Source organism: Cellulosimicrobium sp. 72-3, from assembly GCF_013127315.1.
In the GTDB taxonomy this organism is placed as follows: Bacteria; Actinomycetota; Actinomycetes; order Actinomycetales; family Cellulomonadaceae; genus Cellulosimicrobium; species Cellulosimicrobium funkei.
This window is the reverse complement of the sequence record NZ_CP053419.1, coordinates 2,350,291-2,580,482: the sequence shown is the minus strand read 5'-3', so window position 1 is coordinate 2,580,482 and position 230,192 is coordinate 2,350,291. Positions and strand designations below refer to the sequence as shown.

Below are 230,192 nucleotides of genomic sequence, written 5' to 3'. Positions count from 1 at the left end.
GCAGTCCTGGTCTCCCGGCTCACCCGGGCGGACGCCCGTCCCCTCCGAGGCATCACACCCGACCTCATCGCCGGACGCATGCCCGCTGCACGTGGTCCGTCGCCTGAAGACGCCGCCGTCGCGCTCGCAGAGCGTCGTGCCCTCATCGAGGCGCATAGATCAGTGGCGCGCCGCGAGAACAGCAGAATGCGCCGGGCGGCCCACCGACCTGACCTGATTCCCGGTCGTGCCGTCGGAACTGGAGGAGGGGTGACGCTCAAATGAGGGATCTTCAGGGCCGCGCCCTGTCTCCAGCGCGGCTCAGCCAGCGATCGCTACACCCTCACCTGAATTGAGCCGTTGTCGGCGGGTCGTGGCAGACTTCCCCGCAGGTCACGGACACCAGAGGAAAGTGAAGGTGGCATGAGTATCAGTACGGCAGTCCTGGCAAGTTCCCGGGCTTCAACTCCGCTGGCAACGCTCGTCAACTCTGGCTGCAAGGCCGTTGGCGGAGTCTTCCGGCTGGACTACTCCCGGGCCGTGGTTCTCACCGACGACTGGCGCAAGTCGCAGGCTGGCGGCGTGCCGCACGGCGCCTTCCTGCTCGCGGCAGCGGGTACGCAGACCAGCGAAGGGTTCGTCCTCGACGATGAGGAACTGATCCTCCTCCGTGTGAGTGGGACCGCTCCGCTCCCCAACGAGCTTGATCTCGTGCAGACCCGGCTCGCGGTCGTTCGTGACGCCGGCGACTCGGGAAAGGGGTTCGACGATGTCACGGACGAGCTCACGCGTAACGAGCTCCAGCAGTCTGCCTTCGACTGCGAGGTCATTGGGACGTTCTACCTGGACTCCGACTCGAGGCAGATGCAGTTTGGCTCCGACATCGACAACGTCGTCTCGTCGGCGCGCTATCAGGTGTTCCTGCCCTCGCAGAGCGTCCTTTCCTGGATCGCGTCGTACCCGGAGCCCTCGGTTGACGACGTCCTCACAATCGGCGTCGTCAGGTTCGCATCGACCCGGCGTCGCGCGCGTGAGTCCGGCACCGACAAGGCTGCGGTCCACGTTCACATCGGGGACTTCGTTTCCCGCAAGACTGCAGTCTTTGGTATGACCCGTACTGGCAAGTCCAACACCATCAAGACACTGGTGACCGCCATTGCGACCCAGGCTGCCCGTTCGGGGACTTCCGTCGGGCAGTTGATCTTCGATCCGCAGGGCGAGTATGCGAACGTCAACGAGCAGGACCAGACCGGGCTACGCCTGCTCGGCGATGAGAACCGGGTTCGCATCTATCGTCTCGGAACTGACGATTCGGACCCGCAGGTTCTTCCGCTCGCTATGAACTTCTTCGACCCGGCCAACTTCGACGCCGTCGTTGACTTCGTGAACTCAGTCGTGAGCGATCAGTTCGGCACGTATGCCTACGTCAAGTCGTTCACCGCGATCAATTGGACTGAGCCGGACAAGAACACGGATCGCGGCGACTGGATCACGTGGTCCAGGGCCGTCGTCGGCTTCTACGGACTCCTTGTCGAATGCGGCATCGCCGGCGCGCCCTTCCCCAACGGTGGCGTGGAATTCGGGTGGACGGACGCGCTCTTCCAGACATTCGACCAGGCAAACTCCGGACTGGTCGTGAAGTCGGGTTCGACCTACCGGGTACGCACTCCAGAGGCCGCCCGACGGGTCATGCTCCACATGGCGAACGATGGTGCGTGGAACCAGCGCTCTGCCAATAGCGGTGGTGGCGACACGGCGTTCAAGTTCATCGCCGACTTCAACAACCGTGCGAGCGGCAAGGCCGCCATCCGGCAGTTGCGGGAGTTCCACTCTGTGTCCTCTACCCACAGGGTGGAGGACCGGGTCTGGGAGGACATGCAGGCCGGCCGTCTTTCGATCGTCGACCTCGCGCACGGAACTGGCGAGGTTTCGAAGACCATCTCAGAAAGCGTCGTGAACTACCTGCTATCGCGGGCCAACGAGCGTTTCCGGTCGGGTCAGGAGGCCGTGCCCTTCCAGATCGTCGTTGAGGAGGCGCACAACCTGTTTGAACGTGGCGCCAAGGATGTCGCTGGCAATCCTTGGGTTCGCCTGTCGAAGGAGGCGGCGAAGTACCAGATCGGGCTCGTCTACGCCACGCAGGAGGTGTCGAGTGTCGACGAGCGGATCCTGTCGAACACGTCGAACTGGCTCGTCGCACACCTGAACTCCGACAACGAGACTCGCGAGCTCTCGCACTACTACGACTTCAAGACCTGGGCCGAGAGCCTCCGGCGCGTCGAGGATCAGGGCTTCGTGCGGATGAAGACCTACTCCGGAAAGTTCATCGTCCCGGTGCAGGTGGCGAAGTTTGACCACGCAATGATCAACCAGGCACGTGAGGCCGCTGGCCTGAACCCCGTGGAAGCGAAGTAGCATGCCGTACCCGTCTGAGCGTGCTTCCCGGCTAGGCCACGTCCCCGTCGTCAACAGCGAAGCTGTACGTGATGCGTTCTGTCGGTGGGGGGTCGCGCAAGCAACGCCGGATGACGAGAACCGAGTGAAATCGTTGTGCCGGCCTGTCGATGAGCTTGAACATGCTGGGGTTGCGGACGCCGTCCGGTTCGCGATCACCGTCGACGGCTCCGACGCCGAGGTCGAAGCAACGCGGGAGCACCCGACGATCAAGGTGGGGTACGTCCGTGTCGCGGCGTCATTTATCGATTTCGAGAAACTGCACAGGGCGGGGGCCGGCGAGTTTGTGAACCCGCACCTCCTACGCGAGGCGCATCAGCATGCTGCGTTCGACCGGGCGCTGCCTGGATCGGGGCTCGTGATCCCCGGTGAGACAGGCGTTGACACGTGGCGGAGTGAGCTCGATCGGTTCCTCTGCGAGACCAAGTTCGACCAGGCTTCGGACCAGACTCTTGCGGACATGCTTCTTGCGCTCCATGGAACACCGGGCGATCCTGCGTCTGTGGTTCCATTGCGCCGCTGCCCATCGTGCGGGGCAAAGAGTGAGAGGCTTCCTGGGGGGCGGATCTACGTTCCCAAGGAAGGGACGGCGTGCCCAGTGTGTGCGCGGAAGATCTACCTGGGCGATGTTCTCCGGACGGAAGAGGAGTACATGCCGGAGGGCTCGAATCGGAGTTCACTTACGCGCATGATGCTCGTGGCGGAGCGTCTCACGACCCTCGGATACATGCAGTTGCTCTTCGAGGACGAGCACAACTTCGAAGTTCTCGCTCGGACTATCTTCATCACCGATGGTCCGCTTGCCTTGCACGGCACGGTCGCGCCGCTCAAGAGGCGTTTCCAGAACTATATTGCTGAGTTCGGCAGGCAATGCGCGTCCAGTGGTGCCCCCGCCGCGCCGCTCGTCGTCGGGGTCGAGAAGACCGGCGCGTTTGTTGAGCATGCACACCTTATCTCTCATTTGATCGCACCGGGCCAGGTCATGTTCCTGACCACGGAGTACATTAACCGGATTACCGGGCGGCCGGCGAATAATCCGTACGGCTCGGATGAGTTCTATGGTCGACGCTTCGTCTACCGCACAAAGAGTGGCAGTATTGTCGTCTTCTCAATCCCGCCAAAGCCGGGTGTCGAGAGTCCGTACGGGATTCCGGAAGGTGAGGCCTGGTCGAGTTACCCGACCCTTCGGCCGGTGTGCGAGGTGCTCGACCATGTGCAGACCCGTCTTTACGAGAACGCGGTCATCCCAGTAGCGCTCGCCCACTCGGCGGCGTCTCTGCCCCTCGGCGTTGGACAGTCCGTCCTTCGCGCACTGGTGCAGCAGTCGTTGGGACTGCCCAGCCGCAGCCAGATTCGCCAGGCCGGGCCCTTCCCGGGCGCACACTAGCGCGGGGCGCGTGAGGCGCGAGGACCGATGTTCTATGGCTCGTGGTGAGGTAACAGCGCAGGTCGAACGGTCGCATCCGCCAGGCTCCGGTATGGTTGCCACCGTGGCTGTCGACGTGCGTGAACAGGAGAAAGCGGACGTCGTCGCTCCCGTTCCCGCAGCTGCTCCGCGGCCCATCTGGCAGGCTCTGGGAGCGATCGAGCACCCGTTGGCATTGGGTCGCTACCAGAGTCCGCTGCGCTATCCAGGGGCCAAGAGCGGCTTGGCCCGGGTGATCGGAGATCTGCTCAAGTCAGCACAGGCTTCGTCGGCCATGGATCGGATCGACCTCCTTGTCGAACCGTTTGCTGGCGGCGCCTCGACGTCATTGCGCCTCCTTGGTGAGGGAACCGTGGAGAGGGCCGTACTCGCGGACGCCGACCCACTGGTTGCGAGCCTGTGGAAGGTGGCGGCCGCGCGGACGTCCGAGCTTGTCGAGCGCATCAGCTCCGAGCACGAGGAGTTTGTCAATGGCGGGGGCGACCGCGCCCTTGCGCGGTGGGACTACTGGCGCGCCTGGGCACCAGCCGCTGGAATGAGCCAAGCTACAGAGGAACTCGAGCTCGCAACCAAGTGCCTGTTCCTGAATCGCACCACGTTCTCCGGGATCCTCCACGGCCGCGCCGGTCCGATTGGGGGCCGGAAGCAGGTGTCGAAGTACACGATCGGTTGTCGCTTCAACGTGGCCGCGTTGACTGAGCGGCTGGAGTACGTCGGCCACCTGTACGAGATCGGCCGGATCGCTGACGTGTGGTGCGCCGATTGGAAGGAAACGCTCAACCGCGTCGTCACCTACTACAAGAAGCTCGTCCCGAACCGGGTTGTCGCCTACCTCGACCCGCCCTACATCTCCAAGTCGTGGAAGCTCTACCGGCAGTCATTCGACGTCGAGGCGTCCCGGCTAGGCGTCGAGGCCGAGTGGACGGCTGGCCTTCAGCACCACCGTCTCGCTCAGTACTTGCGCACGGAGGCTCGTTTCCGCTGGATCCTGTCGTACGACTACGACGATGTCCTCCTCGACGACCCTGCGCTGTACGCGGCAAAGGCGATGCATCCGTCGGACAACGTGCGCGCCAACGACGGCGTGAAGACATGGCGAATCTCGAAGCGCGTCGTCGGACTGAACTACTCAGCTTCGTCCCGAACCGGTCGTGGAGCGGCGAAAGAACTCCTGCTCACGACCCTCCCTTCGTCCGCAGTGCCAGATGACGACAGGCTGCGCGCCATTGCAGAACCGAGGTCATGACGCCGGAGGAGCTTCGACCGGGACTCGTGCGAGTGCGATGTGCGTGAAGCCGAGTCGATTGAGATCGCGAACTGTCTGCATTAGTGTGAGTCGGCTGAAGAACGGCAACCACTCGACCCCGGACGCTCGGGAATTTGCGATCACCACATAGGTGATCATCACCTTTTCCCGCGCTGGTTCTGTGCCGTTCGGGGGAACGAACTCGAGCCACGCAGACGGATTTGTGCTCCCAGCCGCCTGCTTGATCGCCGCGCGGACCTGGTCACGCAGCGGTCCGTCGACGAGCGACTCCGCGGAGACATGTCCCTGGGCGAAGAGGTGGCTTAGTGTCGATGAACGGGACTTGCGCTTGACGTGAATGAGTGAGCCGTCTTTGCTCAGTAGGTCGCAGAACTCGATCTTGGATGTCGCCCCGTCCGGCGCGACGAGCTTCTTATCGAGCAGCGTGAGGTCGGGAGAAGCCGCGGCGGCCCTGGCGTTGTAGTCCCCTTCGGACTCGCCGGGGTGTCCTGGTGGGAGCTCTACCGTGGCCGATGGCAGCGCAGCCACGGCAGCGTCCACCTGGTTGACCAGCGAGTCGGCAACTTCGAACCACCGCCCCTCGACGAGCGCGTACAACTTCCCCTCCACCCTCTGCTCAGTGACGAGACATTGGTAGACGCTCCACTTGGTGACGGGCTCGTCACCACGGATGAACTTGACGGAGACCTTCCGGTTCTTGAGCAAGTCAATCGTGAGCCCGCTTGCCTTCGTCGCGGGCTCGGCAAGGTAGGCGTCGAGGTCGAGTTCGTCGAACTGTGTCTGGCGCTTTGTGGGCGCAATGACGAAGTGCTCGATGTCCTCCCACTCGAGGTTCTCGGGCATCGCCATGTGCGTCGAGGAGGTTTCGCCAACCCGGAGTTGGTCGACCATTAGCTCGTCGAGTGAATCAATGAGTGCCGGATTCTTCACCTCTGCAAGTTGATCGACCCAGCCGAAGGAATCCTGGTACTTGGTTGCGGTGTAGTGCTTATACAGGTCACGAAGTAGCGCGGGTAGATCGGTGACTTTCGTGCCAACTCCGAGCACAAGCGCGTCCGCACCGCTGACGGACTTGTACTGGCTGCCGCTAGGGGCGATCCCGGTGACCGCTCGAAGGATGTCCCGCAGGACATCAACTCCGAACGTCGGGAGTTCCGTAGTTCGACTCGTCTGCGTGTTAGTCGACACGACCATCTCGTCGAATTTCTTTGTATCCAGGCTGCGAATCTGACGCTCGTCGATCAGGTTGAGTGCAACCTTCAGTCCGAACCGTCGCTCGATCTTCGCCTGGTTCAGGAAGCTCCGGCCGTAGCCGAACGTCAGAGCGAACATATGGTCATCAACCCTTAGGACGAGTAGGCCCGACGCGGAGGCTGACTGGACGCCCTGGAGCCCTCCCTCGACAACCGGCTCGACGTACGTCGCCCACGTCGGTGTGGTCGGGAGGTTCTTTTTCCCGTAGAACCGGCCGGCGAGCCCCGAATCCGCCGTTAGCTCGCTGCGAACGAGACTAGTTGCGCCATCCTCGGCGAGGGCATCATCGGGCTCGGTGACCTCGTGGAGGAGGAAGATCGTGAGACGCTGCGTAGGCATGTATGGCTCCGGGAGAATGTGTTTCGACGGTACTGCATCTGGGTGCCTCGGGACCCGATCACGGTCAAACGTGCCTTACGGGGCGGATTTTGCGGACAGCTCGTGAGTCGGCGCCCGAGCCGAAGATCGATACTGCGCCAGGATGGCGCCAAGTGGCCTACTCGGCCACCCGCGGACTGCCAGTGGCATCCTGGACGTCATGACCGACGACCGCGCAGCTCAGCCCCGCCAGAGGCCCGCGGTCCACGCTCCGATCGCAAACATGCAGGTCATACGCACTTTCCGTGTCTCCACCGTGGATGTCGGGGGTTCGAGTCCCTCCGGGCCCACCCACCCCTCCCTCCCCGCCGGTCACGGTCGTGCCGTGCTGCGACGTGGTACCCGTCGCCCGTGCGAGCGCAGCGCGCCGTGTCGGCGGCCGCCCCTAGCATCGGGCCCACCAGCAGCGACGACGTGACGGTGAGGTAGAGGGTGCTCGAGAAGGTCAAGGGTCTGTTCCGGCGTGACGAGGGGCAGACGGGAGGCGACCGCCCGAGCGCTCGGCTCGTCGACGCCCTGAAGGTGCTCGCGGTCGCGTCGCCGGAGCTCGCGGACCGTGCGGTCGCGTACGTGCACCGGGGCGAGGGACCGGAGGTGCTGCTCGAGCTGGAGGCGCTGCGGGGTGGCGACGTCGAGGCGCTCCTCGGCCGTCCCGGTCAGTCCGGGGTGTACTCGTGGACGACCCCTGCCCAGGACGACCGGCTGAAGGCCGCCGTGCCGGGGTGGACGTCGGCGAAGGCGGTCACCGCGCGCTCCAACCTCTACACGCTCTCGGACTCCGTCACCGTCCCGGAGCTCGTGCGCCTCGGCCGCGTCCTCAGCGCGGTCTCGTCCGAGGTGGACCGCGAGCGGGCGTCGGACCCGCGCTGGCTCACCACGCTCGTCAACGACATGTCGCGGCGCGCGAACGAACGCCGGCACGGCCAGAAGGGCAAGGGCGCGCCCGACCGCTGGACGCCGGACCTGCTCGTGGCCCTCGCGGTCGAGGGCGGCGTGCCGGAGGCGGACGCGCCGGCGGTGGTGCTGCGCGAGCTGTTCGAGCGGCCGGCGTCGGCAGGCTGGGCGTCGCGGCACCTGGGCCCGGCGCTGCTGGGCGACCCGGCGCGGGAGTTCGTCGTCGCGCACCTGGACGTCGCGACGCGGGTGCTGCCGGGGGTGAGCGCCGCGGGGCGTGGTGAGCTCGTGGCGCTCGTCGCGGCGGACCCGGCGGCGACCGAGACGCTCGCCCCGCTGCTCGCCGTGCTCGCCGCGGACACGAGCAAGGCGGTGCGCGAGGCGGCGGTCGCCGCGCTCGTCCCGCTCCCCGCGGCGCGGCAGCGCGAGCTCCTCGCCCCTCTGCTCACGTCGCTCCCGGCCTCGCGCGTCGGCGCCGTGGTGACGCGGCTCGCCCAGGTCGACGGCGGTCTGGCCGCCCTGGAGGAGGCGGCCGAGCGGTCGACGGGCGCCCGGGCGACGCTGCTGCGCGACACCGTCGAGCGAGCGCGTGTGCTCGACGCCGCGCAGGAGGACGAGCCCGAGATCGACGTGCCGCCCTTCGCGCCGCTGCCGGAGACGGTGCTCGGCGACGAGTTCGTGCGCGCCGCGCGGGCCGCGATCGACACCGCCCTCGAGCGCGCCCGCGCCGACCAGGCGGCGCACGCAGGGAAGAAGGACGACGACGGGTGGCCGCGGTGGCGCCGTCTGACCGTCGAGCAGGACCTCAAGGAGCTGCCCGGCATCACCGACGAGGACCTCCGGGTCTTCGCGGCGTTCCTGTCCGGGACGAGCACCCGGCGCCCCGGCGGCGTCGTCATGCGCCGGCTGTCCGCGCCGGGCGTCTTCTCGCGCCTCCCCGGCATCACGCTCCTGCACCGGCTGCGGCTGCAGGGGAACGAGGGACGCGGGCGCAGCGAGCGGTTCGGCTGGTACCGGCTCCACGAGGGCGACCTGCTCGACGTCGACCTGCGCGTCCTCGACGAGGCGCTGCGGCGCATCGGACGCGACGACGCCGGGGCGCTGGTCGACGAGCTGTACTTCTCGACCTGGTGGGCGACCGACACGGTGACGCCCGAGCACGCGTGGCCCTACTACGCGGGGCACCTCGACCGGCTCGCCGCCGCGCTCGACGACCGTGAGCGCACGTACGGCAGCGCCAAGCCGGCCCGGGCGCTCGCGGTGCTCGCACAGCTGCCGCAGGTCCCGCGCCGGTTCCTGCCGCGCCTCACCGAGCTCGCGCTGGGCGAGGGCCGCACCTATCGCGCGACGGCGCAGGCGGCCCTGAGCACGCACCCCGGGGTCCGCGGGCTGGCCGAGCAGGGCCTGGGCAACGGCCGGTCCGAGGTGCGCCGCAGCGCGGCGGAGTGGCTCGCCCGGCTCGGCGACGTCGAGGCGGTGCCGGCGCTGCGCGCCGCGCTGGGCAAGGAGCGCAGCGAGGTCGTGCGCGCCGCGCTCCTCACGGCGCTCGAGGCGCTGGGCGAGGACATCTCGGCCGACCTCGCGCCCGAGGCGCTGCTCGCGGAGGCGACCAAGGGCCTGCGCGTGAAGAAGCCGGTCAGCATGGCGTGGTTCGACCTCGACGCGCTGCCCGCGGCCCGCTGGGCGGCGGACGGCTCGCCGGTGGACCCGACGGTCCTGCGCTGGTGGGTCGTGCTCGCGGTCAAGCTCAAGGACCCGAGCGGTGCCGGGCTGCTGGAGCGGTACCTGTCGCTGCTCCAGGAGGAGGACCGCGCACGGCTCGGCAGCCACGTGCTCGCGGCCTGGGTCGCGCAGGACACGCGCAACCCCTCGCCGCAGGAGAGCGACGCGTACGCGACGGCCGGTGCCCAGCTGCGGTACGACCAGTACCAGGCATGGGCCAAGCGTTCGCCCGAGCACTACTCGGTCGAGGCGACCAAGACGCTCGAGGACCACCACCGCGACCTGTACCGCGAGCACCAGGCCACGTACGTCGGCTCGGCGGTCAAGGACAAGGGTCTGCTCGCGCTGACCGTCGCGATGCCGGGCGCGGAGCTCGCCGCGACGTTCCAGCGCTACGCGAAGGCGCACGTCGGGCGCCGCGCGCAGACCGAGGCGCTCGTGCACGCGCTCGCGGCGAACGGGCAGCCGGCCGCGATCCAGGAGCTCCTCGCCGTCTCGCGGCGGTTCCGTCAGGCCACGGTCCAGGAGACCGCGCAGCGCCTGGCGGCCGAGCTCGCGGAACGGCGCGGCTGGACGGCGGACCAGCTCGCCGACCGCACCGTCCAGACCGCGGGCTTCGAGGACGACGGCCTGCTCCACCTCGACCTCGGTTCCCGGGAGTACGTCGGGCGCATCACCCCCGCCTTCACGCTCGAGCTCACGAGCGACGCCGGGAAGGTGGTCAAGGCGCTCCCGGCGCCCCGGGCGCAGGACGACCCCGAGCTCGTCGCGGCCGCCAAGAAGCAGCTCACCGCGAGCCGCAAGGAGCTCAAGGCCGTGGTCGCCCTGCAGACCCAGCGGCTCTACGAGGCGATGTGCGTGGGCCGCACGTGGACGGCGTCGGAGTGGCAGGAGTACCTCCTCGGTCACCCCGTGATGTCGCGCCTCGTCGAGCGGCTCGTCTGGGTCGAGAACCCCGGGACGGAGGGTGCCCGCCCGTTCCGGCCCGACGGCGGCGCGCTCGTCGACGTCGACGACGAGGACGTGGAGCTCGGGGCGGAGTCCACGGTCGGGCTCGCGCACGCCGTCCTGCTCGGCCCGGAGGCGACGGCGGCCTGGACGGCGCACCTGGCGGACTACGAGGTCACCCCGCTCTTCGCGCAGCTCGACGTCGCGACGCCCGACGTCCCCGCGGGCGCGACCGCGATCGACGACCACAAGGGCTGGTTCTCCGACAGCTTCTCGATCCGCGGGCGCGCCACGAAGCGGGGCTACTCCCGCTCGCAGGCCGAGGACGCCGGGTGGTTCAGTGCGTACACCAAGGCGTTCACGAGCGCGGGGATCGTCGTGCAGATCGAGTTCACGGGGTCGTTCGTCCCGGAGGAGAACATCCCGGCCGCGGTGACGGCGCTGACGTTCGAGCGGACGGGCCGCGGCTCCGGACGGGGGACCGCGCGGATCGCGGACCTGCCGCCCGTCCTCGTCGCGGAGGCCTACCGGGACTATGTGGCGGTGGCCGAGGCGGGGTCGTTCGACCCCGACTGGGAGCGGAAGAGCCAGTGGTGACCCGCCGGACGCTCCCGTGAGCGGCGGCGCCGCCCCGTGATCGTCGTCGCGACGCTCGCCTGGCTGCTCGTCGCCGTGCTCGCGCGCCGGTCGACGGCAGTCCGGTCCGCCGTGAGCACGGCGACGTCGACGCTGCTCGCCCTCGCGGGCGTCGGGGCGGTCGTCGTCGTGGTGGCCGTCGCCGCGGACGACGGCGGGACCCGGGCGCTCGGCGCCCTCGCGAGCGTGCCCGCCGCGGCCGGCGCGGTCGCCGCCGGGACGTGGTGCGCGCGAGCGGTGGTCCGCCCGTGGACGGCGCGGCGGCGCGAGCGCGCGGCGGGCCGGGTCGCGTGGCAGGACCGCGTGCTCGCCGCCGCGGCGCGCACCGGGCCGCGGGTGCGAGGCGTGCGCGTCGCCGACGTCGCCGCCCGTTCGGCGTTCCGCGTCGCCGGTGTCCGCGTCACAGGCCTCGCCGCCGAGATGTCGTACTACGGCCTCATCTCGCTCATCCCGCTGACGACCGCGATCGGGTCGAGCCTCGGCTTCCTGCGCCCGCTCCTCGGCGACGACACCGTCGACTCGATCCGTTCGTCGATCGTCGGCGGGCTCACCACGGTGTTCGCCGAGCACGTGTCGACCTCCGTCGTCGCGCCGCTCGTCGACAGCCTGCTCGACGAGCAGCGCACCGGGTTCGCCGTCGGGTCGTTCCTCGTCGCGCTCTGGCTCGCGAGCCGCGTCTTCCGCGCCGCGGTCCGCGCCCTGGACGACGCGTACGGCGTCGAGCGACGCCGCGGGGTCGTGGCGCAGTACGTCCTGGGGGTCGCGCTCGCCCTCGGCGCGATCGTCACGGCGGTGTCCGTCGTCGCGCTCGTCGTCGTCGGCCCGCTCCTGGGCGACGGCGCCGACCTGGCCGAGCGGCTCGGTCTCGACGCGGCCTTCCGGCAGACGTGGGACGTGCTGCGCTGGCCGACCGTCGTGCTCGTCTGCGGCGCGTACCTCACGCTGCTCTACCGCTACGCACCGAACGTCGACACGACGTGGCGGCGGTGCCTGCCGGGCGCGGCCGTCGGGACCGGCGGCGTCCTCCTCGTGTCCTGGGGGTTCGGGCTCTACGTCCGGCTCGCGGGACCGGCGGCGCCGGGCTCCGAGGCGGGGACGACGGCGGTCGTCCAGGCGGCCGGGCAGATGCTCGGCCTCGTCCTCGCCGGGGTCCTCTGGGGCTGGCTCACGAGCATCGTCGTGCTCGTGGGCGGCGTCGTGAACGCGGAGGCCGACCCGCACCGCGTGGTCCCGGCGGGACGCGCCACGGGCGCAGCCTGGACCGGTGGGGAGAGCGCCCCGTGACGCGCACGGCCGCCGAACCCGTCGACGACCGCTCCCGCGGCACCGGCGCCGGCCGTGTGGGACGCGGCTCCTACGCTGACCCGCAGGACCACGGGCACGGTGCCCGCGACCGGACCAAGGAGGAGCCCGGGTGACGAGCACGACGACCGGTGACGAGCAGGCGCCCCCGGCGCTCGCCGAGCTGCGACCGCCGGCGGAGGTCCGGTACGCCGACGAGCTCGCGGTGCTCGCCGAGACCGACGCCCGACGCGGGGCCGACGTCCCGCCGGGCTGGCGCCTGAGCCCGCGCGCCGTGCGGGCGTTCGTCGTGGGCGACCGGGAGCTGGGCGTGAGCCGCAAGTTCTTCGGTGACGACCCGCTCGTCGACCGCGCGGTCGTGTCGCTGCTCGGCAGGCAGGGCCTCATGCTCGTCGGTGAGCCCGGCACGGCCAAGTCCCTGCTGTCCGAGCTGCTCGCCGCGGCCGCGAGCGGCACGTCGACCCTCACGGTGCAGGGCACCGCGGGCACGAGCGAGGACCACGTGCGGTACTCGTGGAACTACGCGCTCCTCATCGCGGAGGGGCCGAGCGAGCGCTCGCTCGTCCCGTCGCCCGTCTACCGCGCGATGGAGAGCGGGCGCGTCGCGCGGTTCGAGGAGATCACGCGCTGCGCCCCGGAGATCCAGGACACGCTCGTCTCCGTGCTGTCCGAGAAGCAGCTCATGGTCCCCGAGCTCGGCGCCGACGCCCGTGTCGCGGCGCGGCCCGGATTCAACGTGCTCGCCACGGCGAACCTGCGCGACCGCGGGGTCCACGAGATGTCGGCCGCGCTCAAGCGGCGCTTCAACTTCGAGACGGTCGCGCCGATCCGCGACCGCGCGTTCGAGATCGAGCTCGTCGAGACGCGCCTCACGGCGGAACTGGGGCCGGCCGCGGACCGTCCCGTGCTCGACCGTGACGTGCTCGAGGTGCTCGTCACCGTGTTCCAGGACCTGCGCACCGGCACGACGGCGAGCGGCGCACCGGTCAAGCGCCCCGAGACCGTGATGTCGACGGCGGAGGCGGTGAACGTCGCGATCGCGGCGTCGCTCGAGGCGCGCTACCTCGGCGACGGCACGGTCACGGCCGGGCAGGTCGCGCGCCAGGTGGGCGGCGTCGCGCTCAAGGGCGACGAGGAGGACGCGCGGCGGCTGCGGCACTACGTGGACAACGTCGTGCGGGAGCGCGCGCGGTCGGACGCACGCTGGAAGGACTTCCTCACGGCGGCGGGCGACCTGTGGCAGTAGCCCTGCGCGCCGCGTGGGGCGCCGCGCCGCCGCGGCTGCGCCAGGCGGCCCACGACTTCGCGCTGCTGCGCGAGCGGGACGGCGTGCACCTCGTCGGGGTGCGCCACCACAGTCCCGCCTGCGCGGTCGCGGTGGCCGCGCTGGTCGCCGAGGTCCGGCCGTCCGTCGTGCTCGTCGAGGGGCCCGAGGAGTACACGCGCCTCCTGCCCGCGCTGCTCGACGAGCGGACGGTCCCGCCCGTCGCGGTCCTCAGCCTCGCCGGCGACCTCGCGGACGCCGCGGGAGGCGGCGTGCGCGCCGCGGGCTTCTACCCGCTCGCGCGGTACTCGCCCGAGTGGGTCGCCCTGCGCGCGGGGCACGCGGCGGGCGCGGAGCTCGCGTTCGTCGACTCCCCGTGGGGGGAACGGACGGCCGAGGAGGACGACGAGCGGGGAGCGGCCGCGCGGACCGTCCTCGCGGAGCGCCACCTCGCGCACTCGCGCACGGTCGCCCGGCTCGCGGAGCGGCTCGGGTGCCGCGACCACGACGAGCTGTGGGACCACCTCTTCGAGGCGCGCGAGACGGCGCGCCTGCACGACTGGCGCGAGCTCGTCGACGACGTGTTCGCGTGGGCCGCGCTCGCGCGGCTCGACTACGAGGACGAGGCGCTCGCCGCCGACGGCTCGCTCGACCGCGAGGCGCGCATGTCCGCGCGCGTCGCGGAGCACGCCGCGCGTGCGGACGGGCCGGTCGTCGTCGTCACGGGCGCGTTCCACACGCTCGCCCTCGTCGAGGCGCTCGAAGGGAGCGAGCACGGCGCGGCGGTCGTGGCGCGGCGCCCCGCGGACGGGTACGGCGACCTCGCCGACGCCCCCGCGTGGCTCGTCCGCTACGACGACGAGCGGCTCGACGCCCTGCGGGGGTACGGCGCGGGCATGCCCGCGCCGGGCTACTACGACCGGGTCTGGGCCGCGCACCACGACCCGGCCGGGCCCGCTGCCGCCGCGGCCGGGGTGCTGGTCGACGTCGGGCGCGGGGCGTCGGAGCGCGGGGCCCTCGTGAGCGTGGCCCAGTCCCAGGCCGCCGTCGAGCACGCGCACCGGCTCGCGGCCCTGCGGGAACGGCCCTGGCCGTGCCGCACCGACCTGCTCGACGCGATCACCTCGTGCTACGTGAAGGACCGGGACGACCTGGACGCCGCGGGAGACCGCCCGCTCGGTCTCGCGGTCGCCGAGGTCTTCGCCGGGCGCGCGCTCGGCGACGTCGCCCCAGGCGGTGCGGCCCCGCCGCTCGTCGAGGAGGCGCGGGCCCGCGCCCGAGCGCTGCGCCTCGACGTGTCCGACGCCGTGCCGCGCACCGTGCGGCTCGACGCCCGCCGTCGTGCCGCGCACCGCGACCGGCGCCGGTTCCTCGCGCTGTGCGCGTTCCTCGAGCTGGGCTTCGCCCGCCGGGTCTCCGGCCCCGACCACGTCGCGGGCCGCGGGCTGGGCCTCGTGCTGGAGGAGTGGACGTACGCGTGGACGCCGCTCGTCGAGGCGCGCCTCGTCGAGCTCTCCCACCGCGGGGCGACGCTCGAGGCGGTCGCGGTCGCGCTGCTCGACGACGCCCGCGAGCGGGCGCGCGAGGAGCGCTCGAGCGACGCCGTCGCGCGCCTCGTCGCGCAGTGCGTCGTCGTCGGGCTCCCGGAGCGGCTGCCCCCGCTCGTCGCGCTCGTGCGCTCCACGCTCGACGTGGACCCGTCGCTCGCGTCCGTCGTCGCGGGCATGCGACGGCTCGTCGCGCTGTGGCGGGCGCGCGTCGAGCTGGAGCTGGGCGACCACGCGCAGGCCCTGCTCGACCTCGCGGAGCAGGGGCTGGCCACGGCCGCGTACCTGGTCCCGGACCTCGCGGCGGCCGACGCGACGACGCAGGACGACGCCCTGGCGAGCCTCGTCGCGCTGCGGTCCCTCGTGCGTGACGTGCGCGGCGCGGGCCGGGACGGACCGGGCTCGGCGGCCGCGACGGTGGGGCAGGCGCTCGCGCTCGTGCGCGAGGACGCCGACGCGTCCCCGGCGGTGCGCGGCGCGCTCACCGCGTTCGCCGCCGTCGACGACGAGCTCGACGACGAGCTCGACGACGAGCTCGGCGGCGAGCCCGGCGACCGCGGGCTCGTCGAGCGGGTGCGGGCCCAGCTCGCACCCGGCGCGGACCCCGTGGCGGCGACGGCGTTCCTCGGCGGGGTCCTGCGCGCGGCCCCGGACCTCCTGCTCCACACGCCGGAGATGTTTGACGCCGTCGACGAGGGCCTGCGTGGTCTCGACGAGGACGCGTTCCGCGCGGTCCTGCCGGACCTGCGGCGCGCGTTCACGTGGTTGCGGCCGACCGAGACGCACCGGCTCGCCGAGCGCGTCGCCGCCCGCACCGGGACGCGCGCGGACGCGCTGGACCGGCGCGTGCACGTCTCGGAGGACGACCTGCGGGCCGCGCTGGTGGTGGAGCGCGAGCTCGTCGCCGTCCTCGAGCGGGACGGGCTGGGCGCGTGGGCTCGCGGGAGCGCCTCGTGACGGCGGGCGGCGGTCTGGGCGTGGTCGGGCGGGCGGACGACCAGGAGGCCGCGCGGCGCTGGCGGCTCGTGCTGGGCCGGTACGCGGGCGACGCGTTGCCCGTGGCGCCGCCGGACCAGGCGCTGGACCGCACGCTCGGGCACCTCTACGACCGCGAGTACACCGCGCGCGGCCACCGGCACGGCACCGGGGGAGACCCCGACGGCGACGGGGGCAGGGGCCGCGGAGGCGGCCGCGGCGGGTCGGTCGTCGAGGGGCTCGACTGGCTGGGGTCGGCGCGCGAGCTGTTCCCGCGCGAGACGTTCGAGCGCATGCAGGTCGAGGCGGTCGGCCGGTACGGCATGACGGAGCTGCTCGCGGACCCGCAGGCGGTCGAGGCCGTCGAGCCGAGCACGGAGCTGGCGTCGGCGCTCCTGCGCGTGCGGGGCAGGCTCGGGCCGCAGGTGCAGGACGGGCTGCGACGGATCGTCGCGCGCGTCGTCGAGGACGTGGTGCGCCGCCTGCGCCCCCGCTTCGTGACGGCCGTCGACGGGCGCCGGGACCGGACCCGTCGCTCGTTCGTGCGGTCGAGCCGCACGTTCGACGCCGCCGCGACGGTCCGCGCGAACCTCGGCCGCTGGGACCCGGAGCGCGGGCGCCTGCTCGTCACGGACCTGCGCTTCTCGGCGCGGCGGCGCAGGGCGCTGTCGTACGACGTCGTGCTGCTCGTCGACCAGTCGGGGTCCATGGCGGCCTCGGTGCTCTACAGCGCGGTGAGCGCGGGCATCCTCGCGGGGCTGCCGGGGATCACGGTCCGCCTCGTCCTGTTCGACACGGCGGTCGTCGACATGTCGCACCTCGCGCACGACCCGGTGACGGTGCTGCTCACCGCGCAGCTCGGCGGCGGGACCGACATCGCGCGCGCCGTGCGGTACGCGGAGCAGCACGTGCGCGACCCGCGGCGCACGGTCGTCGCGCTCGTCAGCGACTTCGAGGAGGGCGGCTCGGTGTCGCAGCTGGTGTCCGCGGTGGGGCGCCTGCACGCGTCGGGCGTCCGGCTGCTCGGGCTCGCGGCCCTCGACGGGCAGGCGAACCCCGCGTACGACCGCGGCGTCGCGCGCCGGCTCGCGGAGCAGGGCATGGAGATCGCGGCGCTCACGCCGGAGCGGTTCGCCGAGTGGCTGGGCGAGGTGCTCCCGTGAACGGGGTCGGCGCCGGGCCCGGTGCGTGGGCTGCGGTGTACGCGGGGTACGACGACGACGCCCTCGCCACGCTCGCGAGCCCGGGCCTCGTGCGGCGCGCCCGCAAGGACGTCGCCGCCGGGCGGGTCGAGCCGGTCGAGGCGCGCCCCGACGGCGTCGTCGTGTCCGTGGCCGGGGTGCGGGTCGAGCTCGACGCGCGCGGTCCCGCGGGGGCGCGGTGCGCGTGCCCGACGCCGGGCACGTGCCAGCACGTCGTGGCCGCGAGCCTGTGGGCGCGGGGGACGGGTGCCGCACCCGCGCCGCCTCCCGCCGTGGCAGGTGACGGCGCGACGCCGTCCCCTCCCGCCCCGGACCCGGTGGCGGAGATCCTCGCGCTCGACCCGCGCGTCGTGCACCGTGCCGCGGGCGCCGCCGTCGTGCGGGCGGTCGCCGAGACGGTGCCCGCTCGTCCCGCGCAGGCGTCGGCCGACGGTCTCCCCGTGGAGGGGGCGGTCGGGGGGCCGCCCGTGGAGGTGGCGGTCGACGGCCCGCGCGCGGAGGTCTCGTGGCCCGGCGCGCCGCGCGTCACGTACGTCGCGGGGGCGGGGTTCCCGGGGATGCTCGTGGCCCGCGAGGGGGCGACGTGGAGCGACGCCGACGAGCGCCGGTGGCGGCTGGAGGCGCTCGTGCAGGTGTGGCGTGCGCACGGTCGTCCGTGGCCCTGGCCCGAGCGGGCCGCCGCGACGCCGCGTGCCACGGGCGTCCCCGACGCCCGGGCGGTGGCCGACGAGGTCGTGCGCGCGGTCGAGCGGCTGCTCGACGTCGGGCTCGCGCACGTCGGCCGCGACGACCTGGAGGAGTTGCGCGGTGCGGGTGTGGTGGCGCGGCTCGGCCGGCGGCCCGCGGTCCAGCGCCTCGTGACGTCCGCGGTCGGGCGGCTCGAGGCGCTCGCGGACCGCCGCGACGCGGTCGACGAGACGGACTGCCTCCTGGCCCTGGCCGAGCTGTGGGCGTACGTGCAGGCGGAGCCGCCGCCCGACGCCGGCACGCCCGACGAGCGCCCGACCGACCTGGCGCGGGTCGTGCCGCTCGGTGCGCGGTGGTGGGTCGCGGCGTCGGGCGCGCGCGGGGTGACCGTGCACCTGTGGGACGCGGACGCCGGGCGCGTGCGGTCGGTCACCACCGGCCGCCCGCCGGGCGCCGACCCGACCTTCCGGCGCTCGTGGGACCTCCCGCTCGTCTGGGGCCGCTCGGTCGAGGCGCTGTGCCGCGGCCCGTTCGCGCTCCGCGGCGCGACCGAGCGGGCGGACACGGGGCTGCGCGCGGGCGAGGGGCCCGACGTCGGGCCGCTCGGGGCGCTCGACGCCGACGAGCTCCGCGACGTCGCGGCCCGCACCGCGACGACCCCGCCGCGGGCCGAGGCCGGGTTCGGCCGGACACCCGCCGCCGTGCGGGTCGTCATGGTGCGCGAGGCAGGGGCGATCGGCCTCGACGAGGTCGCCCAGGAGCTCACGTGGACGCTGGTCGCGGCGGACGGCGCGGAGACGGTCGTGCGCGTCGACGCTGCGGACGAGGCCGCGTGCGACACCCTGCTCGGGGTCGCGGCGGGGAACCGGCGCGTGGTCGCCGTCACCGTCGAGCGCGACCTCGCGTCGCGGCGCGACGAGGCCGTCGGGCTGTTCGTCGACCGCCCGGGCGAGGGCCTCGACGTCGTCGTCCCGACGCTGACGCCGGCGTACGACCACCGGGCGTGGTCGACCCCGTGGACCCGGCTCCGCGCCCGGGTGCGGTCGCTGCGCGGGCGTGCCGGCACGCACGCGCGGGAGGTGGTCGTGCCCACGCCCGTCGAGGAGGTGTGCGACACGCTGCTCGACACGGTCGTGGCGCTCGCCGCCACGGGGCGCCGGCACCTCACGCCCCACCAGGCGAGCGCGCTCGCGCGCGCCGCGCGCACCGCCGACGACCTCGGGGCGACGACGCTCGCCGCCGCGGTCGGCCTCGTCGCGCACGAGCCCGACGCGGCCCGGCTCCTGCGGGCCGGCTTTGTCGCGTCCCGGGGCCGGGCGCTCGCGCGCGCCGTGGCCGCCGCGCCCGACCCTGGGCCCCGAGCACGGGAGGGGAGCGCGTGAGCACCTACGCCGTCCACGTCGGCTCGCCCGGACGGGCCCGGGTCGAGCACGTCGCGGACGGTCCGCCGGACCCGGTCCGCGAGACCTGGGACGACACGAACCGGTGGTACCCGCCCCTGCTCGCGGCCGGGCGGCGCGTGGAGCGGTCGCACGACCTGCGCCTGTCCCACGTGCTGCTACGACGCTCGCGGCTCGTCGCGGGTACGCCGTTCGCGCGGCGCGACCCCGGGCCGTGGGACGCGCTCGCCGCGGTGCCGGCCGGGCGCGACCCGTCCGCGCCGCGGCAGCCCGTCGGGCTCTTCGAGCTCGGTGCGCAGGACGGCCCGAGCGTGCGGCTGGACCCCGTCGCCGAGCTTCGCGACCAGCTCGCGACCGCCGCCGCCGCGGACGGGCCGGACGCCGCGGGGCGGCTGCGGCTCCTGCTGGCCGCCGAGTCCGCGGGCGCACTCGTCGCCGCCGAGATGCACCACGCGGGCGTGCCGTGGCGCGCCGACGTGCACGACGCGATCCTCAGCGGCGAGCTCGGACCACGGCCCCGGCCGGGCGAGCGGCCCGCGCGCATGGAGGAGCTCGTCGCACGCATCCGCGCCGCGCTCGACGCGCCGCCCACGCTCAACCCCGACTCCCACCCCGACCTGCTCAAGGCGCTGCAGTACGCGGGCGTCGGCGTGCGGTCCCTGCGCAAGGGAGAGCTCGAGCGCACGGACCACCCCGTCGTCGAGCCGCTGCTGGAGTACAAGAAGCTCGCACGGCTCCTCACGGCGAACGGCTGGGCGTGGCTCGACACCTGGGTGCACGACGGCCGGTTCCGTACCGAGTACGTCGTGGGCGGGGTCGTCACCGGCCGGTGGGCGTCGAGCGGCGGGGGAGCGCTGCAGCTCCCGAAGCAGGTGCGGCGCGCCGTCGTCGCGGACCCGGGCTGGCGGCTCGTCGTGGCCGACGCCGCGCAGCTCGAGCCCCGCGTGCTCGCCGGGCTCGCGCACGACGAGCGCATGGCCGCCGCGGGCCGTGGGGGCGACATGTACGCGGGGATCGTCGCGTCGGGCGCCGTCGCGACCCGCGACCACGCGAAGGTAGGGATGCTCGGCGCGATGTACGGCGGCACGACGGGCGACAGCGCGCTCGTGCTCCCGCGGCTCGCGAAGGCGTTCCCCGACGCCATCGGCCTCGTGGAGCGCGCCGCCCAGGCCGGCGAGCGCGGGGAGGTCGTCTCGACGCTCCTCGGCCGCAGCTCCCCGCGGCCCGGCGAGTCGTGGCACGCCGCGCAGGACGGGGCGTACGCGGTCGAGGACGCCGGTGCCACGGAGGACGCCGCGTCCGGGGCCGACGCGCAGGCGCGGGCCCGGTCGTACACGCGGGCCTGGGGCCGGTTCACGCGCAACTTCGTCGTGCAGGGCACCGCCGCCGAGTGGGCGCTGTGCTGGCTCGCGTCGATCCGGCGGCGGCTGTGGGACCTGCCCCTCGCCGCGACCCCCGGGGCGGCGCCCGCCCCGTTCGCCGACCGAGCGCACCTCGTCTTCTTCCTGCACGACGAGGTCGTCGTGCACGCGCCGGCCGAGCTCGCCGAGACGGTCGCGCACGAGGTCCGCGCCGCGGCGGCCGAGGCCGGACGCCTGCTGTTCGGCGACTTCCCGGTCGACTTCCCGCTCACCGTCTCGGTCGTCGACCACTACGCCGAGGCGAAGTGAGGCGCGGCGGGCAGGACGCCCGGCGCCGTCACCGCCGCGGCTCCCCGCGGTACGTGCCGAAGGACCAGAGGTTCCCCTCGGGGTCCTGGAGCACGAGCTCGCGGCTCCCGTAGTCCGTGTCCCGCAGCGGCACGACGACGCGACCGCCGGTACCCGGCACGCGCTCGCGCAGCCGGGCGTCGAGCGCCTCGATCGCGGCGTCGTCGGGCACGACGGCGTACGCGCCGCACGTCCCCGGCTCGCGCGACCACTCGCGCTCGGGGGAGTGGCTGCCGAGCATGATCCCGCCGCCGTGCGGCCAGTCGAGCTGGGCGTGCGCGACGTCGCGGTCGTGGCCCGCCATGACGGCCGTCGCGACGAACCCGACGACGTCGGTGAGGAACGCGACGAGCGCGCGGGCGTCGCGCGCCTGGAGGGTGGGCCAGACCTGGGGGCTCGGTGCCCCGGTCGGAGTCCCGGCCGCGTCGGCAGCGGGGGTGTGGTCAGCGGTGTCCCGGGTGCTCTCGTGGATGCTCATGGTCCCAGGCTGGGCCGTCGGTGTGGCCCCCGGCTTGGATGTTCCCGACCTCCTCCTGGACCCACCCGGTGGGCGTCGTGCCGGCGAACCGCCGGAACTCGCGCACGAGGTGGGAGTGGTCGGCGTACCCGGCGCTCGCGGCGACGTCCGCGAGCGTGCGGGGCCCGCGGCCGAGGGCGAGGCGCTGCACCGCACGACGGGCGGCGTCGAACCGCGCGAGCCCGCGCGCCGCGCGCGGCGAGACCCCGAGCTCCGCCCGGAACAGCGTCTCCAGGCGGCGTTCGCCCAGCGCTACGTGGCGGGCCGCGTCCCGGACCCGGGCGCGCCCGTGCGTGCGCACCAGCACCCGCCACGCCTCCGCGACGTCGGGCCGCACGCCGTCGCGCCGGGCGACGGAGCCACCCGGCGCGACGGCCCCGGGCTGCGTGAGCGCCGCCCGCACGACGTCGAACGCCGCGGGCCACGAGCCCGCCTCGGCCACCTGCTCGCGCAACCGCTCGGCGACGGGCCCGAGCACCGCGTCCGCGTCCTCGACGAGCCCGAGGTCGCCGGCCCGGACACCGAGCAGCTCGCGGCACGCGAGGGGGTCGAGGGCGAGCTGCACGCCCGCCTGCTCGGGCGGCTGGTGGATGTAGGCGGGCCGCGTGTGCAGACCGCCGACGAGCGAGGCGTAGCCCACCGGGGCGTCGTCCGGCCCGACCGCCGTCGGCACGGCGCCCGCCGTGCTCACGACGAGCGTGAGCCACGGCGACGGCAGGCCGCGGTGGACGGACGGTGTCCCGTCCGTCGTCGCGGTCCGCAGGCGGTAGCCGACCATCGACACGACGCCGGGCGGCAGCGCCGGCGGCAGGGCTCGCACGTACTCGTGCACGCCTCCAGGCTAGGCACTCACGTCGCGGGTCGCAGACCGCGCACCTGCGGGACGTCGGTGCCGCTCGCCGCGCGGCGCACGTGGGAGCGCGCGTGCTCGACGGCGTCGTCGAGCGTGTCGAACAGATGGTTCTCGTGCCGGAGCTCGGCGAGCGCGCCGACGTTCGTGAGCAGCGCGCGGTGCCGGTCCTGGACGCCCTTGACGAGGACGGTGACGCCGCGCGCCTCGAGACCCTCGATGAGCCCGCCGAGCGCCTTCGCCCCGGTCGCGTCGACCATGCGGAGCTGGGAGAGCCGCAGGACGACCACGGCGACGTCCTCGTGCGCCGAGGCGTCGGTCACCTCGGCGAGCACGCGGTCGGCGGCACCGAAGAACATGGACCCCTCGAGCCGGAAGAGCGCGACGTGCTCGTCGCCCGGCTCGGCGGGGCCGGGCAGCGGCTCGCGGTGGACCCCGGAGGCGCGGGCGACGGTCCGCAGCGCGAAGAACGCGGCGACGAGGATGCCGATCTCGACGGCCTGCACGAGGTCGAACGCGACGGTGACGACGGCAGTCACGGCGAAGGTCGCCGCGCTGGAGCGCCCGGCCCCGACGACGGAGCGGATCGTGCGCCCGCCGATCATCCGGAAGCTCGTCACCATGAGGACGCCGGCGAGCGCGGCGAGCGGGATCCGCGAGACCGGGCCGGTGGCGAGGTACATGACCGCGAGGATCACGACCGCGTGCACGACGGCGGAGAGCCGCGTCCGGGCGCCGGAGCGCACGTTGACCGCGGTGCGGGCGATGGCCCCCGTGGCGGGCATGCCGCCGAAGAGGCCGCTGGCGACGGAGGCGGCGCCCTGGCCGACGAGCTCCCGGTCGGGCTGGTAGACGGAACCGCCGCCCGGCCCGGACTGGACCATGGTCGCTGCGACGCGCGCGGACAGCAGGGACTCGATCGCGGCGAGCGCGGCGATGGCGAGCGCGGCGCCGCCGAGGTCGCGCAGCGCGCCGGGCGTGACCGACGGCAGGACGGGCGCGGGCAGCGACGACGGCAGCGCACCGATGCGCGGGACGGGCGCGCCGAGCACCTCGACGAGGACGGTGGCGAGCACGACCGCGACGAGCGACGCGGGGATCCCCGCGTGGAGCCGGGGGAGCAGCACCATGGTCGCGGCGACGAGCGCGACGCAGCCGAGCGTCCACAGCACCGGGGCGGCGGGGACGTCGGTGACGGCGGCGCGCACGGCCTCCACGGCGGACACGAGGGTGTTGTGGCCGGGCGCGACCTCGACGCCGACCGCGGCCGGGACCTGCTGGAGGAAGATGATGCACGCGATCCCGAGCGTGAACCCCTCGACGACCGGCCACGGGATGTACGTGACGACCCGGCCGAGCCGGGCGAGCCCGGCGACGAGGACCACGAGCCCGGCGAGGACGGTGACGAGCGCCACGGAGCCTGGGCCGTGCGTGACGACGACCGGCGCGAGCACGACCGCCATCGCCCCGGTCGGTCCGGACACCTGGTGGTTCGACCCGCCGAGGACCGCCGCGACGACGCCGGCGACGACGGCGGTGACGAGCCCGGCGGCGGCCCCGACGCCGGAGCTGACGCCGAACGCGAGCGCGAGCGGGAGCGCGACGACGCCCACGGTGACGCCGGCGAGGAGGTCGGCGCGCAGGGTCCGGGGGCGCAGGTCGTAGTCGGAGCGGCGGGGCAGCAGGTCGCGGACGGCGGCGAGGCGGTTCATGCCGAGGGGGACGACGCCGTGGTCGCGTCGAGCACCGCGCGCGCGGTCGCGCCGGGCAGGGCCGGGAGCCGCCGCGCGGCCTCGAGCTGGTCGGACGCGCCGGCGAGGTTCGACAGGAGGAACGCCCGCGCGACGACGAGCAGCTCGGCGACGAGCGGCTCGGCGAGGCGGTACTCGACGGCGTTCCCGCTGCGCGTCGAGGTGACGACGCCTGCCCGGCGCAGCACCGCGAGGTGCTGGGAGAGCTGGGACGCCTCGCACCCGGTGACGTCGAGCAGCACGGAGACGGGCGCGGTGTGGGCGGCGTCGGCGGCGAGGACCTCGAGCACCTGGATCCGCGTGGGGTGCGCGAGGCACCGGAAGAGCTCGGCCTTGATGCGGTAGAGGGGAGCGGTCTCGTCGGTGCCGGGGGCGCCGTCGTCGGTGCGGGGTGGGCGGGGCACGGGTCCTCCGGGCAATGGGATGATGGCTTGCGCAATCCATCAAACCATGGCGAGCGGCGTCCGGCGGCCCGCCCGGGATAGCCTGCCGCCATGACCGCCGCGCCCGACCCGAGCACCGACACGCCTCCTGCGGACCCGGCGGCCGAGGGCGCGGGGCACCCGACGCTCGGCCGCGTCGTGCGGACGCTGGACGAGCTGTACCCGCCGTCGACGGCGGAGGACTGGGACGCCGTCGGCCTGGTCGCCGGGGACCCGGACGCGCCCGTGCGCAAGGTGCTGCTCGCCGTCGACCCCGTCGAGGAGGTCGCGGACGAGGCGCTGGCCTGGGGTGCCGACGTCCTCGTGACGCACCACCCCCTGTTCCTGCGGCCCGTGCACTCCGTCGCCGCGACGACCTTCAAGGGCTCGCTCGTGCACCGCCTCATCCGGGGCGGCTGCGCGCTGTACGTCGCGCACACCAACGCCGACGCCGCGCAGCGCGGGGTCGCGGACGCCCTCGCCGACGCGCTCGACCTCCTGCACCGCGTCCCCCTCGTGCCGCACCCCGCGCCGTCGCCGCACGAGGCGGCGCGCACCGGCACCGGCCGCGTGGGCCGGCTCGCGGAGCCGACGACGTTGCGCGCCTTCGCGGAGCGCGTCGCGCAGGTGCTGCCCCCGACGGTGCAGGGCGTGCGCGTGGCGGGCGACCTCGACGCGCGCGTCGAGTCGGTGGCGGTCGTGGGCGGGTCCGGCGACTCGCTGTTCGACGCCGTGCGCGCGAGCGGGGCCGACGTCTACCTCACCTCCGACCTGCGCCACCACCCCGTGTCCGAGCTGCGCGAGCGCGCGCGGCTCGACGGCGGCGAGGCGGGGACGCCGTTCCTCGTCGACGTGCCGCACTACGCCTCGGAGTGGCCGTGGCTCCGCTACGCTGCCGAGGACCTCGTGCGCGTCCTCGCGCGCTCCGGCGCGGCCGTGGAGACGCGGGTCAGCACGCTCGTCACCGACCCGTGGACGGCGCGGTTCCCGTCCGCACCCGCCGACCCCGCAGCCGACGCCGGACCGCCCCGCGACACCGCGCAGGCCTGACGCCCGCCGCGCGTCGACCCGCACCCGTCCCCACCGACCCGCACGCCGGCCCCGTCCGGGGCCCACGAAAGGAACCACCCGTGGCCACTGCACCGCCCGCCGACCAGCTCCGCCTGCTCGACGTCCAGGAGCTCGACACGCGTGCCCAGCAGCTCGCGCACCAGCGCAAGAACCTGCCGGAGCACGCGCGCATCGCCGAGCTCGACGCCCAGCTCGAGGACCTGCGCGGCAAGCTCGTGGAGTCGCGGACCGCGGTGAGCGACCTCCGGCGCGAGCTGACCAAGGCCGAGGGCGACGTCGAGCAGGTGCGCACGCGCGCCGCCCGCGACCAGTCGCGCCTGGACTCCGGGCAGGTCGGGGCGAAGGACGCGCAGGCGCTCGTCGCGGAGCTCGAGTCGCTCGCCCGCCGGCAGGGCGTCCTCGAGGAGGTCGAGCTCGACGTCATGGAGCGGCTCGAGGCGCACGAGGAGGCCCTCGCGAAGCTCGAGTCGGCGCACGCCGAGCTCGAGTCCGCCAAGGCCGAGGTCGTGGCCGCGCGCGACGCCCGGTACGCCGAGCTCGACGCGGAGGCCGCGCAGGTCGCGGGGCGGCGCACGGACGCCGTCGCCGGTCTCGACGCGGGCCTGCTCGCGCTCTACGAGCGCGTCCGCGACCAGAACGGCGGCCGCGGCGTCGTCGCGCTGCGCGGCCAGCACGTCGACGGGCTCAACGTCTCGCTGAGCCCGGCCGAGCTCGCGGCGATCACGTCGGCCGCGCCCGACCAGGTGGTGCGGCTCGAGGACTACGGCCACATCGTGGTGCGGCCGGAGGGCGCCGGCGCGTGAGCGGCACCAGCGGTCGGCAGCTCGTCGTCGAGGCCGACGGCGGCTCGCGCGGCAACCCGGGGCCCGCGGGCTTCGGGGCGCTCGTGCGCGACGCCGAGACCGGCCAGGTGCTCGCCGAGCGGGCCGCGTACCTCGGCACGACGACGAACAACGTCGCCGAGTACTCGGGTCTCGTCGCCGGGCTGCGCGCCGCCGCGGAGATCGACCCGGACGCGCGCGTGACCGTCCGGATGGACTCGCGGCTCGTCGTCGAGCAGATGTCGGGGCGGTGGCAGATCAAGCACGACGACATGCGCCGCCTGGCGGCCGAGGCCGCGGCGGTGCTCCCCGCCGCGCAGGTCACCTACGAGTGGGTGCCGCGCGCGCAGAACGCGGCAGCCGACGCCCTGGCCAACGAGGCGATGGACACCCGCGGGACCGCCGTGCGCGACCACGAGCCCGCGGACACGTCGGAGGTGCCGTCCGACGCCGCGGCCGACCCCGCGACCGAGACCGCACCCGTCCCCGTGGACGGGACGACCCTCCCCGCCGTCCCCGAGGGCGCGGCGGTCGACACGCCCGCCCGGCCGTCGGGCGCCACCGTCCGGTTCGACGACGCGCCCGCGCTCACGGTCGTCCTCGTGCGTCACGGGCAGACGCCGCTCACCGTCGCGGGCGCGTTCAGCGGCTCGTCGGTGCCGGGACCGTCGCTCACCGCGCGCGGCCGAACCCAGGCCGCGCAGGCCGCGGACCTGGTGTTCCGGATCGGTCGTCAGGCGTGGCCCGACCTGCCGCGCCCGTCGGCCGTCGTCGCCTCGCCCATGGTCCGGGCCCAGGAGACCGCGCGCGCCGTCGGCCGCCGCCTCGGGGTGCCCGTGACGACGGACGACCGGTTCGCTGAGGTCGACTTCGGCGCGTGGGAGGGGCTCACGGCCGCGGAGGTGGACGCCGGGTGGCCCGGCCTCCTGCCCGCCTGGTACACGACCGGGACGACGCGGGCCCCCGGGGGCGAGTCCGCCGCCGACGTCGGCGTGCGCGTCCGGCAGGGGCTGCGCGACCTCGTCGACACCGTGCTGCCGGGTGCCGGGCCCGCGGGCCGCACCGTCGTCGTCGTGGGCCACGCCGTCCAGGTGCGGGCCGCGATCGGGACGGCCGTGGACGCGCCGCCCGAGCAGTGGTCGCGCATCCGCGTCCCTCCGGCGTCGGTGAGCATCCTGCGGCTGTGGGCCGACGGCACGAGCGAGCTCACGGCCCAGGGCGTCCCGAGCGACCTCTGACCCGGCCGAGGTAGAGGCCTGGTAGCGCGAGGTAGAGGCATGGTCGTGACCACGGCTCTACCTCGGCGGCCTCGGACGCGCGGTGCGGGCGACCTGGAGACCGGTCTCCACCCAGGCGTCGAGCTCGCGCGTGTCCGCCAGGCGTGGACCGTCGACGACGACCCACCCCGCCATCGTGCGGGTGCCCATCGTCATCGGCCGGGCGCCGCGCTCCAGGGCGGCGGTGCGTCCGCCCGTGCCGACCCGCACCATGAGGGCGTCCCCGGAGATCGCGACCGCCATGCGCCCGTCGACGAGGAACGCGAGGCCGCCGAACATCGTCCGCTCCTCGAACGGGGCGCGGGGCGCCAGCACCGCGCGGACGCGGTCGGCGAGGTCCTGGCTGACGGCCATGGGTCCACTGTGGACCCCTGCCCGTCCCGGCGCAGTGGCACGCGGCGCCGGCCCGGGCCGACCACCGCGCCGGATCGCTCGCCCGGACCGCTCGGCCGGACCGCTCAGGAGATGACGAGCTCGAGCGTCCGCGGGCCGCTGCGCGTCGTGGCGTCGTGCAGGGTCGCCTCGATCAGCCGGTAGGTGAGGCCCGAGCCGACCTCGGTCCCGATCACCGTGCCGACGAGCTCGCGCGCGGCGTCCAGCAGCCCGGCCGCGGACGACGGCGACGCCGCCTCCCGGCGCACGAGGTGCCCGGCGAGCACGCCGCGCGTGTGCTTGGCGTTGTGCGAGACGACGGTCCGCTTCCCGGCGTGCTCGCGCACGACCCGCACCGCGACCCACTCGGCCGCCCGCGGGCCCGATGTCCGCGGCTTCCACGCGCCCACGTACGTCGCGGACCGGCAGTCCACGACGACGTCGCCCGCGGCCCGCTCGTCGAGCACGGGGGCGAGGTGGGGCCGCCACGCCGTGGCGAGCTTCCCGACGCCCGGCAGGTCCACCGCCATGGAGAGCCGGTACGCCGGGACCCGGTCGGCGGGGGAGAGCGCGCCCCACAACCCCGACACGACGCGCACGTCCTCGCGGGCCCGACGCGCGGGCTCCCCGCCCGCGGCGAGCACCCCCGCGAGGTCCGCGGCGCCGTACAGCACGCCCGTGTACACGTCGGCTGCCGGACCGGCCGGGGCCGAGCGCAGCACGGTGTTGCGTCGCACCTCCTCGGCGAGCCCCGGCGTCGTGCCCAGGACCTCGTGGGCGTCCGGCCGGGCGCTCGCGGCGGCGAGCGCGTCGAGGACCGTCACGCGGTGCGCGGTGAGCGCGGGGGAGGTCAGGGTGTCGAGGTCGACGGGCGGGGCGCCGTCGGGCGCGGGGGTCTTGCCCTCGGACGGGGGGAGCAGCACGAGCACCGGGTCACTCTACGAGCGCGCGCGACGTCGCCGCCGCGGGTGACCGGGGCCGACGGCGTGGGGTGCGTCACGGCTACGCTCGCCCGATGGCCCAGGTGAAGATCTACGGACGGCGCAGCGTGTGGGGCGCGCGGCGGACGGAGGTGTCCGACGCGCTGCACGACGCGCTCGTGCGCGCGTGGCAGCTCCCGCCGGACAAGCGGTTCCACCGCTTCCTGCTCCTGGACGACGACGACCTGGTCGCCCCGCGCTCGGACGCGTACCTGGTCGTCGAGGTCGTCTGCTTCACGGGCCGCACGCGCGAGGCCAAGCGCGCGCTGGTCGCGGCGCTGTACGACGACGTCGTGCCAGCCCTCGGCCTGACGGTGGACGACGTGGAGCTCGTGATCCTCGAGAGCCCGCGCGAGAACTGGGGCATCCGCGGGGTCAGCGGCGACGAGCTCGCGCTGTCGTACCGCGTCGACGTCTGACTCGCGCGTCCCCTGCCTCGGGCGGCGGGGGGCGGTCCGAGCCCCGTGCGGGGCCGCTCAGCCTGCCTCGGCGACGACGGCCAGCACCGCGTCGCCGTACCGGGCGAGCTTGTTCTCGCCGACGCCGCTCACCAGCGCGAGCCGCTCGAGCGAGCCGGGCCGGGCGGTCGCGATCCCGCGGAGCGTCGCATCCCCGAACACGATGTACGCGGGCACGCCCTGGGTCTTCGCCTCGCCCGCCCGCCAGGCGCGCAGCGCCTCGAAGAGCGGGACGTCGGCCTCGGCCAGCTCGGCGGCGGCCGACGCCTTCCGTCCCTTCGCCGCGCGCACCGGACGCGCCGGCTCGTGCCGCATCCGGACCTCGCGGCGCCGGGCCAGGACCTCCCCGCTCGCCGCGGTGAGCACGAGCGTCCCGTGCGCGCCCTCGACGGTGAGCAGTCCCTGGGCGAGGAGCTGGCGCACCACGGCCCGCCACTCGTTCTCGGACAGGTCGTCCCCGACCCCGAACACCGACAGCTCCTGGTGCCGGAACCGCCGGACCTTCTCCGTGTCCCGGCCGAGGAGGATGTCGACGACCTGCCCGACGCCGAAGCGCTGCCCGCGCTCGCGGTCCAGGCGGAACACCGTCGAGAGCACCTTCTGCGCGGCGACCGTCCCGTCCCAGGCCTCGGGCGGGGCGAGGCACGTGTCGCACGACCCGCAGGCCCCCGGGTGCTCCTGGCCGAAGTAGGCGAGGAGCTGGGCGCGGCGGCACTCCACGGTCTCGCAGAGGGCGAGCATCGCGTCCAGGTGCCGGCCCAGGTTGCGCCGGTGCGCGGCGTCGCCGTCGGACGTCTCGATGAGCTTGCGCTGCTGCACGACGTCGGCGAGGCCGTAGGCCAGCCAGGCGGTGGACGGCAGCCCGTCGCGCCCCGCGCGTCCCGTCTCCTGGTAGTACCCCTCGACGGACTTGGGCAGGTCGAGGTGGGCGACGAACCGGACGTCGGGCTTGTCGATGCCCATGCCGAAGGCGATCGTCGCGACCATGACCACGCCGTCCTCGCGCAGGAACCGGGACTGGTTCGCGGCGCGCACCGACGCGGGGAGCCCCGCGTGGTAGGGCAGCGCCTGGATCCCGTTCTCGACGAGCGTCGCGGCGGTCCTCTCGACCGACGCGCGCGAGAGGCAGTAGACGATCCCGGCCTCCCCGGCGTGCTCGGTGCGCAGCAGGTCGAGCAGCTGCTTCTCGGGCCGGTCCTTGGGCACGATCCGGTAGGTGATGTTGGGGCGGTCGAAGCTGGAGACGAAGTGCCGCGCGCCCTCCAGGTCGAGGCGCAGGGCGATCTCGGCGCGCGTCGCGGCCGTCGCCGTCGCGGTCAGCGCGATGCGCGGGACGGACGGCCAGCGCTGGTGCAGCACCGACAGCTCGAGGTAGTCCGGCCGGAAGTCGTGGCCCCACTGGGAGACGCAGTGCGCCTCGTCGATCGCGAACAGCGCGATCGGCGTCCTGTCGAGCAGGTCGAGGGTGGCGCGGCTGCGGAGCCCCTCCGGCGCCACGTAGAGCAGGTCGAGCTCACCCGCCACGAGCGCGCGCTCCACGGCGCGGCGGTCCTCCGAGGACAGCGTGGAGTTGAGGAACGCGGCGCGGACGCCGAGCGCCGCGAGGGCGTCCACCTGGTCCTGCATGAGGGCGATGAGCGGGGAGACCACGACGCCGGTCCCTGGACGGACCAGGGCGGGGATCTGGTAGCACAGCGACTTGCCCCCGCCGGTCGGCATGAGCACCAGGGCGTCGCCGCCGTTGACGACGGTGTCGATGACGGCCGCCTGCTCACCCCGGAACGCGTCGTACCCGAAGACTCGCCGGAGCACGTCGAGCGCGGGGTCGGTCGCAGTCGCTGTGGCCACCCGGGCACCCTACCGAGGAGTTCCGACACGACGGTCCCGGCGCGTCCGCCCCACCGCCGGGGCGCCCGTCACGGGCGGCGGAGCTCCGCGGGCAGGTCGTCCCGGTGGCGGACGGCGAGCGACGTCACCGCGCGGGTCAGGCAGACGTACAGCCGTCGCAGCCCCGTGACCCGGTCGGGCTCGCCCCGGACGACGCCCTCCGGGTCGTCCAGCACGACGTGGTCGAACTCCAGCCCCTTCGCGAGCGACGCGGGCACGAGGTCGAGGCGCGCGTCGAACTCGACCGCGCCGTCGTCGTCCGACGCCTCGCCGACGACCGCGAAGGCGAGGCCCGCCGCGGCGAGCGCCGCGCGCGCGGCGTCCGTGCCGGCGTCGGGCACGATCAGCCCGACCGACCCCTCTCGGGCGAGCGCCGTGCGGACCAGGTCCACGAGCGGCCCGGTGGTGAGGACGAGCTCGCCCCGCGCCCGGCGGACGGCGACCGGCGGGTCGAGGTCCGGCGCGATCGAGGGGAGCAGGCGGGCCGCGTACTCGATGACGTCGCCGGGGACGCGGAAGCCGGCGGTGAGCTGCTCCACGTGGCCGTCGGGCTTGCCGAGGTGCGTCAGCGCGTCGGTCCACGAGGAGACCCCCCACGGCGTCGTCGCCTGGGCCAGGTCGCCCAGCACCGTCAGCGAGCCGGTACGCGCCCGGCGCCCGAGAGCGCGCAGCATCATCGGCGACAGGTCCTGCGCCTCGTCCACCACGACGTGCGCGACCGACGCGCCGCGGGCCAGCAGGTCCGCGACCTCGTCGAGCAGGACGAGGTCGGCCAGCGTCCAGCGGGCCGTGCCCGGTGTCCGGGACGGTCGGGCCGGGCGCAGCAGCTCCTGCTCGGCCGGGGTGAGGACGCCGTCGGCGCTCGCGGCGAGGAACGCGGGGTCGACGAGGAGCCGGTGCAGCAGCGCCGTCGGCGTGACCTTCGGCCACACCGCGGCGGTGTAGTCCCGGACCGGGCGGGTGCGCGCGAGCGCGTCCCACGCCCGCTCGTCGAGCGCCTCGCCCGACTCCTCGATCTGCACGAGGATCCGGTGTGCGAGCGCGTGCCGCAGGTGGTCGCGACCGGCGTCGAAGCGCGGCTCCCGGCCGACCACCTGCGCCACGCACTCGCGGGCCTCGTGCGCGGCGACGCGCCAGCGGCGCGCACCGCGGGGCAGCACGAGCGCCTCGGACGGCTCGACGAGGTGCGACCACACCGCGCGGCGGAGGACCTCGACCATGCGCACGTCGCCCTTGAGCCGCGCGACGTCCGCGGGCTCCGTGCCGCGCAGGCGGCCGTGCGCCGTGACGATCTGCTCGACGGTGGTCTGGGTCGCGTCGACCTCGCCGAGGGCGGGCAGCACGTCGCGGATGTACCGCAGGAAGCTCGCGTTGGGCCCGACGACGGTCATCCCGGCGCGGCTCACCCGCTCCCGGTGGGAGTACAGCAGGTACGCGGCGCGGTGCAGCCCGACGGCGGTCTTGCCGGTGCCGGGCGCACCCTGCACGACGACGGTCCGGTCGATCCCGCTGCGCACGATGACGTCCTGCTCGGGCTGGATGGTGGCCACGATGTCGCGCATCGGCCCGGTACGGGGTCGCTCGATCTCGGCCTCGAGGATCGCCGAGGACTCCGCACCAGGACCCGGGGCGTTGAGCGTCTCGTCCTCGAAGCCCGTGAGGGCGCCGCGCTGGAAGCCGTAGCGGCGGCGGACGGCGACCCCCATCGGCTCGGTGCGCGTGGCGCGGTAGAAGGGCGTGCTCACCGGGGCGCGCCAGTCGACGACGAGCGGGTCGCCCTCGGGGTCGGAGACGTGACGGCGCCCGATGTGGAAGACCTCGGCGGGCTCGTGGCCGGTGCCGTCGAGGTCGATGCGCCCGAAGAAGAGCGGGACCTCGGGGTCGTCGGCGAGCTGGGCGAGCCTGCGGGCGAGCGCCGCCTCGAGGTACTCGGCGCTGACCCGGTCTCCCGCGAGCGCGTCGAGCGACCCGGCCCGCTCGCGCATGCGGGCGAGCTGCCTGCGGGCGTCGGCGAGGAACTCCTGCTCCCGGGCGAGCTCGGCCGACGTGTCGGTGGCGGGTGCCGCGCTCGGGGCGTCGGGGGCGGACGGTTCGGCGGTGGCGGGCACGACAGACCTCCGGGAGCGGGCTTCGAGGGGGCGGGCCATCCTACGGGGCACGACCCGCCGCCGGGACCGGTCGCTGGTCCGCCGAGCCGCCCGGGAGCGGTAGCCTTGCTGGCGCGGACGAGTCGGTCGGACGGTCGCGTCGGGAGGCCTCGTGCCTCCCGCCGAGGAACGTCCGGGCTCCGAAGGGCAAGGTGGTGGGTAACGCCCACCCGGGGTGACCCGCGGGACAGTGCCACAGAGAACAGACCGCCGCGTCGGGAAGGGCTCCGGCCCCGACCGGTGCGGTAAGGGTGAAACGGTGGTGTAAGAGACCACCAGCGGACCGGGTGACCGGTCCGGCTCGGTAAACCCCACCTGGAGCAAGGTCAGACAGACTGTGTCTGAGGGCTGCCCGCCCGATTCTCCACGGAGAAGCACAGTCGGGTAGACCGCTCGAGCCCTGCGGCGACGCAGGGCCTAGATGGATGACCGTCGCCCGCGCGAGGGCGACCTCGCGCGGGAACAGAACCCGGCGTACAGACCGGCTCGTCCGCATCGCACCGCCCGACCTGAGACAGCGGCGCCTCCTCTGGTGCCGTGACGATCGACGCTGACATCGACGACGGCGATGACGACTTCAATGGCGTCGGGTTGTGCCCTGCCCCCCTGGCGCTGACCGTCCCCGGACTGGGGTGAGCCCAGCGCGGACGCCTCCACTCCGTCCACGCCGGGCTCTGCGACAGAGTTACGGCCGCCTCGCATCAGAGACGGCGCGAGCCGGGCACCTACACGCGTCCCCGACCGCGTCGTGTCGAGGGTCGTCAGCCGCCTCTGGACGGCTAGTGCGCTCTGAGCTGCCCTGCTTCGTCGAACCCCAGCCGGGCGGGTGGTGTCTCGCGCATGCGGAGCAGTTCGTCGATGTGAGTCATCAGGAGAGCGAAGCCCGCCCAACGAGGCTCTCGTCCGGGCCAGAGCACCTCGACGTCGTCGGCGACCGCGTCGAGGAAGCGGTTCAGGTCCTCGTCGTCGACGTCCAGGACGATCGGCGGGGCGTACTGCCTGTCGTCCCAGCGGTGGATCTGCGCTCCGTCGGTGGTGACGCGCACGTCGTTGCCGTCGGAGGCCGACTGGAGGGCGAACTGCTCGACGGTTCGGGTGGTCATGAAAACGCAGGGTAGATGGTGCCCTGGTTGCCGGTCGCGGACGACAACGACGACCGGGCGTGCGGGACCGCGACCGCGCCGCCGTCGACGGACGTGTCCGTGATGCTCTCCCCGCCGTCGGGCCAGGCGAGACCGGGCGAGCGCGTGCAGCTCGACGCCGTCGTGCGCAACGGCGGCCCGGCGGGCACGACCGCCGAGGTGCGCTGCACGCCGGCGGCCACCGCCGCGCTCGCCGTCGTGGCGGCGACGGTCCTCACGTGCGTCGTCGGCGACCTGCCGCCCGGCGCCGCGGTGACGTACCGCCTCACGGGCACCGCCACCGGGGCGCCGGGCACGGACCTCGTCGTCACGGCGCGGGTCGCGCACGACGCCCCGGACACCGTCCCGGAGAACGACGTCGCGGCCGCGACGGTCCGTCTGCTGCTCGGAGCGACGCCTCCTCCCGGCCCCGGCCCCGGCCCCGGTCCCGGCCTCCCGCCGTCGGGCCCGGGGGAGGCGCCCGCCGGTGCGGTGCCGGGCTCGCACCCGGCCGCCCCGGGGCCGTCCGCGGGGCCCTCGTACGCCCTCGCCACGACCGCCGGCCTGGCTGCGCTCGCCGCCCTCCTGCTCGGCCTCGGGACGCTGCTCGTGCGCGGGCACGGGAGGGCCGCGCGCGGCCCGGGCGGGCTCGGGCCGCGGCGGCCGCGAGGCGGCGGGACGGCGTGAGCGCCGCGGTACGGCGTTAGGCTGTCGTGCCGCACCCGCCGCGGAGACGCCGGTCCGCCGGCGCGTCCGCCCGCCTCTCCCGGCACCACCGGGAGGACGGGCCCCGTCCTACTCGTGCCGAGGAGCACCATGTCGCACCACGACTCGCACACGCCTCCGCTCGCCTACGTCATCGCCGGTTCCGAGGCCACCGGCGGCGCCGGCATCCAGGCCGACCTGAAGACGTTCCAGGAGCTCGGCGCCTACGGCGTCGGCACGCTCACGTGCATCGTCTCGTTCGACCCGAAGAACGACTGGGGCCACCGCTTCGTCCCCGTGGACCCGCAGGTGATCGCCGACCAGTTCGAGGCGGCGACGGTCACGCACGAGCCCTCGGTCGTGAAGATCGGCATGCTCGGCACGCCCGCGACGATCGACGTCGTCGCCGAGTCGCTGCGCTCGCGCACGTGGGAGCACGTCGTGCTCGACCCGGTCCTCATCTGCAAGGGCCAGGAGCCCGGTGCCGCCCTCGACACCGACACGGCGCTGCGCGCGCAGGTCCTCCCGCTCGCGACCGTCGTCACGCCCAACCTCTTCGAGACGCGCACGCTCGCGGGCGTCGAGTCGATCGAGACCGTCGAGGAGCTCGTCGAGGCGGCGCGCAAGGTCCAGGCGCTCGGCCCGCGCGCCGTCGTCGCGAAGGGGGGCGTCGAGCTGCCCGGCCCCGACGCGGTCGACGTCCTGGTCGACGGCGACGAGGTGCACGTGCTGCGCACCCCGAAGATCGGCGAGGAGCGCGTGAGCGGGGCCGGCTGCACGTTCGCCGCCGCGATCACCGCGGAGCTTGCGAAGGGCGCCTCGGTGCTCGACGCCGCGCGCGTCGCCAAGGACGTCGTCACCGCCTCCATCGAGGACCGCGTGGCGTCGAACGCGCCGTTCGACGCGGTACGGGTCGGCGCGCGCCGCTGACCTCCTGCGGCGTGCCCGGGCCGCGGCCTCACGACCCCGGGCCGACCCGTGCTCGACCAGCGATCACCCCTCGGACGTCTCGACGTCCCCTGACGGTCAAGGAATACTCTCGTCACCGTGAACGACCTCTCCCCTTCGGAACTGTCCCCGTCCCCGGGTGCTGCCGACGGCCCCGACCGGGTCTCCGCCGACGTCTCCGACCTCCCCGACGACACCGGGCACGCCGGGCGCGGCCTCGCGCGCCACGACGTCCCGGGCCCGCTGCGCGACGACGTCCGCCTCCTCGGCGGCCTGCTGGGCACCGTGCTGCGCGAGACGGGCGGCCAGGACCTGCTCGACGACGTCGAGCGGCTCCGCGAGCTCTCGATCCGCGCGTACGACGACCGGTCGGGCGCGGTGCTCGCCGAGGCCGAGGCGCTCGTCGAGGGCCTGTCCATGGCGCGCGCCGAGCAGGTCGCCCGGGCCTTCACGTGCTACTTCCACCTCGCGAACCTCGCGGAGGAGTACCACCGCGTGCGCGTCCTGCGCGAGCGCGAGGCGGAGTTCGCGACCCGCGCCACGACGCCCGACGACTCGCTGCCCGAGGCGTTCGAGCAGCTCGTCGGCGAGGTCGGGCGCGAGGAGGCGCTGCGCCGGCTGCGTCGCCTCGAGTTCCGCCCCGTGCTCACCGCGCACCCCACGGAGGCGCGCCGTCGTGCGGTCTCCGGCGCGGTGCGGCGCATCGCGACGCTCCTCGACGAGCGGGACGCGCAGCGCCTCGGCGGCACGTCGCTCGCGGAGAACGAGCGTCGTCTCCTCGCCGAGATCGACACGATGTGGCGCACCGCCCCCATCCGCGAGCACAAGCCGTCGGTCCTCGACGAGGTGAAGACGGCGCTCGGCGTGTTCGACGCGACGATGTTCGACACGTTCCCCACCGTCTACCGCCGCCTGGACGACTGGCTGCTGGGCGACGAGGCGGGGCGCGAGGAGCCGCTCGTGCGGCCGTTCGTCAGCCTGGGTACGTGGATCGGCGGCGACCGCGACGGCAACCCGAACGTCACGGCCGACGTCACGCGCCAGGCCGCTGCGATCGCCGCCGACCACGCGCTCGCGGCGCTCGAGCAGCAGGCGCGCGCCGTCGGGCGCAAGCTCACGCTCGACCAGGACGGCACGCCGCCGTCGGACGGCCTGCGCGCCCTGTGGGAGCGTCAGCGCCGGCTCTCGGAGGCGGTCACCGTCGCCGCGTCGGAGGCGTCGCCGCGCGAGCCGCACCGTGCGGTCCTGCTCGTCGTCGCGGACCGCATCGCCGCGACGCGGGCCCGCAACGCCGACCTCGCCTACCCGAACGCCGAGCAGCTCGAGTCCGACCTGCGCGTCGTCCAGGAGTCGCTCGTGGCGGCGGGCGCGCCCCGTGCGGCGTACGGGGACCTGCAGCAGCTCGTGTGGCAGGTCGAGACGTTCGGGTTCCACCTCGCGGAGCTCGAGGTGCGTCAGCACTCCCAGGTCCACGAGGGGGCGCTCGCCGAGATCGCGGAGAAGGGCCTGCACGGCGACCTCTCCGACCGCACGCGCGAGGTGCTCGACACGTTCCGCGCGCTCGGCGCGGTCCAGCAGCGCTACGGGATCCGTGCCGCACGCCGCTACATCGTGTCGTTCACGCAGAAGCCGGAGCACCTGGCCGCGGTGTACGAGCTCGCGGAGCTCGCGTTCGAGGGCTCCGACGAGGCGCCCGTGGTCGACGCGATCCCGCTGTTCGAGACCTTCGCCGACCTCCGGGCGAGCGTCGACATCCTCGAGTCCATGCTCACGCTGCCGCAGGTGCAGCGCCGCCTCGCCGAGAACGGGCGCCGCGTCGAGGTCATGCTCGGCTACTCGGACTCGTCGAAGGACGTCGGCCCGGTGTCCGCGACCCTCGCCCTGCACGACGCGCAGAGCCGCATCGCGCAGTGGGCCGAGCGCCACGACATCACGCTCACGCTGTTCCACGGCCGCGGCGGAGCCCTCGGCCGCGGCGGCGGCCCGGCGAACCGTGCCGTGCTCGCCCAGCCCCCGGGCTCGGTCGACGGCCGCTTCAAGCTCACCGAGCAGGGCGAGGTCATCCTCGCGCGCTACGGCGACCCGACGATCGCGTCGCGCCACATCGAGCAGGTCGCCGCGGCGACGCTGCTCGCGTCGGCGCCGTCGACGGAGAAGCGCAACGCCGAGGCGACCGAGCGCTACCGCGACCTCGCGGCCGCGCTCGACGAGTCGTCGCGCCGCCGGTTCCACGAGCTGGTGCGCGCGGACGGGTTCCCGCAGTGGTTCTCGCAGGTGACCCCGCTCGAGGAGGTCGGCCTCCTGCCGATCGGCTCCCGCCCGGCACGTCGCGGCCTGTCGGTCTCGTCGCTCGACGACCTGCGCGCGATCCCGTGGGTGTTCTCCTGGTCGCAGGCGCGCATCAACCTCGCGGGCTGGTACGGGCTCGGCACGGCGCTGCGCGAGTTCGGCGACCTCGAGCTGCTGCGCGAGGCGCACCGCGAGTGGCCGCTCTTCGCGACGCTGCTGGACAATGTCGAGATGTCGCTCGCCAAGACGGACGAGCGCATCGCCGAGCGGTACCTCGCGCTCGGGGACCGCGACGACCTCGCGCAAGCGATCCTCGACGAGCTGCGCCTCACGCGCGAGCAGGTCCTCGCGGTGACGGAGAACGCGTGGCCGCTCGCGGGCCGGCGCGTGCTGGGCCGCGCGGTCCAGCTCCGCAGCCCGTACGTCGACGCGCTCTCGCTGCTCCAGGTCCGCGCGCTGCGCGGCCTGCGCTCCGGCGCGGAGGGCCCCGTGAAGGACGAGCTCCAGCACCTGCTGCTGCTCACCGTCAACGGGGTCGCGGCCGGCCTGCAGAACACCGGCTGAGGTCCGGCGCCCGCCACGACGGCCGTCACGTCGACCCGAGACCGGGTCCGTGGCGGCCGTCGTCGTCTGGACAGCCGTCCAGTTGTTGAATGAATCCTCAACCATCGCCCCGGTGAACGGCCGTCCACGGGGGCCTGGGTAAAGTCTTCGCCAGAGGCCTACCAGCCGACGCTATCCGTGGGGTACTCTGGCGACGACCGACCACGCCGGAGTCCTGCTGTCGCCCGACGACGTACGAGAGCAGGGGGCCGACAGGTCGGGGCGTCGGGCAGGAGGCGCGGCACTCGTCGGGGTGGGCGAGGCAAGGCGGGACGAAGGGCGGGGCAGTGTTGGTACAGGAGCTCGAACGCAGCGACACCGGGGCAGGGACGGGCGGCATCCGGCTGCTCGAGGAACGCGACGCGAGCGTCGTGGACATGTGGGGCGAGATCGACGTCGCCCTGCGCAGCGAGGCGAGCGCCGCGCTCGCCAACGCTCTCGAACGCGACGTACCCGTGGTCATCGACACGTCCAAGGTGACGTTCATGGACTCGACGGGCATCGCTTTCCTCGTGCAGTTCTACACGATCGGCTCCGAGGAGGGGCTGTCCGTGACGCTGCGCAACCCGCCGACGGTCGTCACGGACGTCCTCGAGATGCTCGGCGTCATCGAGATCTTCGGCACCGAGCACCACGAGGTCAGCCCGGCCTGACGGCACCGGCGAGCCCGGCCCCTCCGGACCGGGCTCGCGCCGTGGGCACGATCGTCAGACGGCGTCGGCCGCGAGCGACGCGGCACCCACGATCCCGGCCGCGTTGCGCAGCTGGGCGGGCACGATCGGCGCCCGCAGGTGCAGCAGCGGCAGGAAGTGCTCGTGCTTCTTGCTCACGCCGCCGCCCACGACGATGAGGTCGGGCGAGAACAGGTCCTCGACGACCCCGAAGTAGCGCTGCAGCCGCTCGGCCCACTGGGCCCAGTCGAGGTCCTCGCGGTCACGCGCGGCGTCGGAGGCCCGGGTCTCGGCGTCGTACCCGTCGATCTCCAGGTGGCCGAGCTCCGTGTTGGGGAGCAGGTGGCCCTCGACGAGGATCGCGCTGCCGATGCCGGTGCCGAGCGTCGCGACGAGCACGACGCCGTCCGCGTCGCGCGCGGCGCCGTAGCGCACCTCGCCCACGCCCGCGGCGTCGGCGTCGTTGACGGCGACGACGTGCCGTCCCGTCTCGCGCGCGACGAGCGCCGGGAGGTCGACGCCCGTCCACGACTTGTCGAGGTTCGCGATGAACCGCACGACGCCGTGCTGGAGCGGGGCGGGGAACGCGACGCCGATCGGCACGTCCTGCGGGAGGTCGTAGGCGCCCACGAGCTCGGCGATCACCTCCGCGACGGCCTGCGGCGTCGACGGCTGGGGGGTGGGGATGCGGTGCCGCTCCTGCGCGAACTCGCCCGTGGCGAGGTCGACCGGGGCGCCCTTGATGCCGCTGCCGCCGACGTCGATGCCGAAGGCGGTGCGGGGGCGCGGGCGGTCCGTGGGGGGTGCGGCGTGCGAGTCCTGGTGGGCGTTCATGGCAGTGTGAGGATCTCCGCTCCGTCGTCGGTCACCAGCAGCGTGTGCTCGAACTGCGCGGTCCGCGAGGCGTCCGCGGTGACTACCGTCCACCCGTCGTCCCACATCCGCCACTCGGACGTGCCGAGGGTGAGCATGGGCTCGATGGTGAAGACCATCCCGGGCTCGATCACGGTCGTGTGGTCGGGCGCCGCGTCGTAGTGCGGCACGACGAGCCCCGAGTGGAACGCGCGCCCCACGCCGTGGCCCGTGTACTCGCGCACGACCCCGTACCCGAAGCGGGCGGCGTAGCGCTCGATGACGCGTCCGACGACGTTGATCTGGCGGCCCGGCGCGACGGCCTTGATGCCGCGCGCGAGCGCCTCGCGCGTGCGCTCGACGAGCAGCGTCGACTCCGGGTCCACCTCGCCGACCGTGAAGGTGGCGTTCGTGTCGCCGTGCACGCCGCCCACGTAGGCGGTGATGTCGACGTTGACGATGTCGCCCTCGACGAGCTCGGTGGAGTCCGGGATGCCGTGGCACACGACCTCGTTGAGGGAGGTGCACAGCGACTTGGGGAACCCGCGGTAGCCGAGCGTCGACGGGTAGGCGCCGTGGTCGAGGAGGAACTCGTGGCCCACGCGGTCGAGCTCGTCCGTCGTGACGCCGGGGGCGACGTGGCGCCCGACCTCGACGAGCGCCTGCGCCGCGACGCGCGAGGCCACCCGGATGCGCTCGACGGTCGCGGGGTCGTTGACCTCACTGCCCTGGAAGGGCCGCGGTCCCGGCCGGCCCACGTACTCGGGGCGCTCGATCGTCGTCGGGACCTGCCGCTGCGGCCCCACGACGCCCGGCGTCAGGGGGCCACGGCGCCCGGGGCGTGGGGGAGCGGCGGCGTCGGGCGGGACGGGGGCGGTGCTCATGGTCGCCAGTCTACGAACGCGCGGGCGACGTGGGCGGCCGGCCGGGCCGGGATGGGGGAGGATCGAGGCATGAGCACCGGATCACGCTTCAGCGACGACGGCGAGCCTGCGGCCACGGACGGGTACTACTACGACACGCGCACCGGCGAGGTGCACCGCGGCCCGAGCGCGTCGTGGTCGCACCGCATGGGGCCGTACCCGACGCGCGAGGCCGCTGAGAAGGCCCTGGAGACGGCGCGCGAGCGGACGGACGCCTGGGACGAGGAAGACCGCCGCGAGCGCGAGGAGTGACCCACGCCCCGCCGCCCGGCCCGCGCCGGGTGTGGTCGGGCCGTCTCGGCCTGCTCCTCGCCGGGCTGGCGGTGGGCGCGCTGACGTTCCTCGTCGCGCTGCAGGTCCGCGCCGTGTCGGGGGCCGGCCCGACGACGGTCACCCCCTCGGGCGGTGCCGTGCCGGCCGCGCCCGAGCCCGCGCCGTCGACGGCGTCGCCCGACCCGACCGCCACGGAGACCGGGCCGGCGCCCCCGCTCGCGGGCGTGACGGTCGCCGTCGACCCGGGGCACAACGGCGGTAACGGGGCGAACCCGCTCGTCGTGAACGCGCCCGTCCCCGACGGCCGGGGCGACACGAAGGCCTGCAACACGGTGGGGACGTCCACGGACTCCGGCTACCAGGAGCACGCGTTCACGTGGGACGTGGCGGGACGGCTCGCGGCACGCCTGACCGAGCTGGGCGCAGTCGTCGTGCTCACGCGCCCGGACGACGCGGGCGTGGGCCCGTGCGTCGACGCGCGCGGCCGGTTCCCGCAGGAGAACGACGCGGACGTGCTCGTCTCGCTCCACGCCAACGGCACGGAGGACCGCCGCGCGCACGGGTTCTTCGCGATCGTGTCCGACCCGCCCGTGGACGAGGCCCAGGGGGAGCCGAGCGTCGCGCTCGCGCACGAGCTCGTGGCCGCGCTGACGGCGGCCGGGTTCGCGCCGTCGTCGTCGGTCGCGGCCGACGACGGCCCCGTCCAGCGGCGCGCCGACCTGGCGACGCTCAACCACGCCGAGCGGCCGGCCGTGATGCTCGAGCTGGGGGAGATGCGCAACCCCGACGAGGCCGCGGTCATGGAGTCGGAGGAGGGGCGCCAGCGCTACGCGGACGCCCTCGAGTTAGGGATCATTGCATGGGCCAAGTCGCAGTGACACCCCTCTGAGCGACTCGGGAGATCGTACGACGGGTGTGAACAAGTTCGAGCATCGAACTGTTGGGGGATGGGTTCAGCACGACACTCGGATGGGCGTCGTGTTCTCGCTCGAACATGTGTGTCCACATGGGACGCATATAGGATCGAGCGCATGGCCGAGAAGGTGAGTCGCGCGTCAGCTGAGGAGCGAGTGTCAGAAGCAAAGGCTCGAGTCGATAAACTCAGGGAATTGCTAGAGCGGGAGAATCTAGGTTTCGAATACCGACGAAATGGATTCGCGCTCGCGGTCGAGATGCGAAACGGCAGAAACTCTCGGTCCGTCGTGGTAGACGAGTCATGCTTGGAATCTGTTTCGGAAATACCGCTGGGCAGCATCGTTTTCCTTGGCGACTACGACGCCGTACTCGACACAGAGTCGGGAACGATCGAGGCCGCCCTCCGGTCGGCATCTAGAGGCGTCGCGAGCGCGATCTACTTGCACAGACGACTTGCGCGAACGTCGTCGGTAGCTCCGGTATCGGCCGACGTTGGTGTTGATGTGGACAACGTCAAGACCTGGCAGATCCTTTTGAAGCACCCGAGGCACCCTGTTCGCATTTCGCAGATTTCCGAACAGTTGGCAACTCTATTGAATCCCGCGCGGCCGTTCAAAGACCGGCTCTCCATGAAAATCCCCGTTGATGGGTCGGCGACCCACGATTCCAGTCTTATGCTTCTTGAGTCTCTTGGGCACGCCATCCTATTCGACGTCGATCTTCTGCATGGAATAGCTATCGATTTTTCCAGTCGCAGCCGCCCTCTCGTCGCCAAGCGCAATGAACGCAGCGAAGTTGTGCTGAGTTACCCTAGGCACCAGTATCTTCGGGAGCCGCTCGAGCTGTACCGTTACGGGCAGTCGGCGGATGGCCTTCCTCTCCTGCAGTTCCTTGCTTTCTACCAATCAGTGGAGTACTTTTTCCCTGTCTATGCAGATGGTGCTGCCTTGCGGACTGTGAGAAACGAAGTCGCCGACCCAAGATTCAATCCTCGCGACGACGAGCAGATTGCGAGACTTCTCAGGATCGCTAAATCGGCTTCCGGATTCGCGAGCGAAAAAGAGCAGATGAAGTCAGCCGTCAAAACGGCAACCTCTGTGCCACGATTGAGGGATTTCCTTCGTAGGCATCCAGAACTCGATTACTTCACACAGCGAAAGCAGAAGATTCGCGGGGCTTCGCCATTAAAGATTGACGAGTCGCTGACCGAAGGGGTGGCTGAAAGGCTCTATGCAATTCGTTGTCGCATTGTTCACACAAAACAGAGCGGTGGCGACTCGGGAATTGAACTCCTGCTTCCGTCGAGCGGCGAAGCCGCGGCATTGGGGCCCGATGTTGACTTGATGAGGTTCATTGCGCAATCGGTGTTGTTGGACCAGGCGATTCCCTTAGAAGTTCCCAGTTAGAGGTCATGCTGTGAACATCGCTCGCGTGCCAGTGCTACTTGGGATGACTGTGGGATAGAAGAACGGGGGGTAGTTGGCGAGAGAGCCGCTGCTTCGCTATCGGGCGAAGCTGTGCGCGTCGTCGGGGAAGGTCCCGCCGCGCACGTCGGCGGCGTAGTCGGCCGCCGCCTGGCCGAGCGCGGCGCCGATCTCGGCGTAGCGCTTGGCGAACCGGGGCGACCAGTCCGTCATCCCGGCCATGTCGGTCCAGACGAGCACCTGGCCGTCGCACGCGGCGCCCGCGCCGATGCCGATGGTGGGGATGCGCAGGATCTCGGTGACGCGCGCGGCCACCTCGACCGGCACCATCTCGAGCACGACCGCGACGGCGCCCGCCTCGGCCACGGCGAGCGCGTCCTCGCTGAGGCGCTCCGCGGCGTCGTCGCCCCGTCCCTGGACGCGCGGGCCGCCGAGCAGGTTCTCGGACTGCGGCGTGAAGCCGAGGTGCCCGACGACGGGGATGCCCGCGTCCGTGAGCGCCTGGATCTGCGCCGCGACGCGGCGGCCGCCCTCGAGCTTGACCGCGCTCACGCCCGTCTCCTTGAGGAACCGGACGCCGGTGGCGAGCGCCTGCTCCGGGCCCGCCTCGTACGAGCCGAACGGCAGGTCCACGACGGTGAACGCGCGGCGCGCGGCGCGCGCGACGGCGCGGGCCGGGGGGATGAGGTCGTCGACCGTGACGGGCAGGGTCGACGCGTGCCCGTGCATCGTGTTGCCGATCGAGTCGCCGACGAGCAGCATGTCGATCCCCGCGTCGTCGAAGATGCGAGCGGTCACCGCGTCGTAGGCGGTGAGCATGGTGATCTTCTCGCCGCGCGTCTTGGCCTCGGCGAGGTGGTGCACGCGGACGCGGCGCGGTCCCGTGCCGCCGGTCGCGGCGGGCTCGGGGGCGGTGTGAGCAGACATGACGGCCTTTCCTGGGTGCGGGAGGGGGCGGACGGCGCGCGGGGTGCCGGCGTCGTCAGGCGAGCGGCTCGCGCCAGCGGTTCGTGATCGGCAGACGGCGGTCGCGGCCGAACGCGAGCGCCGTGACCTTCGGTCCCGGCGGGTACTGGCGGCGCTTCCACTCGGCGCGGTCGACGAGCGTGACGACCTTGTCGACGACCTCGGGGTCGAACCCGCGGGCGAGGAGCTCGGCGCGTCCCTCGGCGTGCTCGATGTAGGCGTCGAGGACCTCGTCGAGCAGGTCGTAGGGCGGCAGCGAGTCCTGGTCGGTCTGGCCGGGGCGCAGCTCCGCCGACGGCGGCTTGGTGATCGACGACTCCGGGATGGGCGGGATCTCGCCGCGGTCGAGCGCGGCGTTGTTGCGCCAGCGCGCGAGCTGCCACACGCGCGACTTGTCGACGTCCTTGAGCGGGGCGAACCCGCCGATGCTGCCCGCGTCGTAGATCGTGGCGTACCCGGTCGCGAGCTCGGACTTGTTGCCCGGCGCGATGACGAGGTGGCCCTCGCGGTTGGAGATCGCCATGAGGATCACGCCGCGCACGCGCGCCTGGAGGTTCTCCTCCGCGACGCCCTCGAGCTCGAGCTCGCCCTGGAACGCCTCGACCATGGGCGCGATGGGCTGGACGCGGTAGTCCGCGCCGAGCCGCTTCGCGAGGTCGGCCGCGTCGTCCTTGCTGTGGTCCGACGAGTACCGCGACGGCATCGAGACGCCGACGACGTTCTCGCCCCCGATCGCGTCCGCGGCGACGGCGGCGGTGAGCGCCGAGTCGATGCCGCCCGAGACGCCGAGGACGACCGAGCGGAAGCCGTTCTTGCGCACGTAGCCCGCGAGGCCCGTCACGCACGCCCGGTACACCTCCTCGTCCGGGTGCAGCTCGGGGGCGCGCGGCCCGCGCGGGACGCCGTCGGCGGGGAGCTCCCAGACGAGCAGGTCCTCCACGAACTGCGGCGACGAGGCGACCACCGTGCCCGCGGCGTCGGTGACGAACGAGCCGCCGTCGAACACGAGGTCGTCCTGGCCGCCCACGAGGTTCACGTACGCGACCGGGGCGCTCACCTCGCGCGCGCGGCGCGCGGCGAGGTCCGTGCGGACGTGCCCCTTGCCCACCTCGTACGGCGAGCCGTTGAGCACGAGCAGCAGGTCGAGCCCGTTCCCCGCCTCGTCGAGCGTCGCCATCTCCGCGACGGGGCCGCCATCCTGCCAGATGTCCTCGCAGATCGCGATGCCGACGCGGCGCCCCTCGACCTCGACGACCGTCGTCGTCTCGCCGGGCGCGAAGATGCGGAACTCGTCGAACACGCCGTAGTTGGGCAGGTGGTGCTTGTCGTACGCGGCCTGCACGGCGCCGTCGCGCAGCACGACGGCGCGGTTGGTCGGAAGGTCGGCGGGGGAGCCCGAGGCCTCGCGCTCCGCGGCGCCCGCACCGCGGGGTGCGCCCGAGGTGCCCACGGTGCCGAGCACGACGGTGACCGCGCCCAGCCCCTCGGCGTCGAGGCGCGCCGCGATGTCCGCGGCGGCGTCCCACGCCGCGCGCCGGAACGACGCCCGCAGCGCGAGGTCCTCGATCGGGTAGCCGGTGAGGGTCATCTCCGGGAAGGCGACGAGCTGCGCGCCCGCGGCCGCGGCCTCCCGGGTGCGCTCGAGGACCAGGGCGGCGTTGCCGTCGAGGTCCCCCACGCACGTGTCGACCTGTGCCAGCGCGACGCGCAGATCAGCCATGCGTCCACCCTAGACGAGCAGGGCGGACGGCTCGTCCGGGGGGCCGCCGCGCGGCACGACGTCCAGGACACGACCGTGTCACCCGTTCGTCACACGGATCAGGCAGGATGTACCGCATGGACAGGCAGCAGGAGTTCGTGCTCCGCACGGTCGAGGAGCGCGACATCCGCTTCATCCGGCTCTGGTTCACCGACGTGCTCGGCATGCTCAAGTCGGTGGCGATCGCGCCGGCGGAGCTCGAGTCGGCGTTCGCCGAGGGGATCGGGTTCGACGGCAGCTCGATCGAGGGCCTCACGCGCGTGTACGAGGCCGACATGATCGCCAAGCCGGACCCGACCACGTTCCAGGTGCTGCCGTGGCGCGGCGAGCGGCACGGTACCGCCCGCATGTTCTGCGACATCCTCACGCCAGACGGCGAGCCGTCCCTCGCGGACAGCCGCAACGTCCTCAAGCGTGCGCTCGCCCGGGCGAGCGACAAGGGGTTCACGTTCTACACGCACCCCGAGGTCGAGTTCTACCTATTCAACCAGCCGGCCGACGCCGGGTCGCCGCTCGTCCCCGTCGACCAGGGCGGGTACTTCGACCACCTCGCGCGCGGGAGCACGCACGACTTCCGGCGCGCCGCGATCACGATGCTCGAGTCCATGGGCATCTCGGTCGAGTTCTCCCACCACGAGGCGGGGCCGGGGCAGAACGAGATCGACCTGCGCTACGCCGACGCGCTGACGACGGCCGACAACCTCATGACGTTCCGCACGGTCGTCAAGGAGGTCGCGCTCGAGCAGGGCGTGTTCGCGTCGTTCATGCCCAAGCCGATGGCCGACCACCCCGGCTCGGGGATGCACACGCACCTGTCGCTCTTCGAGGGCGACCGCAACGCGTTCCACGAGCCCGGCGCCCAGTTCGAGCTGTCCAAGACGGCGCGCCAGTTCATCGCGGGCCTGCTCGTCCACGCGGCGGAGATCACCGCGATCACGAACCAGTACGTGAACTCGTACAAGCGCCTGTGGGGCGGGGCCGAGGCCCCCAGCTACGTGTGCTGGGGCCACAACAACCGCTCCGCGCTCGTGCGCGTCCCCATGTACAAGCCGGGCAAGGGCAACTCGAGCCGCGTGGAGTACCGCGCGCTGGACTCGGCCACCAACCCGTACCTGGCGTTCGCCGTCATGCTGGCCGCAGGGCTCAAGGGCATCGAGGAGGGCTACGAGCTCCCCGAGGAGACCGAGGACGACGTCTGGGAGCTCACCGACGCGGAGCGTCGTGCGCTCGGCATCAAGCCGCTCCCGCAGTCGCTCGACGAGGCGATCCGCATCATGGAGGGCTCCGAGCTCGTCGCCGAGACCCTGGGCGAGCACGTGTTCGACTTCGTGCTGCGCAACAAGCGCCAGGAGTGGGACGCGTACCGCGCGCAGGTCACGCCGTTCGAGCTGAAGCGGTTCCTCCAGGTCCTGTGAGCGGGTCCACGACGACGTCCGGTCGGTCCGGCGGGTCCCGCCGGCCCACGCTCACGGGTCGGCTCGCGCGGTTCGGCTTCGCCGACATCACGCGTTCGGCCGGCCTGCTCGCGGACCCGGACCTGGCGCTGCTGCTCGACCCGGGTGCTCGGTCCGTCGACGGTCCCGAGGCCGGCGCCGCCGACCCGGCGGGCGTCGTCGACGACGAGCTGCTCGCCGCGTTCGGCCAGGCCGCCGACCCGGACCTCGCGCTCCTGCAGGTCGTGCGGCTCGCGGGCGCGCTGCGCCCCGACGTCGAGGCGCGCGGTGCGCTCGCGGACCTCGCGCGCGGCACCCTGCGGCCCGGCCCGGCGCGCGACAGGCTCCTCGCGGTGCTCGGGGCGTCGGTCGCGCTCGGCGACGACGTCGTGCGGCGCCCCGCGCTGCTCGAGGTCGTCGCGGACCCGGCGCCGGGCACCGGGGTGGCCGCGGGCGACGTGCGGGCCGAGCTGCTGCGCGCCGTGGGCGCCGACCCGGACGCCGCCGTCCCGGTCGCGGCCGAGCCGGGGCCCGAGCGGGTCGACGCGCTGCGCCGCGCCTACCGCGAGCGGATCCTGCGCATCGCGGCGACCGACCTCACCGTCACCGACCCCCTGACGCGCATGCCCGCGGTCGGTGCGGCCCTGGCCGACCTCGCCGCCGCCGCGCTCGAGGGCGCGCTCGCCGTCGCGCGCGCGGAGCTCGACGACCACGGTGCGGGGGTGCGACTCGCGGTCATCGGCATGGGCAAGTGCGGGGCGCACGAGCTCAACTACGTCTCCGACGTCGACGTGATCTACGTCGTCGAGCCCGCCGACGGCTTCGACGAGGAGCACGCCACGACGGTGGGCGCGCGCCTCGCGACGAGCCTCGCGCGCGTGTGCTCCGGCACGTCCGGCGAGCCCGCCCTGTGGCAGGTCGACGCCGCGCTGCGCCCCGAGGGCAAGCAGGGCCCGCTCGTGCGCACGCTCGCGAGCCACGTCGCGTACTACGAGCGCTGGGCCAAGACGTGGGAGTTCCAGGCGCTGCTCAAGGCGCGCACCGTCGCGGGCGACCGCGAGCTCGGGCGCGCGTACGAGGAGGCGATCGCCCCGTTCGTGTGGTCGGCCGCGGGGCGCGAGAACTTCGTCGAGGACTCGCAGGCGATGCGCCGCCGCGTCGAGGCGCACGTGCCCGCGGCGGAGGCCGACCGCCAGCTCAAGCTCGGCAAGGGCGGCCTGCGCGACGTCGAGTTCACCGTGCAGCTGCTCCAGCTCGTGCACGGGCGGTCCGACGACTCGATCCGCAGCCGCAGCACCCTCACCGCGCTCGCCGAGCTGGCTGCCGCCGGGTACGTGGGGCGCGAGCACGCGGCGCGGCTCGGCGTCTGCTACCGGTTCCTGCGCTCGCTCGAGCACCGCATCCAGCTCTTCCGGCTCCGGCGCACGCACCTGCTCCCGACGGCCGACGACGAGCTGCGTCGTCTCGCCCGGTCGCTCGGCATGCGGACCGAGGGCGCGGCGGGCCTCACCGAGCGGTGGCGCGCGACGCGGCGCGAGGTGCGCGGCCTGCACGAGGAGATCTTCTACCGGCCGCTCCTGCCGGTCGTCGCGCAGCTCTCGCCGGACGAGGTGAGCCTGGCGCCGGAGGCCGCGAAGGCCCGCTTCGCCGCCATCGGCTACCGCGACCCAGCGGGCGCCATGCGGCACGTCACCGCGCTCATCGAGGGCGTGAGCCGTCGCGCCGCCATCCAGCGCCAGCTCCTGCCCGTGATGCTCGGCTGGTTCGCCGAGGGCGCGGACCCGGACGCCGGGCTGCTCGCGTTCCGCACGCTCTCCGAGACGCTCGGCACGACGCACTGGTACCTCCAGCTCCTGCGCGACTCCGGGTCCGCGGCCCAGCGGCTCGCGCACCTCCTGGCGAACTCGCGCTACATGGCCGACGCGCTCGGCCGGTCGCCCGAGTCCGTGCGCTGGCTCGCGGGCGACGCGGACCTCGTCCCGCGCGGCATCGAGCGCCTCGCGGCGGAGACCGACGCGATCCTCACGCGCGCCGACGAGGTGGAGCCGGCCACGGTGAGCCTGCGCGCCGTGCGGCGGCGCGAGCTGGCCCGCACGGGCGCCGCCGAGCTGCTCGGGGTCGTCGACCCGGTCGACGCCGCGCGCAGCATCTCCGACGCGGCGGACGTCGTGCTCGCGGGCGCGCTCCGGGTCGCGGAGTTCGTGGCGCGCGACGAGCTCGGGTACGACGCGCCGGACCCGTCGTCCGCGCCGGCGCGCCTGCTCGTCGTCGCGATGGGGCGCCTGGGCGGCCGGGAGATGGGCTACGGCTCGGACGCCGACGTCATGTTCGTGCACGACCCGGCGCCCGGTGCGGCCGGCGACGCCGCCCAGGCGTACGCGCTCGCCGCGGCGACGCGGCTGCGGCAGCTGCTGTCCGCCGTCGGGCCGGAGCCCGCGCTGCCCGTGGACGCCGACCTGCGGCCCGAGGGGCGCAACGGCCCGCTCGTGCGCTCGCTCGCGTCGTACGCCGAGTACTACGAGCGCTGGTCGAGCGTGTGGGAGGCGCAGGCGCTCCTGCGCGCGCGGCCCGTCGCGGGCGACGTCGCCGGGCTCGGCGAGGCGTTCATGCGGGTCGTCGACGCGCGGCGCTACCCGGCCGGGGGCCTCGACCTCGCCCACGTGCGCGAGGTGCGGCGCATCAAGGCCCGGGTCGAGGCGGAACGGCTCCCGCGCGGGGTCGAGGCGTCGCGGCACCTCAAGCTCGGGCGCGGGGGAGTGTCCGACGTCGAGTGGACCGTCCAGCTCCTCCAGCTCCAGCACGCCCACGAGGTCCCCGCGCTGCGGACCACGTCCACGGTGGACGCGCTCGACGCCGCGGTCGACGTCGGGCTCGTCGACCCCGACGACGCCGCGACCCTCGGCGAGGCGTGGCACCTCGCGTCGCGGCTGCGCAGCGCGCTCGTGCTGTGGTCCGGGCGCACGACCGGCACGACGGTGGACGTGCTGCCGCACGACCGCTTCGCGCTCAACGGCCTCGCGCGCGTGCTCGACCTGCCGGGCGTGGACACGGGCGCCGAGCTGGAGGAGCACTACCTCCGCACGGCCCGCCGGGCCCGCACCGTCATGGAGCGCGTCTTCTACGGCGAGGACTGACCGCGGGCCGCGCGGGGCGGTCAGATCGTGCGCGGGGCGCGCGCGAGGTTGGCCCGCAGCTCGTCGGCGTCCTGCCGCGCCACGTACGCCGGGCGGTCGCGCTCGACGCGCCACGACTCCGCGAGCGGGCTCGTGTCGACGGTGTCGAAGCCGAGCTCGTCGTAGAACCGCTCGACCCACGCGGCGGCCTCGGGGAAGTCGCTCGACGTCGCCAGCGCGCGGCGCCCCGGCGTCCCGGCGGGCGTGCCGTCGGTCGTGATGTGCGCCGACTGGACGTGGTTGAACGCCTTCGCGACCTTGGACGACGGCAGGTGCTCCTGGAGCAGGCCCGACGACGTCGCCTCGCCGCGGTCGAGCGCGTCGACGTGGCCGTCGCGCTCCCAGTAGTAGTTGTTCGTGTCGAGCACGATCTTCCCCGCGAGCGGCTCGACCGGGACGTCGCGGTACGCGTGGAACGGCACCGCCACGACGGCCACGTCGGCGGCCCGCGCCGCCTCCTCCGCGGTCGCCGCGCGCGCCCGCGGACCGAGCTCGGCGACGAGGTCGTCGAGCGTGCGGGGGTCGCGCGAGTTCGCGATGACCACGTCGTACCCCTGCCCGACGGCGGCCCGCGCCACCTGGGAACCGATGTTGCCTGCGCCGATGATCCCGAGAGTCGTCATGGTCATCGACAACGCGTCCGCGGCGTCACTATTCCGCACGGCTCGCCGTCCGGACCGTGTGGCATCCTGACGTCCGAGAGGGGGGCCCATGATCGACCCGCTGGTCGCCACGTTAGCGATCCTGGCCCTCGCCGTCGTGGGCTTCATGACGAACCGCCTGCCGCTCGTCGTCGTCGCGCTCTTCGTGCCCGTCGCGCTGTGGGCGACGGGGGTGCTCCCGCTCGACGAGGCGCTGGGCGGCTTCAGCGACCCGATCGTGCTCTTCATCGCGTCGCTCTTCGTGCTCAGCGACGCGCTGGACTCCACCGGCGTCACGGCGTGGATCGGGCAGTGGCTCGAGCGGCGCGCGTCGCTCGGGCGCGCGGGCCTGCTCACGCTCATGGTGGGCGTCGCCGCGCTGCTCGCCGCGGTCATCAGCATCAACGGCGCCGTCGCGGCGCTGCTCCCCGTCGCGGTGGTCGCGGCGGCGCGCGCCGGGATCGTGCCGTCGCGCATGCTCGTCCCGCTCGCGTTCGCCGCCGGCGCGGGGTCGCTGCTCACCCTCACGGGCACGCCCGTGAACATCATCGTCTCCGAGGCGGCGGCCGAGGCCGGCGGCCGCGAGTTCGGCTACTTCGAGTTCGCGCTCGTCGGCGTCCCGCTCGTCCTCGCCACCGCGGTGCTCGTCGTGACCCTCGGTGACCGGCTGCTGCCCGAGCGCGTCCCCGAGCACCTCGCCGACACCGCGACCGACCCGCGCGAGCGCGTGCGCTCGTGGCGCGAGAGCTACACGCCCGACCTCGACACGGGCCGCCTGTTCACCGGCGGCACCGGGGTCGTGGAGGTGGTCATCGCACCCCGATCGACCCTCGTCGGGCGCACCGTCAGCCCGGGCATGACGACGCGCGACGAAGGGCTCGTCGTGGTCGCCCTCCGGCGGGGCGAGGCGCACGCGTCGGCGTCCGACGCCGAGCGGGCCTCCGGGACGCTGACCCTCCAGCCGGGCGACGCCGTGCTCGTGCGCGGCCCGTGGGACGCGCTCCACCGGTACACGCAGTCGCCCGACGTGCTCGCGGTCGACTCGGCGCGCAGCCTGCAGCGCGGCGTCCCGCTGAGCCGCGGCTGGCGCCGCTGCCTCGCCGTGCTCGTCGTGACCATCGTGCTGCTCGCGACCGGCGTCGTGCCGCCCGTCATCGCCGGTCTGCTCGCCGCGGGTGCCCTGGTGGTCGGCGGGGTGGTCACCGTGCCGCAGGCGTTCCGTGCGATCTCGTGGGACACCGTCGTGCTCATCGCGGCGCTCATCCCGCTGTCCGCGGCGTTCGTCTCGTCCGGGGCGGCGGAGGCGATCGCCGGGCTCGTGCTCCGGCTCACGGGCGACGGGTCGCCGCGCCTCGCGCTGCTCGTGGTGTGCGTGCTCACGCTCGTGCTCGGGCAGTTCATCTCGAACGTCGCGACGGTGCTCGTCATGGCTCCCGTCGCGGTGTCGTTCGCGCAGACGCTCGACGTGAGCGTGCTGCCGTTCATGATGGCGCTCACGGTCGTGGGCGCGGCCGCGTTCCTCACCCCGATCGCCACCCCCGTCAACCTCATGGTCCTGCAGCCCGGCGGGTACCGGTTCGGCGACTACTGGCGCCTCGGCCTGCCGCTCGCCCTCGTCTTCCTCGCGGCAGCGGTCCTCTACGTGCCGCTCGTCTGGCCGTTCTGAGCCGCGAGCCCGTGACCGTCCTGCGGTCACCGTGGCACGACGTCGCAGGTCGTGGCACGGTATACCGCGTCGCGCGGGCACCGGGCCCGTGCCGACGTACCTGACACGGGGGAGTCGTCCATGGCGGAGACCACGAACGGCACGTCCTACGACGCGGTCGTCATCGGGGCGGGCTACTCGGGCCTGGCGATGCTGCACCATCTACGCGAGATCGGTCTGTCCGTGCTCGTCGTCGACGCCGCCGACGGGATCGGCGGCACCTGGTGGGCCAACCGCTACCCGGGCGTGCGCACCGACTCCGAGTACCTCGCGTACGCGTACTCGTTCTCGCGCGAGGTGCGCGACGAGTGGGACTGGTCCGAGCGCTACCCGCGCGGCGAGGAGATCCGCGCCTACCTCGAGTTCGTCGCCGACCGGCTCGACCTGCGCCGGGACATCCGGCTCGGCGTCGCCGTCGAGCGGGCCGAGCACTCCGACGCGACGAACCTCTGGACCCTCACCCTCGCGGACGGCTCCCGGCTGCGTGCGACGTACGTCGTCTCCGCGACCGGCCTGCTCTCCCGACCCCTGTACCCGGACCTCCCCGGGCTCGACACGTTCGCGGGGCCGGTCCACCACTCGGCCCGCTGGCCGCACGACGGCGTCGACCCGGCGGGCAAGCGCGTGGGCCTGCTCGGGGTCGGTGCCTCGGGGATCCAGATGCTGCCCGAGCTCGCGGCCGTGGCGGAGCACGTCACCGTCTTCCAGCGCACCCCCAACTACGTGCTGGAGACGACGAGCCCCGCCGTGACGGCCGACGAGCTCGCCGCCCTTCGCGCCCGCTACGACGAGGTCTTCGAGCGCGCCGCGCGCCACCCCTTCGGTGTCCCCATGGAGATCCCCACGCGGTCCGCGCTCGAGGTCGACGCCGAGGAGCGCCGCCGGGTGTTCGAGTCCCGCTGGGAGGCGGGCGGGTTCCGGTTCGCCAACGAGTGCTTCACGGACCTCGTGTCCAGCCCCGCGGCGAGCGAGCTCGCGTCCGAGTTCCTGCGCGGCAAGATCCGCGAGGTCGTCGAGGACCCGCGAACGGCCCGTCTGCTCACCCCGACGACGTACCGCTTCATGGGCAAGCGGCCCCCGACGGGCCACGGCTACTACGCGGCGTACAACCGCGAGAACGTCGAGCTCGTCGACGTGCTGAGCACGCCGATCACGCGCGTGACGCCGCGCGGGGTCGTCGTGGGGGAGGTCGAGCACGCGCTCGACGTGCTCGTGCTCGCCACCGGCTTCGACGCCATGACCGGGGCGCTCACGGCGTTCGACGTCGTCGGGCGGGACGGTGTCACCCTGCGCGAGCGCTGGGAGCGCGACGGTCTGCGCACCTACCTCGGCATCTCCGTCCACGGCTTCCCGAACTTCTTCATGTCGCTCGGGCCGCAGACGCCGCTGTCCAACCTCACGGTGCCCGTCCAGCGCGGCGCGCAGTGGCTCCAGCGCGCGCTCGCGTACGCGCGCGAGCACGGCGTCGACCAGCTCGAGGCCACGCCCGAGGCGGAGGAGTGGTGGCGCGCCGAGACGGACCGCGCGGCCCGCGCGACCGTCATGTACGAGGAGGGCAGGAAGGCGGGCGCCTGGTTCGTCGGCGGCAACGTGCCGGGCAAGCGCGAGGAGATCGCGGTGTACCTCGGTGGCGGGCACGTCTACCAGGACGAGTGCGCCCGCGCCGCGGCCGAGCACTACGCCGGGTTCCGCCCCGGCACGGGGCTGCCGTCCTCCCACGTCGTGCGGCCTGAGGATGACCCGGAGACTGCGCCCGACGCCGGCTCGGCATCCGGGACCGAGGAGGCGCCGGTGGCCGCCGGGGTCGGCGGCTGACCGGCGGGCTCGGCGGCTGACCGGCGGGTGCGGTGCGCCCCCTGCGTGCACCGCACCCGCCGCTCACGCCGCCGGACGTGCTGCGGCCGACCGGCCGCCCACGCCGCGGTCCGGACCGCTCAGCAGGTCAGTCCCGAGCCCGGGGCGACGCCCAGCACCTCGGTGATCCGCACGTAGCGGTCCACGCGGGACTGCACCGACGCCGGGTTGCCACCGCCGCACTCGAGCGCCCCGTTGAGCGAGTTGATCGTCTGGCCGAAGCCCGCGCCGGACACCATCGCCTGGTGCGACGTCATCACGCCGGGTCCGTTCTGGGTGTTCCAGTACCAGAGCGCGGTCTGCCACGCGACGGACGGGTCCTCCTCGACGAGCCACGGGTCGTTGAGCAGGTCGAGGCCCAGGGCGTCGCCGGCAGCCTTGTAGTTGAAGTTCCAGCTGAACATGATCGGCCCGCGCCCGTAGTAGGCCGTCTGGCCCGCCGGGCAGCCGAACGGCTGCTCGTCGTCGCACTTGATCCAGTAGTTCGCCTCGTTGATCTCCTTCACGTACCGGAGCCCGACCGACTCGAAGTCCGCGTGCGTGAGGAACGCCGCGGCCTCGCGCGTCCGGGTCTCCGGCGTCCCCGTGCTGGCGAACGCCGGGTACGCACCGAGCGCGTCGACGAACCCGTCGTACGTGTAGAACGGGTGCCGCTTCGGGAAGATCGCGTCGAACTCCGCGCGGCTCACCACGAAGTCGTCCCCGCCGCCCGTGCACCGGCCCGCGTCCACCCAGACGCTCGTCGACCCCGGCGTCTCGCGCTGGGTCCACCACCGCGCCGTCCAGTTCCGCCCGTGGTGCGACGCCGTCTTCCCGCCCGAGTACGAGGTCGTCGGCGACCACGTCGCGGCGCACGCGGCGGCGCTCGCGGGCTGGTCGGCGCTCGCGGGGGAGAGGCCCGTTCCCGCGCCCGCCGGGGCCGTGACGGACACGGCGAGGACCGCCGAGGTGAGGACGGAGACGACGGTGGTGAGGGCGCGCCGGAAGCGAGTGCTCATGAATCCCCCTGCTGTTGCGGGCGGCATCGTTACCGCCGCTCGCAAACCTAGCGCGAGGGGTGCTCCGGCGACAAGGGCATGCTCGTCGCACCACGCGGAACGGCGCCCGGCCTGCACCGGAGAGGTGCAGGACGGACGCCGTTCGCTGTCATCCTGGGCAGGGCCGTGAGGCCCTCCGATCAGATGTCGTAGTAGAGCTCGAACTCGTGCGGGTGCGGGCGCAGGCGGATCGGGTCGATCTCGTGGGTGCGCTTGTAGTCGATCCACGTCTGGATGAGGTCCGGCGTGAACACGTCGCCCTGCGTGAGGAACTCGTGGTCGGCCTCGAGGTTGTCCAGCGCCTCGGCGAGCGAGCCGGGGACCTGCTGGATCTGCGCGTGCTCCTCGGGCGGCAGCTCGTACAGGTCCTTGTCGATCGGCTCCGGCGGCTCGATGCGGTTCTTGATGCCGTCGATGCCGGCGAGGAGCTGCGCGGCGAACGCGAGGTACGGGTTGGCCGACGGGTCCGGCACGCGGAACTCGACGCGCTTCGCGGCGGCGGACGAGCCGGTCACCGGGATGCGGATGCACGCGGAGCGGTTGCGGGCCGAGTAGACCAGGTTGACCGGGGCCTCGTAGCCCGGGACCAGGCGGTGGTAGGAGTTCACCGACGGGTTGGTGAACGCGAGCAGCGACGGCGCGTGCTTGAGCAGGCCGCCGATGTACCAGCGCGCGAGGTCGGAGAGACCGCCGTAGCCCTTCTCGTCGAAGAACAGCGGCTTGCCGTCCTTCCACAGGGACTGGTGGGAGTGCATGCCCGAGCCGTTGTCGCCGAAGATCGGCTTCGGCATGAACGTGACCGACTTGCCGGCCTCGAACGCCTCGTTGCGGATGACGTACTTGAACTTCATCAGGTCGTCGGCCGCGTGCAGCAGCGTGTTGAAGCGGTAGTTGATCTCCTGCTGGCCGGCGGTGCCCACCTCGTGGTGCGCGCGCTCGACCTCGAGGCCGACCTTCTCCAGCGTCGCGCACATCTCGTCGCGCAGGTCCGCGAAGCGGTCGGACGGGGAGACGGGGAAGTAGCCGCCCTTGTAGCGCGTCTTGTACGCGAGGTTGCCGCCCTCCTCCTCGCGGCCCGTGTTCCACGCGGCCTCGACGGAGTCGAGGTAGTAGAAGCTCGAGTGCTGGTTCGTCGCGAAGCGCGCCTCGTCGAAGAGGTAGAACTCGGCCTCGGGCGCGAAGAACGCCGTGTCGGCGATGCCGGTGGAGCGCAGGTACGCCTCGGCCTTGGCCGCGATGTTGCGGGGGTCGCGCGAGTACGGCTCGCCCGTGAACGGGTCGACGATGGAGAAGTTCACGACGAGCGTCTTGCGCTTGCGGTACGGGTCCACGAACGCGGTCTTGACGTCCGGCACGAGCTTCATGTCCGACTCGTGGATCGCCTGGAAGCCGCGGATCGACGACCCGTCGAACATCAGGCCGTCCTCGAACGCCGACTCGTCGAACTGCGAGACGGGGATGTTGAAGTGCTGCATGATGCCGGGCAGGTCGCAGAACCGGACGTCGACGAACTCGACGCCTTCGTTCCGCGTGAAGGCGATTGCCTCCTCCGCGTTGTTGAACATCCGTTGCTCCTTGATCGGGTGGTGCCGTCGGGCTGCGCGGCGGACGAGCCGCTGACGTGGCGCCCACGAACCTAGGCCGGGGCGGTTTCCCTGCGGTGTACCCCTTGTTTCGGTCGTGTTACGTCCCGCGTCCCCGTGTGACGATCGTGCGACACGAGGGCGCGCGGCAGCCGACGTGGGGTCGGTGTGCCGTTCGGCACGATACCGCCGTCCGGCCGCCGGCGGGCGGTCCCGTCCACCGCGTGGCACGTACGCTGGTCCCGTGGTTTCACGCGAGGACATGGGTTCGTGGCTCGAGGGCGCCCCGGGCGGCCAGAACAGCGGTCGCGGTGCGCGGCTCGGACTCCCGCCGGACGGCCCCGGCTCCCTCGCGACGCTCGGTCGGCGCGTCGTCGCGCTGGTCATCGACTGGGTCCTCGCGACCCTGGTCGCGTTCCTCTTCTTCCGGCCCGCCGCGCCGGGGTTCTTCGAGGGCATCTCGGCGCTGCCCGTCTGGTCGCAGCCGCTGGTCTTCGCGATCGAGAACGTGCTGCTCGTGAGCACGCTCGGGTTCACCGTCGGTCACCGCGTCATGGGGATCCGGGTCCGGCGACTCGCCGAGCCGGCCCGCATGGTGGGTCTCGGTCGCGGCGTGCTGCGCACGGTCCTGCTGTGCCTCGTCATCCCGGCGGTCGTGTGGGACGCCGACGGTCGCGGCCTGCACGACCGCGCCGCGGGCACCGTGCTCGTCCGCTCCTGACCCCGGCGGCCGGGGCGGCCGGATCCCCACCCCTTCGCACGACGACGCCCGGCCGGCAGAGGGAAGATCCTCGCCGACCGGGCGTCGGTCGTGGTGCAGGGTGTGTCAGCGCCCCTTGAGGCCCTTGCGGTCGGGGCGGGCCCGGGTCGGGTCGATCCCCTTCGGGATCGGCAGGCGAGAGACGCCGAGCGCGCGCAGGCGCTTGGAGACCTCCGCCGTCTCGGGCTTCGTGAGGGTCGGCTTGAGCTTCTGGACCGCGCGGGGGAGCTTGGGCAGCGCCACCTGGTCCTCGCCGTCACCGACCTGGATCGTGGTGACCGGCACGTTCGGCAGCACGCGCGCGACGCGCTTGCGCTCGGCGTCGAGCAGCCGCTTGGCGCGGTGGGGCGGGCCCTCGCTCACGAGCACGACGCCCGCGCGCCCGACGCCGCGGAACACGAGGTCCTGCGTGCGGGGGTCGATCGCGACGGGCTCCTCGTCGAACGTCCACCCGCGGCGGATCGTGCCGAGCGCGGCGCGCGCGGCGCCGGGCTGACCCTCGATCTGCTGGTAGGCGGCGCGCTCGGCGCGGCGCGTGAGGACGAACATCGCGCCCAGCGCCGCGAACGGGATGCCGACGATGAGCGTGTAGACCCACTGGCCCCACCACAGGCCGATGCCCAGCGCGACGGCGAGGATGCCGACGAACACGCCGAGCATGACCCACGTGACCGCCGGGTCCTGCTTGCGGGTCATCTGGTAGGCGGCCCACACCTGGTGGTACCAGCGCTGCTTCTTGGGCTTCTTCTGCTTCGCGACCTGCTCGCCGGCGGCGGGCGCGCCGGTGCTGTCCGAGTTCTTGCGGGCCATGCCGGTCAGTCTAGTGGGGCGAGCGGGCCAGCAGGCTCGCGGCCTCCTGGCGGGACGTCGTCGGCTCGGCGAGGTGCGCGAGCGCGGCGGGGATCTCCATGCCGCGGCGCGTCATAGCCTGGCCCCAGAGCCGCCCGGCGCGGTACGACGACCGCACGAGCGGGCCGGACATGACGCCGAGGAAGCCGATCTCCTCCGCGGCGTCCGACAGCTCGACGAACTCCTCGGGCTTGACCCAGCGGTCCACCGGGTGGTGCCGCAGCGACGGGCGCAGGTACTGCGTGATCGTCACGAGGTCGCAGCCGGCGTCGTGCAGGTCCTGCAGCGCCTCCTTCGCCTCGTCGATCGTCTCGCCCATGCCGAGGATGATGTTCGACTTGGTGACGAGCCCCGCCTCGCGCGCGCGCGTGAGCACGGACAGCGAGCGCTCGTACCGGAAGCCGGGACGGATCTGCTTGAAGATGCGCGGGACCGTCTCGAGGTTGTGCGCGAGCACCTCCGGCCGCGAGTCGTTCACCTCGTCGAGCAGCTCGGGGATCGCGTTGAAGTCCGGGATGAGCAGCTCGACGCCGGTGCCGGGGTTGAGCGCGTGGATCTGGCGGACGGTCTCCGCGTAGAGCCAGGCACCGCCGTCGGGCAGGTCGTCGCGCGCGACGCCCGTGATGGTCGAGTAGCGCAGGCCCATCGCCTGGACGGACTCCGCGACGCGGCGCGGCTCGTCCGCGTCGAAGTCGGCCGGCTTGCCCGTGTCGATCTGGCAGAAGTCGCACCGGCGCGTGCACTGGTCACCGCCGATGAGGAAGGTCGCCTCGCGGTCCTCCCAGCACTCGAAGATGTTGGGACAGCCCGCCTCCTCGCAGACCGTGTGCAGACCCTCGCGCTTCACGAGCCCCTTGAGCTCGGAGTACTCCGGGCCCATGGTCGCGCGGGTCTTGATCCACTCGGGCTTCTTCTCGATCGGCGTCGCGGCGTTGCGGGCCTCGACCCGCAGCATGCGCCGTCCTTCAGGTGCGATCGTCACGGGTGTCTCCCGGTCGTCGTGGCGAGTGAGCGCCGACGTCGCGCCGAGCAAACGGGCGGGCGGCGCACCGTTCGGGTGCGCGCCCTGGTACGACGCCGGACTCCGGTCAGACTACGCGCTCGCGCTCGTCGTCTCCCGCGCGTCGCTCACCCTGTGGACGTGACATCAACGACACCCCGGTCACGACGAGCAGGACCGCCGCGACGACCGGCAGCGCGAACGCGCTCGTCGTCGAGACGGTGTCGGCGAGCGCGCCGCCCCCGGACGCACCGATCGCGACGCCGACGACGTTCGCGCTGGCCACGAGCGTCATGGCCGACGCCGTCCGCCCGGCCGGCGCGCGCTCGCCCGCGACGGTGAACACGGTGACCATGACGGGCCCGACGAACAGGCCGGTCGCTGCGACGGCGACGACGACGGCGGTCAGCGAGCCGCCCGCGGCCGCGAGCACGAGACCGGCCGTGCCGACCAGGAGCCCGGCCGCGAACGTGATCCAGCGGCTGCGCAGCCCCCAGCGGCGGGGGAGGGCGACCACGGAGAGCGCGGTGATCGCGGAGCCGACGCCCATGACGGCGTACACGAGCCCCGCGCTGCCGGGCACGCCCGCGTCGCGCGTGAGGGCGGTGAGCGCGGCCTGGGTCCCGCCGAACAGCAGCCCCATGGCGAGCATCCCGACGAGGACGACCGCCTCGCGACGCACGAGCGCGGCCGTCCCGCCGTCCGCCGCACCGGCCGTCGCGGCGTGCGGGCCGTGGCCGTGCGGCGTGGTCGCGCGCGCCGTGGGGTGGAGCGCGAACGCGGCGCCGAACACGGCGATGCCACCGGCCGCGGCGAGCACCGCGACCTGGGGCGAGCCCGCCGACGCGAGGACGCCCACGAGGGCGGGCCCCAGGACGAAGCTCACCTCGTCGGCCGTGCTCTCGTAGCTCATCGCGGCCTCGACGGTGCGCGGCTCGTCGGCCGCGAGACGCAGCCAGCGCACGCGGGCCAGCGGACCGACCTGGGGAGCGCTCGCGCCGGTCGCCGCCGCGGCGAGCAGCACCGCGGCCGTGGCGCCGGGCGCGGACGCCGAGAGGACGAGCGCCAGCACGGCGACCGTCGCGACCGGCACGCACACGAGCAGGACCCGGCGCTGGCCGACGCGGTCGGCGAGCGCGCCCTGGGTCGGGCCGCCGAGCGCCGTCCCGAGCGCCGTCGCCGCGGAGGCGAGGCCGCCGAGCGCGACCGACGACGTCGTCGACGACACGAGCAGGAGCGTCCCGATCGTCAGCATGGAGAACGGCAGGCGCGCGAGGAACGCGACGGGGAGGAACGCGCGGCCCGCGAGCTGGGGGAGCCGGGCGTAGCCCGTGCGGACGGGAGCGCCGCCGGGCGGGGGAGGTGCGGGGGTGCGGGGGCGCGACGTCGCGCGCGCGGGGGTGGTGGTCATGCGGTCCAGGTCCTCGGGGTCGTCCAGCCGCGCGCCGACCCACCCGTACTCCGGCGCGCGAGGATTCCCTGGAGCCTCCAGCCTATCCCGCGAGCGCGGCCGGCGGGGCGTCCGGAGCGTCGGCCGCGAGCAGCGGGCCGAGCGCCGTCCCGAGCGCGTCGACGAGGAGCGGCGAGACCTCGGCGAGCGTGACCTCGCGGCCGAGCTCGGCCGTGAGCGACGTCACGTCGGCGTCCTCGATGCCGCACGGGACGATCCGCTCGAACCTCGACAGGTCGGGCACGCAGTTCAGCGCGAGGCCGTGCATCGTCACGCCGCGCGCGACCCGCACTCCGATCGCGCAGACCTTGCGCTCGCGGCGCGTCTCGTCGGCCGCGACCCAGACCCCGCTGCGGCCCTCGACGCGCATCGTCGCGAGCCCGAGGCGGCTGCAGACCGCCATGACGGCCTCCTCGAGCGCCCGGACGTACGCGACGACGTCCACCGGCTCGGCGAGCCGGACGATCGGGTAGACGACCTGCTGGCCGGGGCCGTGCCAGGTGATCTTCCCGCCGCGGTCGACGTCCACGACGGGGGTGCCGTCGTCGGGCCGGTCGGAGCGGTTCGTGCGCCGCCCGGCCGTGTAGACGTCGGGGTGCTCGACGAGGATGAGGGTGTCCGGCCGGGTGCCCGCGACGACGTCGTCGTGCACCGCGCGCTGGAGGTCCCAGGCCTCGTGGTAGTCCGTGATCCCCGGCAGCGCGAGCAGGTCCATCGGGTCAGGCTAACGCTCGTCGCCCGGTGTGCGGGGGAGGGTCTCGAGGAGGGTGAGGAGCGCCGCGCGCATGGCGGCGATCTGCTCGTCGTCGAGGCCGCGGGTCGCGAGGTCCTCCGCGGGGCGGCGGCGCGCCGCCGCGAGCCCGGCCGCGCGCCCGGCGTCGGTGATGGCCACGGCCCGACGGCGGCGGTCGGCCGGGTCGTCGGTGCGGGTCACGTAACCGGCCCGTTCCAGCCGCGCGACGATCCGGCTCATCGTCTGCTCGGTGACGCCCGACTCGTCCGCGAGGACGCGCTGGGACCGCGGTCCGGACAGCAGGTGCATGAGCACGGGGAAGCCGGCGTGGTTGAGGTCCCACTGCCCGAGGTGGGCGTTCCACTCCCGCTCGATCCGGCGCGCGACGGCGAAGAGCAGCCGGCCGGTGGCCCACTCCTGGGGGTCGCTGGGGGCGGGGTCGCCGACGTCCGGGTCGACGTGCGGCCCGGTGCGGTCCCTCGGTGCAAGCTCCAACGTGCTTTCCTCCCTCCACCATGGCACCATTACTCAGCATGCTGAGCAATCGGACGGGCGGGTTCCTCCGCGGACTGGTCATTGTCGCAGTCATCGGTCTCTGGATGGCCATCGGCGCACTGGGCGGTCAGGCGCAGGGTCGCCTGAGCAGCGTGCAGACCAACGACGCCGCGGCGTTCCTGCCGGCGAGCGCGGAGTCGACGCGCGCCGCCGAGGTCGCGCAGGAGTTCACCGACTCCGAGACGCTGCCCGCCCTCGTCGTCGCGACGACCGGTGAGGGGAGCGCGCTCACTCCCGACGACCTCGCGGCGCTCGACGCCTACGCGCAGGCCGTCCCCGCCGCGCCGCTCGAGGGGACCTCGGGCGACGAGCCCGCGACCGTGGGCGACGTCTCGATCGCCGACCCGGTCCTCGTGCCGTCCGAGGACGGGGAGGCCGCGCTCGTCGTCGTCTCGCTCGACGCGTCCGTCGCGTCGGACCGCGTCGGGGCGGACGAGAGCAGCGTGAGCGAGCTCGCCGTCGGCGCGCTGCGCGACCTCGCCGCCGCGGACGCGGCCGACGGCGGCCTCGCCGGCACGTCGCTCGACGTGTGGGTCACCGGCCCCGCCGGGTTCGTCGCCGACCTCGTCACGGCCTTCGGCGGGATCGACACCGTGCTGCTGCTCGTCGCGCTCGGTGCGGTGCTCGTCATCCTCGCGGTCGTCTACCGCTCGCCGATCCTGCCGTTCATCGTCATCCTCACGGCCGTGCTCGCCCTGACGCTCGCAGGTCTCGTCGTCTACGAGCTCGCGGCGGCGGACGTCCTGACGCTCAACGGGCAGTCCCAGGGCATCCTCTCGATCCTCGTCGTCGGGGCCGCGGTCGACTACTCGTTGCTCGTGGTGGCCCGCTACCGCGAGGAGCTGCGCCTCGTCCGGTCGACGGCGACGGCGCTGCGCCGTGCCGTGCGGGCCTCGGTCGAGCCGATCGCGGCGAGCGCCGGCACCGTCATCGCGGGTCTGCTCTGCCTGCTCCTGTCCGACCTGTCGTCCAACCGCAGCCTCGGCCCCGTCGCGGCGATCGGCATCGCCGCGGCGTTCGTCGCCGCGCTCACGCTCCTGCCGGCGCTCCTGCTCGTCGCGGGGCAGCGGTCCCGCGCGCTGTTCTGGCCGCGCATGCCGCGGTACGACGCCGACCACGCGGCCCACGAGGCCGCCGTCGCCCAGGCGTCGCCCGAGAACGAGAACAGCGTGAGCATCGAGGGGCACGGCGTGTGGTCGCGCGTCGCGAGCTTCGTCGGCCGCCACGACCGGCGCGTGTGGATCGTCACGGCGCTCGTCCTGGCCGCGTGCGCCGCGTTCGTGCCGACGCTCGACGCCGAGGGGACCGGCGACTCGGAGGTGTTCCTGGCGGACGTCGACTCCGTCGCGGGCGAGGAGGCGCTCACCGCGCACTTCGAGGGCGTGTCCGCGCAGCCGGCGACCGTCATCGCCCCCGAGGCGGACCTCGACGCCGTCGTCACGGCGGCCGAGAGCACGGACGGCGTCGCCGCGGCGACGCCCGTCACCGACCAGCCCGCCGTCGCCCCCGGGGCCCCCGCGCAGGGCGACCCGCTCGTCGTCGACGGGCAGGTGCGCGTCGACGTCACGACCGAGGCGCCGTCCGACAGCCAGGAGGCCGTGGAGACGGTCTCGGCGCTGCGCGACGCTGTGCACGAGGTCTCGCCCGAGGCCGTCGTCGGCGGTGCCGCGGCCGAGCGCCTGGACACCCAGCTCGCGGGGCAGCGCGACCTGCGGGTCATCGTGCCCGTCGTGCTGGTCGTGATCCTGCTGATCCTCATCCTGCTGCTGCGGTCCGTGCTCGCGCCCGTGCTGCTCATGCTCGCGAACGTGCTGTCGTTCGGGGCCGCGCTCGGCGTCGCCGCGATCGTCTTCAACCACGTGCTCGACTTCCCCGGCGCGGACCCGGCCGTCCCGCTCTACGCGTTCTGCTTCCTCGTCGCGCTGGGCGTGGACTACTCGATCTTCCTCATGACGCGGGTGCGCGAGGAGAGCCTGCGCGTCGGGACGCGGCGCGGCGTGCTGCGCGGGCTCGCGGTCACGGGGTCGGTCATCACGTCCGCGGGCGTGGTGCTCGCGGCCACGTTCGCCGCGCTCGGGATCATCCCGCTGCTCTTCCTCGCCCAGCTCGCGTTCATCGTCGCGTTCGGCGTCCTCGTCGACACCCTCGTGGTGCGGTCGCTCCTCGTGCCCGCCCTCGTGCACGACGTCGGGCGTCGCGCCTGGTGGCCGAGCGCCCTCGGGCGTCTGGACCGCGGTCCGGGGGAGCCTGCTCAGCCCGCCGGGAGCGGCTCGGCGGGGCAGTCCGACAGCACGCGCGCCATCGCCTCCGACTCCGACGGCGTGACCGAGAGCTCGTAGGCCGCCTTCACGGCGATCTGCCGGGCGACGTACGGGCACCGGAACGCGTGGTTCGGGGGCAGCCACGCCGACGCGTCGCGCGCGCCCTTCGACTGGTTCGCCGGGCCGTCGGACGCGAGCAGGTTGAGGGGGTCGTTCGCGAACTGCCGACGCGTCTCGTCGTCCCAGGCGCGAGCGCCCTTGCGCCACGCGTCGAGCAGCGGCACGACGTGGTCGATCTGGACCGCCGCGCTCGTCGCGTTGCCGCGGCGGAAGTCGATCGTCTCGCCCGTGTACGGGTCGTCGAAGGTCCCGGTGCGGACCTCGCAGACGTCGCCGCGCGTCGAGAAGGTCAGGTCCGTGAGGTCGCGCGCGAGGATGTCGTTGCGGGTGTCGCACCCGTTGCCGTCGACGTCGGCCCACGCCGCGCCGAACAGCGCGCGCTCGTAGCCGGTGTCCGGACCGGGGCCCTTGACCTCGAGGCCGGCGAGGGCCTCGAGCGCGCTCCCGGCGACCGGCTCCGGGTCGGTGTCCGCCGCGACGGACCGCTGGTTGATGACGTTCGCGACGACGATCGCGATCGCCAGGGCGATGAGGACGTAGCGCAGGACGCTCCGACGAGGGACCTGGCGGCTCGTGGTGCTCAAGGGTCGACCTTCCCGAAACCGAATCTCGGCCCGACCCCCGCGAGACGGTACGCAGCGCTCCATATCGGACCAACGCGCACATTCTGCCAGGTCGCCCGGAGTGCTCCGGCCCGCGCCGACGTGCCCCGTGCACCCCCGGGCGTCCGGCCACGACGCCGCTAGATTGGTCGGCATGGACACCGCCGCACGCACGCTCAGGGTCGGGATCGTCGGGTACGGAGGGGCCGGCCGCGGCATCCACGCACGTCTCGTGCGCGAGGCCGGGCACACCGTCGCGGCCGTCGTCGTGCGCTCGCCGGTGCGACGCGCCGCCGCCACTGAGGACTGGCCCGGCGTGCACCTGCACGACGACGTCGAGGCCCTCCTCGCCGACCGCGCGGCCTACGACGTCGTCGTCGTGGCCAGCCCGTCCGCGCTCCACGCGGACCACGCGACGGCGCTCGTGCGCGCGGGCGTCCCCGTCGTGGTGGACAAGCCGCTCGCCCTGGGCGCCACGGCGTCGCGCGCCGTCGTCGACGCCGCGGAGGAGGCGGGGACCCCGCTCACCGTCTTCCAGAACCGCCGGTGGGACCCGGAGCAGCTGACGCTGCGGTCCGTGCTCGGCCGCGGCGACCTCGGCCGGGTCCACACGTTCGAGCGCCGCTGGGAGCGCTGGCGTCCCGTGCCGCAGCAGCGCTGGAAGGAGAACGACCTCGTCGGAGGCGGCCTGCTCCTCGACCTCGGCCCGCACCTCGTCGACTCCGCCACCCAGCTCTTCGGCCCCGTCACCGGGGTGTGGGCCGAGCTCCGCTCGCACACGACCCCCACCGAGGACGACGTGTTCCTCGTGCTCCACCACGCCCCGGACGCCGACGGGAACGCCGTCGTGAGCCGCCTGTGGGCGGGGTCCGTCGTCGGTGCGCCCGGCCCGCGCACGCGCGTGCTCGGCACGGGCGGGGCGTACGTCGTCACGACGTTCGAGAACGACGCGTCGCCCTTCGAGGTGTTCGACGACGCCGCGCCCGCGGGCACCCTCGGCTGGGTCACGCGCGGTCGCGAGCGCGAGCCCGTGCCGCAGGCCCCCGGCGGGCACGCGGACTTCTACCGCGCGGTCGCCGCATGGCTGCTCGACGACGGCCCCGTGCCGGTCGACCCGTGCGACGCCGTCCGCACGGCCGAGGTGCTCGACGCCGCGCGCCGCAGCGCGCGGGAGGGTCGCCTGCTCGACGTGTGACGGCGCGCGTCCCCGGAACTGGCCCGGGGCAGACTCGTCCTGTGGACGACGGCTCGCGCGGGCGTGTCGTGCGGTGGGATGGGGGCATGCCGTCGTCGTCCCGCCGCCCGCGCCCGCCCGGGCCGTCCGTCGCCGACCTCGGGCCGGCGCTCGCCGCGGCGGGGTGGTCGCTGCGGCGGGAGCCGGGCGCGGTCGGCGGGGTGGTCGCCCGCGACGCCGCCGGGACGGTGTGCGAGGTCGCGCTGCTCGCGGCGCCCGCGGACCCGGGGGCGCGGGCCGCGCTCGTCGAGCACCTGCGCGGGCTCGGCGGGGAGCACGAGCACCTCGCGGCGGTGCGCGGCGTCGTGGCGGCGGACGGTTCGTCGCTCGCCGTCCTCGTCGACCACGTCGGCGGGCTGCGCCTCGACGAGCTCGCCGCCGCGCGCGAGCCGCTCCGCGCGGGGGAGGCGGTGACGGTCCTCGTCCCGGTCGCCCAGGCGCTGACGGCGCTCCACCGCGAGGGTCGCAGCCACGGCGTCCTGGACGCCGCGTCGGTCGTCGTCGCCCCGGACGGCCGGACGGTGCTGCGCCCGCCGCTGGCGCCCACGACGGCGTCGAGCGCCGACGACGTCCGCGACCTCGCCCGCACGGTCCTCGGTCTCGTCCCTCCGCCCGCGTCGAGCCACCCCGCGCACGCGGCGCCGCCCGACCCCGACGAGGCGCGGGCCCTCGCCGCGCTGCACGCGGAGCTCGCCGTCGCGCTCCGCGACGACCCGGCCGCCCGTCCCGCCGTCGGGACGTTCGCCGCGCGCTGCTACGACGCGGTCGAGCCGCAGCCGATCGTCATGCCGGACCCCGCGCGGCTCGTCGCCGGCGCCCTGGCGGGTCGGCGAGCTCCCCGCCCGGCGGTGCCGGGGCGGCGAGCGGCCCGCGACGACGTGGCCGCGGCGCCCGGCCGTCGTGGGGTGCGCGCGATCCCGGAGCGCCCGCGGCGCGGGGCGCCGCTGTCCGGCCTCGGGCGCGGGGCGAGGGCCGGTGCGCACGCCCGCCGGCCGGACCGGCGGCGACTCCCGTGGTCCGGCCGCACGACGACGGCCCTCCTCGGCGGCGCGGTGCTCGTCGTGGCGGTGGTCGTCGCGCTCGCGGTCGGCACGCCGTGGTCCTCGCCCGTGCGCGACGACGGTCCCGCGACCACCCGCACGGCGTCGGCCGCGGATCCGGCGACCGACCCCACGCTCGACCGGGCCGACCCGCTCGGTGCGGCGCGCACCCTCACGGCGCGGCGGCTGGAGCTGCTCGCGGACGGTGCGGGGGAGCTGTCCGCGGTGGTGGTCGCCGATTCGGCCGCGGAGGCCCGCGACGCCGAGCTGCTCGCCGCGCTCGACGGCGTCGACGTGGTCGGGGCACGGGCCGAGGTCTTCGACGCCCGGCACGTCGAGCCCCGGCGGCCGGATGCCGACGAGGGGCACGGGGACGAGGTCGCGACGGTGGCCGTGGACTACACGGTGTCGGCCCACCACCAGCGCACGGCCGCGGGCGAGGTGGCGGTGCCCGCCACGCCGCGGACCACGGCCGTCCTGGTGCTGCGGTGGACCGACGCGGGGTGGCGCGTCGCCGAGGCGCGATGACCTCGCCCGTGCCGCAGGGCGAGCCGTCGTCAAGCGCGCCGGGTGCCGTCCGCGGGGAGGCCCGGCTGTGAGGACCGCCGGTCAGCGGCTCTCGACGACCTCGCGCGCGGCGTCCTCCAGGACGGGGTCGGACCACGTGAACCCGCTCGCCTCGAGCACGGTGGGCAGGGCGCGCTGGGAGCCGAGGATGTCGGACGCGAGCTCGCCGAGCGCGACGTGCAGGGCGAACGACGGCACCGCGAGCACGGCAGGACGGTGCAGCGCCCGCGCGAGCGCCCGGGTGATCTCGGCGTTGGTCGCCGGGTGCGGGGCGGACAGGTTGACGGGGCCGTGCACGGGCGCGGTGAGGAGGTGCTGCAGCGCGGCGACCTCGTCGCGCAGCGTGATCCAGCTCCAGTACTGCGTCCCGGGGCCGAGGCGCCCGCCCACGCCGAGCCGCAGGAGGGGCAGCAGCCGGCCGAGCGCGCCGCCGTCGGGGGAGAGGACGATGCCGGTGCGGGCGTGCACGACGCGGACCCCTGCCTGCTCGGCGGGAGCGGTCGCGGCCTCCCACTCGCGGACCAGCCGCGCGAGGAAGCCGTCTCCCGACGCGGACGTCTCCGTGAGCACCTGGGAGCCCCGGTCGCCGTAGTACCCGATGGCGGAGCCCTGGAGCCAGACCGGCGGCGGCGAGTCGAGGCCGGCGATCGTCCGGGCGAGCAACCCGGTGGTACGCGTGCGGGACGTGACGAGCGTCCGCTTGTACGCCGTCGTCCAACGGTGGTCGCCGATGCCCGCTCCGGCGAGGTTGACGACGGCGTCCGCCCCCGCGAGCACGCCCGGGTCCAGCCGGCCGGAGTCAGGGTCCCACTCGTGCTCGTCCGAGGTCTGCGGTGCGCGGCGCACGAGGCGGCGCACGTGATGACCGTCCGCGCGGAGACGTTCGAGCAGCTCGGTGCCGATGAGCCCGTGCGAGCCCGCCACGACGATGTCCATGGGGACACGCTACGGGTCTGCGGCGGACTCGGCACGGTCCGCGGGACGGATCCGCGGCCGGGACGGAGGGACGAGCGAGGGCCCCGACCGGCGTGCGGTCGGGGCCCTCGTCAGCGTCGCGCCGGAGCAGGCCGGCGCGGTCCGCGGCGGGTGCCGCGGAGCGGGTCCGTCAGAGGCCGACCTCGGCCTCGAACGCGCCCTCCTCGATGCGGTTCTTGATGGTGGTGAGGAAGCGCGCGGCGTCCGCACCGTCGACCAGGCGGTGGTCGTAGGACAGGAAGATGAAGCACGTCGAGCGGATGCCGATCGTGTCGTTCCCGTCCACGTCCGTCACGACGACGGGGCGCTTCGTGATCGTGCCCGTGCCGAGGATCGCGACCTGACCGACCGGGACGATCGGCGTGTCGAAGACGGCGCCGCCCGAGCCGGTGTTCGTGATCGTGAACGTCGCGCCCGCGAGCTCGTCCGGACCGACCTTGTTGGCACGCGTGCGCGCGCCGAGGTCGGCGATCTTGCGCGCGATGCCGGCGAGGTTGAGGTCGCCCGCGTCCTTGATGACGGGGACCACGAGGCCGCGCTCGGTGTCGACCGCGATGCCCACGTTCTCCTGGCCGTGGTAGGTGATCTCGTCCTCGGCGAAGGTCGCGTTGATCTTCGGGTAGGCCTTGAGCGCCTCGACCGCGGCGAGCGTGAAGAACGGCAGGAACGTGAGGTTCGCGCCCTCGCGTGCCTTGAAGTCCGCCTTGGCGCGGTTGCGCAGAGCAGCGACGCGCGTGACGTCGACCTCGACCGCCGTCGTGAGCTGGGCCTGCGTGCTCAGCGCCTCGACCATGCGGCTCGCGACGAGCTTGCGCAGGCGGCTCGTCTTCTCGGTCGTGCCGCGCAGCGGGGAGACCGCCGGGACCGACGCCTTCTTCGGGGCGCCACCGGCCGCGGGAGCCGCCGGTGCGGCAGCGGTGGGCGCCGCCTTGGCCTCCTCGGCCTTGCGGGCTGCCTCGAGCACGTCCTCCTTGCGGATGCGGCCGCCGACGCCCGTGCCCGTGAGGGACGAGAGGTCGACGCCCTTGTCCGCGGCGAGCTTGCGCACGAGCGGCGTGAGGTACGTGCCGCCGGCCTTGGCGGCCGGGGCCGGGGTCGCGCCAGGAGCCGACGGCGCGGCCGGCTTCTCCGCGGCGGGAGCGGGGGCGCTCGTCGCGGGGGCGGGCGTCTCCTCCTGCGCGGCCTGCGCGGGGACGTCCGCCTCGCTCGCCGGGGTGCGCGCCTCGGTCGGCGCCTCCTCCTGCTTCGGCGCCTCCTGCTTCGGCGCCTCCTGCGCGGGCTGCTCGGCCGGAGCGGCGGGGGCCGCGGCCGGGGCGGCACCGGAGCCGACGATCGCGAGCACGGCGCCGACCTCGACCGTCTCGTCCTCCTGGACGAGGATCTGCTGGACGGTGCCTGCGACGGGCGACGGGACCTCGGTGTCGACCTTGTCGGTCGAGACCTCGAGCAGCGGCTCGTCGACCTCGACGGTGTCGCCGACCGACTTGAGCCACCGCGTGACGGTGCCCTCGGTGACGGACTCGCCGAGCGCCGGGAGCTTGATCTCCTCGCCGCCACCGGCGGAGTCGCCGGACGGCGCGGGCTGCTCGGCGGGCGCGGGGGCGGCGGGCGCCTCCTGGGCGGACGGCTGCTCCGGCTCCGGCGCGGCCTGCGGGGCCGGAGCCTCGGTCTCGGCCTCGGCGGGGGCCGGCGCGGAGCCGCCACCGCCCGAGCCGTCGCCGATCACGGCGAGGTTCGCGCCGACCTCGACGGTCTCGTCCTCCTGGACGAGGATCTGCTCGAGCGTGCCCGCGACGGGCGACGGGATCTCGGTGTCGACCTTGTCGGTCGAGACCTCGAGCAGCGGCTCGTCGACGGCGACGGTGTCGCCGACCGACTTGAGCCAACGGGTGACGGTGCCTTCGGTGACGGACTCGCCGAGGGCCGGCATCTGCACGTTCTCAGACATGACCTGCCTGGTCTCCTTCGATCGTTGGGGTCAGTTGTGGGCGTGCAGAGGCTTGCCGGCCAGGGCCAGGTGCGCCTCTCCGAGTGCCTCGTTCTGGGTGGGGTGGGCATGGACCAGGGCGGCGACGTCCTCGGGGTACGCCTCCCAGCCCACGATCAGCTGGCCCTCGCCGACGAGCTCGCCGACGCGGGCGCCGATCATGTGCACGCCGACGACGGGACCGTCCTTGCGGCGCACGAGCTTGACGAAGCCGCTCGTCCCGAGGATCTTGCTCTTGCCGTTGCCGGCGAGGTTGTACTCGAGGGACTCGACCTGGTCGGCCCCCCACGTCTCGGCGGCGTCGGCCTCGGTGACGCCGACGGACGCGACCTCGGGCTCGCAGTACGTGACCCGGGGGATGGACGACTCGACGATCGGCGTCGGGTCGAGGCCCGCGATCTGCTCCGCGAGGAAGATGCCCTGCGCGAAGCCGCGGTGGGCGAGCTGGAGGCCGGGGACGATGTCGCCCGCGGCCCAGATGTTGCCGACGCCCGTGTGCAGGCGCTCGTCGACGATCACGAAGCCGCGGTCGAGCGTGAGGCCCTGCTCCTCGAACCCGAGGTCCGCGGTGCGCGGGCCGCGCCCGACGGCGACGAGCAGCAGCTCGGCCTCGAACGTCTTGCCGGACTCGAGGGTCACGGTGACCCCGGAGTCGGTCTCCTTGACGCCGGCGAACCGGTCGCCGAGCGAGAACGCGATGCCCCGCTTGCGGAACGCGCGCTCGAGCGCCTTCGACAGGGCCACGTCCTCGTTCGGCACGAGGTGGGGCAGCGCCTCGACGATCTGGACGTCGGCGCCGAACGACTTCCACACGCTCGCGAACTCGACGCCGATGACGCCGCCGCCGAGCACGACGACCGACTTCGGCACGCGGTCGAGCCGCAGCGCCTGGTCGGACGTGACGACCCGGCCCCCGATCTCGAGACCGGGCAGCGACCGGGCGTACGAGCCGGTGGCGAGCACGACGTGGCGGCCGGTGTAGCGGGTGCCGTCGACCTCGACCGTGTCCTGCGACACGAGGCGACCGTGGCCCTCGACGTACGTGATGCCGCGCGAGGAGACGAGTCCCTGGAGACCCTTGTACAGACCGGCGACGACGCCGTCCTTGTACGCGTTGACCCCCGCCATGTCGATGCCCTCGAGCGTGCTGCGCACGCCGAACTTCGCGCCCTCGCGGGCGCCGTCGGCGAGCTCGGCCGCGTGGAGCAGCGCCTTGGTGGGGATGCACCCGTTGTGCAGGCAGGTGCCGCCGAGCCGGCCCGACTCGACGAGCGCGACGTCGAGACCGAGCTGGGCGGCACGCAGCGCGGTGGCGTAGCCGGCGCTGCCTCCGCCCAGGACGACGACGTCGAATGGTGTGCCGGGTTCGGCCACGTGCGACTCCTTCAGCGAGGGGAGAGCGAGAGCGGGCGTCCACGGCACGACGGCGGGCCGGACGGGAACCGCTGACCCACGGTGCGTGAACGTTCTCCGGGAGCCATCTTGGCACCTCGGGGACGGGCTCCCCAATCGAAACCTGGGCCGTACGGCTGTGACGATGGAGACAGCGTGCCCACCGTATGACCAGGGTCACGCTGTACCCTGCCGCTGTGCCCCGGCTGCCCAAGCTGTCCAGCCTGTTCTCCCGCCGTCCCGCGACGACCTCGTCGCCGGGCGGCGCCGCGGCCGCGCCGTCGGACGCCCGCCGCGCGACGCTCGCACACCTGCAGGAGTTCGTGCGTACGCGCGTCGGCGTCGAGGCGTACGTCGAGCCGCCCACGCCGGACACGGGCGCGACGCTCCTGCTCATCGCGACGACGGGGGAGTGGACACGGCGCCGCGTGCCTGACGAGAAGACGGCGTTCGACGTCGCCGGCTCGCTGGGCGTGCCCGTCTACAACGTCCGCTTCACCGGCTACCCGCAGCGCATGCGGGACTGGAACTCGCGCCAGCGCAAGAGCTCCTGACCGGGCCGCCCGCCGGGCGAGCAGGCGGTCCTGGTCCGTCGGGGCGACCGGACGGACCAGGACCACCTGCTCGGCGGGGTCGGGTCAGCGGCGGGCGCGGCCTTCGACCAGGCCCAGCAGGGTGCGGACGGCGACGCCCGTGCCGCCGACCGGCGTGTACCCGTGCGCGGAGCCCTCGTTGAACGCGGGGCCGGCGATGTCGAGGTGGGCCCACGGCGTCTCGCCGACGAACTCCTGGAGGAACAGCCCGGCGACGAGCATCCCGCCGAACCGGTCGCCGATGTTGGCGAGGTCCGCGACCTTCGACTTCAGCGACGCGCCCAGCTCCTCGGGCAGCGGCATCGGCCAGAACTGCTCGCCCGCGGCGTCGGCCGCCGCGACGACCTCCGCGCGTACGTCGTCGGCGCCCATGACCGCCGAGACGCGGTTGCCGAGCGCGACCATCTGGGCGCCGGTGAGCGTCGCGACGTCGAGCACGACGTCGGGCTTCTCCTCGACCGCGGCGACGAGGCCGTCGGCCATGACGAGGCGGCCCTCGGCGTCGGTGTTGAGCACCTCGACCGTCTTGCCGCCCCGGATCGTGATGACGTCGGACGGGCGCTGCGCGGTGCCGGACGGCATGTTCTCCGCCAGGCACAGCCAGCCCGTGACCGCCACGGGCAGGCCCAGGCGCGCGGCGGCGACGACGGTCTGGAGCACCGCGGCGGCGCCGGCCATGTCGGACTTCATCGCCTCCATGCCCTTCGCGGGCTTGATGGAGATGCCGCCCGAGTCGAACGTGATGCCCTTGCCGACGAGCGCGACCTTCGCCGCAGGGCGCGACGGCGTGTAGGCGACCTTGACCAGGCGCGGCCCGCGCGCCGAGCCCTGGCCCACGCCGACCAGGCCGCCGTACCCGCCCGCGGCGAGCGCCTTGTCGTCGAGCACGGTGACCTTGAGGCCCTTGGCACCGGACTCCTTGACGGCCTGCTTCGCGACGTCGGCGAACGCGGCCGGGTACAGGTCGTTCGGCGCCGCGTTCACGAGGTCGCGCGTCGCGTTGACCGCGGCGGCGACGACCGTCGCGCGCTCGACGGCGGCCTTCGCGGCGGCGCTGCGCGCGTTCGCCGCGAGGATCTCGACGGTCGCGGGCGGACGGCTCCCGGCCGACGTCGCGGCCTCGCCCGTGCGGTAGCGCGCGAACGTGTAGGTGCCCAGGAGCGCGCCCTCGGCGACGGCGGCGAGCTGCGCGTCGTCCTCGACGGGCAGCGCGACGGCGACCGACGCGGTGCCGGCGAGCGCGCGCAGCGCGGCCCCCGCCGCACGGCGCAGCGCCTCGGCGCCGAACGTGCCGTCGGCCCGGCGGGCGCCGAGGCCCACGAGCACGAGCACGCCCGCCTTGAGGTCGGGACCGGCGGGGACCTTGCGGACCTCGTCGGCGGCGCCCGTGATGCCGAGCGCGGGTGCGAGGTCCTCGAGGGCGGCGACCACCTGACGGGGCAGGTCGCCCCCGACGATCGCGACGCCGTCGGACGTCGTGTGGGTGCCGACGACGAGCGCGTCGACCTTGGCACCGGCGGGATTCTTGCTGGAGACGGTCAGTTCAGCCACCCCGCGATGCTATCCCCGGCCGCCCGCGGGGTCCGCCGGGCCTGTGGACGATTCCCGCGGCGCCCACCGCCCCCGGTACGCTCGGCGGCGTGGTCCTCCCCCTCCTGCTCCTCGTGGTCGCGGCGTGCGTCGCGCTCGCCGCCTGGGCGGTCGTGTTCGTCGCACGCGACCGCGCGGTGATCCTGCGCCAGCTGTGGGGCGCCGCGGTGATCGAGGGGCTGATCCTCGTGCAGGCGGTCGTGCTCGGCGTGCTCGGCGCGACCGGGACGGCGCCCACCGACCCGGTCCTGCTGTGGGGCTACCTCGTGACCGCACTCGTCATCCTGCCCGTCGCCGCGCTGTGGGCGTTCGCTGAGCGCTCGCGCTGGAGCTCCGTCGTGCTCGCGGTCGCCGCGCTCACGGTCGCTTTCCTCGAGTGGCGGCTGTGGCAGATCTGGAACGCCTGACCTGGAGGCCCTCGCCATGAGCGCACCTGCCGCCCCCGACGGGGCGGACCCGGCGGCGACGCCCGCAGCGGGCGGTCGCCCGGACCCGCGGTCGGGGCAGCCCCGCACCAACGGCGGCTTCGGCCGGGTGCTCGTCGCCGTCTACGGGATCTTCGCGCTCGCCGCGACGGCCCGCGCCGGGGTGCAGCTCCTGCGCGACTGGCACGAGGCGCCGCTCGCCTACGCGCTGTCGGCGCTCGCGGCGGCGGTCTACGTCGTCGCGACGATCGCCCTCGCGCGGGGCGGCCGCGTCGCGCGCCGCGTCGCGTGGCTCGCCGTGGGCGTCGAGCTCGTCGGCGTCCTGACCGTCGGCGCGTTCTCGCTCGCCGACCCCGAGGCCTTCCCGCGCGCGACCGTCTGGTCGGGCTTCGGCCAGGGCTACGGCTACGTCCCGCTCGTGCTGCCGTTCGTCGGGCTCTGGTGGCTCTGGCGCACCCGGCCCGCCGCGCCCGGCGCGACCACCCCGCCCCCCACCACCCCCGCCACCGACGCCCCGGAGGACGCCGCATGACCCGCCGCCGACCGCTCCTCTACGGCCTCCTCTTCGACACCGTGTTCCGCCGGATGGACCCCGAGCGGGCGCACCACGTGGCGTTCGACCTCATCGGGTTCGCCGGGCGCGTGCCCGTGCTGCGCGACGTCGTCCAGGGGGCGCTCGCGCCCTACCTGGGCCGCGCGGCGGGGGGCCGGGGGAGCGTCGAGGTGCTCGGCAAGGTCTTCCCGGCGCCGTTCGGGCTCGCGGGCGGCTTCGACAAGGACGCCCGGGCGGTGCGCGGGCTGACGATGCTCGGCTTCGCGTTCGTCGAGATCGGCACCGTGACGGCGCACGCCCAGCCCGGCAACGAGCGGCCGCGCCTGTGGCGCGAGCTCGACGTCCAGGGCGTGCGCAACCGCATGGGGTTCAACAACGAGGGCGCCGCGGCGGCCGCGCGCCGGCTCGCGGCCCTGCGCTCGACGCGGGGCGGGCGTGCCGTGCTCGTCGGGGCGAACATCGGCAAGACGAAGGTCACGCCCGCCGAGGAGGCGGCCGCGGACTACGCGACGAGCGCGGGCCTGCTCGCGCCGTACGCGGACTACCTCGTGGTGAACGTGTCGTCCCCGAACACCCCGGGCCTGCGCGACCTCCAGGAGGTCGAGTCGCTGCGGCCGATCCTCGTGGCCGTGCGCGAGGCGGCCGACGCGGCCACGGCGGACGCGGGCGTCGGCCGGGTGCCGCTGCTCGTCAAGATCGCCCCGGACCTCGCGGACGAGGACGTCGACGCCGTCGCCGACCTCGTGGACGAGCTCGACCTCGACGGCGTCGTCGCCGTGAACACGACGATCGGGCACGACCGCGGGCCAGGCGGCCTCTCGGGCCCGCCCGTCCGCGCGCGGGGCCTGGCCGTCGTCGCGCGCCTGCGCGAGCGGATCGGGCCGCAGCGCGCGATCATCGGCGTCGGGGGGATCACCACCGCGCACGACGCGCGCGACTACCTGCACGCGGGCGCGGACCTCGTGCAGGGGTACACCGGGTTCCTCTACCAGGGACCGCTGTGGGCGGCGCGGATCAACCGCTCGCTCGCGCGGCACCCCGAGCCCGGCGCGCACGTGCGGGGCGCCGACGCGAAGGAGGCACGATGATCCGGCCGCAGTGGGTCTGGGAGCTCGACGACGCCGAGGGGCGCGCGCTCGCCTCGCCGGTGAGCCCCGTCTTCACGACGCAGTACGACGCCGAGCAGTGGCTCGGCGAGACCTGGCGGAGCCTCGCCGCGGAGGGCGCTGCCGCCGCCCGGCTCCTGCACGACGGCAGCCAGGCGACGGCGACGGTGGAGCTGCGCGTCCCCTGACCGGGTCGCCCGCCTCCTGACCCGGACGCACGGCCGGCGGGTCCGCCCCTGGCGACGCGGGCGACGCGGGCGCGCGAGCCTGTCGCGCGCCGTCGTCCCGGGGGGACCGTCAGCCCGCGACCCGGGCCCACGCGGCGGCGAGCCGTGCCACGGCGTGCTCGAGCTGCTCGGGCGGTCGGGAGAACGTCAGGCGTAGCCGGTCGGCCGCGCTGCCGTCGGGCGTGAAGGTCGGGCCGGCGTTGACGAGCACGCCCTCGGCCGCCGCGGCGGCGGCGAGGGCCTGCGCGACCGGGGCGCCCAGGTCGACCCACAGCGAGAGACCGCCCTCGGGCACGTCCACGCGCCACTGCGGCAGCGCCCGGGCGAGCAGCCCGCACAGGAGGTCGCGCTGCGCGCGGAGCGTCCGACGGCGCTCGGCGAGCACCGCGGGGGCGTCGTCGAGCAGCTCGACGACGGTGAGCTGCTCCAGCACCGCGGTGGCGATGTCCGCCGACTGGCGCGTGCGCGCGAGACGCGCGACGAGGTCCGGGTGGGCGCGGACCCAGCCGACCCGCAGCCCGCCCCAGAACGACTTGGACGCCGAGCCGACCGTGACGACGTACGGCGAGGTGCCGTCGCCCGCGAGCGGCTCCACGACCGGACCGGTGGCGTCCGGGTCGCCGTCGAGGTCGAGGTCGGTGAGCGTCTCGTCGCCGACCACGGTCACGCGGTGGCGCGCCGCGGCGTCGCGCACGCCCGCCCGCTCCTCGGGCGTGAGGGTGTAGGCGGTCGGGTTGTGAAAGTCGGGCACGAGGTAGACGAGGCGCGGCGCGACCTGGCGCAGCGTCGAGTCGAACAGGTCGACGTCGAACCCCGGCGCGTCGTGGTCGTGGCCGCCCCGCGCCCCGCTGTCGCCCCGGCCCACGGGGACGGGCACCAGCCGCGCGCCCGCCCGTCGCAGCGACTCCATCGCGTGGTAGTACGTGGGCGACTGCACGACGGCGCGGTCACCCGCCCCGAGGAGGGTGTCGGCGAGCGTGGTGATGGCGTGCTGGGCACCCGTGGTGACGAGCACCTCGTCGGGCGTGGTGGGCGTGCCGCGGCGCGTGTGGTGGTCGGCGAGGGCCTCGCGGAGCACGCCGAGGCCGTACGGCTCGTAGCCGCCGCCGGACAGGTACTCGGGCAGCCGCTCCAGCGCGCGCGAGTAGGCGGCGTGCAGGCCGCTCGGGGCGGCGGAGGTCGCCTGCGACAGGTCGGCGAGGTCGATCGGCGCGGTGCGCGGCGCGGGCCCGGGCGGGGCGTCGCCGCCGGCCGCGCGGTCCGCGGGCCGGCGCGCGCTCGGGCGGGGAAGCACGACGACGGTCCCCGAGCCGGTGCGCGAGCGTGCGAACCCGAGCTCGCGCAGCCGCCCGTACGCGGCGGCGGTCGTGGTGCGCGAGACGCCGAGCGCGACGGCGAGGTCGCGCTCGGACGGCAGGCGCGTGTGGGGCGCGAGGGTTCCCGCGAGGACGGCGGCCCGCAGCGCGTCGGCGAGGGCGGTGTACGCGGGGCCGCCCGCGTGCCACCGGCCGAGCAGCCGGGCGGCGGCAGCGGGGGGCAGGTGGCGGTGGACGTCGACCGTCCCGGCCGGGGCGAGGCTCATGGGGCCACTCTCTCGCGATTGGCTATGGATGTCGATGCCACTCGGCGGTCAGGATGACACCCATGAGTCCCACCCGTCGCACCGCCCAGCTCCTCCTCGGCCTGCTCGGCTACGCGCTGTCCATGGCGATGCTGATCCACGCGGGCCAGGGCGGGATGCCGTGGGACGTGCTGCACCAGGGCGTCGTCCGCCGCACGGGGCTGCCGTTCGGCGTCGTCGTCGGGTCGCTCAGCGTGCTGGCCCTGCTCGCCTGGATCCCGCTCCGGCAGCGGCCCGGGATCGGCACGGTCGCGAACGTCGTCGTCATCACGCTGACGATCGACCCGGTCATCGCTCTCGTCACGCGCCTCGTCCCCGACCCGGGCGTCGCCGCGAGCGTGGCCCTGGCCGTCGGGGGCATCGTGCTCAACGGCCTCGCGACGGCGGCCTACCTGGGCGTGCGGCTCGGCCCGGGACCGCGCGACGGGCTCATGACCGGCCTGGTGGCGCGCACGGGCTGGTCGGTGCGGCTCGTGCGGACCCTCCTCGAGGTCGTCGTCGTGACGCTGGGCTGGGCGCTCGGCGGCACGCTCGGCTGGGCGACGGTCGCCTACGCGCTCGCCGTCGGGCCGATCGTCCAGCTCACGGCGCGGTGGTTCGCGCCGCGCGGGCTCGTCGCCGCCGCGGCCTCCGAGGCGGCGGCGGACGTCGAGGGGGCGTCGGACGGCGAGCCCGCGTCGGACATCGAGACCGCGTCACGGGAGCCCGTCCCCGCGACCGCAGGCCCCCGGCCGGACGAGGGAGGCATGCCCGCGTCCGGCCGGTGAGGAGACGACGACGGCCCCGGCGTGCTGCCGGGGCCGTCGTCGCGTGCGGTGGCGTCCGTCAGGCGACGCGGCCCTGCGGGGCGTTCTCCGCCGTCTTGCCCGGGTCGCGCTCGACGGCGCCCCCGAGGATCTCGTCGATCCGGGCCATGAGCTCGGCCGGGATCGTCACGCCTGACGCCTTGACGTTCTCCGCGACCTGCTCGGGGCGCGACGCCCCGACGAGCGCCGCGGCGACGTTGTCGTTCTGCAGCACCCACGCGATCGCGAGCTGCGCCATGCTCAGGCCCAGCTCGTCCGCGACGGGCCGGAGGTTCTGCACGCGCGTGAGCACGTCGTCGGTGAGGAAGCGCTGGATCATGCGCGCGCCGCCCTTGTCGTCGGTCGCACGCGACCCCGCCGGCAGCGGCTGCCCGGGGAGGTACTTGCCGGACAGCACGCCCTGCGCCATGGGCGACCAGACGATCTGCGAGAGCCCGAGCTCGCGCGACGTCGGCACGACCTCGTCCTCGATGACGCGCCACAGCATCGAGTACTGCGGCTGGGAGGAGATGAGCTGGAACCCGAGGTCCTGCGCGAGCGCGTGGCCCGCGCGGATCTGGTCCGCCGTCCACTCGGAGACGCCGATGTACAGGGCCTTGCCCTGGCGCACGATGTCGGCGAACGCCTGCATCGTCTCCTCGAGCGGCGTCTCGGTGTCGTACCGGTGCGCCTGGTAGAGGTCGACGTAGTCGGTGCCGAGCCGCTTCAGGGAGCCGTTGATCGACTCCATGACGTGCTTGCGCGACAGGCCGGTGTCGTTGGGGCCGCCGGGGCCGGTCGGCCAGTAGACCTTCGTGAAGATCTCGAGCGACTCGCGCCGCTGGCCCTTGAGGGCGTCGCCGAGCACCTGCTCGGCCTTCGTGTTGGCGTAGACGTCCGCGGTGTCGAACGTCGAGATGCCGGCGTCGAGGGCAGCGTGCACGCACGCCGTCGCGACGTCGTTCTCGACCTGGGAGCCGTGGGTGAGCCAGTTGCCGTAGGTGATCTCGGAGATCTTGAGACCAGAGTTGCCGAGGTAGCGGTAGGTGGGCATGGACCCAACCTAGCCGCGGGCCCGGCCGCTCGCGGGGCCGGGCGCCGTCGTCACTCGGGGTAGACGCCGTGCTTCTTGTGCGTCGGCTTGGGCAGCCGCGCGCGGCGGAGCTGGAACGCCCGCATGACCGCGTACATGACCGTGCCCTTGGGGATGTCGCCGAACTTCGCGAGGAGGCGCTTGCGCAGGCGCCGCCACATGATGAAGCCGTCGACGACGGTGAGCAGGACGATGACGTACAGCGTCATGACCGTGAGGAACGCGAGCTCCTGGTTCCGCGCCGTGAGGAACGAGAACACGATGAAGACGAGGGCGACGGGCAGGAAGAACTCACCGAGGTTCCAACGGGCGTCGACGTACTCGCGCACGTAGCGCTTGACCGGGCCCTTGTCGCGCGGCGGCAGGTAGCGCTCGTCGCCGGTCTGCATGGCCTGGTACTGGCGGTCGCGCATCTCGCGCTGCTTCTCCCGTGCGGACTTCGCGGCGGCGCGGCGGTCGTTCGGCACGAGGGGACGCTTGTTCGCGGCCTCGGAGACCTTGCGCTTGGGGGTCGGGCGGCCCTTGCCGGCGCGCTCGATCTCGGCCGCCTCCTCGACGGGGTCGGGGGCGGCGGGGGTCGCGGCGGCCTTGTTGCGGGAGAACACCCCTCCAGGGTAGTCGAGCCGACGGGGTGCCCGGACGCGGGTCCGGGGCCGCACGGTGTCGTACCGTGCTGGTCGTGACGAACTCACCCGAACCCACCGCCCCCGCGCCCGGCACCGCCCTCGCGACCACGCTCCGCGAGACCGTCGCCCGGCTCTTCCCGGCGCTGCGCGCCGACCTGGAGTCGCTCGTGCGCGTGCCGAGCGTCTCGAACGCCGCGTTCGACCAGGCGCACGTCGCCGCCAGCGCCGACGCCGTGGCCGCGCTCCTGCGCGACGCCGGCCTGCCCGAGGTCCAGGTGCTGCGCGCCCGGGCCGAGGACGGCACCGAGGGCGCGCCCGCCGTCGTCGCGCGCCGCCCGGCGCCCGACGGCGCCCCGACCGTGCTGCTCTACGCGCACCACGACGTCCAGCCCCCGGGCGACGCCGGCACGTGGGAGACCGACCCGTTCGAGCCGACCGAGCGCGACGGCCGTCTCTACGGCCGCGGCGCGGCCGACGACAAGGCGGGCGTCGTGGCCCACCTCGGCGCGCTGCGCGCCCTCCTGGAGATCGGCGACCTCCCCGTCGGGGTGACGGTGTTCGTCGAGGGCGAGGAGGAGATCGGCTCGCCGACGTTCCTGCCGTTCCTCACGCAGCACCGCGACCTGCTCGCGGCCGACGTCATCGTCGTCGCCGACTCCTCGAACTGGAAGATCGGCGTGCCTGCGCTCACGACGTCGCTGCGCGGGCTCGTGGACTGCGAGGTCGAGGTCGCGGTGCTCGACCACGCGGTGCACTCGGGCATGTTCGGCGGCCCCGTGCTCGACGCCGTGACGCTGCTCGCGCGGCTGATCACGACGCTGCACGACGACGCGGGCAACGTCGCCGTGCCCGGGCTCGCCACCGCGGACGAGCCGACCGTGGACTACGCCGAGGCCGACTTCCGCGCCGACTCCTCGCTCCTCGACGGCACGGTCCTCGCGGGCGAGGGCAGCATCGCCGGGCGGCTGTGGACCAAGCCGGCGATCGCCGTGATCGGGCTCGACGCGCCGAGCGTCGCGCACGCGTCGAACACCCTCACGCCCCGCGCGACCGCGAAGCTCTCGGTGCGGCTCGCGCCCGGCCAGGACCCGGCGGCCGCGATGGCGGCGCTGCGCACGCACCTCGAGTCGCACGCGCCGTTCGGCGCGCGCGTGACCGTGCGCGACGGCGAGCAGGGCAAGCCGTTCCTCGCCCCCGGCGACTCCGACGCGATGCGGGCCGCACGGTGGGCGTTTGCGACGTCGTGGGGCACGGACCCCGTCGACATCGGCATCGGCGGGTCGATCCCGTTCATCGCCGACCTGCTCGAGGTCTTCCCGGACGCGGCGATCCTCGTCACGGGCGTCGAGGACCCGGACTCGCGCGCGCACGGCGCGAACGAGTCGGTCCACCTCGGCGAGCTGGAGAAGGTCGTGCTCGCCGAGGCGCTCCTGCTCGCCCGGCTCGGCGGCGCGGTCGCCTGACCCGCGCCCGCCGGACCGCACGCGGCGGCGCTCCCCGGTCGGCCGGGGAGCGCCGCCGTGCGGCGTCAGGCGTCAGGCACGGTGCGCGACGTCGACCGCCCGGGCCCACCGCGCGACGTCGTCCGGGAGCTCGGGGGAGGTGACGTCGCCGCCCAGGAGCCCGACGACGTCGGGCGCGGCGATCCGGTCGCCGGACCCGCGCGCGAGGAAGCGCCCGGCGACGAGCCCGCGCGCGCAGAGGTCACCGCGGCGCGTGAACACCTGCTCGAGGTACACGACGCGCTCGTCCCACCCGAGCACGCGCGTCGTGATCTCGAAGCGGTCCCCGAGCTGCAGGGAGCGGCGGTACTTCATGGTCGACGCCGCGACGACGGGGTACCAGCCCTTGTCCTTGAGCAGGGGGAACCCGCCGAGGTCGGCGATGAAGTTGCTGCGCGCGACGTCCATCATCTGCAGGTACACGCCGTTGTTCACGTGCAGGTAGAAGTCGAGGTCGCCCGGGCGCACGCGCATGCGGGTGACGGACGGCTCGAGGACGCCGCGGCCCGGCACGGCCTTGCGCGGCATCGTGCTGGCGACGAGGAGCTGGATCTGGCGGGTCACCGGGGCAGGCTACTACCCCGCACCAGCGGTATCGGGTATCCGGCACCGACGGCGGGGGACGCCCCTCCAGGTCGGTGTGCGAGGATGCGCGCCGTGACGACGACGAGCCCCGCCCCTCGCCCCACCGCCACCGCCGACACCGGGTCGCCCGCCCCGCACCCGTGGCAGGTCCGCGCGTTCCGCGCGGTCGCGATCGCCGAGGCGTTCTCCTGGGCCGGCCTGCTCGTCGGCATGTACCTCAAGTGGGTCGCGGGGACGACCGAGCGCGGCGTGGAGATCTTCGGGCCCGTCCACGGGGCGCTCGTGCTCGCGTACGTCGCGCTCGCCGTGCTCGTCGCCGTGCGCGTCCGCTGGTCGCTCTGGACGACCTTCCTCGCGCTCGCCGCGACCGTCCCGCCGTTCTGCACCGTCCTCTTCGACATCCGGGCGCACCGCACCGGCCGCTACGCGCGCCGCTGACCGCTCGGGTCGGCTGACCCCAGACCGGCTGACCGCTCAAACCGGCGGGTCGGGGTCGTACTGGATCCCGCGCCGCACGGCGCGTGCGACGTCGGCGCTCTCCAGGCGCGCGACGAGGTGCAGCGCCATGTCGATCCCCGCGGACACGCCGGCGGACGTGACGACGTCGCCGTCGTCGACGTAGCGCGCCTCCGTGTCGACCACGACGCTCGGGTCGATCCGCGCGAGCTCGTCGTAGTGCGCCCAGTGCGTCGTCGCGGGCCGGCCCGCGAGGAGCCCCGCCGCAGCGAGGACGAGCGAACCCGTGCAGACGCTCGCGATCACCGGGGTGCGCGACCGCATCGCGCGCAGCCACTCGAGGTGCACGCGGTCGGCGAGCAGCGGGCGCGTCCCGCGACCGCCCGGGTACACGAGCAGGTGGAGGGGGCCGACGTCGTCCGCCGAGCGGTCGGGGAGCAGCCGGAGGCCCTTCGCCAGCCGCACGCCGCCGCCGTCCCACGAGAACGTCGACACCTGGGGCTTGAGCGCGGAGTGCTCGGCCCATGCCGACAGCACCTCGAACGGCCCGGCGACGTCGAGCTCCTCGGCCTCGTCGAAGACGAAGATCCCGACGTTCGTCCCGTTACCCGTTCCCATGGCCACCTCCGCGCGCCCCCGCGTCCCGAGGGCCTCGACCGCTCCTGCCCGCGCGCCTAGAGGCCGGGCAGGGCGAGCATCTGGTCGAGCGCGACGCGCGCCCAGTGCGCGTCGTCGGCGTCCACGACGATCCGGTTCACCACGCGACCGGCGACGAGCGACTCCATCGCCCACACGAGGTGCGGCAGGTCGATCCGGTTCATCGTCGAGCAGAAGCACACCGTCGAGTCGAGGTAGTGCACCTGCTTGTCCGGGTGCGCCCGCGCGACGCGGCGCACGAGGTTGAGCTCGGTCCCGATCGCCCATGCCGAGCCCGGCTCGGCGGCGTCGAGCATCTTGATGATGTACTCCGTCGACCCGACGAAGTCCGCCGCCGTGACGACCTCGTGCTTGCACTCGGGGTGCACGAGCACGTTGACGTCCGGGACGGCCGCGCGGACGTCGTCGACGTTCTTCGCCGAGAACCGCCCGTGGACCGAGCAGTGCCCGCGCCACAGGATCATGCGCGCGTCGCGCAGCTCGGCGTCGGTGAGGCCGCCGTTCGGCTTGCGCGGGTCGAACACGACGCAGTCGTCGAGCGACATCGCCAGCTTCAGCACCGCGGTGTTGCGCCCCAGGTGCTGGTCGGGGAGGAACAGGACCTTGCCCGTGCCGTCCACGCCGCCCACCTGGTCGAACGCCCAGCGCAGCGCGACCTCCGCGTTCGACGACGTGCACACCGTGCCGCCGTGGCGCCCCGTGAAGGCCTTGATCGCGGCTGAGGAGTTCATGTAGGTCACGGGGATCGTCGAGTCGGCGATGCCGACCTCCTGCAGCACGTCCCACGCGTCCTCGACCTGGTCGATGGCGGCCATGTCCGCCATCGAGCAGCCCGCCGCGAGGTCCGGCAGCACGACCTGCTGCGCGTCGGAGGTGAGGATGTCCGCGCTCTCGGCCATGAAGTGCACGCCGCAGAACAGGATGAACTCCGCCTCGGGGCGGGCGGCCGCCTCGCGCGCGAGCTTGAAGGAGTCGCCCGTGACGTCGGCGAAGTCGATGACCTCGTCGCGCTGGTAGTGGTGGCCCAGGACGAACGCCCGCTCGCCCAGCGCGGCGCGCGCCGCGCGGGCGCGCTCGACCAGGTCGGGGTCGCTCGGCGCGGGCAGGTCGCCCACGCACTCGACGCCCCGCTCGGACGCGAGGTCGCGGCCCTGCCCCAGCAGGAGCAGGGCGGACGGGCTGGGCTCGACGAAACCGCCCGGGCGTGCGGTGCTCGGACCGCCCACGGACGACAACAAGGTGCTCCCGGTGCTCACGGGACCATCGTCGCACAGCGACGCGGAGACGGAGAGGGTCCTCCCACCGCGGATCGGCGCGCCGAGCGCGACCCGCCGGACCGCGCCCGGGCTGGCACAATCCGGGCATGCGCGTGCTGCTCACCGGGTCCGCCGTCCCGCCCCCGCCCGACGGCGCGTGGCCGGGCCGCGACGTCGTGCCGACTGCCGCCGGACCGAGCCTCGCCGACGTCGCCTCGTGGTGGTCCGCGCACGGCGCCGTGGACACCGTGCCCCTCGCCGCGTCGGGGCCCGCGCTCCTCGACGCCCTCGCTCCCGTCGCGCCCGAGGTCCTCGCGGGCGTCGTGCCGGGCCCGGGCGGCGCGGAGGTCCCGGTCGCCGTCCGACGGCGCGCGTCCTCCTCGCGCGAGGGCGCGCAGGCCCGGACCGTCGTCGTCGACGTGTCCCAGGTCCCGGCCACCGGGGAGGCCGTCGTCGTCGATGCCGACGGGACGCCGACGACGGTGCCCGCCCGCTCGTCGACCGCCGTCGGGCACCTGCTCGCGCTCGCGGTCGACGCCGCTCGGGCGGGGACGGATCCCGGCCGGGTCGTGCTCGCGACCGGGGGCAGCACGAGCCACGACGGGGGCCTCGGGGCGCTCCTCGCGCTCGCGGGCGAGCCGCCGGCGTCCGGGGGCGCGCCGGACGTCACGCCCGCCGGGCTGGTCGACGTCGTGCGCGCCGCGCGCGCCGCGCTGGGCGGCTCGCACCTCGTGGCGGCCGTCGCGTCCGACGTCCCGCTCCTCGGTCTGCACGGCGCGAGCGCGACCCTCGACGCGCGCGGTGTCGACCCGCTGGTGGCCCAGCACCTCGAGCGCGCGCTCGGCGCGGTCGCGCACGACGTCGCCGCCGCCGTCGACCGCGCGGACGCGGCCGGGCCGGGGGAGCACGGGATCGTCGGGCGCGACCTGCTCGCGGGCGCGACGGCGGGCCGCCGCCTCGCCGGGCTGCCAGGAGCGGGCAGCGGGGGAGGGCTGGGTTTCGCCGTCGCGGCGCTGGGCGGCAGGCTCGTGCCCGCGCTGCGGGTCGTGGCGGACGACGTCGGGCTCGACGCGCGGCTCGCGGCCGCGGACGTCGTCGTCGTGCTCGCGGACGAGCTCGGCGCGCACGAGCTCGGCGAGGGGACCGTCCGCGAGGTGTCCGGCCGGGCGGCGCGGCACGCGCTCCCGGTGGTGGTCGTCGCGCGCGCGGTCGTCGCGGGCCGCCGCGAGCAGGCGGCCGCAGGGCTCAGCGGCGCGTACGCGTGGGGTGACGGCGACCCGCGCGACCTCGTGGAGCGCGTCGCGCGCACGTGGTCGCGCGGCTGAGTCAGCCGAGCTCCACGTCGCCGTCCGCGCGCACGGACCACGCGGGGTTGTGCGCGATCTCCCACACGAGGTCGTTCGGGTCGGCGACGTGGGCGTGGAAGACGCCCCCGAACTCACCCTCCTGCGGCTCCTTGCGGACGGTCCCGCCCGCGGCGACCATCGCGTCCACCAGCTCGACGACGGCGTCGCGCGACCCGACGTTGTGCGACAGGGTCACACCCGTGGTCGCGGCCGGCGCCCCGACCGAACCGGCGTCGCGCGCGAAGCTCGCCGCGTCGAAGAAGCCGAGGAGCTGGCCGGCCGCGGACCGGTAGAACACGATCTCGCCCGGCACGTCGAGCCGAGGCTCCCAGCCGAGCGCGCCGTAGAAGCGTCGGGCCGCGCCGAGGTCTCGCGTCGCGACCGTCACGAAGTGCACCGCCTGGTCCATGGGTCCTCCGTCGTCACCCTCGCGCCCCGTGCGGCGAGGCCCGTTCGACCCTAGTCCCGCGCGGGGTCGTAGACTCGGGAACACCACCGGCACGTGTGGTGTTGAGGACCTGACGGGATCTCTCTCGAGAGATCCGAGAAGCCGGCCACCACCGGGGCAGCACTGCCCCCGACAGCGCGGAGACGAGATGAGCGAGACCACCGACATTGCCACGCACGGCGTCAACCTGACCGACGAGGCCGCGGACAAGGTCCGCACGCTCCTCGAGCAGGAGGGTCGCGACGACCTGCGCCTGCGGGTCGCGGTGCAGCCCGGCGGCTGCTCCGGCCTGATCTACCAGCTCTACTTCGACGAGCGCGTGCTCGACGGCGACGCGCTGCGCGACTACGACGGCGTCGAGGTCGTGGTCGACAAGATGAGCGTCCCGTACCTCGAGGGTGCGACGATCGACTTCGCCGACACGATCGAGAAGCAGGGCTTCACGATCGACAACCCCAACGCGGGCAGCGCCTGCGCCTGCGGCGGCTCCTTCAGCTGAGCCGTCCGGCGTGCCGCGCGCACGCCACCGGACCGCACGAGCCCGGTCACCCGTCCGCGGGTGGCCGGGCTCGCGTCGTCCGCGGGTCGGGCCGCCCAGCTCGGGCGGGGTCAGCCGCCGATCTCGACGGTGATCGCCCAGGCCTCCGCGTCCTCCTGCCCGCTGAGCTGCTCCTCGCCCACGACCGTGTGCCCGCGCATCCGCGCCCACGCGGGGACGTCGAGGCGGGCGGCCGGGTCGGTCGACCACACGGTGAGCCGAGCGCCCGGTGCGAGGTCGCGCGCCGCCGCGGCGAGCCGGATCACGGGGAGCGGGCAGCGCAGCCCGCGCGCGTCGACCGCGTCGCCGGACGTGCCTGACGACGCCCCGGGCGGGGGAGCGCCGGTCACAGGCCCTGCACCCCCAGCGCCGCGCGCACGCGGGCGACGGCGTCCGGCAGGGCGGCGAGCAGCCGCTCGACGTCGTCCTCCGTCGTCGAGCGGTCCAGGGCGACGCGCACGTTGCCGTGCGTGAGCACGCCCATCGCCGCGAGGACGTGCGAGGGCTCGAGCGAGCTCGACGTGCACGCCGACCCGGACCCGACGGCGACGCCCTCGCGGTCCAGGTCCGTGAGCAGCGCCTCGCCGTCCACGTAGAGGAACGAGAAGGTCGCGACGTGGGGGAGCCGGTCGACCGGGTCGCCGACCACCTCGACGTCGGGGATCTGCGCGACCCGTGCCCGCACGCGGTGGACGAGCGCCCGACGCCGCGCGTCCTCCGCGTCCCGGTCGGCCAGCACCGCCTGCAGCGACACGGCCGCGGCGAACGCCGCCGGGACGGACACCCCGCCGGGTGCCCACGGGTCCGCGTCCTCGGGGAACGGGCTGCGCCGTCGGACGCGGGAACGCACCGCGAGGACACCGATGCCCGGACCGCCGCCCCAGTCCGCCGGGTCGGCGGCGAGCGCGTCCCAGGTCTCGGGGACGACGTCGTGCCCGAGCGCGGCCCCCGCGTCCACGAGCAGCGGGACCCCCGCCCGCCGCGCCGCCTCGTGCACGGCTGCGACCGGCTGACGCGTCCCCACCTCGCCGTTGGCGGCCTGGAGCGCGGCGAGCGCCACGCCCGGGCGACCGACGGCGTCGGTCATCTCCGCGGCGTCGACGCGGCCGGACCCGTCCACCCCGACGACTTCCCGCTCCAGGCCACCGTGCTCGGCGGCGTGCAGGACGGCGGCACGCTCGACGGCGCCGACGACGACCCGTCGCCCCGCGCGGTGACGCGCGCCGGCGAGCGCGGCGACGGCCGTGTGGAGGGACGCGGTGTGGTTGGCGGTGAAGACGACCTCCTCCGTGCGCGCGCCGAGCGCGGCGGCGACGGCCTCGCGGGCGCCGTCGAGCAGGGCCGCGGCACGCCTGCCCTCCGCGTGCAGACGTCGGGGGTCGGCCCAGCCGTCGTCGAGCGCGCGGTCGAAGGCCTCGCGCGCGAGCGGGTGCCAGGGGGCGTGCCCCCCGTTGTCGAGCAGGACCCGGCGATCGGGGGTGGTGTGTGTCACATGGCCTCCAGGGCGCGGGCGGGGCCGTCGTGGAGCGAAGGACGGCCGGGCTGAGACGGCCCGAGCGGGCGCGGGGCGCCGGTCGGGGTCCGGCGCACGGCGTCGGATCGTTGCGCTCGCGCGCCCCGCGACGAGGTGCCTCCGGGAGTCCGAAGGTCTTACCGGCACGCTACCGTGCTACTCGGTGGGCCGACGGTGTGGCAAGGATCTGACAGACTCGGGACGGGTGTGGCGAACCCACCCCTGACCGGCCACGACGTGTGCCGCATCTCGCCCGTCCGCAGCGCGTTCCGGGCCACGAAGGGCGGAATCCCGCGCTAGGCTTCGTGTGTCGAGGACGAAGGTCCTGTGCTGGGCTCGTAAAGACGGGCACGGGCAGGACGTGACGTGAAAGGCCCCCCTTGCACTCGCAACCCCCTAGCCGCACACGGCGCACCATCCTGCGGGCGACGGCCCTCGCCGTCGCCGTCGCCGCGGTGGCGTCCGGCTGCGCCACCGACACCGTCCAGCGCGGGTTCCTGCCCGGTTACGAGGACGGGGAGGTGACCAACCAGACCGCCCGGATCACGTCGCTGTGGACCGGCTCCTGGATCGCGGCCCTCATCGTCGGCGTGATCACGTGGGGCCTGATGCTGTGGTGCGTCGCCGCGTACCGCAAGCGCAAGGACGACCACCAGCTCCCCGTGCAGACGCGCTACCACCTGCCGCTCGAGATCATGTACACGGCCGTGCCGATCCTCATGGTCCTCGTCCTCTTCTTCTACACGGACCGCGACATGAGCGCGATCGTGGACAAGGACGTCGAGTCCGACCTCACGGTCCAGGTCATCGGCAAGCAGTGGAGCTGGGACTTCAACTACGTGGACGACGACGTCTACGAGACGGGCCAGCACCTGGCGGACGTCGGCGACACCATGACCGACGACGCGACGATCGACGGAGCCCCGGGCACGGCGGCGGCGCTGCCGACGCTCTACCTGCCCGTCGGTGAGTCGGTGCGGTTCGAGCTGCAGTCGCGCGACGTCATCCACTCCTTCTGGATCCCCGCGTTCCTCTACAAGCTCGACATGATCCCGCACCGGACGAACGAGTTCGTGGTCACCCCGGAGCGCGAGGGCGTCTACGCCGGCAAGTGCGCCGAGCTCTGCGGCGAGCACCACTCCGGCATGCTGTTCAACGTCGAGGTCGTCGACCGCGCGGAGTACGACGCGCAGATGGAGGCGCTCCGCGAGAAGGGCCAGGAGGGTCAGATCCCGGTGGAGGGCTTCAGCCGTCTCCAGGACCCGAACCCTGTCACCGCTACCACGGAGGGTGAGAACTGATGGTCGCGCAGGCCGAAGTCATCCCCGGTCTCGCGCCGCGGCGTCAGACCCTCGGGCGGACCGTGATCAAGTGGGTCACGTCCACCGACCACAAGACGATCGGGTACATGTACCTGATCACGTCGTTCATCTTCTTCTGCATCGGCGGCCTCATGGCCCTCGTGATCCGTGCGGAGCTCTTCGAGCCCGGCATCCAGATCGTGCAGAGCAAGGAGCAGTACAACCAGCTCTTCACGATGCACGGCACGATCATGCTGCTGCTGTTCGCGACCCCGCTCTTCGCCGGGTTCGCGAACGTGATCATGCCGCTGCAGATCGGTGCGCCGGACGTCGCGTTCCCGCGACTGAACATGTTCGCGTACTGGCTCTACCTCTTCGGCGGTCTCATCGCCTCGGCCGGCTTCTTCACGCCGCAGGGCGCCGCCTCGTTCGGTTGGTTCGCGTACGCGCCGTTGTCGAACACGACGTTCAGTCCAGGGCTCGGGGGAGACCTCTGGGTGTTCGGGCTCGCGCTCGCCGGCTTCGGCACGATCCTCGGTGCGGTCAACTTCATCACGACGATCATCACGATGCGCGCGCCCGGCATGACGATGTTCCGCATGCCGATCTTCACGTGGAACACGCTCATCACGAGCCTCCTCGTGCTCATGGCGTTCCCGCCCCTGGCCGCCGCGCTCTTCGCACTCGGTGCCGACCGGCGCCTCGGCGCCCAGATCTTCAACCCCGAGAACGGGGGCGCCATCCTGTGGCAGCACCTGTTCTGGTTCTTCGGGCACCCGGAGGTCTACATCATCGCGCTGCCGTTCTTCGGCATCGTGTCCGAGATCTTCCCGGTCTTCGCCCGCAAGCCGATCTTCGGCTACAAGGGCCTCGTCTACGCGACGATCGCGATCGCGGCGCTGTCCGTCACCGTGTGGGCCCACCACATGTACGTGACCGGCGCGGTCCTCCTGCCGTTCTTCGCCTTCATGACGATGCTCATCGCCGTGCCGACCGGCGTGAAGTTCTTCAACTGGATCGGGACCCTCTGGCGAGGGAAGCTGACGTTCGAGACACCGATGCTGTGGTCGATCGGGTTCCTCGTGACCTTCCTCTTCGGCGGTCTCACGGGCGTCATCCTGTCCAGCCCGGCGCTCGACTTCCACCTGTCCGACTCGTACTTCGTGGTGGCGCACTTCCACTACGTCGTGTTCGGCACCGTGGTGTTCGCGATGTTCGCCGGCTTCTACTTCTGGTGGCCCAAGTTCACCGGGCGCATGCTCAACGAGCGCCTCGGCAAGGTCCACTTCTGGCTGCTCTTCATCGGCTTCCACATGACGTTCCTCATCCAGCACTGGCTGGGCGTCGAAGGCATGCCGCGCCGCTACGCGGACTACGCGCCGTCCGACGGCTTCACGTGGGAGAACCAGGTCTCGACGGTCGGGGCGTTCATCCTCGCCGCGTCGACGCTGCCGTTCCTCTGGAACGTCTACACGACCTGGCGCAACGCGCCCAAGGTCCAGGTCGACGACCCGTGGGGCTACGGCCGCTCGCTCGAGTGGGCCACGTCCTGCCCGCCGCCGCGGCACAACTTCACGTCGCTGCCGCGCATCCGCTCCGAGTCGCCCGCGTTCGACCTGCACCACCCCGAGGTCGCGGCGATGGACCACGCGGAGCCGAACCCCAACGTCCTGGAGAAGGTCTACGGGGAGGCCGACCGCCGCGGTGAGAAGAGCGTCGCGCTCGACCGCCTCGGCGACAAGCAGGCAGGCAGCGACTCGACGTCGACGATCATCATCGACGAGCCGCGCACGGGTGACACGGACGAGGAGGCCGGCAAGTGAAGGTCGAGTACAAGCTGTTCATCTTCCTGACCCCCTTCTTCGCGCTCATCGGCGTGGTGTACGGGCTCTGGAGCGGCTGGGAGCCCGTCGGCAGCGCCGCGCTCCTCCTGACCGCAGGTCTGTCGGGCATGATCGGCGCCTACCTGGCGCTCACCGCCAAGCGGATCGACGCGCGGCCCGAGGACGACCCGGACGGCCTCATCGAGCAGGGTGCCGGCGACCAGGGCGTGTACGCCCCGTGGAGCTGGTGGCCGCTCGCGATCGCGGCGTCGGCTGCGATCGTCTTCCTGGGCCTCGCGGTCGGCTGGTGGCTGGTCTACGTGGGGATCGCGATGAGCGCGGTCGCCCTCGTCGGCTGGGTCTTCGAGTTCTCCCGCGGCCAGCACGCGCACTGACGCACCTCTTCCGGACGGCCCGATCCCCTCGCGGGGGTCGGGCCGTCCTGCTGTCTGCGGAGGGTCGTGGGGCGCGCCCATGGGGTCGAAGGCACGTGTGTGTGAGTGCCGGAGCCGTTCCTTGTGGCGCGCTCCGGCAGCGTGGTGGCGTTCTACGCCGGGCTGGTGCCCACGCCGGGGCTGGAGCGGCGCAGGGCGGCGCAGGAGCACCCACGCCTGGGCTGGAGCCGCGCAGGGCGGCGCAGAAGCACCCAAGTCAGGCTGGCAGCGTGCACGTCGGGGCGGGAGCGTCCACGCCGGGGCGGGAGCGTCCACGCCGGGGCGGGAGCGCCCACGCAGGGCGGGAGCGACTACGCCGGTGCGGGAGCGCCCGTGCCGGGGTGGCCTCGCGCCAGGGTGGCCTCCCGCCGGGCGCAGGTGGGAAGCCGTCACGACGGCGCTCCGGGCACGGACCGGGTCGCTCTCCGCGTGGCTGGGGCATGTTCGTCCAGACATTCAGCGCGGGACGGTGCGTGGTGCGTGGTGCGTGGTGGGCGGGGTCGGGCAGCCGCTGGAGCGCGCCGGAGCATCGTGACGGCCTGGGACGGCGTCGGTGACGCTCTGCGCCCAGCGACATGACGCGCCACCTGTCGGCGACCGCGGACTGACCGGGTCGTGGCCCTGGGCGGCCGCCGAGAACGAGGTTGGTCCCGCTATCCGGTGGATAGCGGGACCAACCTCGTTGTGGTGGGGGAGCAGGGTCGTGCTCGCCGACCGGGTGTCGTGCGGCGGGGTCGTCAGGGGACGATGAGCCCGGCGGTCTGGGTCTTGGCGCGCTGGAGGCGGGCCTCGGCGTCGGACCAGTTGACGAGGTTCCACCAGGCGGTGACGTAGTCGGCGCGCACGTTCTGGTAGTCGAGGTAGTAGGCGTGCTCCCAGACGTCGAGCAGGACGATGGGGGTCAGGCCGAGGGTGAGGTTGCCCTGCTGGTCGTAGAGCTGGACGGTGATGAGCTTCTGGCCGATGGAGTCCCAGGCGAGGATGGCCCAGCCGGAGCCCTGGACGCCGGCAGCGACGGCGGCGAACTGCTTCTTGAAGGCGTCGAAGGAGCCGAAGTGCTCGTCGATCGCGGCGCCGATCTCGCCGGTGGGCTCGCCGCCGCCCTCGGGGGAGAGGTTGGTCCAGAAGGCGGAGTGGTTGACGTGGCCGCCGAGGTTGAACGCGAGGTTCTTCTCGTGGAGGTTGATCGCGGCGAAGTCGCCGGACTCGCGGGCCTCGGCGAGCTTCTCCAGGGCGGTGTTCGCGCCGGTGACGTAGGCCTGGTGGTGCTTGGAGTGGTGCAGCTCCATGATCCGCCCGGAGATGTGCGGCTCGAGCGCACCGTAGTCGTAGGACAGCTCGGGCAGGGTGTAAGCGGGCATCCGGATGTACCTCCTGGTACGGACCGCCGGAGGTCGTCCGACGGTCCCTGGGCAGTGAACTGACGGTGTCCCTGCCGCCTCACGCGGGCGCTGTCGCGCCCCCGGGGCAGAGACGACGATGACCCGCGACCTGCCCACCTGGAAGAGGGGGCTGGTCGCGGGTCATCGTCCTACTGTGCAGGAACCCGGAGGTCAGCGCTCGTCGGCGCCCTTCTCCGGCTCCACGAGGTCCCGACCGCCGCCGACGGGGGCGGTCCCGGCCTCGATCTGCTCGTGGCTCGTGCTCTCGAGGGCGTCGTGCTCACCGTGCGAGTGCGCGGCGGCGAGCTCGGCCGGCGTCACGGGCTCGATGCGGTCCTCGTAGAAGAAACGCGACAGGCGCTGGAGACGCTTGTCCTTCTTGTAGCCCTTGCGACGCACGCCGCGGGAGTCCGTCGCCGGCTCGATCTCGAGCGGGGCGTGGGCGGAGTAGTTGACCCGCAGCCAGCGCTCCTGCTCGTCGAGCGGGCGGTGGACCTCGATGTACTCGCCGTGCGCGAACCGGACGATCCGCCCGGTCTCGTGGCCGTGCAGCACGAGCTCGCGGTCCTTGCGCTGCAGCCCGAGGCAGATGCGCTTGGTCACCCAGAACGCGAACCAGGGGCCCACGAAGATCAGGATCCGGAAGGCCCAGGTGATCGTGTTGATCGACATGTGGAAGTGCGTCGCGATGAGGTCGTTCGACCCGGCGAGCGCCAGGATGATGAACGCCGTGAGGAACGCGACGCCCAGGCCGGTACGAACCGGCACGTTGCGCGGGCGGTCGAGGACGTGGTGCTCGCGCTTGTCCTTCGTCACCGCGGACTCGAGGAACGGGTAGACGAAGAGGAACGTGAACAGCAGGCCCGGCACGACGACCGCGGGGATGAGGACGTTCAGCGACAGCGTGTACCCGCCGATCACGAACTCCGTCTGCCCCGGCATGAGTCGCAAGGACCCCTCGAGGAACAGCATGTACCAGTCTGGTTGTGCTCCCGCGGAGACCGGTGACGGGTCGTAGGGGCCGTAGTTCCAGACGTTGTTGATCGCCATCGTGCCGCCCATGAGGGCGAGGATGCCGAACACGACGAAGAAGAAGCCACCGGCCTTCGCGACGTACACGGGGAACAGCGGGAAGCCGACCACGTTGGTGTCCGTGCGGCCGCCACCCGGGTACTGCGTGTGCTTGTGGAGCACGACGAAGAACAGGTGGAGCGCGACCAGCGCGAGGATCAGACCCGGCACCAGGAGGATGTGGACCGTGAAGAGTCTCGGGATGATGTGCTCGCCCGGGAACTCGCCGCCGAAGATGAAGTACGACATGTACGAGCCGATGAGCGGGATCGCCTTGACGACACCATCGGTGATGCGCAGGCCGTTGCCGGACAGGACGTCGTCGGGCAGCGAGTAGCCGGAGAAGCCGGCGGCGAGGCCCATGATCATGAGCAGCATGCCGACGAGCCAGTTGACCTCGCGGGGCTTGCGGAACGCGCCCGTGAAGAACACGCGCATCATGTGCGTGACGATCGACGCCATGAAGATCAGCGCGGCCCAGTGGTGGATCTGCCGCATGAGCAGACCGCCGCGGACCTCGAACGACATGTGCAGCGTCGACGCGAACGCGTCGGACATGAGCACGCCGTCCATGGAGGCGGGCTCGCCGTGGTACGTCACCAGGGACATGCTCGGGACGAAGAACATCGTCAGGAAGATGCCGGTGAGGATCAGGACGACGAACGAGTAGAGCGCGATCTCGCCCAGGAGGAACGACCAGTGGTCGGGGAAGACCTTGCGCGCGAACTCCTTGACGGCGACACCGATGCCGGTGCGCTGGTCGAGGTAGTCCGCGGCCTTCCCGGCAGGGGTCGTCGGCGCGGCTGACTTCGGTGCGGCCGCCCGAGGTGCGGCGGTTCCGGTGCTGGTGGTCACTTCAGACGCTCCCAGAAGCTCGGGCCGATGGGCTCGTGGAAGTCGCTCTGCGCAACCAGGTAGCCCTCGTCATCAACGGTGATCGGCAGCTGCGGCAGGGGCCGCTTCGCGGGGCCGAAGACCACCTTGGCGCTGTCGGCCACGTCGAACGTCGACTGGTGGCACGGGCACAGCAGGTGGTGCGTCTGCTGCTCGTAGAGAGCGACGGGGCAGCCGACGTGCGTGCAGATCTTGGAGAACGCGACGATGCCGTCGTACGACCAGCTCTCCCCGGCGGGGGATTGCTCGGACACGATGTCGCGCGGGTCGAGACGGACCAGGAGGACGACGGCCTTGGCCTTCTCCGTGATCCACTCGTGGGACTGCATCTCCTCCTGCGAGGCCTCGGGGATGACGTGGACCACCGAGCCGATGGTGACGTCGGCGGCCTTGATGGGCCGGCCCGAGGGGTCGATCGCGAGGCGCGTGCCCCGCTGCCAGAGGGTGTGCTTGAACTTGGAGACGTTCCAGTCGCCACCGACGCTCCCGACGAGCGGGACCGCGATGGTGAGCGGGAAGAGCGCGAGGGCGGAGATGACCGCGCCCTTGAGGACGCCGCGGCGGGCGATGCCCGAGTCCTTGACGCCCGCGTCGAGCTCGGCGAGCGCGGCGGTGCGCGTCTCGGGGTCGCTCGCGATGGGGTGGCGCTCGTCCACCTTCTCGTGGTCGGACATGAGGACCTTGGCCCAGTGCACCGCGCCGAAGCCGATGCCGAGCAGGGCGAACGCGATGGCGACGCCGAGCGTCACCGTCGAGAGGCGGACGCCCGCGGTGGTCCCGTCCGGCGGGATCACGAAGTAGACGACGAGGGCCGCGATGGTGCCGATGACCGAGATCCCGAAGAGGGCGGCGACCTGACGCTCGCCGCGCTTCGACGCCTTCGGGTCGCGGTCGGCCATGCGGCTCTTGTGCTCCGGCAGACCGGGGTCCGGGAACGTGTCGAGGGTGCCGTGCTCCTCGCGGTGCCCGACCTCGCGATGCGAGGACTCGGACGAGCGGGGGCTCTGGTAGTCGCTCACGAGGACTTCGCTCCGATCCACACTGCGGCCCCGATGAGGAGGCCCATTCCGACGATCCAGGCCCACAGGCCCTCGCTGACCGGACCGAGCGACCCGAGCGACAGGCCGCCGGCGGAACCGTCGCGCTGCTCGGCGAGGAACGCGATGACGTCCCGCTTCTCCTCGGGCGTCACGGTGGCGTCGTTGAAGACCGGCATCGACTGCGGGCCGGTGAGCATCGCCTGGTAGATGTTGCGCTCCGAGGTGTCCCACAGCGGGGGAGCGAACTTGCCCTCGGAGAGGGCACCGCCCGCACCGATCGCGTTGTGGCACATCGCGCAGTTGGTGCGGAAGACCGCGGCACCGTTGGCCGGGTCGCCCAGCGCTGCGTCGACCTGCTCGTCCGTGGGGATCGCGGGGCCGGCGCCGAGCGACGCGACGTAGGCGGCGAGCTGCGCCGTCTGCTCCTCGTCGAACTGGCGCGGCTTCTGGATGGCCTGCGGACCGTCCATCTGCATGGGCATGCGGCCGGTGGACACCTGGAAGTCGACCGACGCGGCGCCGACACCGACGAGCGAGGGCGCGGTGGCCGTGCCCTCGGCGTTCGGCCCGTGGCACGTGGCGCAGTTGGCCTGGAACAGCTTCTGGCCGGTCTCGATGTCCTCGGTGCTGGCGGTCTCGGCGTTGGCCGAAGTCGGGGCAAAGGCGGCGTAGACGCCACCGGTGACCAGCAGCGCCAGCAGCAGCAGCACGACCGGCGCGAAGCGGTGGTGTCTGCGGGCGGCGAGTGCCTTCACGAAATGATCCTCGTCTCGCAGGTGGGGGAGCAGGGGGCGGGTGGGCGGTCCGGGGCGGACCCCGGGCGCGACGTCAGCGCAAGATGTAGATCACGAAGAAGAGCGCGATCCACACGACGTCGACGAAGTGCCAGTAGTAGGACGTCACGATGGCCGTCGTGGCCTCGTGGTGCCCGAAGTTCTTGGCCGAGAACGAGCGGCCGAGAAGGAACAGGAAGGCGATCAGGCCGCCGACGACGTGGAGGCCGTGGAACCCGGTCGTGATGTAGAAGACGGAGCCGTAGGGCGTGGAGGAGATCGACACGCCGTGCTCGACGAGCTCGGCGTACTCGAAGATCTGACCACCGATGAAGAACGCGCCCATGAGGAACGTCAGCGTCATCCACTCGTTCATCCCCCAGCGGTTCACCTGGAGGATCGAGCCGGTGCGGACGGGCTGGAAGCGCTCGGCGGCCCACACGCCCATCTGGCACGTCACCGACGACAGCACCAGGACGGTCGTGTTGATCGCCGCGAAGGTCAGGTTGAGCTTGTCCGCCTCGAGGGCCCACTCGTCGGCGGGCATCACGGCGCGGACCGTGAAGTACATGGCGAAGAGGCCGGCGAAGAACATGAGCTCGCTGGCCAGCCACACGATCGTCCCGACCGAGACGGGGTTCGGTCGGTTGACGCTCACGTGCTGATGGGCGTGGGGGGCAGCCGTTGCGGTCGACACAGGAGCCATTATGGCCGACGAACCTCAGCTTCGCGGCACGCAGACGGCAGCCCGGAGGCGGTGAATCTCACAATGTCTCCAGAACTTCCCACGGAGACCTGCACTTGGTGACGGAAACCGTCCGAGTGCCATGAAACCCGGGCGTCCGGGGCGCGGGCCAGGGCCCTTGGTCCCCGGTCCGCCGCCGGTCGGCGCGCGACCCGCCGCAGGGGTGCTGCGGAGCGCTCCGACGTGCCAAGATGCCAGTCGGGACGTGCGTCCGCCACCCGCGGCGCCGCGCGCTCCCGGGCCCACCCGAGGGAACGACGAAGGCGACGGTGACGACGATGACGACGACCGTGACGACGACGCACGGGGACACGGACGTGACCCCGCGCGCGCCGCGCATCCTGCTCTACAGCGACGACGTGACCGTGCGCGAGCAGGTGCTGCTCGCCGTCGGGCGACGGCTGGGTGCGGGGCAGCCGGAGATCGAGTGGCACGAGGTGGCCACCCCGGCGGCGGTCGTGGCGTCGGCGGACGCCGGCGGGTGGGACCTGCTGGTCCTGGACGGCGAGGCGGACAAGGCCGGGGGCATGGGTCTGTGCCGCCAGCTCAAGAACGAGATCTACGCCTGCCCGCCGGTCCTGGTCCTCACCGGCAGGCCGCAGGACGGTTGGCTAGCATCGTGGTCGCTCGCCGACGACGCGGTGCCCCGGCCGTTCGACGCGGTCGCCCTCCAGCGCGCCGTCGCCGACCTGCTGCGCGCCTCCGGCACGCGGTAGCCGACCAGGAGACCGACCAGCCGAAGGGCCACCCGTGACCGCCACCCCGCACCCTGCCGCCTCGACCACGAGCGACTCGACGGGTGCGGGGCTCACCTGGCCCGGTCTGCTCACCGAGCTCGTCGTGGGGAACGACCTCGACGCCGAGCGCACCGCGTGGGCCATGGACCAGGTCATGTCGGGCGAGGTCTCGCCCGTGAGGCTCGCGAGCTTCCTCGTCGCGCTGCGCGCGAAGGGCGAGACGGTCGCCGAGCTCACCGGTCTCGCCGACGCGATGCTCGCGCACGCGAGCCGCTTCTCCGTGGACGGGCCCGCCGTGGACATCGTCGGCACGGGCGGCGACCGCGCCCACACCGTGAACATCTCGACGATGGCGTCGCTCGTCATCGCGGGCGCGGGCGTGCGCGTCGTCAAGCACGGCAACCGCGCCGCGACGTCGTCGTCGGGGGCCGCGGACGTGCTCGAGGAGCTCGGGATCCGGCTCGACCACGGTCCCGACCGCGTGGCGCGCATCGTGCAGGAGGCGGGGATCACCTTCTGCTTCGCCATGGTGTTCCACCCGTCGATGCGGCACGCGGGCGTCGCGCGCAAGGAGCTCGGCATCCCGACGGCGTTCAACGTGCTCGGCCCCCTGACGAACCCCGCGCAGCCGCGCGCGGCCGCGATCGGCGTGGCCGACGCCCGGATGGCGCCGCTCATCGCCGGCGTGCTCGCCGGGCGCGGCACGTCGGCGCTCGTGTTCCGCGGCGACGACGGCCTCGACGAGCTGGCGGCGACCGGCGGCGCCACGGTGTGGGAGGTGCGCGACGGCGCCGTGACGGAGCACCGCCTCGACCCCGTCGCCGACCTCGCGCTGACGCCCGTCACCGTCGAGGACCTGCGGGGCGGGAACGCGGCGCACAACGCCGACGTCGCGCGCCGGTTCCTCGCGGGCGAGCCGGGCGCGGTGCGCGAGACCGTGCTGCTCAACGCGGCCGCGGGCCTCGTCGCCGACGGCACGCTGCCCGGTACCGCGGAGGGTTCGCTCGTCGAGCGGCTGCGCGCGGCCTACGACGTCGCGGCCCGCAGCGTCGACTCCGGCGCCGCGCGCGCGGCGCTCGCCCGCTGGGCGGAGGCCGCGGCGCGCGACTGACCGCCGGTCAGTCGTCGAGGCCGAGGGCGAACGCCTGCTCGAGGTCGACGTTCGAGTAGGCGCGGAACGCGATGAACGTCTCGGTGCGCACGACGCCCTGGACCTTGCTGATGCGGTCCGCGATGACGTCGGCGAGCTGGTCGTGCTCCTGGACCCGCACCATCGCGACGAGGTCCGCCTTGCCCGTCACCGAGTAGACCTCGCTGACGCCGCGCAGGTCCGCGACCTCCGACGCCACCTCGGGGATGCGTGCGGGGTCGGTGTCGATCAGGACGATGGCGGTGAGCATGGTTCCTCCGGGGACGGGTCGTCGTCAGGCGACCACTCTACGGTCGGCCCGGCCGACGCGTGGGCCAGGTCGGCGCCGTCGGCGTCCGCGTGGCGCGCGACGTGGCGGGCCGTGGCCGCGAGGTCCACGTGCGACCCGGCCGAGCGGACCGGGCACGCCCAGGGGCCCGTGACGTCGACGATCCGCACGCCTGGTTCCTGGAGCCACGACAGCAGGATCTCGGCCTCGTGCGGATGGCTCGCGGGGGCCGGCGGCACGGGTGGTGCCACCGTTTCGCCCGTCGCGACGAGCGCGTGCACGAGCGGCCACGGGTCGGTGCCCGGGGCGCTGACGCCGGTCGCGGCGAGCCGCGCGTGCCGCACGACGACGACCTCCCACCCGCCGGCGTCCGTCGGGCGCGCGGCGACGAGCTCGGCGCACGCGGCGAGCGGGGCGAGCCGCTGCGCACGCGCCGCACCCGTGAGGAAGGCGCGCAGGCGCTGGGTGAGCTCGCCGGCCTGCTCGAAGCGCTCGTCGCGCGAGAGCGCCACGATGCGGCGCCCGAGCTCGGCGACCACGCGCGACGGGTCGCCCTCGAAGGCCTCGCGCGCGCCCGCCGCGACGTCGCCGTAGCCCGCGTCGCGCTCGGTCGCCGTGCACGGGGCGGAGCAGCGGCCCATCTCGGCGAGCACGCACGCCGTCGCGCCGGGCGAGGCGACGACGGGGAGGCGCCGGGTGCACTGGCGGAGCGCGAAGGCGTCGTGCAGGGCGTCCACGGCGGCCTGGGCCTGGTGCCGCGAGGCGAACGGGCCGATGTGCGCCGCCGGTGCGCGGACGTCGCGGACCAGCGAGAGGCGCGGGTACGCCTCGTCGGTGAGCCGGACCCACGTCATGCGCTCCGGGTGCCGCGACCGGCGGTTGTACCGCGGAGCGTGCTCGGCGATGAGGCGCAGCTCGCGGACCTGCGCCTCGAGCGGCGTCGCGCACACGACGGGCGTGACGGCGTGCGCGATGCGCACCATCTCGGTGATGCGCCCGCGCTTCTCCGAGCGCGTGAAGTACGACCGCACGCGGCGCCGGATCGACGTCGACGTGCCGACGTACAGCACCTCGTCGCCGGGGCCGCGGAAGAGGTAGACGCCGGGCGCGTCCGGCAGGCCGTCGGCGAGGTGGCGCTTGCGGCGCACGTCCTGCGGCACGGGGTCCGTCGCCCCGGCGAGGTCCTCCAGGTGCGTCACGCCGAGCGGGCCGAGGCGGCCGAGGAGCGCGTGCAGCACGTCGACGGTGGCGCGTGCGTCGGCGAGCGCGCGGTGGTCCGGCGTGACCGTGGCGCGGAAGAGGGCCGCGAGCGTCGCGAGCTTGTGGTTCGGCGCCTCGTCGCGCGTGACGACCCGCCGTGCGAGGGGCACGGTGTCGAGCACCTGGTTCCCGGGCCAGTCGTAGCCCGCGGAGCGGCACGCGGCCTTGAGGAACGAGATGTCGAACGGGGCGTTGTGCGCGACGAGCACGGCGCCGCGCGCGAACTCGAGGAAGCTGGGCAGCACGGCCTCGATGCGGGGCGCGGTGGCGACCATGGACGACGTGATGCCGGTGAGCCGGGCGACGAAGGCGGGGACGGGCACCCCGGGGTCGACGAGCGTCTGGAACTCGCCGAGCACCTCGCCGCCGCGCACCTTCACCGCGCCGATCTCCGTGATCCCGGCGCCCGCGGGGGAGCCGCCGGTCGTCTCGAGGTCGACGACGACGAACGTCACCTCGTGCAGCGGCGTGCCGAGGTCCTCGAGCGTGGGCTGGACGGGGACGCCCTGCGGTGCGGACCCGGCGCGGGGTGCGGCGAGGGCGGGTCCGGACGACATGGCGGCGAGGCTAGCGAGGGCCACCGACACCGCCGCCGCGAGGTCCGTCGGTCGCCCGCCGACACGAAGGCCGGGAGCCGCGGCGCGCGTCCCCGGGCGGCATAGGGTGGGACCGAGAGAATCAGGACGATCATGGACGAAGCGCCCGTGGTGACCCGCGGACGAGGTGCGGAGGAGGCGCGGCGCATGGTGGCCGACGGACCGGAGGACGCCCTGCCCGCGGAGCCGGACGTGCCGCCGTCGGTCCGCAGCCTCCTCGTGGCCGCCGCGGCGGACGCGCTCGGCGCGCTCGACACGGCACTGGTCCCGGTCGCGCTCCAGCGGGTGCGGGGCTTCGCGCCCCGGCGGCGGGCGTCGGCCGGTGCGGCGCCCCTGTGGCGGGCCCTGGTCGACGACGCCGGGTTCCGGCACGCGGTCGCCGCGGCCTGGTCCCGCGAGCACGACAGCGAGCCGGAGCCCGACGCCGCGCCCCCGGACGGCCTGTCCCCGGCGCAGGTGCGCGAGCGGGCGGCGGGTGCCTTCCTCCTGCGGCCCGACGGCTGGCAGACGGAGGTGGAGCGCGCTCGCTCGCTCGACGACACCCTCCGGGCGGACCGGTCGGCCCGGGACGACGCGGCCCGCCTCCGCGTCGAGCGCGACCGGCTCGCCCGCCAGGTCGAGGAGCTCCGGGCGCGTGCCCGCGACGCCGACGCGCGCGCCGAGGCCGCGACGGCCGAGCTCGCCGCGGTACGCCGGACCGAGCGGCGGCTGCGCGCGGACGCGGACCGGGCGCGGGCCGAGGCGCGGGCCGCCGAGCGGGCGGCGCAGGGGGAGCGGGACGCCGCCGAGGTCGCACTGCGGGACGCGCGCGAGGAACGTCGCGCGGCCGCCGTCGAGCTGGCCCGGGCGCGCGCGGAGCGGGACGAGGCACGCCGGGCGCGGACGTCGTCGGCCGACCTCGCGACGGCCCGCGCGCGGCTCCTGCTGGACACGGTGGTCGACGCGGCGGCGGGGCTCCGGCACGAGCTCGCGCTCGGCCCGTCGACGACGACGCCCGCCGACGACGTCGCCGCCGGGCTGCCGGACGCGGCGCGTCCCCGGCCGGGGTCGCGCGGCCGCGCGGCGGACGACCCGGCGCTCGTCGACGACCTGCTGTCGGTCCCGCGGACGCACCTGGTCGTCGACGGCTACAACGTGACGAAGACGGGCTACGGCGAGCTGTCGCTCGCGGACCAGCGCGACCGCCTCCTCTCCGGCCTGCTCCGCGTGGCCGCCGCCGGCACGGAGGTCACCGTGTGCTTCGACGGCGCCGACGGCGGCCCCCGGCCGGTGCACGCCCCGCGCGGCGTGCGCGTGCTGTTCTCGTCGGGGGAGATCGCGGACGACCTCATCCGGCGCCTGGTCGCCGCCGAGCCGCCCGGGCGCCCGGTCGTCGTCGTGACGAGCGACCGCGCCGTCGCCGACGACGTGCAGGCGATGGGCGCGGCGTGCGTCCCGGCCCACGCGCTCCTGGCGCGGCTCGCCCGCCGCTGACGACGCGGCCCTCCCCGGCGTGCTGCCGGGGAGGGCCGTGGTGCGCGGGGGACGAGGGCCCCGGGCCGTGTCAGCGGACGGGCGCCGGCCCGTCCACGTAGATCGCCTCGACGTCGGCCGCGAAGTCCTTGAGCACCTCGCTGCGCTTCACCTTGAGCGACGGCGTGAGGTAGCCGTTTTCGACCGTGAAGTCCGTCGTGAGGACCGTGAACTTGCGGATCGACTCGGCGCGGGAGACCGCCTGGTTCGCGCGCGTGACCGCGGCGTCGAGGGCGGCGAGGACGTCCGGGTCCTTGGCCGCCTGCTCGACGGTCAGCGGCTCCTTGCCGTGCATGCTCGCCCAGCCGGGCAGGCCCTCCGGGTCGAGCGTCACCAGGGCGCCGATGAACGGCTTCTGGTCGCCCACGACGACGCACTGCGAGACGAGCGCGTGCGCGCGGATCCGGTCCTCGAGGACGGCGGGCGCGACGTTCTTGCCGCCCGCGGTGACGATGATCTCCTTCTTGCGCCCGGTGATGCGCAGGAAGCCGTCCTCGTCGAGCGAGCCGAGGTCGCCGGTGCGGAACCAGCCGTCGACGAACGCGTCCGCGGTCGCCTGCTCGTTGTTGTGGTAGCCGCGGAAGATGTGGTCCCCGCGCAGGAGGATCTCGCCGTCCTCGGCGATCCGGGCGCCGCAGCCGGGGAGCTGCTCGCCGACGGTCCCGATCTTCGTGTTCCCGGGGCGGTTGACGCTCGTCGGCGCCGTCGACTCGGTGAGGCCGTAGCCCTCGAGGATCCGCACGCCGATGCCGCGGTAGAAGTGGCCGAGGCGCTCGCCGAGCGGCGCGCCGCCGGAGACCGCGTACTTCGCGCGCCCGCCGAGCGCGTGCCGGAGCTTCTTGAAGACGAGCGCGTCCGCGACCTTGTGCTGCAGGCGCAGCCCGATGCCCGGCCCCGACGGCTCGTCGAGCGCGCGCGAGTACGCGATCGCGGTCGCGGCGGCCCAGTGGAAGATCTTCAGCTTGCCGCCCGCGGCCGCCTTCTGCTCCGAGGAGTTGTAGACCTTCTCGAAGACGCGCGGCACCGAGAGGATGTACGTCGGCTTGAACGTGCCGAGGTCCTCGAGCAGCGTCTTGGTGTCCGGCGTGTGGCCCAGCACCGTGCCGCCGGCCACCACGAGCACGCCGATGAACCGCGCGAACACGTGGGCGAGCGGCATGAACAGCAGCGTGCGGCCGCCCGGCTCCCCGAAGACCTCGGGCACGGCGGCCACGGCGTTGACCGTGAGGGAGTAGAAGTTCTGGTGCGTGAGCTCCGCGCCCTTGGGGCGGCCGGTCGTGCCGGACGTGTAGATGATCGTCGCGACGTCCGCGAGGTCGGCCAGGCCGCGTCGGCGCACGATCTCGGCGTCGTCCACGCCGGCGCCGTCGGCCGTGAGCGTGGCGATCGCGCCCGTGTCGATCGCCAGCACGTCCTGCAGGGCCGGGGCCTGGTCGCGCACCTCCTCGACCGTCGCCGCGTGCGCCTCGGTCTCCACGACGAGCAGGCGCACGTCCGCGTCCGAGAGGATCCACTGCACCTGCTCCGGGCTCGACGTCTCGTAGAGCGGCACGGGCACGGCGCCCGCCGCCCACGTCGCCCAGTCGAGCAGGGTCCACTCGTAGCGCGTGCGCGACATGATGCCCACGTGGTCGCCCGGCTGGATGCCGCGGGCGACGAGCCCCTTCGCGACGGCGACGACCTCGGCGTCGAACTCGCGCGCGCTGAGCGCCTGCCACGCACCGTCGGCACCCGTGCGGCGCTCGACCATCGGCGCGGCCGGGTCGGCCGCGACGCGGCTCGCGAGGAGGTCGTTGAGGTTCTTCGAGGGATCGACTTCGACGATCCGTGGGGCGCTGATCTCGTCCATTCTGGCTCCAGTGGCAGTAGTCGACGGTGGGAGAACCCTACCCAGTGGCGGCGTGTGCCCGAGACCTGCCGTTGTCGGTAGGCTTCAGGTGCTGTGCGCTGCTTGCGCAACGTTTCGCGCGGGCGCGGAGTTCCGGTGGCCCGACCCGTGGCGCGGGGTCGAGGCCCCGTCGTCGTGCGTGGTCCGTGAGCGGGCGAGCACCCGCAGCGAGACCTTGCAGTCAGCGGAACCGAGCGAGTAGAGGACGGGACATGCACGCCATCGGGGTGGACATCGGCGGGACGAAGATCGCGGCCGGGGTCGTCGACGAGAAGGGCGAGATCCTCGTCCAGACGCGCCGCGACACCGAGCCCGACGACGTCGCGAGCATCGACCGCGCCATCGCCGACGTCTATGCCGAGCTCACCGCCGACCACGAGGTCGGCGCGATGGGCCTCGCGGCGGCCGGCTTCGTCAGCCCGGACCGCACCTCGGTGCTCTTCGCGCCGAACATCGCGTGGCGCGAGTACCCGCTGGCGCGCAACGTGCGCGAGCTCATCGGCGACGTCGACGTCCCGATCGTCGTGGAGAACGACGCGAACGCGGCCGGCTGGGCGGAGTTCCAGTTCGGCGTCGCGCGCGACGCGACCGACATGCTCATGCTCACGGTCGGCACGGGGCTCGGGGGCGCGATCGTCGTCGACCGCGAGCTCGTGCGCGGCAAGTGGGGCGTCGCGGCGGAGGTCGGCCACATGCGCGTCGTCCCCGGCGGGCACTACTGCGGCTGCGGCCACGAGGGCTGCTGGGAGCAGTACGCGTCCGGGCGCGCCCTCGTGCGCGACGGGCAGAACGCCCTCATCGCCCAGCCGGACCGCGCGACGCGCCTGCTCGAGATCTGCGGCGGCGACCCGGACAAGCTCAACGGTCCCCAGATCACCCAGGCCGCGCAGGAGGGCGACGACCTCGCGGTCGAGCTGCTCGCGAACCTCGGCCGCTGGATCGGCGAGGGCGCGGCGTCGGTCACGGCGCTGCTCGACCCGGAGCTCATCGTCATCGGCGGCGGCGTCGGTGCGGCGGGCGACCTCCTGCTCCAGCCGGTGCGGCGCGCGTTCGCCGACCAGCTCTCCGCGCGCGGGCACCGCCCGGAGGCGCGGATCGAGCTCGCCGAGCACGGCAACGAGGCGGGCATCGTCGGCGCCGCGGACCTCGCGCGCCGCTGACGGGCGGCGCGGGCGCGGTGCGGGGGAGGCGCGGGCGTCAGACGACGGCGCCCGGCCCCCGGTCGTCGTCGTCCCGCCGGTGCGGCATGCGCCAGAGCAGGATCGCGAGCCCCACGAGGAAGGCGCCGCCGCCCACCTGCGCGACGAGCACGGGGTACGGGCGTGCCACGACCAGCACGACGAGCAGCAGGATCGGCACGCCGACGACGAGCGCCCACGCCATCGTCAGGAGCGGGTCGCGCCCGAGGACGAGCGGCGGGTCCGGCGGCACGAAGTGGCTCTCGGCCTCCTCGAGGTCCTCGACCTCGGGCGTCGTGGGCCAGTCCCGCGGCCCCGTCGGGCGCACCCAGGGCGCCACGGGCACGGACCCGAGCACGTCGCGGCCGCTGCGCGGGGAGCCCTCAGGCGCTCCGGCCGTCGGGTCCTGCGCGGCCCGGGGGTCGTCGCCTGGCCGGGCGCCCGGCTCGGACCGGTCGAGCTCGGACAGGTCCGCGAGCTCGGCCACGATGCCGGCCCACCGGGCGTCGACGTCGAGCGCGGGCTCGGGCGACTCGTCGCGCGGCGCCGTCGCCTCCCCGTCGTCGGCGGCAGGGTGGTCCGCACCCGGCGCCGCGTCGTCGGGCGTGGGGTCGGGGACGTCGTCGGGCTGCGGGGAGTCCGGCTGGGCGTTCGGTGCGGCCATGGGAATCACTCTAGAGTCGGATGCACGTCCCGCGCCGGGACCCCGCGAGGAGGAACGTTGTTCTACTGGTTCATGAAGCAGGTGATGGTCGGCCCGATCCTGCGGCTCCTGTACCGTCCCTGGACGCGGGGCGTCGAGCACGTGCCGGACGAGGGCGGTGCCATCCTCGCGAGCAACCACCTCGCGGTGATCGACTCGTTCATCCTGCCGCTCGTCCTCGACCGCAAGGTCCAGTTCCTCGGCAAGTCCGATTACTTCACGGGCACGGGCGTCAAAGGCCGCCTGACCGCGGGCTTCATGCGCGGCGTCGGGACGATCCCCGTGGACCGCGCGGGCGGCAAGGCCAGCGAGGCCGCGCTCGAGACGGGCCTGCGCGTCCTGCGCGAGGGGGACCTGTTCGGCATCTATCCCGAGGGCACGCGCAGCCCGGACGGGCGGCTGTACCGCGGCAAGACGGGCGTCGCGCGCCTCGCGCTCGAGTCGGGCGCCCCCGTGGTCCCGGTCGCGATGGTCGGGACGAACATCGCGCAGCCGATCGGCAAGGTCATCCCCACGCCGATGCGCATCGGGGTCGTCATCGGCGAGCCGCTCGACTTCTCGCGCTACCGCGGCATGGAGAACGACCGCTTCATCCTGCGCGCCGTCGCCGACGAGATCCAGTACGCGATCATGCGGCTGTCCGGGCAGGAGTACGTCGACATCTACGCGGCCACGGCCAAGGCGCGTCTCGCGGCGGGCCACACCGAGTCCGAGGTGGCGGGCGGAGCCCCCGGCGGGCGTCCCGCCCCGGACGTCCAGGTCCCGGAACCGCCGCCGGAGCCCGGCGCGGCGTCAGTAGACTGAGCGACGGCCGGTCGCGCCGGGCCCGTGCAGGGCCCGAGCCCCGTCGCCGCCACCCCGCCGGACCGCGTCCGTCCGGCCAGGATCCGTCCTACGAGAGGTTCTGAGTTCACATGTCGGTTCGTCGCGTCGCCCTCCTCACCGCGGGCGGTTTCGCCCCGTGCCTGTCCTCCGCGGTCGGGGGTCTCATCGAGCGGTACACGGAGCTCGACCCGGAGATCGAGATCATCGCCTACCAGTACGGCTACCACGGCCTGCTGACCGGCACGAAGATCGTCGTGGACTCCGAGGGGCGCAAGCAGGCGGGGATCCTGCACCGCTTCGGCGGCTCGCCGATCGGCAACTCGCGCGTCAAGCTCACCAACGCGGCCGACTGCGTCAAGCGCGGCCTCGTCCAGGAGGGCCAGGACCCGCTGCAGGTCGCCGCGGAGCAGCTCAAGGCGGACGGCGTCGACGTGCTGCACACGATCGGCGGCGACGACACGAACACGACCGCGGCCGACCTCGCCGCGTACCTCCACGAGAACGGCTACGAGCTCACGGTCGTGGGCCTGCCGAAGACGATCGACAACGACGTGATCCCGATCCGTCAGTCGCTCGGCGCGTGGACCGCCGCCGAGGAGGCCGCGGGCTTCGCCGCCAACGTCATCGGCGAGCACCGCTCGGGCCCGCGCATGCTCATCGTGCACGAGGTCATGGGCCGGCACTGCGGCTGGCTCACCGCGGCCTCCGCCGCCGAGTACCGCAAGTGGCTCGACGCCCAGGAGTGGGCTCCGGCCCTCGGTCTGACGCGCGAGCGCTGGGACGTCCACGCGGTCTTCCTGCCGGAGCTCGCGCTCGACATCGACGCCGAGGCCGAGCGCCTCAAGGCGATCATGGACGAGCAGGGCAACGTCAACATCTTCCTGTCCGAGGGCGCCGGCATGCACGAGATCGTGGCGCAGCTCGAGGCGGCGGGCGAGGAGGTCCAGCGCGACCCGTTCGGCCACGTCAAGCTCGACACGGTCAACCCCGGCCAGTGGTTCGCCAAGCAGTTCGCCGAGAAGCTGGGCGCCGAGAAGGTCATGGTCCAGAAGTCCGGCTACTTCTCGCGCGCGGCCGCCGCGAACGCCGAGGACCTGCGCCTCATCAAGTCGATGACCGACCTCGCGGTCGAGTGCGCGCTGCGCGGCGAGTCGGGCGTCATCGGCCACGACGAGGAGAACGGCGACCGCCTGCGCGCCATCGAGTTCCCGCGCATCGCCGGCGGCAAGGCGTTCGACGTGTCGCAGCAGTGGTTCGGCGAGCTCCTCGAGGGCATCGGCCAGCCGCTCGTGCCCGCGGCGCCCGCGGCCCACTGACCGGCACCACCGCACCAGGAACCTCGTCAGGGGACGCCGTATGACCACCACGAGCGAGCCGGGCACCGACTCCGGGCTCGACCACTTCCGCACGCTCGTCGCGCTCCAGCAGCCGACGTGGCCGGACGAGGCGGCGCTCGACGCCGTCCGTGACCGGCTGGCGGCCTCCGCGCCGCTCGTGGTGCCGGCGGCTGCCGACACACTGCGCTCCCGCCTGGCCGCGGCCGGGCGGGGCGAGGCGTTCCTCCTGCAGGGGGGCGACTGCGCCGAGACGTTCGCGGAGGCGAACGCCGACCGGATCCGCAACAAGATCCGCACCATCCTCCAGATGGCGGTCATCCTCACGCACAGCGCGAGCATGCCCGTCGTCAAGATGGGCCGCATGGCGGGGCAGTACGCCAAGCCGCGCAGCTCCGACTCGGAGACGCGCGACGGCGTGACCCTGCCCGCGTACCGCGGCGACATGATCAACGGGCACGCCTTCACGCCCGAGGCGCGCATCCCCGACCCGGAGCGCCTCGTCCAGGCGTACCAGATCTCCGCGGCGACGTGGAACGTCGTGCGCGCGTTCACGACCGGTGGCTTCGCCGACCTGCGCCAGGTCCACGAGTGGAACCGCGGCTTCATGCGCAACCCCGCCTACGCGCGGTACGAGCGCACGGCCTCCGAGATCGACCGCGCGATCCGCTTCATGGACGCGTGCGGCGCGGACTTCGACGCGCTGCGCACCGTCGAGTTCTTCGTCAGCCACGAGGCGCTCGTGCTGGACTACGAGCGCGCGCTCACGCGCCGCGACGCGCGCACGGGGGACGCGTACGACACCTCCGCCCACTTCCTGTGGATCGGGGAGCGCACGCGCCAGCTCGACGGCGCGCACGTCGACTTCCTCTCGCGCGTCGCGAACCCGATCGGGGTCAAGCTCGGCCCGACGACGACGCCCGACGTCGCGCTCGAGCTCGCCCGCCGTCTCAACCCCGACGACGTCGAGGGCCGCCTGACCTTCGTCACGCGCATGGGCGCGGGCAACGTGCGCGACGCGCTCCCGCCGCTCGTCGAGGCCGTCGCGCGCGCGGGCGTGCCCGTCACGTGGGTCACGGACCCCATGCACGGCAACACCATCACGTCCGCGAGCGGCTACAAGACGCGCCGGTTCGACGACGTCCTCGACGAGGTGCGCGGCTTCTTCGAGGTGCACCGCGCCGCGGGGACCGTGCCGGGCGGGCTGCACGTCGAGCTCACGGGCGACGACGTGACCGAGGTGCTGGGCGGGAGCGAGGAGATCGACGACGCGGGGCTCGCCCTGCGCTACGAGACCCTCGTCGACCCGCGCCTCAACCACCAGCAGTCGCTGGAGATGGCCTTCCAGGTCGCGGAGATGCTGCGCGGCTGAGGGCGTGGGGAGACGGCCGTCTCCCGTCGAGCGCAGGGCTGTGGCCCGTCCCGTGGTCGGGGCGGGCCACGGCCGTCTGCGCGGCGCGCGAGGTCAGAAGACGTTGAGGACGATCGTCGAGCCCTTGGGCGCAGTGCGCCCGTCACCGCCCGGGGGGTCCTGGGCGTAGACGATGTTGAGCGGGTGGATGCCCTGCGGGTAGCGGACCTCCACCTGGAAGCCCGCGTCCTTCAGGGCCTTCTCGGCGTCGGCGACGTTGCGCGTGCTGACGTTCGGAACCTCGACGAGCGGGGGCCCGAGCGACACCACGAGGTTCACGGTGTCCTTCCGGTGGGCGTCGGAGCCCTGCTCGGGGTCCTGGCGGATCACGAGCCCTGCGCCGACGGTCTCGGAGTACTCCTCGGTGACCGCGGGGTTGAGACCCTGCTCCTCGAGCGCGGCGACCGCGGCGTCCTTCGCGGATCCCGTGACCTGCGGCACGACGACGGGCGCGGGCCCGGACGAGACGGTGAGCACCACCGGCACGTCGTGCCGGATCGTGGCGCCCTCCTCGATGACGTTGCCGTCGGGGTCCTTCACGGCCATGACCTGGCCCGACGGCACCTCGTCGTGCGGCGTGGCGACGGGGTCGCCGAGCGTCAGGTCGGCGCCCTCGATCGCGGCGGTCGCCTCCTCCTGCGTCGCGCCCACGAGGCCGGTCGGCACCGTGAGCATCCGCACGCCCTTCGACACGACGAGCTGCACGCTGCCGTCCTTGCGCACGTCCTCGCCGGACGCCGGGTCGGTCGCCACGACGGCGCCCTCGGGCACGGCGTCGTCGTAGCGCTCCTCGACCGTGTGGGAGAGGCCCGCGTCGTCGAGGATCGCGACGGCCTCCGGGCGCGACGCCTCCACGAGGCCGTCCGGGACCTGGGTGTAGGCGCCGGGCCCGGACGAGAACCACCACGCGGCGCCGCCGCCGACGCCCGCGAGGACGAGGAGGACGACGAGCGACCAGACGACCACGCGGCCGTGGCCACGTCGCCGCGCCGGGGCCGGGGCAGCAGGGGGCGGCGGGGCGGGCCGCGTGGTCGGCGCGACGACGTGCCCGACGGCGAGCGGCTCGGTGAGGCCCGCGGCCTCGCGGTCGCGCAGGCTGAGCGCCGCGAGGGACGCGGTCACGGCGGCGGACGGGTCGTCGGGCTCGGTCCGCGGGCCCGGTCCCGGCGGGGGCGGCACGACGGCGGACCCCCCGGCGGGCGGGTCGACGCGCCGCTCGAGGTCGGCCGGGTCGAGCGCGGCCCGGGTCGAGCGCACCAGCGCGAGCGCGGCGCCGGCGTCGGCCGGGCGGTCGGCGGGGTCGCGCGCGGCGAGCGCGCACAGCAGGTCGTCGACCTCGGGCGGGATCCACGGGGCGACGTCCGACGGCGGCGGCACGTCGTTGTTCACGTGCTGGAACGCGACCTGGATCGGCGTCGTGCCGGTGTGCGGGACGGTGCCGAGCAGCATCTCGTACGCGAGGATGCCCGCGGCGTAGACGTCGGTGCGGGCGTCGCACGTGCCGGTCGCGATGAGCTCGGGGGAGAGGTAGGCGACGGTCCCGAGGATCGTGCCCGTCGTCGTCGCGGTCACCTCGTTCACGGCGCGCGCGAGACCGAAGTCGGTGACCTTGAGCCGGCCCTCGGTGTCGAGCAGGACGTTCTCGGGCTTGATGTCGCGGTGCACGAGCCCCGCGCGGTGGGCGGCGGCGAGCGCGTCGAGCACGTGGTCGAGCACGTCGAGCGTGCGACCCAGCGTCAAGGTGCGCTCGGTGAGCATGGTGCGGCGCAGGTTCGACCCCGCCACGTACTCCATCGTCAGGTAGCTCGTGTCGCCGTCGAGGCCCTGGTCGTACACGGCGACGAGGCCCGGGTGGGTGAGGCGGGCCGCGGCGCGCGCCTCACGGCGGAAGCGGGAGACGAAGTCGGCGCCGGACGCGCCCTCGGCGAGGTGGGGGTGCATGACCTTGAGCGCGACCTCGCGCTCGAGCCGACGGTCGATCGCGAGGTACACCGTTGCCATGCCGCCTCGCGCGATGCGCGAGACGACCTCGTACCGCCCGTCGACCAGGCGGCCGACGAGGGGATCGGTCGTCACGGTGGCCACGGGGAGAGTCTAGGTGGCCAGGTGTCACGATCCGGTGAGCGCGGCGCGCACGGCGTGGGTGTCGTGCGGAGGCACGCCGTAGGCTTGCCCGGTGACCGATCGCGACACCAGCCCCCGCCCCACGCTCGACGACCTCGTCGGCGAGTGGCTGACCCTCCCCGACGTCGCCGAGGCGCTCGGCACCGACGTCGGCAAGGTGCGCCGTCTCGTGCAGGAGCGGCGCGTCGTGGGCGTGAAGCGCGGCGAGCGCACGACGTTCCAGGTCCCGGCGCGCTTCCTCGTGCCGCTGCACCTGGTCGACCCGGCGAACGCCGGCCGCCCGGACGAGAGCGGCCGCGTGGGAGTCCTGTCGAGCCTGCAGGGCACGATCGTCGTCCTCACCGACGCCGGCTTCGACGACGCCGAGATCCTCGAGTGGCTCTTCACGCCGCACGACGAGCTCGGCGAGGCCCCGTTCGACACGCTCCTCAGCGGGCACAAGGCGCGCGTGCGCCGCGTGGCGCAGTCCGAGCTCTGACGCGTTCCGCCCGCCGCCCCGATCGTCCGGGCCTGTGCCGGGCCTGTGCCGGGCCGACGGGCGGCAGTGCGGTCAGGCCGTGCGCTCGACGGCGGCGCGCGCGAGCAGCGCGAGCATCGTCGCGCCCGGCTCCGCGAGCCCGGCCCCGTCGAGGGCGGCCGCGGCGCGCTCGGTGAGCTCCGCGATGAGCGACTCGACGGCGTCGCGCGCGCCCGTCTCGACGAGGACGGCGCGCAGGTCCTCCACCGTGGCCGGGTCGAGGTCCGGGTCGCCCAGGTGCGTGAGCAGCAGCTCGCGCTGCGCGGGCGTCGCCGCGGCCAGCGCGCGCACGACGAGCACCGTGCGCTTGCCCTCGCGCAGGTCGTCGCCGGCCGGCTTGCCGGTGACCTGCGCGTCGCCGAAGACGCCGAGCACGTCGTCGCGGAGCTGGAACGCCTCGCCCACGGGCAGGCCGAACGCGCTCGTCGCGGCGACCGCGTCGTCGTCAGCCCCCGCGAGCGCCGCGCCGAGCGCGATGGGGTGCTCCACGCTGTAGCGCGCGGACTTCGAGCGGATGACGGCCCGGGCCCGCTCCTCGTCGGCCGCCGGGTCCTCGCCCCACGGCAGGACCTGCGCGTGCACGTCGAGGTACTGGCCGGCCGTGACCTCCGTCTGCATGCGGCCGAACACGCGTCGCGACCGCCTGGCGACCGCGGGCGCGAGGTCGTCGAGCGCGTCGCCGAGCTCCCGGTGGCTCGCGATGAGCGCGAGGTCGCCGAGCAGGATCGCGGCGTTCTCGCCGTACCGCGCGCCGTCGCCGGACCAGCCGAGGTCGCGGTGGCGCGCCGCGAAGGCGCGGTGCGCCGTCGGGCGGCCGCGCCGGGTGTCGGAGGAGTCCATGACGTCGTCGTGGAAGAGCGCCGCCGCCTGGAACAGCTCGAGCGCCGCGCCGGCGCGCAGCACCGTCGACCGGTGCGGGCCCGCGGCGTCACCGCCGTGCGCGCGCCACGACCAGTAGCAGAACGCGGCGCGCAGGCGCTTGCCGCCCGCGAGCAGCTCCTGCGTCGCGTCGGCGAGCAGGTCCGTGTCCGGGTGGGTCCCGGCGAGCTCGGCGCGCAGCGCCGCGGTCGAGGCGTGCAGGGCGTCGTCGACGCCGGCGCGCACCCCCTCGCGGTCGACGAGCGCGGCGGGGCTCGGATCGGTGAGGTCCTCGGACGCCTGGGGAGGGACGGAGGGCGAGGTCGGCAGCGACGGGTTCGGCACGGGGGCAGCCTATGCGGAGCGGGCGCCACCCTGCCCGCCCGGTCTCGTGGCGGTCGGGCGGCGCGGCACCTCAGCCGGGGGCGACCTGGCCGCTGATCGTCACGAGGCGTTCCGTCTCGTCGTCGAAGACGCCGACGGCGACCGACTCGGTCGGGGCCTCGGGCGCCGTCGTGCGGACGAACGTGGTGAGCGAGGTGAGCGCGCTCGGCACGGTCGACGGCGACACCGCGAAACCGGCCACGCCCAGCGTGTCGGTGTAGTAGGCGGTGAGCGCCTCGACCGTGTCCGTGGAGCGCAGGTTCAGCGTGACGTCCACGAGCGCGCCGTCCTGCGACGGCCGCGCCGAGCTCGCGAGCACCTCGGCGCCCGGCGCCACCGGGACGAGCGCGGCGGGAAACCCCTCCACCAGGTCCCCGACCGCCGAGGCGGCGTCGTAGTCGGGCAGCGGCGTGCCCGGCGCGCCGGAGTCGGCGTCCGGCGCCGGTTGCTCCTCCCGGGGTGCCGCGGCGCCCTGCACGTCGCCCAGGTCCGCCTGGCACCCCGCGAGCGTCGAGCCCAGCACGGCCGCGACGAGGACGACGGCGGCCCGGCCGGCGGGGGAGAGCGCCGGGTGCGCGGCGGCGCGGGTTCGTGGTGGCACGCGCACACCGTAGTCACCCGCGCGTGCGCGAGCCACCACCGAGGTCGGGGGCCGACCACAGCCCCGGGTGCCCGCCCCGCGTCGTCCACAGCCGGGCGGCGGGCGCCCCGCACGCCGCCCCGACCGACTGGGATGGGCGCATGACGACCCTCATCCGGGCCCAGGGCCCGCGCGAGCTCCTCGCCTACGTCCCCTTCCGGCTCGGCTACCGACCGCAGGACAGCGTCGTCCTCGTGGGGCTGCGGCCACCGCGCGGCCGCATCGGTCTCGTCGTGCGCGTCGACGTCGCCGACGCGGCGGACGTCGAGCACGGGCCGCAGCTCGCGCGGTCCGTCGTGGGGCACCTCGCGGCCGACGGCGCACGCCGCGTCGTGCTCGTCGTCTACTCCGACGCGCCGCTGCGCGCGGCGGGCGTCGCGGCCGCGCGGGTGCGGGCCGCCGTCGAGCACTGCCGCGAGGCCGCCGAGCCGCACCACGGGCCCGTCGAGGCGTGGGTCGTGTCGTCGACGGGCTGGTACGCGCTCGACTGCCCCGAGGACGACTGCTGCCCGCCGGAGGGAAGGTCGCTGCGCGAGCTCGAGTCGAGCGAGGTCGGCGCGCACATGGTGCTGTCCGGGGCGGCGCTCGCGGACTCGCGCGAGGAGGCGCTGCGGATCCCGCCCGCGGGCGCGGACGCGCGGCGCCGTGCCGCGCGCGCGGCACGGCGGGTGCGCGACCGTGCCCGGTCCGTGGCGGCCGGCGACGACGTCGCGTCCCGGGTCGCGGCCCGGGTGTCCGCCCTCGCGCTGTGGCGGACCGCGGTCGCGCAGGTCGTCGCGCGCGACCGGGCGAGGGACGGCGGGCGGGCCGACGGCGGACCGGTCGGCGACGGCGCCGGTGCCGCGGTGCCCGCCGCGACGGTCCTCGGGCGCCTGGCGGCGGGCCTGGAGTCGGTCCCTGTGCGCGACGCCGTGCTCCTGTCTCTCGTGCCGGGGACCGACGACCTGCCGGACCGCACCGTGCGGGGCGGGGACGTGGACGCCGGGACGGGCCGCGCCATCGCGGCCGTCGTGGACCCAGGCGCGGGCCTCGCGCCCGACCCGGCGGTCACCGGACCGGCGAGGGCCGTGCTGGAGGGCGTGGTCGCCCACGCGCCGCGCGGGAGCACCGCGCCCGCGCTGACGCTCCTGGCGCTCGTGGCCTGGTGGCACGGCGACGGCGGCCGGGCCCGTCGGCGGCTGGCCGAGGCGCTCGCGGAGGACCCGACGTACCGGCTCGCGCTGCTGCTCGCGAGCGCGCTCGACGCCGGGGTCCCGCCGGGCTGGGTCCGCGCGGACGCGTGCGCCGACACGCACGACGTCGGGTAGGTTCGACGCAACACGACCTGCGGTCGCCCCCGCGGCCGGCCGCACCCACGAGCCGTCTCCGGAGGACACATGAGCGTCGTCGTCGCGCACCTGAGCACGCCCGAGGGTCGCGAGGCTCTCGACAGCGCGGCCACCGAGGCCGTCCGGCGCGGCACCGACCTCGTCGTCGTCGTGACCGAGGCCTCCATGGCGACTCCCGAGCTCGTCGCCGCGCACGAGGACGACCTGCGACGCGTGGAGGCACGCCTCGAGGGGACGGGCACGACGCTGCGCCGCGAGCAGGGCTCGTCGGACCTCGCGGACGACCTCGTGGGCGCCGCGGAGCGGTCGTCGGCGGACCTCATCGTCATCGGGCTGCGTCGGCGCAGCCCCGTGGGCAAGCTCATCCTCGGCTCGAACGCCCAGCGCATCCTGCTCGACGCGCCCTGCCCCGTGCTGGCCGTCAAGCCCGAGCGGCCCGCCGGCGTCTGAGCCGCCGCGCGTCGGCGCGCGGACGTGGATCCCTGCGGTCCGGCGCGCGGTGGGCGCCGGGTGAGGGGCAGGGTGGGCGGGGGAATCTTCCAGGGTCCCGACCCGTTGTACACGTCACGAACCGGGTGACGAACGTCGTGACGACGTGGTGCGCCGGGCCGTCGGGAGGCGGTCAGGTCCGACATCACCCCGTGTCGCGGCGTCCGGCGCACGGATCGCCGGTACAATATAGGTAGTCCGCCAGAGCCCGACGACTCACCGTGAGAGTCCAGAGCAGCCCGCACTTCACGGTTCACGTCCCCGCTCCGGCGGCCCTACCGCCCCCCATGATTGCCGAAAGGTCGGTTTGTGGCGCCCTCAACCCCGATTTCCGCACTCCCGCGAGAGTTCGAGCACCCCGCCCTGCAGGAGCTCCTGCGGCGCGGCAGCGCGAACGGTCGCGTCGACGCCGAGAGCTTCCGCACCGCGTGCGAGCAGGCTGCCGTCAACGACGCCAAGCGGCTGAAGGCGGTCTTCCGCGCGCTCGCGGGCGCCGGCGTCGAGGTCGACATCCCGACCACGACGAAGGTGGCCGCGGCGGCTTCCCCGCGCAGCACGACGACGGCGCGCACCAAGCCCGCCGCGACGAAGTCCGCGTCGGCGACCAAGCGCACGACCACGACGAAGGCCGCCCCGGCGGCCGACGCCGAGGGTGCGGAGACCCCGTCGACCGGCCCCGCCAAGCCCGCCGCCCGCAAGACCGCGGCCAAGGCCCCCGCCAAGTCCAAGGCGACGCCCGCGCGCGCCAAGAAGAAGGACGACGACGAGGACGACGCCGAGGTCGAGATCGAGGACCTCGAGATCGACGTGACCGAGGACGAGGAGGCTGCGGAGCCGGGCGCCAAGAAGGCTGCCGTCGCCGCGCCGAGCGACGAGCCCGAGGAGACCGGCTTCGTCGTCTCCGACGCGGACGAGGACGACGCCCCGGTCCAGCAGGTCGTGACCGCGGGTGCGACGGCCGACCCGGTCAAGGACTACCTCAAGCAGATCGGCAAGGTCGCGCTGCTGAACGCGGAGCAGGAGGTCGAGCTCGCGAAGCGGATCGAGGCCGGTCTGTTCGCGGAGGAGAAGCTCGCGGCCGAGGGCGACGACCTGGACCGCAAGCTCAAGCGTGAGCTGCAGTGGATCGCGCACGACGGCAAGCGGGCGAAGAACCACCTGCTGGAGGCGAACCTGCGTCTGGTGGTGTCGCTGGCCAAGCGGTACACGGGTCGCGGCATGCTGTTCCTGGACCTGATCCAGGAGGGCAACCTCGGTCTGATCCGTGCGGTCGAGAAGTTCGACTACACCAAGGGCTACAAGTTCTCGACGTACGCGACGTGGTGGATCCGGCAGGCGATCACGCGAGCGATGGCGGACCAGGCGCGCACCATCCGTATCCCGGTGCACATGGTCGAGGTCATCAACAAGCTCGCGCGCGTGCAGCGTCAGATGCTGCAGGACCTGGGCCGGGAGCCCACGCCCGAGGAGCTCGCCAAGGAGCTCGACATGACCCCGGAGAAGGTCGTCGAGGTCCAGAAGTACGGCCGCGAGCCCATCTCGCTGCACACGCCGCTCGGCGAGGACGGCGACTCCGAGTTCGGCGACCTCATCGAGGACTCCGAGGCCATCGTCCCGGCGGACGCGGTGAGCTTCACGCTCCTGCAGGAGCAGCTGCACCAGGTGCTCGACACGCTGAGCGAGCGCGAGGCGGGCGTCGTCTCCATGCGGTTCGGCCTCTCGGACGGCCAGCCCAAGACGCTCGACGAGATCGGCAAGGTCTACGGCGTGACGCGTGAGCGCATCCGTCAGATCGAGTCGAAGACCATGTCGAAGCTGCGCCACCCGAGCCGCTCGCAGGTGCTGCGCGACTACCTCGACTGAGTCGGTAGGTCAGTTCTCGACGAAGCCGCAGGTTGGGGCGCGTTTAGCACGCATCCCGGGCCTGCGGCTTCGTCGTGCAGCGTTGCTCGTACAGATATCCGCGCTAGTGTCGCGACGCGTGAGCACATCACCGGGTGCCGCCCTTGATCTGCGGGCGCTCTGCTCGCACCGAAGATGCGGACGGCACCACGAGCAAGCGTCAACGCGGCGTGCTCGCGTTCGTCTCGTCCGCGGCGTCTACGGCGCGACGTGGCGTGAGGTCGCGGACGCGCTCAAACGTCATCACGGGTAGGCGTCGGGCGCGCTTAGAACGTGCCGTTTGCGTTCGGGTTATGCGTCGAGCCCGTCCCGGAACGGACGAATCCCGCGATCGACACGGTAGGCGGGTCTGCTGGGGGTCAAACCCGCGGCTAGCTCTTGCGTCGTCGCCCCGTGTGTCGTTGCCGGATCGACTCGATGACCACGCCGATGACGACGAGAACGGCGAGGGTCCCGATACCGACGCGGAGCGGGTCCCACCCGTCCGAGATTGCGCCGACGACCACCCCGGTGAGCGTGCAGGCCATGGCGACTATCAGCAGCAGTGCGATTCTGCGAGTGTTGCCGGTGGGCGTGGTCATTCGCTCACGGTAGGACCGGCGGGGATCGCTCGCTCCAGCGGATGACGCCTCAGAACTCGTGTGCGCGTCCTCCGGCGCGTCCGGACGCCTGTTCTGCTGTAGTCCGTCGCGGTGACGAGCCTCGGAGCGCCCTGGGACGCTGGCGGCTCTGGGCCGGGCCGATCGCGTACAACGTCGTCGGCCTGTGGGCAGTAGTGACGTCGGGAGTTTCCGTTGCGTGCTCGCATGACGAACTGGTCGACACCGCTGTTCCTCGTGCGCTTCACGCGGAGGGCTGGAATCGCTGTGAATCAACGGTTGTGCGCAGCGCCCACCTAGAGTGCGCGACCACCTCGACCGACACGTCGCGGCGCGCGGCCGGTGCACGCCGCCGGCCGCCCGTCGTCGTCGCACGACGAAGGCCCCGAGGAGATCTCCTCGGGGCCCTCGTCGTGTCTGAGGTCGTGGCGCGGGGACCGGGCGGTGGAGCCGGCCCCCGCGGTCGTGCGCTCCTGGTGCGGGACGGTGCTCGGCGGACCGGCGCGTCAGCGCGCGCCGTGCTCCGCGAGCAGCTTGTCGGTCTCGTCCTGGATGGACGTCGCGAGGTCGGTGTAGGCATCCGCGTGCGCCCGCGCGTGGTGGCCGCAGAACAGCAGCTCGCCGCTCGGCAGGACCACACGGACGTACGCCTGGGCCCCGCAGCGGTCGCAGCGGTCGGCCGCGGTCAGCGGTTCGGTGGTGGTCGTCGTAGCAGTCACATGAACATCAAACCATCCCCTCCTGAGGTTTCGTCCCGGGGGAGCGCCGGGTTCGCTACCCGCGAAGCGCGCTCTCCCGCGCCGTCGCCTCCCGTCGACATCCCGCCGGATCCCGCCGGATCGCGCGGCGTCCGCGGCAGCGCGGCGGGGCAGCACCGCGCTGTGGGCGCCCTCGTCTAGGCTTGCCGTCGTGACGACCACCTCCGCTGAGTCCAGCTACACCGCTCGGCACCTGTCCGTGCTCGAGGGCCTCGAGGCCGTGCGCAAGCGCCCGGGCATGTACATCGGCACGACCGACTCGCGCGGTCTCATGCACTGCCTCTGGGAGATCATCGACAACTCGGTCGACGAGGCGCTCGCGGGCAACTGCTCGAAGATCCGGGTCGTGCTGCACGCCGACAGCTCCGTGACGGTCGAGGACGACGGCCGCGGCATCCCCGTCGACATCGAGCCGAAGACGGGCCTGTCCGGCGTCGAGGTCGTCTTCACCAAGCTCCACGCGGGCGGCAAGTTCGGCGGCGGGTCGTACACGGCGTCGGGCGGCCTGCACGGTGTCGGCGCGTCCGTCGTCAACGCGCTGTCCTCGCGTCTCGACGTCGAGGTCGACCGCGGCGGCAAGACGCACCGCATGACCTTCCACCGCGGCGAGCCCGGCGTGTTCAGCGACCCGAAGACGGGCCCGACGCCGGACGCCCCGTTCGAGCCGTTCGTGTCCGGGTCCGAGCTCGCGGTCGTCGGGAAGACGAAGCGCGGCGTCACCGGCACGCGCGTCCGCTACTGGGCGGACCGCCAGATCTTCCTCAAGACGGCCGTCTTCTCCTACGACGAGCTCGTCACGCGCGTGCGCCAGACGACGTTCCTCGTCCCCGGTCTCGAGATCACGGTGCGCGACGAGCGCGGCGTGCCGGGGACGCCGGGGGAGTCCGGGCCGCACGAGGAGACGTTCGTGCACACGGGCGGGTCGGTCGACTTCGTCGACTTCCTCGCGCCGGACACCCCCGTCACCGCGACGTGGCGCCTCACGGGCTCGGGCTCGTTCACGGAGACCGTCCCGGTGCTCGACGACCGGGGTCACATGACCCCGCAGGCGGTGCAGCGCGACTGCGAGGTCGACGTCGCGCTGCGCTGGGGCACCGGCTACGAGACCGAGGTCCGCAGCTTCGTCAACATCATCGCCACGCCCAAGGGCGGTTCCCATCTCGGCGGCTTCGAGCAGGGTCTGCTCAAGGTGCTGCGCAAGGCGGTCGAGACGAACGCGCGCCGCCTCAAGGTGTCGACGAAGGACGCGTCCGAGCGCATCGAGAAGGACGACGTGCTCGCCGGCCTGACGGCCGTCGTCACCGTGCGCCTCGCCGAGCCGCAGTTCGAGGGCCAGACGAAGGAGGTCCTCGGCACGGCGCCGGTGCGCGGCATCGTGGCGCGCGTCGTCGAGAAGGAGCTGAACGCCCTCCTCACCTCCACCAAGCGCGACGAGAAGACGCAGGCCGCGCTGCTGCTCGACAAGGTCGTCGCCGAGATGCGCGCGCGCATCACCGCGCGCAAGCAGAAGGAGATCTCGCGGCGCAAGAACGCGCTCGAGACGTCGTCCCTGCCGGCCAAGCTCGTCGACTGCCGCAGCGACGACGTCGAGCGCAGCGAGCTGTTCATCGTCGAGGGCGACAGCGCGCTCGGCACCGCGCGCCTCGCGCGCAGTTCCGACTTCCAGGCGCTGCTGCCCATCCGCGGCAAGATCCTCAACGTGCAGAAGGCGTCCGTGAGCGACATGCTGCGCAACGCCGAGTGCACCGCGATCATCCAGGTGCTCGGCGCCGGGTCGGGGCGGTCGTTCGACCTCGAGGCCGCGCGCTACGGCAAGATCGTGCTCATGACGGACGCCGACGTCGACGGCGCCCACATCCGCACCCTGCTGCTCACGCTCTTCTACCGGTACATGAAGCCGCTCGTCGAGGCGGGCCGCGTCTTCGCTGCCGTGCCGCCGCTGCACCGCATCGAGGTCATCGGCGCCGGGCGCCGCAAGAACGAGTACATCTACACGTACTCCGAGGCCGAGCTCGCCGCGACGCTCAAGAAGCTCGACAAGGCCGGCCGCCGCTACAAGGACGACATCCAGCGGTACAAGGGCCTGGGGGAGATGGACGCCGACCAGCTCGCCGAGACGACGATGGACCCGCGCCACCGCACCCTGCGTCGCGTCACGGCCGAGCACGCCGAGGCGGCGGAGCGCGTGTTCGAGCTGCTCATGGGCAGCGACGTCGCGCCGCGCAAGGAGTTCATCGTCGCCGGCGCGGCCGAGCTGGACCACGCCCGCATCGACGTCTGACGATGTCCGCCGGGCAGGACGCGCGACGGGCGGGCGACCCCGACCTGGTCCGGCTGCTGCGGCGCACCGTCCTGCTGGTCGCGGGGCTCAACCTCGCGTACTTCGTCGTCGAGCTCACCGTCGCGCTCGCGGCGGGTTCGGTGTCGCTGCTCGCCGACAGCGTGGACTTCCTCGAGGACACCGCGATCAACCTGCTCATCGCCGTCGCGCTGGGTTTCCCGCTCGCGCGGCGCGCGGTCCTGGGCAAGGCGCTGGCGCTGCTCATCCTCGTCCCCGCGCTGTTCGCGGCGTGGGAGGTCGTGCGCCGGTTCGGCGACCCGCCCGCACCCGAGGTGCTGCCGATCGTCCTCGCCTCGCTCGGCGCGGTCGTGGTCAACGGGGTGTGCGCGTGGCTCCTCGTCCGCGTCCGCCATCACGGCGGGTCGCTGAGCCGGGCCGCGTTCCTGTCGGCCCGCAACGACGTGCTCGTCAACGTCGCCGTCATCGCGATGGGGCTCGTGACCGCGTGGACCGGGTCCGGCTGGCCGGACCTCGTGCTGGGGTGCGGGATCATCCTCCTCGCGGGCCACTCCGCGTACGAGGTGTGGGAGGTCAGCGAGGAGGAGCGGCTGGCGGCCAGGGCCGTCGCGGGCGAGGAGATCGGGTGAGGGGCCGTCGTCCGACAGGCGGGCGACCCGGCGCGAGCCGGGCGGCGCTCCGTACGCTGGCGACGTGACCCTCCGAACGCTCCGCGCCACGTCCGCGCGCCCGCTCACCGCCCTGACCGCCGTCCTGCTCACCGCGGGCCTGCTGGCCGGGTGCTCGTCCGCCGACGAGCCCGCCGCCGACACCACGTCGACCTCCACGGCGACCGCGGGCGAGGAGTCGAGCGCCCCGGCCGACGACGCGACGGACGAGGCGCCCGGCGACGAGTCCGGCGACGACGAGGACGCGCCCGAGCTCTCCTACGAGGGGCGCGAGGGCGCGACGGCCCTCGACCTGCTCCTCGAGGCGGACCCGTCCGCCCAGGTGACCGGTGAGGGCGAGAACGCGTTCGTCACGGCGATCGACGGCGTCGCCGCCGACCCGGACAGCGAGTTCTGGGCCCTGTACGTGAACGGCGAGATGGCTACCGTGGGTGCAGGCTCGCTCGAGACGAAGGACGGGGACGAGATCACGTGGAAGCTCGAGACGTTCACCTCGTGACGCGCTCGGAGAGCACGGCGCTGCGCTGGTGGCGGCCGGCGCTCGTCGTCACGCTCGCGGCGCTCGCCGTCGTGTGGCGGCTCGTGCGCGCCGACCTCGGCGCACCCCCGAACCTCGAGCTCGTCACCGCGGCGACGTTCGCGGCGACGATCCTGCTGCGCTCGCGGTGGGCGTTCGTCGTGCCGCTCGCGGTGACGGTCGTGTCCGACGTCGTGCTCGGCAACACGGCGATCGCGCTGTTCACGTGGAGCGCGTGGCTCGTCGTCGGGCTGGGCTCGCTGCTCGCGCGGAACACGACCGGGTGGCGCCGCGTCGGCGCGGGCGCGGCGTTCGGCGTCGCGGGCTCGCTGTGGTTCTTCGCGTGGACGAACTTCGGCGTCTGGCTGCAGGGCCGCGGCGGCTGGTACCCGGCGGGAGCGGACGGGCTCGTCGCGAGCTACGTCGCGGGTCTGCCGTTCCTGCGCACCATGCTGCTCGGCAACCTCGTGCTCGTGCCGCTGGTCGCGGCCGGGACGCTGCTCGTGGACCGGCTCGAGGCGTCGCACGGGATGGTCGGCGCCCGCGCCGTCCCCGCCGCGCGGTAGCGTGGTTGGTACCGGGCGCCGCACGGGCTGAGCCCGCGACGGGCTCGGCCGGGGCAGGAGGAGGACACCCATGGTGGGACACCGGATCTTCGGCATGAGCTTCGCGAGCCTCTACCCGCTCTACGTGACCAAGGTGGAGCGCAAGGGGCGCACGAAGGACGAGCTCGACCAGGTCGTCGGCTGGCTCACCGGCTACGACGACGCCGGCCTCGCGCAGGCGATCGCCGACGAGATCACGCTCGAGGAGTTCTTCGACCGGGCGCCTGCGTGGAACCCGAACGCCTCGCTCATCACCGGGGTGATCTGCGGCGTCCGCGTCGAGGACATCGAGGACCCGCTCATGCAGAAGGTGCGCTACCTCGACAAGCTCGTCGACGAGGTCGCGCGCGGCAAGAAGATGTCGTCGATCCTGCGCGGCGAGGCGGCCACCGCCTCCTAGCGGCGCCCGCGGCTCACCCGAGCTCTTCCGCGAGCCCGACGATGATGCCGCCGGGCCCCCGCAGGTAGCAGAGGCGGTACGCGTCCTCGAAGCGTACGACCTCACGCAGCACCGCCCCGCCGTGGCGGGCGAGGCGCTCGACCGTGTCGTCGAGGTCGTCCACGGCGAACATCACCCGGTGCAGGCCGAGCACGTTCGGCGGGGCGGTGCCGAGCCCCAGGTCGAGCGGCGCCGGCGCGTGGTACCGCGTGAGCTCCAGCCGCCCGGGGCCGCCGGGGACGCGCATCATCGCGATCTCCGAGCGGAGGTCGTCGAGCCCGACGACGCGCTCCGCCCACCGCCCCTCGATCGTCATCCGGTTCTCGAGCTCCATCCCGAGCTCGGCGAAGAACGCGATGGCCGCGTCGAGGTCGTCGACGACGACGGCCACGTTGTCGAGGCGCTGGATCGCCACGGGTGCCTCCTGAGGTGTTGGGGCTCGGTGGGTCGTCCGGGGTGCCGGTGAGGTCCGGCGCCGAGCAGGGCGTCAGGCGTCCTGCCCGACGCCGCGCCCCGGCTCGCTCATGTCGCCCGTGCCCGGCGTGCCGTCCGCGAGGCCGTAGCGCAGCAGGACCGTGCCCGTCGGGCTCGGTGCGGGAGGCTCGAGGAGGGTGAGGTTGGTGGGGACGGCGCCGCCGTCGAACACGGTCTTGCCCGCGCCGAGCACGATGGGGTGCACCCACAGGTCGAGGCGGTCGAACAGCCTCTCGGTCAGCAGCGTCTGCACCAGGTCGAGGCTGCCCACGACCTTGACGTGCTCGTGCCGGTCGCGCACCTCGCGCACCGCGGCGGGCAGGTCCGGGCCGAGCAGCGTCGACCCGGCCCACGGCAGGTCCGGCGTGCCGCGCGACGCCACGTACTTGGGGATGCGGTTGAACAGAGCCGCGAAGTCGTCGTCCTGCCCGCCCTCCTGGAACGGCCAGTACGCCGCGAAGATGTCGTACGTGCGGCGCCCGAGCAGCAGCGCGTCCGTGCCCTCGTACGCCGCAGCGATCTGCTCGCCCGCGACGTCGTCGAGCAGCGGCGCCTGCCACCCGCCGAACGCGAACCCGCCCTCCGAGTCCTCCTCCGGCCCGCCGGGCGCCTGCCCGACGAGGTCGAGGGTCGTGAACAGCTCGATCTCGATGCTTCCCATGGCTCGGCTCCCGCGGCGTCGTGGTCTCGGTCACGGGTAAGACGTCGTCCGGTCGCCGAACTCATCGACGCGGCGGCCGGGCGGGTCAGGTGGCGGGCGGTCCTGCGTCGTCGGGCTCGTCCGGGACCCACCGCAGGACGTCTCCGGGCTGGCACCCGAGGACGCGGCAGACGGCGTCCAGCGTCGAGAAGCGCACGGCCTTCGCGCGCCCGTTCTTCAGGACGGCGACGTTCGCCGGCGTGATGCCGACCGCGGCGGCGAAGTCGCCGACGGACATCTGCCTCCGCGCCAGGAGGACGTCGAGGTCGATGATGATCGGCACCTAGATCACCGCGGCCAGCTCGCGGCGGTCGGCGGTCGCGGCGCGGAGCAGCGCGCGCAGCACCACGACGAGCAGGGCCAGCGCGCCCCCGCCCACGAGCGAGCCGAGGAGGCCGAGGAGCACGAGCGGCCCGCCGAGCTGCGCCCCGAACGTCAGGTGACCGAACACCGTCGCGGCGAGGATCGCGACCGTGACCACGCACCCGATCACCACGGTGACCGAGCGCAGCGCGCGCGGGTCGAACACCTCGTCGCGGGCGGCGAGGCCGAGCAGGCGCCACACCGCCACGAGGGCGACCTCGACCGCGAGCAGCGCCAGCACGGCCAGCACGGAGTACGGGACCACGAGGCTGCGGACCTCCGGGTACTGCGCCCCGACCTCGGCCGCGAGGAGGGGGGCGAGGAACATCGACAGCGCGGTGCCGAGGACCACGAGGACGAGGAGCGCTCGTGTGCACGCGACGAGGGGAGGTCTCATCTATCGATTGTCGATAGATGAGACGGCCCTGTCAATGACCGAGGCACGACCCGTTGCGCGAAGGGGGAAGCGCGCGGCCGGGCGGTATCCGCTGTACCCGTCCGCCGGCGGCGTCGGCCCCGGGTGCTCTCTCGTCCGCGGAGCGGTCGATCAGCCGAGTCACAGCGTGGCGTCCCAAGATCCTGCGGATCCTGGCCTGTGGATAACGGGTGCCCTCGCCGTCGCGGCGTCTACCGTCCGGTCCAGGAGCCCACGACCAGGAGGATCGTCATGCGCGACCAGCACGAGCGCACGTGCCAGCACGAGCGAACGACAGCTGTCCCTCACACGGGGCGCCTTCCCCGTGCTCGCCTCGCCACCCGTCGGAGAGCCGCCGTCGGTCGCGTGCTCTCGGGACTCGGGGTCGCCGTCGTCCTCACGGTCGTCCCCGGCTGCGCGCTGCCCGTCGTCGAGACCGACGACGGCGCGACCCCTGCGGCGGCGGTGACGCCCCAGAGCGAGGGCGAGCCGGCGACCCTCTCCGGGGCCGAGTACGCGATCGTCTCGGGCCAGCCGGTGCGGACGCCCTGCTGGTCCTACGAGGGCCCGGAGGCGTTCGTGAACAACATCTCCTCGGACCAGGAGGAACACTGCCACGGTGCCCTCGAGCTCTGGGGCGAGGTCGTCGACGGGACGGTGGTGCCCACGGGCGTCGGGGCGGTCTACGGGCAGGTATCGGTCGAACCGGTGCGGGTCGCGACGTCCGAGGCGTGGGGGGTCGGGACCGATCTCGGGGGAGCGGTCGACCTCCTCGCGGACTCGTACTTCGCGGAGAACGGCAGCATCCTCAACCTGCACGAGGCGACCACCCTCGACGGCGTTCCGGCGAACATCACCCGGGTCGAGGGGACGTTCGAGGAGACGCGGACGAAGGCCTTCATCACCGCCTTCGCACCTGAGCGGTTCGCGTCGGGCGCGGACGAGGTCCAGTTCTTCGTGATCGCGATCGTCACCCCCTACGACAACGGCGACGAGCTCATCGAGCAGGTCACGGGCACGTGGACGTGGTCCTGACGCTGCCCCCCCGGTCGCCCCGGAAGGACGCCCCGCGGCTGGCGATCGTCAGACGCTGAAGTACTTGGCCTCGGGGTGATGAAACACAAAACAATCTGTCGACTGCTCCGGGTGGAGCTGGAGCTCCGCGGAGAGCTCGACACCCACCCGCTCGGGGCGCAGGAGCTCGACGACCTTGGTGCGATCCTCCATGTCCGGGCAGGCCGGGTAGCCGAGCGAGAAGCGGGCGCCGCGGTACTCGAGCTTGAACATGCCTTCGACCTCGGTGGGATCCTCGTCGGCGAACCCGAGCTCGGCGCGCACGCGCGAGTGCCACATCTCGGCCAGCGCCTCGGTGAGCTGCACCGACAGACCGTGGAGCTCCATGTACTCGCGGTAGTGGTTCCCGGCGAACAGCTTCGCGGTGTGCTGGTCGACGCTCGCGCCCATGGTGACGAGCTGGACGGGCAGCACGTCGTACCGGCCCGTCTCTTCGACCCACGACCGCGGCTTGACGAAGTCGGCGAGGCACAGGTGCCGGTCGCGGCGCTGGCGCGGGAACGTGAAGCGCAGCCGCTCGGTCCCGGGCTCGCCGCCCGACCCGCCGTCGGGCGCGCCGATGCCCGCGAGCCCGGGACCGTGGTGTGCGACGACGACGTCGTCGCCCTCCGACCACACCGGGAAGTACCCGTACACGACCGACGGGTCGACGACGCCCTCGGTGCGGATCCGCTCGTACCAGGCGTTGAGGCGCGGGCGACCCTCGGTCTCGACAAGCTCTTCGTACGACGCTCCGTCGTCACCCCGGCCGGGCTTGAGCCCCCACTGGCCCATGAACGTCGCGCGCTCGTCGAGGAACGCCGCGTACTCCGCAAGCTGGACGCCCTTGACGAGACGCGTGCCCCAGAACGGGGGAGCGGGCACTGGGTTGTCGGCCGCGACGTCGGACCGCGCGGGCAGGTCCTCGACGGGTGTCTCGGTCACGGTGACCACGGCGTGCCGCCGCTTCTTCAGCGCGGGCAGCCCGACGGCGTCGGGCGACTCGCCGCGCGCGACGCGCACGAGCGGCTCCATGAGGCGCAGGCCCTCGAACGCGTCGCGCGCGTACCGGACGACGCCGGGGAACTGGCCCGCGAGGTCGTCCTCGACGTACGTGCGGGTGAGCGCCGCGCCACCGAGCAGGATCGGCCAGCGGCCGGCGAGCCCGCGCGACGTGAGCTCCGCGAGGTTCTCCTTCATCACGACGGTGGACTTCACGAGCAGCCCGGACATGCCGATGACGTCGGCGTCGTGCTCCTCGGCTGCCTCGATCATCGCGGAGATCGGCTGCTTGATACCGATGTTCACGACCGTGTAGCCGTTGTTGGTGAGGATGATGTCGACGAGGTTCTTGCCGATATCGTGCACGTCGCCGCGCACGGTCGCGAGCACGATCGTGCCCTTGGACCCGCTCGAGCCCTCGATCTTCTCCATGTGCGGCTCGAGGTAGGCGACCGCGGTCTTCATGACCTCGGCGGACTGCAGCACGAACGGGAGCTGCATCTCGCCGCGGCCGAACAGGTCGCCCACGACCTTCATGCCCTCGAGCAGGTGGTCGTTGACGATCTCGAGCGCCTTGATCCCGGACGCCATCGCCGCGTCGAGGTCCTCCTCGAGACCCTTGCGCGCGCCGTCGACGATCCGCCGCTCCAGCCGCTCGCCGACGGGCAGCGCCGCGAGCTCCGCCGCGCGCTGGTCCTTGAGCGCCGCCGAGTCCACGCCGTCGAACAGCTCGAGCAGCCGGGCGAGCGGGTCGTGCACGAGGTTCCCCTCGTCGTCGTACCGCCGCCGGTCCCACACGAGGTCGAGCGCGGCCTCGCGCTGCTCGGCGGGGATCTGCGCGAGGGGGAGGATCTTCGCGGCGTGCACGATCGCGGAGTCCAGCCCCGCCTCGACCGCCTCGTGGAGGAAGACCGAGTTGAGCACGGTGCGCGCGGCGGGGTTGAGGCCGAACGACACGTTCGACACCCCGAGCGTCGTGTGGATGCCGGGGTAGCGACGCGTGATCTCGCGGATCGCCTCGATCGTCTCGATCGCGTCGCGCCGCGTCTCCTCCTGGCCCGTGGCGATGGGGAACGTCAGGGCGTCGACGATGATGTCGTCGACCCGCAGGCCCCAGTCACGCGTGAGCGTCTCGACGAGCCGCGTGGCGATCTCCACCTTGCCCGACGCGGTGCGCGCCTGGCCCTCCTCGTCGATCGTCAGCGCGACGACGGCCGCCCCGTGCTCGACGACGTGCGGCATGATCCGCGCGAACCGCGACGTCGGCCCGTCGCCGTCCTCGAAGTTCACCGAGTTCACGACGGCGCGCCCGCCCACGAGCTCGAGGCCCGCCGCGATGACCTCGGGCTCCGTCGAGTCGATGACGAGCGGGAGCGTCGACGCGCTCGCGAGGCGCGAGACGACCTGCTTCACGTCCGCGACGCCGTCGCGCCCCACGTAGTCGATGCACACGTCGAGCAGGTGCGCGCCGTCGCGCGTCTGGGCGCGCGCGATCTCGACGCACTCGTCCCAGTTCTCCGCGAGCATCGCCTCGCGGAACGCCTTCGACCCGTTGGCGTTCGTGCGCTCGCCGATCGCGAGGAACGACGCGTCCTGGTGCAGGTCCGTGTGCGAGTACAGGCTCGCGACGCCGTTCTCGCGCTCCGGGTGGCGCTCGACGACCGGCCGCGCGCGCACCGCCTCGACGACGCGGCGCAGGTGCTCGGGCGTCGTGCCGCAGCAGCCGCCCACGAGGCCCAGGCCGAACTCGGTGACGAACTGGGTGTGCGCCGCGGCGAGCTCGTCGGGCGTCAGCGGGTACGTCGCCCCGTTCGGGCCGAGCACCGGCAGCCCGGCGTTGGGCATGCACGTCACGGGGATCTCCGCGTGCCGCGACAGGTGCCGCAGGTGCTCGCTCATCTCGGCCGGGCCGGTCGCGCAGTTGAGCCCGATCGCGTCGACGCCGAGCGCCTGGAGCGTGGTCAGCGCGGCCCCGATCTCGGAACCCATGAGCATCGTGCCCGTGGTCTCGACCGTCACCTGGACGATCACGGGCACCTCGCGCCCGACGTCGCGCATCGCGTTCCGCGAGCCCGTCACCGCGGCCTTCGCCTGGAGCAGGTCCTGGCTCGTCTCGACGAGGATCGCGTCGGCCCCGCCCTCCAGGAGGCCTGCGGCCTGCTCGGCGAACGTGTCGCGCAGGTGCGCGTACGTCGTGTGCCCGAGGCTCGGCAGCTTGGTCCCGGGACCCATCGAACCGAGCACCCAGCGCGGGTGGTCGGCGGTCGCGTGGGCGTCCGCCCGCTCGCGCGCGATCCGCGCCCCGGCCGCGGCGAGCTCGCGGATCCGGTCGTCGATGTCGTAGTCCGACAGGTTGGACCAGTTGGCGCCGAACGTGTTCGTCTCGATCGCGTCCACCCCGACCTCGAGGTACGCGTCGTGCACCGCGGCGATGATGTCGGGCCGCGAGACGTTGAGGATCTCGTTGCAGCCCTCGAGCCCCTGGTAGTCCTCGAGCGTCGGGTCCTGCTCCTGGATCATCGTGCCCATCGCGCCGTCCGCGACGACGACGCGCGTGCGCAGCGCCTCCGCGAGGGCCCGGGAGCGGGCGTCGGCGAGGTCCTGAGGAACGACGGTCGGCATGCTCGCAGCGTAGATCGCGTGCGGCGCGGCACGGGGAGCCGTCTCAGCGGGCCGACGCGCCGCGCCCGGACGGCACGGGAAAAGCACGTGCCCGACGGCGTGGGTCCCCCTACCGTGGTCGCCATGTCCTCTCCCTCGACGACCGACCGCGCCGAGGCGGCGCCCCCGACGCTCGCTCCGATCGCCGAGCGCGCCGCCGCCCCCTCGACCCTGCCGCCGGTGACCGCGGGCGGACTCACGTGGCGCTCCGCCACGCCTGCCGACGCGCCGGCCCTGCTCACGCTGCGCAACGACATCGCGGAGGCGGACGACGAGCCGTACCGCGAGACGCTCGCGGAGATCGAGGAGATCTTCACCGCGCCGTGGCGCGACGTCGCGGCCGACTCGATCGTCGGCGTCGACACCGACGGGACGCTGCGCGCCTACGGGATGGTCGACACCAACCCGGGGGACGCGCGCACCGTGCGGGCCTTCCTCGGCGGCGGCGTCCACCCGACCCACCGGGGGCGCGGGATCGGGCGCGAGGTGCTCGCCTGGCAGGTGGCCCGTGCCCGGCAGGTGCTCGCCGCGAGCGGCAAGGAGCTGCCCGCGCGGCTCGCCGTCTTCGGGGAGGACACCGACCCGCCCGAGAAGGCGCGGCTCTACGCGCGGTTCGGGTTCGTCGCCCGCCGCTTCTACTCCGACCTGCGTCGCGACGTCGCGGCCCCCGTGCCCGACGTCCCGCTCGACGGTTCCCTGCACGTCGTCCCGTGGTCCGCCGAGCTCGACGAGGCGACGCGCCTCGCGCACAACGACGCCTTCCGCGACCACTGGGGGAGCGAGCCCCGCACCGCCGAGGCGTGGACGCACGGGCGCAGCGAGTTCGCGCCGCAGTGGTCGTTCCTCGTGGTCGACGACGCGCCCGACGCCGACGCGCTCCTCGCCGACCCGGCCACCGACCCCGAGACCGCCGCCGCGCTGCGCGCCGGCGAGCCGCTCGTCGTCGGCTACGAGATGGCGGGCCGGTACGACGAGGACTTCTCCGTGCGGGGGTACACGTTCGGGTACACCGAGCTCCTCGGCGTCCGGCGCGCGTACCGGGGGCGCCGCGTCGCCGTCGCGGCGCTCGCGGCCGCGATGCGCGCGTTCGCGGCGGACGGCATGCAGTACGCCGCGCTCGACGTCGACACGGAGAACCCGTCCGGTGCGCACGGCCTCTACGCGAGCCTCGGCTACGAGAAGGTCACCGGCTCGCGCATGTACTCGATCGAGCTCTGAGCGAACCCGCACCGGAGCTCGCGGAGCCACGAGGCAGCGCCGGAGCCCTGAAGAAGACTCGTCAGAGCGCCGTCGCGCACCAGCGTTCGAGGTCCGCGACGGCGGCCTCCTCGTCCTCGGACGAGCACTGCCACCAGGCGGAGAGCATGAAGGAGCCCGTGAGCTCGTACCGCCACTCGTCCCGGCACGCGGCACGGTGGCGGGAGGCGTGGTGGTTCGTTCGAGCCTCGCGGTCCAGGACGTCGAGCCAGGGCGGGACCTTCCCGGTCGCGACGACGCAGGCCTCGAAGACTTCCGCCGCGCGGACCGGGCCCGCCTCCCGGCGCAGCGTCGCCATCCACCACGCATCGAGAAACTCCCTGATCGACGACGACTGCGGGACCGGCCAGGTCGACCACCCAGCGGCCGCGAGACCGCGTGCTGTCAGGTACGGCTCGGTCTCCCCCTCGGCGAGGGCGCGGACGGCGGCGGGGAGCACCCGGCGGATCATCGCCGGCTGGTCGTCCCAGTGGAGCGGCTCCTTCCCGGCGACCCGGACCGCGAGCTCTCGCGGCACCGCGACGCCGGGCGTGCGGAGCAGCAGCAGCTCGGCCTCGGAGAAGCAGCGCCCACAGTCGCCCTCGTCGATCGCGACCGAAGCGTCGCGGAAGACCTGCGCGACGCGTGCGGTCGCGGCGACGAGGGCGTCGTCCGCTGCGCTACCGGTCACAGCGTCGAGGCGGAGAGCGCGTCGCAGTCCTGGAGCGTGCCGCCCTCGTAGCCGGTCGTGAACCAGCGCTGGCGCTGCTCGCTCGACCCGTGGGTCCAGCCCTCGGGGTTCACCTGGCCGGTCGCGGCCTCCTGGATGCGGTCGTCGCCGACGGCGGACGCCGCGGACAGCGCGTCGTCCAGCTGCTGCTTGGTGATCGGTGCGAGGAACGTCACGCCGGTGTCCGGGTCGACGGTGGTCGCCGCGTGGCCCGCCCACATGCCGGCGAGGCAGTCGGCCATGAGCTCGATGCGCACGGAGTCGGACTCAGGGCCCGTGCCCTGCCGGTCCGCCGAGTCCATGGCGCCGGTCAGCTGCTCGATGTGGTGCCCGAACTCGTGCGCGACGACGTACATCTCCGCGAGGCCGCCGTCGTTCGCACCGAAGCGGTTCGTCAGGTCGTCGTAGAAGCCGAGGTCGATGTACACCGTCTGGTCGGGCGGGCAGTAGAACGGCCCGACGGCGCTCGTCGCCGCGCCGCACCCCGTCGAGACCTGCCCGGTGAAGCTCACGACCTCCGGCAGCGCGTACTCGACGCCGGCCTGCTGGGGGAGGGCCTCGGTCCAGTAGGCGTCGAGCGACTGGACGGTGCCGTTGAGCCGGCACTCGCGCGTCGTGTTCGCCTGCTCGGCGGTGCACGTGTCGATGTACTCCTGCTGGCCGTCGCCGTACGCGCCGGAGTCCGACCCGTCGCCGCCGGTCAGCGCGCTGAGGTCGACGCCCGTCTGGTTGCCGACGAACGCGATGAGCAGCGCGACGAGCACCGCGCCGATCCCGCCGCCCGCGATCATAGGGCCGCGCCCGCGGCCGCCACCCTTGCGGACGCGTCCGCCCTCGAACGATCCGCCCTCCTGGAATGTCACAGGGGAACGCTACCCCCGGGCGCGGTCGCAGGCCTCAGAAGCGGACCAGCGCGCGCAGCACCCGCGCGAGCAGGTCGTGGTCGCCGCGGTGCTCGTGCCGCTCGACGGGCCCGACGACGGGCGCCGGCGGCTCGCGACGCGGCAGCGTGCCGGGGTCGTCGCCGGGTGCCTCGGCAACGGTCTCGGCCAGGTAGGTGTCGACGAAGTCGACGAGGAACCGCTCGACGCGGCGGCCCGTGAGGGCGATGTTCCAGTCCGTCGGGCCCACGAGGATGACCGACAGGTCCTGCCCCAGCAGGTAGACGAAGACGCACGCCTCGGCGGTGTTGAGGATGCAGCGCGCCGAGCTGCCCGGGACGGCCGGGCCCTGGGTGAGGGCTGCGGCGACGGCCCGCGCCACCTCGACGACCGGGCCGGGGGAGGGGCCCGCGCTGCCGAGGACCCGGCCACCGGGACCGAGCGCGAGCACGTGCGCCTCGTGGTCGAGGGCGTCGTCGATGCCCCGCAGCACGTCCACCACGCTGCGGGGGGCGACCCGCCCGCGCTGGTCGAGGGCGTCCGCGACCACGGGCGTCAGAGCGACAGCGACTCGTCGAGCTGGGCCAGGCCGCGGCGCGCGAGCGCGAGGTTCGCCCGTCCGCGCTCGAGCACGAGGTAGGAGAAGGTGCCCCGCAGGCTCTCGCGCTGCGACAGGCGGATGAGGTGGTACTGGCGGCCGAGCGTGATGAGGATGTCCTCGATGCCGTCCTCGAGCCCGAGCTGCTCGATCGCCCGGAGCTTCGCGCGGATGACCTCGGTGTTCGCCGCCGCGGCGAGCTCGAGGTCGAACGGGGCGGCCTGCTTCTGGACCAGGGCCAGGCCGCTGCTGTAGTCGACGACCGCGATCGCGATCGCCCCGTCCAGCTCGAGGACCTTGCTCAGTGCTGCTTCGGCGTTGCTCAACGTGCTCTCCTTGCTCGGGTCCCCCCGCCATCTCCTCGGCGGTCCGGGACGTCCGGAGGCTAGCACGATGGGCTGATTGTCCCGTTCTGTTCCCTGTGTGTGGGACCGCCGTGGGGCGGTCCGGGGGGCGTCGAGAGAAAGACCGCGCGGGAGCGGGCGCGCGGCCCGTAGAATCGTCGGGCCCCGTCGATCGGATCGCCCCACCAGGCTGGATCCACCGGGGTCACCCTTCGGAGAGGACCTGCACGTGATCACCGCCCACGGCGTCGAGCTGCGCGTCGGCGCCCGCGTCCTGCTGCACGAGGCGACGTTCCAGATCGCCGCGGGCGACCGGATCGGCCTCGTCGGCCGCAACGGCGCCGGCAAGACGACCCTGACCAAGACCCTCGCGGGCGAGACCCAGCCCACGGCGGGGAAGATCACGCGCGGCAACGACATCGGCTACCTGCCCCAGGACCCGCGCACGGGCGACCTCGAGGTCATCGCGCTCGACCGGGTCCTCTCGGCACGCAACCTCGACAGGATCGTGCGCCAGATGCGCGAGACCGAGGGCGCGATGGCGAGCGCGGACGCGGAGACGCACGAGGCCGCGATGGAGCGCTACCCCAAGCTCGAGGCGCGGTTCCTCGCGGCCGGCGGGTACGCGGCCGAGAGCGAGGCGCACCGCATCACGAGCAACCTCGGTCTCGACGACCGCGTGCTCGGCCAGCCGCTGAGCACGCTGTCCGGCGGGCAGCGCCGCCGCATCGAGCTCGCGCGCATCCTTTTCTCCGGCGTCGAGACGCTGCTCCTCGACGAGCCGACGAACCACCTCGACGCCGACTCGATCGTCTGGCTGCGCGACTACCTCAAGTCGTACAGCGGCGGCTTCGTCGTGATCTCGCACGACGTCGAGCTGCTGCGCGCGACGGTGAACAAGGTGTTCCACCTGGACGCCAACCGCGGCGAGCTCGACCAGTACAACCTCGGCTGGGACGCCTACCTCGCGCAGCGCGAGTCCGACGAGCGCCGTCGTCGTCGCGAGCGGCAGAACGCCGAGAAGAAGGCGGGCGCGCTCCTCGCCCAGGGCGAGAAGATGCGCGCCAAGGCCACCAAGGCCGTCGCCGCGCAGCAGATGATGCGCCGCGCCGAGAAGATGCTCGCCGGCATCGAGGGCGAGCGCCAGAGCGACAAGGTCGCGAAGCTGCGCTTCCCGAAGCCCGCACCGTGCGGCCGCACGCCGCTCACCGCGAGCGGGCTGTCCAAGGCCTACGGCTCGCAGGAGGTCTTCGCGGGCGTCGACCTCGCGATCGACCGCGGCAGCCGCGTCGTCGTGCTCGGCCTCAACGGCGCCGGCAAGACGACGCTCCTGCGCATCCTCGGCGGCGTCGAGCAGCCGGACACGGGCGAGGTGCACCCGGGCCACGGCCTGAAGATCGGCTACTACGCCCAGGAGCACGACACGCTCGACATGGACGCGACCGTCGTCGAGAACCTGCGCCACGCGGCGCCCGACCTCACGGACACGCAGGTGCGCTCGGTGCTCGGGTCGTTCCTGTTCTCCGGCGACGACGCGGACAAGCCGACGAACGTGCTGTCCGGCGGGGAGAAGACGCGCCTCGCGCTCGCGACGCTCGTCGTCTCGGCGGCGAACGTGCTGCTCCTCGACGAGCCGACGAACAACCTCGACCCCGCGTCGCGCGCCGAGATCCTGGGGGCGCTCAAGACGTACGAGGGCGCGGTCGTCATGGTCACGCACGACGACGGCGCGGTCGAGGCGCTCGAGCCCGAGCGCGTCCTCCTGCTGCCCGACGGCGACGAGGACCTGTGGAGCGACGAGTACGCGGAGCTCGTCTCGCTGGCCTGACCGGGCCGCTCGTCGCCGGGACCGGGGCTACCGCGGGGCGGGCCCCTGCCGGGCGTCGAGCTGCGCGTCGATGAGCGCGTCCTCCTCGTCCTCGGCGCTCGGACGGCGTGAGCGCGGCTCCCGCCGGGCCCGCGCGGCGTCCGGGTCCTGGGCCGCGAGGAGGTCGCCGGCGGTGAGCGTGGTCTCCTCCCCGCGCGCGTCGCGCCGGTCGCGGCGCACGAGGAGCCAGAAGCCGGCGACCGCGCCGAGGGCGAACACCGCCCACTGGAACGCGTACGACAGGTGCGAGCCGGGGTCGGTGTCCGGCTTCGGGAGCGCCTCCAGGGTCTGCGCCGCGGGCGGCACCTCGGTGCGCAGCTGCCCGTAGGCGCCGACCGTGCGGCCCTCGGCCCAGCCGCCGCCGTCCGGGCCGGCGGCGAGGACCTGGTCGGTCGCGATGGCCTGCACCTGGCCCGCGGGCGCGTCCCGGCCCGACGGCGGCTCGTCGCCGCGCAGCGTCACGGTCGCCTCGACGTCGCCCGCGGGGGGCGGAGGCACGTCCCCGGGCGTGACGGCGTCGGTCCCCAGCGGCACGAACCCGCGGTCCACCACGACGACGAGCCCGTCCGGGGCGGACAGCGTGGGGTTCGTCACGAACGGGACGAGCACGTGGAAGCCGGGGCTGCCGCCCACCGGGCGGTTGCGCAGCAGGACCGTGGCGTCCGTCTCGTAGCGCCCCTCGAGGGTCACCGGCCGCCAGAGGTCGGCCTCGTCGAGCTCGGCACCCGGGGCGGGCAGCACGTCCTCCACCGGGACCGGGTCCGACGTGTAGTTCGCCTCGATGCGCTCGATCTCGGCGTCGCGCGAGACGTAGCGGTTCCACTGCCAGCGGCCCGCCACGAGGCACAGCGCGACGAGGACGAGGACCCCGACCGCGAGCGTCGCCCACTGGCGCGGGGTGCGCGGGTGGTGGGCGTCCGCGGTCGCGCGCTGCGGCGTCGGGCCCGCGGGGACCTGCGGTGGTGGGGCCTGCGTCACGGGGCCGCCCGGCGCTCGAGCTCGTCGACCGGCACCGTCGAGCGCCAGAACGAGCGGGCGCCGAGGAACGTCTCCAGGTACTCCCGGTGCGCGTCGCACGCGAGCCACACCTTGCGCCGCTCGGGCGTGTGGATCTTGGGGTTGTTCCACAGCAGGCCCCACGCGGCGGCCTCCTGGCAGCCCTTGGCGCTGCACACCAGCTCGTCCTCGCCGACAGGGTCGGCGAGGCCCAGGGCGTCGGTCACCGGCGGTCCTCCTCGTCGTCGTGCGGCTCGTGGGGCTCGGCGCCCCCGATGCCGTGGCTCCCGGGCGCACCCGCCGTGGGCAGCGCGCGGTGCTCCATGGGGGAGGTGTCGTAGTGCGCCTGGTCGCGGCCCGCGTTGGCGACGAGCACCGCGCTGTACGGCAGCACGACCGCGCCGACGGCGAGGACCCACGTCACCCAGCTGCCCTGCGCCAGGATGGCGCCGAAGATGCACACGAGCCGGATGCCCATCTGGATCAGGTACTTGCGCTCCCGGCGCGCCTGGTCCGCGGCGAGCGGTTCCGGTGCGGCGGTGATGCTCGGGACCGCCTCGGCCGACCTCCGGGCGGCGCGTCGTGTGGTCACCCGTCCAGTCTACGTTTGTCGGGACCCCACAAAGTGTGGGGGAACGGTGTGACCTGGGCGCACCGCGCACCGCGGGGCCCGCGCACGGTACGGTCGGTGCGGCGCCGTCGCGCCGGGCCCGGCAGGGCCCACCCGGCACCGGCCGTGCGGGACCCGTCCCCGGCCGCCGACCCACCCGACCGTCCCGAGGAGCCGCACGTGTCCGAAGCCACCGCCCCCGCCCCGCGCACCGTCGTCGTCACCGGCGCGAACCGGGGCATCGGCCGTGCCATCGCCGAGCGCTTCGTCGCGAACGGCGACCGCGTCGCGACCGTCTACCGTGGCGGTGACCTGCCCGCGGGCGTCTTCGGCGCCGTGGCGGACATCACCGACACCGCCGCCGTCGACGCCGCGTTCTCCGAGATCGAGAAGGAGCTCGGCCCGGTCGAGGTGCTCGTCGCGAACGCGGGCGTCACGCACGACCAGCTCCTGCTGCGAATGACCGACGAGGACTTCGAGTCCGTGATCGACGTCAACCTCACCGGCACGTTCCGCTGCGTGCGCCGGGTGACGAAGGGCATGATCCGGCTGCGCCGCGGGCGCATCGTGCTCGTGTCGTCCGTGATCGGCCTCTACGGCGGCGCGGGCCAGGTCAACTACGCCGCCTCGAAGGCCGCGCTCGTGGGCATGGCGCGCTCGATCACGCGCGAGCTCGGGTCGCGCAACATCACGGCGAACGTCGTGGCGCCCGGGTTCATCGACACCGCGATGACCGCCGAGCTCCCCGAGGAGCGCCAGGCCGCGTACAAGTCCGCCATCCCCGCGGGCCGGTTCGCCCAGGCGGACGAGGTCGCCGGGGTCGTGCAGTTCCTCGCGTCCGACGACGCGGCGTACGTCTCGGGGGCCGTGATCCCCGTCGACGGCGGCCTCGGCATGGGCCACTGAACGCACCCCGCGGCGCCACCGGCGCCGGCTCCGCGGCGCCGTCACTGACGCGCCCGCCCCACCTCTCTTTCAGTACGCTCGCCTCAGCGCGCCCACAGCGGGCGCACGACGGAAGGAAACCGATGGGTCTGCTCGACGGCAAGAAGCTCCTCGTCACGGGAGTGCTCACCGACTCCTCGATCGCGTTCCACGCGGCGCGGCTCGCGCAGGAGGAGGGTGCCGAGGTCGTGCTCTCCTCGTTCGGCCGCCAGATGAAGCTCACGCAGGCCTTCGCGAAGCGCCTGCCGGTCGAGGCGCCCGTCGTGCAGCTCGACGTCACGAACGACGACGACCTCGCCGGCCTCGCGGACGCGGTGCGCGAGCACACGGACCGCCTCGACGGCGTCGTGCACTCCATCGGCTTCGCGCCGCAGAGCGTCATGGGTGGCAACTTCCTCTCCGGCACCTGGGAGGACGTGGCGACCGCGCTCCAGGTCTCGACCTTCTCCTACAAGTCGCTCGCGGTCGCGGCGAAGCCGCTCATGACCGACGGCGGCGCCGTCGTCGGCCTCACGTTCGACGCGCAGTTCGCCTGGCCGGTCTACGACTGGATGGGCGTCGCGAAGGCGGGCCTCGAGTCCGCGAACCGCTACCTCGCGCGCGACCTCGGCCCCGACGGCATCCGGGCCAACCTGGTCTCCGCGGGCCCGATCCGCACCACGGCGGCGAAGTCCATCCCGGGCTTCGCGCAGATGGAGGACGCCTGGCCGAACCGGGCGCCCCTCGGCTGGGACCAGACGACGGCGGAGCCCGCCGCGCGCGCGGTCGTCGCGCTCCTGTCCGACTGGTTCCCGGCGACGACCGGCGAGATCGTGCACGTCGACGGCGGCGTGCACGCCATGGGGCAGTGACCGCGGAGGAGCGCAACGGCGCGCAGACCCCCGACGGCGGCACGCGCCGCCTCGTCCTGCTGCGCCACGCGAAGGCCGAGCCCGGCGGCGGGAGCGTCGACGACGTGCTGCGCCCCCTCGCGCTGAACGGCCGCCGGCAGGCGGTGCGCGTCGGCGCGGCGCTGCGCGAGACGGGGCTCGTCCCCGAGCGCGTGCTGTGCTCCTCCGCGCTGCGCACGCGTCAGACGTGGGAGCTCCTGTCGGCGCACCTGGGCGACGTCGCGCCCGACGTGCTCGTGAGCGACGGCCTCTACGCGGCCGACGTCGCCGACGTCCTGGACCTCCTGCGCACCACGGACCCGCGCGTCCGCACGCTGCTCGTCGTCGGGCACGAGCCCACGATGGCGGCCACCGCGTCGTACCTGGCGGACCCGGCGTCCGACGGCGGCGCGCTCGCCCAGGTGCGCGTCGGCGTGCCGACCGCGACGTACTCGGTGCTGGAGTCCGGGGCGTCGTGGGGCGCGTGGGAGCCGCAGGCCGCCCTGCTGACCTACGTGGGCCGCCCGTCCTGACCCGGTCCCGGCGCACCCGCACGACGGAGCCCTGGCACCCCACGGTGCCAGGGCTCTCGTGCGTCCGGGGTCAGCGCGCGGCGTCGACCTGGTCGACGACCGCGAGCACCGCGTCGAGACGCGGTCCGTCGACGCCGTAGGGCGCCTGCTCGCGCACGACGGGCTTGGCCGCGAAGGCGATGCCGACGCCCGCGGCGCCGATCATGTCGAGGTCGTTCGCGCCGTCGCCCACGGCGATCGTCGCGCTCATCGGCAGGTCGAGCTCGGCCGCGAACTCGCGCAGCGCGGCCTCCTTCGCCGCACGGTCGACCACCGGCCCGGTCGTGCGGCCCGTGAGCCTCCCGCCGGAGACCTCGAGCCGGTTCGCGCGGAAGCGCGTGATGCCGAGCTCGGCCGCGAGACCCGCCACGACCTCCTCGAAGCCGCCCGAGACGAGCGCGACCTCCCAGCCGCGGCGTCGGGCCTCGGCCACGAGCTCACGGACGCCGGGGGTGAAGGTCGCGCGCTCGCGGACGTCGTCGAACGCCTCGACGGGCACGCCCGCGAGGGTCGCGACGCGCTCGCGCAGCGAGGCGCCGAAGTCGATCTCGCCGCGCATCGCGCGCTCGGTCACCGCGGCGACCTCGGTGCGCGTGCCGGCGTGGTCGGCGAGGAGCTCGATGACCTCCTGCTCGATGAGCGTCGAGTCGACGTCCATGACGAGGAGCCGCACGGGGGCGCTCGGCGGGTCGGGGGTCACGCGAGGGCTCCTCGGGCTGGCGGTCGCGGGCGGGGCAGGGCTCGGCGCGGCGTCGGGCACGTGCACGACGCCGGTCGGGGAAGGCGTCACTCGACGACCGTCCCCTTGGGGACGACCGTGATCCCGGACTCGGTGACCGTGAAGCCGCGCGCGCGGTCCTGCTCCGGGTCGAGGCCGATGCGGGCCTGCTCCCCGACGACGACGTTCTTGTCGATGATCGCGCGGTGCACCTGCGCGTGGCGGTGCACCTGCACGCCGTCCATGAGCACGGAGTCCGAGACGGACGACCACGAGTGCAGGTAGGTGCCGGGCGACAGGACGGAGCCGACCGCCGTCGCGCCCGAGATGATCACGCCGGGGGAGACGATCGAGTCCGCGGCGTGGCCCAGGCGGCCGCGCCCGGCGTGCACGAACTTCGCGGGCGGCAGACCGGTGTAGCCGGTGTGCAGCGGCCACTCCTCGTTGTAGAGGTTGAAGACCGGCGTGACGGCGATGAGGTCCTTGTTCGCGTCGTAGTACGAGTCGATCGTCCCCACGTCGCGCCAGTAGTCGCGGTCGCGGTCCGTCGAGCCCGGCACGTCGTTGCGGATGAAGTCGTAGACCGCCGCGGTGCCCTTCTCGACGAAGGCGGGCACGATGTCGCCGCCCATGTCGTGGCGGGAGTCCGCGTTCGCGGCGTCGGACGTGACGGCCTCGACCAGCGCGTCGGTGTCGATGACGTAGTTGCCCATCGAGGCGAGCACCTCGTCCGGGGAGTCGGCGAGGCCCACCGGGTCCGACGGCTTCTCGCGGAACGCGGCGATCTTCGTCGGGTCCTTCGGGTCGGTCTCGATGACGCCGAACTGGTCCGCCATCGAGATCGGCTGGCGGATGCCCGCGACGGTGAGCTGCGCGCCGGACTCGACGTGCGCGTCGACCATCTGGGAGAAGTCCATGCGGTACACGTGGTCCGCGCCCACGACGACGACGATGTCCGGACGCTCGTCGTCGATGATGTTGAGGCACTGGTAGATCGCGTCCGCGCTGCCGAGGTACCAGTGCTTGCCGACGCGCTGCTGCGCGGGCACCGGAGCGACGTAGTTGCCGAGCAGCGACGACATGCGCCACGTCTTCGTGATGTGCCGGTCGAGGCTGTGCGACTTGTACTGCGTGAGCACGATGATGTGCAGGTAGTGCGAGTTCACGAGGTTGGACAGCGCGAAGTCGACCAGGCGGTAGATGCCCCCGAACGGCACCGCGGGCTTGGCCCGCGAGGCGGTGAGCGGCATGAGGCGCTTGCCCTCGCCCCCGGCGAGGACGATGGCGAGGACTCGGGGTGCGGCGGCCATGCCCAGACGGTAGCCCCTCGGGGCGGGACCACGCAGCAGGACCCGCATCCTGGGCGCGGGTCGCGTCGGCCCCGCCCACCGGGGGTCCGCGGCGGGCGACTCGGCTACGGTGTGGCGCGTGAGAGTCGACCTCCTGACCCGTGAGTACCCGCCGCACGTCTACGGCGGGGCCGGCGTGCACGTCGCCGAGCTGTCCGCGGTGCTGCGGCGCCACGTCGACGTGCGCGTGCGCTGCTTCGACGGCCCGCGCGGCGACGACGGCGTGACCGGGTACTCCGTGCCCGGCGTCCTGTCCGGGGCGAACGCCGCGCTCGGCACGTTCGGCGTCGACCTGCAGATGGCGGACGACGTCGCGGGCGCCGACCTCGTGCACTCGCACACCTGGTACGCGAACCTCGGGGGCCACCTCGCGGGGCTGCTGCACGGCGTCCCGCACGTGCTGTCCGCGCACTCGCTCGAGCCGCTGCGGCCGTGGAAGGCGGAGCAGCTCGGCGGCGGGTACGCGCTGTCGTCGTGGGCGGAGCGCACCGCGTACGAGGGTGCCGCGGGGATCGTCGCGGTCTCCGGCGGGATGCGCGACGACATCCTGCGTGTCTACCCGCAGGTCGACCCGGCGAAGGTGCACGTCGTGCACAACGGGATCGACCTCGACGGCTGGCGCCGTCCCGAGCCGGGCGTGCAGCAGGACGTCGCCGACCGCGTCGTGCGCGACCTGGGGATCGACCCCGGGCGGCCCGCCGTGGTGTTCGTCGGGCGGATCACGCGCCAGAAGGGGCTGCCGTACCTGCTGCGGGCCGCGCGCTCGCTGCCCGACGACGTCCAGCTCGTCCTGTGCGCGGGCGCCCCGGACACCCCGGAGATCGCCGCGGAGGTGAGCGGCGCCGTCGCCGAGCTGCAGGCCGAGCGCAGCGGGGTCGTCTGGATCGAGCAGATGCTGCCGCGCGCCGAGCTCGTCGCGGTGCTCGCCGCGTCGACCGTCTTCGTCTGCCCGTCCGTGTACGAGCCGCTCGGCATCGTCAACCTCGAGGCGATGGCCGTCGGGCTGCCCGTCGTCGGGACCGCCACGGGCGGCATCCCCGAGGTCGTGGACGACGGCGTCACCGGCCTCCTCGTGCCGATCGACCAGGCGGACGACGGCACGGGCACGCCGCTCGACCCCGACCGCTTCGTCGCCGACCTCGCCGCCGCGCTCACGCAGGTCGTGAGCGACCCCGAGCGGGCCGCCGCGATGGGCCGCGCGGCCCGGCAGCGCGTCGAGGACCACTTCGCGTGGGACGCGATCGGCGAGCGCACGCTCGAGGTCTACCGGACGGTGCTGGGGCAGTCGTGACCACCGCGGGGAGCGACCGGGTCGACGAGGCGTCGCGCCTCGTCGCCGCCGCGCCCCGCGCCGTGTACCGCGCGCTCGTCGACCAGGACGCGCTCGCGGCCTGGCTGCCGCCCGACGGCATGACGGGGAGCTTCGAGCGCTTCGACCTGCGCCCCGGCGGCGGCTACCGCATGGTCCTCGCCTACGACGACCCGCAGGCCGACCCCGGGAAGACGGGCGAGGGGACCGACGTCGTCGACGTCGCGGTCGTCGACCTCGTCCCGGGCCGGAGCGTCGTGCAGCAGGTCGTCTTCGCCGCGGACGATTCGGCGTTCGCCGGGACCATGACGATGACGTGGACCGTCGAGCCGGTCGGGGACGGCGCGCGCGTCACGGTCCGTGCGACGGGCGTGCCGCCGGGCATCTCCCCGGCGGACCACGCCGCCGGGATGGCCTCCTCGCTCGCCCACCTCGACGCCTACGTGACGTCGCGCGCCTGACGGCCGACGCCGCGCGGACCGGGCCGGGCGGTGGCGGTCAGCGGTCCGGGTCAGGCGGTGGCGGCCCAGAACGTGGCGGCGCCCACGGCGTGGCGGGACGCGCGGTCGACCTCGCGCAGCGCCGTCGAGCGCTGGTCGGCCTGCCAGAGGTTGACGGCGCCGCCGTCGTCGGCGGTCGCGAGGTCGACGATCGCGCGCAGGCGCACGGCCTGCACGAGGACCTGGACGGCGCGCGGCGGGACGCCGGGCGGGAGCTGCCAGGTCGGGGCGCCGCCCGCGCGCAGGTCGGCGATGGCGCCCGCGGCGTCGTCGCGCCAGCGGGCGACGTCGAGCTCGTCGAGGGCGCGCGTGGCCAGCAGGAGCGCCGTGCGCAGGTCGCGCTCCGCCTCGGGGAGCGACCCGACCGCGCCGAGCACGCGGGCGCTCCACGGCCCGACCTGCGTGACGTGCCACGTGACGAGGTGGCCCGGCTCCAGGTCGCTGCCGAACTCGGTGACCTCGGGCACGAGCGCCCACGACCCGGACGACGTCGTGACCACGACGCTCTCGCCCGCGTCCGTCGCGCTCGCGGAGACCTCGGGCGGGACGCCCGACACGTCGCCGGGGACCGGCGCGAGCGCGACGACCTCGCGCGCGTCGCCGGCCCACGCGCCCGCGAGGTCCGCGAGCCGGACGTCGCCGAGCGCCCCGGACACCACGTGCGGCTCGTCGTCGCGCTCCACGGCGCGCACGAGGCGGGCCGTCCCGTCGTCGTCGCCGAGGCGCGCGGCGCGCAGCCACAGCGCGAGCAGGGCGCTGCGAGGGAGGGCGCCCGCGCTCGACGCGGAGCCGGGGCCCGGGGCGGGCTGCGGGGCGTCGTGCGGACCCCCGGACGAGTGTGAGACCACGACGGCCAACCTATAGGGTCGGTGACCATGAGCGCGGTTCTCGACCTGAAGGGCGTCACCGTCCGACGCCACCCCAAGACCATCCTCGACGCGGTGGACTGGCAGGTGAACGAGGGCGAGCGGTGGGTCGTGCTGGGCCGCAACGGCGCCGGCAAGACGACGCTCCTGCAGATCGCGTCCGCACGCATGCACCCCACGGCCGGCACGGCCGACGTCCTCGGCGAGCGGCTCGGCCGCGTCGACGTGTTCGAGCTGCGCCCGCGCGTCGGGCTCGCGTCCGCGGCCCTGGCCGACCGCATCCCCGGCGACGAGACCGTGCGCGACGTCGTGCTCACCGCCGCCTACGGCGTCACGGGGCGGTGGCGCGAGGAGTACGAGGAGTTCGACGCGCAGCGCGCGGACGACCTGCTCGCCGCGTTCGGCGTCGACCACCTCGCGGACCGCACCTTCGGCACGCTGTCCGAGGGGGAGCGCAAGCGCACGCAGATCGCGCGCGCCCTCATGACGGACCCGGAGCTCCTGCTGCTCGACGAGCCCGCCGCGGGCCTCGACCTCGGGGGCCGCGAGGAGCTCGTGGGCGCGCTCGCGGAGCTCGCCGGAGACCCGGCGTCGCCGGTCCTCGTGCTCGTCACGCACCACGTCGAGGAGATCCCGCCGGGCTTCACGCACGTCCTGCTGCTCAAGGACGGCGTCGTACACACCGCGGGCCCGATCCGCGACGTGCTCACCGCGGAGAACCTCAGCGACGCGTTCGGCGTGCCGCTGCTCGTCGCGCACGGCGGCGGCCGGTGGATGGCGCGCGCCGCGCGGGCGTGACCTCCGCGCGCGGCACGCGCCCGGGGCGTGCACCGCGGGCGGAAATTCGGTAAAGTACACGTAAAGCGCGCACGTGGGATCGGGGGTCGAGATGGACTGGCTGTGGTGGGTCGGAGCGGCACTGCTCCTCGGTCTCGTGGAGATCATCTCGCTCGACCTCGTGCTCATCATGCTCGCCGGGGGATCGCTCGCCGCCGCCGGCGTCAACGCCGCCGGCGGGCCGCTCTGGCTCCAGATCGTCGCGTTCGCGGTCGTGAGCGTCATCCTGCTCCTCACGCTGCGCCCGTGGCTCCTGCGGCACCTGCGCTCGCGCGTCCCGCTCACGGAGACGAACGTCGCGGCGCACGTCGGCCGCACGGCGCTCGCCGTGGACCGCGTCAGCGAGTTCGGCGGCCGCGTGAAGCTCGTCGGGGAGGTCTGGACCGCGCGGACCGAGCCCGACGCGCCGCAGATCCCCGTGGGCACGGAGGTGCGCGTCGTCCGGATCGACGGCGCGACGGCCGTCGTCGCGCCGCTGCCCGCCCAGCACCCCACCGGGTCGTGACCAGCCGGCACACCCGCACCGCGCCGCCGGGCGACCGGTCGCGCGACCGACGACCAGGAGGCAGTCGATGAACGACCCCAGTCCCGGAACGATCCTCGCGTACGTCGTCCTCGCGCTGATCCTGATCTTCGTCATCGTCGCGCTCGTCAAGGCGGTGCGCATCGTGCCGCAGGCGGTCGCGATCATCGTCGAGCGCCTGGGCCGGTACTCGCGCACGCTCGAGCCGGGCCTGCACCTCCTGGTGCCGTTCATCGACCGCGTCCGTGCCTCGGTCGACCTGCGCGAGCAGGTCGTGTCGTTCCCGCCGCAGCCGGTCATCACGTCCGACAACCTCGTGGTGAGCATCGACACGGTGATCTACTTCCAGGTCACCGAGCCGAAGTCCGCGGTCTACGAGATCGCGAACTACATCACCGCGATCGAGCAGCTGACCGTCACGACCCTGCGCAACGTCATCGGCTCGATGGACCTCGAGCAGACGCTCACGAGCCGCGACCAGATCAACGGCCAGCTCCGCGGCGTCCTCGACGAGGCGACCGGGCGCTGGGGCATCCGCGTGAACCGCGTCGAGCTCAAGTCGATCGACCCGCCGCCCAGCGTGCAGGGCTCCATGGAGCAGCAGATGCGCGCCGAGCGTGACCGCCGCGCCGCGATCCTCACCGCGGAGGGCGTCAAGCAGTCGCAGATCCTCACGGCCGAGGGTGAGAAGCAGGCGGCGATCCTCCGGGCCGAGGGTGACGCGCAGTCCCAGATCCTCCGGGCCGAGGGCGAGGCGCGCGCGATCCTCCAGGTCTTCGACGCCATCCACGAGGGCGACGCGGACCCGAAGCTGCTCGCCTACCAGTACCTCCAGATGCTCCCGCAGATCGCGAACGGCACGGCGAGCAAGCTGTGGGTCGTGCCGACGGAGTTCACGGCGGCGCTCGGCTCGATCGCCAAGGGGTTCGGCGGCGTGCCGGGGATCGACGGCGGGGGAGTGCCGAGCGGGGGCCCTGCCGAGGACGCGGAGGCGGCCGAGGCGAGCGCCGAGGCGCGTCGCGAGCGCGACCGTGACCGTGTGAAGTTCGGCGTCCCGTCGCTGACCGACCCTGCCGAGGCCCTGGCCGAGGCGCGGCGTCAGGCGGAGGCCGCGACGGCGGACGCGACGAGCTCGGGCACGCGGTCGGGCCTGCCGTTCGACCCGCAGACCGAGCGGGGCCAGCACCCGGGCGGCCCCGGCGAGCACCACGCGGCCGCGCCGGAGCCCGGGACCGCCACGCCGCGTCCGCTGGGCGGGCCGTCGCAGTACGCGCCGCCGCCTCCGCAGCCGATCGTCGAGGACGCGCCGACCACGGACGAGCCCCCGCGCGACGAGCCGCCCGCCGGCGGGCCGCCGTCCTTCTCGCCGCGGCACTGACGGGGCGCCACCGCGCGGCCCCAGCGGCCGCGGTGGCACCCGGCCACGCACGACGACGCCCCTGCACCCACCCGGGTGCGGGGGCGCCGTCGCGCCGCCCGCCGGAGGTTCGCCGGGAGCGGACGGCTTGAGAGTGAGTGCTCACTCAGTTACCGTCGTGACGTGGTCCCCGTCTCCGTGCCCTCCGACGCCCCGCCCGACGCTCCTCTCGACGCGCCCTCGGGCGCGCGGTCCGAGGCGTCCACCCCGGAGCGCACGCGCGCACGGCCGCTCTCGCGCGAGGAGCGCCGCGACGCGATCGCCGCCGCGACGATCCCGCTGCTCGTCCAGCACGGCGCCGCCGTGACGACGCGCCAGATCGCCGACGCCGCGGGCGTCGCGGAGGGCACGCTGTTCCGCGCGTTCGCGGACAAGGACGAGATCCTCCACGCCGCGGTCGTGCGCTCGCTCGACCCGGCGCCCGCCGTCGCCGCGATCGGCACGCTCCCGGACGACGACGGGCTGCGCCCGCTCGTCGTGAGCATCGTCGAGTTCCTGCTCGAGGCGCAGCGCGTCGGCATGCGCATCTTCGCCGCGGCGCACCAGGTGCTCGACCCGCACCGCGCGACGGCGGACCGCGCCGAGGCCGTGCGCCGGATGCGAGCCGGGGACGGCCGGGACGCCCGCCGCGCCGGGTTCGACGCCCGGGAGCGCTCGGCGCGCGAGATCGTCGCGGCGATCGAGAGCAAGCTCGCGGCGCACCGGGCTCAGCTGCGCGTGGACCCCGGGCTGGCCGCCCGGGCGCTGTTCTCGCTCGTCTTCGGAAACGCCTTGCCGCACCTCTCGGGCGGTGACAGGCTCGACGCCGTGCAGCTCGCCGACCTCATCCTCGGCGGCATCGGGGCGGACGTCACGACCGACCCGTCGCCCTGACCGGCGGCCCGTCCACGACGCGCGCGCACCCTCGCCCGGTGCCGCCCGCCCCGCGCACCCGCGACCCGCGGCTCGCGCCCTCGTCCCGCAGCCCCCTCCCGGACAGGAAGCCCATGCTCGTCAGCCTCTTGCGGACGCGACTGCGTCCCTACCGGACGCCGATCGTCGTCCTCCTCGTGCTCCAGCTCCTCGCGACGCTCGCGTCGCTCTACCTGCCGAGCCTCAACGCCGACATCATCGACCAGGGCGTCACGCAGGGCGACACCGCGTACATCATGCGCACCGGCGGCCTCATGCTCCTCGTGAGCCTCGGCCAGGTCGTGTGCGCGGTCGCGGCCGTCTACTTCGGCGCCAGGGTCGCCATGTCGTTCGGCCGCGACGTGCGCGCCGGGCTGTTCACCAACGTGCAGCGCTTCTCCGCCCAGGAGATGGGCCAGTTCGGGGCGCCGTCCCTCATCACCCGCACGACGAACGACGTGCAGCAGGTGCAGATGCTCGTGCTGCTCTCGCTGACCATCATGGTCATGGCGCCCATCATGCTGGTCGGCGGCGTCGTCATGGCGCTGCAGGAGAACGTCGAGCTCTCCGGCCTGCTGCTCGTCATCGTGCCGGTCCTCGGGGTGAGCGTCGGGCTCATCATCTGGCGGATGGTGCCCTACTTCCGGCAGATGCAGAAGAAGATCGACGGCATCAACGCCGTGCTGCGCGAGCAGATCACCGGCATCCGCGTGATCCGCGCGTTCGTGCGGGAGCGTCGCGAGGCCGAGCGGTTCGACGTCGCGAACGACGCCCTGTTCGACGTCTCGCTCAAGGCGGGCAAGCTCATGGCGCTCATGTTCCCGACCGTCATGCTCGTCATGAACGCGTCGAGCATCGCGGTGCTGTGGTTCGGCGGGCGCCAGATCGACGCCGGCGACATGGAGGTCGGGGCGCTCACCGCGTTCCTGTCGTACCTCATGTACATCCTCATGGCCGTGATGATGTCGACGATGATGTTCATGATGGTGCCGCGCGCGGCCGTCTCCGCGGAGCGCATCACCGACGTCATGCAGACCCGCGCGACGGTCGTCGAGCCCGAGCGGCCGGTCGCCCTCACCACGCGGACGGGCCGCGTCGAGCTCGACGGCGTCGAGTTCCGCTACCCCGGGGCCGAGGAGCCGGTGCTCCACGACGTGTCGTTCGTCGCGGAGCCCGGGCGGACCACGGCGATCATCGGCTCGACCGGCTCCGGCAAGACGACGCTCCTCAACCTCGTGCCGCGGCTGTTCGACGTGACGGGCGGCTCCGTGCGGATCGACGGGACCGACGTGCGCGACCTCACCGGCGCGGACCTCGGCTCCCTCCTCGGCCTCGTGCCGCAGAAGGCCTACCTGTTCTCCGGGACGGTCGCCGACAACCTCCGCTACGGCCGGCCCGACGCCACCGAGGAGCAGATGTGGGAGGCCCTCGAGGTGGCGCAGGCGCGCGACTTCGTCGAGGCGCTCGACGGCGGCCTCGACGCACCGGTCGCGCAGGGCGGCACGAACTTCTCGGGCGGGCAGCGTCAGCGACTCGCGATCGCCCGCGCGGTCGTGCGCGACCCGGCGGTCTACCTGTTCGACGACTCGTTCTCCGCGCTCGACTACGCGACGGACGCCCGCCTGCGCGCGGCGCTCGCGCCCCGCACGCGGCGCTCGACCGTGATCGTCGTGGCGCAGCGCGTCGCGACGATCCGGGGCGCCGACCAGATCCTCGTGCTCGACCACGGCCGCATCGTCGGTCGCGGCACGCACGCCGAGCTCCTCGAGTCCAACGAGACGTACCAGGAGATCGTCTACTCCCAGCTCTCGATCGAGGAGGCAGCATGAGCGGCGAGCAGGACGCCTCGCGCACGCCCGCGACGTCGGGCGACGGCGCTCCCGAGACCGGCGCACCCGCGGCGGCCGGCGGGCGCGACGTCGCCGGGACCCGGCTCGCGGGCCGACCCCGCGGTGGCGGCGGGCACGGCCCCATGGGCGGCATGGGCGTCCCCGGGGAGAAGGCGCTCGACTTCAAGGGCTCCCTGCGCCGGTTCGTGGGCTCGCTGCGCCCCGAGCGCGTGCCGATCGTCGCCGTCGTGATCCTCGGCGTGGTGTCCGTGGCGCTGGCGGTCGCCGGGCCGAAGCTCCTCGGCAACGCGACGAACATCATCTTCGCGGGCGTGGTCGGCTCGCAGCTCCCGGCCGGCGTCACCCAGCAGCAGGCCGTCGAGGCGCTGCGGGCGCAGGGCCAGGACCAGGTCGCCGACCTCGTCTCCGGCGTGCCGGGGCTCGTCCCCGGCGAGGGCATCGATTTCACCGCGCTCGCGACCGTGCTCGCGTGGGTGCTCGCCGTGTACGTCGGCTCGTTCCTCTTCGGCTGGCTCCAGGGGCGCATCACGGCGATCGTCGTGCAGCGCACGGTCTACCGGCTGCGGGGCGAGGTGCAGGCCAAGCTGGCGCGCCTGCCGCTGTCGTACTTCGACCGCAACGCGCGCGGCGAGATCCTCTCGCGCGTGACGAACGACATCGACAACATCTCCCAGACGCTCACGCAGACGCTGTCCCAGCTCGTGACGTCCGTGCTCACGGTGGTCGGCGTGCTCGGCGTGATGTTCTGGATCTCGCCGCTGCTCGCGGTCGTCGCGCTCGTCACGGTGCCGCTGTCCGTGCTGGTCACGGCGCAGATCGCGAAGCGGTCCCAGCCGCAGTTCATCCGGCAGTGGGCCGCGACGGGCCGCCTCAACGCGCACATCGAGGAGATGTACACCGGCCACACGCTCGTCAAGGTGTACGGCCACCAGCAGGCCGCGATCGACGACTTCGAGCGCGAGAACGCGGCGCTCTACGACGCGAGCTTCCGCGCGCAGTTCATCTCGGGCACCATCCAGCCCGCGATGGGCTTCCTCGCGAACCTCAACTACGTGATCGTCGCGGTCGTGGGCGGCCTGCGGGTCGCGTCGGGCACGATGACCCTCGGTGACGTGCAGGCGTTCATCCAGTACTCGCGGCAGTTCACGCAGCCGATCACCCAGATCGCGTCGATGATGAACCTGCTCCAGTCGGGCGTCGCGTCGGCGGAGCGGGTCTACGACCTGCTCGACGCGCAGGAGCAGACGCCGGACCCGTCGCCCGCGAGGACGGTCGACCCGGTGCGTGGCCGCGTCGCGTTCGAGGACGTCTCGTTCTCCTACGACCCGGACGTCCCGCTCATCGAGCACCTCGACCTCGTGGTGGAACCGGGGCAGACGATCGCGATCGTCGGGCCGACGGGCGCGGGCAAGACGACGCTCGTCAACCTGCTCATGCGGTTCTACGACGTGGACGGGGGCCGGATCACGCTCGACGGCGTGGACACGCGGGACATGACGCGCGACGACCTGCGCTCCGACATCGGGATGGTCCTGCAGGACACGTGGCTCTTCAAGGGCACGATCGAGGAGAACCTGCGCTACGGCGTCCGCGACGGCCGCACCGTGGACGACGAGGCGTTCCTCGCCGCGACGCGTGCGACGCACGTCGACCCGTTCGTGCGCACGCTGCCCGACGGGTACGCCACGGTGATCGACGACGAGGGCTCGAGCGTGAGCGCGGGGGAGAAGCAGCTCCTCACGATCGCGCGTGCCTTCCTCGCCGACCCGGCGATCCTCGTGCTCGACGAGGCGACGAGCTCCGTCGACACGCGCACGGAGGTGCTCGTGCAGCAGGCGATGAACGCGCTGCGCGAGGGCCGCACGTCGTTCGTCATCGCGCACCGCCTGTCGACGATCCGCGACGCGGACACGATCCTCGTCATGGAGCACGGCTCGATCGTCGAGCAGGGGTCGCACGACGAGCTGCTCGCGGCCGGCGGCGCGTACGCCCGACTGTACGAGAGCCAGTTCGCGGCGCCGCTCGGCGCCGAGGCGGAGGACCCGGAGGGCGTGGGCGCTCCCGCGGGCGGTCCCGCGGGACGCTGACACGCCGCGGCCCGCACCGCGCCCACCCCGAGGGGTGCGGCGAGGTGCGGGCCGCGTGCGTACCGGCCGTCGCGCTCAGGCGAGCGAGAGGAAGAGCTTCTCGAGCTTCGCCACGTCGAGCGTCGGGTCCTCGCCGTCCTCGGTCGGCTCGGTGAGGCACTGGCGCATGCCGGACGCGATGATCGCGAACCCGGCCCGGTCCAGGGCGCGCGAGACGGCGGAGAGCTGCGTGACGACGTCCTCGCAGTCCCGCCCTTCGTCGAGCATGCGCACGACGGCCGCGAGCTGGCCCTGGGCGCGCTTGAGCCGGTTGGCGACCTTGCCCATGTCGGTGGGGTCGAGCTCCACGGTCGTCCTCCTGCGTTCGTCGGTGTTCTTGTCGGTTCTCGTCGTGGCGCGCCTGGTCAGGCGCAGGTGCAGCGCTGCTCGGGCGGCACCTCGGCCATGACCTCGTCGGCGTGCATGCCGCAGCCGGTCCAGGTGGTCTTGCCGCAGGTGCGGCACAGGGCGGGACTGCACATGGTGGGTCTCCTCGGGTGTGGGGGTCGATCGGGGGTGCGGGGGTCGGGGCTCGGCGGGGCCGGGTGCGGCCCGTGCGTGGTGGCGCAGGATCAGCGTCGCACGGCTCCGCCCGCGGCCTGCCACGCGCCGAGCCCGCCGGACAGGCTCGTCGCGGCGTAGCCGAGCGAGCGGAGCTGGCGCGCCGCGGTGCGCGAGCGCATCCCCGACGCGCACACGACGACGACGGTCGCGCCGTCCTGCAGGCGCCGCGGCGCGGCCGACGGGACGTCGGCGAGCGGCACGTGCACGGCCTGGGGCGCGTGCCCGGCGCGCCACTCGTCGCGCTCGCGCACGTCGAGGAGCGTCGCGCCGTCACGGACGAGCTGCACCGCGGTGGCGGCGTCGACGGTCGGGCGCACGCCCCCGTCGTCGGACGAGCGGGAGAACAGACGGCGGAGACGGACGATCATGCGGGGACTCCTTCGAGGGTGCGCGCGGCGCGCGGCGTGGTGGTCAGGGTGAGCCAGCCGCCGGAGAGGTTGCGCGCGTCGAGCCCGGCGGCGAGCAGGACACGGGTGGCGAGGTACGACCGCACGCCGCTCGCGCAGTGCACGGCGACGGGGCGCCCCGCCGCGGCGGCGCGCACCTCGTCGAGCCGCTCGCGCAGCTCGGTGTGCGGCACGTTGAGGGCGCCGTCGAGGTGGCCGCCGGCGTGCTCGGCGCGCGACCGGACGTCGAGCACGAGCGACGTCGCGACGACCTCGTCGAGGTCGGCCGCGTGCCACTGCGGCATGGTGCCGTCGAGCACGTTCTGCGCGACGAACCCCAGCATGTTGACGACGTCCTTGGCGGCGCCGTAGGGCGGGGCGTACGCGAGCTCGAGCTCCGCGAGGTCGTCGGCCGTGAGCCCGGCGCGCAGCGCGGTCGCGAGCACGTCGATGCGCTTGTCCACCCCCGCGCGGCCCACGGCCTGCGCGCCGAGCATGCGGCCGTCGGGCGCGAAGCTCGCCGTCACGTGGACCGGCTCGGCGCCGGGGAACCAGCCCGCGTGGTGGGCCGCGTGGACGCGCACCTGCTCGTGCACGACGTCGGCCGCCGCCAGGGTCGCGTGGCTCGGCCCGGTCACGGCGGCGGTGAGGCCGAACACGCGCACGATCGCGGTGCCCAGCACGGGCGCCTGCGGTGTCGTCCGGTGGCCCAGCATCGAGTCCGCGGCGCGCCGGCCCTGGCGGTTGGCGGGGCCGGCGAGCGGGACGGGGCCCGTCGCTCCGGTGACCGCGTGCACGACCTCGACGGCGTCGCCGACGGCCCACACGTGCGGGTCGGACGTGCGCTGGTCGGCGTCGACGCGGATCGCTCCGCGCTCGCCGAGCGCGAGCCCGGCAGCCGCCGCGAGATCGCTCGCGGGCCGCACCCCGACGCTCACGAGCACCACGTCGGCGTCGAGGGCGGTGCCGTCCGTGAGCTCGAGCGCGACGGCGTGGTCCGCGCCCTCGGGCTGCGGCACGACGGCGCTCGCGGAGCTCCCGAGGTGGAGCCCGACGCCGTGGTCGCGGAGCTCGGCCGCGAGCAGCGGCGCGAGGTCGGGCTCCAGCGGCGGGAGCACCTGGTCGGCGCGCTCGACGACGTCGACCGTGAGACCACGGCCGACGAGGGCCTCCACGGCCTCGAGCCCGATGAAGCCCGCGCCGACGACGACGGCCCGCAGCGGGGCCGTGCGGCCCGCGGCGACCTCCGCCTCGAGCTGCGCGAGCCGGGCCGACAGGGCGTCGAGGTCCGCCATGGTCCGCAGCGTGTGCACGGCCGGGTGGTCGAGGCCCGCGACGGGCGGGAGCACGGTGGTCGCGCCGGGCGCGAGGAGGAGCGCGTCGTAGCCGAGCTCGTACGTGCCGTCCTCGGCGGCGACGGTGACCGTGCGCGCCGCGCGGTCGACCGCGGTGACGCGGTGACGCGTCCGCACGTCGAGGTCGAGGCTCGCGCGGAGCGAGGCGGGCGTGTGCAGCAGGAGGGCGTCACGCTCGGCGATCTCGCCCGCCACCTGGTACGGCAGGCCGCAGCCCGCGAACGAGACGTGGTCGGACTGCTCGAGCACGATGATCGACGCGCTCTCGTCGAGACGGCGGGCGCGCGCGGCGGCGCTCATGCCGCCCGCGACGCCGCCGACGACGACGATGCGGCGGGCGCCGTCGGGGTCGGACGGGTGGGTCGTCGAGCCGGGGGTCGAGGGGATCATGCTCTGACGATACCCCCCGGGGTATCGGTCGACGCAAGCCGACGGGCTGAGAAGTCGGTCACGGGACGCCCCGGGCGCCGCGCGGCCGCTCACAGCGGACGAACAGCCGTGGCATCCGGACAGCACACGCCCGCTCCGTAGACACGGCCCATGAGCACCCCTGCCCCGCACCCCGCCCCTCCCGCCTCGTCCCCGCCGCCCGTGTCCCGACGCCGACGACGGTGGCGTGCCGCGATCGTCACGGCCCTTGCCGTGCTGCTCCCGCTGGGTGGCGCCACGGCGTGGGCGCTGGACCGGTTCGTCGTCGAGCACGTCGAGATCGCCGACGTGTCGGCGTACGAGGCCTCGCAGGGTCTCGACGCGAGCGGGGCGTCGGGCCAGGGGGCGACCGCGGACGACGGCGCGGGCGCCTCGACCGGGACCTCGGCGGGCACCTCCGCGGGCACCGGGACGGTCGACGGCGACACGTACACGTCCGACAGCACGAGCATCACGGTCTCCCGGGTGACCACCGGGTCGGGGGACGACACCCTGACGTACTACGTGGCCGACGTCGTGCTCTCCGACATGACGGACCTGCGCTCCGCGTTCGCGCAGGACGCGTTCGGCACGAACATCACGGAGACGACGTCGGACATCGCTGCCGACAACGGCGCCGTCCTCGCGGTCAACGGCGACTACTACGGGTTCCGTGACACCGGCATCGTCGTCCGCAACGGCGTCGTGTACCGGGACGAGGGTGCGCGCGAGGGCCTCGCGCTCTACCGCGACGGCCATGTCGAGGTCTACGACGAGACGACGACGGACGCGCAGAGCCTCGTCGACGCCGGGGTGTGGAACACGCTGTCGTTCGGGCCCGCGCTCGTCGAGGACGGCGAGGTCGTGGCCGGGATCGACGACGTCGAGGTCGACACGAACGTCGGGAACCACTCGATCCAGGGCGAGCAGCCGCGCACGGCGATCGGGGTCGTCGACGAGAACCACCTCGTCCTCGTCGTCGTGGACGGCCGTCAGGAGGGCTACTCGCGCGGCGCGACGACGACCGAGCTCGCCGAGATCCTGCAGGACCTCGGCGCGACGACCGCCTACAACATCGACGGCGGCGGGTCCTCGACCCTCTGGTTCGACGGCGAGGTCGTCAACAGCCCGTCACAGGGCCGTGAGCGTGGCACGTCCGACGTCCTCTACGTCGCGGACGGTGCCTGATGACCGCCGCGACCACGCGCGAGCAGCCCGCGGACCCGGCGACGAGCGTCGCGCGGACCGCCGTCGTGGTGCCCGCGTACCAGCCCGACGCGCGGCTCGTCGCGCTCGTCGACGCGCTGCGGGCGGCCGTCCCCGGGTCCCCGGTCGTGGTGGTCGACGACGGCAGCGACCGGCGGTGCGGGGGAGTGTTACGCACGGTGCGGGCGCTGGGCGCCGTGGTGCTCACCGTTCCGGTAAACCGTGGGAAGGGCCACGCGCTGCGGACCGGGATCCGGTGGGTGCGCGACCGGCTGCCCGGCCACGGCGTGGTGTGCGCCGACGCGGACGGGCAGCACACCGTCGTCGACGTGCTGCGGGTCGCCGCGCGCTCGCAGGCCGAGCCCGAGGCCGTCGTGCTCGGCGCGCGCCGCTTCGCGGGCGACGTGCCGGTGCGCAGCCGCGTCGGCAACGCCGCGACCCGCTGGGCGTTCGCCGCGACGACCGGCACGCGTGTCCGGGACACCCAGACCGGGCTGCGCGCCTACGGGCCGGGCCTGCTCGACGATCTCCTCGCCGTGCGCGGGGACCGGTACGAGTACGAGCTGCGCGCGCTCCTCGAGGCGACCCGCGCGGGCCGCCGGATCGTCGAGGTGGACGTCGCGACGGTGTACCTCGACGACAACGCGTCCTCGCACTTCCGGCCCGTCGCCGACTCGCTGCGCGTGTGGGCGCCGCTGCTGCGGTTCGCGGCGTCGTCGCTCGGGTCGGCCGCGGTCGACGTCGTCGCGCTGCTCGCGCTGCACGCGCTCACCGGGTCGCTCCTGGCGGCCGTGGTGGGCGCGCGCCTGCTCAGCGCGGGCGTGAACTTCGCCGTGAACCGCCGCCTGGTGTTCCCGGGCGGGCGCGATCTCCCGCTACGCGTCGCGGCGGCCCGGTACGTGGCGCTCGCGGTCGTGCTGCTCGCGGCGAGCTACGGGCTGCTCGCGCTGCTGACCGGGATCGGCCTGCCGCTCCTCGCGGCCAAGGTCGGCACCGACGCCGTGCTCGTCGCGACGAGCTACGAGGTGCAGCGGCGCGTGGTGTTCGCGCCTCTCAGTGCTGACCGTCGTGCCGCTCGACGAGGGCGGGCACGTGATCGCGCGCCGTCCAGCGCCGGCCGACCCACTTGATGACCTCGACGAGCAGGAAGACGACGAGCGCGAGCCCGAGCGTCTTGCCCCACTCCGCGAGCGCGATGGGCGCCGAGTCGAACCACGAGTGCATGAACGGTGCGTAGACGAAGACGGCCTGCAGCGCGAGCAGCGTCGCCGCCGAGACCCAGACCACCCGGTTGCCGCGCAGCACGTCGAGCGTGAGGCTCGACCGGTCGAGGAACCGGCAGTTGAACAGGTAGGCGAGCTGGCCGAGCGCGAGCATCGTGACCGCCGTCGTCTGGGCCTCGGCGAGCGGGACGCCCTGCGCCCGCTCGACGTAGAACAGCAGGATGGTCGCGCCGCCGATGAGGAGCGACACGAGCAGGATGCGGCGCACGTACGCGCCGTCGAGGATCGACGCCTTCGGGTCGCGCGGGGCGCGGCGCATGACGTCGGGCTCCGCCTTCTCGTACGCGAGCGCGAGCGACAGCGTGACCGCGGTGATCATGTTGATCCACAGCACCTGGACCGGCTGGAGCGGCAGGGTGAGGCCGAACAGGACCGCGACGAGGATGACGAGCGACTGCGCGCCGTTGGTCGGGAGCAGGAACAGGACGGACTTGCGGATGTTGTCGTAGATCCGCCGCCCCTCCTTCACGGCCCGCTCGATGGTCGCGAAGTTGTCGTCGGCGAGCACGACCTCGGCGGCCTCCTTGGTCGCCTCGGTGCCCTTGATGCCCATCGCGACGCCGACGTCCGCCTGGGTGAGCGCGGGGGCGTCGTTGACGCCGTCGCCCGTCATCGCGACGACCTCGCCGTGCGACTGGAGCGCGGACACGATGCGGATCTTGTGCTCGGGGCTCGTGCGCGCGTACACGTCGACGTCGCGCACCACCTGGCGCAGCTTCTCCGTGCTCATCTCCTCGAGCTCGGGGCCGGTGAGCACGGCCGGCGCGGACGAGCCGTCGTGGGCGTCGACGATGCCCATCTCGCGGCCGATCGCGAGCGCGGTGCCCGCGTGGTCGCCGGTGATCATCTTCACGCGGATGCCCGCGTCGCGGCACTCGGCGATGGCCTCGATCGCTTCGGGGCGTGGCGGGTCCACGATGCCGACGAGCCCGCACAGCTCCAGGCCGTCCGCGACGTCGGCGACGTCGAGGTCCGCCGTGCCGTCGGCGGCCGGGCGTCGCGCGGCTGCCAGCACGCGCAGACCCTGCCCGCCGAGCACGTCGATCTGCGCGTCCCAGAACGCGCGGTCGAGCGGCTCGCTGCCGCCGTCCGGGCCGACCTGGGTCGCGCAGCGGTCGAGGACGCGGTCGGGCGCGCCCTTGACGTGCACGTGCAGGCCGCCGTCGGGGTCTGCGTCGAGCGTCGCCATGAACTTGTTCTCGGACTCGAACGGCACGACGGCGACGCGCCGCCACCCCGTCGGGTCGACGCCGGCCTTCATGCCGAGCGTGCGCAGCGCGCCCTCCGTCGGCTCGCCGACGAGCCGCCAGCCGTCGGTGTCCTCGCCGTCGGGCACGATCCGCGCGTCGTTGCACAGCATCATGACCGTCGCGAGGGCCGCGAGGTCGCGGTCGTCGGCGAGGTCCGCGTGCCGGGTGCCCGACGCCGGTCCCTCGCCCGCGCCGTCCACCTCGTCGGGTGCGCCGGTCGACCCGGGGCGGGGCGCGTCGTCGGGCACGGTCACGTCTCCCACGGGCGCGTACCCCGCGCCCGCGACCGCGAACGTGCGCCCGCTCGTGCGGACCGTGCGTGCCGTCATCTCGTTCTTGGTGAGCGTGCCGGTCTTGTCCGAGCAGATCGTGGTCACCGAGCCGAGCGTCTCGACCGCGGGGAGCTTGCGCGTGATAGCGCGGCGCCGGGCCATCTGCTGCACCCCGAGCGCGAGGGTGATCGTTACGAGCGCGGGCAGGCCCTCCGGCACCGCGGCGACGGCGAAGCCGATGGACGCCGAGATGAGGTCGGGCACCGAGAAGTCGTGCACGACCCGGCCGATGATCACCATGACGACGGCCATCGCGAGGATGAGCACCGCGAGCAGCTTGCCGAACCGGTCGAGCTGGCGCGTCAGCGGCGTCGCGAGGCTGCGGACCTCGGAGATCATCGTCTGGATCCGGCCGATCTCGGTCGCCGTCCCGGTCGCGGTGACGACGCCCACGCCCTGGCCCGCGGCCACGAGCGTGCTCGAGAACAGCATGCTCGACCGGTCGCCCACGCCCGCGTCCGCCCCGACCGGGGCCACCGACTTTGCCGCCGCGACCGACTCGCCCGTGAGCGCCGACTCCTCGACGCGCAGGTTCGTCGCCTGGATCAGCCGGACGTCCGCGGGCACGCGGTCGCCCGAGCGCACGCGCACGACGTCGCCGGGCACGACGTCGTCGGCGTCCACGCGGGCCCACGCGCCGTCGCGCCGCACCTCGGCGTTGACGGACAGCATGTTCCGGATGCCTTCGAGCGCGCTCTCCGCGCGCCCCTCCTGGATGAACCCGATCGCCGCGTTGATCACCGCGACCGCGAGGATCACCGTGAAGTCGACCCAGTCGCCGAGGATCGCCTTGAGCACCGCCGAGACGAGCAGGATGTAGATGAGGATGTCGTCGAAGTGGACGAGGATCCGCTTCCACAAGGGGTCGCGCTGCGGCGGCGGCAGCCGGTTGGGCCCCACCTCCGCGAGCCGCGTCGCGGCGTCGGCGGTGGAGAGGCCGCCCGCGTCCGTGCCGAGCTCGGCGAGGACGGCGTCGGGCGGGCGCGACCACGGCGCGTCGAGCGAGCGCTCGGTCGTGCTCGCCGAGGTCGAGGAGACCGCCGTGGCGGGGGTCGGTGCAGCGTCCGGCGCGGATCCCATGCCCCTATTCGACCCCCGATGCCCGGATCGCGCGAGGGGCGAAGGACCGTGACCCGCGACACGCCAGCGGTCAGTGGTCAGCGGCCGGCGGTCAGGGTGAGGAGAACGGGTTCACGACCGGGACGCCGCTGTCGACGAAGTCCCGGGTGTTCCGTGTCGCCACCGTGAGCCCGTGGGCGAGCGCGGTCGCCGCGAGCAGGGAGTCGACGACGGGCAGCGGGTGCGCCGCGTGCACGGCCGGCCATCGCTGCGCGATCTCGAGCGTGACGGGCAGGATGCGGTCCCCGTACGTCTCCTCGAGACCGTGGACCCACGTCTCGAGCGCGGTCGCCCGTGCGGCGTCGCGGGGCACGAGGCGCTGGACCCCGGTGCGGATCTCGCCGACGGTCAGCACCGAGAGGTAGATCTGAGGCGTCCGCAGCCCGCGGAGCCATGCGACGACCTGCTCGTCCGGTCGGGTTCGCACGAGCTCGGACACGACGTTCGTGTCGAGCAGGTACCTCACGCGTCGACCCCGAGATCGAGCTCGCGCAACGGAGTCCGGTCACGGGTGAGGTCGAGGTCGTCCGCCGTGGGTGCCTGAAGGAGGTAGTCGGCGAGCTCCACCCGGACCCCGGCGAGCTCGTGGTAGAGGTCGATCCCGACGACGACGGCGATCTCCTTGCCGTGCCGGGTGATGACCTGTGGACCGTTCTCGGCCTCTCGCAAGACCTCGCTCAGGCGTTGCTTCGCGTCCTGCACCTGCCAGCTCATGGGACCCCCGCTCCTCGTCCTGTCTGGACAGACTAGACAGGACGGAGCCGGGGATCAAGGCGCGTGGCATGCCTGGGAGAATCGACGACGTGAGCGAGACCAGCACCCGAGCCGGCCTGCGGGTCGTGCACGTCACCGACCCCGCCGACGGCCGCCTCGCGGACTACAACCGCCTGACCGACGTCGCGCTGCGGTCCAAGCACGAGCCGGAGAAGGGGCTGTACATCGCCGAGAGCTCGACGGTGATCCGGCGGGCGCTCGCCGCCGGGCACCGGCCCCGGTCGTTCCTCATGGCCGAGCGCTGGCTCGACGACCTCGCCGACGACATCGCCGCGCTGCCGGTCGACGACGCCCCGGGCGGCACGGGCGAGCAGGTCCCGGTGTACGTCGGGGCGCCCGACGTGCTCGAGGCGATCACCGGGTTCCACCTGCACCGCGGGGCGCTCGCGGCGATGCACCGCCCGCCGCTGGTCCCCGTGCGCGACCTGCTCTCCGCGGCGCGCGGCGGCACGGGCGCGCGGCGGGTCGCGGTGCTGGAGGACATCGTGGACCACACGAACGTCGGGGCGATCTTCCGCTCGGCAGCCGCGCTCGGCGTGGACGCGGTGCTGGTCTCGCCGCGCTGTGCGGACCCGCTCTACCGCCGCTCCGTGCGCGTGAGCATGGGCACGGTGTTCCAGGTGCCGTGGACGCGGTTCGAGACGTGGCCGGGCGGGCTGGACCTGCTGCGCGACGAGGGGTTCACGGTCGCGGCGCTCGCCCTCGCCGACGACGCGGTGAGCCTCGACGACGTCGTGGCCGACCCGCCCGAGCGGCTCGCGCTCGTGCTCGGCACGGAGGGCGACGGTCTGTCGCGCGGCGCGATCGAGGCGGCGGACCGGGTCGTGACGATCCCCATGGCGGGGGGAGTGGACTCGCTCAACGTCGCCGCGGCGTCGGCTGTCGCGTTCTGGGCGACGCGCGTTCCCTGACTCGTCGGTCGCGGCGGGAGCGACGGGAACAACGGTGCTCCCCGACGCGTTGGGCCCGTGTCCGTACGTCGTACGAGAAGAGGTCCCGTGCCGGTCCAGCCCTCCCCGTCCCTGCGTGCCACCACCCGTCCCGACCGCCTGCGCGACGCCGCGGCGCATGCCGTCGCCGAGGAGCAGCAGCACCTCGACGCCGCGCTCGCCCGCCGCGCGGAGCTCCTCGCGGAGCTCGACGCGCAGCTCGCCGCCCCTGCCGACGACGTCGCCGACCGGGTCCCGGCCGCGGGCCCGCCCGGGGCCGAGGCCGTCGTCGAGCGCGCGCGGCGCGCCGGGCTGCGCCGCCGTCGCACGGAGCTCGAGCGCGCGGAGAGCGGGCTCGTCTTCGGCCGCGTCGACACCGTCGACGGGGTCACGCGCCACGTCGGGCGCGTCGGGATCACTGCGCCCGAGGACGACGCGGACCCGCTCGTGCTCGACTGGCGTGCTGACGGTGCGCGCGCCTTCTACACCGCGACAGCGCGCGAACCGCAGGGTCTCGCGCGGCGTCGGCACGTGCGGACCGCGGGGGACCGGGTCACCGGCGTGGACGACGAGCCGCTCGACGGCTCGGCGACCGGGGCGGAGCAGGAGGGCGGCCTCGTCGGCGAGGGCGCGCTGCTCGCGGCGCTGTCGGAGCGCCGTACCGGGCGCATGGGCACCGCCGTCGCGACCCTCCAGACGGAGCAGGACGCGATCGTGCGCGCCCCGGCGGACCAGGTGCTCGTCGTGCAGGGCGGCCCGGGGACGGGCAAGACCGTCGTCGCGCTGCACCGCGTCGCGTACCTGCTGTTCACCCACCCGCACCTCGCGGAGCGGGGCGTCCTCCTGCTCGGGCCGTCGTCGCGCTTCCTCGAGTACGTGGCGCAGGTGCTGCCCGCGCTCGGGGAGACGGCGGTCGTCTCGGCGACGTGCGACACGCTCGTGCCCGGCGTCGCGCCGGAGCGTGACGAGGCGCGCGACGTCGCGGAGATCAAGGGGCGCGCGCTGTGGCAGGACGTCGTCGCCCGGTACGCGGACTCCCTCGTCCCGGATGCGCGAGAACTGACGGTCCGCCTCGACGGCGAGCCGCTCACGCTCGACGCGGCCCGCGTCGCCCAGGTCCTCCGTGCCTCTCGCGCGGGAGGTCGCAGCGTGCTGGCCGCGCGGGGCCGGGCCGTGGACCTGCTGCTCGACGCTCTCGTGGACGAGGCCGCGGCACGCCACGCCGAGCTGCTCGAACGGGTCGAGGAGGGGTTCGAGGACGTGCTCGGGAAGCTCGACGCCGGGCTCGCCGCGCGCGACGACCGCGCCCCCACGACCGGCGCGCGCGGCGGCGACGTCGACGGCGAGCTCACCGAGGAGGACCTCGACCGGCTCCGGGAGGACCTCGCGCGCGACGCCGGGTTCGCGGCCGCCGTCGACGCCTGGTGGCCCGTCACGGGCGTCCGCACCGCGCTCGCGGACCTGCTGGGCGACGCCGCGCTCCTCGCGCGCCACGCGCCCGACCTGACGGCGGCAGAGGCGCGCCGCGTCACGAGCGAGCCGCCCGCGCTCGCACCGAGCGACGTGCCGCTGCTCGACGCGCTCGCCGACGCGCTGGGGGCTCCCGACGCGCCCGGCGAGCAGGGCGAGTTCCTCGCGCAGCGCGCGGCCGCGCGCCGCGACTGGGTCTACGGGCACGTCGTGGTCGACGAGGCGCAGGAACTTTCGCCCATGCACTGGAACATGGTGCTGCGCCGCTGCCCGACGCGGTCCGTGACGGCCGTCGGGGACGTCGACCAGACCGAGGCGCCGCACCGCCACACGGACTGGGCGGACGCCGTCGGGCCGGTCCTCGGGAACCGCTGGCGGCGTGCGGACCTCACCATCTGCTACCGCACCCCGCGCGAGGTCATGGCGCTCGTCGGGCCGGTGCTGCGCGCCGCGGACAGCCGGAACGACCCGCCGCGCGCGGTGCGGGACGCGGGGGTCGAGCCGCGGGACGTCGTCGTGCCGGGCGGCGCGCCAGGACGACTGGGTGAGACGGTCGCCGCCGAGGTCGCACGCCTCGCGGCCCGGTACGACGGCGGGACCGTGGGCGTCGTGGCGCCGCTCGCGCGCCTCGCGACGCTGCGCGCGGCGGTCCAGGGCGTGCCCGTCCTCGGGACGTCGGAGGCGAAGGGCCTCGAGTGGGACGCGGTCGTCGTCGTGGACCCCGACGGCGTCGCCGCCGAGCCGCGCGGGTGGAACGGGCTGTACGTGGCGATGACCCGGTGCACGCAGGAGCTCGTGCGCGTCGCGGTGAGCGAGCCCGTCGGCTCGGCCTGAGGGCCGCGCTCAGTCCGGGGGCGCCGCCCGGGCGAACCGGTCGACCTCCCGCACCACGACCTCGACGAGCGCCGGGTCGCCGAGCGGGAGGAAGTGCCCGGCGAGCGGCAGCTCGACGTTCCGTCCGCCCTCGAGGCGGCCGGTCTCGGGGATGTGGGGGTCGAAGCGCGGGTAGACGGCCGTGATGCGCGCGTCGACCCCGCGCTCGGCGGCGAGCGCGACCAGCGCGGCGTCGCGCGGCGAGAACGCGCGCAGCGTGCGCCCGAGGAGGTATTGCGCGTAGCGCGAGCCGCGGAACGGCGTCGCCACGGCGACCATGCCGGCGACGCGCGGCCCGGCGGCCGACAGCATGACGCGCTTGCCGACGAGGCCGCCCTTGCTGTGGGCGACGAGGACGACGTCGCGCAGGTCGGACCGCTCGAGGAATGCCGCCGTGCGGTCGGCCGCCTCGGCGAACGGGCGCCGGTTGTAGCAGAGGCCGGGCACGGCGTGCACGGGGTGCCCGGCCCGGGCGAGGGCCGTCGCGACCGGCCCGAGGAGCTGCCACGTCTCGTAGACGCCGGGCAGGAGCACGACGGGGCTCGCGCCGCCGGGGCCGGTCGGGACGGGTCGGCGCGCGCGCAGGGCGCCCTGGACCTGGCGCGCGGCGACGTACGCGTAGTCCACCGCGCGGTCGCGCAGCCGCAGCGAGCGGGGCCAGCGGGGCGCCCTCACGGCAGGCCTTGGGGCAGGTCTCGCGGCAGTCCGCGCGGCAGTCCACCGGCATCACGCACGGCGGCGACGATCCCCTCCGGGTCGGCGTCCATCGCGTGGTGGCGTCCCCGGACCTCGCGGAACGTGCCGCGCGGCGCGGCGAGCGCGAGCTCGCGGCACCACCGGCGCGGCGCGATCGGGTCGTGCGCGCCCCGCACCACGACGAGACGCCCCGGCACGTGCGGCACGACGTCCTCGAGCCGGTGCGCCAGCATGTGCCGGACCTGGCGCGCGTAGTGCGGCAGCGAGCAGCGCAGCACGTAGTCGACGGCGAGCGTCGCGAGCGCGCGCGGCCGCTCGCCCACCGCGTCGCGCGCGAGCCGCAGCGCCTGGCGCGGCGCGCTGCGGGCGTGGCGGTCCGCCGTCGGCCCGACGAGCACCCCCGCGGGCGCCTCGCGGGGGTGGTCGGCCATCGCCTGGGCGACGACCTGCCCGCCCATCGAGTGGCCGACGAGCACGACGACGGGGCGCGGGGCGCCGTCGGGCAGGTCGAGCAGTCGGCGGCGCACGTGCTCCGCGACGACCGCCGCGTGCTCCTCGATCGACACGTCGCGCGACGCGCGGGGCGCCGCGCCGAAGCCGGGCAGGTCGATCGCGTGCACGGCGACCCGGGGGAGCGCGCCCGGCCGCAGGAGCGCGCGCCGCACCGGGTCGAACGCGCGCGCCGACGTCCCGACGCCGTGCACGAGCACGACGACGACGTCGGGCGCGTCCGCCCCGGACACGTGCACGACGGCGGCGAGGTCGCCGACCGAGCAGTGCACTTCGGCTGTGCCCGACGCCGACGCCGCCGACGCAGTCGACGTCCCGGACGACGCGCCGGAGCGGGCCCGGGCGAACCGGACCCGCTCCGTGACGTGCTGGGTGTCGTCGGCCGTGGCCGGCGACGTGCTCCGGGTCGTCAGCTGACGTCTCCTCGCCACGCGCCCGTCTCGGCCCCGCGGGACTCGATGAACTCCTTGAACCGGGCGAGGTCGCCCTTGACGCGGCGCTCGTCGAGCTGGAGGACGTCGCCGACCTTCTCCACGACCCCCTCCGGCGTCCAGTCGAGCTGGACCGTGACGCGGGTCTGCGTGTCGTTCAGCCGGTGGAAGGTCACGACGCCCGCGTGGTCGGGGCCCGACGTGCTGTTCCACGCCACCCGCTCGTCGGGGTGCTGCTCGGTGATCTCCGCGTCGAACTCGCGCTCGACGCCGCCGATCTTCGTCTTCCAGTGCGTGTGCGTCGCGTCGAGCTGACGGATCTCCTCGACGCCCTCCATGAAGCGGGGGAACTCCTCGAACTGGGTCCACTGGTCGTAGGCCGTGCGGACGGGGACGTCGACGTCGATCGACTGGGTGACCGTGCTCATCGGTGATACCTCCTGTGGTTGGCGGGCGGTACGACCACACCCTTCCCGGGGTACGTCCCGCTCGCGCGGCGAACGGGGGTCGGGCTCACTCCAGCGCGCTCGACGGGTCTCCGGACGCCGGCTCGGCCGCGTCGGTGCGCGAGCCGAGGGAGTCGTCGCCCATGTCCTGCGCGTCCACGACGGCGAGCTCGTCGAGGAGGAACAGGAACGCGCGGGCGTACGGGTTGTCGTCCACGCGCTCCCGGACGTCGGACCAGTCGATCTGCTCGCGCATCGCCCGCGCGACCGGCAGGAGCCGCGAGAAGTCGCAGTAGTGCTCGCCGAGGACGCGCAGCTTCGACGCCATGATCTCGGTCGCGGACAGCACGGGCATGCGGACCGCGAGGACCTCGAGCTCGTCGGTACGCGCGAGCAGGTCGTCGTCGATCGGCTCGCCGACCATCCGGTACAGGACGTCGATGAGCTCGCCCCCGTGGTAGGCCTTGAAGAGCCAGTTCTCCGTCGGCTCCGTGATCTCGAGCCCCGCCTCGCGCAGCACCTCGCGTGCGCGGTCCACGTCCACCTCGCGGATCGCGAAGTCGGCGTCGTGGCTCGGCTCCGGCGCCCCGCGCGCCCACGCCGCGTAGCCGCCGACGAGCGCGTGCGGGATCTCGGCCTCGGCCAGCGCCGCGGCGGTCATCCGGAGGCCGTCGTGCAGTGCGTCCCTGTCGTCCACCATGCCCAGGGTCTACACCACCCCGGGGGTGCTGGCACGTCGCCACGGGGGAGCGGCCGCCCTGCCGAGCGCGTGCGGCGTCGGGCCGTGGTCCCCACAATCGGGAGGGTGCGCCTCGCGACGTTCAACATCCTGCACGGGCGGTCGCTCGTCGACGACCGCGTCGACGTCGACCGCTTCGCCGGTGCCGTCCGGGCCCTCGACGCGGACGTCCTCGCGCTCCAGGAGGTGGACCGGGACCAGCCCCGCTCGCACCGCGCCGACCTCACCGCGGTCGCGGCCGAGGCGGCGGGCGCCGTCGACCACCGGTTCGTCGCGACGCTCGTCGGCGAGCCGGGCGTGTGGACCGCCCCGACGGGCGAGCACCAGCCCGGCCGGGCGGCGTACGGGATCGCCGTCGTGAGCCGGTACCCCGTCACGGCGTGGCGCACCGTCCTGCTGCCCGCGCCCCGCACGCGCGTGCCCGTGCGCTTCCCCGGGCGCCGGCTGCCGACGCTCGTGCGCGACGAGCCGCGCGCGGCCCTCGTCGCGCGCGTCGAGGCGCCGGGCGGGCCGGTGACGGTCGTGTGCACGCACCTCACCTTCGTGCCCGGGCGCAACCTCACGCAGCTCGTGCGGCTCACCCGGGAGCTCGCCGCCGACGTGCCCGACGGCGAGCCCGTCGTCCTGCTCGGCGACCTCAACATCGAGGCGCCCCAGGCGGCGCGCACCAGCGGGTGGCGTCCGCTCGCCTCCGCGCCGACGTTCCCCGTCGGCGAGCCCGCGCGCCAGCTCGACCACGTGCTCGCCCACGGCCCGGTCCGGGCGACGGCGCCCGCCGTCGCGGTCGACACGGGGCTGTCGGACCACCGGGCGCTCGTCGTGCCCGTCGCGCTCGGCGGGGAGCGGCACGCGTCCCCGACCCGCGCGCACGCGGCGGACGAGGACCACGCGCCGCCCACCGCGGGCGCGGGAGAGCCGCGACGGCGGGCCGGCCGGGCCGCCGAGGGCTGACCGCGAGGCCGTTCGTGAGCCCCGTCACACGGACGTGAGGGGCTGGTTCCGGGCGGGCGACATAGATTAGCCTCACCTTTGTGAGTGGAACCTCAGCTGCCTCGGTCGCGCCGGGCCTGCCCGGCGCCCCGGCGCTCGCGGGTCACGACCTGCGGCTGTCCTACGACGCCCGCACCGTGGTCCACGGCGCCGCGCTCGAGCTCGCCCCGGGGGCCGTCACGGCCCTCATCGGGCCCAACGGCTCGGGCAAGTCGACCCTCCTGCGCTCGCTCGCGCGCCTGCACCGGCCTGACGCCGGGACCGTCGCCCTGGACGACGAGCCCGACGCGCTCGCGCTCCACGCCAAGGACTTCGCGCGGCGCGTGACGCTCCTGTCGCAGAGCCGGCCCACGCCGTCGGGCGTGAGCGTGCGCGACGTCGTCGCCTACGGGCGCCACCCCTACCGCGGCCGGTTCCGCTCGAACGACCCCGACGGCCCGCGCGCGATCGCGCACGCCATGGACGTCACGGGCATCACCGCGATGGCCGACCGCGGCGTCGACGAGCTCTCCGGCGGCGAGCTGCAGCGCGTGTGGCTCGCGACGTGCCTCGCGCAGGACACGAAGGTGCTCCTGCTCGACGAGCCGACGACGTACCTCGACCTGCGCTACCAGGTCGAGCTGCTCGACCTGGTCCGCGACCTGGCGAGCGAGCACGGCGTGGCCGTGGGCGTCGTCCTGCACGACCTCAACCAGGCCGCCGCGGTGGCCGACCACGTCGTCCTGCTCCACGGCGGCGTCGTGCGCGCCACGGGCCGGGCCGAGGACGTGCTCACGACCGAGCTCCTCACCGAGGTCTACGGCATCCACGTCGACGTCTACACGCACCCCCTCACGGGGCGCACGTGCTGCGAGCCGCTCGGTCGGCACGCCGCCCGGCTGGACGCGGCCGTCCTCGTCTGACCGCGGCGTCCGGCCGCCGGGCCGCGACTCTCCGCGCCTCTTCGTACTCCTCCGCACCGTCTCCGCACCGAACCCGAAGGACACCCATGCGCTCGACCACCCGTTCCCTCGCCGTGGGCGCCGTCGCGCTCGCGACCGCGCTCGCGCTCACCGCGTGCGGCACGACCGAGGAGCCCGCGACCGGCGGCTCGTCCGACGGCGCGACGACCGACGCCGCGTCCGGCCCGGTCACCGTCACCGACGAGCGCGGCGAGGTCACCCTCGACGCCCCGGCCACCGACATCGTCTCGCTCGAGTGGGGCCTCACGGAGAACCTCGTGGCGCTGGGCGTCGAGCCCGTCGGCCAGGCGGACGTCGAGGGCTACAACACGTGGGACACCGTCGCGCCCATCGACGCGAGCACGCCCGACGTCGGCACGCGCGGCGAGCCGAGCCTCGACGCGATCTCGGCGCTCGAGCCGGACCTCGTCGTGACGACCACCGACCTGCCGGAGAACGTCATCGCGCAGATCGAGGAGGTCGCGCCGGTGCTCGCGCTGCGCGGCTCCGACGGTGAGGACCCCATCGGCTACATGCGCTCCACGGTCGAGACGCTCGGCACCCTGACGGGTCGCGAGGACGAGGCGGCCGCCGCGCTCGAGGAGTACGACGCGAAGATCGCCGAGGCCACCACCGCGCTCGACGAGGCGGGCCTCGCCGGGGCCGAGTTCACGATGGCCGACGGTTGGGTGACGAACGGCGCGGTCTCGATCCGCATGTACACGCCGGGCTCGTTCTTCGGCGCCATCGGCGAGGAGATCGGTCTCGTCAACGCCTGGACCGAGGGCGGCGACCCCGACTACGGCCTCGCGCAGACCGACGTCGAGGGCCTCACCCAGCTCGGCGACGTGCAGTTCCTCTACGTCGCGAGCGACTCCGAGGCGAACCCGTTCGAGGAGGGCCTCGCCGGCAACGCCGTGTGGGAGCAGCTCCCGTTCGTCACGGCCGGCGACGTGCACCGTCTGCCCGACGGCATCTGGATGTTCGGCGGCCCGCTGTCCGCCGCGGCCTACGCCGGCGCGGTCGTCGAGGCCCTGACGGCCTGACGCGCAGACCCTCGGGCGCGCACCCCCGCCAGGACGACGAGAAGGCTGACGAGACCCACTGTGAGCAGGCGAGAGCAGCGCACCGCGCCGGAGCCGGACACCCTCCTCCTGGAGGACCCGGCTCCGGCCGTCGTCCCCGGCGCGGACGGCACGGAGGGCGGCGTCCCCCCGGGTGCCGGAACCGCCCCGGGCCCGACGGCGACCGCCCCCCGCGCGCGGACGTCGCGCCTCGGGGTCGCGGGCGCGTTCCTCGCGGCGGTCGTCGTCGCGCTCGCGCTCGCCGCCGTGCACCTCACGCAGGGCACGGCCGACGTCGGCCCGCTCGACCTGCTGCGCCTCGCGACCGGGGGAGACGGGGTCGACCAGACGGTCGCCGTCCTCGTCGCGTCGCGCGTGCCGCGGCTCCTCGCCGGCCTGCTGCTGGGGGTCGCGCTCGGCGTCGCCGGCGCGGTGCTCCAGTCGGTCGCCCGCAACCCGCTCGCGTCGCCCGACACGCTCGCGGTCAACGCGGGCGCCTACCTCACGGTCGTCGTGGTCGCCGCGTTCGGCCTCTCCGTCCCGTTCTACCTCCAGGGCGGCCTCGCGTTCCTCGGCGGGCTCGCCGCGGCCGGGCTCGTGCTCGTCCTGGCGCGCGGCGGCGCCGACGGGCCGACCCGGCTCGTGCTCGCCGGCTCGGCCATCATGCTCGCGCTCCACTCGCTGACGACGGTCCTCCTCGTGCTGTTCGAGCAGGAGACGATGGGCCTGTTCGCGTGGGGGAGCGGCTCGATCGTCCAGTCGGGCACGCGCACGGTCACGATGGCCACGCCCGTCGTCGTGGTCGGCGTCCTCGCCGCGCTCGTCCTCGCGCGCCGGCTCGACCTCCTCGGCCTCGGGGACGACGCCGCGACCGTCCTCGGCGTCGACGTGCGCCGCACGCGCGTCGCCTCGGTGCTCGTCGCCGTCCTGCTCGCCTCGATCGCCGTGACCGTCGCCGGGCCGGTCGGGTTCGTCGGTCTCGCGGCGCCCGTCGTGGCCCGCCTCGTCGCACGTCGCGTGCCCGGGCTCGGGCGGCACGTCCTCCTCCTGCCCTTCGCGGCCCTCGTCGGCGTGGTCGTCGTGCTCGGCGCCGACGTCCTGCTCCGCCTCCTGCTGCCCGGGACGCTCTCGATCGCGGTGCCGACCGGCATCGTCACGACCGTCCTCGGCGCGATCCTGCTCGTGTGGCTCGCGCGCCGCCTGCGCGACTCGGGGCCCGCGTCGTCGCGCGGCGGGCACGGTGCGCTGAGCCGGCCGCGCTCGCGGCGCGCGGTCGTCGTGGTCGTGGTCGTCCTGTCGCTCGCCGTCGCCGCGGCCGCCGTCGCGGGCCTCCTGCTCGGCGACCGGGTCGTGCTGCTGGGCGACGTCGCGAACTGGTGGGCCGGCGTCGCCGGCCGGCACGTGACGTTCGTGCTCGACCAGCGCGTCCCGCGCGTGCTCGCGGCCCTCCTCGCGGGCGCCGCGCTCGCGCTCGCCGGCACGATCGTGCAGGCCGTGTGCCGCAACCCGCTCGCGGAGCCGAGCCTGCTCGGCGTGACGTCGGGCGCCGGCCTCGGTGCCGTGACGATGATCCTGCTCGTGCCCGGCGTCGGGATCTGGCCGATGTCCGCCGCCGCCGCGATCGGGGCCTTCGCCGTGTTCGGGCTCGTCTACGGGCTCTCCTACCGCGGCGGGCTGAGCTCCGACCGGCTCGTGCTCATCGGCATCGGCGCCCAGGCCGGGGTGATGGCGATCATCACGCTGCTCGTCGTCGTCGTCGCGCCGTGGGACGTGAACCTCGCGCTCACGTGGCTGTCGGGCTCCACGTACGGGCGCACGCTCGAGCAGCTGATCCCTGTCGCGCTCGCGCTGCTCGTGCTCACCCCGCTCACCGCGGTGTTCCGGCGCGACCTCGACGTCGTGGCGCTCGACGACGACACGCCGCGCGTCCTCGGCGTCGCGCTCGACCGCACGCGGCTGCTCCTGCTCGGCGTCGCCGCGCTGCTCACCGCCGCGGCCGTGTGCGCCATCGGGGCGCTCGCGTTCGTGGGCCTCGTCGCGCCGCACGCCGCCCGCGCGCTCGTCGGGTCGCGGCACTCCCGGGTCGTGCCCGTCGCGATGCTGCTCGGGGCCCTCCTCGTGTCCGTCGCGGACACGCTGGGCCGCGTCGTCATCGCGCCCGGGCAGATCCCGGCGGGTCTCGGCACCGCGCTGCTGGGCGCGCCGTACTTCGTCTACCTGCTCTGGCGCAGCCGCGGCCGCGGAGCGTGACGTGTCTCACCCCTCCGGGCGCAGGTCCGCGTCCCGGACGGGTTGACCCCGCCGTGGGCGCGTAGGTTAGCCTCACCTGTGTGAGCCAGACCGTCGTCGCACCCCGCACCCGCGCTCGTCGTCCCGTCGCCCGTGCGACCGCCCCCTGGCGCTTCTTCGACGTCGAGGTGGCGCGGGTCGAGCAGCTCTCGCCGAGCTTCCGCCGCTTCACCTTCACCGGCCCGGAGCTCGACCTCTTCGGCGACCCGGGGCTCGACGTCCGGATCAAGTTCGTGCTCCCCGCGCCCGACGGCGGCTACGAGCACCTCGTGCGCGACGCCGAGTCCTGGTACGCCGCGTGGCGCGACCAGCCCGAGGAGCGCCGCAACCCGCTGCGCACCTACACGACCGTCGCGGTGCGCCCCGAGGCGCGCGAGGTCGACGTCGACGTCGTGCTGCACGGCGACGCCGGCCCCGCGTCGCGCTGGGCTCTCGCCGCCGAGGTCGGCACGCCGCTCGTCCTGCTCGGCCCGGACGCCACGTTCGACGGCCCGGCCGGCGGCATCGAGTTCCGCCCGCCCACCCGCCCGCACGCGCTCCTGCTCGCGGGCGACGAGACCGCGCTGCCCGCCATCGCGGCGATCTGCGAGGACCTGCCCGCCGACGCGTGGGGCGAGGTCTACGTCGAGGTCCCGCACGTGGGCGACGCGCGCGACCTCGTGACCCCGCCCGGGGTGCGCGTGACGTTTCTCGCGCGCGACGACGTCCCCGGCGGGCCGCACGACGCCCACGGCGCGCGCCTCGTGCCGGTCGTCAAGGAGGCCGCCGCGCGCATGCTCGGTGCGGGCGTCCTCGGGACGGACCCGCCCGTCCAGTGCCGCACCGCGGAGGACCTCGAGGACGTCGACGTCGACGCGTCGATCCTCTGGGAGGTCCCGGGGCTCCTCGACGAGGAGACCGTCCTCTACGCGTGGCTCGCGGGCGAGGCGAGCGCCATCAAGACGCTGCGCCGCCACCTCGTCGCCGACCTCGGCGTCGACCGCCGCGCCGTCGCGTTCATGGGCTACTGGCGCGAGGGTCGCGCCGAGAGCTGACGCGTTCCCGGGATCCTGTCGAGGGTCCCGCCGAGACACGAGAAGCGGCCCCCACCGAGCACGGTAGGGGGCCACTTCTCGCATCTCGGCTGTGCGGCGCCGCACAGACGCTGGGCGGTCGACGTCGGCACCCAGAGCGTCGGCACCGAGCGCACCGGCACGACGTCGGGCAACGAGAGAGGGAGGCCCGACCGGCCTCCCTCTCCAACGTATAGCGCACCGGGGGTCTTGCGGCAAGGCCCCCTCAGGGGCGCAGAATCTCCGCTCGTGCGCGGGTCGTCGTGGCCCGTGCATCCCTCCGCAGGACCCGGACCGGAGCTGATGACGTTGCCCGACGCCCCCGTGACCGCCACCACCGACCCGTCCCGCCGCCCGTCGACCCGCCCGACCGCGGACCAGGACCCGCGGCCCGCGCCGTTCTTCGACCTGCCCGCGCGGCTGGCCGCGAAGGCAGACCCGGTGCTCGTCAACCCCGACGCGCGCCACTTCGCGGCGATCGCCGCGAGCCTCGAGCACTCCGTGGCCGACCTCGCGCAGCGTCTCGACGCGGCCCGGCGCGCGCCGGGCGGGAGCGGCACCGAGGCGCTCGAGCGCGACCAGGAGATCCACCGCCTCAGCAGCAGGTTGCGGCTGCTCCAGCGCTACGGCGTCGACCTGTGCCTGGGCCGCATGACCTTCGCCGACGGCTCCGCCCCGGTGTACGTGGGCCGCGTGGGCCTCACCGACCCGGCGGGGGAGCGCCTGCTCGTCGACTGGCGCTCGCCCGCCGCCGAGCCGTACTTCGCGGCCACGCCCGCGCAGCCGCTCGGCCTCGCGGCGCGGCGCCGGTACCGGTGGGCGCGCGGGCGCGTCACCGACTACTGGGACGAGGAGCTCGTGCCCGACGGCGCCGGGTCGAGCGCGGCGCTCGACGACCAGTCGGCGTTCGTCGCGAGCCTCGGCGCGAGCAGGTCGCGGCGGATGCGCGACGTGCTCGGCACGATCCAGGCCGACCAGGACGCGATCGTGCGCGCGGGCTCGCGCGGCGCGCTCGTCGTCGACGGCGGCCCCGGCACGGGCAAGACGGTCGTGGCGCTGCACCGCGCGGCCTACCTGCTGTACGCCGACCCGCACGTGGGCGGCGGGCACGGGGGTGGGCAGGCTGGCGGGCGCGGTGGTGGGCACGGCGGCGTGCTCGTCGTCGGGCCCAGCCGTCCCTACCTCGCGTACGTGGCCGACGTGCTGCCCGGCCTCGGCGAGGAGGGCGTGCAGACCTGCACGCTGCGCGACCTCGTCCCCGAGGGCGCGACGGCGCGCGCGGAGGCCGACCCCGAGGTGGCCCGGCTCAAGGCGTCCGCCGAGCTCGTCGCCGCGATCGAGCCCGCCGTGCAGTTCTCCGAACGTCCGCCCGCCGAGGGCATGGAGGTCGAGACGCCGTGGGCCGGCGTCTGGCTCTCCACCGCCGACTGGGCGGAGGCGTTCGAGTCCGTCGACCCGGGCACCCCGCACAACGAGGCGCGCGACGACGTCTGGGCCGCGCTCGTCGAGATCCTCGTGGACAAGGCCTGCGGGGGAGCCGCGGAGGACGGCGTCGACGTCGAGGCCGACGACGTGCGCCGCGCCCTGCGCGGCCACCGCGGGCTCGGTGCCGCGTTCGACCGCGCCTGGCCGCTCGTCGAGCCGACGGACCTCGTGGCCGACCTGTGGTCCGTACCGGCCTACCTGCGCCTGTGCGCGCCGTCGCTCACCCCCGAGCAGGTGCGCGCGCTCCAGCGCCCGGACGCGTACGCGTGGACGACGGCGGACCTCCCGCTGCTCGACGCCGCGCGCCGTCGGCTCGGCGACCCGGAGGCGTCGCGCCGACGCCGCCGCAACGAGGCCGCCGTGGCGGCGGAGCGCGCGCGCATGGACGACGTCGTCGACCACCTCGTGGCGACCGACGACAGCGAGCTCGGGGTCATGCAGATGCTCCGCGGCGAGGACCTGCGCGACGCGCTGGTGGACGACGGCGCGCTCGTCGTCGCGACGCCGGACCGCCTCGCGGGGCCCTTCGCGCACGTCGTCGTCGACGAGGCGCAGGAGCTCACCGACGCCGAGTGGCAGATGGTCCTCAGCCGCTGCCCGTCGCGCAGCGTCACGGTCGTCGGGGACCGGGCCCAGGCCCGCCACGGCTTCCCCGAGGGCTGGCGCGAGCGGCTCGCGCGCGTGGGCTTCGCCCGCGTCGAGGAGGCGTCGCTGAGCATCAACTACCGCACGCCGCGGGAGATCATGGCCGAGGCGGAGCCCGTCGTCCGGGCCGCGATCCCGGACGCGAACGTCCCGACGTCGGTGCGCAGCACGGGCGTGCCCGTCGCCCACGGGGCGGTCGCGGACCTCGACGCGGTCCTCGGCGCGTGGCTCGCCGAGCACGCGGACGGCACGGCGTGCGTCATCGGTGCCACCGAGCAGTCCGAGCAGTCCGAGCAGTCCGAGCCGTCCGGGACGTCCGGCGAGGAGTCGGACGGCAGGGTCGGTGACGTCGGTGGCGAGGGCGAGGGGTCCGCGCGGGTGCGGTGGCTCACGCCCGAGACGGCGAAGGGCCTCGAGTTCGACCTCGTGGTGCTCGTCGAGCCGCAAGCGTTCGGCGACGGCGTCGAGGGCGCGGTCGACCGCTACGTCGCGATGACGCGCGCGACGCAGCGGCTCGTCGTCCTGGATCGCTGAGCACCGGGCGTCGAGCACGACCTGGCGGTCGTCAGGCCGCCCGCGGCGACCGCCAGGTCGTGCTCGGCAGGGTGGGACGGGTCAGGCGACCGGGACGGCCAGGTCCTCGACGACCTCGACACCGGGCAGGCGGCCCAGCAGGTCGCCGGGGAGCAGCAGCTTCGAGCGCCGCACGCCGCTGCCGATCAGCGCGAGCGCGCCGTCGGTCACGACGCGGGAGTCGACGAGCACGCGCCACCCCTCGGGCAGCCCGACGGGCGTGATGCCGCCGTACTCCATCCCGGACTCGGCCGTCGCGCGGTCGGTCGGCAGGAACGACGCCTTGCGCACGTCGAGCAGCTTGCGGACGCGCGTGTTGACGTCGGCGCGCGTGTGCGCCCGCACGACGGCGGCGGCGATCCGCTCGTCGCCCGCCCGCGTGCCGCCCACGACGACGCAGTTCGCCGACGCCTCGACGGGCAGGTCGAACGCGGCGTTGAGCGTCGCGGTGTCCGCGAGGTCGGGGTCGATCTCCGTCACGGCGACGAGCGTCGCGACGTCCGGGTCGACGTCGGCCCACCGACGCAGCGCGTCGGCGGTCACAGGGGCGACGAGGTCGAGGTGGTCGAGCGCCGGCTCCCAGGTGAGCGAGCCGAGCGTGGGCAGGGTCGTGCGGGCGTCCATGGCGTCAGCCTGCCACCCCGGCGGGCCGCCGCGCGGGAGAGGCCGGATGCCGAACACACCCCCGGAGCCCCTCGAGCCCGCCGTGCATGCGGTCGCAGCCCGTGCCGCCCGCCGGACGGGCGACAGCCGCATGGTCGGCGGGGGAGGAGGGTCAGGTAGAGGTCGAGGGTTTCGGGCAAGTCTCCAGTGGGGGTCGAAGGTTGGGGTGGGCATCTCGGACGAAGCAGGCGCCTCCGACCTGCGGAGTTGACACCTCGGAGCGGCGGTCGTTCACTGGAAGTACTCGAACGTTTGTTCGAACATTCAGCGGGTGCAGCACACCGCCCGCAGCAGTCGACGCGCGGTGCGCGTCCCGTCCGAGCAGCATCCCGGGAGGCGAGATGACCCTTCTCGCCGACCCCGCCGAGCGGGCGGGGGCACCAGGCCCGACGGGTGCGGCCGTCGACAAGGCCGAGCGCGCCCGTGCCGTCCTGCGCCGTGCGGAGGAGCGTACGGGCGTCCGCCGACACCGTCCCGTCGTCGCCCCCGCGGCCCCGGAACCGCTCACCGCCCCGGCGGCACCGGCCGTCGTCCCACGCACCGAGACCGCCCCGCGTGCCGGCACCGTCCCGCGCGCCGGCACCGCACTCCTCGCCGAGGTCGCCCCGCTCGCGGACGCCGCCGCCTCGCCGGTCGTGCGGCCCGCCCCCGCGCCGCCCGACCCTCCGGCGCGCGCCCGCACCCGCCACGTCCGGACCTCGGGCGCGAGCCGGGACGCGGGCACGGACGAGCGGGTATGGCCGGTGCACGACGCGCTCGCGCCGTTCCTCCCGCTCGGCGCCCTGCAGCGCGGCACCGTGCTGGCGGTGCGCGGCTCGACGAGCCTCCTGCTCGCGCTCGTCGCGCGGCCGTCACGGGCCGGGGCGTGGACCGCCGCCGTCGGGTTCCCCGCCGTCGGGCTGCTCGCGGCCGCCGACGCCGGCGCCGACCTCGACCGCGTCGTGCTCGTCCCGCGGCCCGGCCCGGACGCGGCGCTCGCGATCTCGGCGCTCGTCGACGGCCTGGACGTCGTGGTCGTCGGGCCCGACGCCGCCCTCACCGACCCCGACCGACGGCGCCTGGCCGCGCGGGCGCGCGAGCGCGGGGCGCTGCTCGTCGCCGCGGGGACGTGGCCGGGCGCGCACGTCGCGCTCACCGTGACGGGCGGCGGCTGGTCCGGGGCGGACCGCGGCGCGGGCTGGCTGCGCCGTCGCACCCTCGTCGTCGAGCGCGCGGGCCGCGGGGGAGCCGCGCGCCCCACGCGCCTCGAGGTCGAGCTCCCGCTCGTCCACGAGGACTGGCCCGCGTTCCTCGCCGAGGACGCCCGGGGCACCCGGCCCGCGGCCGGGACCGGCGCCACCGTGGCCGGGGCCGCCGTGACCGCCCACGAGGCCGCCCGGGCCGACGACCCCGACCGGCCCTCCCGGCTCCGGCTCGTCGGATGACCACGAGCCCGACCCGCACGGCGGCCCTGTGGGTGCCGGACTGGCCGGTGCTCGCGGCGATGGCGGTGCGCGACGTCCCCGCGCACGTCCCCGCCGCGACGCACGACGGCCGCCGCGTCGTCGCCGTCTCCGCGACCGCGCGCGCCCACGGCGTGCGCCGGGGCATGCGCCGCCGTCGGGCCCGCGAGTGCTGCCCCGAGCTCGAGCTGCTCGACGTGGACGACGCGCGCGACGCCCGCGAGTTCGAGCCCGTCGCGCTCGCGGCCGAGACCGTCGTCGCGGGGCTGGAGATCACCCGGCCCGGCCTGCTGCTCCTGCCCGCCGCCGGGGCGAGCCGGTACCACGGGTCCGACGCCGCGCTCGAGGAGGCGCTCGTCGCGCGCGTCGCCGAGCGCACCGGCCACGAGAGCCAGGTGGGCGTCGCCGACGGCATCCTCGCCGCCGTGCTCGCCGCGCGGGACGCCGCCGTCGTCCCGCCCGGCCGCTCCGCCGCGTTCCTCGCGCCCCGGCCCGCGCGCGACCTCGTGCACGTCACCGCCCGGCCGGACGCCGCCGTCGCGGTCGACGAGCTCGTGGACCTCCTGGGCCGGCTCGGCGTGCGCACCCTCGGGGCGCTCGCGGCCCTGCCGCCCGCGACCGTCGAGGGGCGCTTCGGCGACCTCGGCGCGTGGGCGCACCGGCTCGCGCGCGGCGAGGACCTGCGCCCGCCCGCGCGGCGCCGCGTCGAGCCCGACGTCGCGGTGAGCGTCGAGCTCGACCCGCCCGCCGAGCGCGTCGACGTCGCGACCTTCGCCGCGCGCCGGCTCTCCGAGGACCTGCACGACCAGCTCGTCGCGCGCTCGCTCGTCGCCGGGCGCCTGCGCATCACGGCGCGGACCGTCGAGGGCGACGACCTCGAGCGCACCTGGCGGCTCGACGGGCCGGGCGCGATGAGCCCGGCGCGCCTCACGGACAAGGTCCGGTGGCAGCTCGAGGGCTGGCTCACCACCACGTCCGTCCGCGCCGGGCGCGCGGCCCGGGCCGGTCGCGGAGGAGAGCGGGGCGGCTCGCCCGGCGGGGCCGACGTCGTCCCGGGCGTCGCGCCGCTGGCCCGCCTGTCCCTCACGGCCGAGGAGGTCGTGCCCGCGGGGGCGGAGCAGCCGCGCCTGTGGGGCGCGTCGAGCGGCGAGGACGCGCGGGCCCACCGCGCGCTCGGGCGCGTGCAGGGCATCCTCGGGGGCGACGCCGTCCTGCGCGTCCAGGTCCAGGGCGGCCGCGACGCGACCGACCGCGTGCACCTCGTGCCGTTCGGGGAGGACGTCGCGCGCCCGCGCGACCCGGCCCTGCCGTGGCCCGGCGCGCTGCCGAGCCCCGCCCCCGCGCTCGTGCCCGTCGAGCCGCAGGACGTCGTCGTGCTCGACGACGCCGGGCGGCCCGTCGTCGTCGACGCCCGCCTCGCGATGAGCGGCGAGCCCGCGACCGTGCGGTGGCCGGCCCCCGCGCCGGAGGAGGGCCCGCGCCGTGCGGCGGCACGCCGGGACGAGACGGCGCTGCCCGGGCCCGGGTCGTCGCGCGCCGTCGTGGACTGGGCCGGGCCGTGGCCGCTCGCCGAGCGCTGGTGGACGCCCGCGCCCCGGCGCCGCGTGCACGTGCAGGTCCTGCTCGACGACGGCCGCGGCCTGCTCCTCGCGAGCGCGCGCGGGCGGTGGACCGTGGAGGGCCTGTATGACTGACCGGACCACCGGCCCGCGCTACGCCGAGCTCCACGCGCACTCCGCGTTCAGCTTCCTCGACGGCGCGTCCCACCCCGAGGAGCTCGCCGCCGAGGGCGCACGGCTCGGGCTGTCGGCGCTCGCCGTCACCGATCACGACGGCCTGTACGGCGTCGTGCGCTTCGCCGAGGCCGCGCGCAAGGTCGGTCTCCCCACCGTCTTCGGGTCCGAGCTGCACCTGCCCGCGCCGACCACGACCGGCGCGCCCGTGCTCGACCCGCCCACCGGCGTCCCCGACCCGCGCTCGACCCACCTGCTCGTGCTCGCGCGCGGCACGCAGGGCTACCGCAACCTGTCGCGCGCGATCGCGACCGCGCACCTCGCGACGGGCACCAAGGGCGCCGCCGACTACCGCCTCGAGCAGCTCGCGGCGGAGGCCGCCGGGCAGTGGCTCGTGCTCACCGGGTGCCGCAAGGGCGCGGTGCGGCGCGCGCTCGTCACGTCCGGGCGCGCCGCGGCCCGCCGCGAGCTCGACCGTCTCGTCGCCCTCTTCGGCGCCGACAACGTGGCCGTCGAGATCACCACGACCGACGACCCGCGCGACGCCGACCTGCACGCGGCGCTCGCCGACCTCGCCGCCGACGCCCGCCTGCCGCTCGTCGCGACGACCGCCGCGCACTACGCCCACCCGCGCGACGCCGACCTCGCGGGGGCGCTCGCGGCCGTGCGCGCGCGCTCGTCGCTCGACGACCTCGACGGCTGGCTGCCCGGTGCCCCGACGACCCACCTGCGCTCCGCGGCGGAGATGCTCGCGCGCCACCCCCGGCACCCGCAGGCCGTCGCGACCGCGGCCGCGCTGGGGGACGAGTGCGCGTTCGACCTGCACCTCGTCGCACCCGACCTGCCGCCCTACCCGGTGCCGGACGGGCACACCGAGGCGACCTGGCTGCGCGAGCTCGTGCGGCGCGGCGGCGAGGACCGGTACGGGCCGCGCGGCCAGGAGAAGATCACGGGCGCGTGGGCGCAGATCGACCACGAGCTGCGCGTCATCGAGGACCTGCACTTCCCGGGGTACTTCCTCGTGGTCTACGACCTCGTCGAGTTCTGCCGCAGGAACGGGATCCTCGCCCAGGGGCGCGGCTCGGCCGCGAACTCCGCGGTCTGCTACGCGCTCGGCATCACGGCCGTCGACGCGGTGAAGCACGGCCTGCTGTTCGAGCGCTTCCTCGCGCCCGAGCGCGACGGCCCGCCGGACATCGACATCGACATCGAGTCGGCGCGGCGCGAGGAGGTCATCCAGCACGTCTACGAGACGTTCGGGCGCACGCACGCCGCGCAGGTCGCGAACGTCATCTCCTACCGGCCGAAGTCGGCGGTGCGCGACGCGGCCCGGGCGCTGGGGTACGACGTCGGGCAGGCCGACGCGTGGAGCAAGTCGATCGAGCGGTGGGGGTCGCTGCGCGGTCCCGACCCGTCGTCGCCCGCGGCCGACCGGGCGGCGAAGGAACGGGCGATCGCGGCGAAGACCCCGGGTTCCGCCGGCCCGGCCGCGCCGCGGGTCACGACGCGCACCGCCCGGAAGGACGCCGCGACGTCGCGCCTGTGGGGGAGCCGGGACTGGTCGCCCGACCTCACCGGCCGGGGCGCGCGCGTCGTCGACCCGCTCGCCGTGGACGAGGGCGACGTCCTGCGCGCGGACGACACGCACGACGTCGTGCCCGCGCACCGGCCGCCGTCGGCCGCGCAGGAGGGCGAGATCCCGGACGCGGTGCTCGACCTCGCCGACCGGATGCTGCGCCTCCCGCGGCACCTGGGCATCCACTCGGGCGGCATGGTCATGTGCGACCGCCCCGTCATCGAGGTGTGCCCCGTCGAGTGGGCGCGCATGGAGGGCCGCACCGTCCTGCAGTGGGACAAGGAGGACTGCGCGGACGCGGGGCTCGTGAAGTTCGACCTCCTCGGCCTCGGGATGCTCACGGCGCTGCGCATCGGGTTCGACCTCGTGGAACGGCACGAGGGCGGGCCGCGCCTCGCGCTGCACACGCTGCCCGAGGACGACCCGGCGGTGTACGACCTGCTGTGCGCGGCCGACACCGTCGGCGTGTTCCAGGTCGAGTCGCGCGCGCAGATGGCGACGCTCCCGCGCCTGCGACCCCGGACGTTCTACGACATCGTCATCGAGGTCGCGCTCATCCGCCCGGGTCCCATCCAGGGCGGCTCCGTGCACCCGTACATCAACCGGGCGCGAGGCCGGGAGGAGGTGACGTTCCTGCACCCGCTGCTGGAGAAGTCGCTCGGCAAGACGCTCGGCGTGCCGCTGTTCCAGGAGCAGCTCATGCAGATGGCGATCGACGTCGCGGGCTTCTCCCCGAAGGAGTCCGACCAGCTCCGGCGCGCGATGGGGTCCAAGCGGTCGGTCGAGCGCATGGAGGAGCTGCGGGGGCGGCTCATGGACGGGATGCGGGAGAAGGGCGTCACCGACCCGGCCGTGCGCGAGGAGATCTACGACAAGCTCAAGGCGTTCGCCGACTTCGGGTTCCCCGAGTCGCACGCGTACTCGTTCGCGTTCCTCGTCTACGCGAGCTCGTGGCTCAAGGTGCACCACCCCGCCGCGTTCTACGCGGGGCTGCTCGCGGCGCAGCCTATGGGGTTCTACTCGCCGCAGTCTCTCGTGGCGGACGCGCGCCGCCACGGCGTCACCGTGCTGCGCCCCGACGTCAACGCGTCCGACGTCGAGGCGACGGTCGAGCGGCTGCCCGCCGACCATGCGGCTGCGCCCGCCGAGCATGCGGGTACGGACCGTCCTGGCGCCCGGACGGGCGGCAGCCGCATGCTCGGCGGGAAGGTAGGGGTCGATACCCGCTACGGGCCGGAGCCCGACCTCGGGCTCGCGGTGCGGCTCGGGCTCGCGAGCGTGCGCGGGCTCGGGAAGGACGCGGCCGAGCGCGTCGTCGCGGCGCGCGGGGCACCGGGGGAGGGGCGGGCCTTCAGCGACCTGCGCGACCTCGTGCGGCGCGTCGACCTCACGACCGCCCAGCTCGAGGGGCTCGCGACCGCCGGCGCGACCGACGGCCTTGGCGTGACGCGACGCGAGGCGCTGTGGGCGGCCGGCGCGCTCGCGCAGGAGGGTCCGGGGACGCTGCCGGGCGTGAGCGTCGGCGTCGAGGCGCCGGCGCTGCCCGGCATGACCGACGTCGAGACCGCCGTCGCCGACGTCTGGGCCACGGGCGTGTCGACCGACTCCTACCCGACGCAGTACGTCCGCGACGGCCTCGCCGCGGCCGGGGTGCTCACCGTCGTCGGTGCCGTGGCGGTGTCGCGCGAGATCGAGGAGGTCGACGCGGCGGAGCGCGCGGCGGGCGAGGTGCCGGGCACGCGCCCGCACCCGCCGTCGCGCGTCGCCGTGGGCGGCGTCGTCACGCACCGGCAACGGCCCGGGACCGCCGGAGGCGTGACGTTCCTGTCGCTCGAGGACGAGACGGGCATCCTCAACGTCGTGTGCTCGCCCGGGCTGTGGCAGCGGTTCCGGAAGGTCGCGCGCGGGTCCGCGGCGCTCGTCGTGCGCGGGCGGCTCGAGCGGGCCGACGGCGCCACGAACCTCGTCGCGGAGCACCTCGCGCCGCTCTCGCTCCAGGTCGGCACGACCTCGCGCGACTTCCGTTGACGCGGGAGGCGGGACCGCGGCGCCGCGGGCGGCGTGGTAGGAACGGACCGGGTGCCGCGCGTCCGCCGACGTCCGGGCCCGGACCGTCTCGCCGACGAGAGGAACCCGTGATGCCGCCCCGTCTCACCGCCCGCACGATGCTCTGGACCGGGCTCGGCCTGACCGTCGGGAGCGCGCTCGTCCAGAACATCGGGCTCATGAACGTCACCTACGCGTTCGTCGGTACCTGGTTCGTGGGCGTGCTGCTCACCGTGCTGCAGGTCGCGTTCACCGGGGGCGTCGTGCTCGCCGCGGGGTCGTTCGTCGTGCGGGCGCTCCAGCCCGACGACGTCGCCTCCCCCGGGCGGTCGTCCGCCGCGTCGCCGTGGGAGGACCGGGACAACCGGCTGTCCTGACCCGGGGCGCTCGCGGGTCGGCGCGGCCTACGGGCCGACCGGCACCGCGACGCACACCTCGAACGTGTCCCGTGCGCGGCGCAGCAGGTACCGCACCTCCTGCGCCTCCTGCTCGTTCGCGTACTCGTCGCGGTAGCTCCAGCGCGCGTGCGCCCAGACGAGCGCGTCGCCGACCTCCTCGACCCCGACGAGGTGCGCGACCACGCCGACGAGCCCGCGCTCGCGGAACCCCCGGGCGAGCTCGGCCGTCGACGCGCGCACGTCCTCGGGGTCGCCGAGGAGCACCGAACCGGTCGTGCCGACGACGAGCGCCGGGAAGGCGTAGCTCTCGCCGATCGTGTCGAGGTCGCCCGTCGAGAGCGCGACGCCGTAGGTCGTGAGGAACGTGCGGACGTCGTCGGCGTCGAAGGACTCGGTGGAGGGCTCCATGGTCCCGTTCTACCCCGTCCGCCGCGCCCCGGCGCGGGCGGCGGGAGCTCCGGGGCCCGGGGTCAGGGCCGCAGGGCCGCGCCGACCTGCTCGAGGAGCGCGAGGTCGGCGAGGATCGTCGCGTGCTCGGCGGCGACCCGGCCCGCGTCGTCGGCGGGGTCCGCCGTCGTGCGCGCCGCGGTAGGCGCCGTCGTGGTGGTCCCGGGCGCGAGGACCGCGAGCCCGTGCTCGACCACCGGGACGAGGTAGTCGGCGTCGAGCACCACCTCGGTGCGCTCGACGCCGCGGGGCGTGCGCACCGCGACCGCGAACCCCGCGGTGGGGTGGGCGCCCGGGTCCAGGAGGAGCAGCCGGACGTCGACACCGCCCAGCCGCGTCGTGGCGACGATGCCGTCCGCCGAGCGCGTCACGGCGGGCGGCGACCACGCCGCCCCGGGCGGCGCACCGACGACGGCGCGCGCCGCCTCGACGACGTGGATGCCGAGGAAGAACAGCCCGTCGCGCTCGTCGTGCGGGTCCGCCGGGCCGGACACCTCGACGGCGGGCCCGGGCGGCGACGCCGCTGGCTTGGGTGGCGACGACGGTGCCGCGGCGACGCGCGGCGCGACGGAACCTCCGTCGGCGGTCGCGAGGGCGGCGCGCGCCGCCGCGACCTCGGGCGCGAACCGCAGCGCGGACGCCGTCGTCACGGCCGTGCCGTGCGCGCGCGCCACGTCGAGCGTCGCCCGCGCGTCGGCCACCGACGCGGCGAACGGCTTGTCCACGAGCACCGGGACGCCCGCCGCGAGGAGCGCGCGCGCCGCGGTGCCGTGCCGCCGCCCCGCGCGGTGGGCGACGATCGCGGCGTCGACGTGCCCGACGACGTCGGGCACGGTGGCGTCGCCCGCGTCCAGGAGCAGCCCGCCGGCCGCGGCGAGCTCCGCCCGGCGGCCGGGCTCCCCGTCGACGAGCGCCACGAGCCGGACGCCGGGCCAGCGCCGCTCGGCGGCCACGAGCCGCACGTAGTGGTCGGCGTGGGACGAGTCGAGACCGACGAGGGCGAGGCGCAGCACGCGGTCGATCGTCGCACGGACGGCCGAGCCGCCCGGTCCTCACCACGCCTGGGCGAGCAGCACCGCGAAGAGCTCGTCGGCGTCCGTCTCGAGCCCGCGCCCGGCGAACCACGCGGACATCGTGCGGCAGTCGCGCAGCAGGAGCTCGGTGCCGAACGGGTTCGCCACGAGGTCCACGACCTGCGGCAGGTCGATGACGACGATCCGCTCGCCGTCCGCCAGGACGTTGTACGGCGACAGGTCGCCGTGCGCGTAGCCGAGCCGGGCGAGCACGGCCATGGCGTCGCGGACCTGGTCCCACCACGACGCGAGGAGGTCGCGGTCGGGCCGCGTGCGCGCGAGCCGGGGCGCGGCCTCGTGCGAGACGCCGTCGGACGTGCCGACGAACTCCATGAGGATCTCGTCGCCGTCGATCTGGACGGGGTACGGGACGGGCACACCGGCCGACCACAGCTCGCACAGCGCGGCGAACTCCGCCGCGGCCCACTGCCCGGCCGCGACCTGGCGGCCGTAGCGCGACTTGCGGTCGAGGGCGCGACGGTCGCGCGTCCGGCGCACGCGGCGGTCCTCGGTGTAGACGGTGTCGCGCCGGAACGAGCGGTGGTCGAGGTCGCGGTAGCGCTTCGCGGCGAGCAGGCTGCGGCGCGCGGGGTCGCCGGGGACGGCCCGCTCCAGGAGGAAGACGTCCGCCTCCTTGCCGGTCTTGAGCAGGCCGAGCTCGGTGTCGAGGGCCGCGTCGGCCGTCACCACCCAGTCCGGGCGCGGCTCCGGCCCGCGCTGTCCCTTCTCGACGGCGGACCACGTGGACCAGCGCTGGTCGTCGCCGAGCGCCGCGTCGAGGACGCCGGCCTCGGCCTCGGCGTCGGCCAGGTCGGCGAGGCGCCGCAGGCGGCGCGGCGGGGGAGTGCGGGGGTCGCGCGCCAGGGCGGGCGGGAGGGAGAGGTCGGGGTACGGCAGGTCGTGCTCGGGCACGGGGGGCTCCTCGGAGGAGGGGAGCGCGCGTCGCCGCGGCCGCCGGGCGGCGGTCGGGGACGGTCGTCGCGAGCGGTCGTGGACCGGTCAGCGGCGGTGGGTGCTCCCGGGGGTGGTGGACACGCGAGCGGGGGTCGTCCAGCTCATGGCGTTCCTCCTCTCCTCCGGTGCCCGACGACGCGGGCGACGTGCTGCGACCGTCTCATCGCCGCGCGGCCCGGCGCAACGGAATTACGGCGGATACGATCGCGCCCATGACGGCGCCGTCGACGAGGGCTGCGGGACTGACGTCACGAGACGTCGAAGAACGCGTCGCCGACGGCAGGGTCAACCGGTTGCCGCCCCGTTCGGGGCGCACGACCTGGGACATCGTCCGGGCCAACACCGCGACGCGGATCAACGCCCTGCTCGGGGTGCTCCTCGTCCTGGCGCTGAGCACGGGCTCGCTCATCAACAGCCTCTTCGGTCTCGCGATCCTCGCCAACGCCGGCATCGGGATCGTCCAGGAGCTGCGCGCGAAGCGCACCCTGGACGCGCTGGCGATCGTGGGGCGGGCGCCCGTGCGCGTGCGCCGCGACGGGGCGGTGACGGAGGTCGACCAGGCGGACGTCGTCGTCGACGACGTCGTCGAGCTCGGCGCCGGGGACCAGGTCGTGGTCGACGGTCCGGTGGTCGAGTCCGCCTCGCTCGAGGTCGACGAGTCCCTCCTCACGGGCGAGGCCGACCCCGTCGTGAAGAGGCCCGGGGACCGCCTCCTGTCCGGGAGCTTCGTGGTGGCCGGCTCGGGCGCCTACCGGGCGACGGACGTCGGCCCGGCCGCGTACGCCGCGCGGATCGCGCACGAGGCGAGCGCGTTCACGCTCGTGCGCTCGGAGCTGCGGTCCGGCATCGACTCGATCCTGCGGGTCATCACGTGGCTGCTGGTGCCCGCGGGCGTCCTCACGGTGGTGAACCAGCTCGTCATCTCGCGGCAGGGTTTCCGGCAGTCCGTGCTCGGCATGGTCGCGGCCCTCGTGCCCATGGTCCCCGAGGGCCTGGTGCTCCTGACCTCCGTCGCCTTCGCGATCGGGGTGGTCCGGCTCGGCCGACGGCGGTGCCTCGTGCAGGAGCTGCCGGCCATCGAGGGGCTGGCGCGCGTCGACGTGGTGTGCGCGGACAAGACAGGCACGCTCACGGAGAACGGGATGCGCCTCGCCCGGGTGGACGTGCTCGACGGCCCCCGGGACGAGGTGGAACGCGCCCTGGCGGCGCTCGCCGCCCTCGACCCGCGGCCCAACGCGTCCGTCGCCGCGGTCGCGGAGGCGTTCCCGGACGCACCGGCCTGGCGGGCGACCGCCGTCGTCCCGTTCTCGTCGGCCGCGAAGTGGTCCGGCATGTCGTTCGTGGACGCCGACGGCCCGCAGGGGAGCTGGGTGCTCGGCGCGGCGGACGTGCTGCTGGACCCCCGGTCCGACGTGGCGCGCCGGGCGACGGCGCTCGGCGCCGACGGCCTGCGGGTGCTTCTCGTCGCGTCGACCGACGCCCCGGTCGACGCCGCCACCCCGGACGGAGGCGCCCCGGGGCACCTCGTCCCGCGGGCGCTCGTCGCGCTCGAGCAGCGGGTGCGCGCGGACGCCCGGCAGACGCTGGACTACTTCGACGCCCAGGGCGTCACGGTGAAGGTCGTCTCGGGCGACAACCCGGTGTCCGTCGCCGCGGTCGCGCGGTCCCTCGGCCTGGGCGGTCCCGAGACGTCGGTCGACGCCCGGACCCTGCCCGCCGACCGCGAGGAGCTCGCGACGGTCGTGGAGGGGGCCACGACGTTCGGCCGGGTGCGACCGGACCAGAAGCGGGCCGTCGTCGGGGCGCTGCAGGCGCGCGGGCACACCGTCGCCATGACGGGGGACGGCGTGAACGACGTGCTGGCCCTCAAGGACGCGGACATCGGCGTGGCCATGGGGTCGGGGAGCCCGGCCGCGCGGTCCGTGGCGCAGATCGTCCTGCTGGACGACCGCTTCGCGACGCTGCCGTCCGTCGTCGGGGAAGGGCGCCGGGTGATCGGGAACATCGAACGGGTCGCGCACCTCTTCCTCACCAAGACCGTGTACGCGGTGGTGCTCGCCGTCCTCGTCGGCCTCGCCGGGGTCGGCGCCTGGCTCCTCGGGGCTGCGCCCGTCTCCTACCCGTTCCTGCCGATCCACGTGACCGTCGCGGCGTGGTTCACCATCGGGGTCCCCGCGTTCGTCATGTCCCTGGCGCCCAACGACGAGCGGGCGCGCCCGGGCTTCGTGCCGAGGGTGCTCCGGCTCGCGGTGCCCGCGGGCGTCTCGATCGGCGTCATGACGTTCCTGTGCTACCTCGTGGTGGACCCGGGCGCGGGCGGGGCGTCGCTGGGCGGCCCGACGGACACGCTCGCCCCGGAGGAGGTCCGCGCGTCCACCGCTGCGCTCGTCACCCTGCTCGTCGGCGCCCTGTGGGTGCTCGCCGTCGTGGCGCGTCCGTACACGGCGTGGAAGGTCGTCCTGGTCGGCTCCTGCGCGGTGTTCTACGTGGCGCTCTTCAGCGTCCCCGCGGCGAGGGAGCTCCTGTCGCTCGACGTCTCCGACCCCGCGACGCTCGGCGTCGGCCTGGCGTGCGGCGCGCTCGCGATCCTCCTCACCGAGGCGCTGCGGTGGTCGATGGCGCGCGTCCCCCGCGCCCGCGCCGTCGGCTGAGGACGGGCTCAGGCCGCCCCGGACGCGAGGACCTGGATCGCCGCCACCACGCGCTCGTACGTGCCCAGGGTGTCGAAGCCCATCTGGTCGAGCGCCGACCACACGAACCCGACCGTCGCGTACATCCCGACGGCCGTCGCGAGGATCCACTCGCGCACCGACCCTGTGGAGCCGAGCAGGGGGAGGGCGAAGCTCCCGCTCGGGCGCCACACGTCGTCGACGACGAGCGAGCGCCGCACCCAGCGCGGCGAGCGGATCTTCACCGGCCACAGCAGGGGGGCGCCGTTGGTCGTGAGCACGTCGCCGAGGATGTGGATCGCGACGCCGAGCCCGACCGCGACGGGGAGCCAGTTCCACTCCTCCGGGGAGAACAGGGCGACGAGCACGGCGACGGTGAGCGACGTCACCCATGGCACGAGCTTGCCGCGCCGCGTGAGCTTGAGCGCCTTGAGCGCGAGCGCGACGAGCAGCACGGCGAGCAGCCCGCCGCCGACGTAGACCGTGCCGAAGCTGGCCGTCTCGACCGTGACGAGGCCCGCGAGCCAGGCGAGCGTGGTGAACACCGCGATGCCGAGGAACGAGTGCGTGCCCTGGCGGTGCCCGCCCGCGACCGTCTCCACGGCGTCGGACACCCACTCGCTCACGGGCGGCAGCGAGTGCGCGAACGTGCCGTTGTGGTGGTCGGCGTCGGGGAGGAGCGCGGCCCCGGCGCACACGACCGCACCCGTCATGACCCCGACCGACGACACGGGGTGCCAGCCGAGGGCGAACGGGGCCGTCGACGTCACGGCGATCCACGCCGCCGCACCCGTCGCGGCGTGGTTGGCACCCATCATGGCGGCGCATCTCCTGTCGTCGGGCCCGCGCGCGGTTCGTCGGCGTCGGGAGGTCTGTCCGGAACGTCCGGAACCCTACCCGGTGCCGCCGACAGTCCCGGTCGACCGCCCGGAAGGCCGACGACCTGCGCGCCGACGACGAGAAAAGTGTGCCAAGCGGCCGAGTACCAGCCGGGCCGGTCGCCGGAGCCCGACCGGCCGAGCCCTGACGGGGAGACGAAGGCCGTGTCCTGCGCGGAGGGCGCGCGGGGAGCCGGGGGTGGCGGGGGGGGAGGGCGAGCTCGTCTGCGGTGAGGAAAGGCCGGCAGGCGGGATATCCGGGTGGTGCGCGGGCCGCGGTCGAAGATTCTCCGACGAATTCGAGAAATGGGGTTGTGCGGTTCAGGAAAGGCGCGTACGGTCTACCTCGGTCGACGACATTCCGGTGCGTGGACCACCCGACATGACCGAGAGGAGCAGTGCCGTGCGCGAACCCGTCCAGCAGGACCGGCGACGTCCCGTCCTGCCCTGCGAGCAGCCGCGCGTCGTGCTGCCCGTGGCGTATCTCAGCGTGTCCTCGTTCCTCGCCGGCGACCCCGGCGGTCCTGTCGTCTGACCACAGCGTCGTCACGACAGGCCGTCCCGGACATCGCCGGGGCGGCCTTTTTCGTGTGCGGGAATGCACCCGGTCGGGGTGCATTTCTCGTGCTGCCTTCCTGTTCTCTCCGCCGTCGGTGCGCATTTGTCGTGCGCCTGCGGTGAAAAGCACTGCCTTCGTGGTCCAACGGACACGACGCCGCTCTACGGAAGCGGAGACGGGGGTTCGACTCCCTCCGAGGGCACCTGGACGCCTCGCGTCCCGTCTGCTCGACGTTAAGGAGCACCAGCGCGCGTAGCTCAGCGGACAGAGCGCCGGCTTCCGGAGCCGGGCGTCGGGGGTTCGAGTCCTCCCGTGCGCACCTCGCCGCCCCAGCCGGGGCGGCGTCATGATCGTCAGGACGACCCGAGGAGGTCAGCATCGTGAGCACCGAGGCCCACACGTTCCCCGTCCCGCTGTCGGGCGCGAAGGCACCCACTCTCATGTGGGCGCACGAGCACGCCGTCGAGCCGGCCGCGCTGCAGCAGCTGCGCAACATCGCCGCGCTGCCGTGGGTCGAGGGCGTGCGTGTCATGCCCGACGTCCACCTGGGCAAGGGTGCGACCGTCGGCTCGGTCATCGCGATGCGCGACGCCGTGTCGCCCAACGCCGTCGGCGTCGACATCGGGTGCGGGATGATCGGCGTCCGCACGTCCCTCACGGCGGAGGACCTGCCCGACGACCTCGGGCCGGTCCGCGCGCGCATCGAGGCCGCGATCCCCGTCGGCTTCCACGCGCACGACGAGCCGGTCGACCCGCACCGGCTGCGCTCGATCTCCGGTCGCGGCCCGGCCGAGATCGCGCGCGGCGCGGACGCGTTCTGGTCGCGGTTCTCCGGGCTGCACGGGCGCGTCTCGGACATCGAGGGCCGCGCGCGCCGTCAGCTCGGGACGCTGGGCGGGGGAAACCACTTCGTCGAGCTGTGCACGGACACCGACGGGCAGGTCTGGCTCCAGCTGCACTCGGGGTCGCGCAACATCGGCAAGACGCTCGCGGAGCAGCACGTCGCGGTCGCGAAGCGCCTGGAGCACAACCAGGGGCTCGTCGACCGCGAGCTCGCCGTGTTCCTCGGCGGCACGCCGGAGATGGACGCATACCTCGCCGACCTGTGGTGGGCGCAGGAGTACGCGGCGCGCTCGCGCGCGGTCATGATGACGCTCGTCGTCGACGCCGTGCGTGCGTCGTTCCCCGGCCGCGAGATCGCGTTCGACGAGGCCGTGAACGTCCACCACAACTACGTCGCGGTCGAGCGCGTCGACGGCCAGGAGCTCGTCGTGACCCGCAAGGGCGCGATCCGGGCCGGGAAGGGCGACCTCGGGCTCATCCCGGGGTCCATGGGCACCGGCTCGTACATCGTGCGCGGGCTCGGGAACCCGGAGTCGTACTGGTCGGCGTCGCACGGCGCGGGCCGTCGCATGTCGCGCACGACGGCGAAGAAGACCTTCACGCTCGACGACCTCGCCGCCCAGACGGCCGGCGTGGAGTGCCGCAAGGACGCCGGGGTGCTCGACGAGATCCCGGCCGCCTACAAGGACCTCGACGAGGTCATCCGTGCCCAGTCCGACCTCGTCGAGGTCGTCGCCCGCCTCACGACGCTCCTCTGCGTCAAGGGCTGACCAGGCGGTCCCGGCGCGGCGAGCAGGTGGTCCTGGTGCGTCCGGAGGTTCGGACGAGCCAGGACCACCTGCTCGGCCCCGGAGGGACGGTCAGGGGTGGTTTCGGGGGAGGCGGACCGCGACGGTGGTGCCGGTGGGGCCGGGCTCGTCCGCCGTCGCGGACGTCACGGTGATCGTGCCGCCGTGGGCGGTGACGATCGCGTCGACGATCGCGAGCCCGAGGCCCGTGGAGCCGCCGGTGCGGTTGCGGGCGTCGTCGCCGCGGGTGAAGCGGCGCAGGAGCGTCGGCCGCAGGGGCGCGGGGATGCCGGGCCCGTCGTCGGCGACGGCGAGCACGACGGCGTCGGCGTCCGCGGAGAGCCGGACGTCCACGTGCGTGCCGGGCGGGGTGTGCGTGCGGGCGTTGGCGAGGAGGTTGGCCAGCACCTGGCGCAGGCTGGCCTCGTCGCCGGTCACCTCGAGGTCGACGGCGTCGTCCGGCAGGTCGTCCGGGTCCGGGGCGCCGGACGCCGGGTCGACGTCGAGGTCGTCCGCGCCGGGCAGGTCGAGCGCCCAGTCGTGGTCGGGTCCCGCGGCGTGCGCGTCCGTGACGGCGTCCACGGCGAGCACGGCGAGGTCGACGGGCGCGCGGTCGAGCGGGCGGCCGGCGTCGAGCCGGGCGAGGAGCAGCAGGTCCTCGACGAGGCCGGTCATGCGCACGGCCTCGGCCTCGATGCGGTCGAGCGAGCGCGCGGTCGCGGGCGGCACGTCGTCGGGGGAGCGGCGCACGAGCTCGGCGTACCCGCGGATGGAGGCGAGCGGCGTGCGCAGCTCGTGGCTCGCGTCGGCGACGAACCGCCGCACCTGGGTCTCGGAGTCGTGGCGCGCCTGGAGCGAGGTCTCGACGTTCTCGAGCATCCGGTTGAGCGCGGCGCCCACCTGGCCGACCTCCGTGCGCTCGTCGGTGAGGTCGTCCGGGACGCGCGGGATGGCGTCGATCTCGCCCTGCGCGAGCTCGAGCTCGGAGACGCGGCCCGCGGCGGCGGCGACGTCGTCGAGCGGGCGCAGCGAGCGCCGCACGAGCCAGGTGCCGAGGAGCACGGCCGCGAGGACTCCGGCCGCGCCGAGCGCGGCCTCGACGAGCACGTACCTCTCGACGGTCGCATCGACCTGGGCGGTGCTCGACGCGACGACGACGGGCTGCCCGTCCGCGGTGGTGCGGTGCACGGCGCGGAACGACCCCAGGTCGGGGAGGTCGACGTCGTGCGCGGCGCCGTCGGCGGGGACGTCCTCGAGCGTCGCGACCTGGGCGTCGTCGAGCGTCACGCGCTGGAGGTCCGGGGTGACGTACTCCGCGAGGACGAGCTCGCCGCCGTCGTACCGCAGCACGGCGCTGCCGGGGCCGGTGCCCGCGGGGAAGCGCGACGGGTCGTCGGGGCCGTCGGGCTCCGGCCCGGACGCGTCGCCGGTGCCGTCCGGGGGCTGCGCGGGGCCGTTGCCGCGGGCGAGCCGGTCGCTCGCCTGGCGCAGCTCGTGGTCGACCTGGGCGACGAGCTGGGTGCGCAGCACGACGGCGGACGCGACGGCGAGCCCGACGGTGACGAGCAGCACGACGGCCGCGAGCACGAGCACGAGGCGCCGACGTAGCGCGGTGGGCCGCCGGTCCCTGCCGGTGGCCGTCGGGCGGGTCGTGCCGAGGTCAGGCACGGGCGCTCTCCGCGTCGGCGGCGGGCTTGAGCACGTACCCGACCCCGCGCAGCGTGTGGATCATGGGCGCGCGGCCCTTGTCGATCTTGCGGCGCAGGTAGGAGACGTAGAGCTCGACGATGTTGGCCTGGCCGCCGAAGTCGTAGTTCCAGACGCGGTCGAGGATCTGCGCCTTGGACAGCACGCGGCGCGGGTTGCGCATGAAGTACCGCAGGAGCTCGAACTCGGTCGCGGTGAGCCGGATCTCCTCGCCCCCGCGCCGCACCTCGTGCGCGTCCTCGTCGAGCTCGAGGTCGCCGACGACGAGCACCGAGTCCTCGCGCTGGGCGGTCGCACCGCCGCGGCGCAGCAGCCCGCGCAGCCGGGCGACGACCTCTTCCAGGCTGAACGGCTTGGTCACGTAGTCGTCGCCGCCCGCGGTGAGCCCGGCGACGCGGTCCTCGACGGCGTCGCGCGCGGTGAGGAACAGCACGGGCACGTCGGCGTCGCGCTCGCGCAGGCGGCGCAGGACGGTGAGCCCGTCCATGTCGGGGAGCATGACGTCGAGCACGACGACGTCCGGCCCGGTCTCCCGCGCGGTGCGGATCGCGGTGTGCCCGTCGAGCGCGGTGGAGACGTCCCAGCCCTCGTACCGCAGCGCCGAGGTGAGCAGCTCGGCGAGGTTCGGCTCGTCGTCGACCACGAGGACGCGGACGGGGGAGCCGTCCGGGCGCGTGAGGCGCGGCTGGTCCGGGCGGCCGACGGGGGCGGGGGCTGCGGTCATGCTCCCAGGGTCGCGCGGGACGCGGAGGCGTGCCTGTGGTGACCCTGTGCGCTCGCTGTGCCCCGCGGCCGGCCCGGTCCCCGCCCGACGCGCGCCGCGAGCCGGGGTGAGAAACCGCAGTCGCGAGTCGTTGAAACCTTGACTTTTGTGCGCCTGCCGTCAAAACTCGCTGCATCGGCAGCAGCCGACGTCCACGCACGCAGGAGTGCGCGCGTCGCCCCGTGGGGTCGCCGTCGGCGACCCTCCGGCTCGCGCTCTCGACGACGAGGGAGAAGCACGCATGGATTTGTTCAGCGGCATGACGTTCCGGCGGGCGGTGGCTGCGGCCGCCGCGCTGCCGCTCGTGGGCGGTGCCACGCTCATGACCGCGGGCCCGGCGGCCGCCGACGAGGAGGACTACAAGATCCTCGTCGTCGGTGAGACGCTCGGCTTCCGCCACTCGCACATCGACGACACCACGCGCGCGCTCATCGAGCTCGGCGCCGACAACGGCTTCACGGTCGACGTGTGGGACCCGCCGAACAGCTCGGCGGGGTGGTGGGGCAGCGGCTCGCCCGGTCAGCCGGACCTGACGATGGACTCCTCGCCCTTCACGAGCGCCGAGGACCTCGCGCAGTACGCGACCATCGTCTTCGCGTCGCCGGTCGACAACACCAACTCCCTCAACCCGGCCACGCCGCGCCTCCTGGACGACGCCGAGCTCGCCGCGTTCCAGGGCTACATCCGGGGCGGCGGCGGGTTCGTGGGCCTGCACGCGGCGACGGACACGATGCACACCGTGCCCTGGTACAGCCAGCTCACGGGCGGCGGCGCGCGGTTCGTCAGCCACCCGCAGCAGCAGACGGCGACGATGCGCGTCGAGAGCCCGGGCCACCCCTCGACGGCGCACCTGCCCGCCGTCTGGGAGCGGTTCGACGAGTGGTACAACTACACGACCAACCCGCGCGAGGACGTCCACGTCCTCATCACGCTCGACGAGTCGACGTACAACCCGGGCAACAACGCGATGGACGAGGACCACCCGATCGCGTGGTGCCAGAACTTCGAGGGCGGTCGCTCCTGGTACGAGGGCGCCGGGCACACCGACGCCTCGTGGACCGACCCGCTGTTCCTCGAGCACGTCCTCAAGGGCGTCGAGTGGACCGCGGGCGTCGTCGAGGGCGGTGGCAACTGCGTCACCTTCGGCGAGGTCGACGAGCTCGTGGCGGGCCTGAACACCTCCGCGGTGGGCGACGGCGTCATCGCCGGCGCGATCTCGTCGCTGCTCGGCAGCGCGCGCAGCGCGGCCGACGCGGACGACCCCGCGACGGCCGTCCAGGTGCTCGGCGGCGCGCGGTCGCTCGTCGACCACCTGTCGGCGGCGGCGGGCGACCGCGCGCTGCTCGGCACGAAGATCGACGACCTCGTCGACTGGCAGTCGGCGCTCGTCGACGACGGCCCCGCGCTCGACCTCTCGGCCGAGGCCGAGCTGCGCACCATGGGCGGCAAGCAGTACCTCGCGGTCCGGGTGGTCAACCAGGACGACACGGCCGTGGACCTCACGGTCGCCACGCCGTACGGGACCAAGGAGTTCGCGGCCGTCGCGCCGACCAAGAACGCCTACCAGGCCTTCGCGACGCGCCTCGTCGAGGTACCCGCGGGGCAGGTGACGGTCACCGCCACCGCCGAGCGCGACGGCGAGACGGTCACCGAGGAGCTCGTGGTCGACTTCGGCGGCACCGCCTGACGCCTCCCCGGCCCAGCAGGCACGACGCCCGTCGCACCCCGGTGCGGCGGGCGTCGTCGTGCGCGGGACGGGACGCCGCCGGGCGCGCCCGTCGCGCGTCAGACGAGCTGGAGGGTCGTGAGGCAGGTGGGGTCGTCGTCGCGCGTCGAGACGGTCGTGGTGCCGACCCGGCCGTCGTGCTCGACGCGCAGCTCCGCGTCGACGTCGCGCGGGAGCCAGTAGCCCACGAAGCCGTTGGCGCCGAGCGTCGTGTCCTCCTCGACGAGCGCGTCGCCGGTGGCCGCGTCGACCACGGTCACCGAGACCGGCTCGCCCGCGAGCTCGCCCTGGCACGTGGTGAGCGAGTGGTAGAAGCACTCGTGCGTCTCGTCCACGAAGGGCGCGACGGAGAGGTAGAACGTGTCCTCGGGCAGCGGGACCGTGGTCTCGTACGACTCGTCGGCGAGCACGAGCTCCGCCGCGCGGACGGAGGCCACGAGGTCGGTCGGTCGATCGGCGGCCTCGAGCCCTTCCAGGCGGTCGACGACCTCCTGGCCGCTGAGCCCGGCGAGGTCGTGGCGGTCGAGCAGGGCGTCCAGCGCGGAGGGCTCCGGGGACCCGCCGGAGCAGCCGGCGAGCACGAGGGCGGTGGCGGCCACGGCGGCCACGAGGGTCGGGAGGGCACGTCGTCTCATGCGCCGATCCTCTCAGAGCGCGACGCCGTGACCAGGGCCGGAGGTCCCGGGCGCGCCGACGGCCGGGACCCTGGCGGGCCCCGGCCGTGCGGGTGGCGGACGGCGTCGCGTCACGCGGTGAGCATCGCCACCGGGTTGTCGTGCGTGAGGCGCGCGAGCACGTCGCGCGGCACCCCGCGCGCGGCGAGCATCTCGGTGAACACCGTCGGGACGTAGGCGAACCCGTTGCCGCCGTGCTGCACCCACATCTGCTTGAGGAACACGTCGTGGCTGAGCAGCACCTGGCCCGCGTGACCGGCCTCCACGAGGCGCTGCACCGCGGCCGCGGTCGTGTGCGGGTCGGGGGACACGCCCTCCTTCGGGAAGGTGATGTCCATGCCGACCATGTCGAACTCGAGCCAGACGCCGCGCTCGGCCACGGACCGCTGGTAGCCCGGGTCGTCGGCGGACGGGTCCATGTGGCACAGCACGACCTTCTCCGGGCGCACGCCCACCTCGTCGAGCACGAGGTCGAGCACCTCGTGCGCGCGGCGCTGCCAGCCGGGCAGGTGCACCTGCAGCGCGACGTGCGGGTGCTCGCGCTGCGCGAGGGCTGCGGCGCGCAGGGACGCGGCCTCGCCCGGCGTGAACGACGGCGAGACGCCGATCTCGCCGATGATGCCGGGCCGCACGCCGGTCCCGCCGATCCCGTCGGCGAGCTCCGCGACGATCGCGGACGCCTGGGCGTCCACGGCCGCGGCGGCGATGCGGTCGCCCTCGAACTTCTCGAGGTACGCGCCGCAGCCCGCGACCACGTGCAGGCCCGTGCGGCGCGCGACCTCCGCGAGGCGCTCGGGGTTGCGCCCGATCGCGGCGCTCGACGTCGCGTCGACGATCGTGCGCCCGCCCAGCGCGGCGAAGCTCTCGAGCTCCGCCGCGACCGCGGCGACCGGCTTGTCGGCGATGTTGTCCGCGCAGCAGTACGGGTCCTGGCGCAGCGCCCACGCGACCGACGCAGAGACCGGGGCCTCGACGACCGCCTCGGAGAAGCGGTAGCTCGGCGGGTCGAGCACCCCGGACAGGTCGTTGAAGAGGTGCTCGTGGGGGAGCGTGAGGCCGAGGTCCGCGGCCGCGGCGCGGCCGGTGACCGTCTGGACGTGGCCGGCGGGCGTGACGCTCATCGCGCGCTCGTCTCGCCGGCCTCGCCACCCGCGACGGCCGCCGCGACGCCCGCGTCGGGTCCGTCCGGGCCGCCGGGGGCGTCCGGGCCGTCGGCGTGCGCGGCCTTGCCGGACGGGATCATGCCGATCCCGGCGGCGACGAGCGCGATGACCGTGCCGATGACGGTCGCGACGTGCACGGTGTGGCCGAGCGCGGGGATCGCGGCGTCGAGGACGAGCGAGCCGACGAGCTGGCCCGCGACCGAGGCGAGGCCGAGCAGGAGGAGGCCGAGGCCGCGCACGAGCAGCGCCATGAGCGCGATGGACAGCAGGCCGAGCGGTCCGCCCAGGTACATCCACCACTCGCTCGGGAGCTGGAAGTCGACGCCGCCCACGGCCGCGCGCACGAGGTAGGCGATCAGCAGGGCGGTGAAGCCCACGAGGAAGTTCCAGCCGATCGAGACGAGCATCGACCCGGTGACGTCGGCGACGGCCGCGTTGCCGGCAGGCTGCCAGCCGGCGAGCAGACCGCCCACGAACGGCATGATCGCGAGGACGATCGTGTGCGGCACGGAGAAGCTCGGCGAGATGACGACGACGGTCGCCGCGATGGCGAGCGCCGCGCCGAGCAGGCGCGTGGTGGTGAGCGGCTGCTTGACGGACGCCGTGACGCCGAGGCGGTCGCAGATGACGCCCGAGATGACGAGACCGGAGATGAGCGAGATCTGGAACGTCGCGACGCCGAGGACGCCGACGGTGACGCCCTCGGACAGGACGATGACGGCCCCGCACAGGCCCGCGAGGTAGTTCCACCACGGGATGGTTCGCGAGCGGATCAGGCCGGGGATCGCGAGCGCCTCGCGTCGGGTCGCGGGGCGCGCGAACACGACGACGAACATGAGGACCAGGCCGGTCCCGAACGAGATGAGGGCGGCGGCGTGCCCGTCGCCGATCGTCTTGCCCAGCTGGCCGTTGACGGCCGCCTGCATGGGGCCGAGGGCCCCCGCGAGGACGGTCGCGACGACGAGCAGGGCGGTCGCGGTGTCCTTGACCCTGCTGCGGCGGGCTGACGGGCTCACAGCACCTCCCTGAGTGCCGGACGGGGAACCGGTGGTCGCCGGCGTGGTGTGCTTCATTGCGTGACCGTGCCTTCCTCCGACGGTACGTCGGACTTAGCTGTGGAGCGGAATCCTGGTGCCCTCGGGGGCCAGGTCGGTGGCGCGCGGCAGGGAGTCGACGGCGCCGTGGCGGGTGGTGGTGGAGGCGGCGACGTGCGCTGCCCAGCGGGCGGACTCGACGAGGTCGCCGCCGTGGAGGAGGCCGTCCGCGAGCGCCGCGCAGAACGAGTCGCCGGCGGCGGTCGTGTCGACGGCGTCGACGCGCTCCGCCGGGACGGTGACGGGTGCGCCTCCCGCGGGGACGACGAGCGCGCCGTCGGCCCCGAGGGTGACGACGACGTCCCCGGGGTGGTCGAGCGCGCGGACCATGGCGAGCACGGCGTCGGTGCCGACGGGCTCGTCGCTCGCGCCGACGAGGGTCGCGAGCTCGAACCGGTTGGGCACGAGCACGCGGAACGCGGCACGCACGGGGGCGGGCAGCGGGACGGCGGGCGCCGGGTTGAGCACCGTGGTGCCCGTCGCGGTGGCGGCGACGGCGCGCAGGGCGCCGAGCGGCGTCTCGCACTGGCACAGGACGGCGGCCGCGTCGCGGACGAGGTCGGCGCGCTCCGTGACGAACGCCTCGTCGACGACGGCGTTCGCGCCGGGCTCGATGACGATCGTCGACTCGGGCTGCTCCCACAGCACGACGGCGACGCCGGTGGGGCGGTCCGCCGTCGCGAGGCCGTCGAGGACGAGGCCCTCGACGGCGAGACGGCGGCGGATCGCGCGGCCGTCGTCGTCGTCGCCGACGGCGCCGACCATGGCGACGCGACGGCCGAGCCGGGCGGCGGCGACCGCCTGGTTGGCGCCCTTGCCGCCGGGGGAGCGGACGAGGCCCGTCGCGGAGACGGTCTCGCCCGAGCGGGGCAGGCGGTCGACGGTCAGCCTGAGGTCCATGTTCAGGCTGCCGACGACCACCACCTCGGGCGTCATCAGCCCGCGAGCCAGGTGACGGCCTGGCCGAACAGCGGGCCGTAGCCGGCCCAGTCCATGAACTCGCGCGGGGCCCAGTGCGGGGAGATGTCGGAGGCGAACGCGAGCGTGCGCCCCTCGCCCTCGCTGCGGACGGCGACGAGCGGGCGGCCCTCGATGGTGGCGAGGACGGTCGCGTCGGCCTTGGCGGTGAGGCGCTGGTAGCCGAGGAGGATCGGCCACTCGCGGTCGAGGCCGGCGGTGACGGGGTGCTCGACGTCGGTCAGGGTGCCGCCGATGCCCTCGGGGGTCTCCTCGCGGTCGTCGTACGGGAGGATGTCGACGGGCAGGACGGCCTCGACGGCGGTGCCGTGGTAGTTGGCCTTGGCCTGGAAGCCCTGGAAGCTGAGGTAGCCGCCGGCCATCATGAGGCCGCCGCCGCGGCGGACCCACTCGGCGAGGAGCTTGAGCCGGTTCGGGAACGGGCGCCCCTGGGAGAACACGACCGGCGGGAGCAGGAGCGAGTTGGCGCCGATGTCCGACAGGATCACGACGTCGTAGGCGTCGAGCTCGTCGAGCGTGGAGGGGAAGTCCTCGGCGACGAGGTGCGAGGGCAGGTGCGTGACCTCGTGGCCCTCGGCGGCCAGCGCCTCGAGCAGGCGCGCGCACCCGATCTCGAGCTGGGCGTGGGGGAACGCGTCGTACCCCTTGTAGTCGGTGGTCGCGTTGATCCACGACTCCCCGGCGAGCAGAACCCGGCTCATCCCGGCCTCCTTGCGATCAGGTCGCGCGGCGACGTCCTCGACGACGTTGCGCAACGTTGTGTAGCGTTGCGCAAGACCGTAGGGGGCGAGCGGCGCGGCTGTCAACACCGTGCGCGGCCCGACGCTCCCGGTAGAGTGCAGGGGATCTGGGGGACCGCCCCGAGGAAGGGGAGCCATGACGCTCACGCGTGTTGCGCAACGTGCCGGCGTGTCGGCCTCGACGGCGTCGCGCTACCTGCGCGGGCAGCTCAACGTCCAGCCGGAGACGGCGGCGCGGATCGACGCCGCGGTGCGCGAGGTGGGGTACGTCGTCCCCGCGCCCGGTCCCGCCGCGCGCGAAGACGAGCGTCGCACCGGGGTGGTCGCGCTCGTCGTGCCCGACTTCGTCAACCCGTTCTTCACCGCCCTCGCCGAGGAGGTCGCGCGCCTCGCGGGCGACCGCCGCGTCCCGCTCGTCGTCGCGCTGTCGACGCGGCACGGCGACGCCGAGTCCGGCCTGGGCCAGCTCCTCGCGAGCGACGGCTCGCTCGGCGGCGTCGTCTACGTGGGGATGTCGCGCACCGACGACCGGCTCGCGCGCGCCGTCGCAGACGGGCTGCCCGTCGTCGTCATCGACGAGGAGGTCGACCTCGACCTGCCCGTCGAGACGATCACCGTCGACAACTACGGCGGCGCCTACCAGGCCACGAGCTACCTCGTGCAGCAGGGGCACCGGCGCATCGCCCACGTCGCCGGGCCCGCGGAGCTGTCCACGACCCAGGACCGCCTGCGCGGCTACGTCGACGCGATGCACGACGCCGGCCTCGACGTCGACCCGGACCTCGTGCGCCACGGCCCGTACACCGAGCAGTTCGGCGCCTCGACGTTCCCCTACCTCACGCGGCCCGGGAACGCGCCGACGGCCGTGTTCGTCGGCAGCGACATCGTGGCCGTCGGGATGCTGGGCGCCGCCGAGCTGCACGGCATCTCCATCCCCGAGGACCTCTCGGTCGTCGGGTGCGACGGCATCCGTGTCGGCCAGTGGCTGCGCCCCAAGCTCACGACGCTCGAGCAGCCCGTCGCGGCGCTCGCGCTCGCCGCCATGGACGCGATCGAGCGCTCGATGACCGGCACCCCGCCCGCGGTCCCGCCCGCACGCACCGTGCTGCCGCTGCACCTCGTCGTCCGCGGCTCGGTCGCCCGGCCCGCGGACGCGTAGCGCGGCGGCTCGCGCACCGGCGGTCGCGAGCGGTCCCTACGCCGCGCGCGCGTCCGCGGCCCGGCGGGTCCAGCGCATCACGGCGTACAGCGCCGCGCCGATGGCGAGCAGGATGCCCGCGCGCAGCCACGTCACGGCGTCCTGCTGCGTCAGGAGCAGGACGCACGACGCCACGCCCAGCACCGGCACGACCGTCGCGACGCGGAAGTGCGGCGCGTCGACCGGGTCGCGGCGCAGCACGAGGACCGCGACGTTCGTCGAGGCGAACACGAGCAGCAGGAGCAGCACGACGGTCTCGGCGAGGCCCGCGACGTCGCCCGTGAACACGAGCCCCATCGCGACCACGGTCGTCACGACGATCGCGACCCACGGCGTGCGGCGCCGTGGGAGCACGCGCCCGAGCGTGGCCGGGAGCAGGCCCTGCTCGGCCATGCCGTACGCGAGCCGGCTCGCCATGATCATCGTGAGCAGCGCCCCGTTCGCGACGGCGATCAGCGCCACGAGGGAGAACACCCAGGCGGGCACCGACCCCTCCGCGTCGACGACCTCGAGCAGGGGCCCGGTCGACCCGGCGAGCGTCTCGGGGTCGACGACCGCGACCGCGGCGACGCCCACCGCGACGTACACGACGCCCGCGGTGACGAGCGCGCCGAACAGCGCACGCGGGTAGGTGCGGCGCACGTCGCGGACCTCCTCGGCGAGGTTCGCCGACGTCTCGAACCCGACGAACGAGTAGTAGGCGAGGATGGCGGCCGCGAGGACGGCGAGCGCCGGCGTCGTGCCCTCCGCGAACTGCGTGACGCGGCCCGGCGACCCCTCGCCGCGCCCCAGCACGACGGCGGCGAGCACGACGACGAGCACGAGCCCGGACAGCTCGATCGCGGTCATCGCGACGTTCGCGCGCAGCGACTCCTTGATGCCGCGCGCGTTGAGCGCCGCCACGACGGCGAGGAACAGCACGGCCACGAGGCGGTCGGGAGCGTCGACGAACGTCGCGAAGTAGTCGCCGGCGAAGGCCAGGGAGAGGCCCGCGGCGCTCGTCACGCCCGCCGCGAGCATGGAGAACCCGACGAGGAACGAGACGAGCGGGCTGCGGAACGCGCGGTCCGCGAACACGGCCGCGCCGCCGGCCTGCGGGTACTTGGTCACGAGCTCGGCGTACGACCCGGCGGTCAGCAGGGCGAGGCCGAGGGCGACGAGGAGCGGCAGCCAGACGGCGCCGCCCACCTCGCCGGCCATCTCGCCGACGAGCGCGTAGACGCCCGCGCCGAGCACGTCGCCGAGGATGAAGAGGTACAGGAGCCGTCCCCCGACCGAACGGGACAGCTTGGTGTCCGGGTCGGCGGCCTGCTGCTGGGTTGCGGTCGGTGCGCTCATCGCGTCACCGTGCCACGGCCCCGGATCGCTCGCGCCCGGTGCCGGACCGTGCGCCCGCCACGTGCGCCCGTCCCGTGCGCCCGGACGAACCCGCGCGGGCACGGCGTGCGAGCCGCCGTGCGAGCCGACAGGAGGCGTGTGAGCCGCCGTGCGAGCCGACAGGAGGCGTGTGAGCGTGGGAGCCCCGGGTCCAGCCACGAGCCCGTCCGCACGAGCGCGACCGGCGGGACGGAGATCGTCCCCGCGTGCCTGCGTCGCGCTCCGTCGCGAGGAGACGAGCATGAGCGACACCCCGGAGACCTCGAGCGCTGCCCGCACCGTGCGCCGCGCCGTCGTGCTGGGCGGTGCCGGGTTCGTGGGCAGCCACGTGTGCGAGGCGCTGGTGGGACAGGGCGTCGAGGTCGTGTGCGTCGACGACCTGTCGACCGGGCGGGTCCGCAACCTCGACGCGCTGCGTGACGAGCCGCGGTTCCGCTTCGTCGAGGGAGACGTCAGTGCCGGGATCGACGTGCCCGACCCGGAACGGGTCGACCTCGTGCTGCACCTCGCGTCGCCCGCCTCGCCCGTGGACTACCTCCGGCTCCCGCTCGAGACCCTGCTCGTAGGGTCGGCGGGGACCCGCCACGGCCTCGAGCTGGCCGAGCGCGCGGGGGCGCGGTTCGTGCTCGCCTCGACGTCCGAGGTGTACGGCGACCCGGAGGTGCACCCGCAGCGCGAGGACTACTGGGGCCACGTGAACCCCGTCGGGCCGCGCAGCGTCTACGACGAGTCCAAGCGGTTCGCGGAGGCGACCACCGCCGCGTACCGCCGCAGCCGCGGCGTGGACACGGGGATCGTGCGGATCTTCAACACGTACGGGCCGCGGATGCGCGGGCACGACGGCCGCATGGTCCCGACGTTCGTGCGGCAGGCGCTCGCGGGCGAGCCGCTGACCGTCGCGGGCGACGGGTCGCAGACCCGGTCGGTGTGCTTCGTGGACGACCTCGTCGAGGGCATCCTCGCGTTCGCGCGCACCGACCACCCGGGCCCGGTGAACCTCGGCGACCCGACGGAGCTCACGGTGGAGCGCGTCGCGCGGGACGTGCTCGCGGCGACGGGGAGCGACGCCGGGATCGTGCACGTCGACCTGCCCGAGGACGACCCGCGCCGCCGTCGGCCGGACACGAGCCTCGCCGAGCGCACGCTCGGCTGGCGGGCCCGCACGCGGTGGGCCGAGGGCCTCGCCCGGACGGTCGACTGGTTCCGCGCCGACGGCGGCGGCGAGACGCCCGTCGCGGTCGGTGCGGCGCGCGGCGGCGCCGCCGGCGAGGCGGGTGAGCCGGCATGAGGGTCTCCGTGCACGGCTGCGGCTACCTCGGGGCGGTCCACGCGGCGGCCCTCGCGCGCCTGGGGCACGAGGTCGTCGGCATCGACGTCGACCCGGCCCGCGTCGCGGCGCTCGCCGAGGGCCGCGCCCCGTTCTTCGAGCCGGGTCTCGCCGCGCTGCTCGCCGACCCGGGCGGCGCGGGGACGCTCACGTTCTCGACCGACGTCGCGCACGCGGGCGTCGCCGACGTCCACTTCCTGTGCGTCGGCACGCCGCAGTCGGCGGGCAGCGGCGTCGCGGACCTGCAGCAGCTCGAGGCCGCGCTCGCGGGGCTGCGCCCCCACCTGCGCCCGGGGTCGGTGGTGGTCGGCAAGTCGACCGTCCCCGTCGGCACGGCCGCCAGGCTCGCGACGGACCTGCCCGACGGCGTCCGGCTCGCCTGGAACCCCGAGTTCCTGCGCGAGGGGCACGCGGTCGCGGACACGCTGCACCCGGACCGGCTCGTCTACGGCGTGCCCGACGACGGCGACGCGCTCGTCGAGCGCCTCGATGCCGTCTACGCGCGGCTGCTCGACGACGGCGTGCCCCGCCTCGTGACCGACCTCGCGACGGCGGAGCTCGCGAAGGTGGCCGCCAACGCGTTCCTCGCGACGAAGATCTCGTTCGCCAACGCGGTCGCGGAGGTGTGCGAGGCCGCGGGCGGCGACGCGGTCGCGCTCGTCGGCACCATGGCGCTCGACCGCCGGATCGGCGGCGAGTACCTGGGCGTGGGCCTGGGGTTCGGGGGCGGCTGCCTGCCCAAGGACATCCGCGCGTTCGCGGCCCGGGCGCGCGAGCTCGGCGTCGGCCCGGCGGTGTCGTTCCTCGACGAGGTCGACGCCATCAACGACCGCTGCCGGGAGCGCGCAGTCGTGCTCGCGCGCACCGCGTGCGGCGGCTCGCTCGCTGGGCGACGCGTGGCGGTGCTCGGCGCCGCGTTCAAGCCGGACAGCGACGACGTGCGCAGCTCGCCCGCCCTCGCGCTGGCCCGGGCGCTCGCCGCCGAGGGGGCCGACGTCGTCGTCACCGACCCGCAGGCGCTCGCGCTCGCGCAGGCGGCCGCCCCCGAGCTCGGGTACGCCACGGACGCGCGCGAGGCGGCGACCGGCGCCGACGTCGTGGTCCTCGCGACCGAGTGGGACGAGTACCGCGACCTCGACCCCGACACCCTGGCCGACGTGGTGCGGTCACCGCGCCTCGTGGACGCGCGCAACGCCGTCGACGGCGCGCGGTGGCGTGCCGCCGGGTGGGACGTGCGCTCGCTCGGCGTCGCCGCGCCGCGCGCGGCACGACCTCAGTCGAGCAGCCCCACGGCGTAGCCCACGAAGAACAGGGCCGTCACGACGGCGACCACGCCGACGACCCCGATCCAGACCCACGGCACGGCCCGGTGCGGGCCGTGCTCCTCGTGGCCCTGCGGCGCGCTCACCTGGTCCTCCGCGGGCGGGGTCTCGCCGGGCTGCACGTCGCCGCTCGCCGAGAAGTCGGCCGCGGACGAGCGGTGCGAGGCGTCCAGCGGGTCGGGGTCGGGGGAGGCGGGTCCGGTCATGGTGCGGTCCTTCCGTCGGTGCGGTGGTGCGAGGTCGCTGCGGGTGCGGTCGTCAGGGGCTGGCGCGTCACGGGCGGCGCCAGTCGTCCGAGGTGAGGTGCGAGCCGGCCATCGGCCCCATGCGGAGCATGCCGCCGTCGACCGGCCAGGACGCCCCGGTGACGTACGTCGCGGCCGGGCCGCACAGGAACGCGACGACGGCGGCGACCTCGCGTGCGTCGCCAGGCCGCCCGAGCGGGACGCCCGGGCGAGCCGTCGGGTGCGGGTCCTCGTCCTCCTGGCCGGTCATCGCCGTCGCGATCTCGCCAGGGGCGACGGCGTTCACGGTGATGCCGTGCTCCGCGAGCTCGAGCGCGGCGACCTGGGTCAGCAGCCCGAGCCCGCCCTTCGCCGCGCAGTACGGGGCGGCCCCGACGCGCGGCGCGTGCTCGTGCACGCTGGTCACGTTCACCACGCGGCCCCCGCGCCCGCCCGCGACCATGTGCCGCGCGGCGGCCTGGGTGAGCACGAACGGGCCGTCGAGGTCGGTCGTCAGCACCTCGCGCCACGTCCCGAGGTCGAGGTCGAGGAACGGCGTCGCGGTGCCCGTCCCGGCGACGTTGACGAGCGCGTCGACCCGCCCGAGCTCGGCCGCCAGCGCGTCCACGGCGGGAGCCAGCGCGTCGAGGTCGGAGACGTCGACGCGGCGCGTCACGGCCGTCGCGCCGCGCTCGCGGACCTGGCGCGCGGTCTCCTGCGCCTCCTCCTCGTCTGCGTACCAGCACAGGCCGAGGTCGAAACCGTCGGCCGCCAGGGCGACGGCGGTGGCGCGTCCGATGCCGGACTCCGAGCCCGTGACGAGGGCGACGGGGCGCTCGTGCGCTCCCTCGCCCGCGGGGGCCGCGGACCGGGCGGTGCGGGGGTCGAGATCGGGAGAGGTCATGACTCGACCCTCCGGACCTCGTCGCCCGCACGCATCTCGGCAGGGTCCTGCGGCCCCACGAGGAGCGACCGCGCGGCCGGACGCCGCTTCCGCCAGCTCGTGCCGGACGCCGAGTACGTCGAGGTCGAGGGCGCTCCCCACGGCCTGCTCGTCACGCACGCGGCCGCGACGACCTCGGCGACGGCGATGCGGCCGAGCGCCGGGTCGAGGTCGGCGGCGTGCGGGTCACCCCGGTAGCCGCGCGCCGCGTCGTCGGGCGCGTGCGCCGGCCCCTGCTCCGTGTCGCCGTGCCAGAGCACCGCGTGCCGCTCCGGGTCCACGGCGGGACCCCACGTGGCGGGCGGTGTCGGGCCGAACAGCACCACCGACGGGGTGCCGTACGCGGTCGCCAGGTGGGCCACGCCCGTGTCCCCGCAGACGACGAGCCGGGCCGTCGCGACGACGTCGGCGAGCGCGGGCAGGTCGAGCGTCCCGGCCGTGTCGGTCACGCTGCCGGTCCCGTCCGGCGCCCCCGCGGGGCCGCCGAGGGCGGCGTCCGCGTCGGCCACGACCCGCGCGCACAGGTCGCGCTCGTCGGGGCCGCCCGTGACGACGACGTCGTGACCGGCGGCCGCGAGGTCGCGCGCGACCGCGGCGAAGCGGTCCGCGGGCCAGCGGCGCGCGCCGGACGCCGCGCCGGGGTGCACGACGACGTGGCGCCCGCGCGACCCCGGCGGGTCGAGCCGCAGGTCCTCGCGCGAGCACGCGCCGCCCGCCGCGGTGACGAGCCGGCACCAGCGGTCGACCTCGTGCTCGTCCGGGTCCCAGTCCGGCCCGTCGACCCCCGCGTCGCCCGACGCGAACGCGACGACCCGCTCCGGGCCGGTGTCGAGCAGCACCCGGTGGCTCTCGGGGCCGCTGCCGTGCAGATTCACCGCCACGTGCCCGGGGTCCGCACCGGTGAGCGTCCGCGCCTCCTGCGCCCAGACGAGCGGCTCGAGGCCGCGGGTCGGTACGACGCCGTCGACCAGGCCGAGGTCGCGCAGCCAGCCGCCGACCTCGGCGGGTGCGGCGAGGAGCACGCGCCGGCCGGGCCACGCGCGCCGCACGCCCCGCAGCGCGGGCACGGCCGTCAGCGCGTCCCCGAGCCCGAGCGCGCGCAGCACGAGGATGGTCCCCTCGTCCTGCCCCGCGAGCCCCGGCAGGTCGGGCGCCAGCTCCGTCGCGCCCGCCGTCACGGCCACGACGTCTCGCCGGACGCCATGACGAGCATCTCGCGGATCTCGCAGCCCACCGGCTGGCGCAGCGCCGTCACGACGGCGGCCGCGGTCGCGCGCGGGTCGTTGAGGTCGGCGTCCGGCCCCGGCTTGTACTGCTCGGTGCGGCCGTCGAAGAACGCGGTGCGCATCCCGCCGGGCACGAGGCACGTGACGCCGACGCGGCCCGCGAGCTCCGCGGCGAGCGCCTGGGAGAACCCGCGCACCGCGAACTTCGACGCGCAGTAGGCGGTCGCGTCCGAGACGCCCTTGAGGCCGAGCGTCGACGCCACCGTGACGACCGTGCCGCGGCGCTCCTCGAGGAACGGCAGCGCGGCGCGCACGACGGCGACCGTGCCGAAGAGGTTGACACGCACGACGCGCTCCCACGTCTCGACGTCGATCTCGTCGAGGCGCCCGCACGCGTCGGTGCCGGCGGCCGTGACGACGGCGTCGGGCGGCCCGACCTCGAGCGCGAGCCGCTCGACCGCGGCGGCCGCGGCGGCGGAGTCGGACAGGTCGACGACCGCGTGCGGCACGCCGTCGGCGGGCGCGACCCGGTCCAGGACGACCGGCTTGCCGCCCGCCGCCGTCACCGCCTCGACGAGCGCGGCCCCCAGGCCGCTCGCGCCCCCGGTGACGTAGACGGTGCCGAGCTCGCGGGGCACGGGGACGTCGGTCCGCTGGGCGGACGTGGTGGTGGTCATGCGGTGGTCTCCTCCGTCAGGGTGGGGACCCCGGGCGCGAACCGCCCGGAGCGTTCGAGGATCGAGGTCGTGGAGCGGCCGTCGACGTAGGGCAGGACGACGACCCGGCCGCCGTGGCGCCGGACCGTCTCCGCCTCGGGGAGCGTCTCCTCCGTGTAGTCGCCGCCCTTCGCCCAGACGTCGGGGCGCAGGCGGTCGAGCGCGGCCCGCGGGTCGTCCTCGTCGAACACGACGACGGCGGCCACGCAGTCGAGCGCGGCGAGGACCCGGGCGCGGTCGGCCTGCCCGACGACGGGGCGCTGCGGCCCCTTGAGCCGCCGCACCGACGCGTCGCCGTTGAGCAGGACGACGAGGTGGTCGCCCAGGCGCGCGGCCGCCTCGAGCGTCGCGACGTGCCCGGCGTGCAGGATGTCGAAGCAGCCGCCCGTGGCGACGACGGTGCCGCCCGCGGCACGCAGCCGGGCGGCCACGGCCTCGGGCCCGTCGGGGTCCGACGGCGGGACGTCCTGCGTCGCGCCGGAGGGGGTCGGCGCGCCGGACGCGCGGTCCGGCGTGTGCTCCCGTGCCGCGCCCGGCGTGCGGTCGGCGGGGGAGTCGGCCCGGCGCCGGTAGCCCTCCGCGCCGCCCGCCGCGACCCAGGCCGAGGCCGAGGCGACGGCGGCGACGACCGCCGGGACGAGGCCCTCGCCCCGGGCGAGCGCGACCGCGACCGTCGAGGCGAAGCGGTCGCCCGCGCCGCACGGGTCGCCGTGCGCCACGGTCGCGGGCACGTACGCGGGCTCGCCGTCCGCGCGCGCGACGAACGCCCCGCGGTCGCCCGCCGTGACGCACACCGCCCCCACGTCCCACGCGGCCGCGAGCGACCGCGCGAGGCCCCCGGGGTCGTCGGGCGTCGCGTCCAGGCCGAGCGCTTCCGCGGCGTCGAGCGCCTCCGCGAGGTTGGGCGTGACGAGCGCCGTCCCGGGGACCGGGGCGCCGCCGCGCGGGTGCGGGTCCCACACGAGCGTCCCGGTGCGGGCCGCGTGCGCGAGCGCGTCGCGGACCGGCCCGGCGTGGGTCGTCCCCGCGCCGTAGTCGGACACGAGCACGACGTCGGCGCCCGCGAGCGCCGCCCGCGCCGCGCGCTCCGGCAGGTCGCCGGGCCGGGCGGGGCCGCCGTCGTCGACGCGCACGACCGTCTGGCCGCCGGAGCGCACGCGGGTCTTGCGCCGCGTCGTGCCGACCTGCGGCAGCGCGACGACGTCGAGGTGCGGGCGCAGCAGGGCCCGCAGCTCGGAGCCCGCGTCGTCGTCCCCGAACGGCGCGACGAGGCGCACGCTCGCGCCGTCGGCCGCGAGGAGCGCGGTGAGCCCCGCGCCGCCCGGGCTGCGCCGGACGCCGAGCGTGTCGACGACGGGCACGGGGCCGTCGGGGGAGAAGCGGGTCACCTGGCCGTCGACGTCGCGGTCGAGGAGCACGTCCCCGACGACGACGACCTGCGGTCCGGTCGCCGTCGCGGAGGCCGGTGCGGGCGCCGGGGCCGGTCGGTCGTCGGCCGACCCGGCGCCCGGGAGGCCGGCCGCGGCGCGCGCCTCGCGGTGGCGCACGTGCGCGTCGAGCGCGGCGCACAGCGCGTGCACGACGACGAGGTGCAGCTCCTGGACGGACGAGGTCGACGCGCCGCGCAGGGCGAGCACGTCGTCGCACGCGGCCGCGAGCGCGCAGTCCCGTGGGCCCGTGAGCGCCCACGTGGTGAGGCCGAGCTCGCGGGCCCGGCGGGCCGCGGCGACGACGTTCTCGCTCTCGCCGGAGGTCGACAGGAGCACGAGCACGTCGCCGGGGCGACCGTGCGCCGCGACCTGGCGCGCGTACATCTCGGCGATGCCGTAGTCGTTGACGATCGCCGTGAGGCTCGACGTCTCCGCGTGCAGGCTGATCGCGGACAGCGGGGTGCGCTCGCCGTCGAAGCGGCCCACGAGCTCGGCGGTGAGGTGCTGCGCCTCGGCGGCGCTGCCCCCGTTGCCCGCGACGAGCAGCCGCCCGCCCGCGAGCACCGTGTCGGCGAGCCGCGCACCCCACGCGTCGATCCGGCCCGCCTCGGCGGTGAGCAGGTCCAGGCCGTCGTGCAGGTCGTCGGCGTGCGCGCGCAGCCAGCGGCGCGCGGCGCCGTGCGGGCCGTCGCCGGACCCGTCACCGGGCGTGTCGCCGTAGGGCGTCCGGGGCGCGGTCACGGTGCGCTCACCGCCCGCAGCGCGGTGCGCCCGGCCGCCACCGGCCGGGCTCGGCCGCGCTCGGCCCGGCGGGCCGTGGTGACGCGCTCGTACGACTCGGCGGTGCGCTCGGCGACCGTGACCCAGCCGTACAGGTGCTCGGCGCGCAGCCGCGCGGCCGAACCGAGGCGTTCCGCGAACGCCGGGTCGTCGGCGAGCCGGCGCAGCGCGACGGCGAGCGCCCCGGGGTCGCGCGGCGGGACGAGCAGGCCCGTGCGCCCGTCGACGACCGAGTCGAGCAGCCCGCCCACGGCCGCGCCCACGACGGGACGCCCGCACGCGGCGGCCTCCAGCGGGACGATCCCGAAGGGTTCGTACCAGGGGTCGCACACGACGGCGTCGGCGGCGTGCATGAGGTCGCGCACGTCGTCCTGCGTCACGCTGCCCACGAACCGCACGCGGTCCGCGACGCCGGAGGCCACCGCGACCGCGCGCAGCCGCAGGACCTCCGGGTCCTCGTCGAGCGCGCCCGGCGCGGGGCCGCCCGCGACGACGAGCTCCGCGCCCGGCAGCTCGGCGAGCGCCTCGATGACGGTGTCGACGCCCTTGCGCTCGACGAGCCGGCCCACCGAGAGCAGGCGCAGGCGGCCGGGCTCGCGGTGCAGGTGCTCGGTGCGGTCCGGGTCGGGCAGGAAGCGGCCGAGGTCCACGCCGCACGGCACGACGTCGATGCGGTCGGGGTCGGCGCCGAGCGCGACGAGCTCGGCGACCTCGTCGGCGCACGTCGCGACGATCCGGTCGACCGCGCGGCACAGCAGGCGCTCGCGGGCCACCCGCTCGGCGGGGCTCGTGTCGTGCGCGCCCTGGTGGCGGCGCTTGACGGAGCCGAGCGCGTGGAAGGTCTGCACGAGCGGGACCCCGAGCGGGGGCGCGGACAGCAGGCCCGCGATCCCGGACATCCAGAAGTGGGCGTGGACGACGTCGGGCCGGGGCCCGGGCTCGATCCACCGCCGCAGGAGGTCGGCGCCGAACGCGTCCATGTGGGGCAGGAGGTCGTCCTTGGGGACGGGCACGGGCGGACCGGCGTCCACGTGCACGACCTCGACACCGCGGGAGAGCGGGACGCGCTCCGGGAGGGACGCGTCGTCGCGGCGCGTGAACACCTCCACGCGGTGGCCCTGCGCGCCGAGCCGCGTGGCGAGCGACGCGACGTGCACGTTCTGCCCGCCGGCGTCGACGCCGCCCAGGGCGGCGAGGGGGCTGGCGTGCTCCGAGATCATCGCGATCTTCATGAGGTCACCTCCGTCAGGACCGTGTCCCAGCGCCGCAGGAACGCGACGTGGGAGTAGTGCTCGAGCACGTGGGCGCGGGCCGCCCGGCCGTGCTCGCGGGCGTCGTCGGGGTCGGCGAGCCAGCGCCGCGCGGTCGCGGCGAGCTCGTCGGGACGGGCGCTGAGGAGCCCCGCGGACGCGGGCACCGCGACCGGCGCCTCGGTGGTCGGCAGCGCGAGGACGGGCATCCCGAGCGCCATCGCCTCGAGCAGGGAGAGCCCGAGGCTCGTCCAGCGGTAGGGGTGCAGGTAGGCGCGCGACGTCGCGAGCCGCGCGTGCATCGCGGCCTGGGGGACGTCGTCGTGCAGGCCGTGCGGGAGGTCGTGCGGCAGGTCGTGCGACGCGGCGCCGGGCGCCGCGAGGTGCTCGGCGAGCTTGCCGACGCCCATGCCGTAGACGTCGAGCGGCACGTGCCGCCCCAGCGCGACGAGCACGTCGGTCCCGGCGACGCGCCAGCGCCGCACGGGCTCGTTGACGACGGCGCCGACGCTCGCCCGCTCCCCGGTGTACAGCGGGCCGGGGTCGGGGATGCCGTGGTCGGCGACGAGCGTGCGCGCGTCGCCGGTGTCCCACATGAGCGCGTTGAACGCCGTGACGTGCACGATCGGCACGAGGCCCTCCTCGACGACGTCGAGGTCGGCGAGCGGGTGCCGGGTCGCGGCCGCGTGGCCGGTCGGGGCGTTGTGCTCGACGTAGACGGCGGGCACGTCGCGGCCGGGCACGAGCCCGGTCCAGCGCCGCAGCAGCTCGACCTCCTCGGGGCGCTGGAGCACCACGACGTCGATCGCGCGGTCCGCCGCGAGGTCGGCGAGCTCGTCCGGCGCGACCTCGCGCGCCCCGGGCGGCCAGTCCCAGGTGCGCGCGCGGCCGCGGCCGTCGGGCCCGCGGTCGGGGACGACCGGGACCAGGTACTCGTGGCCGCCGGCGACGAACGACGTCGCCCACGACCCGTGCACGTGCCACACGAGGATCCTCATCGGGTCACCCCCACGGTCCGGAGCGGTGTCGCGCGGGGCGCGGGCGTCCCCACGACGTGCGGGACGACGAGCCGGTCGACGGCCGCGACGACGTCGTCCGGGTCGACGCCGAGGCACGGGTGGCCGGGCACCGGGCACACCCGGGCGCGCGTGCCGCGGCACGCGGCCTCCTGGTCGCCGAGCAGGACGGTCGGCACGCCCCACGGCGCCCAGCGCTCCGCGGGGACCACGGGGGCGAAGAGCGACACGACGGGCGTGCCCACCGCGGCGGCCAGGTGCGCGGGCCCCGTGTTGCCGACGACGACGCACCGGGCGCCCGCGAGCACCGCGGCCAGGCCCGCGAGGTCCGTGCGCCCCGACAGGTCCCGCGCGCGCCCGGCGGCGGCGTGCGCCGCGAGGTCCGTCTCGCCGGGGCCGCCCGTGACGACCACCTCGTGGCCCGCGCGCACCAGCGCCGCGACGAGGTCGCGCGCGTGGTCGGGCGCCGGGGCCCGGGCGGGGACGGACGCGCCGGGGTGCACGACGACGTAGGGCCCCGCGGGCACGAGCGACGACACGTCGGGCAGCGGCCCGCGCACGCGCAGCCGGTCGCCGTCGGGCGGCGCGCCGAACCCTGCGGCGCGGGCGAGGTCGAGCGCGGCCTCGACCTCGTGCAGGCCGTCCGCGCGGGCGTGCCGCACGTCGAGGAGCGAGCCCGGGTAGTCCTCGCTCACCGCGGCGACGCGCCCGACGCCCGCGACCTTGAGCAGCATCGCCGCGGGCAGCGGGCTCTGGTGGAACGAGGTGAAGACGACCGCGGCGGCGTAGCGCCTCTCGGCGAGGGTCGCGACGAGGTCGAGCACGCTCGCGCGGTCGACGGGCGGGGGCCGGTAGCCGGACCAGGGTGCGTCGAAGACGAGCACGTCGCGCACGTCCGGCAGCAGCTCTGCCGCCGCGCGCCCGGCCGGGGCCGCCAGGACGTCCACGCGGCCGCCGTCGCGCGCGGCCGCGTGCGCCATCGCCCGCACCGCGGGGCCCGTGAGCAGGACGTCGCCGTCGCTGTCGAGGCGCACGGCGAGCACGTCGGCGCTCATGCCGCACGCTCCTCGCCCGGTGCCGCCGCGGACGTGCCGGGAACCGACGCGCCGGGGGAGGGCGCGGCGTCGTGCTCCCGGGGCGGGCCGGGGAGGCGGTCGTCGAGCGCGCGGACCGCCGCGGCGAGGTCCGGCACGACGCGCGGGGCGGCGGCGACCTCCTCGGCGCGCGTCACGGGCGTCGGGACGAGGACCGGGGTTGCGCCCGCGGCGAGCGCGGCGCCCACGTCGGCGCCGATGTCGCCCACGACGGCGCACCGCCACGGCTCGACGCCGAGGTCGGCCGCCGCGGCGAGCACGAGGCCGGGACCGGGCTTGCGGCACGCGCACGCGTCGTCCGGCGCGTGCGGGCACACCTGCCACGTGTCGAACAGGCCGAGCAGCTCCTCGACGCGCGCGTTCACGGCGTCGACCTGCGCGCGCGTGAGGAGCCCGCGCCCGACGCCGGACTGGTTGGACACCACGCCGAGCCGGACCCCGCGGGCGCGCAGGTCGTCGAGCACGGCGCGGGCGCCCTCGACGGGACGCACCGCCGCCGGGTCGCCGTTGTACGGGACGTCGTGCACGAGCGTGCCGTCGCGGTCGAGGAGCACGGCCGCGAGCGGCGGCGGCCACGGCTCGAGCCCGCGCCGGGCGGCGAGCGTGCCCGCGACGCGGTGCCGTACCGCGGCGAACGGGATGGCGGCGCTCGTCCACGCCATGCGCCGCAGCTCGGGCCCGAACGCGTCGTCGCCCGGCCGCGGCCCCGGCGCGAGGCGGCGCCCGAGGAACTGCGCGGTGAGGGCCGCCCACCCGATCACGCCGAGCGCCGCGACGCGCGGGCGCCGCGCGACCAGCCCGCCGACGCCGACCGCGGCGGCCGCGACGGTCGCGACGTGCCACGCCAGACGGCCGCGGCCCGTCTCGGCCCGCTCGCGCCACCCCGGCCCGTGCAGGGCGCGGAACGTCGCGTCGTCGCGGGTCCCGGCCTGCACGCGCAGGCTCACCGCGTCGTCCGCGGGGCGCACGGGGTGCGTCGTCGTGCGCGTGCCGCGCACGAGCTCCCAGCCCGCCTCGCGCACGCGCAGCGCGAGGTCGGCGTCCTCGCGGTAGGCGCGGGGGAAGCGCTCGTCGAACCCGCCGACCTGCTCGAGCGCGGCGCGCCGGTAGGCCATGTCGGCGGTCGCCCAGGCCGCGCGCTCGAGCCCGGCGGTCCCGCGCTCCCAGTCCGTCGGACGGCGGTGCGCGGGCAGCGGCACGTGCAGGCGGCCCTGCACGCCGCCGGTGCGGGGCGTCGCCGCCGCGAGGTCGTGCGCGAGGAGGCGCGCCCACCCGGCGGGGAGCTCGACGTCGTCGTCGAGGAGCACGACCCACGGCGCGGTCGTCGAGCGCCACCCGGCGTTGCGCGCGGCGGCCGGGCCCCGACCCCCGGTGCGCACGACGCGCGCGCCGAGCGCACGGCCGGCGTCCCCGAGGTCGAGCGGGTCGGGCACCGGGTCGGTCGTGCCGAGTGGCGGCAGCCGGCGGTCGTCCGCGACGACGACCTCGGCCGGCCCGGGGGAGTCCGGGCCGTCGGCCTGGGCGACGAGGGTCTCCAGGAGCCGGTCGAGCGACGGGCGGCCGATGGAGGGCACGACGACGGCGTACGGCACCGGGGGTGCGGGACGGCCCGCGGGCGCGCTCACGCCGTCGCCCCGGACGGAGCGGCGAACACGTCGGGCCTGCGCACGAGGTGCGGGCCGAGCACGAGCGCGTCCACGGGGGCGGACCCGAAGAGCTCGAGCGCGTCGCGCGGGTCGTCGACCATCGGACGCCCCGCGGTGTTGAGGCTCGTGTTGACGACGACCGGGAGCCCGGTCAGCTCCTTGAACGCCCGGATCGTGGCCTGCAGGCGCGGGGTCGAGTCGTCGACGGTCTGGATGCGCGCGGTGCCGTCCACGTGCACGACGGCGGCGATCCGGTCGCGCCACGCGGGCGCCACCTCGTGCACGAAGAGCATGTACGGGCTCGGAACGGGGCCGCCGGAGAAGATCTCCGCGGCGTCCTCGAGCAGGACCATGGGCGCGACGGGCCGGAACTGCTCGCGGCCCTTGACGTCGTTGAGGCGCTCCAGGTTCTCCACCGGTCCCGGGTGCGCGAGCAGGGAGCGGTGCCCCAGCGCGCGCGGTCCGAGCTCGGCGCGGCCGTCGAACCACGCCACGACGCCGTTGTCGGCGAGGATGCGCCCGACCTCGGCGGGCAGGTCGTCGGGCGTCGTGAACGGCACCTGCGCGGTGCGCAGCCACCGGGCGAGCGCCTCGTCGCCCCAGGCCCGGCCGAGCGCCGCCGAGCCCATCGGCTCGACGGTGTCGCCCGCCTCCGCGGCGAGCTGGAGGGCGGCGCCCAGCGCCGTGCCGGAGTCGCCCGCCGCGGGCTGGACCCACACCTCCTCGAACGGCGACTCGCGCCAGACCCGCGAGTTCGCGACGCAGTTCAGCGCCGTGCCGCCCGCCATGGTCAGCACGCGGTCGCCCGTCTGCCCGTGGAGCCACGTGGCGAGGTCGACGAGCACCTCCTCGAGCCGCGCCTGCACCGACGCCGCGAGGTCGGCGTGCTCGGCCCGGCCGCCGTGCGCGGTGCCCCACGTGCCGTCGTCCGTGCGGCGCGGCGCCCAGCGCTCCCAGTCGGGCACCTCGGCGACGAAGCCGCCGTCGCCCGTCGCGTAGAGCACCTCGCGCAGGTCGTCGAGGAAGCGCGGCTCGCCGTACGACGCGAGCGCCATGACCTTGTACTCGTCGCTCGACCGCAGGAAGCCCAGGTGCTCGGTGAGCGACTCGTAGACCAGCCCCAGCGAGTGCGGCAGCTCCTGGCTCGCGAGCACCTCGAGGCGGCCGTGGTCGTACCGGCCCGCGAGGTGCGACGAGCGCTCCCCGCGGCCGTCGAGCGACAGGACGCTCGCGACCGGGAACGGCGACGCCAGCGCGGCCGACGCCGCATGCGCCACCTCGTGCGGCACGAACCGCACCGTCGAGGGGGACAGGCCCGGCAGGGCGGTGGCGAGGAACTGCGGCGCGCGCTCGGCGTACTGCACGCGCAGCCAGTCCCACGGGTCCGGTAGGCCCATCTCCTCGGCGGGCTTAGCCAGCGCCGGGTCGAACGAGTACGCGACGGCGTCCAGGTCCTGGGGGCGCAGCCCGCCCTCCTCGAGGCACCAGGCCATCGCCTTCTCGGGGAGCTCCCACGCCGCGAACGGCAGCGGTCGCTTGCCGTGCTTGCGCCGCGAGAAGCGCTCCTCCTCCGCGGCGGCGACCACCCGGCCGTCGACGACGAGGGCGGCGGACGGGTCGTGGAACAGGGCGTTGACTCCGAGGACGCGCATGGGCTGCGAGCCTTCCTCGTTCGGGTCAGGCTCGTGGTGCGCCTCGAGAAACCGGGGGCACTCCACCTGACGCGTGCGGGTCGGCTCTGCTGCAACCCGACTTCACCCTGACCCGGAGAAGCGGTTCTCGCACGCCGACGTCGCACCTATGGGTAGTTCTCTTCGTGTGATTCCCGGGAGGCCTGCATGACCACGACCACCGCACCCACCACCCACCCCGACCCGGCCGCGCCGGCCGCGGGCGAGCGCCGACTCGACCGGACCGACCCGGCCACGGGTCGGCCCGCCGCCCCGGTCCGCTGCGCGGGCGCCGACGAGGTCGACGCCGCCGTGCGCGCCGCCGCGGCCGCCTGGCCCGCGTGGCGCGCGACCCCGCCGGGGGAGCGGGCCGGTGCCCTGCGCGCCGCCGCCCGCGCCGTGCGCGCCGCCGTCGACGAGCTCGGCGACCTCCTGTGCACGACGACCGGACGGCTGCGGGCCGAGGCGCGCGGGTCGGCCGAGGTCGCCGCCGACCTGCTCGACGAGGCCGCCGTGGCAGGCCTCGGCCGGGCGGGCAGGGTGCTCGCGGGCGACCCCGCCGCGCTGGACGTCGTGCGGCGGGAGCCGCGCGGCGTCGTCGCGGTGATCACGCCGTGGAACGACCCCTACCCGGCGGCCGCCGGGCTGCTCGCCGCGGCGCTCGTGACCGGCAACACCGTGGTGCACAAGCCGTCCGAGCGCAGCGACGCACCCGGCGTGCGCCTCGCCGAGATCGTGGCGGGCGCGCTCCCGCCGGACGTCCTGCGCGTCGTCAGCGGCGACGGCGGGACGGGCGCGGCCGTCGTCGCGCACGACGACGTCGCCCTGGTCGCGCACGTCGGCTCCACGGCCGCGGGCCGGCGCATCGCCGCCGCCGCGGGCGCGCGCGGGGCGAAGGTGCTGCTCGAGAACGGCGGCAAGGACCCGCTCGTCGTGGACGCGGGCGTCGACCCGGTGCTCGCCGCGCGACAGATCGCGACCGGCGCGTTCACCAACGGCGGCCAGCTGTGCACCGCCGTCGAGCGGGCGTACGTGGTCGAGGAGGTCGCGGACGCGGTCGTCGCCGAGCTCGCGCGTCTCGCGGACGCGGTCGTGGTGGGCGACCCGGCCGACGACGCGACGACCATGGGACCGCTCGTCGACGACGCGCAGCTCGCCGTCGTCGAGGAGCACGTGCAGGGGGCGCTCGCGGCGGGGGCCGAGGTCGTGACGGGCGGCCGGCGGCTCGACCGGGCCGGGTCGTACTACGCGCCCACCGTGCTCGACCGGTGCCCGGACGACGTGGACCTGCTCACGACGGAGACGTTCGGCCCCGTGGCGCCGGTCGTGCGCGTCGCCGACTTCGACGAGGGACTGCGCCGTGCGTCCGCGTCGGCGTACGGGCTCGCGGCGACCGTGCTCACGCCGTCGCTCGCCCACGCGCTGCGCGCGGCGGACGTGCTCGACGTCGGCACGGTCAAGGTGAACGCGGTGTTCGGGGGCGCGCCGGGCGGCTCCGCCGACCCGCGGCGCGGCAGCGGCGGCGGGGCCGGGTACGGGCCGGACCTGCTCGACGAGATGACCGTGCGCAAGGCCGTCCACCTCGAAGCGCTGGGGGAGCCGTGAGCCGCCGCGCGAGCGCGACGCTCACGTTCGGCGGGACGGCGACGGCGCTCCTGCGGTTCGGGCGCTTCACCGTGCTCACCGACCCGAACTTCCTGCACCGCGGCCAGTGGGCCTACCTCGGCAAGGGCCTCGCGTCGCGGCGCCGCACCCAGCCCGCGCTCGGGCCGACGGGCCTCCCGCCGCTCGACGCGATCGTCCTGTCCCACCTGCACGGGGACCACTTCGACCGGGTCGCGCGGCGCGGCCTGACGCGGCAGGTGCCGCTCCTCACCACGCCGTCCGCGGCGCGGCGCCTGGCGCGGTACCACTTCGCGACGGTCGGCATGCCGACCGGCACGATCGAGACGTTCCGCTCGGGGAAGGAGACGCTCGACGTGGAGTCGGTCCCGGCGATCCACGCGCGCGGCGTCATGCGCTCGTTGTTGCCGGAGGTCATGGGCACCGTCTACACGCACCGCGTGGAGGGCGACCGCCAGACCCAGGTCTACGTCACGGGCGACACGCTCACGGGCGACCACGTGGACGTCGTCGCGGACGCGTTCCCGCACCTCGACTCGGTGGTCGCGCACCTGGGCGGGACGCGCATCCTCGGCCGGACCGTGACCATGGACGACGTGCAGGGGGCGGACCTCGTGCGGCGCGTCGGCGTGCCGCTCGTCGTCCCGATCCACCACGACGACTACGGCGTGTTCCGCAGCCCGCTGCGCGACTTCCTCGCGCGGTCGCCGGAGCTGCCCGGGGTCGAGATCCGGCCCGTGGCGCGGGGCGCGACGGTCGACCTGCGGGTCGACTGACGGGCGGATGCCCACCGTGGGGGCCCGCCCGGCGACCCGCCAGGAACATCGACCTTGTGGTCGGTTTTCGTGAGGGGTCCGGCCCAACTTTTCGTCTCAGTATTTCAACTTCTGACTTGGCATCAGCGAAAGTCGCGCTTAGGGTCGAACGCAGCGCGGGGCCAGGACGGCGCCGCGCAGGCCCCGGTCCCCGGGGCCGTCCACCCATCCGGGTCGACCGATCAGCGGCGATCGTCGAGCAGCGGCACCGAGCACAGGTGCCGCGCTGCTGGTCGGGGACCACGGGCTCCTCGATCCACGTCAAGGAGGACGTTGTGCACAGACCATCCACGAGCCGACGCAGGCTCGCCCGAGGTGCCGCGGCGGCGCTGTCCGCCGCGTTGCTCGTCCCGCTCGCGATGAGCGGGGCGAGCGCGCACCCCGGCCACGGCGGAGACGAGAGCGAGACCGCCGCCGAAGCCGCGCAGGACGACGCGGCACTCGACTGGAACAACTACGAGAAGGTCCTGCTGAGCAAGGACACCGGTGAGCCGATCGACCTCGCCGTGCTGCCCGACTCGCGGGTCCTGCACACCGCGCGCGACGGCGTCGTCCGTCTCACCGACACCGCGACCGGGCGGACGACGCAGATCGCGAAGCTCGACGTCTACGCCAACTCCGAGGACGGGCTGCAGGGCATCTCCCTGGACCCGGACTTCGAGGAGAACGGGTTCGTCTACCTCGTGTACGCGCCCCGCGTCATGGAGGGCACCTCGCCCACCGGGGTCGAGTACCCCGAGACGACGCCGCAGGGCAGCGCGCCGAACTCGCTCCCCGCGGGCGAGGACGAGAGCTACTGGGACCGGTGGCTGGGCTACAACCAGCTCTCGCGGTTCACGTGGGACGCCGAGAGCAGCACGCTCGACCTGGACAGCGAGCGCGCGATCCTCAAGGTCGACGCGCAGCGCGGCCAGTGCTGCCACGTCGGCGCCGACATGGCGTGGGACGCGGAGGGCAACCTCTTCCTGTCCACGGGCGACAACACCCCGGCCGGTGCCCCCGGCGCCGACGGGTACGCCCCGAACAACAACGCGCCCGGCATGAACCCCGGGTTCGACGACCGCCGCAGCGCGGGCAACACGAACGACCTGCGCGGCGCGATCCTGCGGATCAACCCGATCGAGGACATCGCCCCCGGCACCGAGGTCGGACCGGGCACCACGTACACGATCCCCGAGGGCAACCTCTTCGACGACCCGCAGTACGAGGGCTCCGAGGACCTGGTGCGCGAGGAGATCTACGTGATGGGGGTGCGCAACCCCTTCCGGATCGACTACGACCTCGAGTCCGGCGCGCTCGTCTGGGGCGACTACGGCCCCGACGCGGCGAACGCCAACCCCGACCGCGGCCCCATGGGCTACGTCGAGTGGCAGCTCACGACCGAGCCGATGAACGGTGGCTGGCCCTACTGCCACGGCCCCAACGCGAACTACAACGAGTGGGACTTCGCGACGGGCACGCCCGGCGAGTGGTTCGACTGCGAGGCCGGCGCGAAGAACAACTCCACGTGGAACACCGGTCTGGACGTCGTCCCGCCGGCCACGGCGCCGCAGGTCTACTACGGCGACCGCCCCGGCGACCAGCCGGAGCTGCTCGACCCGCTGGTCGAGCTGGGCGGCGGCGGCCAGGCGCCCATGGGCGGCCCGATCTTCCGCTCCGCCGACTACCCCGACGCGCCGGGCAAGTTCCCCGCGTACTGGGACGGCAAGCCGTTCATGGCGGAGTTCTCCCAGGACTACGTCGTCGCGTTCACGCTCGACGAGCTCTCGTCGGCCGGTGAGGTCACCGCGGTCGAGGACTTCCTGCCCAACGCGCACCTGGAGACGGTGAACCAGCCGATCTGGGACAACGTCATGGACATGGAGTTCGGTCCGGACGGGTCCATGTACGTCCTGGAGTACGGGGACGGCTTCTTCCGCCAGAACCCGGACGCCGGGCTGTACCGCATCACCTACGGGTCGGAGAACAAGACCCCGCGCGCGGCGATCTCGGCCACCCCGGTGTCGGGCAGCGACGCGCCGCTCGAGGTGACGTTCGACGCCTCGGCGACGACGGACGCCGAGACCCCGAACGAGGGCCTGACCTTCGACTGGGACTTCGACGCCGACGGCGAGTACGACGCCCAGGGCGAGACGGTGACGCACACGTTCACCGAGCGCGGCCGGTTCGCCGTGCAGCTGCGCGTCACGGACCCGGAGGGCAACTTCGGCCTCGCGATCCAGCAGGTCACCGTCGGCAACACCGCCCCGGAGATCACGCTGAGCCAGCCGGACGGCGCGGTCTTCGACTGGGGCGACGCCGTCCCGTACACCGTCTCGGTGCACGACGCCGAGGACGGCGACGAGCCGGTGTGCACCAACATCCAGTACACGTTCGGTCTCGGCCACAACGAGCACGCCCACCCCGAGGTGAGCGGGCGCGCCGCGGTCACCGAGGACGGCTGCGGCTTCACGATCCAGACGAGCCCCGACGCCGTCGAGCACGGCGAGGGCGAGAAGATCTTCGGCACGCTCGTCGTGACGTACACGGACAAGGCCCAGGGTGACGTCCCCGCCATCACCGGCGAGGCCACGCACATCCTCAAGCCGCAGGCGCAGCAGGCCGAGTGGTACGACGCGGCCGAGGGCGTCGAGGTCGTCGAGGACCCGGCGGCGAACGCCGGCCGCTACGTCACCTCGTTCGACGAGGGCGACTCGTTCACCTACCGGCCGCTCGCGCTCGTCCACGCCCCGACGGGCGAGGCCGTCGACGAGGTCACCGTCCGCGGCAGCGGCGAGGGCACCGTCACGCTGAGCTGGCAGGGTGCGGGGGCCGAGTCCTCCGAGCCGCTGGCCGACTTCGCCTTCACGGGCGAGGGCTGGCAGGACGTCACGCAGACGCTGAGCAGCGTGCCCGAGGGCACCGGCTCGGTCGTCGTGACGACCACCGGCGGCGTGGACGTCGACGCGGTGACGTTCGCCGTGGGCGAGGGCAGCACCGAGCCGGTCGTCGTGCCGGCCGAGCAGGTGTCCATCCAGATGTTCTCGCTCATCCCGTGGGTCAACGAGGCGGGCCTCCCGGCCGTCCTCGAGCGCCTGTCGGAGATCGGCTTCAAGAACATCGAGCCCTTCGGCGGCAACTTCTCCGGCTACACCGCCGAGGAGTTCCGTGCGCTGGCCGACTCCTACGGCCTGAGCGTGAAGTCGTCGCACTACAACGTCGACGAGGCCACGTTCGACGCGACCCTGGACTACGTGGGGACGCTCGGCCAGGAGTACGTCGGCTCGGGCGGCTGGCCCGCACCGGGGATCGGTACCTACGAGAACACGCTCGCGACGGCCGAGGCCATGAACCGGCTCGGGGAGCGGGCGGTCGACGCCGGCTTCACGAAGTTCTTCGGCCACAACCACGACGGCGAGTTCCGCACGACGTACGAGCACGAGGGGGAGACGCTCTCGGCCTGGGAGATCCTGGTCCGCGAGACGAACCCCGAGTACGTGACGTTCCAGCTCGACGTCGCGTGGGCCGCCCACGCGGGCGTCGACGTCCCGGCGCTCATCGAGCAGTACGGCGACCGGATCGAGCTGCTCCACGTCAAGGACGCCACGGGTCTGAACGCGGGCGGCCGCCCGTCGTTCACCAACCTGGGCGAGGGCGAGGTGCCGCTCCAGGAGATCCTCACGGCGGCGCAGGAGGCCGGCGTCGCGTACTACGTCCTCGAGTGGGACCAGGCGCCCGACGGCGAGGACTTCGCGGCCCACGGCTTCGAGTACCTCACCGGCGTCCCCGCGGGCGAGGCCGGGCCCGACGTCACGGCGACCGCGCAGGCGCGCTGCCTCGCGGGCAAGACCTACGTCGCGGTCCGTGCCCTCAACGAGGACGACGTGCCGCTCACGGTGACACTCGAGACGCCGTACGGCACGAAGACGGTCGAGAACGTCGCCCCGGGCGCGAACGCCTACCAGTCGTTCGCGGTCCGCTCCGGCGAGGTCGAGGCCGGCTCCGTCACGGTCACCGCCACCGACGCCGAGGGGAGGACGGCCACGGTCACGGCCGAGCACGACGCGCTGTCGTGCGGCTGACACCGGCCTGACGCGCAGGAGCGCCGGGTGAGGCGGACGTCCGACGCCGCCTCACCCGGCGCTCGCGCGTCCGGGCACCGACCCGCTCCGGACGCACGGCGGCCCGGGTGACGCTCGCGTCACCCGGGCCGCCGTCGTGCGGGCCTGTCAGCCCTCCTTCACCTGGTCGCGGACGTCCGCCGCGGCCTCTTTGCCGTGCTGCCCCACGGACTGCGCGGCGTCCTTCGCGGCGTCGCGGACGGCCTCGGCGCCCTCCTTCGCGGGCTCCTTGAGGTCCTGCACGACCTCCTGCGCCGTGGACTTCACGTCCTCGACGAGCGGGGCCGCCTTCTCCTTGACCCCGACGGCGGCGCGCTGCTCGGCGCGGCTCGACGGGAGGAGGGAGGCGACGACGAGGCCCACGCCGAAGGCCACGAGGCCGACGGCGAGCGGGTTGCCCTGCGTCTGCTCGCGCACCGCCCGCGGGGCGGAGCCCACGGTGTCGGCGACCGAGGACGCCGTGCTGCGCGCCGAGTCGGCGACCGACGAGGCCGCCTCGCGCCCGCGCTCGGCGACGCCGTGCGACGTGTCCCGGGCCGAGCCGACCGTGTCGTGCGCGCTGCCCATGACGCGGTCCTTGACGCTCGTCACGCCCGACCGCACGCGGTCCACCTGGCGGCGCGCCACGTTGCCGGGCTTGACCTTCTCCCCGAGGGCGTCGACGTCGCGGCTCAGCTCGGTCCGCGTGCGCTCGATGTCCGCCCGGATCTCCTCCGGATCGCTGGTGCTCATGAGTTCTTCTCCTCGTGTCCTCGGACGGCGTTCGGGATCTTCTTGAGGGTGTCCGTGGTCTCGGGCATGCCCTCGACCGTGCGCAGCTCCTTGCGTCCGCGCGCCGCGAGCACCGCGGCGACGATCGCCCAGAGCACCGCGACGACGACGGCCGACCAGCCCCGGCCCATGACGGCGCCGAGCGCCCACCACAGCGCCACGGAGAGGAACAGCAGGACCATGTGGCCCGCCACCCCGGCGCCGGCGAGCATCCCGGCGCCCTTCCCGGCGCGCTGCGCGGACTGCTTGGCCTCCGCCTTGGCGAGCTCGACCTCCTGGCGCATGAGGGTCGACAGGTCGCGGCTCACCTCGGCGACGAGCTCGCCGAGGCTCTGCTGCTCGGCCTGCTGGTCCGCCGACGTCGGCACGGGCTGCGGCGTGGCCGCGAGACCCGGGTCGGGGCCGCTGCCCGTCGTGTGTCGGCCGGTGCCCGCCGCGGCGAACGGGTCAGGGGTGTACGACATCGGGGCCACCTCCCGGCCGGGCGCCCGAGCCGGGCGTCGTGGGCGGGTACGACGGCGCCGGGGGAGCGCCCTCGGCCGACGTCGCGACGTCGGGGTCGTGCGCCAGGCGGTCGTTCGCGAGGCCCGGGTACGCGCCCGCCGTGCCGATGTCCGGCGCGCCCGTCGTGCCCGTGCCGCCGGTCGTGCCCGGCACGCCGGTGGTCCCGGGCGTGCCGGTCCCGCCGACCGTCCCGGTGCTCCCGGTCGTCGAGCCGGTGGTCGTGCCCGTGCCCGTGGTGGTGCCGAGCGGTGCGGCGTGCGCACCGCGCGTCGCGGACGACGTCGACCCGGTACCGCCGCTCTGCGCGCGGTCGGAGCCGGTGTCCGGCGCGTCCTTCATCCCGCGCACGAGGCGCCCGACCAGCA

General features: G+C 74.5%; 198 protein-coding genes, 2 tRNA genes and 1 other RNA gene (1 of these 201 running past the window's edge). 100 read left to right on the top strand and 101 right to left on the bottom strand.

From position 1 onward, the window contains the following. The first annotated feature begins 519 nt into the window (after positions 1-519). From HKK73_RS11685 to HKK73_RS11675, 3 genes are all read left to right on the top strand, one after another. Positions 520-2,394, top strand: a complete 1,875-nt coding sequence (locus HKK73_RS11685) for a helicase HerA domain-containing protein (protein WP_171468061.1) — start codon at positions 520-522, stop codon at positions 2,392-2,394. 124 nt (positions 2,395-2,518) lie between these two features. Then, positions 2,519-3,820, top strand: coding sequence for a hypothetical protein (locus HKK73_RS11680; protein ID WP_171468060.1), 1,302 nt, complete (start codon positions 2,519-2,521; stop codon positions 3,818-3,820). Between the two features lie 103 nt (positions 3,821-3,923). Then, the gene (locus HKK73_RS11675) at positions 3,924-5,105 is read left to right on the top strand and encodes a DNA adenine methylase (protein ID WP_171468059.1); all 1,182 of its coding nucleotides are present in this window, start codon (positions 3,924-3,926) and stop codon (positions 5,103-5,105) included. Here the strand turns inward: HKK73_RS11675 and HKK73_RS11670 are convergent. Continuing rightward, positions 5,100-6,719, bottom strand: a complete 1,620-nt coding sequence (locus tag HKK73_RS11670) for a DUF6119 family protein (RefSeq protein WP_171468058.1) — start codon at positions 6,717-6,719, stop codon at positions 5,100-5,102. The genes HKK73_RS11675 and HKK73_RS11670 overlap by 6 nt on opposite strands. Before the next feature lie 471 nt (positions 6,720-7,190). Between HKK73_RS11670 and HKK73_RS11665 the strand changes: the two genes are divergently transcribed. The 7 genes from HKK73_RS11665 to HKK73_RS11635 all read left to right on the top strand — a co-directional run bounded on the left by HKK73_RS11665 (position 7,191) and on the right by HKK73_RS11635 (position 21,005). Then, positions 7,191-10,919 carry a DUF4132 domain-containing protein gene (locus HKK73_RS11665; protein WP_171468057.1) on the top strand — a complete coding sequence of 1,243 codons (3,729 nt, stop codon included), beginning with the start codon at positions 7,191-7,193 and terminating at the stop codon, positions 10,917-10,919. A gap of 36 nt (positions 10,920-10,955) precedes the next feature. Then, positions 10,956-12,242 (top strand): YihY/virulence factor BrkB family protein, encoded by a 1,287-nt coding sequence (locus HKK73_RS11660; protein WP_171468056.1) that lies wholly within the window; start codon positions 10,956-10,958, stop codon positions 12,240-12,242. A 130-nt stretch (positions 12,243-12,372) separates the two neighbouring features. Next, positions 12,373-13,506, top strand: coding sequence for an AAA family ATPase (locus HKK73_RS11655; RefSeq protein ID WP_171468055.1), 1,134 nt, complete (start codon positions 12,373-12,375; stop codon positions 13,504-13,506). Next, the gene (locus HKK73_RS11650) at positions 13,497-16,028 is read left to right on the top strand and encodes a DUF5682 family protein (protein ID WP_171468054.1); all 2,532 of its coding nucleotides are present in this window, start codon (positions 13,497-13,499) and stop codon (positions 16,026-16,028) included. Before HKK73_RS11655 ends, HKK73_RS11650 begins: the two co-directional genes overlap by 10 nt. Then, positions 16,004-17,209, top strand: coding sequence for a VWA domain-containing protein (locus HKK73_RS11645; RefSeq protein ID WP_216607982.1), 1,206 nt, complete (start codon positions 16,004-16,006; stop codon positions 17,207-17,209). Before HKK73_RS11650 ends, HKK73_RS11645 begins: the two co-directional genes overlap by 25 nt. Then, entirely contained in the window at positions 17,206-19,317 is a 2,112-nt protein-coding gene (locus HKK73_RS11640; RefSeq protein ID WP_171468053.1) for a hypothetical protein, read from the top strand. The genes HKK73_RS11645 and HKK73_RS11640 overlap by 4 nt, the downstream gene beginning before the upstream one ends. Further along, on the top strand, positions 19,314-21,005 hold the full coding sequence (locus tag HKK73_RS11635; protein ID WP_171468052.1) for a bifunctional 3'-5' exonuclease/DNA polymerase: 1,692 nt from the start codon (positions 19,314-19,316) through the stop codon (positions 21,003-21,005). Before HKK73_RS11640 ends, HKK73_RS11635 begins: the two co-directional genes overlap by 4 nt. 28 nt (positions 21,006-21,033) lie before the next feature. Here HKK73_RS11635 and HKK73_RS11630 read toward each other — a convergent pair whose 3' ends face one another. Genes HKK73_RS11630 through HKK73_RS11615 form a run of 4 tightly spaced genes read right to left on the bottom strand, consistent with a single transcriptional unit; the run spans position 21,034 to position 24,566 of the window. After that, a complete protein-coding gene (locus HKK73_RS11630; RefSeq protein ID WP_171468051.1) occupies positions 21,034-21,522 on the bottom strand; it encodes a VOC family protein in 489 nt (162 codons plus the stop codon). Then, positions 21,488-22,393, bottom strand: coding sequence for a helix-turn-helix domain-containing protein (locus HKK73_RS11625; RefSeq protein WP_216607981.1), 906 nt, complete (start codon positions 22,391-22,393; stop codon positions 21,488-21,490). The genes HKK73_RS11630 and HKK73_RS11625 overlap by 35 nt, the downstream gene beginning before the upstream one ends. 17 nt (positions 22,394-22,410) lie before the next feature. Beyond that, positions 22,411-24,123, bottom strand: coding sequence for a SulP family inorganic anion transporter (locus HKK73_RS11620; protein WP_171468050.1), 1,713 nt, complete (start codon positions 24,121-24,123; stop codon positions 22,411-22,413). Next, entirely contained in the window at positions 24,120-24,566 is a 447-nt protein-coding gene (locus HKK73_RS11615) for a metalloregulator ArsR/SmtB family transcription factor (protein ID WP_171468049.1), read from the bottom strand. Before HKK73_RS11615 ends, HKK73_RS11620 begins: the two co-directional genes overlap by 4 nt. 90 nt (positions 24,567-24,656) lie before the next feature. On the opposite strand from HKK73_RS11615, the gene HKK73_RS11610 reads away from it, so the two are divergent. The 3 genes from HKK73_RS11610 (at position 24,657) to HKK73_RS11600 (ending at position 27,714) form a co-directional block, all read left to right on the top strand. Next, complete coding sequence (locus tag HKK73_RS11610) at positions 24,657-25,634, top strand: Nif3-like dinuclear metal center hexameric protein (protein ID WP_171468048.1); 978 nt, start codon at positions 24,657-24,659, stop codon at positions 25,632-25,634. An 80-nt stretch (positions 25,635-25,714) separates the two neighbouring features. Next, the gene (locus HKK73_RS11605; RefSeq protein WP_034653131.1) at positions 25,715-26,458 is read left to right on the top strand and encodes a zinc ribbon domain-containing protein; all 744 of its coding nucleotides are present in this window, start codon (positions 25,715-25,717) and stop codon (positions 26,456-26,458) included. After that, on the top strand, positions 26,455-27,714 hold the full coding sequence (locus tag HKK73_RS11600; protein WP_171468047.1) for a bifunctional RNase H/acid phosphatase: 1,260 nt from the start codon (positions 26,455-26,457) through the stop codon (positions 27,712-27,714). The genes HKK73_RS11605 and HKK73_RS11600 overlap by 4 nt, the downstream gene beginning before the upstream one ends. A 57-nt stretch (positions 27,715-27,771) precedes the next feature. Here HKK73_RS11600 and HKK73_RS11595 read toward each other — a convergent pair whose 3' ends face one another. Beyond that, a complete protein-coding gene (locus HKK73_RS11595) occupies positions 27,772-28,107 on the bottom strand; it encodes a TfoX/Sxy family protein (RefSeq protein WP_171468046.1) in 336 nt (111 codons plus the stop codon). 104 nt (positions 28,108-28,211) lie between these two features. After that, on the bottom strand, positions 28,212-29,054 hold the full coding sequence (locus HKK73_RS11590; protein WP_171468045.1) for a YaaA family protein: 843 nt from the start codon (positions 29,052-29,054) through the stop codon (positions 28,212-28,214). 86 nt (positions 29,055-29,140) lie between these two features. On the opposite strand from HKK73_RS11590, the gene HKK73_RS11585 reads away from it, so the two are divergent. Then, complete coding sequence (locus tag HKK73_RS11585) at positions 29,141-29,524, top strand: tautomerase family protein (protein ID WP_085387735.1); 384 nt, start codon at positions 29,141-29,143, stop codon at positions 29,522-29,524. 57 nt (positions 29,525-29,581) lie between these two features. On the opposite strand, the gene recQ is transcribed toward HKK73_RS11585, so the two are convergent. After that, complete coding sequence (gene recQ / locus HKK73_RS11580) at positions 29,582-31,411, bottom strand: DNA helicase RecQ (RefSeq protein ID WP_034653124.1); 1,830 nt, start codon at positions 31,409-31,411, stop codon at positions 29,582-29,584. A 68-nt stretch (positions 31,412-31,479) separates the two neighbouring features. Further along, positions 31,480-33,558 (bottom strand): AAA family ATPase, encoded by a 2,079-nt coding sequence (locus HKK73_RS11575; RefSeq protein ID WP_171468044.1) that lies wholly within the window; start codon positions 33,556-33,558, stop codon positions 31,480-31,482. 118 nt (positions 33,559-33,676) lie between these two features. On the opposite strand from HKK73_RS11575, the gene rnpB reads away from it, so the two are divergent. Next, positions 33,677-34,090: RNase P RNA component class A (gene rnpB / locus HKK73_RS11570), an RNA gene on the top strand. Positions 34,091-34,376: 286 nt separating this feature from the next. Here the strand turns inward: rnpB and HKK73_RS11565 are convergent. Beyond that, positions 34,377-34,700, bottom strand: coding sequence for a hypothetical protein (locus tag HKK73_RS11565; protein ID WP_021482872.1), 324 nt, complete (start codon positions 34,698-34,700; stop codon positions 34,377-34,379). 15 nt (positions 34,701-34,715) lie between these two features. Between HKK73_RS11565 and HKK73_RS19365 the strand changes: the two genes are divergently transcribed. The 4 genes from HKK73_RS19365 to HKK73_RS11545 all read left to right on the top strand — a co-directional run bounded on the left by HKK73_RS19365 (position 34,716) and on the right by HKK73_RS11545 (position 39,916). After that, the gene (locus tag HKK73_RS19365) at positions 34,716-35,405 is read left to right on the top strand and encodes a DUF11 domain-containing protein (RefSeq protein ID WP_216607980.1); all 690 of its coding nucleotides are present in this window, start codon (positions 34,716-34,718) and stop codon (positions 35,403-35,405) included. A gap of 129 nt (positions 35,406-35,534) precedes the next feature. Next, entirely contained in the window at positions 35,535-36,353 is an 819-nt protein-coding gene (thiD, locus tag HKK73_RS11555) for a bifunctional hydroxymethylpyrimidine kinase/phosphomethylpyrimidine kinase (protein WP_021483778.1), read from the top strand. Between the two features lie 261 nt (positions 36,354-36,614). Further along, positions 36,615-39,224, top strand: a complete 2,610-nt coding sequence (locus tag HKK73_RS11550; RefSeq protein WP_034653917.1) for a phosphoenolpyruvate carboxylase — start codon at positions 36,615-36,617, stop codon at positions 39,222-39,224. A 326-nt stretch (positions 39,225-39,550) separates the two neighbouring features. After that, positions 39,551-39,916: an STAS domain-containing protein gene (locus tag HKK73_RS11545; protein ID WP_021482430.1), complete on the top strand. Its 366-nt coding sequence runs from the start codon at positions 39,551-39,553 to the stop codon at positions 39,914-39,916. 54 nt (positions 39,917-39,970) lie between these two features. Here the strand turns inward: HKK73_RS11545 and ppgK are convergent, their stop codons facing one another. Continuing rightward, positions 39,971-40,768: a polyphosphate--glucose phosphotransferase gene (gene ppgK, locus HKK73_RS11540; RefSeq protein ID WP_061268591.1), complete on the bottom strand. Its 798-nt coding sequence runs from the start codon at positions 40,766-40,768 to the stop codon at positions 39,971-39,973. Then, entirely contained in the window at positions 40,765-41,670 is a 906-nt protein-coding gene (gene map / locus HKK73_RS11535; protein WP_171468043.1) for a type I methionyl aminopeptidase, read from the bottom strand. The genes ppgK and map overlap by 4 nt, the downstream gene beginning before the upstream one ends. Positions 41,671-41,739: 69 nt before the next feature. Between map and HKK73_RS11530 the strand changes: the two genes are divergently transcribed. From HKK73_RS11530 to HKK73_RS11520, 3 genes are all read left to right on the top strand, one after another. Beyond that, positions 41,740-41,961, top strand: a complete 222-nt coding sequence (locus tag HKK73_RS11530; protein ID WP_144682218.1) for an SPOR domain-containing protein — start codon at positions 41,740-41,742, stop codon at positions 41,959-41,961. Beyond that, positions 41,958-42,860, top strand: coding sequence for an N-acetylmuramoyl-L-alanine amidase (locus HKK73_RS11525; protein ID WP_171468042.1), 903 nt, complete (start codon positions 41,958-41,960; stop codon positions 42,858-42,860). The genes HKK73_RS11530 and HKK73_RS11525 overlap by 4 nt, the downstream gene beginning before the upstream one ends. 153 nt (positions 42,861-43,013) lie before the next feature. Continuing rightward, positions 43,014-44,303: a hypothetical protein gene (locus HKK73_RS11520; RefSeq protein WP_171468041.1), complete on the top strand. Its 1,290-nt coding sequence runs from the start codon at positions 43,014-43,016 to the stop codon at positions 44,301-44,303. A 96-nt stretch (positions 44,304-44,399) separates the two neighbouring features. Here HKK73_RS11520 and panB read toward each other — a convergent pair whose 3' ends face one another. Then, the gene (gene panB / locus HKK73_RS11515) at positions 44,400-45,248 is read right to left on the bottom strand and encodes a 3-methyl-2-oxobutanoate hydroxymethyltransferase (protein WP_034653916.1); all 849 of its coding nucleotides are present in this window, start codon (positions 45,246-45,248) and stop codon (positions 44,400-44,402) included. 55 nt (positions 45,249-45,303) lie between these two features. Further along, on the bottom strand, positions 45,304-47,007 hold the full coding sequence (locus tag HKK73_RS11510) for an NAD+ synthase (RefSeq protein WP_171468040.1): 1,704 nt from the start codon (positions 47,005-47,007) through the stop codon (positions 45,304-45,306). 116 nt (positions 47,008-47,123) lie between these two features. On the opposite strand from HKK73_RS11510, the gene glnA (HKK73_RS11505) reads away from it, so the two are divergent. Both glnA (HKK73_RS11505) and HKK73_RS11500 read left to right on the top strand, forming a co-directional pair. Beyond that, on the top strand, positions 47,124-48,461 hold the full coding sequence (gene glnA / locus HKK73_RS11505) for a type I glutamate--ammonia ligase (RefSeq protein WP_021483141.1): 1,338 nt from the start codon (positions 47,124-47,126) through the stop codon (positions 48,459-48,461). After that, complete coding sequence (locus HKK73_RS11500) at positions 48,458-51,613, top strand: bifunctional [glutamine synthetase] adenylyltransferase/[glutamine synthetase]-adenylyl-L-tyrosine phosphorylase (protein ID WP_171468039.1); 3,156 nt, start codon at positions 48,458-48,460, stop codon at positions 51,611-51,613. The genes glnA (HKK73_RS11505) and HKK73_RS11500 overlap by 4 nt, the downstream gene beginning before the upstream one ends. A 20-nt stretch (positions 51,614-51,633) precedes the next feature. Here the strand turns inward: HKK73_RS11500 and HKK73_RS11495 are convergent, their stop codons facing one another. Further along, positions 51,634-52,365, bottom strand: coding sequence for an NADPH-dependent F420 reductase (locus HKK73_RS11495; protein ID WP_171468750.1), 732 nt, complete (start codon positions 52,363-52,365; stop codon positions 51,634-51,636). On the opposite strand from HKK73_RS11495, the gene HKK73_RS11490 reads away from it, so the two are divergent. Together HKK73_RS11490 and HKK73_RS11485 are read left to right on the top strand one after the other, a co-directional pair. Then, positions 52,364-53,959, top strand: a complete 1,596-nt coding sequence (locus tag HKK73_RS11490) for an SLC13 family permease (protein WP_171468038.1) — start codon at positions 52,364-52,366, stop codon at positions 53,957-53,959. The genes HKK73_RS11495 and HKK73_RS11490 overlap by 2 nt on opposite strands. 120 nt (positions 53,960-54,079) lie before the next feature. Further along, positions 54,080-55,813, top strand: coding sequence for an NAD(P)/FAD-dependent oxidoreductase (locus HKK73_RS11485; protein ID WP_171468037.1), 1,734 nt, complete (start codon positions 54,080-54,082; stop codon positions 55,811-55,813). Between the two features lie 119 nt (positions 55,814-55,932). On the opposite strand, the gene HKK73_RS11480 is transcribed toward HKK73_RS11485, so the two are convergent. Both HKK73_RS11480 and glnA (HKK73_RS11475) read right to left on the bottom strand, forming a co-directional pair. Then, complete coding sequence (locus HKK73_RS11480) at positions 55,933-56,850, bottom strand: glycoside hydrolase family 19 protein (protein WP_171468036.1); 918 nt, start codon at positions 56,848-56,850, stop codon at positions 55,933-55,935. A gap of 179 nt (positions 56,851-57,029) precedes the next feature. After that, positions 57,030-58,454, bottom strand: coding sequence for a type I glutamate--ammonia ligase (glnA, locus tag HKK73_RS11475; RefSeq protein WP_076405451.1), 1,425 nt, complete (start codon positions 58,452-58,454; stop codon positions 57,030-57,032). A gap of 262 nt (positions 58,455-58,716) precedes the next feature. On the opposite strand from glnA (HKK73_RS11475), the gene HKK73_RS11470 reads away from it, so the two are divergent. Beyond that, a complete protein-coding gene (locus HKK73_RS11470) occupies positions 58,717-59,193 on the top strand; it encodes an RDD family protein (RefSeq protein WP_043656555.1) in 477 nt (158 codons plus the stop codon). A gap of 105 nt (positions 59,194-59,298) precedes the next feature. Here HKK73_RS11470 and HKK73_RS11465 read toward each other — a convergent pair whose 3' ends face one another. The 5 genes from HKK73_RS11465 to HKK73_RS11445 form a co-directional block, all read right to left on the bottom strand. Next, the gene (locus tag HKK73_RS11465) at positions 59,299-60,042 is read right to left on the bottom strand and encodes a DUF4191 domain-containing protein (RefSeq protein ID WP_021480396.1); all 744 of its coding nucleotides are present in this window, start codon (positions 60,040-60,042) and stop codon (positions 59,299-59,301) included. 10 nt (positions 60,043-60,052) lie between these two features. Then, the gene (lipA, locus tag HKK73_RS11460; RefSeq protein WP_163186892.1) at positions 60,053-61,063 is read right to left on the bottom strand and encodes a lipoyl synthase; all 1,011 of its coding nucleotides are present in this window, start codon (positions 61,061-61,063) and stop codon (positions 60,053-60,055) included. Between the two features lie 106 nt (positions 61,064-61,169). Continuing rightward, a complete protein-coding gene (locus HKK73_RS11455) occupies positions 61,170-62,492 on the bottom strand; it encodes an MFS transporter (protein WP_171468035.1) in 1,323 nt (440 codons plus the stop codon). 82 nt (positions 62,493-62,574) lie between these two features. Beyond that, positions 62,575-63,246 carry a lipoyl(octanoyl) transferase LipB gene (lipB, locus tag HKK73_RS11450; RefSeq protein WP_137281109.1) on the bottom strand — a complete coding sequence of 224 codons (672 nt, stop codon included), beginning with the start codon at positions 63,244-63,246 and terminating at the stop codon, positions 62,575-62,577. 9 nt (positions 63,247-63,255) lie between these two features. Continuing rightward, complete coding sequence (locus HKK73_RS11445; protein WP_253705627.1) at positions 63,256-63,759, bottom strand: MarR family winged helix-turn-helix transcriptional regulator; 504 nt, start codon at positions 63,757-63,759, stop codon at positions 63,256-63,258. A 104-nt stretch (positions 63,760-63,863) separates the two neighbouring features. On the opposite strand from HKK73_RS11445, the gene HKK73_RS11440 reads away from it, so the two are divergent. Further along, on the top strand, positions 63,864-66,158 hold the full coding sequence (locus HKK73_RS11440; protein WP_371810548.1) for an MMPL family transporter: 2,295 nt from the start codon (positions 63,864-63,866) through the stop codon (positions 66,156-66,158). On the opposite strand, the gene HKK73_RS11435 is transcribed toward HKK73_RS11440, so the two are convergent. After that, complete coding sequence (locus HKK73_RS11435) at positions 66,071-66,784, bottom strand: HNH endonuclease family protein (RefSeq protein WP_253705625.1); 714 nt, start codon at positions 66,782-66,784, stop codon at positions 66,071-66,073. The two genes, HKK73_RS11440 and HKK73_RS11435, sit on opposite strands and share 88 nt — an antisense overlap. A 172-nt stretch (positions 66,785-66,956) precedes the next feature. Between HKK73_RS11435 and HKK73_RS11430 the strand changes: the two genes are divergently transcribed. Together HKK73_RS11430 and HKK73_RS11425 are read left to right on the top strand one after the other, a co-directional pair. Further along, positions 66,957-67,997: a Gfo/Idh/MocA family protein gene (locus tag HKK73_RS11430; protein WP_171468032.1), complete on the top strand. Its 1,041-nt coding sequence runs from the start codon at positions 66,957-66,959 to the stop codon at positions 67,995-67,997. 86 nt (positions 67,998-68,083) lie between these two features. Continuing rightward, the gene (locus HKK73_RS11425; protein ID WP_157446618.1) at positions 68,084-69,604 is read left to right on the top strand and encodes a hypothetical protein; all 1,521 of its coding nucleotides are present in this window, start codon (positions 68,084-68,086) and stop codon (positions 69,602-69,604) included. Between the two features lie 81 nt (positions 69,605-69,685). Here the strand turns inward: HKK73_RS11425 and HKK73_RS11420 are convergent, their stop codons facing one another. The 3 genes from HKK73_RS11420 to lpdA form a co-directional block, all read right to left on the bottom strand. Further along, positions 69,686-70,579, bottom strand: coding sequence for a TIGR01777 family oxidoreductase (locus HKK73_RS11420; RefSeq protein ID WP_009864240.1), 894 nt, complete (start codon positions 70,577-70,579; stop codon positions 69,686-69,688). Positions 70,580-70,748: 169 nt separating this feature from the next. Further along, complete coding sequence (sucB, locus tag HKK73_RS11415; RefSeq protein WP_171468031.1) at positions 70,749-72,566, bottom strand: 2-oxoglutarate dehydrogenase, E2 component, dihydrolipoamide succinyltransferase; 1,818 nt, start codon at positions 72,564-72,566, stop codon at positions 70,749-70,751. Positions 72,567-72,596: 30 nt separating this feature from the next. Beyond that, positions 72,597-73,979, bottom strand: a complete 1,383-nt coding sequence (gene lpdA, locus HKK73_RS11410; RefSeq protein WP_061269200.1) for a dihydrolipoyl dehydrogenase — start codon at positions 73,977-73,979, stop codon at positions 72,597-72,599. A 215-nt stretch (positions 73,980-74,194) separates the two neighbouring features. On the opposite strand from lpdA, the gene HKK73_RS11405 reads away from it, so the two are divergent. Next, positions 74,195-74,551, top strand: a complete 357-nt coding sequence (locus HKK73_RS11405) for an oxidoreductase (RefSeq protein ID WP_370670926.1) — start codon at positions 74,195-74,197, stop codon at positions 74,549-74,551. Positions 74,552-74,635: 84 nt separating this feature from the next. On the opposite strand, the gene HKK73_RS11400 is transcribed toward HKK73_RS11405, so the two are convergent. Beyond that, positions 74,636-76,141 carry a leucyl aminopeptidase gene (locus HKK73_RS11400; RefSeq protein WP_171468030.1) on the bottom strand — a complete coding sequence of 502 codons (1,506 nt, stop codon included), beginning with the start codon at positions 76,139-76,141 and terminating at the stop codon, positions 74,636-74,638. Positions 76,142-76,230: 89 nt separating this feature from the next. Here HKK73_RS11400 and HKK73_RS11395 point away from each other — a divergent pair, with 89 nt between their 5' ends. From HKK73_RS11395 to HKK73_RS11380, 4 genes are read left to right on the top strand one after another with little or no spacing between them, the layout of a single operon-like run. After that, on the top strand, positions 76,231-76,587 hold the full coding sequence (locus HKK73_RS11395; protein ID WP_034652936.1) for a hypothetical protein: 357 nt from the start codon (positions 76,231-76,233) through the stop codon (positions 76,585-76,587). 16 nt (positions 76,588-76,603) lie between these two features. Next, positions 76,604-77,137, top strand: coding sequence for a hypothetical protein (locus HKK73_RS11390; protein ID WP_171468029.1), 534 nt, complete (start codon positions 76,604-76,606; stop codon positions 77,135-77,137). Next, positions 77,134-78,246, top strand: a complete 1,113-nt coding sequence (locus tag HKK73_RS11385; protein ID WP_171468028.1) for a quinone-dependent dihydroorotate dehydrogenase — start codon at positions 77,134-77,136, stop codon at positions 78,244-78,246. Before HKK73_RS11390 ends, HKK73_RS11385 begins: the two co-directional genes overlap by 4 nt. After that, positions 78,243-78,452: a hypothetical protein gene (locus HKK73_RS11380; RefSeq protein ID WP_076405433.1), complete on the top strand. Its 210-nt coding sequence runs from the start codon at positions 78,243-78,245 to the stop codon at positions 78,450-78,452. The genes HKK73_RS11385 and HKK73_RS11380 overlap by 4 nt, the downstream gene beginning before the upstream one ends. A gap of 109 nt (positions 78,453-78,561) precedes the next feature. On the opposite strand, the gene HKK73_RS11375 is transcribed toward HKK73_RS11380, so the two are convergent. Next, entirely contained in the window at positions 78,562-80,073 is a 1,512-nt protein-coding gene (locus HKK73_RS11375) for a PLP-dependent aminotransferase family protein (protein ID WP_171468027.1), read from the bottom strand. Between the two features lie 62 nt (positions 80,074-80,135). Here HKK73_RS11375 and HKK73_RS11370 point away from each other — a divergent pair, with 62 nt between their 5' ends. Further along, on the top strand, positions 80,136-80,879 hold the full coding sequence (locus tag HKK73_RS11370) for a YitT family protein (protein ID WP_171468026.1): 744 nt from the start codon (positions 80,136-80,138) through the stop codon (positions 80,877-80,879). Between the two features lie 58 nt (positions 80,880-80,937). Here HKK73_RS11370 and HKK73_RS11365 read toward each other — a convergent pair whose 3' ends face one another. Then, positions 80,938-81,951, bottom strand: coding sequence for an aldo/keto reductase family protein (locus tag HKK73_RS11365; RefSeq protein WP_061269428.1), 1,014 nt, complete (start codon positions 81,949-81,951; stop codon positions 80,938-80,940). A gap of 50 nt (positions 81,952-82,001) precedes the next feature. Next, complete coding sequence (locus HKK73_RS11360) at positions 82,002-82,595, bottom strand: DUF3043 domain-containing protein (protein ID WP_043658508.1); 594 nt, start codon at positions 82,593-82,595, stop codon at positions 82,002-82,004. A 74-nt stretch (positions 82,596-82,669) separates the two neighbouring features. Between HKK73_RS11360 and HKK73_RS11355 the strand changes: the two genes are divergently transcribed. Next, on the top strand, positions 82,670-84,079 hold the full coding sequence (locus HKK73_RS11355) for a dipeptidase (protein ID WP_051028480.1): 1,410 nt from the start codon (positions 82,670-82,672) through the stop codon (positions 84,077-84,079). A 72-nt stretch (positions 84,080-84,151) separates the two neighbouring features. Here HKK73_RS11355 and HKK73_RS11350 read toward each other — a convergent pair whose 3' ends face one another. Further along, a complete protein-coding gene (locus tag HKK73_RS11350) occupies positions 84,152-84,682 on the bottom strand; it encodes a thioesterase family protein (protein WP_034652193.1) in 531 nt (176 codons plus the stop codon). Positions 84,683-84,775: 93 nt separating this feature from the next. On the opposite strand from HKK73_RS11350, the gene HKK73_RS11345 reads away from it, so the two are divergent. Further along, entirely contained in the window at positions 84,776-85,141 is a 366-nt protein-coding gene (locus HKK73_RS11345) for a DUF3817 domain-containing protein (protein ID WP_232322549.1), read from the top strand. Between the two features lie 36 nt (positions 85,142-85,177). Here HKK73_RS11345 and HKK73_RS11340 read toward each other — a convergent pair whose 3' ends face one another. Continuing rightward, positions 85,178-85,777, bottom strand: a complete 600-nt coding sequence (locus tag HKK73_RS11340) for a DJ-1/PfpI family protein (RefSeq protein WP_043658510.1) — start codon at positions 85,775-85,777, stop codon at positions 85,178-85,180. A 56-nt stretch (positions 85,778-85,833) separates the two neighbouring features. Next, positions 85,834-87,042, bottom strand: coding sequence for a quinolinate synthase NadA (nadA, locus tag HKK73_RS11335; protein ID WP_043658512.1), 1,209 nt, complete (start codon positions 87,040-87,042; stop codon positions 85,834-85,836). Positions 87,043-87,179: 137 nt separating this feature from the next. Here nadA and HKK73_RS11330 point away from each other — a divergent pair, with 137 nt between their 5' ends. Then, entirely contained in the window at positions 87,180-88,397 is a 1,218-nt protein-coding gene (locus HKK73_RS11330; RefSeq protein WP_137281116.1) for a glycerate kinase, read from the top strand. Between the two features lies 1 nt (position 88,398). On the opposite strand, the gene HKK73_RS11325 is transcribed toward HKK73_RS11330, so the two are convergent. After that, a complete protein-coding gene (locus tag HKK73_RS11325) occupies positions 88,399-88,827 on the bottom strand; it encodes a VOC family protein (RefSeq protein WP_085387758.1) in 429 nt (142 codons plus the stop codon). 187 nt (positions 88,828-89,014) lie between these two features. Here HKK73_RS11325 and erpA point away from each other — a divergent pair, with 187 nt between their 5' ends. Next, complete coding sequence (erpA, locus tag HKK73_RS11320; RefSeq protein WP_043658948.1) at positions 89,015-89,365, top strand: iron-sulfur cluster insertion protein ErpA; 351 nt, start codon at positions 89,015-89,017, stop codon at positions 89,363-89,365. A gap of 110 nt (positions 89,366-89,475) precedes the next feature. Here erpA and HKK73_RS11315 read toward each other — a convergent pair whose 3' ends face one another. Beyond that, complete coding sequence (locus HKK73_RS11315) at positions 89,476-89,754, bottom strand: sulfurtransferase TusA family protein (RefSeq protein ID WP_171468025.1); 279 nt, start codon at positions 89,752-89,754, stop codon at positions 89,476-89,478. Beyond that, complete coding sequence (locus HKK73_RS11310; RefSeq protein ID WP_171468024.1) at positions 89,751-90,896, bottom strand: cysteine desulfurase family protein; 1,146 nt, start codon at positions 90,894-90,896, stop codon at positions 89,751-89,753. Before HKK73_RS11310 ends, HKK73_RS11315 begins: the two co-directional genes overlap by 4 nt. A 401-nt stretch (positions 90,897-91,297) precedes the next feature. Here HKK73_RS11310 and coxB point away from each other — a divergent pair, with 401 nt between their 5' ends. Genes coxB through HKK73_RS11295 form a run of 3 tightly spaced genes read left to right on the top strand, consistent with a single transcriptional unit; the run spans position 91,298 to position 94,436 of the window. Continuing rightward, complete coding sequence (gene coxB, locus HKK73_RS11305; protein WP_021482035.1) at positions 91,298-92,218, top strand: cytochrome c oxidase subunit II; 921 nt, start codon at positions 91,298-91,300, stop codon at positions 92,216-92,218. After that, positions 92,218-94,041, top strand: coding sequence for a cytochrome c oxidase subunit I (gene ctaD, locus HKK73_RS11300; RefSeq protein WP_021482036.1), 1,824 nt, complete (start codon positions 92,218-92,220; stop codon positions 94,039-94,041). Before coxB ends, ctaD begins: the two co-directional genes overlap by 1 nt. After that, positions 94,038-94,436 (top strand): cytochrome c oxidase subunit 4, encoded by a 399-nt coding sequence (locus tag HKK73_RS11295; RefSeq protein WP_043658950.1) that lies wholly within the window; start codon positions 94,038-94,040, stop codon positions 94,434-94,436. The genes ctaD and HKK73_RS11295 overlap by 4 nt, the downstream gene beginning before the upstream one ends. A gap of 776 nt (positions 94,437-95,212) precedes the next feature. On the opposite strand, the gene HKK73_RS11290 is transcribed toward HKK73_RS11295, so the two are convergent. The 5 genes from HKK73_RS11290 to HKK73_RS11270 form a co-directional block, all read right to left on the bottom strand. Further along, positions 95,213-95,836 (bottom strand): superoxide dismutase, encoded by a 624-nt coding sequence (locus HKK73_RS11290; RefSeq protein ID WP_085387761.1) that lies wholly within the window; start codon positions 95,834-95,836, stop codon positions 95,213-95,215. Between the two features lie 192 nt (positions 95,837-96,028). Then, positions 96,029-97,783 (bottom strand): cytochrome bc complex cytochrome b subunit, encoded by a 1,755-nt coding sequence (locus HKK73_RS11285; RefSeq protein WP_021481147.1) that lies wholly within the window; start codon positions 97,781-97,783, stop codon positions 96,029-96,031. After that, the gene (locus HKK73_RS11280) at positions 97,780-98,841 is read right to left on the bottom strand and encodes a ubiquinol-cytochrome c reductase iron-sulfur subunit (protein ID WP_034654741.1); all 1,062 of its coding nucleotides are present in this window, start codon (positions 98,839-98,841) and stop codon (positions 97,780-97,782) included. Before HKK73_RS11280 ends, HKK73_RS11285 begins: the two co-directional genes overlap by 4 nt. After that, positions 98,838-99,617 (bottom strand): c-type cytochrome, encoded by a 780-nt coding sequence (locus tag HKK73_RS11275; RefSeq protein WP_021481149.1) that lies wholly within the window; start codon positions 99,615-99,617, stop codon positions 98,838-98,840. Before HKK73_RS11275 ends, HKK73_RS11280 begins: the two co-directional genes overlap by 4 nt. A 73-nt stretch (positions 99,618-99,690) precedes the next feature. Next, entirely contained in the window at positions 99,691-100,341 is a 651-nt protein-coding gene (locus tag HKK73_RS11270; protein WP_081600224.1) for a heme-copper oxidase subunit III, read from the bottom strand. Positions 100,342-100,658: 317 nt separating this feature from the next. Between HKK73_RS11270 and HKK73_RS11265 the strand changes: the two genes are divergently transcribed. Further along, positions 100,659-101,096 (top strand): response regulator transcription factor, encoded by a 438-nt coding sequence (locus tag HKK73_RS11265; protein WP_021481151.1) that lies wholly within the window; start codon positions 100,659-100,661, stop codon positions 101,094-101,096. Positions 101,097-101,130: 34 nt separating this feature from the next. Further along, on the top strand, positions 101,131-102,228 hold the full coding sequence (gene trpD, locus HKK73_RS11260; protein ID WP_171468023.1) for an anthranilate phosphoribosyltransferase: 1,098 nt from the start codon (positions 101,131-101,133) through the stop codon (positions 102,226-102,228). 7 nt (positions 102,229-102,235) lie between these two features. Here the strand turns inward: trpD and HKK73_RS11255 are convergent, their stop codons facing one another. Both HKK73_RS11255 and HKK73_RS11250 read right to left on the bottom strand, forming a co-directional pair. Next, positions 102,236-102,517, bottom strand: coding sequence for an Lrp/AsnC family transcriptional regulator (locus HKK73_RS11255; protein ID WP_034654744.1), 282 nt, complete (start codon positions 102,515-102,517; stop codon positions 102,236-102,238). Further along, positions 102,496-104,352, bottom strand: coding sequence for a DEDD exonuclease domain-containing protein (locus HKK73_RS11250; protein WP_137280650.1), 1,857 nt, complete (start codon positions 104,350-104,352; stop codon positions 102,496-102,498). The genes HKK73_RS11255 and HKK73_RS11250 overlap by 22 nt, the downstream gene beginning before the upstream one ends. Positions 104,353-104,484: 132 nt before the next feature. Here HKK73_RS11250 and HKK73_RS11245 point away from each other — a divergent pair, with 132 nt between their 5' ends. Further along, a complete protein-coding gene (locus tag HKK73_RS11245) occupies positions 104,485-105,864 on the top strand; it encodes an NYN domain-containing protein (protein ID WP_171468022.1) in 1,380 nt (459 codons plus the stop codon). A gap of 70 nt (positions 105,865-105,934) precedes the next feature. On the opposite strand, the gene HKK73_RS11240 is transcribed toward HKK73_RS11245, so the two are convergent. Further along, entirely contained in the window at positions 105,935-107,752 is a 1,818-nt protein-coding gene (locus tag HKK73_RS11240) for a long-chain fatty acid--CoA ligase (RefSeq protein WP_171468021.1), read from the bottom strand. Between the two features lie 251 nt (positions 107,753-108,003). Between HKK73_RS11240 and HKK73_RS11235 the strand changes: the two genes are divergently transcribed. After that, a complete protein-coding gene (locus HKK73_RS11235) occupies positions 108,004-108,951 on the top strand; it encodes an ROK family glucokinase (protein WP_043658218.1) in 948 nt (315 codons plus the stop codon). A 37-nt stretch (positions 108,952-108,988) separates the two neighbouring features. Here the strand turns inward: HKK73_RS11235 and HKK73_RS11230 are convergent, their stop codons facing one another. Then, a complete protein-coding gene (locus tag HKK73_RS11230; RefSeq protein ID WP_144723360.1) occupies positions 108,989-109,633 on the bottom strand; it encodes a hypothetical protein in 645 nt (214 codons plus the stop codon). 57 nt (positions 109,634-109,690) lie between these two features. Between HKK73_RS11230 and HKK73_RS11225 the strand changes: the two genes are divergently transcribed. The 3 genes from HKK73_RS11225 (at position 109,691) to HKK73_RS11215 (ending at position 113,203) form a co-directional block, all read left to right on the top strand. Continuing rightward, the gene (locus HKK73_RS11225; protein WP_228075234.1) at positions 109,691-110,476 is read left to right on the top strand and encodes a 1-acyl-sn-glycerol-3-phosphate acyltransferase; all 786 of its coding nucleotides are present in this window, start codon (positions 109,691-109,693) and stop codon (positions 110,474-110,476) included. A 110-nt stretch (positions 110,477-110,586) separates the two neighbouring features. Beyond that, a complete protein-coding gene (locus HKK73_RS11220; protein ID WP_074807116.1) occupies positions 110,587-111,813 on the top strand; it encodes a pyrophosphate--fructose-6-phosphate 1-phosphotransferase in 1,227 nt (408 codons plus the stop codon). 40 nt (positions 111,814-111,853) lie between these two features. Then, a complete protein-coding gene (locus tag HKK73_RS11215) occupies positions 111,854-113,203 on the top strand; it encodes a class II 3-deoxy-7-phosphoheptulonate synthase (protein ID WP_171468020.1) in 1,350 nt (449 codons plus the stop codon). 93 nt (positions 113,204-113,296) lie between these two features. Here HKK73_RS11215 and pknB read toward each other — a convergent pair whose 3' ends face one another. After that, positions 113,297-115,327: a Stk1 family PASTA domain-containing Ser/Thr kinase gene (gene pknB, locus HKK73_RS11210; RefSeq protein WP_171468019.1), complete on the bottom strand. Its 2,031-nt coding sequence runs from the start codon at positions 115,325-115,327 to the stop codon at positions 113,297-113,299. 91 nt (positions 115,328-115,418) lie between these two features. Between pknB and HKK73_RS11205 the strand changes: the two genes are divergently transcribed. Further along, entirely contained in the window at positions 115,419-115,844 is a 426-nt protein-coding gene (locus tag HKK73_RS11205) for an Rv2175c family DNA-binding protein (RefSeq protein WP_034655478.1), read from the top strand. Between the two features lie 72 nt (positions 115,845-115,916). Here the strand turns inward: HKK73_RS11205 and HKK73_RS11200 are convergent, their stop codons facing one another. Then, positions 115,917-117,086: a polyprenyl synthetase family protein gene (locus HKK73_RS11200; RefSeq protein ID WP_253705624.1), complete on the bottom strand. Its 1,170-nt coding sequence runs from the start codon at positions 117,084-117,086 to the stop codon at positions 115,917-115,919. Positions 117,087-117,156: 70 nt separating this feature from the next. Continuing rightward, positions 117,157-117,726: a hypothetical protein gene (locus tag HKK73_RS11195; protein ID WP_171468018.1), complete on the bottom strand. Its 570-nt coding sequence runs from the start codon at positions 117,724-117,726 to the stop codon at positions 117,157-117,159. A 140-nt stretch (positions 117,727-117,866) separates the two neighbouring features. Here HKK73_RS11195 and HKK73_RS11190 point away from each other — a divergent pair, with 140 nt between their 5' ends. The 3 genes from HKK73_RS11190 (at position 117,867) to HKK73_RS11180 (ending at position 121,445) form a co-directional block, all read left to right on the top strand. Further along, the gene (locus HKK73_RS11190) at positions 117,867-119,072 is read left to right on the top strand and encodes a DUF4192 domain-containing protein (protein ID WP_171468017.1); all 1,206 of its coding nucleotides are present in this window, start codon (positions 117,867-117,869) and stop codon (positions 119,070-119,072) included. 69 nt (positions 119,073-119,141) lie between these two features. After that, positions 119,142-119,543 (top strand): universal stress protein, encoded by a 402-nt coding sequence (locus HKK73_RS11185; protein WP_085387770.1) that lies wholly within the window; start codon positions 119,142-119,144, stop codon positions 119,541-119,543. A 348-nt stretch (positions 119,544-119,891) separates the two neighbouring features. Then, positions 119,892-121,445, top strand: a complete 1,554-nt coding sequence (locus HKK73_RS11180) for an RNA polymerase sigma factor (protein WP_171468016.1) — start codon at positions 119,892-119,894, stop codon at positions 121,443-121,445. A gap of 410 nt (positions 121,446-121,855) precedes the next feature. Here the strand turns inward: HKK73_RS11180 and HKK73_RS11175 are convergent, their stop codons facing one another. Both HKK73_RS11175 and HKK73_RS11170 read right to left on the bottom strand, forming a co-directional pair. Then, positions 121,856-122,065 (bottom strand): hypothetical protein, encoded by a 210-nt coding sequence (locus HKK73_RS11175; protein WP_137280644.1) that lies wholly within the window; start codon positions 122,063-122,065, stop codon positions 121,856-121,858. A 524-nt stretch (positions 122,066-122,589) separates the two neighbouring features. Next, positions 122,590-122,802, bottom strand: coding sequence for a hypothetical protein (locus tag HKK73_RS11170; RefSeq protein WP_021479923.1), 213 nt, complete (start codon positions 122,800-122,802; stop codon positions 122,590-122,592). 190 nt (positions 122,803-122,992) lie between these two features. On the opposite strand from HKK73_RS11170, the gene HKK73_RS11165 reads away from it, so the two are divergent. The 5 genes from HKK73_RS11165 to HKK73_RS11145 all read left to right on the top strand — a co-directional run bounded on the left by HKK73_RS11165 (position 122,993) and on the right by HKK73_RS11145 (position 127,330). Then, entirely contained in the window at positions 122,993-125,122 is a 2,130-nt protein-coding gene (locus tag HKK73_RS11165) for a type IIA DNA topoisomerase subunit B (protein WP_034655589.1), read from the top strand. Between the two features lie 2 nt (positions 125,123-125,124). Beyond that, positions 125,125-125,769 (top strand): cation transporter, encoded by a 645-nt coding sequence (locus HKK73_RS11160; protein WP_171468015.1) that lies wholly within the window; start codon positions 125,125-125,127, stop codon positions 125,767-125,769. A gap of 64 nt (positions 125,770-125,833) precedes the next feature. After that, positions 125,834-126,307, top strand: coding sequence for a DUF4430 domain-containing protein (locus tag HKK73_RS11155; protein ID WP_171468014.1), 474 nt, complete (start codon positions 125,834-125,836; stop codon positions 126,305-126,307). Next, the gene (locus HKK73_RS11150) at positions 126,304-126,891 is read left to right on the top strand and encodes a DUF6580 family putative transport protein (protein WP_171468013.1); all 588 of its coding nucleotides are present in this window, start codon (positions 126,304-126,306) and stop codon (positions 126,889-126,891) included. Before HKK73_RS11155 ends, HKK73_RS11150 begins: the two co-directional genes overlap by 4 nt. Before the next feature lie 70 nt (positions 126,892-126,961). Next, positions 126,962-127,330 (top strand): DUF2200 domain-containing protein, encoded by a 369-nt coding sequence (locus tag HKK73_RS11145; RefSeq protein ID WP_171468012.1) that lies wholly within the window; start codon positions 126,962-126,964, stop codon positions 127,328-127,330. Between the two features lie 13 nt (positions 127,331-127,343). Here HKK73_RS11145 and HKK73_RS11140 read toward each other — a convergent pair whose 3' ends face one another. From HKK73_RS11140 to HKK73_RS11125, 4 genes are all read right to left on the bottom strand, one after another. Then, complete coding sequence (locus HKK73_RS11140; RefSeq protein WP_171468011.1) at positions 127,344-127,784, bottom strand: VOC family protein; 441 nt, start codon at positions 127,782-127,784, stop codon at positions 127,344-127,346. A gap of 72 nt (positions 127,785-127,856) precedes the next feature. Then, positions 127,857-128,504 (bottom strand): dihydrofolate reductase family protein, encoded by a 648-nt coding sequence (locus tag HKK73_RS11135; RefSeq protein WP_171468010.1) that lies wholly within the window; start codon positions 128,502-128,504, stop codon positions 127,857-127,859. Positions 128,505-128,589: 85 nt separating this feature from the next. Then, complete coding sequence (locus HKK73_RS11130; RefSeq protein ID WP_171468009.1) at positions 128,590-128,826, bottom strand: helix-turn-helix transcriptional regulator; 237 nt, start codon at positions 128,824-128,826, stop codon at positions 128,590-128,592. Beyond that, on the bottom strand, positions 128,827-129,303 hold the full coding sequence (locus HKK73_RS11125; protein WP_081599868.1) for a DUF2975 domain-containing protein: 477 nt from the start codon (positions 129,301-129,303) through the stop codon (positions 128,827-128,829). A gap of 384 nt (positions 129,304-129,687) precedes the next feature. On the opposite strand from HKK73_RS11125, the gene HKK73_RS11120 reads away from it, so the two are divergent. Next, positions 129,688-130,356 carry a hypothetical protein gene (locus HKK73_RS11120; RefSeq protein WP_171468008.1) on the top strand — a complete coding sequence of 223 codons (669 nt, stop codon included), beginning with the start codon at positions 129,688-129,690 and terminating at the stop codon, positions 130,354-130,356. A gap of 48 nt (positions 130,357-130,404) precedes the next feature. Here the strand turns inward: HKK73_RS11120 and metH are convergent, their stop codons facing one another. Then, positions 130,405-133,998: a methionine synthase gene (gene metH, locus HKK73_RS11115; protein WP_171468007.1), complete on the bottom strand. Its 3,594-nt coding sequence runs from the start codon at positions 133,996-133,998 to the stop codon at positions 130,405-130,407. A 123-nt stretch (positions 133,999-134,121) separates the two neighbouring features. Here metH and HKK73_RS11110 point away from each other — a divergent pair, with 123 nt between their 5' ends. After that, entirely contained in the window at positions 134,122-135,255 is a 1,134-nt protein-coding gene (locus tag HKK73_RS11110; protein ID WP_171468006.1) for a GNAT family N-acetyltransferase, read from the top strand. 61 nt (positions 135,256-135,316) lie between these two features. Here HKK73_RS11110 and HKK73_RS11105 read toward each other — a convergent pair whose 3' ends face one another. From HKK73_RS11105 to HKK73_RS11090, 4 genes are read right to left on the bottom strand one after another with little or no spacing between them, the layout of a single operon-like run. Further along, positions 135,317-135,964 carry a hypothetical protein gene (locus tag HKK73_RS11105; RefSeq protein ID WP_171468005.1) on the bottom strand — a complete coding sequence of 216 codons (648 nt, stop codon included), beginning with the start codon at positions 135,962-135,964 and terminating at the stop codon, positions 135,317-135,319. Beyond that, positions 135,961-136,866: a neutral zinc metallopeptidase gene (locus tag HKK73_RS11100; RefSeq protein WP_085387780.1), complete on the bottom strand. Its 906-nt coding sequence runs from the start codon at positions 136,864-136,866 to the stop codon at positions 135,961-135,963. Before HKK73_RS11100 ends, HKK73_RS11105 begins: the two co-directional genes overlap by 4 nt. Positions 136,867-136,900: 34 nt before the next feature. Then, on the bottom strand, positions 136,901-137,434 hold the full coding sequence (locus HKK73_RS11095; RefSeq protein ID WP_051027827.1) for a hypothetical protein: 534 nt from the start codon (positions 137,432-137,434) through the stop codon (positions 136,901-136,903). Between the two features lie 5 nt (positions 137,435-137,439). Then, entirely contained in the window at positions 137,440-137,808 is a 369-nt protein-coding gene (locus HKK73_RS11090; RefSeq protein ID WP_021481118.1) for a hypothetical protein, read from the bottom strand. A 247-nt stretch (positions 137,809-138,055) separates the two neighbouring features. Here HKK73_RS11090 and HKK73_RS11085 point away from each other — a divergent pair, with 247 nt between their 5' ends. After that, complete coding sequence (locus HKK73_RS11085) at positions 138,056-139,654, top strand: ABC-F family ATP-binding cassette domain-containing protein (protein ID WP_021481119.1); 1,599 nt, start codon at positions 138,056-138,058, stop codon at positions 139,652-139,654. Positions 139,655-139,681: 27 nt separating this feature from the next. Here HKK73_RS11085 and HKK73_RS11080 read toward each other — a convergent pair whose 3' ends face one another. Genes HKK73_RS11080 through HKK73_RS11070 form a run of 3 tightly spaced genes read right to left on the bottom strand, consistent with a single transcriptional unit; the run spans position 139,682 to position 141,281 of the window. Further along, positions 139,682-140,671: an SURF1 family protein gene (locus tag HKK73_RS11080; RefSeq protein WP_171468004.1), complete on the bottom strand. Its 990-nt coding sequence runs from the start codon at positions 140,669-140,671 to the stop codon at positions 139,682-139,684. After that, the gene (locus HKK73_RS11075; RefSeq protein ID WP_171468003.1) at positions 140,668-140,916 is read right to left on the bottom strand and encodes a hypothetical protein; all 249 of its coding nucleotides are present in this window, start codon (positions 140,914-140,916) and stop codon (positions 140,668-140,670) included. Before HKK73_RS11075 ends, HKK73_RS11080 begins: the two co-directional genes overlap by 4 nt. Next, a complete protein-coding gene (locus HKK73_RS11070; RefSeq protein ID WP_081896064.1) occupies positions 140,913-141,281 on the bottom strand; it encodes a DUF3099 domain-containing protein in 369 nt (122 codons plus the stop codon). Before HKK73_RS11070 ends, HKK73_RS11075 begins: the two co-directional genes overlap by 4 nt. A gap of 198 nt (positions 141,282-141,479) precedes the next feature. On the opposite strand from HKK73_RS11070, the gene fabG reads away from it, so the two are divergent. The 3 genes from fabG to HKK73_RS11055 all read left to right on the top strand — a co-directional run bounded on the left by fabG (position 141,480) and on the right by HKK73_RS11055 (position 143,646). Then, entirely contained in the window at positions 141,480-142,205 is a 726-nt protein-coding gene (fabG, locus tag HKK73_RS11065; RefSeq protein ID WP_043653054.1) for a 3-oxoacyl-ACP reductase FabG, read from the top strand. Positions 142,206-142,327: 122 nt separating this feature from the next. After that, positions 142,328-143,095, top strand: coding sequence for an enoyl-ACP reductase FabI (gene fabI / locus HKK73_RS11060; RefSeq protein WP_021483251.1), 768 nt, complete (start codon positions 142,328-142,330; stop codon positions 143,093-143,095). Beyond that, entirely contained in the window at positions 143,092-143,646 is a 555-nt protein-coding gene (locus HKK73_RS11055) for a histidine phosphatase family protein (protein WP_137280639.1), read from the top strand. The genes fabI and HKK73_RS11055 overlap by 4 nt, the downstream gene beginning before the upstream one ends. 70 nt (positions 143,647-143,716) lie before the next feature. Here HKK73_RS11055 and serB read toward each other — a convergent pair whose 3' ends face one another. Continuing rightward, positions 143,717-144,385 carry a phosphoserine phosphatase SerB gene (gene serB / locus HKK73_RS11050; RefSeq protein ID WP_256380351.1) on the bottom strand — a complete coding sequence of 223 codons (669 nt, stop codon included), beginning with the start codon at positions 144,383-144,385 and terminating at the stop codon, positions 143,717-143,719. Between the two features lie 86 nt (positions 144,386-144,471). Then, entirely contained in the window at positions 144,472-145,713 is a 1,242-nt protein-coding gene (glgC, locus tag HKK73_RS11045) for a glucose-1-phosphate adenylyltransferase (RefSeq protein ID WP_034655614.1), read from the bottom strand. A 118-nt stretch (positions 145,714-145,831) separates the two neighbouring features. On the opposite strand from glgC, the gene glgA reads away from it, so the two are divergent. Together glgA and HKK73_RS11035 are read left to right on the top strand one after the other, a co-directional pair. Then, positions 145,832-147,043, top strand: a complete 1,212-nt coding sequence (gene glgA, locus HKK73_RS11040) for a glycogen synthase (RefSeq protein ID WP_034655639.1) — start codon at positions 145,832-145,834, stop codon at positions 147,041-147,043. Continuing rightward, positions 147,040-147,522, top strand: a complete 483-nt coding sequence (locus HKK73_RS11035) for an SRPBCC domain-containing protein (protein WP_137280638.1) — start codon at positions 147,040-147,042, stop codon at positions 147,520-147,522. The genes glgA and HKK73_RS11035 overlap by 4 nt, the downstream gene beginning before the upstream one ends. A gap of 50 nt (positions 147,523-147,572) precedes the next feature. On the opposite strand, the gene HKK73_RS11030 is transcribed toward HKK73_RS11035, so the two are convergent. Further along, positions 147,573-148,409 (bottom strand): hypothetical protein, encoded by an 837-nt coding sequence (locus tag HKK73_RS11030; RefSeq protein ID WP_253705623.1) that lies wholly within the window; start codon positions 148,407-148,409, stop codon positions 147,573-147,575. A gap of 27 nt (positions 148,410-148,436) precedes the next feature. On the opposite strand from HKK73_RS11030, the gene HKK73_RS11025 reads away from it, so the two are divergent. The 6 genes from HKK73_RS11025 to HKK73_RS11000 all read left to right on the top strand — a co-directional run bounded on the left by HKK73_RS11025 (position 148,437) and on the right by HKK73_RS11000 (position 156,032). Then, entirely contained in the window at positions 148,437-149,225 is a 789-nt protein-coding gene (locus HKK73_RS11025) for an ABC transporter ATP-binding protein (protein WP_137280637.1), read from the top strand. Between the two features lie 73 nt (positions 149,226-149,298). After that, positions 149,299-149,769: an NfeD family protein gene (locus HKK73_RS11020; protein WP_319946773.1), complete on the top strand. Its 471-nt coding sequence runs from the start codon at positions 149,299-149,301 to the stop codon at positions 149,767-149,769. A gap of 67 nt (positions 149,770-149,836) precedes the next feature. Continuing rightward, positions 149,837-151,165: an SPFH domain-containing protein gene (locus HKK73_RS11015; RefSeq protein WP_086150611.1), complete on the top strand. Its 1,329-nt coding sequence runs from the start codon at positions 149,837-149,839 to the stop codon at positions 151,163-151,165. A 162-nt stretch (positions 151,166-151,327) separates the two neighbouring features. Continuing rightward, positions 151,328-152,077: a TetR/AcrR family transcriptional regulator gene (locus HKK73_RS11010; RefSeq protein WP_171468002.1), complete on the top strand. Its 750-nt coding sequence runs from the start codon at positions 151,328-151,330 to the stop codon at positions 152,075-152,077. Positions 152,078-152,190: 113 nt separating this feature from the next. After that, positions 152,191-153,924: an ABC transporter ATP-binding protein gene (locus HKK73_RS11005; protein WP_171468001.1), complete on the top strand. Its 1,734-nt coding sequence runs from the start codon at positions 152,191-152,193 to the stop codon at positions 153,922-153,924. Continuing rightward, entirely contained in the window at positions 153,921-156,032 is a 2,112-nt protein-coding gene (locus tag HKK73_RS11000; RefSeq protein ID WP_171468000.1) for an ABC transporter ATP-binding protein, read from the top strand. The genes HKK73_RS11005 and HKK73_RS11000 overlap by 4 nt, the downstream gene beginning before the upstream one ends. A gap of 75 nt (positions 156,033-156,107) precedes the next feature. Here the strand turns inward: HKK73_RS11000 and HKK73_RS10995 are convergent, their stop codons facing one another. From HKK73_RS10995 to HKK73_RS10985, 3 genes are all read right to left on the bottom strand, one after another. Next, the gene (locus HKK73_RS10995; RefSeq protein ID WP_086150609.1) at positions 156,108-156,380 is read right to left on the bottom strand and encodes a metal-sensitive transcriptional regulator; all 273 of its coding nucleotides are present in this window, start codon (positions 156,378-156,380) and stop codon (positions 156,108-156,110) included. A 263-nt stretch (positions 156,381-156,643) separates the two neighbouring features. Further along, complete coding sequence (locus HKK73_RS10990) at positions 156,644-157,003, bottom strand: rhodanese-like domain-containing protein (protein WP_171467999.1); 360 nt, start codon at positions 157,001-157,003, stop codon at positions 156,644-156,646. Next, positions 157,000-158,766, bottom strand: a complete 1,767-nt coding sequence (locus HKK73_RS10985; protein ID WP_171467998.1) for an FAD-dependent oxidoreductase — start codon at positions 158,764-158,766, stop codon at positions 157,000-157,002. Before HKK73_RS10985 ends, HKK73_RS10990 begins: the two co-directional genes overlap by 4 nt. A 150-nt stretch (positions 158,767-158,916) precedes the next feature. Here HKK73_RS10985 and HKK73_RS10980 point away from each other — a divergent pair, with 150 nt between their 5' ends. Together HKK73_RS10980 and HKK73_RS10975 are read left to right on the top strand one after the other, a co-directional pair. Continuing rightward, complete coding sequence (locus HKK73_RS10980; protein ID WP_171467997.1) at positions 158,917-159,972, top strand: phosphodiester glycosidase family protein; 1,056 nt, start codon at positions 158,917-158,919, stop codon at positions 159,970-159,972. Continuing rightward, complete coding sequence (locus tag HKK73_RS10975) at positions 159,972-161,120, top strand: bifunctional glycosyltransferase family 2/GtrA family protein (RefSeq protein WP_171467996.1); 1,149 nt, start codon at positions 159,972-159,974, stop codon at positions 161,118-161,120. Before HKK73_RS10980 ends, HKK73_RS10975 begins: the two co-directional genes overlap by 1 nt. Here the strand turns inward: HKK73_RS10975 and HKK73_RS10970 are convergent. The 3 genes from HKK73_RS10970 to HKK73_RS10960 all read right to left on the bottom strand — a co-directional run bounded on the left by HKK73_RS10970 (position 161,044) and on the right by HKK73_RS10960 (position 164,688). After that, positions 161,044-163,935: a cation-transporting P-type ATPase gene (locus tag HKK73_RS10970; RefSeq protein WP_171467995.1), complete on the bottom strand. Its 2,892-nt coding sequence runs from the start codon at positions 163,933-163,935 to the stop codon at positions 161,044-161,046. The two genes, HKK73_RS10975 and HKK73_RS10970, sit on opposite strands and share 77 nt — an antisense overlap. A 91-nt stretch (positions 163,936-164,026) precedes the next feature. Then, complete coding sequence (locus tag HKK73_RS10965) at positions 164,027-164,440, bottom strand: type II toxin-antitoxin system VapC family toxin (RefSeq protein ID WP_171467994.1); 414 nt, start codon at positions 164,438-164,440, stop codon at positions 164,027-164,029. Further along, positions 164,437-164,688 carry a type II toxin-antitoxin system Phd/YefM family antitoxin gene (locus HKK73_RS10960; RefSeq protein WP_171467993.1) on the bottom strand — a complete coding sequence of 84 codons (252 nt, stop codon included), beginning with the start codon at positions 164,686-164,688 and terminating at the stop codon, positions 164,437-164,439. The genes HKK73_RS10965 and HKK73_RS10960 overlap by 4 nt, the downstream gene beginning before the upstream one ends. A gap of 89 nt (positions 164,689-164,777) precedes the next feature. Here HKK73_RS10960 and HKK73_RS10955 point away from each other — a divergent pair, with 89 nt between their 5' ends. Continuing rightward, positions 164,778-165,659: an RNA methyltransferase gene (locus HKK73_RS10955; protein ID WP_253705622.1), complete on the top strand. Its 882-nt coding sequence runs from the start codon at positions 164,778-164,780 to the stop codon at positions 165,657-165,659. A gap of 87 nt (positions 165,660-165,746) precedes the next feature. Next, entirely contained in the window at positions 165,747-167,981 is a 2,235-nt protein-coding gene (locus HKK73_RS10950; RefSeq protein ID WP_253705621.1) for an ATP-binding domain-containing protein, read from the top strand. A gap of 9 nt (positions 167,982-167,990) precedes the next feature. Here HKK73_RS10950 and HKK73_RS10945 read toward each other — a convergent pair whose 3' ends face one another. Both HKK73_RS10945 and HKK73_RS10940 read right to left on the bottom strand, forming a co-directional pair. Beyond that, complete coding sequence (locus HKK73_RS10945) at positions 167,991-168,695, bottom strand: triacylglycerol lipase (RefSeq protein ID WP_171467992.1); 705 nt, start codon at positions 168,693-168,695, stop codon at positions 167,991-167,993. Continuing rightward, positions 168,692-169,498 carry an alpha/beta fold hydrolase gene (locus tag HKK73_RS10940; protein ID WP_171467991.1) on the bottom strand — a complete coding sequence of 269 codons (807 nt, stop codon included), beginning with the start codon at positions 169,496-169,498 and terminating at the stop codon, positions 168,692-168,694. Before HKK73_RS10940 ends, HKK73_RS10945 begins: the two co-directional genes overlap by 4 nt. Before the next feature lie 7 nt (positions 169,499-169,505). Between HKK73_RS10940 and HKK73_RS10935 the strand changes: the two genes are divergently transcribed. Continuing rightward, a complete protein-coding gene (locus HKK73_RS10935) occupies positions 169,506-169,643 on the top strand; it encodes a hypothetical protein (RefSeq protein ID WP_171467990.1) in 138 nt (45 codons plus the stop codon). Here HKK73_RS10935 and HKK73_RS10930 read toward each other — a convergent pair. Then, complete coding sequence (locus HKK73_RS10930) at positions 169,636-170,085, bottom strand: SRPBCC family protein (protein ID WP_021483430.1); 450 nt, start codon at positions 170,083-170,085, stop codon at positions 169,636-169,638. The genes HKK73_RS10935 and HKK73_RS10930 overlap by 8 nt on opposite strands. An 85-nt stretch (positions 170,086-170,170) precedes the next feature. Further along, entirely contained in the window at positions 170,171-170,803 is a 633-nt protein-coding gene (locus HKK73_RS10925; RefSeq protein WP_076404711.1) for a nucleotidyltransferase family protein, read from the bottom strand. A gap of 105 nt (positions 170,804-170,908) precedes the next feature. Here HKK73_RS10925 and HKK73_RS10920 point away from each other — a divergent pair, with 105 nt between their 5' ends. The 6 genes from HKK73_RS10920 to helR all read left to right on the top strand — a co-directional run bounded on the left by HKK73_RS10920 (position 170,909) and on the right by helR (position 179,842). Then, entirely contained in the window at positions 170,909-171,793 is an 885-nt protein-coding gene (locus tag HKK73_RS10920) for an endonuclease/exonuclease/phosphatase family protein (RefSeq protein WP_082774365.1), read from the top strand. A gap of 80 nt (positions 171,794-171,873) precedes the next feature. Next, a complete protein-coding gene (locus tag HKK73_RS10915) occupies positions 171,874-172,734 on the top strand; it encodes an ABC transporter ATP-binding protein (RefSeq protein ID WP_021482060.1) in 861 nt (286 codons plus the stop codon). 86 nt (positions 172,735-172,820) lie between these two features. Continuing rightward, positions 172,821-173,819, top strand: coding sequence for an iron-siderophore ABC transporter substrate-binding protein (locus tag HKK73_RS10910; protein WP_171467989.1), 999 nt, complete (start codon positions 172,821-172,823; stop codon positions 173,817-173,819). A gap of 60 nt (positions 173,820-173,879) precedes the next feature. Next, positions 173,880-176,087: an iron ABC transporter permease gene (locus tag HKK73_RS10905; protein WP_276345079.1), complete on the top strand. Its 2,208-nt coding sequence runs from the start codon at positions 173,880-173,882 to the stop codon at positions 176,085-176,087. An 80-nt stretch (positions 176,088-176,167) separates the two neighbouring features. Continuing rightward, entirely contained in the window at positions 176,168-177,160 is a 993-nt protein-coding gene (locus HKK73_RS10900) for a siderophore-interacting protein (protein WP_171467988.1), read from the top strand. A gap of 426 nt (positions 177,161-177,586) precedes the next feature. Beyond that, positions 177,587-179,842, top strand: coding sequence for an RNA polymerase recycling motor ATPase HelR (gene helR, locus HKK73_RS10895; RefSeq protein ID WP_171468746.1), 2,256 nt, complete (start codon positions 177,587-177,589; stop codon positions 179,840-179,842). A gap of 81 nt (positions 179,843-179,923) precedes the next feature. On the opposite strand, the gene HKK73_RS10890 is transcribed toward helR, so the two are convergent. Next, entirely contained in the window at positions 179,924-180,505 is a 582-nt protein-coding gene (locus tag HKK73_RS10890; RefSeq protein WP_171467987.1) for a YbaK/EbsC family protein, read from the bottom strand. A 380-nt stretch (positions 180,506-180,885) separates the two neighbouring features. Here HKK73_RS10890 and HKK73_RS10885 point away from each other — a divergent pair, with 380 nt between their 5' ends. The 4 genes from HKK73_RS10885 to HKK73_RS10870 all read left to right on the top strand — a co-directional run bounded on the left by HKK73_RS10885 (position 180,886) and on the right by HKK73_RS10870 (position 187,718). Further along, the gene (locus tag HKK73_RS10885) at positions 180,886-181,968 is read left to right on the top strand and encodes a hypothetical protein (protein ID WP_171467986.1); all 1,083 of its coding nucleotides are present in this window, start codon (positions 180,886-180,888) and stop codon (positions 181,966-181,968) included. Next, complete coding sequence (locus HKK73_RS10880; RefSeq protein WP_171467985.1) at positions 181,965-183,680, top strand: DNA polymerase Y family protein; 1,716 nt, start codon at positions 181,965-181,967, stop codon at positions 183,678-183,680. Before HKK73_RS10885 ends, HKK73_RS10880 begins: the two co-directional genes overlap by 4 nt. Beyond that, on the top strand, positions 183,673-187,323 hold the full coding sequence (locus HKK73_RS10875; RefSeq protein ID WP_171467984.1) for an error-prone DNA polymerase: 3,651 nt from the start codon (positions 183,673-183,675) through the stop codon (positions 187,321-187,323). The genes HKK73_RS10880 and HKK73_RS10875 overlap by 8 nt, the downstream gene beginning before the upstream one ends. A 110-nt stretch (positions 187,324-187,433) precedes the next feature. Continuing rightward, entirely contained in the window at positions 187,434-187,718 is a 285-nt protein-coding gene (locus tag HKK73_RS10870) for a hypothetical protein (protein ID WP_171467983.1), read from the top strand. 27 nt (positions 187,719-187,745) lie between these two features. On the opposite strand, the gene HKK73_RS10865 is transcribed toward HKK73_RS10870, so the two are convergent. The 3 genes from HKK73_RS10865 to HKK73_RS10855 all read right to left on the bottom strand — a co-directional run bounded on the left by HKK73_RS10865 (position 187,746) and on the right by HKK73_RS10855 (position 190,069). Continuing rightward, entirely contained in the window at positions 187,746-188,147 is a 402-nt protein-coding gene (locus HKK73_RS10865) for a hypothetical protein (RefSeq protein ID WP_034653570.1), read from the bottom strand. Between the two features lie 62 nt (positions 188,148-188,209). Next, on the bottom strand, positions 188,210-189,199 hold the full coding sequence (locus HKK73_RS10860; RefSeq protein ID WP_171467982.1) for a Gfo/Idh/MocA family oxidoreductase: 990 nt from the start codon (positions 189,197-189,199) through the stop codon (positions 188,210-188,212). 39 nt (positions 189,200-189,238) lie between these two features. After that, on the bottom strand, positions 189,239-190,069 hold the full coding sequence (locus HKK73_RS10855) for a serine protein kinase RIO (protein WP_216608092.1): 831 nt from the start codon (positions 190,067-190,069) through the stop codon (positions 189,239-189,241). Between the two features lie 437 nt (positions 190,070-190,506). On the opposite strand from HKK73_RS10855, the gene HKK73_RS10850 reads away from it, so the two are divergent. Next, complete coding sequence (locus HKK73_RS10850) at positions 190,507-192,864, top strand: HAD-IC family P-type ATPase (RefSeq protein ID WP_253705620.1); 2,358 nt, start codon at positions 190,507-190,509, stop codon at positions 192,862-192,864. An 8-nt stretch (positions 192,865-192,872) separates the two neighbouring features. Here HKK73_RS10850 and HKK73_RS10845 read toward each other — a convergent pair whose 3' ends face one another. Then, on the bottom strand, positions 192,873-193,700 hold the full coding sequence (locus tag HKK73_RS10845) for a metal-dependent hydrolase (RefSeq protein WP_021482331.1): 828 nt from the start codon (positions 193,698-193,700) through the stop codon (positions 192,873-192,875). A gap of 463 nt (positions 193,701-194,163) precedes the next feature. Here HKK73_RS10845 and HKK73_RS19295 point away from each other — a divergent pair, with 463 nt between their 5' ends. The 4 genes from HKK73_RS19295 to HKK73_RS10830 all read left to right on the top strand — a co-directional run bounded on the left by HKK73_RS19295 (position 194,164) and on the right by HKK73_RS10830 (position 195,932). Then, complete coding sequence (locus HKK73_RS19295) at positions 194,164-194,295, top strand: hypothetical protein (RefSeq protein WP_256380350.1); 132 nt, start codon at positions 194,164-194,166, stop codon at positions 194,293-194,295. A gap of 154 nt (positions 194,296-194,449) precedes the next feature. Then, positions 194,450-194,521: transfer RNA gene (locus HKK73_RS10840), tRNA-Arg, on the top strand. A gap of 44 nt (positions 194,522-194,565) precedes the next feature. Beyond that, positions 194,566-194,638 (top strand) — tRNA-Arg (locus HKK73_RS10835). A 121-nt stretch (positions 194,639-194,759) separates the two neighbouring features. Continuing rightward, positions 194,760-195,932 (top strand): RtcB family protein, encoded by a 1,173-nt coding sequence (locus HKK73_RS10830; RefSeq protein WP_171468744.1) that lies wholly within the window; start codon positions 194,760-194,762, stop codon positions 195,930-195,932. Between the two features lie 90 nt (positions 195,933-196,022). Here HKK73_RS10830 and HKK73_RS10825 read toward each other — a convergent pair whose 3' ends face one another. Together HKK73_RS10825 and HKK73_RS10820 are read right to left on the bottom strand one after the other, a co-directional pair. Continuing rightward, positions 196,023-197,618: a cell wall metabolism sensor histidine kinase WalK gene (locus tag HKK73_RS10825; protein ID WP_171467980.1), complete on the bottom strand. Its 1,596-nt coding sequence runs from the start codon at positions 197,616-197,618 to the stop codon at positions 196,023-196,025. Further along, complete coding sequence (locus tag HKK73_RS10820; protein WP_114553232.1) at positions 197,611-198,381, bottom strand: response regulator transcription factor; 771 nt, start codon at positions 198,379-198,381, stop codon at positions 197,611-197,613. Before HKK73_RS10820 ends, HKK73_RS10825 begins: the two co-directional genes overlap by 8 nt. A 280-nt stretch (positions 198,382-198,661) precedes the next feature. On the opposite strand from HKK73_RS10820, the gene HKK73_RS10815 reads away from it, so the two are divergent. After that, on the top strand, positions 198,662-200,107 hold the full coding sequence (locus HKK73_RS10815) for a ThuA domain-containing protein (protein ID WP_171467979.1): 1,446 nt from the start codon (positions 198,662-198,664) through the stop codon (positions 200,105-200,107). Between the two features lie 98 nt (positions 200,108-200,205). Here the strand turns inward: HKK73_RS10815 and HKK73_RS10810 are convergent, their stop codons facing one another. The 5 genes from HKK73_RS10810 to HKK73_RS10790 all read right to left on the bottom strand — a co-directional run bounded on the left by HKK73_RS10810 (position 200,206) and on the right by HKK73_RS10790 (position 204,756). Next, the gene (locus tag HKK73_RS10810; RefSeq protein WP_171467978.1) at positions 200,206-200,781 is read right to left on the bottom strand and encodes a CueP family metal-binding protein; all 576 of its coding nucleotides are present in this window, start codon (positions 200,779-200,781) and stop codon (positions 200,206-200,208) included. Between the two features lie 110 nt (positions 200,782-200,891). Continuing rightward, positions 200,892-201,941 (bottom strand): phosphotriesterase, encoded by a 1,050-nt coding sequence (locus HKK73_RS10805; protein ID WP_171467977.1) that lies wholly within the window; start codon positions 201,939-201,941, stop codon positions 200,892-200,894. Next, on the bottom strand, positions 201,938-202,999 hold the full coding sequence (locus HKK73_RS10800; protein WP_216607979.1) for a DMT family transporter: 1,062 nt from the start codon (positions 202,997-202,999) through the stop codon (positions 201,938-201,940). Before HKK73_RS10800 ends, HKK73_RS10805 begins: the two co-directional genes overlap by 4 nt. Positions 203,000-203,092: 93 nt before the next feature. Next, on the bottom strand, positions 203,093-204,013 hold the full coding sequence (locus tag HKK73_RS10795; RefSeq protein WP_043653989.1) for a ribokinase: 921 nt from the start codon (positions 204,011-204,013) through the stop codon (positions 203,093-203,095). Next, complete coding sequence (locus HKK73_RS10790) at positions 204,013-204,756, bottom strand: glutamine amidotransferase (RefSeq protein ID WP_021483621.1); 744 nt, start codon at positions 204,754-204,756, stop codon at positions 204,013-204,015. Before HKK73_RS10790 ends, HKK73_RS10795 begins: the two co-directional genes overlap by 1 nt. 175 nt (positions 204,757-204,931) lie before the next feature. On the opposite strand from HKK73_RS10790, the gene HKK73_RS10785 reads away from it, so the two are divergent. After that, entirely contained in the window at positions 204,932-205,954 is a 1,023-nt protein-coding gene (locus tag HKK73_RS10785; RefSeq protein WP_171467975.1) for a LacI family DNA-binding transcriptional regulator, read from the top strand. 36 nt (positions 205,955-205,990) lie between these two features. Here HKK73_RS10785 and HKK73_RS10780 read toward each other — a convergent pair whose 3' ends face one another. Beyond that, positions 205,991-207,331, bottom strand: a complete 1,341-nt coding sequence (locus tag HKK73_RS10780) for an APC family permease (protein ID WP_171467974.1) — start codon at positions 207,329-207,331, stop codon at positions 205,991-205,993. A 280-nt stretch (positions 207,332-207,611) separates the two neighbouring features. On the opposite strand from HKK73_RS10780, the gene HKK73_RS10775 reads away from it, so the two are divergent. Both HKK73_RS10775 and HKK73_RS10770 read left to right on the top strand, forming a co-directional pair. Continuing rightward, the gene (locus HKK73_RS10775; protein WP_171467973.1) at positions 207,612-208,658 is read left to right on the top strand and encodes an NAD-dependent epimerase/dehydratase family protein; all 1,047 of its coding nucleotides are present in this window, start codon (positions 207,612-207,614) and stop codon (positions 208,656-208,658) included. Then, entirely contained in the window at positions 208,655-209,995 is a 1,341-nt protein-coding gene (locus HKK73_RS10770; RefSeq protein WP_171467972.1) for a UDP-glucose/GDP-mannose dehydrogenase family protein, read from the top strand. The genes HKK73_RS10775 and HKK73_RS10770 overlap by 4 nt, the downstream gene beginning before the upstream one ends. Here HKK73_RS10770 and HKK73_RS10765 read toward each other — a convergent pair. The 10 genes from HKK73_RS10765 to HKK73_RS10720 all read right to left on the bottom strand — a co-directional run bounded on the left by HKK73_RS10765 (position 209,971) and on the right by HKK73_RS10720 (position 221,996). Further along, complete coding sequence (locus tag HKK73_RS10765; RefSeq protein WP_043654002.1) at positions 209,971-210,225, bottom strand: DUF6480 family protein; 255 nt, start codon at positions 210,223-210,225, stop codon at positions 209,971-209,973. The genes HKK73_RS10770 and HKK73_RS10765 overlap by 25 nt on opposite strands. 67 nt (positions 210,226-210,292) lie before the next feature. Further along, a complete protein-coding gene (locus HKK73_RS10760) occupies positions 210,293-211,147 on the bottom strand; it encodes an SDR family oxidoreductase (RefSeq protein WP_114553581.1) in 855 nt (284 codons plus the stop codon). Next, positions 211,144-212,370 carry a glycosyltransferase family 9 protein gene (locus tag HKK73_RS10755; RefSeq protein WP_371810545.1) on the bottom strand — a complete coding sequence of 409 codons (1,227 nt, stop codon included), beginning with the start codon at positions 212,368-212,370 and terminating at the stop codon, positions 211,144-211,146. Before HKK73_RS10755 ends, HKK73_RS10760 begins: the two co-directional genes overlap by 4 nt. Then, a complete protein-coding gene (locus HKK73_RS10750; protein ID WP_034652895.1) occupies positions 212,361-213,089 on the bottom strand; it encodes an SDR family oxidoreductase in 729 nt (242 codons plus the stop codon). The genes HKK73_RS10755 and HKK73_RS10750 overlap by 10 nt, the downstream gene beginning before the upstream one ends. Next, positions 213,086-215,299 (bottom strand): PfkB family carbohydrate kinase, encoded by a 2,214-nt coding sequence (locus HKK73_RS10745; protein ID WP_253705619.1) that lies wholly within the window; start codon positions 215,297-215,299, stop codon positions 213,086-213,088. Before HKK73_RS10745 ends, HKK73_RS10750 begins: the two co-directional genes overlap by 4 nt. Further along, the gene (locus HKK73_RS10740) at positions 215,296-216,570 is read right to left on the bottom strand and encodes a glycosyltransferase (RefSeq protein ID WP_171467971.1); all 1,275 of its coding nucleotides are present in this window, start codon (positions 216,568-216,570) and stop codon (positions 215,296-215,298) included. The genes HKK73_RS10745 and HKK73_RS10740 overlap by 4 nt, the downstream gene beginning before the upstream one ends. Continuing rightward, positions 216,567-217,586: a glycosyltransferase gene (locus HKK73_RS10735; protein WP_085387825.1), complete on the bottom strand. Its 1,020-nt coding sequence runs from the start codon at positions 217,584-217,586 to the stop codon at positions 216,567-216,569. The genes HKK73_RS10740 and HKK73_RS10735 overlap by 4 nt, the downstream gene beginning before the upstream one ends. Further along, positions 217,583-218,659 carry a glycosyltransferase family 9 protein gene (locus tag HKK73_RS10730; protein ID WP_171467970.1) on the bottom strand — a complete coding sequence of 359 codons (1,077 nt, stop codon included), beginning with the start codon at positions 218,657-218,659 and terminating at the stop codon, positions 217,583-217,585. Before HKK73_RS10730 ends, HKK73_RS10735 begins: the two co-directional genes overlap by 4 nt. After that, positions 218,656-220,323, bottom strand: a complete 1,668-nt coding sequence (locus HKK73_RS19360) for an HAD-IIIA family hydrolase (protein ID WP_305792566.1) — start codon at positions 220,321-220,323, stop codon at positions 218,656-218,658. The genes HKK73_RS10730 and HKK73_RS19360 overlap by 4 nt, the downstream gene beginning before the upstream one ends. Further along, positions 220,320-221,996, bottom strand: coding sequence for a carbamoyltransferase C-terminal domain-containing protein (locus HKK73_RS10720; protein ID WP_043660497.1), 1,677 nt, complete (start codon positions 221,994-221,996; stop codon positions 220,320-220,322). The genes HKK73_RS19360 and HKK73_RS10720 overlap by 4 nt, the downstream gene beginning before the upstream one ends. Positions 221,997-222,182: 186 nt before the next feature. Between HKK73_RS10720 and HKK73_RS10715 the strand changes: the two genes are divergently transcribed. The 3 genes from HKK73_RS10715 to HKK73_RS10705 all read left to right on the top strand — a co-directional run bounded on the left by HKK73_RS10715 (position 222,183) and on the right by HKK73_RS10705 (position 228,513). Continuing rightward, positions 222,183-223,619 (top strand): aldehyde dehydrogenase, encoded by a 1,437-nt coding sequence (locus tag HKK73_RS10715; RefSeq protein ID WP_171467969.1) that lies wholly within the window; start codon positions 222,183-222,185, stop codon positions 223,617-223,619. Next, positions 223,616-224,413, top strand: a complete 798-nt coding sequence (locus HKK73_RS10710) for an MBL fold metallo-hydrolase (protein ID WP_114553335.1) — start codon at positions 223,616-223,618, stop codon at positions 224,411-224,413. Before HKK73_RS10715 ends, HKK73_RS10710 begins: the two co-directional genes overlap by 4 nt. 314 nt (positions 224,414-224,727) lie before the next feature. Further along, the gene (locus tag HKK73_RS10705) at positions 224,728-228,513 is read left to right on the top strand and encodes a PQQ-dependent sugar dehydrogenase (protein ID WP_171467968.1); all 3,786 of its coding nucleotides are present in this window, start codon (positions 224,728-224,730) and stop codon (positions 228,511-228,513) included. Positions 228,514-228,660: 147 nt separating this feature from the next. Here the strand turns inward: HKK73_RS10705 and HKK73_RS10700 are convergent, their stop codons facing one another. The 3 genes in view from HKK73_RS10700 to HKK73_RS10690 are tightly spaced (each overlapping or abutting the next) and all read right to left on the bottom strand, a layout consistent with a single transcriptional unit that may run on beyond the window. Further along, positions 228,661-229,284, bottom strand: coding sequence for a DUF3618 domain-containing protein (locus tag HKK73_RS10700; protein WP_034654612.1), 624 nt, complete (start codon positions 229,282-229,284; stop codon positions 228,661-228,663). Next, positions 229,281-229,787 carry a phage holin family protein gene (locus HKK73_RS10695; protein ID WP_081600158.1) on the bottom strand — a complete coding sequence of 169 codons (507 nt, stop codon included), beginning with the start codon at positions 229,785-229,787 and terminating at the stop codon, positions 229,281-229,283. Before HKK73_RS10695 ends, HKK73_RS10700 begins: the two co-directional genes overlap by 4 nt. Beyond that, positions 229,771-230,192, bottom strand: the 3' end of a protein-coding gene (locus HKK73_RS10690) for a hypothetical protein (RefSeq protein ID WP_051028327.1). It continues 496 nt past the right edge of the window; only the last 422 of its 918 coding nucleotides appear in the window; its start codon lies off the right edge, out of view; its stop codon occupies positions 229,771-229,773. The genes HKK73_RS10695 and HKK73_RS10690 overlap by 17 nt, the downstream gene beginning before the upstream one ends.

What these genes read in the sequence shown, in the direction of transcription:
- HKK73_RS11670 (WP_171468058.1), bottom strand. Translation starts at nt 6,719, where the DNA reads ATGCCTACGCAGCGTCTCACGATCTTCCTCCTCCACGAGGTCACCGAG.
- HKK73_RS11630 (WP_171468051.1), bottom strand. Translation starts at nt 21,522, where the DNA reads ATGAGCATCCACGAGAGCACCCGGGACACCGCTGACCACACCCCCGCT.
- HKK73_RS11620 (WP_171468050.1), bottom strand. Translation starts at nt 24,123, where the DNA reads ATGAACCGCCTCGCCGCCGTCCGCGACCTGCTGCCCCGCCGCTCCGAC.
- HKK73_RS11610 (WP_171468048.1), top strand. Translation starts at nt 24,657, where the DNA reads ATGACCGCCGCGCCCGACCCGAGCACCGACACGCCTCCTGCGGACCCG.
- HKK73_RS11595 (WP_171468046.1), bottom strand. Translation starts at nt 28,107, where the DNA reads ATGGCCGTCAGCCAGGACCTCGCCGACCGCGTCCGCGCGGTGCTGGCG.
- HKK73_RS11585 (WP_085387735.1), top strand. Translation starts at nt 29,141, where the DNA reads ATGGCCCAGGTGAAGATCTACGGACGGCGCAGCGTGTGGGGCGCGCGG.
- HKK73_RS11565 (WP_021482872.1), bottom strand. Translation starts at nt 34,700, where the DNA reads ATGACCACCCGAACCGTCGAGCAGTTCGCCCTCCAGTCGGCCTCCGAC.
- HKK73_RS19365 (WP_216607980.1), top strand. Translation starts at nt 34,716, where the DNA reads ATGGTGCCCTGGTTGCCGGTCGCGGACGACAACGACGACCGGGCGTGC.
- thiD (WP_021483778.1), top strand. Translation starts at nt 35,535, where the DNA reads ATGTCGCACCACGACTCGCACACGCCTCCGCTCGCCTACGTCATCGCC.
- ppgK (WP_061268591.1), bottom strand. Translation starts at nt 40,768, where the DNA reads ATGAACGCCCACCAGGACTCGCACGCCGCACCCCCCACGGACCGCCCG.
- map (WP_171468043.1), bottom strand. Translation starts at nt 41,670, where the DNA reads ATGAGCACCGCCCCCGTCCCGCCCGACGCCGCCGCTCCCCCACGCCCC.
- HKK73_RS11530 (WP_144682218.1), top strand. Translation starts at nt 41,740, where the DNA reads ATGAGCACCGGATCACGCTTCAGCGACGACGGCGAGCCTGCGGCCACG.
- HKK73_RS11520 (WP_171468041.1), top strand. Translation starts at nt 43,014, where the DNA reads ATGGCCGAGAAGGTGAGTCGCGCGTCAGCTGAGGAGCGAGTGTCAGAA.
- panB (WP_034653916.1), bottom strand. Translation starts at nt 45,248, where the DNA reads ATGTCTGCTCACACCGCCCCCGAGCCCGCCGCGACCGGCGGCACGGGA.
- HKK73_RS11510 (WP_171468040.1), bottom strand. Translation starts at nt 47,007, where the DNA reads ATGGCTGATCTGCGCGTCGCGCTGGCACAGGTCGACACGTGCGTGGGG.
- glnA (WP_021483141.1), top strand. Translation starts at nt 47,124, where the DNA reads ATGGACAGGCAGCAGGAGTTCGTGCTCCGCACGGTCGAGGAGCGCGAC.
- HKK73_RS11490 (WP_171468038.1), top strand. Translation starts at nt 52,364, where the DNA reads ATGATCGACCCGCTGGTCGCCACGTTAGCGATCCTGGCCCTCGCCGTC.
- HKK73_RS11495 (WP_171468750.1), bottom strand. Translation starts at nt 52,365, where the DNA reads ATGGGCCCCCCTCTCGGACGTCAGGATGCCACACGGTCCGGACGGCGA.
- HKK73_RS11485 (WP_171468037.1), top strand. Translation starts at nt 54,080, where the DNA reads ATGGCGGAGACCACGAACGGCACGTCCTACGACGCGGTCGTCATCGGG.
- HKK73_RS11480 (WP_171468036.1), bottom strand. Translation starts at nt 56,850, where the DNA reads ATGAGCACTCGCTTCCGGCGCGCCCTCACCACCGTCGTCTCCGTCCTC.
- glnA (WP_076405451.1), bottom strand. Translation starts at nt 58,454, where the DNA reads ATGTTCAACAACGCGGAGGAGGCAATCGCCTTCACGCGGAACGAAGGC.
- HKK73_RS11465 (WP_021480396.1), bottom strand. Translation starts at nt 60,042, where the DNA reads ATGGCCCGCAAGAACTCGGACAGCACCGGCGCGCCCGCCGCCGGCGAG.
- HKK73_RS11455 (WP_171468035.1), bottom strand. Translation starts at nt 62,492, where the DNA reads ATGACCACCACCCCCGCGCGCGCGACGTCGCGCCCCCGCACCCCCGCA.
- lipB (WP_137281109.1), bottom strand. Translation starts at nt 63,246, where the DNA reads ATGGACCTGCTCGCGCTGCCGGGGATCACGGACTACCACGAGGCCTGG.
- HKK73_RS11440 (WP_371810548.1), top strand. Translation starts at nt 63,864, where the DNA reads ATGGCCATCGGCGCACTGGGCGGTCAGGCGCAGGGTCGCCTGAGCAGC.
- HKK73_RS11430 (WP_171468032.1), top strand. Translation starts at nt 66,957, where the DNA reads ATGGACACCGCCGCACGCACGCTCAGGGTCGGGATCGTCGGGTACGGA.
- HKK73_RS11425 (WP_157446618.1), top strand. Translation starts at nt 68,084, where the DNA reads ATGCCGTCGTCGTCCCGCCGCCCGCGCCCGCCCGGGCCGTCCGTCGCC.
- HKK73_RS11420 (WP_009864240.1), bottom strand. Translation starts at nt 70,579, where the DNA reads ATGGACATCGTCGTGGCGGGCTCGCACGGGCTCATCGGCACCGAGCTG.
- sucB (WP_171468031.1), bottom strand. Translation starts at nt 72,566, where the DNA reads ATGTCTGAGAACGTGCAGATGCCGGCCCTCGGCGAGTCCGTCACCGAA.
- HKK73_RS11390 (WP_171468029.1), top strand. Translation starts at nt 76,604, where the DNA reads ATGAGCGCACCTGCCGCCCCCGACGGGGCGGACCCGGCGGCGACGCCC.
- HKK73_RS11385 (WP_171468028.1), top strand. Translation starts at nt 77,134, where the DNA reads ATGACCCGCCGCCGACCGCTCCTCTACGGCCTCCTCTTCGACACCGTG.
- HKK73_RS11380 (WP_076405433.1), top strand. Translation starts at nt 78,243, where the DNA reads ATGATCCGGCCGCAGTGGGTCTGGGAGCTCGACGACGCCGAGGGGCGC.
- HKK73_RS11375 (WP_171468027.1), bottom strand. Translation starts at nt 80,073, where the DNA reads ATGAGCCTCGCCCCGGCCGGGACGGTCGACGTCCACCGCCACCTGCCC.
- HKK73_RS11370 (WP_171468026.1), top strand. Translation starts at nt 80,136, where the DNA reads ATGAGTCCCACCCGTCGCACCGCCCAGCTCCTCCTCGGCCTGCTCGGC.
- HKK73_RS11365 (WP_061269428.1), bottom strand. Translation starts at nt 81,951, where the DNA reads ATGCCCACCTACCGCTACCTCGGCAACTCTGGTCTCAAGATCTCCGAG.
- HKK73_RS11340 (WP_043658510.1), bottom strand. Translation starts at nt 85,777, where the DNA reads ATGGGAACGGGTAACGGGACGAACGTCGGGATCTTCGTCTTCGACGAG.
- HKK73_RS11330 (WP_137281116.1), top strand. Translation starts at nt 87,180, where the DNA reads ATGCGCGTGCTGCTCACCGGGTCCGCCGTCCCGCCCCCGCCCGACGGC.
- HKK73_RS11325 (WP_085387758.1), bottom strand. Translation starts at nt 88,827, where the DNA reads ATGGACCAGGCGGTGCACTTCGTGACGGTCGCGACGCGAGACCTCGGC.
- erpA (WP_043658948.1), top strand. Translation starts at nt 89,015, where the DNA reads ATGAGCGAGACCACCGACATTGCCACGCACGGCGTCAACCTGACCGAC.
- ctaD (WP_021482036.1), top strand. Translation starts at nt 92,218, where the DNA reads ATGGTCGCGCAGGCCGAAGTCATCCCCGGTCTCGCGCCGCGGCGTCAG.
- HKK73_RS11290 (WP_085387761.1), bottom strand. Translation starts at nt 95,836, where the DNA reads ATGCCCGCTTACACCCTGCCCGAGCTGTCCTACGACTACGGTGCGCTC.
- HKK73_RS11270 (WP_081600224.1), bottom strand. Translation starts at nt 100,341, where the DNA reads ATGGCTCCTGTGTCGACCGCAACGGCTGCCCCCCACGCCCATCAGCAC.
- HKK73_RS11265 (WP_021481151.1), top strand. Translation starts at nt 100,659, where the DNA reads ATGACGACGACCGTGACGACGACGCACGGGGACACGGACGTGACCCCG.
- HKK73_RS11255 (WP_034654744.1), bottom strand. Translation starts at nt 102,517, where the DNA reads ATGCTCACCGCCATCGTCCTGATCGACACCGACCCCGCACGCATCCCC.
- HKK73_RS11250 (WP_137280650.1), bottom strand. Translation starts at nt 104,352, where the DNA reads ATGTCGTCCGGACCCGCCCTCGCCGCACCCCGCGCCGGGTCCGCACCG.
- HKK73_RS11245 (WP_171468022.1), top strand. Translation starts at nt 104,485, where the DNA reads ATGGACGAAGCGCCCGTGGTGACCCGCGGACGAGGTGCGGAGGAGGCG.
- HKK73_RS11240 (WP_171468021.1), bottom strand. Translation starts at nt 107,752, where the DNA reads ATGGACGAGATCAGCGCCCCACGGATCGTCGAAGTCGATCCCTCGAAG.
- HKK73_RS11235 (WP_043658218.1), top strand. Translation starts at nt 108,004, where the DNA reads ATGCACGCCATCGGGGTGGACATCGGCGGGACGAAGATCGCGGCCGGG.
- HKK73_RS11230 (WP_144723360.1), bottom strand. Translation starts at nt 109,633, where the DNA reads ATGGCCGCACCGAACGCCCAGCCGGACTCCCCGCAGCCCGACGACGTC.
- HKK73_RS11220 (WP_074807116.1), top strand. Translation starts at nt 110,587, where the DNA reads ATGTCGGTTCGTCGCGTCGCCCTCCTCACCGCGGGCGGTTTCGCCCCG.
- HKK73_RS11215 (WP_171468020.1), top strand. Translation starts at nt 111,854, where the DNA reads ATGACCACCACGAGCGAGCCGGGCACCGACTCCGGGCTCGACCACTTC.
- HKK73_RS11190 (WP_171468017.1), top strand. Translation starts at nt 117,867, where the DNA reads ATGACGACCCTCATCCGGGCCCAGGGCCCGCGCGAGCTCCTCGCCTAC.
- HKK73_RS11185 (WP_085387770.1), top strand. Translation starts at nt 119,142, where the DNA reads ATGAGCGTCGTCGTCGCGCACCTGAGCACGCCCGAGGGTCGCGAGGCT.
- HKK73_RS11175 (WP_137280644.1), bottom strand. Translation starts at nt 122,065, where the DNA reads ATGACCACGCCCACCGGCAACACTCGCAGAATCGCACTGCTGCTGATA.
- HKK73_RS11160 (WP_171468015.1), top strand. Translation starts at nt 125,125, where the DNA reads ATGTCCGCCGGGCAGGACGCGCGACGGGCGGGCGACCCCGACCTGGTC.
- HKK73_RS11145 (WP_171468012.1), top strand. Translation starts at nt 126,962, where the DNA reads ATGGTGGGACACCGGATCTTCGGCATGAGCTTCGCGAGCCTCTACCCG.
- HKK73_RS11135 (WP_171468010.1), bottom strand. Translation starts at nt 128,504, where the DNA reads ATGGGAAGCATCGAGATCGAGCTGTTCACGACCCTCGACCTCGTCGGG.
- HKK73_RS11125 (WP_081599868.1), bottom strand. Translation starts at nt 129,303, where the DNA reads ATGAGACCTCCCCTCGTCGCGTGCACACGAGCGCTCCTCGTCCTCGTG.
- metH (WP_171468007.1), bottom strand. Translation starts at nt 133,998, where the DNA reads ATGCCGACCGTCGTTCCTCAGGACCTCGCCGACGCCCGCTCCCGGGCC.
- HKK73_RS11110 (WP_171468006.1), top strand. Translation starts at nt 134,122, where the DNA reads ATGTCCTCTCCCTCGACGACCGACCGCGCCGAGGCGGCGCCCCCGACG.
- fabI (WP_021483251.1), top strand. Translation starts at nt 142,328, where the DNA reads ATGGGTCTGCTCGACGGCAAGAAGCTCCTCGTCACGGGAGTGCTCACC.
- glgC (WP_034655614.1), bottom strand. Translation starts at nt 145,713, where the DNA reads ATGGCCGCCGCACCCCGAGTCCTCGCCATCGTCCTCGCCGGGGGCGAG.
- HKK73_RS11025 (WP_137280637.1), top strand. Translation starts at nt 148,437, where the DNA reads ATGAGCGCGGTTCTCGACCTGAAGGGCGTCACCGTCCGACGCCACCCC.
- HKK73_RS11015 (WP_086150611.1), top strand. Translation starts at nt 149,837, where the DNA reads ATGAACGACCCCAGTCCCGGAACGATCCTCGCGTACGTCGTCCTCGCG.
- HKK73_RS11005 (WP_171468001.1), top strand. Translation starts at nt 152,191, where the DNA reads ATGCTCGTCAGCCTCTTGCGGACGCGACTGCGTCCCTACCGGACGCCG.
- HKK73_RS11000 (WP_171468000.1), top strand. Translation starts at nt 153,921, where the DNA reads ATGAGCGGCGAGCAGGACGCCTCGCGCACGCCCGCGACGTCGGGCGAC.
- HKK73_RS10990 (WP_171467999.1), bottom strand. Translation starts at nt 157,003, where the DNA reads ATGATCGTCCGTCTCCGCCGTCTGTTCTCCCGCTCGTCCGACGACGGG.
- HKK73_RS10985 (WP_171467998.1), bottom strand. Translation starts at nt 158,766, where the DNA reads ATGATCCCCTCGACCCCCGGCTCGACGACCCACCCGTCCGACCCCGAC.
- HKK73_RS10980 (WP_171467997.1), top strand. Translation starts at nt 158,917, where the DNA reads ATGAGCACCCCTGCCCCGCACCCCGCCCCTCCCGCCTCGTCCCCGCCG.
- HKK73_RS10975 (WP_171467996.1), top strand. Translation starts at nt 159,972, where the DNA reads ATGACCGCCGCGACCACGCGCGAGCAGCCCGCGGACCCGGCGACGAGC.
- HKK73_RS10970 (WP_171467995.1), bottom strand. Translation starts at nt 163,935, where the DNA reads ATGGGATCCGCGCCGGACGCTGCACCGACCCCCGCCACGGCGGTCTCC.
- HKK73_RS10960 (WP_171467993.1), bottom strand. Translation starts at nt 164,688, where the DNA reads ATGAGCTGGCAGGTGCAGGACGCGAAGCAACGCCTGAGCGAGGTCTTG.
- HKK73_RS10930 (WP_021483430.1), bottom strand. Translation starts at nt 170,085, where the DNA reads ATGAGCACGGTCACCCAGTCGATCGACGTCGACGTCCCCGTCCGCACG.
- HKK73_RS10925 (WP_076404711.1), bottom strand. Translation starts at nt 170,803, where the DNA reads ATGGTGGACGACAGGGACGCACTGCACGACGGCCTCCGGATGACCGCC.
- HKK73_RS10910 (WP_171467989.1), top strand. Translation starts at nt 172,821, where the DNA reads ATGCGCTCGACCACCCGTTCCCTCGCCGTGGGCGCCGTCGCGCTCGCG.
- HKK73_RS10890 (WP_171467987.1), bottom strand. Translation starts at nt 180,505, where the DNA reads ATGGACGCCCGCACGACCCTGCCCACGCTCGGCTCGCTCACCTGGGAG.
- HKK73_RS10885 (WP_171467986.1), top strand. Translation starts at nt 180,886, where the DNA reads ATGACCCTTCTCGCCGACCCCGCCGAGCGGGCGGGGGCACCAGGCCCG.
- HKK73_RS10880 (WP_171467985.1), top strand. Translation starts at nt 181,965, where the DNA reads ATGACCACGAGCCCGACCCGCACGGCGGCCCTGTGGGTGCCGGACTGG.
- HKK73_RS10875 (WP_171467984.1), top strand. Translation starts at nt 183,673, where the DNA reads ATGACTGACCGGACCACCGGCCCGCGCTACGCCGAGCTCCACGCGCAC.
- HKK73_RS10870 (WP_171467983.1), top strand. Translation starts at nt 187,434, where the DNA reads ATGCCGCCCCGTCTCACCGCCCGCACGATGCTCTGGACCGGGCTCGGC.
- HKK73_RS10865 (WP_034653570.1), bottom strand. Translation starts at nt 188,147, where the DNA reads ATGGAGCCCTCCACCGAGTCCTTCGACGCCGACGACGTCCGCACGTTC.
- HKK73_RS10845 (WP_021482331.1), bottom strand. Translation starts at nt 193,700, where the DNA reads ATGATGGGTGCCAACCACGCCGCGACGGGTGCGGCGGCGTGGATCGCC.
- HKK73_RS10830 (WP_171468744.1), top strand. Translation starts at nt 194,760, where the DNA reads ATGTGGGCGCACGAGCACGCCGTCGAGCCGGCCGCGCTGCAGCAGCTG.
- HKK73_RS10820 (WP_114553232.1), bottom strand. Translation starts at nt 198,381, where the DNA reads ATGACCGCAGCCCCCGCCCCCGTCGGCCGCCCGGACCAGCCGCGCCTC.
- HKK73_RS10815 (WP_171467979.1), top strand. Translation starts at nt 198,662, where the DNA reads ATGGATTTGTTCAGCGGCATGACGTTCCGGCGGGCGGTGGCTGCGGCC.
- HKK73_RS10810 (WP_171467978.1), bottom strand. Translation starts at nt 200,781, where the DNA reads ATGAGACGACGTGCCCTCCCGACCCTCGTGGCCGCCGTGGCCGCCACC.
- HKK73_RS10805 (WP_171467977.1), bottom strand. Translation starts at nt 201,941, where the DNA reads ATGAGCGTCACGCCCGCCGGCCACGTCCAGACGGTCACCGGCCGCGCC.
- HKK73_RS10795 (WP_043653989.1), bottom strand. Translation starts at nt 204,013, where the DNA reads ATGACGCCCGAGGTGGTGGTCGTCGGCAGCCTGAACATGGACCTCAGG.
- HKK73_RS10790 (WP_021483621.1), bottom strand. Translation starts at nt 204,756, where the DNA reads ATGAGCCGGGTTCTGCTCGCCGGGGAGTCGTGGATCAACGCGACCACC.
- HKK73_RS10785 (WP_171467975.1), top strand. Translation starts at nt 204,932, where the DNA reads ATGACGCTCACGCGTGTTGCGCAACGTGCCGGCGTGTCGGCCTCGACG.
- HKK73_RS10780 (WP_171467974.1), bottom strand. Translation starts at nt 207,331, where the DNA reads ATGAGCGCACCGACCGCAACCCAGCAGCAGGCCGCCGACCCGGACACC.
- HKK73_RS10775 (WP_171467973.1), top strand. Translation starts at nt 207,612, where the DNA reads ATGAGCGACACCCCGGAGACCTCGAGCGCTGCCCGCACCGTGCGCCGC.
- HKK73_RS10770 (WP_171467972.1), top strand. Translation starts at nt 208,655, where the DNA reads ATGAGGGTCTCCGTGCACGGCTGCGGCTACCTCGGGGCGGTCCACGCG.
- HKK73_RS10765 (WP_043654002.1), bottom strand. Translation starts at nt 210,225, where the DNA reads ATGACCGGACCCGCCTCCCCCGACCCCGACCCGCTGGACGCCTCGCAC.
- HKK73_RS10760 (WP_114553581.1), bottom strand. Translation starts at nt 211,147, where the DNA reads ATGACCTCTCCCGATCTCGACCCCCGCACCGCCCGGTCCGCGGCCCCC.
- HKK73_RS10750 (WP_034652895.1), bottom strand. Translation starts at nt 213,089, where the DNA reads ATGACCACCACCACGTCCGCCCAGCGGACCGACGTCCCCGTGCCCCGC.
- HKK73_RS10740 (WP_171467971.1), bottom strand. Translation starts at nt 216,570, where the DNA reads ATGAAGATCGCGATGATCTCGGAGCACGCCAGCCCCCTCGCCGCCCTG.
- HKK73_RS10735 (WP_085387825.1), bottom strand. Translation starts at nt 217,586, where the DNA reads ATGAGGATCCTCGTGTGGCACGTGCACGGGTCGTGGGCGACGTCGTTC.
- HKK73_RS10730 (WP_171467970.1), bottom strand. Translation starts at nt 218,659, where the DNA reads ATGAGCGCCGACGTGCTCGCCGTGCGCCTCGACAGCGACGGCGACGTC.
- HKK73_RS10720 (WP_043660497.1), bottom strand. Translation starts at nt 221,996, where the DNA reads ATGCGCGTCCTCGGAGTCAACGCCCTGTTCCACGACCCGTCCGCCGCC.
- HKK73_RS10715 (WP_171467969.1), top strand. Translation starts at nt 222,183, where the DNA reads ATGACCACGACCACCGCACCCACCACCCACCCCGACCCGGCCGCGCCG.
- HKK73_RS10700 (WP_034654612.1), bottom strand. Translation starts at nt 229,284, where the DNA reads ATGAGCACCAGCGATCCGGAGGAGATCCGGGCGGACATCGAGCGCACG.
- HKK73_RS10695 (WP_081600158.1), bottom strand. Translation starts at nt 229,787, where the DNA reads ATGTCGTACACCCCTGACCCGTTCGCCGCGGCGGGCACCGGCCGACAC.